At 42.4% G+C, this 230,686-nt stretch carries 195 protein-coding genes, 2 tRNA genes and 1 pseudogene (1 of these 198 cut by a window edge); 120 read left to right on the top strand and 78 right to left on the bottom strand.

Translation table 11 applies throughout. The features are described 5' to 3' along the window. Nucleotides 1-375 precede the first annotated feature (375 nt). The 10 genes from BTV98_RS00005 (at nucleotide 376) to BTV98_RS00050 (ending at nucleotide 14,056) form a co-directional block, all read left to right on the top strand. Nucleotides 376-451 (top strand) — tRNA-Trp (locus BTV98_RS00005). A gap of 51 nt (nucleotides 452-502) precedes the next feature. Beyond that, the gene (gene secE, locus BTV98_RS00010; RefSeq protein ID WP_058369536.1) at nucleotides 503-991 is read left to right on the top strand and encodes a preprotein translocase subunit SecE; all 489 of its coding nucleotides are present in this window, start codon (nucleotides 503-505) and stop codon (nucleotides 989-991) included. Between the two features lie 59 nt (nucleotides 992-1,050). After that, the gene (nusG, locus tag BTV98_RS00015) at nucleotides 1,051-1,581 is read left to right on the top strand and encodes a transcription termination/antitermination protein NusG (protein WP_075102695.1); all 531 of its coding nucleotides are present in this window, start codon (nucleotides 1,051-1,053) and stop codon (nucleotides 1,579-1,581) included. 92 nt (nucleotides 1,582-1,673) lie between these two features. Further along, nucleotides 1,674-2,105 carry a 50S ribosomal protein L11 gene (rplK, locus tag BTV98_RS00020; protein ID WP_058369535.1) on the top strand — a complete coding sequence of 144 codons (432 nt, stop codon included), beginning with the start codon at nucleotides 1,674-1,676 and terminating at the stop codon, nucleotides 2,103-2,105. Continuing rightward, entirely contained in the window at nucleotides 2,105-2,806 is a 702-nt protein-coding gene (gene rplA / locus BTV98_RS00025; RefSeq protein WP_058369534.1) for a 50S ribosomal protein L1, read from the top strand. Before rplK ends, rplA begins: the two co-directional genes overlap by 1 nt. 379 nt (nucleotides 2,807-3,185) lie before the next feature. Continuing rightward, complete coding sequence (rplJ, locus tag BTV98_RS00030) at nucleotides 3,186-3,713, top strand: 50S ribosomal protein L10 (RefSeq protein WP_058369533.1); 528 nt, start codon at nucleotides 3,186-3,188, stop codon at nucleotides 3,711-3,713. A gap of 126 nt (nucleotides 3,714-3,839) precedes the next feature. Further along, nucleotides 3,840-4,214, top strand: coding sequence for a 50S ribosomal protein L7/L12 (rplL, locus tag BTV98_RS00035; protein WP_058369532.1), 375 nt, complete (start codon nucleotides 3,840-3,842; stop codon nucleotides 4,212-4,214). Nucleotides 4,215-4,861: 647 nt separating this feature from the next. Continuing rightward, nucleotides 4,862-8,968, top strand: a complete 4,107-nt coding sequence (gene rpoB, locus BTV98_RS00040) for a DNA-directed RNA polymerase subunit beta (protein ID WP_058369531.1) — start codon at nucleotides 4,862-4,864, stop codon at nucleotides 8,966-8,968. Between the two features lie 169 nt (nucleotides 8,969-9,137). Continuing rightward, nucleotides 9,138-13,358 (top strand): DNA-directed RNA polymerase subunit beta', encoded by a 4,221-nt coding sequence (gene rpoC / locus BTV98_RS00045; protein WP_058369530.1) that lies wholly within the window; start codon nucleotides 9,138-9,140, stop codon nucleotides 13,356-13,358. Nucleotides 13,359-13,528: 170 nt separating this feature from the next. Continuing rightward, on the top strand, nucleotides 13,529-14,056 hold the full coding sequence (locus BTV98_RS00050) for a DUF6586 family protein (protein WP_058369529.1): 528 nt from the start codon (nucleotides 13,529-13,531) through the stop codon (nucleotides 14,054-14,056). Between the two features lie 161 nt (nucleotides 14,057-14,217). Here BTV98_RS00050 and BTV98_RS00055 read toward each other — a convergent pair whose 3' ends face one another. Next, nucleotides 14,218-16,830: a penicillin-binding protein 1A gene (locus tag BTV98_RS00055; protein ID WP_075102696.1), complete on the bottom strand. Its 2,613-nt coding sequence runs from the start codon at nucleotides 16,828-16,830 to the stop codon at nucleotides 14,218-14,220. A 191-nt stretch (nucleotides 16,831-17,021) separates the two neighbouring features. Here BTV98_RS00055 and BTV98_RS00060 point away from each other — a divergent pair, with 191 nt between their 5' ends. From BTV98_RS00060 to BTV98_RS00110, 11 genes and pseudogenes are all read left to right on the top strand, one after another. Next, nucleotides 17,022-18,077: a pilus assembly protein PilM gene (locus BTV98_RS00060; protein WP_058369525.1), complete on the top strand. Its 1,056-nt coding sequence runs from the start codon at nucleotides 17,022-17,024 to the stop codon at nucleotides 18,075-18,077. Further along, the gene (locus BTV98_RS00065; protein WP_075102697.1) at nucleotides 18,077-18,727 is read left to right on the top strand and encodes a PilN domain-containing protein; all 651 of its coding nucleotides are present in this window, start codon (nucleotides 18,077-18,079) and stop codon (nucleotides 18,725-18,727) included. The genes BTV98_RS00060 and BTV98_RS00065 overlap by 1 nt, the downstream gene beginning before the upstream one ends. Beyond that, nucleotides 18,724-19,440: a type 4a pilus biogenesis protein PilO gene (locus BTV98_RS00070; RefSeq protein WP_058369524.1), complete on the top strand. Its 717-nt coding sequence runs from the start codon at nucleotides 18,724-18,726 to the stop codon at nucleotides 19,438-19,440. Before BTV98_RS00065 ends, BTV98_RS00070 begins: the two co-directional genes overlap by 4 nt. 1 nt (nucleotide 19,441) lies before the next feature. Then, nucleotides 19,442-19,975: a pilus assembly protein PilP gene (locus tag BTV98_RS00075; protein WP_058369523.1), complete on the top strand. Its 534-nt coding sequence runs from the start codon at nucleotides 19,442-19,444 to the stop codon at nucleotides 19,973-19,975. Nucleotides 19,976-20,002: 27 nt separating this feature from the next. After that, complete coding sequence (gene pilQ / locus BTV98_RS00080) at nucleotides 20,003-22,396, top strand: type IV pilus secretin PilQ (protein WP_058369522.1); 2,394 nt, start codon at nucleotides 20,003-20,005, stop codon at nucleotides 22,394-22,396. A 167-nt stretch (nucleotides 22,397-22,563) separates the two neighbouring features. Further along, nucleotides 22,564-23,091 (top strand): annotated as a pseudogene (gene aroK, locus BTV98_RS00085) (shikimate kinase AroK); the annotation flags it as partial. Between the two features lie 168 nt (nucleotides 23,092-23,259). Continuing rightward, nucleotides 23,260-24,342, top strand: a complete 1,083-nt coding sequence (gene aroB, locus BTV98_RS00090; RefSeq protein ID WP_058369528.1) for a 3-dehydroquinate synthase — start codon at nucleotides 23,260-23,262, stop codon at nucleotides 24,340-24,342. Nucleotides 24,343-24,434: 92 nt separating this feature from the next. Next, the gene (locus BTV98_RS00095; protein WP_058369521.1) at nucleotides 24,435-25,526 is read left to right on the top strand and encodes a hypothetical protein; all 1,092 of its coding nucleotides are present in this window, start codon (nucleotides 24,435-24,437) and stop codon (nucleotides 25,524-25,526) included. Between the two features lie 945 nt (nucleotides 25,527-26,471). After that, nucleotides 26,472-30,935 carry a glutamate synthase large subunit gene (gene gltB / locus BTV98_RS00100; RefSeq protein WP_058369520.1) on the top strand — a complete coding sequence of 1,488 codons (4,464 nt, stop codon included), beginning with the start codon at nucleotides 26,472-26,474 and terminating at the stop codon, nucleotides 30,933-30,935. Nucleotides 30,936-31,104: 169 nt separating this feature from the next. After that, nucleotides 31,105-32,526 (top strand): FAD-dependent oxidoreductase, encoded by a 1,422-nt coding sequence (locus BTV98_RS00105; RefSeq protein ID WP_058369519.1) that lies wholly within the window; start codon nucleotides 31,105-31,107, stop codon nucleotides 32,524-32,526. A 423-nt stretch (nucleotides 32,527-32,949) separates the two neighbouring features. After that, nucleotides 32,950-34,185 carry an FUSC family protein gene (locus tag BTV98_RS00110; protein ID WP_058369518.1) on the top strand — a complete coding sequence of 412 codons (1,236 nt, stop codon included), beginning with the start codon at nucleotides 32,950-32,952 and terminating at the stop codon, nucleotides 34,183-34,185. An 85-nt stretch (nucleotides 34,186-34,270) separates the two neighbouring features. Here BTV98_RS00110 and BTV98_RS00115 read toward each other — a convergent pair whose 3' ends face one another. After that, nucleotides 34,271-35,416, bottom strand: a complete 1,146-nt coding sequence (locus BTV98_RS00115; RefSeq protein ID WP_256713802.1) for a PotD/PotF family extracellular solute-binding protein — start codon at nucleotides 35,414-35,416, stop codon at nucleotides 34,271-34,273. Between the two features lie 279 nt (nucleotides 35,417-35,695). On the opposite strand from BTV98_RS00115, the gene BTV98_RS00120 reads away from it, so the two are divergent. The 3 genes from BTV98_RS00120 (at nucleotide 35,696) to BTV98_RS00130 (ending at nucleotide 38,794) form a co-directional block, all read left to right on the top strand. Beyond that, on the top strand, nucleotides 35,696-36,496 hold the full coding sequence (locus tag BTV98_RS00120) for a 3-oxoacyl-ACP reductase (RefSeq protein ID WP_256713803.1): 801 nt from the start codon (nucleotides 35,696-35,698) through the stop codon (nucleotides 36,494-36,496). A gap of 108 nt (nucleotides 36,497-36,604) precedes the next feature. Next, nucleotides 36,605-36,868, top strand: coding sequence for a hypothetical protein (locus BTV98_RS00125; RefSeq protein ID WP_058369516.1), 264 nt, complete (start codon nucleotides 36,605-36,607; stop codon nucleotides 36,866-36,868). Between the two features lie 306 nt (nucleotides 36,869-37,174). Further along, nucleotides 37,175-38,794, top strand: coding sequence for an AbgT family transporter (locus tag BTV98_RS00130; RefSeq protein ID WP_058369514.1), 1,620 nt, complete (start codon nucleotides 37,175-37,177; stop codon nucleotides 38,792-38,794). A 129-nt stretch (nucleotides 38,795-38,923) separates the two neighbouring features. On the opposite strand, the gene BTV98_RS00135 is transcribed toward BTV98_RS00130, so the two are convergent. Then, nucleotides 38,924-39,754: a Cof-type HAD-IIB family hydrolase gene (locus tag BTV98_RS00135; protein WP_058369513.1), complete on the bottom strand. Its 831-nt coding sequence runs from the start codon at nucleotides 39,752-39,754 to the stop codon at nucleotides 38,924-38,926. Between the two features lie 376 nt (nucleotides 39,755-40,130). Here BTV98_RS00135 and BTV98_RS00140 point away from each other — a divergent pair, with 376 nt between their 5' ends. Together BTV98_RS00140 and BTV98_RS00145 are read left to right on the top strand one after the other, a co-directional pair. Further along, nucleotides 40,131-40,760 carry a hemerythrin domain-containing protein gene (locus BTV98_RS00140; RefSeq protein ID WP_082638069.1) on the top strand — a complete coding sequence of 210 codons (630 nt, stop codon included), beginning with the start codon at nucleotides 40,131-40,133 and terminating at the stop codon, nucleotides 40,758-40,760. A 227-nt stretch (nucleotides 40,761-40,987) separates the two neighbouring features. Next, on the top strand, nucleotides 40,988-41,467 hold the full coding sequence (locus tag BTV98_RS00145) for a BLUF domain-containing protein (RefSeq protein WP_058369512.1): 480 nt from the start codon (nucleotides 40,988-40,990) through the stop codon (nucleotides 41,465-41,467). Between the two features lie 138 nt (nucleotides 41,468-41,605). Here BTV98_RS00145 and parC read toward each other — a convergent pair whose 3' ends face one another. Continuing rightward, complete coding sequence (parC, locus tag BTV98_RS00150) at nucleotides 41,606-43,903, bottom strand: DNA topoisomerase IV subunit A (RefSeq protein ID WP_075102698.1); 2,298 nt, start codon at nucleotides 43,901-43,903, stop codon at nucleotides 41,606-41,608. Nucleotides 43,904-44,373: 470 nt separating this feature from the next. Between parC and BTV98_RS00155 the strand changes: the two genes are divergently transcribed. The 5 genes from BTV98_RS00155 to BTV98_RS00175 all read left to right on the top strand — a co-directional run bounded on the left by BTV98_RS00155 (nucleotide 44,374) and on the right by BTV98_RS00175 (nucleotide 51,092). Further along, on the top strand, nucleotides 44,374-46,095 hold the full coding sequence (locus BTV98_RS00155; RefSeq protein ID WP_058369510.1) for an AMP-binding protein: 1,722 nt from the start codon (nucleotides 44,374-44,376) through the stop codon (nucleotides 46,093-46,095). Between the two features lie 512 nt (nucleotides 46,096-46,607). Further along, nucleotides 46,608-48,332, top strand: a complete 1,725-nt coding sequence (locus BTV98_RS00160) for an AMP-binding protein (protein ID WP_075102964.1) — start codon at nucleotides 46,608-46,610, stop codon at nucleotides 48,330-48,332. Between the two features lie 267 nt (nucleotides 48,333-48,599). Further along, the gene (rph, locus tag BTV98_RS00165; protein WP_058369509.1) at nucleotides 48,600-49,316 is read left to right on the top strand and encodes a ribonuclease PH; all 717 of its coding nucleotides are present in this window, start codon (nucleotides 48,600-48,602) and stop codon (nucleotides 49,314-49,316) included. A 110-nt stretch (nucleotides 49,317-49,426) separates the two neighbouring features. Continuing rightward, nucleotides 49,427-49,918, top strand: a complete 492-nt coding sequence (locus BTV98_RS00170) for a hypothetical protein (RefSeq protein WP_058369508.1) — start codon at nucleotides 49,427-49,429, stop codon at nucleotides 49,916-49,918. 253 nt (nucleotides 49,919-50,171) lie between these two features. Continuing rightward, nucleotides 50,172-51,092 carry a hypothetical protein gene (locus tag BTV98_RS00175; protein WP_256713804.1) on the top strand — a complete coding sequence of 307 codons (921 nt, stop codon included), beginning with the start codon at nucleotides 50,172-50,174 and terminating at the stop codon, nucleotides 51,090-51,092. Nucleotides 51,093-51,209: 117 nt separating this feature from the next. Here BTV98_RS00175 and hemJ read toward each other — a convergent pair whose 3' ends face one another. From hemJ to serB, 6 genes are all read right to left on the bottom strand, one after another. After that, the gene (gene hemJ, locus BTV98_RS00180; protein WP_058369232.1) at nucleotides 51,210-51,644 is read right to left on the bottom strand and encodes a protoporphyrinogen oxidase HemJ; all 435 of its coding nucleotides are present in this window, start codon (nucleotides 51,642-51,644) and stop codon (nucleotides 51,210-51,212) included. A 108-nt stretch (nucleotides 51,645-51,752) separates the two neighbouring features. Continuing rightward, entirely contained in the window at nucleotides 51,753-52,835 is a 1,083-nt protein-coding gene (gene bioB / locus BTV98_RS00185; protein ID WP_058369231.1) for a biotin synthase BioB, read from the bottom strand. 229 nt (nucleotides 52,836-53,064) lie between these two features. Continuing rightward, entirely contained in the window at nucleotides 53,065-53,571 is a 507-nt protein-coding gene (locus BTV98_RS00190) for an SCP2 sterol-binding domain-containing protein (RefSeq protein WP_058369230.1), read from the bottom strand. A gap of 320 nt (nucleotides 53,572-53,891) precedes the next feature. Continuing rightward, the gene (gene aciT, locus BTV98_RS00195; RefSeq protein WP_058369238.1) at nucleotides 53,892-54,278 is read right to left on the bottom strand and encodes an AciT family ciprofloxacin tolerance protein; all 387 of its coding nucleotides are present in this window, start codon (nucleotides 54,276-54,278) and stop codon (nucleotides 53,892-53,894) included. Nucleotides 54,279-54,501: 223 nt separating this feature from the next. Next, nucleotides 54,502-55,554 (bottom strand): DUF368 domain-containing protein, encoded by a 1,053-nt coding sequence (locus tag BTV98_RS00200; RefSeq protein ID WP_058369229.1) that lies wholly within the window; start codon nucleotides 55,552-55,554, stop codon nucleotides 54,502-54,504. 40 nt (nucleotides 55,555-55,594) lie between these two features. Beyond that, nucleotides 55,595-56,815, bottom strand: coding sequence for a phosphoserine phosphatase SerB (serB, locus tag BTV98_RS00205; RefSeq protein ID WP_058369228.1), 1,221 nt, complete (start codon nucleotides 56,813-56,815; stop codon nucleotides 55,595-55,597). Between the two features lie 347 nt (nucleotides 56,816-57,162). On the opposite strand from serB, the gene BTV98_RS00210 reads away from it, so the two are divergent. The 5 genes from BTV98_RS00210 (at nucleotide 57,163) to BTV98_RS00230 (ending at nucleotide 61,005) form a co-directional block, all read left to right on the top strand. Continuing rightward, the gene (locus BTV98_RS00210; protein ID WP_058369227.1) at nucleotides 57,163-58,707 is read left to right on the top strand and encodes a hypothetical protein; all 1,545 of its coding nucleotides are present in this window, start codon (nucleotides 57,163-57,165) and stop codon (nucleotides 58,705-58,707) included. A 188-nt stretch (nucleotides 58,708-58,895) separates the two neighbouring features. Beyond that, complete coding sequence (locus tag BTV98_RS00215; protein ID WP_058369226.1) at nucleotides 58,896-59,138, top strand: PA3496 family putative envelope integrity protein; 243 nt, start codon at nucleotides 58,896-58,898, stop codon at nucleotides 59,136-59,138. A 293-nt stretch (nucleotides 59,139-59,431) separates the two neighbouring features. Next, nucleotides 59,432-59,989, top strand: a complete 558-nt coding sequence (locus tag BTV98_RS00220) for a UPF0149 family protein (protein ID WP_058369225.1) — start codon at nucleotides 59,432-59,434, stop codon at nucleotides 59,987-59,989. 34 nt (nucleotides 59,990-60,023) lie between these two features. Then, nucleotides 60,024-60,461, top strand: coding sequence for a YbjQ family protein (locus tag BTV98_RS00225; protein ID WP_305954758.1), 438 nt, complete (start codon nucleotides 60,024-60,026; stop codon nucleotides 60,459-60,461). Between the two features lie 64 nt (nucleotides 60,462-60,525). Beyond that, nucleotides 60,526-61,005, top strand: coding sequence for a YbjQ family protein (locus BTV98_RS00230; RefSeq protein WP_058369223.1), 480 nt, complete (start codon nucleotides 60,526-60,528; stop codon nucleotides 61,003-61,005). On the opposite strand, the gene BTV98_RS00235 is transcribed toward BTV98_RS00230, so the two are convergent. Continuing rightward, the gene (locus BTV98_RS00235; RefSeq protein WP_227511769.1) at nucleotides 61,002-62,114 is read right to left on the bottom strand and encodes a formate/nitrite transporter family protein; all 1,113 of its coding nucleotides are present in this window, start codon (nucleotides 62,112-62,114) and stop codon (nucleotides 61,002-61,004) included. The genes BTV98_RS00230 and BTV98_RS00235 overlap by 4 nt on opposite strands. Nucleotides 62,115-62,402: 288 nt before the next feature. Between BTV98_RS00235 and BTV98_RS00240 the strand changes: the two genes are divergently transcribed. The 6 genes from BTV98_RS00240 (at nucleotide 62,403) to BTV98_RS00265 (ending at nucleotide 69,857) form a co-directional block, all read left to right on the top strand. Continuing rightward, complete coding sequence (locus tag BTV98_RS00240) at nucleotides 62,403-65,366, top strand: valine--tRNA ligase (protein WP_075102699.1); 2,964 nt, start codon at nucleotides 62,403-62,405, stop codon at nucleotides 65,364-65,366. Between the two features lie 240 nt (nucleotides 65,367-65,606). After that, on the top strand, nucleotides 65,607-65,894 hold the full coding sequence (locus BTV98_RS00245) for a hypothetical protein (RefSeq protein ID WP_075102700.1): 288 nt from the start codon (nucleotides 65,607-65,609) through the stop codon (nucleotides 65,892-65,894). A gap of 32 nt (nucleotides 65,895-65,926) precedes the next feature. After that, entirely contained in the window at nucleotides 65,927-67,837 is a 1,911-nt protein-coding gene (locus BTV98_RS00250) for a serine/threonine-protein kinase (RefSeq protein ID WP_075102701.1), read from the top strand. Between the two features lie 410 nt (nucleotides 67,838-68,247). Next, a complete protein-coding gene (locus BTV98_RS00255) occupies nucleotides 68,248-68,736 on the top strand; it encodes a hypothetical protein (RefSeq protein ID WP_075102702.1) in 489 nt (162 codons plus the stop codon). Nucleotides 68,737-68,982: 246 nt separating this feature from the next. Further along, nucleotides 68,983-69,408, top strand: a complete 426-nt coding sequence (locus tag BTV98_RS00260) for a YbaN family protein (protein ID WP_075102703.1) — start codon at nucleotides 68,983-68,985, stop codon at nucleotides 69,406-69,408. A 239-nt stretch (nucleotides 69,409-69,647) separates the two neighbouring features. Then, nucleotides 69,648-69,857, top strand: a complete 210-nt coding sequence (locus BTV98_RS00265; RefSeq protein ID WP_075102704.1) for a cold-shock protein — start codon at nucleotides 69,648-69,650, stop codon at nucleotides 69,855-69,857. A gap of 239 nt (nucleotides 69,858-70,096) precedes the next feature. On the opposite strand, the gene BTV98_RS00270 is transcribed toward BTV98_RS00265, so the two are convergent. Further along, nucleotides 70,097-71,185 (bottom strand): YeiH family protein, encoded by a 1,089-nt coding sequence (locus BTV98_RS00270; RefSeq protein ID WP_075102705.1) that lies wholly within the window; start codon nucleotides 71,183-71,185, stop codon nucleotides 70,097-70,099. A 164-nt stretch (nucleotides 71,186-71,349) separates the two neighbouring features. Here BTV98_RS00270 and BTV98_RS00275 point away from each other — a divergent pair, with 164 nt between their 5' ends. After that, complete coding sequence (locus tag BTV98_RS00275; RefSeq protein WP_058369505.1) at nucleotides 71,350-72,291, top strand: LysR substrate-binding domain-containing protein; 942 nt, start codon at nucleotides 71,350-71,352, stop codon at nucleotides 72,289-72,291. A gap of 94 nt (nucleotides 72,292-72,385) precedes the next feature. Here the strand turns inward: BTV98_RS00275 and BTV98_RS00280 are convergent, their stop codons facing one another. Both BTV98_RS00280 and BTV98_RS00285 read right to left on the bottom strand, forming a co-directional pair. Then, a complete protein-coding gene (locus tag BTV98_RS00280; protein ID WP_058369504.1) occupies nucleotides 72,386-72,853 on the bottom strand; it encodes a universal stress protein in 468 nt (155 codons plus the stop codon). A gap of 168 nt (nucleotides 72,854-73,021) precedes the next feature. Continuing rightward, nucleotides 73,022-73,483: a universal stress protein gene (locus BTV98_RS00285; RefSeq protein WP_058369503.1), complete on the bottom strand. Its 462-nt coding sequence runs from the start codon at nucleotides 73,481-73,483 to the stop codon at nucleotides 73,022-73,024. A 302-nt stretch (nucleotides 73,484-73,785) separates the two neighbouring features. Here BTV98_RS00285 and BTV98_RS00290 point away from each other — a divergent pair, with 302 nt between their 5' ends. Beyond that, nucleotides 73,786-76,863, top strand: coding sequence for an insulinase family protein (locus tag BTV98_RS00290; RefSeq protein ID WP_075102706.1), 3,078 nt, complete (start codon nucleotides 73,786-73,788; stop codon nucleotides 76,861-76,863). 90 nt (nucleotides 76,864-76,953) lie between these two features. On the opposite strand, the gene BTV98_RS00295 is transcribed toward BTV98_RS00290, so the two are convergent. Continuing rightward, on the bottom strand, nucleotides 76,954-77,517 hold the full coding sequence (locus BTV98_RS00295) for an NUDIX hydrolase (RefSeq protein WP_058369502.1): 564 nt from the start codon (nucleotides 77,515-77,517) through the stop codon (nucleotides 76,954-76,956). A 387-nt stretch (nucleotides 77,518-77,904) separates the two neighbouring features. Next, a complete protein-coding gene (locus BTV98_RS00300) occupies nucleotides 77,905-78,420 on the bottom strand; it encodes an HPP family protein (RefSeq protein ID WP_227511787.1) in 516 nt (171 codons plus the stop codon). Between the two features lie 131 nt (nucleotides 78,421-78,551). Between BTV98_RS00300 and BTV98_RS00305 the strand changes: the two genes are divergently transcribed. Beyond that, nucleotides 78,552-79,289 (top strand): CoA pyrophosphatase, encoded by a 738-nt coding sequence (locus tag BTV98_RS00305; RefSeq protein WP_058369500.1) that lies wholly within the window; start codon nucleotides 78,552-78,554, stop codon nucleotides 79,287-79,289. A gap of 234 nt (nucleotides 79,290-79,523) precedes the next feature. On the opposite strand, the gene BTV98_RS00310 is transcribed toward BTV98_RS00305, so the two are convergent. Together BTV98_RS00310 and nhaA are read right to left on the bottom strand one after the other, a co-directional pair. Beyond that, nucleotides 79,524-80,879, bottom strand: a complete 1,356-nt coding sequence (locus tag BTV98_RS00310; RefSeq protein WP_082638068.1) for an oxygenase MpaB family protein — start codon at nucleotides 80,877-80,879, stop codon at nucleotides 79,524-79,526. A 78-nt stretch (nucleotides 80,880-80,957) separates the two neighbouring features. Then, nucleotides 80,958-82,157: a Na+/H+ antiporter NhaA gene (gene nhaA / locus BTV98_RS00315; protein WP_058369499.1), complete on the bottom strand. Its 1,200-nt coding sequence runs from the start codon at nucleotides 82,155-82,157 to the stop codon at nucleotides 80,958-80,960. Between the two features lie 635 nt (nucleotides 82,158-82,792). Here nhaA and BTV98_RS00320 point away from each other — a divergent pair. Beyond that, nucleotides 82,793-83,548, top strand: coding sequence for a TSUP family transporter (locus BTV98_RS00320; protein WP_058369498.1), 756 nt, complete (start codon nucleotides 82,793-82,795; stop codon nucleotides 83,546-83,548). 152 nt (nucleotides 83,549-83,700) lie between these two features. On the opposite strand, the gene BTV98_RS00325 is transcribed toward BTV98_RS00320, so the two are convergent. The 3 genes from BTV98_RS00325 to radC all read right to left on the bottom strand — a co-directional run bounded on the left by BTV98_RS00325 (nucleotide 83,701) and on the right by radC (nucleotide 89,542). Continuing rightward, a complete protein-coding gene (locus BTV98_RS00325; RefSeq protein ID WP_058369497.1) occupies nucleotides 83,701-85,077 on the bottom strand; it encodes a dicarboxylate/amino acid:cation symporter in 1,377 nt (458 codons plus the stop codon). A 566-nt stretch (nucleotides 85,078-85,643) separates the two neighbouring features. Further along, on the bottom strand, nucleotides 85,644-88,553 hold the full coding sequence (locus BTV98_RS00335) for an acyl-CoA dehydrogenase (protein WP_075102708.1): 2,910 nt from the start codon (nucleotides 88,551-88,553) through the stop codon (nucleotides 85,644-85,646). Nucleotides 88,554-88,861: 308 nt separating this feature from the next. Then, on the bottom strand, nucleotides 88,862-89,542 hold the full coding sequence (gene radC / locus BTV98_RS00340; RefSeq protein ID WP_058369495.1) for a DNA repair protein RadC: 681 nt from the start codon (nucleotides 89,540-89,542) through the stop codon (nucleotides 88,862-88,864). Between the two features lie 139 nt (nucleotides 89,543-89,681). On the opposite strand from radC, the gene coaBC reads away from it, so the two are divergent. After that, nucleotides 89,682-91,118 (top strand): bifunctional phosphopantothenoylcysteine decarboxylase/phosphopantothenate--cysteine ligase CoaBC, encoded by a 1,437-nt coding sequence (gene coaBC, locus BTV98_RS00345; protein ID WP_058369494.1) that lies wholly within the window; start codon nucleotides 89,682-89,684, stop codon nucleotides 91,116-91,118. A 51-nt stretch (nucleotides 91,119-91,169) separates the two neighbouring features. Then, entirely contained in the window at nucleotides 91,170-91,952 is a 783-nt protein-coding gene (locus BTV98_RS00350; RefSeq protein WP_058369493.1) for a sulfite exporter TauE/SafE family protein, read from the top strand. Nucleotides 91,953-92,076: 124 nt separating this feature from the next. Here BTV98_RS00350 and BTV98_RS00355 read toward each other — a convergent pair whose 3' ends face one another. The 4 genes from BTV98_RS00355 to BTV98_RS00370 all read right to left on the bottom strand — a co-directional run bounded on the left by BTV98_RS00355 (nucleotide 92,077) and on the right by BTV98_RS00370 (nucleotide 95,554). Next, nucleotides 92,077-92,283: a DUF2905 domain-containing protein gene (locus BTV98_RS00355; protein WP_058369492.1), complete on the bottom strand. Its 207-nt coding sequence runs from the start codon at nucleotides 92,281-92,283 to the stop codon at nucleotides 92,077-92,079. Between the two features lie 41 nt (nucleotides 92,284-92,324). Next, nucleotides 92,325-93,257, bottom strand: coding sequence for a histone deacetylase (locus BTV98_RS00360; protein ID WP_075102709.1), 933 nt, complete (start codon nucleotides 93,255-93,257; stop codon nucleotides 92,325-92,327). 265 nt (nucleotides 93,258-93,522) lie between these two features. Then, nucleotides 93,523-94,377, bottom strand: coding sequence for a YbjN domain-containing protein (locus tag BTV98_RS00365; RefSeq protein WP_075102710.1), 855 nt, complete (start codon nucleotides 94,375-94,377; stop codon nucleotides 93,523-93,525). A gap of 64 nt (nucleotides 94,378-94,441) precedes the next feature. Continuing rightward, complete coding sequence (locus tag BTV98_RS00370; protein ID WP_083606087.1) at nucleotides 94,442-95,554, bottom strand: hypothetical protein; 1,113 nt, start codon at nucleotides 95,552-95,554, stop codon at nucleotides 94,442-94,444. A gap of 132 nt (nucleotides 95,555-95,686) precedes the next feature. Between BTV98_RS00370 and ccmA the strand changes: the two genes are divergently transcribed. From ccmA to ccmE, 5 genes are all read left to right on the top strand, one after another. After that, a complete protein-coding gene (gene ccmA, locus BTV98_RS00375; protein WP_075102711.1) occupies nucleotides 95,687-96,316 on the top strand; it encodes a heme ABC exporter ATP-binding protein CcmA in 630 nt (209 codons plus the stop codon). A 165-nt stretch (nucleotides 96,317-96,481) separates the two neighbouring features. Beyond that, a complete protein-coding gene (locus tag BTV98_RS00380; protein ID WP_058369489.1) occupies nucleotides 96,482-97,138 on the top strand; it encodes a heme exporter protein CcmB in 657 nt (218 codons plus the stop codon). Nucleotides 97,139-97,320: 182 nt separating this feature from the next. After that, nucleotides 97,321-98,109, top strand: coding sequence for a heme ABC transporter permease CcmC (gene ccmC, locus BTV98_RS00385; protein WP_058369486.1), 789 nt, complete (start codon nucleotides 97,321-97,323; stop codon nucleotides 98,107-98,109). A 43-nt stretch (nucleotides 98,110-98,152) separates the two neighbouring features. Beyond that, a complete protein-coding gene (gene ccmD, locus BTV98_RS00390; protein ID WP_058369485.1) occupies nucleotides 98,153-98,374 on the top strand; it encodes a heme exporter protein CcmD in 222 nt (73 codons plus the stop codon). Between the two features lie 253 nt (nucleotides 98,375-98,627). Then, entirely contained in the window at nucleotides 98,628-99,128 is a 501-nt protein-coding gene (ccmE, locus tag BTV98_RS00395; RefSeq protein ID WP_058369484.1) for a cytochrome c maturation protein CcmE, read from the top strand. 80 nt (nucleotides 99,129-99,208) lie between these two features. On the opposite strand, the gene BTV98_RS00400 is transcribed toward ccmE, so the two are convergent. The 7 genes from BTV98_RS00400 to BTV98_RS00430 all read right to left on the bottom strand — a co-directional run bounded on the left by BTV98_RS00400 (nucleotide 99,209) and on the right by BTV98_RS00430 (nucleotide 107,844). Then, nucleotides 99,209-100,057: an aldo/keto reductase gene (locus BTV98_RS00400; protein WP_058369483.1), complete on the bottom strand. Its 849-nt coding sequence runs from the start codon at nucleotides 100,055-100,057 to the stop codon at nucleotides 99,209-99,211. A gap of 347 nt (nucleotides 100,058-100,404) precedes the next feature. Beyond that, entirely contained in the window at nucleotides 100,405-101,367 is a 963-nt protein-coding gene (locus tag BTV98_RS00405) for a MetQ/NlpA family ABC transporter substrate-binding protein (protein WP_058369478.1), read from the bottom strand. 148 nt (nucleotides 101,368-101,515) lie between these two features. Further along, nucleotides 101,516-102,112 (bottom strand): methionine ABC transporter permease, encoded by a 597-nt coding sequence (locus tag BTV98_RS00410; protein ID WP_197409097.1) that lies wholly within the window; start codon nucleotides 102,110-102,112, stop codon nucleotides 101,516-101,518. Nucleotides 102,113-102,221: 109 nt separating this feature from the next. After that, complete coding sequence (locus BTV98_RS00415) at nucleotides 102,222-102,992, bottom strand: methionine ABC transporter ATP-binding protein (protein WP_178379336.1); 771 nt, start codon at nucleotides 102,990-102,992, stop codon at nucleotides 102,222-102,224. Nucleotides 102,993-103,294: 302 nt separating this feature from the next. Next, nucleotides 103,295-105,391 (bottom strand): sensor histidine kinase, encoded by a 2,097-nt coding sequence (locus tag BTV98_RS00420; protein WP_058369476.1) that lies wholly within the window; start codon nucleotides 105,389-105,391, stop codon nucleotides 103,295-103,297. A gap of 131 nt (nucleotides 105,392-105,522) precedes the next feature. Then, nucleotides 105,523-106,245: a response regulator transcription factor gene (locus tag BTV98_RS00425; RefSeq protein ID WP_058369475.1), complete on the bottom strand. Its 723-nt coding sequence runs from the start codon at nucleotides 106,243-106,245 to the stop codon at nucleotides 105,523-105,525. 345 nt (nucleotides 106,246-106,590) lie between these two features. Then, complete coding sequence (locus tag BTV98_RS00430) at nucleotides 106,591-107,844, bottom strand: HlyD family efflux transporter periplasmic adaptor subunit (protein WP_143505584.1); 1,254 nt, start codon at nucleotides 107,842-107,844, stop codon at nucleotides 106,591-106,593. Nucleotides 107,845-108,230: 386 nt separating this feature from the next. Between BTV98_RS00430 and pilG the strand changes: the two genes are divergently transcribed. The 9 genes from pilG to BTV98_RS00475 all read left to right on the top strand — a co-directional run bounded on the left by pilG (nucleotide 108,231) and on the right by BTV98_RS00475 (nucleotide 122,458). Beyond that, nucleotides 108,231-108,611, top strand: a complete 381-nt coding sequence (gene pilG, locus BTV98_RS00435) for a twitching motility response regulator PilG (protein WP_058369474.1) — start codon at nucleotides 108,231-108,233, stop codon at nucleotides 108,609-108,611. A 181-nt stretch (nucleotides 108,612-108,792) separates the two neighbouring features. Further along, the gene (locus BTV98_RS00440) at nucleotides 108,793-109,155 is read left to right on the top strand and encodes a PleD family two-component system response regulator (RefSeq protein ID WP_058369473.1); all 363 of its coding nucleotides are present in this window, start codon (nucleotides 108,793-108,795) and stop codon (nucleotides 109,153-109,155) included. 3 nt (nucleotides 109,156-109,158) lie between these two features. Continuing rightward, on the top strand, nucleotides 109,159-109,686 hold the full coding sequence (locus BTV98_RS00445) for a chemotaxis protein CheW (protein ID WP_075102712.1): 528 nt from the start codon (nucleotides 109,159-109,161) through the stop codon (nucleotides 109,684-109,686). 231 nt (nucleotides 109,687-109,917) lie between these two features. Further along, the gene (locus BTV98_RS13690) at nucleotides 109,918-112,020 is read left to right on the top strand and encodes a methyl-accepting chemotaxis protein (RefSeq protein ID WP_197409096.1); all 2,103 of its coding nucleotides are present in this window, start codon (nucleotides 109,918-109,920) and stop codon (nucleotides 112,018-112,020) included. A gap of 10 nt (nucleotides 112,021-112,030) precedes the next feature. Continuing rightward, complete coding sequence (locus BTV98_RS00455) at nucleotides 112,031-113,116, top strand: protein-glutamate O-methyltransferase CheR (protein WP_082638064.1); 1,086 nt, start codon at nucleotides 112,031-112,033, stop codon at nucleotides 113,114-113,116. An 18-nt stretch (nucleotides 113,117-113,134) separates the two neighbouring features. Next, on the top strand, nucleotides 113,135-120,202 hold the full coding sequence (locus BTV98_RS00460) for an Hpt domain-containing protein (RefSeq protein ID WP_058369472.1): 7,068 nt from the start codon (nucleotides 113,135-113,137) through the stop codon (nucleotides 120,200-120,202). 7 nt (nucleotides 120,203-120,209) lie between these two features. Beyond that, on the top strand, nucleotides 120,210-121,211 hold the full coding sequence (locus BTV98_RS00465; RefSeq protein WP_058369479.1) for a chemotaxis protein CheB: 1,002 nt from the start codon (nucleotides 120,210-120,212) through the stop codon (nucleotides 121,209-121,211). Further along, on the top strand, nucleotides 121,208-121,741 hold the full coding sequence (locus BTV98_RS00470; protein ID WP_058369471.1) for a hypothetical protein: 534 nt from the start codon (nucleotides 121,208-121,210) through the stop codon (nucleotides 121,739-121,741). Before BTV98_RS00465 ends, BTV98_RS00470 begins: the two co-directional genes overlap by 4 nt. 189 nt (nucleotides 121,742-121,930) lie before the next feature. Then, nucleotides 121,931-122,458 (top strand): cytochrome b, encoded by a 528-nt coding sequence (locus tag BTV98_RS00475; protein WP_058369470.1) that lies wholly within the window; start codon nucleotides 121,931-121,933, stop codon nucleotides 122,456-122,458. A 115-nt stretch (nucleotides 122,459-122,573) separates the two neighbouring features. Here the strand turns inward: BTV98_RS00475 and minE are convergent, their stop codons facing one another. From minE to BTV98_RS00500, 5 genes are all read right to left on the bottom strand, one after another. Continuing rightward, entirely contained in the window at nucleotides 122,574-122,864 is a 291-nt protein-coding gene (gene minE / locus BTV98_RS00480) for a cell division topological specificity factor MinE (protein WP_058369467.1), read from the bottom strand. Nucleotides 122,865-122,866: 2 nt separating this feature from the next. After that, nucleotides 122,867-123,679 (bottom strand): septum site-determining protein MinD, encoded by an 813-nt coding sequence (minD, locus tag BTV98_RS00485; protein WP_058369466.1) that lies wholly within the window; start codon nucleotides 123,677-123,679, stop codon nucleotides 122,867-122,869. A 432-nt stretch (nucleotides 123,680-124,111) separates the two neighbouring features. Then, nucleotides 124,112-124,939 (bottom strand): septum site-determining protein MinC, encoded by an 828-nt coding sequence (gene minC, locus BTV98_RS00490; RefSeq protein ID WP_082638062.1) that lies wholly within the window; start codon nucleotides 124,937-124,939, stop codon nucleotides 124,112-124,114. Between the two features lie 218 nt (nucleotides 124,940-125,157). After that, entirely contained in the window at nucleotides 125,158-126,246 is a 1,089-nt protein-coding gene (locus tag BTV98_RS00495) for a hypothetical protein (protein ID WP_058369468.1), read from the bottom strand. Nucleotides 126,247-126,291: 45 nt separating this feature from the next. Next, nucleotides 126,292-127,254 (bottom strand): acyltransferase, encoded by a 963-nt coding sequence (locus tag BTV98_RS00500; RefSeq protein ID WP_058369465.1) that lies wholly within the window; start codon nucleotides 127,252-127,254, stop codon nucleotides 126,292-126,294. Nucleotides 127,255-127,840: 586 nt separating this feature from the next. On the opposite strand from BTV98_RS00500, the gene BTV98_RS00505 reads away from it, so the two are divergent. The 7 genes from BTV98_RS00505 (at nucleotide 127,841) to BTV98_RS00535 (ending at nucleotide 136,580) form a co-directional block, all read left to right on the top strand. Further along, a complete protein-coding gene (locus tag BTV98_RS00505; RefSeq protein WP_075102713.1) occupies nucleotides 127,841-128,509 on the top strand; it encodes an OmpA family protein in 669 nt (222 codons plus the stop codon). Nucleotides 128,510-128,796: 287 nt separating this feature from the next. Continuing rightward, a complete protein-coding gene (locus tag BTV98_RS00510) occupies nucleotides 128,797-130,257 on the top strand; it encodes an imelysin family protein (RefSeq protein WP_075102714.1) in 1,461 nt (486 codons plus the stop codon). A 272-nt stretch (nucleotides 130,258-130,529) separates the two neighbouring features. Beyond that, nucleotides 130,530-132,191, top strand: a complete 1,662-nt coding sequence (locus tag BTV98_RS00515; RefSeq protein ID WP_075102715.1) for a di-heme oxidoredictase family protein — start codon at nucleotides 130,530-130,532, stop codon at nucleotides 132,189-132,191. Between the two features lie 95 nt (nucleotides 132,192-132,286). Then, nucleotides 132,287-133,435, top strand: a complete 1,149-nt coding sequence (locus tag BTV98_RS00520) for an imelysin family protein (protein ID WP_058369463.1) — start codon at nucleotides 132,287-132,289, stop codon at nucleotides 133,433-133,435. A 3-nt stretch (nucleotides 133,436-133,438) separates the two neighbouring features. Beyond that, nucleotides 133,439-135,031, top strand: a complete 1,593-nt coding sequence (locus BTV98_RS00525) for a DUF1513 domain-containing protein (protein ID WP_058369462.1) — start codon at nucleotides 133,439-133,441, stop codon at nucleotides 135,029-135,031. A gap of 63 nt (nucleotides 135,032-135,094) precedes the next feature. Further along, the gene (locus BTV98_RS00530) at nucleotides 135,095-135,721 is read left to right on the top strand and encodes a M48 family metallopeptidase (RefSeq protein ID WP_227511783.1); all 627 of its coding nucleotides are present in this window, start codon (nucleotides 135,095-135,097) and stop codon (nucleotides 135,719-135,721) included. Between the two features lie 256 nt (nucleotides 135,722-135,977). After that, the gene (locus BTV98_RS00535; protein WP_075102716.1) at nucleotides 135,978-136,580 is read left to right on the top strand and encodes a methyltransferase domain-containing protein; all 603 of its coding nucleotides are present in this window, start codon (nucleotides 135,978-135,980) and stop codon (nucleotides 136,578-136,580) included. On the opposite strand, the gene BTV98_RS00540 is transcribed toward BTV98_RS00535, so the two are convergent. Together BTV98_RS00540 and BTV98_RS00545 are read right to left on the bottom strand one after the other, a co-directional pair. Then, the gene (locus BTV98_RS00540) at nucleotides 136,561-137,229 is read right to left on the bottom strand and encodes a hypothetical protein (RefSeq protein ID WP_058369460.1); all 669 of its coding nucleotides are present in this window, start codon (nucleotides 137,227-137,229) and stop codon (nucleotides 136,561-136,563) included. The genes BTV98_RS00535 and BTV98_RS00540 overlap by 20 nt on opposite strands. A gap of 54 nt (nucleotides 137,230-137,283) precedes the next feature. Next, nucleotides 137,284-138,192 (bottom strand): hydrogen peroxide-inducible genes activator, encoded by a 909-nt coding sequence (locus BTV98_RS00545; RefSeq protein WP_058369459.1) that lies wholly within the window; start codon nucleotides 138,190-138,192, stop codon nucleotides 137,284-137,286. A 290-nt stretch (nucleotides 138,193-138,482) separates the two neighbouring features. Between BTV98_RS00545 and ahpC the strand changes: the two genes are divergently transcribed. Then, a complete protein-coding gene (gene ahpC / locus BTV98_RS00550; protein ID WP_058369458.1) occupies nucleotides 138,483-139,049 on the top strand; it encodes an alkyl hydroperoxide reductase subunit C in 567 nt (188 codons plus the stop codon). Between the two features lie 272 nt (nucleotides 139,050-139,321). After that, nucleotides 139,322-140,188, top strand: coding sequence for a glucose 1-dehydrogenase (locus tag BTV98_RS00555; protein ID WP_058369457.1), 867 nt, complete (start codon nucleotides 139,322-139,324; stop codon nucleotides 140,186-140,188). A gap of 446 nt (nucleotides 140,189-140,634) precedes the next feature. On the opposite strand, the gene BTV98_RS00560 is transcribed toward BTV98_RS00555, so the two are convergent. Next, entirely contained in the window at nucleotides 140,635-140,883 is a 249-nt protein-coding gene (locus tag BTV98_RS00560) for a YdcH family protein (RefSeq protein ID WP_075102717.1), read from the bottom strand. A 504-nt stretch (nucleotides 140,884-141,387) separates the two neighbouring features. Between BTV98_RS00560 and ahpF the strand changes: the two genes are divergently transcribed. Next, nucleotides 141,388-142,965 carry an alkyl hydroperoxide reductase subunit F gene (gene ahpF, locus BTV98_RS00565; protein WP_058369455.1) on the top strand — a complete coding sequence of 526 codons (1,578 nt, stop codon included), beginning with the start codon at nucleotides 141,388-141,390 and terminating at the stop codon, nucleotides 142,963-142,965. Between the two features lie 68 nt (nucleotides 142,966-143,033). Here ahpF and BTV98_RS00570 read toward each other — a convergent pair whose 3' ends face one another. The 5 genes from BTV98_RS00570 to BTV98_RS00590 all read right to left on the bottom strand — a co-directional run bounded on the left by BTV98_RS00570 (nucleotide 143,034) and on the right by BTV98_RS00590 (nucleotide 147,106). After that, on the bottom strand, nucleotides 143,034-143,894 hold the full coding sequence (locus tag BTV98_RS00570; RefSeq protein ID WP_058369454.1) for a bile acid:sodium symporter family protein: 861 nt from the start codon (nucleotides 143,892-143,894) through the stop codon (nucleotides 143,034-143,036). Between the two features lie 229 nt (nucleotides 143,895-144,123). Then, a complete protein-coding gene (locus BTV98_RS00575; RefSeq protein WP_075102718.1) occupies nucleotides 144,124-144,456 on the bottom strand; it encodes a TIGR01244 family sulfur transferase in 333 nt (110 codons plus the stop codon). 39 nt (nucleotides 144,457-144,495) lie between these two features. Next, entirely contained in the window at nucleotides 144,496-144,822 is a 327-nt protein-coding gene (locus tag BTV98_RS00580; RefSeq protein ID WP_058369453.1) for a sulfur transferase domain-containing protein, read from the bottom strand. A 199-nt stretch (nucleotides 144,823-145,021) separates the two neighbouring features. Continuing rightward, entirely contained in the window at nucleotides 145,022-146,731 is a 1,710-nt protein-coding gene (locus BTV98_RS00585; RefSeq protein ID WP_058369452.1) for a SulP family inorganic anion transporter, read from the bottom strand. 84 nt (nucleotides 146,732-146,815) lie between these two features. Then, nucleotides 146,816-147,106, bottom strand: a complete 291-nt coding sequence (locus BTV98_RS00590) for a helix-turn-helix transcriptional regulator (RefSeq protein ID WP_058369456.1) — start codon at nucleotides 147,104-147,106, stop codon at nucleotides 146,816-146,818. Nucleotides 147,107-147,454: 348 nt separating this feature from the next. Here BTV98_RS00590 and BTV98_RS00595 point away from each other — a divergent pair, with 348 nt between their 5' ends. Together BTV98_RS00595 and trxC are read left to right on the top strand one after the other, a co-directional pair. After that, nucleotides 147,455-148,324: an MBL fold metallo-hydrolase gene (locus BTV98_RS00595; RefSeq protein WP_058369451.1), complete on the top strand. Its 870-nt coding sequence runs from the start codon at nucleotides 147,455-147,457 to the stop codon at nucleotides 148,322-148,324. A gap of 96 nt (nucleotides 148,325-148,420) precedes the next feature. Further along, complete coding sequence (trxC, locus tag BTV98_RS00600) at nucleotides 148,421-148,858, top strand: thioredoxin TrxC (protein ID WP_058369450.1); 438 nt, start codon at nucleotides 148,421-148,423, stop codon at nucleotides 148,856-148,858. 121 nt (nucleotides 148,859-148,979) lie between these two features. Here trxC and BTV98_RS00605 read toward each other — a convergent pair whose 3' ends face one another. The 4 genes from BTV98_RS00605 to BTV98_RS00620 all read right to left on the bottom strand — a co-directional run bounded on the left by BTV98_RS00605 (nucleotide 148,980) and on the right by BTV98_RS00620 (nucleotide 151,427). Further along, complete coding sequence (locus BTV98_RS00605) at nucleotides 148,980-149,381, bottom strand: hypothetical protein (RefSeq protein ID WP_075102719.1); 402 nt, start codon at nucleotides 149,379-149,381, stop codon at nucleotides 148,980-148,982. A gap of 205 nt (nucleotides 149,382-149,586) precedes the next feature. Continuing rightward, entirely contained in the window at nucleotides 149,587-149,946 is a 360-nt protein-coding gene (locus BTV98_RS00610; RefSeq protein WP_075102720.1) for a SirB2 family protein, read from the bottom strand. A gap of 146 nt (nucleotides 149,947-150,092) precedes the next feature. Continuing rightward, nucleotides 150,093-150,413 carry a BolA family transcriptional regulator gene (locus tag BTV98_RS00615; RefSeq protein WP_058367886.1) on the bottom strand — a complete coding sequence of 107 codons (321 nt, stop codon included), beginning with the start codon at nucleotides 150,411-150,413 and terminating at the stop codon, nucleotides 150,093-150,095. 201 nt (nucleotides 150,414-150,614) lie between these two features. Further along, the gene (locus BTV98_RS00620) at nucleotides 150,615-151,427 is read right to left on the bottom strand and encodes a M48 family metallopeptidase (protein ID WP_058367885.1); all 813 of its coding nucleotides are present in this window, start codon (nucleotides 151,425-151,427) and stop codon (nucleotides 150,615-150,617) included. Nucleotides 151,428-151,864: 437 nt separating this feature from the next. On the opposite strand from BTV98_RS00620, the gene BTV98_RS00625 reads away from it, so the two are divergent. Continuing rightward, a tRNA-Gly gene (locus tag BTV98_RS00625) sits at nucleotides 151,865-151,939 on the top strand. Between the two features lie 189 nt (nucleotides 151,940-152,128). On the opposite strand, the gene BTV98_RS00630 is transcribed toward BTV98_RS00625, so the two are convergent. The 9 genes from BTV98_RS00630 to BTV98_RS00670 form a co-directional block, all read right to left on the bottom strand. Then, the gene (locus tag BTV98_RS00630; protein ID WP_058368965.1) at nucleotides 152,129-153,196 is read right to left on the bottom strand and encodes a TRAP transporter substrate-binding protein; all 1,068 of its coding nucleotides are present in this window, start codon (nucleotides 153,194-153,196) and stop codon (nucleotides 152,129-152,131) included. 182 nt (nucleotides 153,197-153,378) lie between these two features. Next, nucleotides 153,379-154,572: a 3-oxoadipyl-CoA thiolase gene (locus BTV98_RS00635; RefSeq protein ID WP_058368966.1), complete on the bottom strand. Its 1,194-nt coding sequence runs from the start codon at nucleotides 154,570-154,572 to the stop codon at nucleotides 153,379-153,381. A 77-nt stretch (nucleotides 154,573-154,649) separates the two neighbouring features. Then, nucleotides 154,650-155,717 carry a 2Fe-2S iron-sulfur cluster-binding protein gene (locus BTV98_RS00640; protein WP_058368967.1) on the bottom strand — a complete coding sequence of 356 codons (1,068 nt, stop codon included), beginning with the start codon at nucleotides 155,715-155,717 and terminating at the stop codon, nucleotides 154,650-154,652. A gap of 54 nt (nucleotides 155,718-155,771) precedes the next feature. Beyond that, a complete protein-coding gene (gene paaD / locus BTV98_RS00645) occupies nucleotides 155,772-156,263 on the bottom strand; it encodes a 1,2-phenylacetyl-CoA epoxidase subunit PaaD (RefSeq protein ID WP_082638029.1) in 492 nt (163 codons plus the stop codon). An 8-nt stretch (nucleotides 156,264-156,271) separates the two neighbouring features. After that, the gene (gene paaC, locus BTV98_RS00650) at nucleotides 156,272-157,045 is read right to left on the bottom strand and encodes a 1,2-phenylacetyl-CoA epoxidase subunit PaaC (protein ID WP_178379337.1); all 774 of its coding nucleotides are present in this window, start codon (nucleotides 157,043-157,045) and stop codon (nucleotides 156,272-156,274) included. A gap of 28 nt (nucleotides 157,046-157,073) precedes the next feature. Further along, entirely contained in the window at nucleotides 157,074-157,355 is a 282-nt protein-coding gene (gene paaB, locus BTV98_RS00655) for a 1,2-phenylacetyl-CoA epoxidase subunit PaaB (protein ID WP_058368969.1), read from the bottom strand. Between the two features lie 241 nt (nucleotides 157,356-157,596). Continuing rightward, nucleotides 157,597-158,532, bottom strand: coding sequence for a 1,2-phenylacetyl-CoA epoxidase subunit PaaA (gene paaA, locus BTV98_RS00660; RefSeq protein ID WP_075102721.1), 936 nt, complete (start codon nucleotides 158,530-158,532; stop codon nucleotides 157,597-157,599). A gap of 110 nt (nucleotides 158,533-158,642) precedes the next feature. After that, complete coding sequence (locus BTV98_RS00665; protein ID WP_058368971.1) at nucleotides 158,643-159,095, bottom strand: PaaI family thioesterase; 453 nt, start codon at nucleotides 159,093-159,095, stop codon at nucleotides 158,643-158,645. A 78-nt stretch (nucleotides 159,096-159,173) separates the two neighbouring features. Then, nucleotides 159,174-159,980, bottom strand: a complete 807-nt coding sequence (locus BTV98_RS00670) for an enoyl-CoA hydratase-related protein (RefSeq protein ID WP_058368972.1) — start codon at nucleotides 159,978-159,980, stop codon at nucleotides 159,174-159,176. Nucleotides 159,981-160,340: 360 nt separating this feature from the next. Between BTV98_RS00670 and paaN the strand changes: the two genes are divergently transcribed. From paaN to BTV98_RS00705, 7 genes are all read left to right on the top strand, one after another. Beyond that, a complete protein-coding gene (gene paaN / locus BTV98_RS00675) occupies nucleotides 160,341-162,026 on the top strand; it encodes a phenylacetic acid degradation protein PaaN (RefSeq protein ID WP_058368973.1) in 1,686 nt (561 codons plus the stop codon). Between the two features lie 272 nt (nucleotides 162,027-162,298). Next, nucleotides 162,299-163,858, top strand: a complete 1,560-nt coding sequence (locus BTV98_RS00680) for a 3-hydroxyacyl-CoA dehydrogenase NAD-binding domain-containing protein (protein WP_075102722.1) — start codon at nucleotides 162,299-162,301, stop codon at nucleotides 163,856-163,858. Beyond that, the gene (locus BTV98_RS00685) at nucleotides 163,845-164,399 is read left to right on the top strand and encodes a hotdog fold thioesterase (protein WP_058368975.1); all 555 of its coding nucleotides are present in this window, start codon (nucleotides 163,845-163,847) and stop codon (nucleotides 164,397-164,399) included. Before BTV98_RS00680 ends, BTV98_RS00685 begins: the two co-directional genes overlap by 14 nt. 54 nt (nucleotides 164,400-164,453) lie before the next feature. Beyond that, complete coding sequence (locus tag BTV98_RS00690; RefSeq protein WP_058368976.1) at nucleotides 164,454-165,740, top strand: phenylacetate--CoA ligase family protein; 1,287 nt, start codon at nucleotides 164,454-164,456, stop codon at nucleotides 165,738-165,740. 107 nt (nucleotides 165,741-165,847) lie between these two features. After that, nucleotides 165,848-166,624, top strand: a complete 777-nt coding sequence (locus tag BTV98_RS00695) for an enoyl-CoA hydratase/isomerase family protein (RefSeq protein WP_058368977.1) — start codon at nucleotides 165,848-165,850, stop codon at nucleotides 166,622-166,624. Nucleotides 166,625-166,667: 43 nt separating this feature from the next. After that, nucleotides 166,668-167,504, top strand: a complete 837-nt coding sequence (locus tag BTV98_RS00700; RefSeq protein WP_256713805.1) for an enoyl-CoA hydratase-related protein — start codon at nucleotides 166,668-166,670, stop codon at nucleotides 167,502-167,504. A gap of 206 nt (nucleotides 167,505-167,710) precedes the next feature. Beyond that, nucleotides 167,711-168,502: a glucose 1-dehydrogenase gene (locus tag BTV98_RS00705; RefSeq protein ID WP_075102723.1), complete on the top strand. Its 792-nt coding sequence runs from the start codon at nucleotides 167,711-167,713 to the stop codon at nucleotides 168,500-168,502. 92 nt (nucleotides 168,503-168,594) lie between these two features. Here BTV98_RS00705 and BTV98_RS00710 read toward each other — a convergent pair whose 3' ends face one another. From BTV98_RS00710 to BTV98_RS00725, 3 genes are all read right to left on the bottom strand, one after another. Beyond that, nucleotides 168,595-169,839, bottom strand: a complete 1,245-nt coding sequence (locus BTV98_RS00710) for an amidohydrolase family protein (RefSeq protein WP_075102724.1) — start codon at nucleotides 169,837-169,839, stop codon at nucleotides 168,595-168,597. A gap of 400 nt (nucleotides 169,840-170,239) precedes the next feature. Further along, nucleotides 170,240-171,145, bottom strand: a complete 906-nt coding sequence (locus BTV98_RS00720; protein WP_058368981.1) for a LysR family transcriptional regulator — start codon at nucleotides 171,143-171,145, stop codon at nucleotides 170,240-170,242. Nucleotides 171,146-171,307: 162 nt separating this feature from the next. Continuing rightward, entirely contained in the window at nucleotides 171,308-171,916 is a 609-nt protein-coding gene (locus BTV98_RS00725; protein ID WP_256713806.1) for a YceI family protein, read from the bottom strand. 430 nt (nucleotides 171,917-172,346) lie between these two features. Between BTV98_RS00725 and BTV98_RS00730 the strand changes: the two genes are divergently transcribed. Further along, nucleotides 172,347-172,751, top strand: coding sequence for a DoxX family protein (locus tag BTV98_RS00730; protein WP_058369906.1), 405 nt, complete (start codon nucleotides 172,347-172,349; stop codon nucleotides 172,749-172,751). Between the two features lie 238 nt (nucleotides 172,752-172,989). Next, nucleotides 172,990-173,643: a YoaK family protein gene (locus tag BTV98_RS00735; RefSeq protein WP_058369912.1), complete on the top strand. Its 654-nt coding sequence runs from the start codon at nucleotides 172,990-172,992 to the stop codon at nucleotides 173,641-173,643. A gap of 203 nt (nucleotides 173,644-173,846) precedes the next feature. On the opposite strand, the gene BTV98_RS00740 is transcribed toward BTV98_RS00735, so the two are convergent. Next, nucleotides 173,847-174,173 (bottom strand): GNAT family N-acetyltransferase, encoded by a 327-nt coding sequence (locus BTV98_RS00740; RefSeq protein ID WP_058369907.1) that lies wholly within the window; start codon nucleotides 174,171-174,173, stop codon nucleotides 173,847-173,849. A gap of 264 nt (nucleotides 174,174-174,437) precedes the next feature. Between BTV98_RS00740 and BTV98_RS00745 the strand changes: the two genes are divergently transcribed. From BTV98_RS00745 to BTV98_RS00755, 3 genes are all read left to right on the top strand, one after another. Beyond that, on the top strand, nucleotides 174,438-175,145 hold the full coding sequence (locus BTV98_RS00745; RefSeq protein ID WP_058369908.1) for a pirin family protein: 708 nt from the start codon (nucleotides 174,438-174,440) through the stop codon (nucleotides 175,143-175,145). Between the two features lie 62 nt (nucleotides 175,146-175,207). Further along, nucleotides 175,208-176,146, top strand: a complete 939-nt coding sequence (locus BTV98_RS00750) for a pirin family protein (RefSeq protein WP_075102725.1) — start codon at nucleotides 175,208-175,210, stop codon at nucleotides 176,144-176,146. Nucleotides 176,147-176,337: 191 nt separating this feature from the next. Beyond that, complete coding sequence (locus BTV98_RS00755) at nucleotides 176,338-176,949, top strand: nitroreductase family protein (protein ID WP_058369910.1); 612 nt, start codon at nucleotides 176,338-176,340, stop codon at nucleotides 176,947-176,949. Between the two features lie 266 nt (nucleotides 176,950-177,215). Here BTV98_RS00755 and BTV98_RS00760 read toward each other — a convergent pair whose 3' ends face one another. From BTV98_RS00760 to nadR, 3 genes are all read right to left on the bottom strand, one after another. Next, nucleotides 177,216-177,656, bottom strand: a complete 441-nt coding sequence (locus BTV98_RS00760) for a DUF962 domain-containing protein (RefSeq protein WP_058369419.1) — start codon at nucleotides 177,654-177,656, stop codon at nucleotides 177,216-177,218. 162 nt (nucleotides 177,657-177,818) lie between these two features. Beyond that, nucleotides 177,819-178,562 (bottom strand): nicotinamide riboside transporter PnuC, encoded by a 744-nt coding sequence (gene pnuC / locus BTV98_RS00765; protein WP_058369418.1) that lies wholly within the window; start codon nucleotides 178,560-178,562, stop codon nucleotides 177,819-177,821. 81 nt (nucleotides 178,563-178,643) lie between these two features. Further along, complete coding sequence (nadR, locus tag BTV98_RS00770; RefSeq protein WP_058369417.1) at nucleotides 178,644-179,693, bottom strand: multifunctional transcriptional regulator/nicotinamide-nucleotide adenylyltransferase/ribosylnicotinamide kinase NadR; 1,050 nt, start codon at nucleotides 179,691-179,693, stop codon at nucleotides 178,644-178,646. 584 nt (nucleotides 179,694-180,277) lie between these two features. On the opposite strand from nadR, the gene BTV98_RS00775 reads away from it, so the two are divergent. From BTV98_RS00775 to BTV98_RS00790, 4 genes are all read left to right on the top strand, one after another. Then, nucleotides 180,278-180,490: a PspC domain-containing protein gene (locus tag BTV98_RS00775; RefSeq protein ID WP_058369416.1), complete on the top strand. Its 213-nt coding sequence runs from the start codon at nucleotides 180,278-180,280 to the stop codon at nucleotides 180,488-180,490. A gap of 418 nt (nucleotides 180,491-180,908) precedes the next feature. Further along, entirely contained in the window at nucleotides 180,909-181,904 is a 996-nt protein-coding gene (gene glyQ / locus BTV98_RS00780; protein ID WP_058369415.1) for a glycine--tRNA ligase subunit alpha, read from the top strand. Nucleotides 181,905-181,913: 9 nt separating this feature from the next. Continuing rightward, a complete protein-coding gene (gene glyS / locus BTV98_RS00785; RefSeq protein ID WP_058369414.1) occupies nucleotides 181,914-184,007 on the top strand; it encodes a glycine--tRNA ligase subunit beta in 2,094 nt (697 codons plus the stop codon). 291 nt (nucleotides 184,008-184,298) lie between these two features. Beyond that, on the top strand, nucleotides 184,299-184,553 hold the full coding sequence (locus tag BTV98_RS00790) for a hypothetical protein (protein WP_058369413.1): 255 nt from the start codon (nucleotides 184,299-184,301) through the stop codon (nucleotides 184,551-184,553). 16 nt (nucleotides 184,554-184,569) lie between these two features. Here BTV98_RS00790 and BTV98_RS00795 read toward each other — a convergent pair whose 3' ends face one another. Both BTV98_RS00795 and BTV98_RS00800 read right to left on the bottom strand, forming a co-directional pair. Then, nucleotides 184,570-185,028, bottom strand: a complete 459-nt coding sequence (locus tag BTV98_RS00795; RefSeq protein WP_058369409.1) for a cell division protein ZapA — start codon at nucleotides 185,026-185,028, stop codon at nucleotides 184,570-184,572. Between the two features lie 108 nt (nucleotides 185,029-185,136). After that, nucleotides 185,137-185,577, bottom strand: coding sequence for a hypothetical protein (locus BTV98_RS00800; RefSeq protein ID WP_058369408.1), 441 nt, complete (start codon nucleotides 185,575-185,577; stop codon nucleotides 185,137-185,139). 211 nt (nucleotides 185,578-185,788) lie between these two features. Here BTV98_RS00800 and BTV98_RS00805 point away from each other — a divergent pair, with 211 nt between their 5' ends. The 4 genes from BTV98_RS00805 to BTV98_RS00820 all read left to right on the top strand — a co-directional run bounded on the left by BTV98_RS00805 (nucleotide 185,789) and on the right by BTV98_RS00820 (nucleotide 189,120). Next, nucleotides 185,789-186,442, top strand: a complete 654-nt coding sequence (locus BTV98_RS00805; RefSeq protein ID WP_075102726.1) for a UPF0149 family protein — start codon at nucleotides 185,789-185,791, stop codon at nucleotides 186,440-186,442. Between the two features lie 68 nt (nucleotides 186,443-186,510). Continuing rightward, nucleotides 186,511-186,993 (top strand): nucleoside deaminase, encoded by a 483-nt coding sequence (locus tag BTV98_RS00810; RefSeq protein ID WP_075102727.1) that lies wholly within the window; start codon nucleotides 186,511-186,513, stop codon nucleotides 186,991-186,993. Nucleotides 186,994-187,028: 35 nt separating this feature from the next. Further along, entirely contained in the window at nucleotides 187,029-188,264 is a 1,236-nt protein-coding gene (gene argE, locus BTV98_RS00815) for an acetylornithine deacetylase (protein WP_058369405.1), read from the top strand. A gap of 124 nt (nucleotides 188,265-188,388) precedes the next feature. Next, on the top strand, nucleotides 188,389-189,120 hold the full coding sequence (locus tag BTV98_RS00820; protein ID WP_058369404.1) for a LysE family translocator: 732 nt from the start codon (nucleotides 188,389-188,391) through the stop codon (nucleotides 189,118-189,120). A gap of 103 nt (nucleotides 189,121-189,223) precedes the next feature. Here BTV98_RS00820 and miaB read toward each other — a convergent pair whose 3' ends face one another. Beyond that, nucleotides 189,224-190,705 carry a tRNA (N6-isopentenyl adenosine(37)-C2)-methylthiotransferase MiaB gene (gene miaB / locus BTV98_RS00825; RefSeq protein ID WP_058369403.1) on the bottom strand — a complete coding sequence of 494 codons (1,482 nt, stop codon included), beginning with the start codon at nucleotides 190,703-190,705 and terminating at the stop codon, nucleotides 189,224-189,226. A 576-nt stretch (nucleotides 190,706-191,281) separates the two neighbouring features. Between miaB and BTV98_RS00830 the strand changes: the two genes are divergently transcribed. From BTV98_RS00830 to BTV98_RS00845, 4 genes are all read left to right on the top strand, one after another. Further along, the gene (locus tag BTV98_RS00830; RefSeq protein ID WP_227511782.1) at nucleotides 191,282-193,348 is read left to right on the top strand and encodes a lytic transglycosylase domain-containing protein; all 2,067 of its coding nucleotides are present in this window, start codon (nucleotides 191,282-191,284) and stop codon (nucleotides 193,346-193,348) included. Between the two features lie 546 nt (nucleotides 193,349-193,894). Then, a complete protein-coding gene (locus BTV98_RS00835) occupies nucleotides 193,895-194,425 on the top strand; it encodes a hypothetical protein (protein WP_227511781.1) in 531 nt (176 codons plus the stop codon). 308 nt (nucleotides 194,426-194,733) lie between these two features. Beyond that, a complete protein-coding gene (locus BTV98_RS00840) occupies nucleotides 194,734-195,717 on the top strand; it encodes a malate dehydrogenase (RefSeq protein WP_058369401.1) in 984 nt (327 codons plus the stop codon). 206 nt (nucleotides 195,718-195,923) lie between these two features. After that, on the top strand, nucleotides 195,924-196,163 hold the full coding sequence (locus BTV98_RS00845) for a DUF2789 domain-containing protein (RefSeq protein WP_058369400.1): 240 nt from the start codon (nucleotides 195,924-195,926) through the stop codon (nucleotides 196,161-196,163). Between the two features lie 78 nt (nucleotides 196,164-196,241). On the opposite strand, the gene ribF is transcribed toward BTV98_RS00845, so the two are convergent. Next, the gene (gene ribF / locus BTV98_RS00850) at nucleotides 196,242-197,285 is read right to left on the bottom strand and encodes a riboflavin biosynthesis protein RibF (protein WP_058369399.1); all 1,044 of its coding nucleotides are present in this window, start codon (nucleotides 197,283-197,285) and stop codon (nucleotides 196,242-196,244) included. A gap of 202 nt (nucleotides 197,286-197,487) precedes the next feature. Here ribF and BTV98_RS00855 point away from each other — a divergent pair, with 202 nt between their 5' ends. Beyond that, the gene (locus BTV98_RS00855) at nucleotides 197,488-198,117 is read left to right on the top strand and encodes a GNAT family N-acetyltransferase (protein ID WP_058369398.1); all 630 of its coding nucleotides are present in this window, start codon (nucleotides 197,488-197,490) and stop codon (nucleotides 198,115-198,117) included. A gap of 53 nt (nucleotides 198,118-198,170) precedes the next feature. Here the strand turns inward: BTV98_RS00855 and BTV98_RS00860 are convergent, their stop codons facing one another. From BTV98_RS00860 to ampD, 3 genes are all read right to left on the bottom strand, one after another. Continuing rightward, complete coding sequence (locus tag BTV98_RS00860) at nucleotides 198,171-198,803, bottom strand: hypothetical protein (RefSeq protein WP_058369397.1); 633 nt, start codon at nucleotides 198,801-198,803, stop codon at nucleotides 198,171-198,173. Nucleotides 198,804-198,922: 119 nt separating this feature from the next. Next, nucleotides 198,923-200,473, bottom strand: coding sequence for a murein biosynthesis integral membrane protein MurJ (gene murJ, locus BTV98_RS00865; protein WP_058369396.1), 1,551 nt, complete (start codon nucleotides 200,471-200,473; stop codon nucleotides 198,923-198,925). A 140-nt stretch (nucleotides 200,474-200,613) separates the two neighbouring features. Continuing rightward, entirely contained in the window at nucleotides 200,614-201,207 is a 594-nt protein-coding gene (gene ampD, locus BTV98_RS00870; RefSeq protein WP_058369395.1) for a 1,6-anhydro-N-acetylmuramyl-L-alanine amidase AmpD, read from the bottom strand. 166 nt (nucleotides 201,208-201,373) lie between these two features. On the opposite strand from ampD, the gene BTV98_RS00875 reads away from it, so the two are divergent. The 12 genes from BTV98_RS00875 to lpxC all read left to right on the top strand — a co-directional run bounded on the left by BTV98_RS00875 (nucleotide 201,374) and on the right by lpxC (nucleotide 216,831). Next, a complete protein-coding gene (locus BTV98_RS00875; protein WP_082638058.1) occupies nucleotides 201,374-203,479 on the top strand; it encodes a DUF4105 domain-containing protein in 2,106 nt (701 codons plus the stop codon). A 74-nt stretch (nucleotides 203,480-203,553) separates the two neighbouring features. After that, complete coding sequence (locus BTV98_RS00880; RefSeq protein ID WP_075102728.1) at nucleotides 203,554-204,393, top strand: SDR family oxidoreductase; 840 nt, start codon at nucleotides 203,554-203,556, stop codon at nucleotides 204,391-204,393. 132 nt (nucleotides 204,394-204,525) lie between these two features. Beyond that, nucleotides 204,526-205,554, top strand: coding sequence for a hypothetical protein (locus BTV98_RS00885; RefSeq protein ID WP_058369394.1), 1,029 nt, complete (start codon nucleotides 204,526-204,528; stop codon nucleotides 205,552-205,554). A 61-nt stretch (nucleotides 205,555-205,615) separates the two neighbouring features. Beyond that, nucleotides 205,616-206,344, top strand: a complete 729-nt coding sequence (gene pyrE / locus BTV98_RS00890; RefSeq protein ID WP_058369393.1) for an orotate phosphoribosyltransferase — start codon at nucleotides 205,616-205,618, stop codon at nucleotides 206,342-206,344. 125 nt (nucleotides 206,345-206,469) lie between these two features. After that, nucleotides 206,470-207,435 carry a glutathione synthase gene (gene gshB, locus BTV98_RS00895; RefSeq protein WP_058369392.1) on the top strand — a complete coding sequence of 322 codons (966 nt, stop codon included), beginning with the start codon at nucleotides 206,470-206,472 and terminating at the stop codon, nucleotides 207,433-207,435. Nucleotides 207,436-207,686: 251 nt separating this feature from the next. Next, nucleotides 207,687-208,772 (top strand): undecaprenyldiphospho-muramoylpentapeptide beta-N-acetylglucosaminyltransferase, encoded by a 1,086-nt coding sequence (gene murG, locus BTV98_RS00900; protein WP_058369391.1) that lies wholly within the window; start codon nucleotides 207,687-207,689, stop codon nucleotides 208,770-208,772. A 99-nt stretch (nucleotides 208,773-208,871) separates the two neighbouring features. Beyond that, entirely contained in the window at nucleotides 208,872-210,311 is a 1,440-nt protein-coding gene (gene murC, locus BTV98_RS00905; RefSeq protein ID WP_058369390.1) for a UDP-N-acetylmuramate--L-alanine ligase, read from the top strand. A gap of 158 nt (nucleotides 210,312-210,469) precedes the next feature. Beyond that, nucleotides 210,470-211,438, top strand: a complete 969-nt coding sequence (locus BTV98_RS00910; RefSeq protein WP_058369410.1) for a D-alanine--D-alanine ligase — start codon at nucleotides 210,470-210,472, stop codon at nucleotides 211,436-211,438. Between the two features lie 388 nt (nucleotides 211,439-211,826). After that, on the top strand, nucleotides 211,827-212,603 hold the full coding sequence (locus tag BTV98_RS00915) for a cell division protein FtsQ/DivIB (RefSeq protein WP_075102729.1): 777 nt from the start codon (nucleotides 211,827-211,829) through the stop codon (nucleotides 212,601-212,603). Between the two features lie 180 nt (nucleotides 212,604-212,783). Continuing rightward, nucleotides 212,784-214,076, top strand: a complete 1,293-nt coding sequence (ftsA, locus tag BTV98_RS00920; RefSeq protein WP_218612934.1) for a cell division protein FtsA — start codon at nucleotides 212,784-212,786, stop codon at nucleotides 214,074-214,076. Between the two features lie 281 nt (nucleotides 214,077-214,357). After that, nucleotides 214,358-215,554 carry a cell division protein FtsZ gene (gene ftsZ, locus BTV98_RS00925; protein ID WP_075102731.1) on the top strand — a complete coding sequence of 399 codons (1,197 nt, stop codon included), beginning with the start codon at nucleotides 214,358-214,360 and terminating at the stop codon, nucleotides 215,552-215,554. A 359-nt stretch (nucleotides 215,555-215,913) separates the two neighbouring features. Continuing rightward, entirely contained in the window at nucleotides 215,914-216,831 is a 918-nt protein-coding gene (lpxC, locus tag BTV98_RS00930) for a UDP-3-O-acyl-N-acetylglucosamine deacetylase (RefSeq protein ID WP_058369388.1), read from the top strand. Between the two features lie 299 nt (nucleotides 216,832-217,130). Here lpxC and BTV98_RS00935 read toward each other — a convergent pair whose 3' ends face one another. Beyond that, complete coding sequence (locus BTV98_RS00935; protein WP_075102732.1) at nucleotides 217,131-217,646, bottom strand: DciA family protein; 516 nt, start codon at nucleotides 217,644-217,646, stop codon at nucleotides 217,131-217,133. 151 nt (nucleotides 217,647-217,797) lie between these two features. On the opposite strand from BTV98_RS00935, the gene BTV98_RS00940 reads away from it, so the two are divergent. Further along, entirely contained in the window at nucleotides 217,798-218,526 is a 729-nt protein-coding gene (locus BTV98_RS00940) for a CHAP domain-containing protein (RefSeq protein ID WP_058369386.1), read from the top strand. Nucleotides 218,527-218,700: 174 nt separating this feature from the next. Here BTV98_RS00940 and BTV98_RS00945 read toward each other — a convergent pair whose 3' ends face one another. Further along, entirely contained in the window at nucleotides 218,701-219,462 is a 762-nt protein-coding gene (locus BTV98_RS00945; RefSeq protein ID WP_058369385.1) for a hypothetical protein, read from the bottom strand. Between the two features lie 154 nt (nucleotides 219,463-219,616). Beyond that, nucleotides 219,617-219,928, bottom strand: a complete 312-nt coding sequence (locus BTV98_RS00950) for a YhbY family RNA-binding protein (protein ID WP_075102733.1) — start codon at nucleotides 219,926-219,928, stop codon at nucleotides 219,617-219,619. 425 nt (nucleotides 219,929-220,353) lie between these two features. Here BTV98_RS00950 and BTV98_RS00955 point away from each other — a divergent pair, with 425 nt between their 5' ends. The 6 genes from BTV98_RS00955 (at nucleotide 220,354) to BTV98_RS00980 (ending at nucleotide 226,045) form a co-directional block, all read left to right on the top strand. Continuing rightward, nucleotides 220,354-220,986: an RlmE family RNA methyltransferase gene (locus BTV98_RS00955; protein WP_058369383.1), complete on the top strand. Its 633-nt coding sequence runs from the start codon at nucleotides 220,354-220,356 to the stop codon at nucleotides 220,984-220,986. Between the two features lie 279 nt (nucleotides 220,987-221,265). Next, nucleotides 221,266-223,158 carry an ATP-dependent zinc metalloprotease FtsH gene (gene ftsH, locus BTV98_RS00960; RefSeq protein WP_075102734.1) on the top strand — a complete coding sequence of 631 codons (1,893 nt, stop codon included), beginning with the start codon at nucleotides 221,266-221,268 and terminating at the stop codon, nucleotides 223,156-223,158. A gap of 201 nt (nucleotides 223,159-223,359) precedes the next feature. After that, nucleotides 223,360-224,262 carry a dihydropteroate synthase gene (gene folP, locus BTV98_RS00965; RefSeq protein ID WP_075102735.1) on the top strand — a complete coding sequence of 301 codons (903 nt, stop codon included), beginning with the start codon at nucleotides 223,360-223,362 and terminating at the stop codon, nucleotides 224,260-224,262. Nucleotides 224,263-224,333: 71 nt separating this feature from the next. Next, nucleotides 224,334-224,615 carry a succinate dehydrogenase assembly factor 2 gene (locus BTV98_RS00970; protein WP_075102736.1) on the top strand — a complete coding sequence of 94 codons (282 nt, stop codon included), beginning with the start codon at nucleotides 224,334-224,336 and terminating at the stop codon, nucleotides 224,613-224,615. Between the two features lie 17 nt (nucleotides 224,616-224,632). Beyond that, nucleotides 224,633-225,112 carry a hypothetical protein gene (locus tag BTV98_RS00975; RefSeq protein ID WP_075102737.1) on the top strand — a complete coding sequence of 160 codons (480 nt, stop codon included), beginning with the start codon at nucleotides 224,633-224,635 and terminating at the stop codon, nucleotides 225,110-225,112. A 216-nt stretch (nucleotides 225,113-225,328) separates the two neighbouring features. After that, complete coding sequence (locus tag BTV98_RS00980) at nucleotides 225,329-226,045, top strand: YidB family protein (protein WP_075102738.1); 717 nt, start codon at nucleotides 225,329-225,331, stop codon at nucleotides 226,043-226,045. A gap of 116 nt (nucleotides 226,046-226,161) precedes the next feature. Here the strand turns inward: BTV98_RS00980 and BTV98_RS00985 are convergent, their stop codons facing one another. The 3 genes from BTV98_RS00985 to trmB all read right to left on the bottom strand — a co-directional run bounded on the left by BTV98_RS00985 (nucleotide 226,162) and on the right by trmB (nucleotide 230,265). Next, complete coding sequence (locus BTV98_RS00985) at nucleotides 226,162-227,283, bottom strand: regulatory protein RecX (protein WP_058369381.1); 1,122 nt, start codon at nucleotides 227,281-227,283, stop codon at nucleotides 226,162-226,164. Nucleotides 227,284-227,324: 41 nt separating this feature from the next. Then, the gene (gene recA / locus BTV98_RS00990) at nucleotides 227,325-228,383 is read right to left on the bottom strand and encodes a recombinase RecA (protein ID WP_058369380.1); all 1,059 of its coding nucleotides are present in this window, start codon (nucleotides 228,381-228,383) and stop codon (nucleotides 227,325-227,327) included. 1,060 nt (nucleotides 228,384-229,443) lie between these two features. Continuing rightward, nucleotides 229,444-230,265, bottom strand: a complete 822-nt coding sequence (gene trmB / locus BTV98_RS00995; protein ID WP_058369379.1) for a tRNA (guanosine(46)-N7)-methyltransferase TrmB — start codon at nucleotides 230,263-230,265, stop codon at nucleotides 229,444-229,446. 350 nt (nucleotides 230,266-230,615) lie between these two features. On the opposite strand from trmB, the gene BTV98_RS01000 reads away from it, so the two are divergent. Beyond that, on the top strand, nucleotides 230,616-230,686 hold the 5' portion of the coding sequence (locus tag BTV98_RS01000) for a DUF2628 domain-containing protein (protein ID WP_058369378.1). It continues 859 nt past the right edge of the window; 71 of the gene's 930 nt are visible here — the first part of the coding sequence; the start codon lies at nucleotides 230,616-230,618; its stop codon lies off the right edge, out of view.

Raw genomic sequence — 230,686 nt, forward strand, 5'->3', positions numbered from 1 at the left:
CGGCCGTACTGTAGGTGCTGGTGTTGTTGCTAGCGTAAACGACTAAGAGTCATTCATTCAGCTAAGACGGCTGTTTGCTATGAATTCGTTGAAAAGCCATCCTGATTTAGGGTGGCTTTTTTTATTATTGAATTCTGTATTGTTATAATTGATACACCCTAATAATAGCAAGATAATTATTGAATGGTTTCTATCGGTATTAAAGAGCAATTTAATTGACAGTAAGTTAATAAATCTATTTCGTTATTTGATTTTATGGCGTTATGAAGCTGTTTTATCAATAAACGCTTATTTCTTGAATTAAAATAACAAAATTTCATCTTAGAACTTGCATTCTAATAAAAATCTTGTATAATTATCAGCCTTAACACCCATAGGCGATTGGCTCAATTGGTAGAGCATCGGTCTCCAAAACCGAGGGTTGTAGGTTCGAGTCCTACATCGCCTGCCATCTTATTATCACATCTTTGTTATACCTCACCATCTCCGAAGCGAGTTCTTTATGAGCAACAATCAAGATAACCTCGAGACTAAGTTATCTGATGCCAAGGCGACGGCTAGCGGAATGCTGACTAAAGGTAAACATGTCTCAGCAGGTAATAAAACAACAGCTGTTGAGGTTGCTAAGACAGGTTCCATCAAAGATTTGATTTTGTGGCTTCTTGCCGCAGTAGCATTAATTGGTGCGACTTTAGTCAACCAATATTTACCTGGTTATTGGCAGCCCGCTAATGACGTTTGGGTCCGTATCGGAATTATTGCCGCGCTTGTTGTATTTGCGTTAGTGTGTTTGATATTAACCCATCAGGGACGTGCATTCAAAATATTGTTAAAAGATGCAGTAGTTGAATTGCGCCGTGTTACATGGCCAGGTAAAGACGAAACCTTTCAATACACATGGCAAGTGATTGTCGTGATTGCGATTGTTGGGTTTTTTATTTGGTTGTTGGATAACTTTTTCAATTGGTTTGTCGGTATTTTTATCGGTTAATAAGAGCGTATTAGTTTCTTTTAACCCAAACTTTTACTCATAGCGATTAGGAGCGTGATATGCGTTGGTATATTGTCCAAGCGTTTTCAGGATATGAAAAACAAGTACAACGCTCATTAATCGAGCGTATTAATCGTAGTGATTTCGCAGAGAACTTCGGTGACGTATTGGTTCCTACCGAAGAAGTCGTCGAGATGAAAGATGGAAAAAAACGCAAAAGTGAGCGTAAGTTTTTCCCAGGATATGTACTGATTCAGATGGAAATGAACGACAATACTTGGCATATTGTCAAAGAGTGCCCGCGTATTATGGGCTTTGTTGGTGGTACGCCTGAGACACCTGCACCGATTACGCAAGTAGAAGCTGATCGTATTTTGAATCGTTTGAACCAAACTGAAACCAATCCACGTCCAAAAACTTTATTTGAGCCAGGTGAAGAATTATTGGTCATCGACGGACCATTTACTGACTTTAAAGGCTTGGTAGAAAAAGTAGATTACGAAAAGTCTAAGCTACAGCTAACTGTAAACGTATTTAATCGACCGACTCAGGTTGAGCTTGAGTTTAGTAAAGTTGAAAAACTAGACTAAACATAAATAAACCGGGAAGCTTTAATCATTATCTCGTTATTTTGTTAATATTTGGTATTGATTGAGCGCTATTACCCATTTAGGAGAAAATCATGGCTAAGAAGATTGATGGTTACATCAAACTGCAAGTGCCTGCAGGTAAAGCAAACCCTTCACCACCAATTGGTCCAGCATTGGGTCAAAAGGGTGTGAACATTATGGCGTTCTGTAAAGAGTTCAACGCGGCAACCTCAAACCAAGAGCCAGGTCTGCCGATTCCAACTGAAATTACAGTATATAACGACAAGTCTTTTACCTTCATTATGAAGTCGCCACCAGCTGCGTTTTTACTACGTAAAGCTGCTGGTATCGCTAAAGGCTCAGGTACCCCTAATACTGCTAAAGTCGGTAAAGTTGATCGTGCGCAGCTCGAAGAGATTGTTAAGACTAAAGATGCAGATTTGACTGCTGCTGATCTTGATGCTGCGGTTCGTACCATTGCTGGTACCGCTCGTTCAATGGGTATTACCGTGGAGGGTGTATAATGTCTAAGTTAACCAAACGTCAAAAAGAAATTCAAAGCCGTATCGATAATGAAAAACAATATACTATCGAAGAAGCGGTACAAATCTTAAATGATTTGCCAGCGTTAAAGTTTAAAGAATCTATCGATATCGCAGTAAACTTAGGTGTTGATCCACGTAAATCTGATCAAGTAGTACGTGGTGCAACTAACCTACCTGCTGGTACTGGTAAAACCAAACGCGTTGCTGTATTTGCTCAAGGCGCTGCTGCTGAAGCCGCTAAAGAAGCTGGTGCTGACATCGTTGGTTTTGAAGACCTAGCAGAACAGATCAAAGCCGGTAACATGGATTTTGACGTCGTTATCGCGGCTCCTGATGCTATGCGCGTTGTTGGTCAATTAGGTACCATCCTAGGTCCACGCGGTCTAATGCCTAACCCAAAAGTCGGTACGGTAACGCCAAACGTTGCTGAAGCAGTGACAAACGCTAAGGCGGGTCAAGCACAGTACCGTGTTGATAAAGCAGGTATTATTCATACGACTATTGGTCAGGTTGGTTTTACTGCTGAGCAAATTATGCAAAATGCTCAAGCTTTATTATCTGACCTAAAACGCGCTAAACCTGCTACATCTAAAGGTACTTTCATTAAGAAAATTACCTTGTCTAGTACTATGGGCCCAGGTCTTACAATTGATCCTGTTCCTTATCGCGTTGCTAAGTAAGTACTATTTCATAAATTTGAGTAATTAGTACCAATCATTTTAAAGAATTAGGTCAGCGTAGCAGTCGCTACGCTGTCTAAGACCGTAGGTAGAGAGCAGTTTAAAAGTACTCATTGCTGATTTTTTAAATCATTATTGTAACCGATAAGCTGCTTTTGTTAATCGATGACAGATGAAAATCTTAATTGTCCTACGCAGACGGTGACCCACCCAGTTGTTGATAAGAGCCGATAGGGCAACCTATTACTTGATGTCATTCTGATAACGGTGCCGTAATCAGTCGTTATGAGTAAACTCTATTTTTAGGATTTATGAATAACGTGTCGTATCAAGTCAATCTTAGCATCAACGAGATTGATAAGATTAAAGGAGTCAACTTATGGCATTAACGCTAGAACAAAAACAACAAGTTGTGGCTGAAGTGTCTGAAGTTGCTGCTAATGCTTACTCAGCAGTAGCTGCCGAATATCACGGTATTGGTGTTGCAAAGCTTACTCAGCTGCGCCAGCAAGCTCGTGAAAAAGGCGTCGTTTTAAAAGTGGTAAAAAATACCCTAGCAAAACGCGCTTTTGAAGGCACTAAGTTTGAGAGCATGTCAGACCGTATGACTGGTCCACTACTTTTGGCTTTCTCTATGGAAGACTTGGGATCTGCAGCTAGAGTCGTTTTCGACTTTAGTAAAGAGAACAAAGCTTTAGAGACCAAATTGGTATCAGTCGGTGGTGAAGTTTATGGTCCAGAAGAGCTAGAGCGCGTATCGAAGCTGCCAACTCGCGACGAAGCAATCTCTATCTTGATGGCTACTATGAATGCACCAGTGACCAAGCTTGTCCAGACTATGAACGCTGTTCCTGGCAAGTTCGTTCGCACTGTAGCGGCAATCAAAGACGCAAAAGAAGCTGCTTAATTGCTTGTTTTAACGTAACTTTGACATCGCTGATTGTACTTTATTGCCATACCTATTTTGAAATTTGGCAAGCAGTCAGATCGATATTGAAATCAATTAAATTTTATCAGATAACGGAGAGTTCTCATGGCACTATCTAAAGAAGATGTGTTAAACGCAATCGCTGAAATGTCAGTAATGGATATCGTTGAGTTAATCAGCGACATGGAAGAGAAATTCGGCGTAACTGCTGCTGTAGCTGCTGCTGCACCTGCTGCTGCTGCTGAAGGTGGCGCTGCTGCTGAAGAAAAAGACGAATTTGACGTTGTTCTTGCTAGCTTTGGTGAGAAGAAAGTTGGCGTAATTAAAGCCGTTCGTGAAGCGACTGGCCTTGGTCTAAAAGAAGCGAAAGATTTAGTTGAGAGTGCTCCAGCTCCAATTAAAGAAGGCGCATCTAAAGATGAAGCTGAAGAGTTGAAAAAGAAACTTGAAGAAGCTGGCGCTACTGTTGAACTAAAATAAGTTCAACGCGTTACGAAAAAAAGCTGGTGATGCCTTGCATCATCAGCTTTTTTTTATTATAATTCGTAGCTTGACCTTTTGTGTCTGCCAATATACGTACGCATTAATGCGGTGGATACCTATCAAAAGGACACACGATATACATGTACGCAAACACGCCAGTTTTTGAAGTTAGTTAACGTAAGCTAAATGTCGTTAGACGTTTGGCATTTTTTTGTGCTTGTATACTTTCCTTTTATCACTAGTATTTATATTAATCCTAATTTTAATTCTAAATAGTCTAGCATGGTTTACTACCGGTAGGTGGCTTGTAGACGGTAAGTATTAACGACGATACGTTTCATGTCATATATGTTTAATATAGCTTAAAGATAAATGCTGGCATATCTATAAGATTGGCTATTGAAATCTTAAGTAAAAGCGCCCATATACTCGTGTTAATGTATTGAATCTATTACATTATTTTTCGTCATAATGGTTGTGTCTTAATTAGGTTAAGCAACTGCTCTGTTAGAAATATCAATCTATAGAGAGCAGTTTGAGTAAGAGTTTTATTTTATTATCGTTTACGTCGCTAAGTCTGCATAGTATTTATGCAAGTTGGCCTCGCTTTTCATTTGTTTTCACGTCTACTGTAAGGACTCTCGATGGCATATTCTTATACTGAAAAAAAGCGTATTCGCAAAAGTTTTGCTGAATTGCCCACTGTGATGGACATTCCATACTTACTGTCTATCCAAGTAGATTCTTACGAGCAATTTTTGCAAGAGCATAAAAAGCCAAAAGCTCGTGAGAATACTGGTTTGCAAGCTGCGTATTCCTCTATTTTCCCTATCGAAAGTCACTCTGGTAATGCAGAGTTACAATTCGTTGAGTATTACTTAGGTACGCCTGAGTTTGATGAGCGTGAATGTATTTTACGTGGTTCAACCTTTGCAGCCCCAATGCGTGTCAAGATCCGTCTAATCATCAAGGATAAAGACAGCAAAGATAAAGATAGCAAAGCGGCTATCAAAGATATTCGTGAGCAAAGCGTCTATATGGGCGAGATGCCTTTAATGACAGATAATGGTACTTTTATTATTAACGGTACTGAACGAGTTATTGTGTCTCAGTTACATCGCTCACCTGGTGTGTTCTTTGATCATGATAAAGGTAAATCACATTCAAGCGGTAAAGTACTCTATAACGCCCGTATTATTCCTTATCGTGGTTCGTGGCTTGACTTTGAGTTTGATGCAAAAGATTTAGTTTTTGCACGTATTGATCGTCGTCGTAAGCTACTCGCTTCTATTATTCTACGTGCATTAGGTTTAAGTACTGCTGAAATCTTAGATATATTCTTTGATAAAGTTAAAGTTTACAAAGGTGAAGAGCAATTTGAGATTGATCTGGTCGCTGATCGCCTGCGCGGTGAAATGGCACAGTTCGATATCGTATCGCCTGAAGGTGATGTGTTAGTAGAGCAGGGTAAACGTATTAACGCTCGCCGTATTCGTCAACTTGAAGAAGCAGGTATGACCAAAATTGCTGTACCTGATGAATACTTATATGAGCGTATCTTAGCTGAAGATATTGTCATTGATGATGAAGTGGTTGCTCATGCTAATACACCAATTGATCATGAATTATTGGTTAAATTGAGCGCTACTGATGTTAAAGAAATCAGTATCTTGTTTACCAATGATATTGATCAAGGTAGTTATATCGCGGATACGCTACGTGCTGATAGTACCTCGACTCGTGAAGAAGCGCTTATCGAAATCTATAAAGTGATGCGTCCAGGTGAGCCACCAACAGTTGAAACTGCTGAAAAACTGTTTGAAAGCATGTTCTTCAATGCGGATCGTTATGACTTGTCAAACGTTGGTCGTATGAAGTTCAACCGTCGTCTGGGGTTAGAGTTTGAAGATACTGATGATGCTGATACTCAACGCGCTCGTAGTGTTTTGACCAATGATGATATTGTTAATGTATTAAAAGAGCTGATTGAGATCCGTAACGGTCGCGGTGAAGTTGATGATATCGATCATTTAGGTAACCGCCGTATCCGTTCAGTGGGTGAAATGGCAGAAAACCAGTTCCGTGTTGGTTTGGTTCGTGTTGAGCGTGCAGTTAAAGAGCGTTTAAGTTCAGCTGAGTCTGATAACTTATCACCACAAGATTTGATCAACTCAAAACCAGTTGCTGCTGCGGTCAAAGAGTTCTTTGGTTCAAGCCAGTTATCACAGTTTATGGATCAAAACAATCCATTGTCTGAAGTGACGCATAAACGCCGTGTATCAGCATTAGGACCAGGTGGTCTGACGCGTGAACGTGCAGGTTTTGAAGTACGTGACGTACATGATACGCATTATGGTCGTGTTTGTCCGATTGAGACACCTGAAGGTCCAAACATTGGTCTTATCAACTCATTAGCGACCTTTGCTAAAACCAACAGCTTTGGCTTCTTAGAGACGCCTTATCGCCGTGTGGTGGATGGTAAAGTAACAGACGTTATTGAGTATTTATCAGCGATTGAAGAAGTAGGTACTGTGATTGCACAGGCTGACTCACCAGTGACTGAAGATGGTGCGTTGTCTGATGAGATGGTCAGTGTGCGTAGCTATGGTGAATTCGTGCGTATGCCGCCAGAAAAAGTGACGCATATGGATGTGTCGCCAAGTCAGGTCGTATCGGTCGCTGCTGGTTTGATTCCGTTCCTAGAGCATGATGATGCTAACCGTGCCTTGATGGGCTCAAACATGCAGCGTCAGGCAGTTCCTACGCTACGTGCTGATAAGCCGTTAGTAGGTACTGGTATGGAGCGTCACGTTGCACGTGATTCTGGTGTTTGTGTGATCGCCAAGCGTGGCGGTGTAATCGAAGACGTGGATGCTTCTCGTATCGTAGTACGTGTCAATGAGGACGAGATGACTGCTGGTGAAGCGGGTATCGATATCTATAACTTGATCAAATACACGCGCTCTAACCAGAACACCTGTATTAACCAACGCATCATTGTCAATCAAGGCGATGAAATTGCTTTGGGTGATATCTTGGCTGATGGTCCGTCAACGGATCTTGGTGAGTTGGCTCTAGGCCAGAACATCCGTATCGCCTTTATGCCGTGGAATGGTTATAACTTTGAGGATTCAATCTTACTATCTGAAAAAGTCGTTAAAGAAGATCGTTTTACTACGATTCATATTCAAGAATTGACTTGTGTGGCACGTGATACCAAGCTTGGAACAGAAGAGATTACTGCTGATATTCCAAACGTAGGTGAGGCCGCTTTATCAAGTTTAGATGAAGCAGGTATTGTCTATATCGGTGCTGAAGTTGACGCAGGCGATATCCTAGTTGGTAAAGTCACACCAAAAGGTGAGACGCAGCTGACACCAGAAGAGAAGCTACTACGGGCTATCTTTGGTGAGAAAGCGGCTGATGTAAAAGATACGTCACTGCGTGTCCCAACATCAAGTAAAGGGACTGTCATCGATGTCCAAGTCTTTACCCGCGATGGCGTTGAAAAAGATGCACGCGCAAGAGCGATTGAAAAATCGCAGCTTGACAGCTACCGTAAAGATTTGAAAGAAGAGCTGCGTATTTTTGAAGAAGCCGCTCGTGGTCGTATTGGTAATCTATTAGATGGCCAAAAAGTCAGCGGCGGTGCTGGTCTAAAAGCTGGTACGGTTATGGCATTGGCTGATATGAAAGATATGAGCCTTGAGACTTTGCTTGATATTCAGCCAGTTGAAGAAGAAATCTCTGAGCGTCTAACGCAAATCGCTGATTACTTAGTTGATAAGCAAAAAGACATCGATGTGAAGTTTGCAGAGAAAAAACGCAAACTAACCGCAGGTGATGATCTACAACATGGCGTACAGAAAATTGTTAAAGTATATTTAGCAGTTAAACGCCGTATTCAGCCTGGTGATAAAATGGCTGGCCGTCACGGTAACAAAGGTGTGGTATCACGCATCATGCCAGTGGAAGATATGCCGTATGATGAACATGGCAATACCGTTGACATCGTATTGAACCCGCTTGGTGTACCATCGCGTATGAACATCGGTCAGGTACTAGAAACACACTTGGGTATGGCAGCGAAAGGCTTAGGTGATAAAATTGATGGTATGCTTAAAGCGCAAGCAGCCATGGCTGATTTACGTGATTTCTTAGACCAAATCTATAATAAGGTTGGTGGTGAAGGTGTTGATCTTGATAGCTTATCTGATGAAGATATCATGACACTAGCGGGTAATTTGCGTGAAGGTGTACCGATGGGTACAGCAGTCTTTGACGGTGCTCATGAGCATCAAGTCAAAGACTTACTTGAGCTTGCTGGTTTGTCAAGAGATGGTCAGCAAACGCTATATGATGGTCGTACAGGTCAGAAGTTTGATCGTAAAGTGACAGTCGGTTATATGTATATGCTCAAACTTAACCACTTGGTTGACGATAAGATGCATGCACGTTCAACGGGTTCTTACTCACTAGTGACTCAGCAGCCATTAGGTGGTAAAGCTCAGTTTGGTGGTCAGCGCTTCGGTGAGATGGAAGTATGGGCACTAGAAGCATATGGCGCGACTTATACGCTGCAAGAGATGCTAACAGTGAAGTCAGATGATGTTGAAGGCCGTACACGCATGTATAAAAATATCGTTGATGGTGAACAGTATATGGATCCAGGTATGCCTGAATCGTTTAACGTACTAACCAAAGAAATCAAATCACTAGGTCTTAATATTGAGTTAAAAGAGACCCACTAAGTTTAAAAGTTTTATCGATTTTAACCTTAGGTGTCACACTAAAGGCAGCACGCCACATTGCTGCTGCTTTTAGTCATTTATCTCAACCCCATTCATTGCCTTCATTCATCTTATCCGCCTTACGTTGTATAACGCGGTCAGATGATTATAAAGATAACGGAGAAGCAACTTGAAAGATTTACTCGATATTATGCAAAGCCCTACCGCTAGCGGTAATCGTGAGTTTGATAGCATTCAAATTACCTTAGCGTCGCCTGATGTTATTAAATCATGGTCGCATGGTGAAGTTAAAAAGCCTGAAACGATTAACTATCGTACGTTCAAGCCTGAGCGTGATGGTCTATTCTGTGCCAAAATTTTTGGTCCAGTAAAAGATTTTGAGTGCCTATGTGGTAAATACAAACGCCGTAAGTTTCAAGGCGTAATTTGTGAGAAATGTGGTGTTGAAGTCACTACCGCTAAAGTCCGTCGTGATCGCATGGGTCATATTGATCTGGCGAGTCCGGTCGCGCATATTTGGTTCTTAAAATCATTACCAAGCCGTATTGGTCTATTATTAGACATGACGCTACGTGACATCGAGCGCGTATTGTATTTTGAAAGCTACATCGTAACCGAGCCTGGTCTAACTAGCTTAGAGAAATATCAGCTGCTTGATGATGAAGACTACTATAAAGCCTTGGAAGAGTTTGGTGATGAGTTTGTCGCCAAGATGGGTGCGGAAGCAGTACAAGACTTATTAAAAGACATTGATCTAGATCTAGAGATTGATGAGCTGCGTGAAGCTATTCCACAGACAGGCTCTGAGACTAAACTTAAAAAAATGTCTAAGCGTCTTAAATTATTAGAAGCATTCCGTGATTCTAATAACAAGCCTGAGTGGATGGTAATGAATATCTTACCAGTACTACCACCAGATTTGCGCCCGCTAGTACCACTAGAAGGTGGACGTTTTGCGACTTCAGATCTAAATGATTTGTATCGCCGCGTTATCAACCGTAATAACCGTCTAAAGCGCCTGTTAGAGTTAAGTGCACCTGATATTATCGTACGTAACGAAAAGCGTATGTTGCAAGAGTCAGTCGATGCCTTGCTTGATAACGGTCGCCGTGGTCGTGCGATTACCGGTAGTAATAAGCGCCCATTAAAATCTTTGGCTGATATGATCAAAGGTAAGCAAGGTCGTTTCCGTCAAAACTTACTAGGTAAGCGTGTCGATTACTCTGGTCGTTCGGTTATCGTAGTAGGTCCAACGTTACGTCTGCATCAGTGTGGTTTGCCTAAGAAAATGGCGCTTGAGCTATTCAAGCCATTTACTTACTCAAAATTATTGTCACACGGTATGGCTACCACGATTAAAGCGGCCAAAAAGATGGTCGAGCGTGAAGAGCCACAAGTTTGGGATATGCTGGCCATGGTAATCCGTGAGCATCCAGTACTATTGAACCGTGCGCCAACGCTTCACCGTTTGGGTCTACAAGCGTTCGAGCCGGTACTTATTGAAGGTAAAGCTATTCAGCTGCACCCGCTAGTCTGTACCGCGTTTAACGCTGACTTTGATGGTGACCAAATGGCCGTACACGTGCCATTAACGCTAGAAGCACAACTTGAATCACGCGCGCTAATGATGTCGACCAACAACATCTTATCACCTGCAAACGGTGATCCAATTATTGTACCGTCGCAAGACGTTGTACTTGGTTTATATTACATTAGTCGCTCGTCAGTGAACGCCAAAGGCGAAGGCATGGTTTTTGCCACTGTCAATGAAGCCTTACGTGCGATTGGTTCAAACGACTTACACGTGAACGCAAAAATCAAAGTGCGTGTGACTGAAACGCATGTTGATGACGAAGGCAATCATACTAAAGAGACAAGCTTAAAGGACACAGTTGCTGGTCGTTTGCTGATTTGGAATATCATGCCACAAGGTATGACATTTGAAGAGTGCAATCAGGAAATGACGAAGAAAAACATCTCGCGTCTGATTAACTCTTGCTATCGTAAGATGGGTGTAAAAGACAGCGTCATGTTCGCTGACCAATTGATGTATTTAGGTTTTGCGCAAGCAACCCTATCTGGCGTATCGATTGGTTTGGATGATATGGTCATTCCACCAAGTAAAAAGCAGATCATTGAAACAGCTGAGGCAGAAGTACGCGAGATTGAAGATCAGTTTGAGCAAGGCTTTGTGACTGCTGGTGAGCGTTATAACAAAGTGGTTGATATTTGGTCACGTACTAACGACAAAGTCGCCAAAGCGATGATGGATAACTTAGCCACTGATAAAGTCATGAATGCTCAGGGTGAGGAAGAAGAGCAAAAATCTTTCAACTCAATCTACATCATGTCAGATTCAGGTGCTCGTGGTAGTGCAGCACAGATTCGTCAGCTTGCTGGTATGCGTGGTTTGATGGCAAAACCAGATGGTTCAATCATCGAGACGCCAATTAAAGCCAACTTCCGCGAAGGCTTGACTGTACTTCAGTACTTTATCTCGACTCACGGTGCGCGTAAGGGTCTAGCGGATACTGCACTAAAAACAGCTAACTCAGGTTATTTGACTCGTCGTTTGGTCGATGTTGCGCAAGATTTGGTTATTACTACTGATGACTGTGGTACTGAGCAAGGTCTGCTCATGACCCCGCATATTCAAGGTGGTGAGATCATCGAAAAACTTGGCGATCTTGTATTAGGTCGTGTGACAGCACGTGATGTTACGTATAACAATGATGAAACGAAAGTATTGGTTCCAGCTGGTACTTTGATCGATGAGCAGTGGGTCAATATTCTTGATGAAAACGCAATTGACGATATTTGGGTACGCTCAGTAATTACTTGTGATGTCGCTCATGGTGTTTGCTCGCAGTGTTATGGTCGTGATCTTGCTCGCGGTCATAAAGTTAATATCGGTGAGTCAGTGGGTGTCATGGCGGCGCAGTCTATCGGTGAGCCTGGTACTCAGTTAACTATGCGTACTTTCCACGTGGGCGGTGCAGCGAGCTCAGCATCAGTAGATAACAGCATCTCTGTACGTAATGCTGGTCAAGCGCATTTCGAAAACATGAAGACGGTTGAACATACTGACGGTCACTTAGTTATCGTATCTCGTTCAGCTGAAATCGCTATTACTGATGATTTAGGTCGTGAGCGTGAGCGTTATAAAGTGCCTTACGGTTCAAGCGTATTGGTTAAAAACGAAGAGCAAGTTGAAGGTGGTCAGACGATCGCTAAGTGGGACCCACATACGCATCCAATTATCACAGAATTCGCGGGTACAGCACGCTTTAGTGATATCATTGATGGTAGTACAGCGACAGTAAAAGTCGATGATGCTACAGGTATGAGCTCGTTTGAAATTCTAGCTACTCGTGATCGTTCAAGTACGGCAAAAGATTTACGTCCTGCCATCATTTTGAACACTGATGAAGGTAAAGAAGTGGTTTACTTCTTACCTGCTGAAACCATCATCCGTGTCAGCGATGGCGAAAAAGTTGCAGCGGGTTCGATCTTAGGTCGCGTACCACAAGCGACTTCAGGTACCAAAGATATTACCGGTGGTCTACCTCGTGTGGCTGACTTGTTTGAAGCTCGCCGTCCGAAAGATCATGCCATCATGGCAGAGATGACAGGTGTCGTCAGCTTTGGTAAAGAGACCAAAGGTAAAAACCGCTTTATTATTACCAATGAAGACGGTGAGGTACATGAAGAGCTTATCCCTAAATGGCGTCAAATCAACGTCTTTGAAAATGAGACAGTAGCACGTGGTGAGATCATCGCTGACGGTCCACAAAACCCACACGATATCTTACGTTTAAAAGGCCAAACGGCACTTGCTAACTATATCGTTAACGAAGTACAAGATGTTTACCGCTTGCAAGGTGTGAAGATTAACGATAAGCATATCGAAGTTATTATTCGCCAAATGCTACGTAAAGTTGAGATTACTGATGGCGGGGATTCAAGCCATTTCAAAGGTGATCAAGCTGAATACGCGGATCTTATAGCGTTGAACGCGAAGCTAGAAGCTGAAGGTAAATTCCCAGTACAGTATGAGCGCCAACTGCTTGGTATTACTAAAGCAAGTCTTGCGACTGAAAGCTTCATCTCAGCGGCGTCGTTCCAGGAGACCACTCGTGTACTAACTGCTGCTGCCGTCACTGGTAAAGTAGATGAGTTACGTGGTCTAAAAGAAAACGTGGTTGTTGGTCGTTTGATTCCTGCAGGTACGGGTCTTGCGTATCATAAAACACGCAAAGAGAAAGCAGAACAAGCGCTGCAGGACAATGATATCAATGCCGCATTTGATATGCCTGTTAGTGATAGTAAAGACTTTGCTAGTTTTGACGAGGCCTTTGCACAAGAGCTTAATCAAGATAGCCAATCTTAATTATAAATGCTTGATATATCTTTATAATCAACGTAAAAAAGCCAGCCATGTTGCTGGCTTTTTTATGGGCAAAAAATAAAAACTAATGGTGGTATTAACCAATAAAATAGTACACTGCTAAAAGCGACTTTGTGAGGCGCTTCTATTTTATTATTTATGAGGATAATCTTATGGCAGGTAAAGGGCGCGTTGCCAAATACCAAGCTGATCGAACCAATCAAAAGCTGTATTTTTGTCGTCTAGCTTGTCAGGCAGCGGGCGATAGCAGTGACAAACAGTTGTATCAAGCCCATTGTGAGACTGCTATTTTTCACTTATACGGTACGTTTTTAGCATTTATGCAAGAGCTTGCACAATTTTATAGTTTGGATATGACAGCACCAACTCTAGAAAGTATTGAACAAGCACTCAAAGAGCGCACTCAAATATCACCAGAGGTACAGCGTCTAAAGCAATTGCAGCAGCAAGGGTTTTTGGCAAATGTAGAGCGCGCTTATCAACGTTGCTTGTATGCAGTATTACCTGATCAAGTTACTATCAAAGACGCCAATGACTCGCAGCGACAGCCAAGTGATCTCATAGTGAATGTAGTCACATTATCGAATCAGTGGCTACCCGATGAGGCAACTATACGTGAATGGCGGCAACAGTTTTTAGAACTGATCGAGCAACTGCGTGCAGGTATGGTAGAGTTTTAGCGTATATTATCAAAACTAAGATGATAAGCCTTTGCAAGTTGAACTATTGGCGGGCTTTCTAAAAGGGTTTAACATTTAGATTTTTAATTCTAAAGAGCTTGTTCAACAGATATTGGACAAGCTCTTTAGTGCTGTCGTTATTAGCGAGAAGTACAACCAATTTATTCTGGCATAGGGGGCATGCGCTCTGCTGGCGTTACTGACAGTGGGTTTTGGGGAACGCTGTCATTATCCTCGTTGTTTTCCTCATTAGGTTCGGGAGCTTTACGCTGCTGCGGCTTAGGTGTCACTGGTTTGGCAACATTACTAACGTAATCGTTTTCCTCATCAGGATCGACGATGCCACTATCAGTCATCTCTAAAATACGCTGTTGCTGCTTTTTTGATTTTGCACGGTTATTAACCGAAACCCATTGATACGGCTGGTCTTTTAATTGCTCTCTCATAAAGTCCATCCATACTGGTAACGCTGCTACGCCTCCATATTCACGGCGCCCAAGTGTGGATGGTTGATCAAAGCCTATCCAAACCACAGTCGCACTGGTTGGATGAAAACCTGCAAACCAGGCATCTTTGGCTTCATTAGTAGTACCAGTTTTACCACCGATATCGCTACGACCTAGAGCTTTTGCACGTACCGCTGTACCGCGTTGTACGACATCGCGCAAAATATCAGCCATCTCAAAAGCAACCCTTGGCTTTAAGATGCGTGGAGCTTGGCTTGCATGTAAGTATTGTACTGCAGGTGCCTTTAGACGATCTGCTTGAGGACTGGCGTCATAGACACTTAAGTTATTAGCATCGTCTGCTTGTTTGGTTTCTTCTTCCAAATCCTCACCAGTTATTGATTCATCGCTAGATTCAATCTCTGTATTTTCATCTTCAGTTGACTGGTTATACTCTTCAATCAGTTTGGCATTAAGGCTTTCAACTTGTGCATTAAAGCACAGTGCGCAAGCTTGTTGCGGATTTGCTTGAAACAATAACTTATTGTCATAATTGTAGATTTGTTCAATAAAATAAGGTTGAATACGATGGCCGCCATTGGCGAAAGTGGCATACGCAGTGGCCATTTGTAACGGTGTCGCCTGTCCAGTACCAAGCGCTAGTGATAGGGTGGTTGGTAGCTTTTCTTTGTCCAGTCCAAACTGATCTAGCAAATTACGCGCATCCGAGATGCCAATAGCTTGTAGCAAACGAATAGAGACTAAGTTGCGTGATAGATATAGACCTCGGCGTAAAGTAATGTCACCTAAAAAACGTTGGTCAGAGTTTTTTGGTTTCCATTCACCTACTTGGATAGGACGATCTGAGACAATACTATCTGAGCGATAGCCTTTTTCTAGAGCAGCTGTATAGACCAATGGCTTAATCGTTGAACCTGGTTGACGCCAGCCCTGCAGGGCACGATTAAACTTACTGTGATTAAAATCAAAACCGCCAACTAAAGCTTCAACAGCTCCTGTATCAGGATTTAATGAAACCAAACTGCCTTGTACTTCTGGTATTTGTGCCAGTTTCCAACCACCGCTATTGGTTGGCATGAGGCGAATAATATCATCTTTATTTACAATTTGTTGAGCGTTACTTGGGTAATAACCAAAACGATCCGCTGAAAAATATTTACGTGCCCAGCTCATGCCCGACCAGTTGACCGTAACGTTTTCACCAGATGGCATTAATGCTTCAAAGCTACGTGAGTTAACTTTGGTGACTTTAGCTGGGTACATTCCGCCATAACGTCGAAAGTCCTCTAAAGGTTCATCATTCGCTTCTGCGCCGCGCCAGCCATGGCGATGATCGTAGGCTATTAGACCTTTTGATACAGCTGCTTCAGCCGCTTGCTGTGATTTACTATCAACAGTAAGACGAACGCGCCAGCCTCCATTAATAACTTGTTCACCATAACGATTAACTAAAGCATACCGAGTCATCTCTGCCAAGTAAGGCATATTGACATCAAGCTTTTCTTGATAAAGTTTTAGACCAATAGGGGCGTTTATTGCTTCACTATGCTCAGCATCACTGATATAACCAAGCTCATGCATGCGCCCAATGATCCAGTTACGGCGGGTAAGTGCACGGTCAGGGTTGGCAACCGGGTTATACTTTGAGGGTGCTTTAGGTAGGCCTGCTAGCATAGCCATTTCAGCAGTGGTCAGATTTTCTAGCGACTTGCTATAGTATTTTTTGGCTGCTGCACGAATACCGTAAGCTCCTTCTCCAAGATAAATCTTGTTGACATACAGTGTCAAAATATCGTTTTTACTCAGCTCATCTTCCATTTTACGCGCTAAAAACAGTTCGGTTAATTTTCTGTTTAAAGTACGCTCAGGACTCAAAAAATAATTTTTGGCGACCTGCATGGTAATAGTAGATCCACCTGTCTGACCTTCATCATCAGTGACCGCTTCGGTAACAGCGCGACCAAGACCCTTAATACTAATACCACTATGTTGAAAGAACGAAGAGTCTTCTGCAGCTAAGAATGCATTGGTCAAATCTTTAGGAATTTCTTCAAAGGTAACTGGCAATGATAAGCGATTGCCGTATTGGCCAATAAGCTTGTCGTCGCTGCTATATATCTGCAGGGGCATCTCAAGGCTGGCTGTTTTTATTTCTTGTGTGCTGGGTAAGGTTGGCGACAAATACATAGCCATACCGTAGAAGCCAATTGGCACAGTTAATGCAAGGATAACTGCAAGTGCTAGACAGGCAATAACAATCCCCACCAAAAAGTGAACGAGGCGAGCAGTAGCGTTTCTTTTGGTCATAATTAGGCTTATCAAATAAAATTTGCAACAAATATCCCATTATACAGTGAACAAAACAGACAGGTCATCCTAAAAGTGTAATTTATCCAAACTGAATCTTTAAATACTTGAATATGTCTGTTAAGTAAAGTATTGTATTAAATTATTACTGATAACTATCAGAACGTAACTATATATAAGGTAAAGCGTCTGTGAGGCTACTTACTTCTAAAAAACGACATTTAGTCGGAATAGATATCTGTGCCACCTCCGTAAAGCTAGTTGATATACGGCGTCAGCAAGGAATATTTCACCTTAAGTCATATGGAATTGAGGGGCTGTTACCCGGCACAGTCGTTGATAAGCTTATTGTAGATACTGAGGCGGTTGGTGATGCTATTGCTCGCTTGGTAAAACGTTGTCAGATAACAGGTAGCAGTGGGGCTACCGCTGTTACAGGCTCGGCAGTTATTACCAAGATTATTGATATGGATAGGGGGCTGAGCGATATCGAACGTGAAGCTCAAATACGTCTGGACGCTGATCAATATATTCCTTACCCACTAGAAGAAGTCAATCTAGACTTTGAAGTACTAGGTCCTTCATTGGTTGACGACAACTTGGTACAAGTTCTACTTGCTGCGTCGCGATCAGAAAACGTTGATCAACGTGTTGATGCGCTAACCTTCGGCGGTCTAAAAACCAAGATTATGGATATTGAGTCGCACGCGATAGAGCGGGCGTTTGGATTGATGGCAGATAACTTACCCAATATGCCAGAATTGGTCGCATTGGTCGATATCGGACATAATCAGACTACCTTATACATCGCAAAAAATGGTGAGTTTGTCTATAGCCGTGAGCAATTGTTTGGCGGGTCACAACTAACAGAAGCCATTCAAGATCGCTACGGTTTGTCGTTTGAAGAAGCCACAGTTAACAAACGTGAGCGTGCTCTACCTGATGATTATTATCCAGAAATTCTAACGCCTTTTATCGAAAGTACTATCCAGCAAATCACGCGCTCTTTACAGTTTTATTTTTCTTCTAGCCAATACAATAGTATTGATCATGTAGTGCTTGCAGGCGGTAGTAGCTCTATTCCAGGTTTATGGAGCATGGTACAGCAAAAGCTTGATGTGCCAGTGACTGTCGCCAATCCTTTTATCAATATGACCATAGATCCCTATATAGACAATGAGCAATTAGAGGCTGATGCCCCAAGCTTACTAGCTGCCTGTGGCCTTGCGTTAAGGAGCTTTGACTAATGGCTCGTATCAACCTATTGCCATGGCGGCAAGAAGAACGCGAACGTAGTAATAAAGAGTTTATTACCTTAGTAGTCGCAGTGACTTTGCTGGCATTACTGTCTGCATTTGCAGCTTGGAGTTATTTTAATAATGAGCTTGAAGAGCAGCGCGATGCCAACACTCTTATTGAACAAGAGAATGTACGTTTGGATACGGTATTAACCGAAATCGACAGCTTGGAGCAGCGCCGAGAAGATATTATTTCACGGATGCAAGTGATTCAGGACTTACAAGGGCGACGTCCGGTACCAGTTCGTCTATGGGATGATATTGCCAAGGCCATACCTTCTGCTCTGTACTTAAATAACTTAAAACGCGAAGGAGAGCTTCTCACCTTAACAGGGCTGGCAGACAATCCGAATGTGGTATCAAGCTTGATTCGTAATCTAGATGGCAGTGAGTGGATGGATAACTCTGCTGTACGTAATATCCAGCAAAATATTACTGCTTATCAGCCAGAAATAGCATTAAATGAAACTGTCAACTCTGGCGAAAGACCTCGTCCTATATACCCTGAAGACAGCTATGTGCAGTTTGTTGTCACAACGCAAGTTCAGTCAGAAAGCTCCAACATTGATGAGGGCGCAGAGTCTGGAGGTGAGTTGTGAAGCTTATCCGTAAAAAAACGCTAATTAAGTCTAAAAAAACTGCAGTAAGCAGTAAGAAGCAATTTAATTTCAATGATTTTCGTCGTAGCTTTGAGTCTTTAGATACAGAAAACTATGGCAGTTGGCCAATACCCGTTAAGGTAACGGTACTTATATTTATCGTTGCTTTTATTGCAGCCCTAGCTTGGGCGTTGCCTATCAGTAGCAAAATCGATGCGATCACTGCGGCTGAAAGTGAGCAACAAACGCTACTTGATAGCTATCGTCAAAAAGAGTCACGTGCACGTCATTTAGAAGCTTATAAAGCTCAAGTAATCCAAATGGAGACAGAGTTCAATACCTTACTTGACCAGTTACCCAAAGATACCCGTGTGTCGGAGCTGGTAGAAGGTATCAATATGACGGGTGTCGGTAGCAATATTCGCTTTCAAGATATTTCTGTAGAGCCTGAAATAGAAAACGAGTTTTTTATTGAGCAGCCTATTCGCATTGCAGCTTTGGGTGAATACCATCAGTTTGGTAGCTTTATTAGTGGTCTTGCAGCGTTACCACGCATTATCACCATGCATGATTTTGAAGTCAGTAATCCGCAGCCGACACTAGAGGCCATACCAGAGCTAAATCTAGTGCTACAAACCAAGACTTATCGCTCAAAAGAAGTGGTAGATGAGGTAACAACGCCAGCCACTGACGATACTGCAGGGGGCAAATAGTATGGATATTAGAAAATTCTCAGCCCTGTTTACATTAAGTATGGCAGCTATATGGTTGACTGGCTGTACTGATCGCATTGGTATGGCGGGACAGGCGATGAGTGAGATTCGTAACTCACCTTCGCAGCCAATCGAGCCACCGCCAAAAGCAGAGCTAGTAGAGGATTTTGTATATAGTGCAAGCTTAGTGCGTAGCCCGTTCTTGCCACCAAGTCTCATTAATGTACAAGGACCAAACATACCGTCAGATGGTGTGCGCCCTGATATTACGCGAATCAAACAACCACTTGAACAGTATGATATTGCGCAGCTTACCTTTCGTGGCGTATTGATATCTCCTGAAGGTCAACAGTATGCATTGGTCCAACGTCCAGATGGTTCGGTTGCTAACGTTAAAGTAGGCGATTATCTTGGACTAAACGACGGCCGTATTGTTGAAATCACGCCGACCCAGATTAATTTGATTGAAATTGTGCCAGATAGCCGCGCCGGGTTCATTGAAAGACCTCAGTCGTTGGTCTCACCTATAAATTAAGTTGGCAGATTTTTTGAGGAATAAGTAATGACAGTACGCAATAATAGGGTAATGGCGATGAGTAACCGTATGTCTTCTGCCTTTGCAATACCTGCGTTGGCAATCAGTATGATTGCCATTAGTAGTACAGCTTATGCAGTAGAGCGTATCAACAACGTCTCTGTAGTACAGACTGCACCTGCGGTAACTCAGCTGCGTCTAGGATTCAATGGTGCGCCAGTACTGCCTGCAGCTTATCAGCTGAATGATCCTAGTCGTTTAGTTTTGGATTTTGAACAAGTGCAAAATGGTCTAGCCAGCAGATTTAGCAATTACAATATCGGTATGGTCAATGATGTCACAACGTTGAGCAATGATAGTACCACACGTTTGATTGTGGGATTAAAGCAGAGCGGCGACTATACGACTGCTGTTGATGGCAATGACTTACTCCTTACTATTACTGATCCAAATCGTGTAGTGCCCAATAGCCCAACTATAGCTACTGTACCTGTTACTACAGCCTCTAGAGCTTTAACAAAACCAAATACTACTCTGATTAACGACAATGCGCTTACTACGACAGCGATTGTGACACCTATTGTCGAAACCAGTAGCGTTGGAGTCACCCCTGTAGTTACCGGCTCAGAAGTCATCAAGGTGCAAGCGCCTACTGATACTATGGTTGTTCGTGTTAACCCATTATTAGATCCGAGGCTGGCTTCATCGCAAGTTAGCAAACAATATAGTTATGATGGTCTGAGTGCATTGAATTTTACTGCGGGCAGTAATGGTGGCGGTAACGTTAGTATTGTCCTTGCCAACGAGGCCATTCCAGTAGATGTACAGCGCCAAGGTAACAAGTTGGTGGTACGTATGACTGGCAGCACAGTACCTCGGAATTTATTGCGTCGTTTAAACATCAATAGTGGTCTTGTAGATAGTGTTGATACTAAAAACCAAGGTCAAAGTGGTGTTATTACGATTAACATGACTGGTGATTATGAGTATCAAGCATATCAGTCTGGTAATCAGCTAAATATCAGCATTAGCACACCTGAGTTATTGCGTGAACCGACGCTTGAAGAAAAGGTCTATAGTGGCGAAGCACTATCTATGGAATTTCAAGATGTTGAGATTCGTAGCGTACTAGATATTCTAGCGCAATTTACTGATATGAACATTGTTGCTAGTGACTCAGTTAGTGGTAGTATCACACTTCGTCTCATCAACGTGCCTTGGGACCAAGCCCTTGATATTATTCTAAAAAGTAAAAATTTAGATAAGCGAGAGAACGGTAATGTTATATTAATCGCGCCGTCTATTGAACTGGCAGCGCAAGAGGCCCAAGAGCTTGAAGCTCAACAAGCTGTCGAATCCTATGCACCATTACGCACTGAGTATATACGTTTAAGCTACGCCAAAGCACAAGATGTGTTCAACCTTATCTCTCAAGGAAGTGGTCCATCTGGCGGTAGCTCAACCAGTAGTCGCGTAGAAGATAGCAACAGCTTGTTGTCCAATCGCGGTACGGTAACGATTGATGAGCGTACCAATACACTAATCGTCAAAGATGTGGCTGATAGTATTGAAAATATTCACAGACTTATTAGTAAAATTGATATTCCAGTACGTCAAGTTATGATTGAAGCGCGCATTGTTAGTGCCTCTGATAGCTTTAGTAAAGAGATCGGTGTACGGTGGGGAATTTTATCTAATGGTGCAGCCAATAACCGTAACTTACTGGTCGGTGGTAGCAATCAAACTCTATGGGACCTTAAAGACTTCGATGTGGAGACGACGACAGTCAATGGTCAGACCGTCTCTTATCCTTCCTATGATATCAGTCGTCCTGACAATCTAAACGTCGATTTGGGGGTGGCGAATCCTGCAGGGAGCATTGCTTTTGGTCTACTGGCTATGTCAGATATTATGCTAGATTTAGAGTTGTCCGCACTGCAAGCAGACAACCGCGGTGAGGTTATTTCTACTCCTAAAATCTTAACTGCTGATAAACAAACGGCCAAGGTTTCATCTGGTACACAAATTCCTTATCAAGAAGCGTCAGCTAGCGGGGCAACATCTACCAGCTTTAAAGAAGCAGCGCTAAGCTTAGAAGCTACGCCAAATATTACACCTGATGGCAAGATCGGCTTGCAGTTAATGATTACTAATGGCACGCCAACGATCATCAATAATCAGGTTGCTATTGCAGAAGACTCTATCTCTACCAATGTGATTGTAGAAGATGGACAAACCATCGTACTTGGAGGCGTCTTCAAAAACCGTGTCTCTAATGGCGTGGATAAAGTTCCATTCTTAGGAGACTTGCCTTATATTGGTCGCGCATTCCGTAAAGACGTCCGTAGCAACGCAAAAGAAGAGCTGCTTATTTTTGTCACCCCAAAGCTTATCAATGATGGTATTAGCCGTTTGGATTAGGGTTGTTTTGTTTACAGGTCACAAGCCATAAAAAAGCGAGCCTAAGAGCTTGCTTTTTTATGGTCTATAATTTAATAAAATCTAATTTTACTGATAATAAACCCAGCTCATTACTAGCCAGAATAACGATGACGTTGTATGATGGTTAATTTATCTGAGTGAGTGCTATGTTGGAGGAATTGCCATCGGTATTCTTAGTTGGGCCGATGGGAGCGGGGAAAACCACTATTGGCCGGTTGCTAGCTAAGCAGCTAGGACGAGAGTTTGTGGACAGTGACTGGTATATCGAGTCACAAACAGGTGCTGATATTGCTTGGATATTCGCAAAAGAAGGCGAAGTAGGGTTTCGGGCACGTGAGACACGAGCAATCGATGAGTTGACTCAGCGTCAGCATATCGTTCTTGCAACAGGTGGCGGCGCGGTTATGGGCGCTGACAATCGAAAGTTTTTGCATCAGCGCGGTATTGTGGTTTATCTAAATGCACCTGTAGATGTACAAATGGCACGCACTGCTAAAGATAAGTCGCGTCCATTATTGCAGCAACCCAATCCTAGAAAAATACTACAAGATTTGTATAGCATTCGCGATCCACTATATAGACAAGTGGCACATATTGTATTGCCGACTGGTCATACTTATCCTCGGCATATGGTCAATCAGCTGTTACAGCAGTTGAAGAGTTTTTTGGTGTCTGTAGGTACAGATTTAGAGTCAACAACACCAAAAGAGCAAGTAACAGCTGGCAGCCAAGCAGAGACCAGAGTACAGACGGATTCATTGCCAAAGCGGCCTATAGATTAGGAGTGCTTTATACCATCTGGTAATGAGCCGCAAATGGGCATATTAAATACAGGAACTTTTATGGCAGCGCCATTATTTAACGCAGAATTGATAGTTCACACTCAAAGCCATGATTATCCGATAGCTATTGCCGAGCAGTGCGATATAGCCACAAGCATTGCGCCTTATATTAATGGTCAGCAAGTATTGATTGTGACTAATGATACCGTTGCGCCTTTATATTTGCAGCGGTTACAAGAACAGTTAGCAGAATCATTTACCGTAGCTGTTTGCACACTTCCTGATGGTGAGCAGTATAAAAACCAAGATAGTATCAATCAAATTTATGATGTCTTGATGGCACAGCATTTTAATCGTGATGTAACCTTAGTAGCTCTTGGGGGCGGCGTCATTGGTGATATGACTGGGTTTGCAGCAGCAAGTTTTATGCGCGGCGTAGATTTTATCCAAATCCCGACCACGTTATTGTCGCAAGTAGACTCAAGTGTTGGCGGCAAAACTGGTATCAATCATGCGCAAGGTAAAAACATGATTGGCGCTTTTTGGCAGCCACAAATGGTGCTGGCTGATATGAGCACCCTCAAAACTTTGCCTGCGCGAGAGCTATCGGCAGGGCTCGCTGAAGTCATCAAATATGCATTAATTATGGATATCAAGTTTTTAGAATGGCTTGAGGTAAATCTACCTGCCATGATGCAGCTGGATCTGGCAGTACTTGGAGCGGCTGTAAAGCGCTGTTGTGAGTACAAAGCAGCCGTAGTGGCGCAAGATGAAAGAGAAGCTGGTATGCGAGCTTTGCTCAATTTTGGTCATACTTTTGGCCATGTGATTGAGACTCACGAAGGTTACGGTAGTTGGCTCCATGGTGAGGCCGTTGCCGCGGGCATGGTACAAGCGGCTCAGCTATCACAAATGATGGGCTGGCTAAGTGAAGCTGATGTGGCGCGGATCAAGCGCGTATTGTTGCTTGCTAACTTACCAATTGACCCTCCACCTATCACTGTTGATACGGCTTTAGAGCTTATGGGTCATGACAAAAAGGTGAAAGGCGGACAAATTCGTCTAATTTTGTTAAAATCAATAGGGCAAGCTGTGTTGACAGATGATTTTGATACGCAGCTACTTAACAATGTCTTATCGTAGACCACACTTATAACTATAGCGTAAGTCGTTAAGTATCTAAGTCAATATAGTTTTATCAACATGCTTTACCCTATTTTCCCAAGGAAACACCCATGGTCTCATCGAGCTCAACGACTCGTTCAAAACACACGTCATATCGCAGGCAGGCTTTGATGTGGCTGATGATGACTTTACTTTTAGGGGTCTTAACAGCATTGCTTTGGATGTTTAGTCAAACTCCTGCTATCGGTGCCAAAATTGAAAACGCGCCAATATCCGCGCCAGAAACACTCAGCACTGAGCTCAAGCAACCCTTATCTGTCGAAGCGTTGCATGAGCTTGATAACGACGTACAACCGATTAACTTTGAAGATACCATTCGTGATTTGCGCAACTATCCTGATGAGTTTAAAGACAAGCGCTATTTGCTAGCTAATAAAGGCAAATGGACTGTGCAAGTTATGAACGTAGCAGAAAATGAAGTCATTACCAGTTATCTAGAAGGTCGTGATGATCGTAAAAAGTTCTCGTACTTTCGTTACCGCGATGACAACAATCAACTGCGCTATATGTTGATTTATGGACTGATGAGTAGTCCGCAAGAAGCAGTAGGAGCGGCTAAGTTGGTTGATTTTGGTTTGCCAGCTGAAGTGCGTGTCTTGCCAGAAGAAATCAGCCGCTATGTCGGTATTGTCGATAATTATGAGCGTCCTGGACCTATTAAAGATCTGAGCACGAGGCGTTCAAGATCTGTCAGGTTGCAGCCAACTGAGCGTGAAGTACCTGTTCGCAAGACAGATGAAAGTTTAGACAGCAACGGAGCTGGGAGTCAAGGGACCAATAACAGTACGGCTGAAAGTATCCGTCAATCAGAGGATACCTCTGCAACTTTGGCAGTTAACGAAGAGCGTACCGTGATTACTGAAGGTGAAGGAAGTAATTCAACACCTACCGCTAAAAACGAAGACAATACGCGTAACTCTGAGTCAGAAACCAAAAGCTTACCAGTGGTTCCGACGCCAAAACCACCAAGTGCGGCAAATAGCAGTGAGAGAAACAATACCAGTTCAGGGGCTGGTAATAAGAGCGCCAATAACGAAACCGTTAAAAGCCCTAATGCTGAACCAGCTAAGAACAACAACGCGGGAGCCGCTAAAAACAACAATGATAGTATTAAAGAGCTGATAGAAGAGAAAACTGACTAGCATTTTATAAGATGATCCATGGTGCTTTTATCACCATTTGATATGCCTGCAAGACGCAAGTTTTGCAGGCTTTTCTATGGCGATTTGACAAAGGATTTATTGGTCAGCTTGGAGAGTCGCTGTGTTTTAGATGTTGATTATCAATAATAGACCAATAACGGATATAACTCATTTTAAGATAGCAAAAGTATATGGCGAATAAAAAATAACTCAGCAGTATTTTATAAGTATTTTTAATACTCTTAGTTACGTGCTTTAATACTAAAAGTTTGAAATCATTCTTAATACCATAATTAAATTAATTAATAGAAAAGACTAGATTTTTCTACAATCATTAACTAATATGAATATGGGTGACGCTCTGTAGAGTTACTGTAAAGCAGCTATTTTGGTTGGCATCTGTTTTATGCTGTTGTAGCAAGCTGTTATGGTAATGTCGTTGCTTCAAGCGTAGTGACTGACCATTTATATTAAGTTTATAAAAAATGGTAGTACAATTTCTCTTATCCTCCTCCTTCCTAAGGTTGTTAAGGCGCTTGAATGCAAAGTGTCTGATATTCAAACTCAATTGAAAACCGTGTTTTTAGGCTTTCAACCAGTCAGTTGTTGATCGATATATGTGTCATATTGATGCTTATAACTAAAAGCTATAAATAGCTGCAAAGCAAAGAACAACGTGCTAATGCTTTAACGCTTAGCATTTCATCGACGCTCTTATCTTGCTCCTATTAATGCTTAACAGCCGTCTATTTAGTAGCCTGTATTTAAATAAATGCGACAGTGATGAGTATTTTGTCACTTTCAAAGCGCTAAAACCTATTGTTAATCGCATCATTTATTTATCCGGAAATATGAGTATTTATCATTAACCCGTTCTGCCTACGGTATTCAGCCTATGTTCTGCATTGGATACATATGCTGCCCGTTCACTTAAAAGGACTCGCCATGTCAATGATTTCCTCCCATACGCATTTGGCCACGCCAGATGACTTCTCTGATAACTGTGGTTTTGGTTTGATTGCTCATATTGAGGGTCAAGCCAGCCATGATCTGGTCAAGACCGCTATTCATAGCTTAAGTTGTATGACCCATCGCGGCGGTGTTGCTGCCGATGGTAGAACTGGTGACGGTTGTGGACTACTATTAGCAACGCCTACTGATTTCTTTCAAAAGGTCGCCACCGAGCAGCAGCTTGTGCTCAATGACAATTTCGCTGTCGGTATGGTCTTTGTCAATGTAGATGACGACAAAGCCCAGCATAGCCAGCAAATACTTTCTGAAGAGATTACTGCACAAGGTTTAGATGTGGTTGGCTGGCGTGATGTGCCACTTGATTTGAGTATTGTCGGTGAGATTGGCCGTGAAACATTGCCTGATTTTAAGCAAGTGTTTGTCAATGCGCCTGATGACTTGGCTGCAGATGATTTTAATCGTAAGTTGTTTGTGGCACGTAAAAAAGCAGAGCAACGACTGGTTGATGATGAGCTGTTTTACGTATGCTCGTTGAGCTCTCAGACGATTATCTATAAAGGGTTGGTAATGCCATCAGATTTGCCAGCGTTCTTTTTGGACTTACAAGATGAACGTTTGGCGTCCCATATCGTCGTATTTCATCAGCGTTTTTCAACCAACACCTTACCGCGCTGGCCCCTTGCGCAGCCGTTCCGCTATCTGGCTCACAATGGTGAGCTCAACACCATTACGGGTAACCGCAACTGGTCAGAGGCACGTACACCAAAGTTAAAATCAGAAAAATTGCCAGACTTAAATGAGTTAACGCCATTGGTCAATCGCACAGGCTCAGACTCATCGAGCTTAGACAATATGCTTGAGGTGCTGATGTCAGGCGGTATGAATCTTTTTCATGCCATGTCGATACTTGTGCCCCCAGCTTGGCAAAATGTCGATAGCATGGACATGGACTTGCGCGCGTTTTATGAGTTTTACTCGCAGCATATGGAGGCGTGGGACGGTCCAGCGGGTCTTGTGATTCAAGATGGACGCTATGCAGTCTGTATGCTTGATCGTAATGGTTTACGACCCTCACGCTGGGTCACGACCAAAAACGGCTATATCACGGTTGCCTCTGAAGTGGGCGTTTGGGACTATGATCCTAAAGATGTGCTAGCAAAAGGACGCGTAGGCCCAGGTCAGATGCTGGTTATTGATACGTTAACTGGTCAAATTTTAGATACTAAAGCCATTGCTACTTTACTCAAAAAAGCGCACCCGTACCGTAAGTGGCTGCGTGAAGAAGCAACACGTATTCGCGATGATGAACGCTTAGAAGAAGAGATAGCAGCGCAGGCATGTCGCGGTGACACTTTAAAAGCACTGCAAAAAATGTATCACATTACCAATGAAGAGCGTACTGAAATTATTCGTCCCAATGCCGAAAATGGTCAGGAGCCTGTCGGTTCGATGGGTGATGATACGCCAATGGCGGTGTTATCGCAGCAAATTCGCCATGTTGGAGATTTCTTTCGTCAGCAGTTTGCACAAGTAACCAACCCGCCGATTGATCCACTGCGTGAGTCAATCGTCATGTCGTTGCAAACGTGTCTTGGTGCTCAAACCAACGTATTTGCGCCATCAGAAAAAGACGCGCACCGTATTATTTTATCGTCGCCAGTATTATCAGCTAGCAAAATGCAGCAGCTTGAAACCTTGGATGATCCAGCGTTTAAAATGGCGCGTATTGATCTAAACTATGATCGTACGTTAGAGCTGTCTGAGGCTATCAACGCTATTTGTGAAGAGGTGGCACGCGCTATCCGTGCTGGTCATACGTTGATTGTGTTGTCGGATAAAAATATTAATGCGGATAAAGTACCTGCCAATGCCATAATGGTGACAGGCGCGGTGCATCATTATCTGATTGCCCAAGGTATCCGTACTGATGCCAACTTAATCATCGAGACCGGTCTGGCACGTGATTCGCATCAAGTAGCGGTATTAATTGGCTTTGGCGCGACCTGCATCTACCCATACTTGGCGTACGACGTCATTGATGATTTGGTCGCAACGGGTGAGCTGCTTGGCGATCCGATTCAAGCACGGGTAAATTTTCGTAAAGGCTTGGATAAAGGCTTACTAAAAATCCTATCAAAAATGGGCATCTCCACCATCGTCTCTTATCGCGGTGCACAATTATTTGAAGCCGTTGGTCTCTCAGAAGAAGTGGTGAGTTTATGCTTTAAAGGCGTGCAAAGTCGCATTAAAGGCGCTACCTTTGCCGATCTGGCAGCGGACCAAGCGCAATTAGCGGCCAATGCCTTTAAACGCCGTGCACCACTTGATCAAGGTGGCTTGCTAAAATTCGTCTTTAATAAGGAATACCACGCCTTCAATCCTGACGTAATCAATAGCTTACATACAGCAGTTCGTACTGGTGACTACGACAATTATCGTCAGTATGCCGACTTGGTTAATAGTCGTCCGATCGCGACCTTGCGTGATCTGCTGCAACTAAAAACGGATAACAGTATTGATGTCAATGAGGTCGAAGATACTGCAAAGATTTTAACTCGCTTTGACTCCGCTGGTATGTCATTAGGGGCGCTATCGCCCGAGGCGCATGAATCAATCGCCATGGCAATGAATACTATTGGTGGCCGTTCAAACTCAGGGGAGGGCGGTGAAGATCCAGTACGTTATGGCACGCTGCGTAACTCAAAAATCAAGCAAGTGGCCTCTGGGCGTTTTGGCGTTACGCCTGCGTACTTGCGTTCAGCAGAAGTCATGCAGATCAAAGTCGCGCAGGGTGCCAAACCGGGCGAGGGTGGTCAGCTGCCAGGCGGCAAGGTTAATGCCTTGATTGCCCGTCTGCGTTACTCTGTACCTGGAGTGACACTCATCTCACCGCCGCCGCATCATGATATTTATTCTATTGAAGATCTTGCTCAGCTGATCTTTGATTTGAAACAAGTTAATCCAGATGCCTTGGTATCAGTTAAATTGGTCTCGCGTCCAGGCGTTGGTACTATCGCAACAGGTGTGGCAAAAGCTTACGCCGACTTGATTACCATCTCAGGGTATGATGGCGGTACCGCAGCCTCACCACTGTCCTCTATTCATCACGCCGGCTCGCCATGGGAGCTGGGTCTGGCTGAGACGCATCAGTCGCTACGTGTCAATGGTCTACGCGATAAAGTGCGCGTACAAACTGATGGCGGTCTCAAAACAGGCCTTGATGTGGTAAAAGCCGCTATTCTTGGAGCAGAAAGCTTTGGTTTTGGTACCACACCGATGATTGCGGTTGGTTGTAAATACTTGCGTATTTGTCATCTAAACAACTGCCCGACAGGGGTTGCCACGCAAAAAGCTAAGTTACGTGACGAGCACTTTATTGGTGAGGCTGAAATGCTTATCAATTTCTTCAAATTTGTGGCAACTGAAACGCGCGAATGGCTCGCCGCTCTTGGTGTACGTAGCATGGAAGAACTGGTCGGGCGTACAGATTTGCTCGACGTATTAGAGGGCAATACCGACAAACAGCGTCATCTAGATTTAACGCCATTATTGTTTAGTCATCCTGCCAGTAGCGGTAAAGCGCAAACTTGTCAGGTTGAGCGTAATGAGCCGTTTGATAAAGGCTTGCTGGCTGAGCAGATGATTAGTGATATGCTGATTAATATCCGTAAAGGTAGTGGCGGTGATTATAGCTACTATGTCGGTAATTGTGATCGCTCTATCGGCGCGCGTATCTCCGGTGAGATTGCGCAAGTATGGGGCAATCTTGGCATGAGTGATATGCCAATTAAACTGCATTTGACGGGTACTGCAGGGCAAAGCTTAGGCGTTTGGAATGCAGGTGGCTTGCACATTGAGCTTGAAGGTGATGCCAACGATTACGTCGGTAAAGGCATGGCAGGCGGTGAGATTGTGATTTATCCGCCAAAAGACTCAAGCTTTAGCGCACAAGAGACTGCTATTATTGGTAATACCTGTCTCTATGGTGCAACAGGCGGCAAGCTATACGCGGCAGGTACAGCAGGCGAGCGTTTTGGGGTACGAAACTCTGGCGCTCACGCGGTCATTGAAGGCACAGGCGATCACTGCTGTGAGTATATGACAGGTGGCATTATTACTGTTCTTGGACGCACTGGTCTTAACTTCGGTGCGGGTATGACGGGCGGTTTTGCTTATGTACTTGATATGGAAGGCGACTTCTTTGATCGCTGTAACCATGAGCTGATTGACTTAAACCGCATATCGAGCGAGCAAACTGAAGAACATCGTATTCATTTGCATCAAGTCATTGAAGCTCATGTGGATAAGACAGGTAGCGCCTGGGGTCAGACGATATTGGCTGATTTTGAGCATTATGTTCGTAAGGTATATTTGGTTAAACCCAAAGCGGCCAACATTGCAACATTGCTTAAGACCACAACGGCTGATCCACAATAACTTGCGATTCGCTAAGGTTTAATTACACATTTAAGAGATTACCTCTCACTGCGCTGATATTGTAGGTAGGTAAGTGACAGTATTAATAGGTCTATTGACCTAATGTAGACGGCACACGTCAACTGTCACTACCCACTATAGAAAGCCCTATATAGAAGAGTAAGGCATTATGGCAAAACGCTTAGATAATAGTTTCCAATTTTTAGACGTACCGCGGCTTGAGCCGAACAAAAAAGACATTGCGATGCGCTCGACAGAGTTTGTCGAAATTTACAAACCGTTTGAAAGTGAATCGGTGGCGCAGCAGTCGCATCGTTGTCTTGAGTGCGGCAATCCCTACTGTGAATGGAAATGTCCGGTACACAACTACATTCCTAATTGGCTTAAACTGGCGACCGAAGGCCAAATATTTCAGGCAGCAGAGCTGTGCCACCGTACCAATACTTTACCCGAGGTCTGCGGACGTGTCTGTCCACAAGACCGCCTATGTGAAGGTGCTTGTACGCTGAATGATGGCTTTGGCGCTGTAACCATTGGCAATGTCGAAAAATACATTAACGATACGGCTTTTGCGCTTGGCTGGCGACCTGACATGTCAGATGTCGTCTGGACAGATAAAAAGGTCGCCATCATCGGTGCAGGGCCGGCAGGTCTTGGTTGTGCAGACATTTTGGTGAGAAATGGTGTAAAACCAGTCGTCTATGACAAACGTCCTGAGATTGGTGGCTTACTGACCTTTGGTATTCCAGAGTTTAAAATGGAAAAAGACGTCATGCGCAATCGCCGCGTCATCTTTGAAGGTATGGGTATTGAGTTTCGTCTCGAGACAGAAATCGGAGTTGATATCAGCATCGATGAGCTGTTAAGTGATTATGATGCGGTGTTTATGGGTATGGGCACGTACACTTATATGCGTGGCGGCTTTGCTGGTGAGGAGTTGGACGGCGTCTATGATGCACTAGATTACTTGATTGCCAACGTCAATCGTTGTAACGACTGGGAAAAAGATGCCGACGAATATATCGATCTAAAAGGCAAAAAAGTGGTGGTATTGGGCGGCGGTGATACGGCTATGGACTGTAATCGGACCAGTATTCGTCAAGGTGCAGAGCAAGTGGTCTGTGCCTATCGCCGCGATGAGGAAAATATGCCAGGCTCACGTCGTGAGGTCGTCAATGCTCGCGAAGAAGGGGTTGAGTTTTTGTTTAATCGCCAACCAACCGAAATCATCGGCTTAAATGGTAAGGTCAACGCGGTAAAAGTCGTTACTACTCATTTGGGGGCCCCAGATAACCGAGGACGTCGTCGTCCCGAGCCAATTCCTAACTCTGAGGAGATTATCCCTTGTGATGCGGTCATTATGGCCTTTGGCTTCCGTCCTAGCCCTACAGAATGGTTTGAGACACAGCAAGTGGCGTTAGACCCTACAGGACGCGTTGTCGCTTTAGAAGAGCAAACCTATAAGTTCCAAACGCAAAACCCTAAGATTTTTGCTGGAGGTGATATGGTACGCGGTTCTGATTTGGTCGTGACCGCCATCTGGGACGGTCGCCAAGCGGCTGAGGGTATTTTGGATTACCTAGAAGTATAGCTTTTAAAACAAGTCCTCTATGTAAAAATGCGGTAAGTATCGAAGAGTAAGTAAGTACATAAGTTTTGTCTATTTTGTACCCGCGTGCTTTGACCTTTAACGTCTTTTATCTTTTAATAGATAAAAGGCGTTATTTTTTGATGGTGAGTGAAGAGTTATAGTTAATTCACTCTAAAAATGTTATGGCAAAGCTGATATAAATTTTTGCAGCCTCTGTCTGCGCAGGCACAGCAAGCAAGAAAATTTCTATCGGCTTTGCCTACAGATAAAATACATGACACTTTTAGTTAGTATTGACTATATTAAATAGTAGCTGTCCGATCCATGGCTACGTAGCCAATCATCATCCAATTAATACTGTCTATTAAAGTTCTCTATTATTGTTATTTTTAGATTTTTATTATATAAAAAGAGTGATTCCAATTGAAACCGACTTTATGGCAACGATTTACCGCCCCACTTGTTGAGCCTTATGCGCGTTATCAACATGCTGACGTATTGCATGCGATACGTTTGGGCACAGCGGTGCTGACTGCGCTATTGTTGAATGAAGTTACCAATCTGCCGCATGGAGAGTGGACGACCATTACGGTGTTTGTCATTTTGGGTTTATTGCAATACCAAGGTGCAATTTATACTAAAGCAAAAGAGCGCATATTAGGTACCCTACTTGGTGTGGGCGTTGGACTTGGGTTTTTGTGGTTAAGCCAAGACATTGGTAATTGGATGTGGATATATTACTTACTTATCGGTATCATCAGCGGTATCATCGGTTATGTGGCAGTCAAGCAGTTGGGTTATATTGGTCTATTAACTGGTATTACCATGCTGATGATTGTTTCAAGCCCTGACCAAAGCAGTATCAGTCAAGATGGTCTGTACCGTGCCTTTAACATTTTGCTGGGCGCTGGAGTAGCAGTGGCGGCGACCTTAGTTTTACCCCTCAAGTCTACTTTGATGTGGCGTTTTTTGCTGGCAAGCAATCTTGAGACCTGTGGTAATCTATATGCCGGAGTCGGTAATCATATTGATGCTGACGTTTTGGTGCCCAAACCATTTAAATATACCAAGGCCACCAGCTCAGCAAGTCTTATTTATCCTACCAGTAGCTCCGTCCCTGATACACCAGTCAATAAAGCGTTGGTTAAGGCGCTACAAAAAATCAATAAGCGACTATTAGCGGTACGCCCGCACATTGCTGCGACAGAAAGAGAGTCGGGCATTGACAAAGAAACTTTGGAGACCATTCAGCGTACGCATCGAAATATTATCGGGACAATTGATTTATTACTAAGTGCCGCGCCGCGCCTAGCTAACATTGAAATTGATGATGAAAATCATATCCTATTGATTCATTATCAACATGAGCTGACCCAAGCCATGCTACACATGGCAGCAGTGCTGCGTAGCCCAAGTGATGAGGTGTTTCGGCCGATCACGCGTATCGCCGTATCAGATTATCCAAGTGTGCAAAATTTAGGGTTTGAATGGCAAGGCTATTTTTGGCTAACCCAAACCTTGCAAGTGCAATTACAGCGACTCAGTGATTTATTACAGACAACCAAACCGCAATGGTTTGCAGCTTCCGGTCTTCGTTACCAGCGACGCGAACAACGTCGAATCGAAAATAAAGGCGGCGAGACAGATCTACATCTATAAAAAACGCTAACCTTTAAAGTCAGCGTTTTTATGCTTATGCAACCAATTAATACGTGGGTTAATCGTTAAATAGAACGAAGTTGTATTAACGACCAGTTTTTAGCTTATCCCAATACTGTTGATAGACTTGTAGCGCTTCATCGCCCACATCTTCTTGGAACTCAGCTTTTGCCAGTACTTCTTTACTTGGATAAATGGCTGGATTGTTTTTTACTTCATCTGACATAAGCTCACGTGCCGCTACGTTTGGTGATGCGTAGCCGATCTCTTCACTAACGATTTTAGCGTTCTCAGGACGCAGCAAATAATCGATAAATTGATGGGCCGCGTCTACTTGTTTGGCATTTTTTGGAATGACAAAGTTGTCCATCCAAAGTATTGCGCCTTCAGATGGGTATTTGTAAACCAAGCTCGTTAGGCCCTCGTCATTGGCCATGACCGCTTCACCATTCCATGTCATACCAAGTGCAGTTTCGCCTTCAATATAGGGCATGCGCGTTGCATCTGAATTAAAGGTTTTGACGTTAGGCATTAAAGCGGTGAGCTTATCATAAGCCGCTTTAATCTCATCAGGATTGCTACTATTACCTGAGTACCCAAGCGTGAGTAGTGCCATGCCAAACACTTCACGCACATCATTGGTCAGCATGACTTGACCTTTGTAATCAGGGTTCCATAGGTCATCCCAGCTATTGACGGTCGCAGGATCAACGCTATCGCCATTGATGGCAAGCCCAGTACTGCCCCACATATAAGGGATAGAGTATTTGTTCTCAGGATCGACTTTAGTATTGGTAAACGAGGTATCTAAGTTACTAAAGTTACTGAGCTTTGACTTATCGATTTCTTGCAACAGGCCTTCATTTGCCATTTTTTCGACATAGTAAGTTGACGGCACAGCTAGGTCGTACTGACTAGAGTCGTCAAGCAGTTTAAGCTTGGCATACATCGCTTCGTTAGAGTCAAAGGTGGTGTAATTAACCGAAATACCTGTCTCTTCCTCAAAGCCATCAAGAATCTCTTGTGGCATATACTCTGACCAGTTATACAAGTTTAGGGTCTCATTGCTGGTAGCAGTACCATCAGTTGCAGCATTGTCAGAGTTACTACAGCTGGCAAGTGCCAAGCCGACAGCGGCGGCTAACAATGCTTTAGGCACTACAAGACTCATACGTCTGGCAGCGTGAGTAGAGACTTGTGAGGGTAGGTGTGAAGGTGATAAATGAGACAAAGTAGCTCTCCTAAATGGACAAAAAAGTAAAAATTGAGACATGTTAAGCAATGAGCTGCAATTTGACAGCAGTAACTATACTGTTATGGTCATCGTAAGCGATTATTTAAAGGGTAGTAGTCCGAATTTGTCTGGTTTTGATGTAAAGGTCATAGATGCGGTTGGGCACTACGATAACCGACAACCATGATATGATTGTCATCACTAAAAGCTTAGTAACTTTTAAATCTAAAACTTTATACACCCTAATATCTTAATAACATTACATAAAGGATGGATATGATGAGTCAGACCAGTACGGTTATTCCAGCGCTCTTAACTGGCAAAGTCGCCATCGTTACTGGCGCCAGTCGTGGCCTTGGGGCCCAGATTGCTCAGCAAATGGCTGCAGCAGGCGCTCTCGTCTGCGTGAACTATCTCAACAGTAAAGCCGCTGCTGACAAAGTAGTGGCAGACATTGAGGCGACTGGTGGACAGGCATTTGCTTATCAAGCGGATGTCACTGAGATTGAGCAGGTCAAAGCAATGGCCGACGAGGTCATTGCTCGTTATGGTCGCATCGATATCTTGGTCAATAATGCTTTGCCAAGTTATCAGTTTGATCCCAGTGCTGATTACACCAGTATTGAAACTGTCAAATGGACACACTTTTCTCAGCAAATGGATGGTATCGTCAAGGGCGCTGTTAATACAGTGCAAGCAGTATTACCACAGATGAAAGCGCAGCAAGTAGGCAAGATTATCAATATCTCAACCAACCTTGTTTATAATCCGGTCGTCACTTATTACGACTATACGACGGCTAAATCTGCATTGATTGGGCTGACACGTAATTTGGCCGCGGAGCTGGGCAAGTATGGCATACGCGTGAACTTGCTGGCAGGTGGACTGTTAAAAACCACGGATGCAAGCAGTTTAACGACTGAAGAGGTATTTGATTATATTGCCACCACCACACCATTACGACAAGCGACTTCAGTGGCTGACTTTGCCAATTCAGTGTTGCTAATGGCATCTGATTTGAGCTTAGCTATCACAGGGCAGTCCATCGCTGTCGATGGTGGTTTAACAATGCCTTAACAACACTTTAGTATGTTGGTGCTACACCTTGAATGCTATAAAACTTATAAAATTAGAAGAATCATGGCTTAATATAGTCAGTTTTTTCAAAATTAGAAGAGAAAAAATATGAATAACCGCAAACGTGCTGGGATTATTGCTGCATTAATTGGACTAGCAGGTTTTATGGCGATGTTTAATGCAGGTTCTCCGACCTCTATTGTGGACTGGCCAGTTGAGACCTATATGGGGATGGCCTTTACGATTGGCTGGTTAAGTAGCATGCCCAATTGGTTGGCTTATGTATTGGCAGCGTTGGTGCTTATTCTTATGATCGTAGGATTTTATAGATTTGGCGGCTGGATATATAGTTTGGTAACTCATAAACGTTAGGTGCTGGCGCAGTACTGTTTTCAATTTAACTCTTTTATTATGAAATGACGGTACTTAATTAACCCTTACATACTATTGATTGGCGATAGATTAGAAACATTCTAATCTATCGCTTTTTTTATTTCTAATATTAAGTTTTTGATTAGCTGTAATTTGGGTATTACCAGATATTGCAAAAAATTTGTTTTATAGGCCAAAACTGTTTGTTTCTATTTCTCAATTATGTTTCAATCTCAACCTTTTATCGGTGTTTTCATACACTTTAAACATAATCACTTTACTTAAACTTTAAATGGAGCAATGGCTATGCAAGGAAGTAATTTGCCAAATGGTAGTCCGCCAGACAGTAATTTTGATAAAGCAGCGCAAAACTCACGTATGCAAAAGTTTTTAAGGGGTGTTGAGTGGCTTGGTAACTTGCTACCACATCCTGTCATTTTATTTGTTTGGATGTCCGTGCTGTTATTGGTTCTCTCAGCAGTGATGTCTTACTTTGGTGTGTCAGTAATCGATCCAAGGCCAGAGGGCACAAGCGGACGTAGCGCTGATGGTATGATTGAAGTCGTCAATCTGTTAAATGGTGAAGGGTTAGCCCGTATTGTTGAAAATTTAGTCACCAATTTTACGGGTTTTGTGCCATTGGGTACAGTGCTAGTCGCTTTGTTAGGCGTTGGTATCGCTGAATACTCTGGCATGATATCAGCCGCTTTGCGTGGTCTGGTCATGAACGCTCCAAAGAAGATGGTGACCTTTACCATCGTATTTGCAGGTATCATGTCAAACACCGCCGCCGAGCTTGGTTATGTGGTATTGATACCACTGGCGGCAGTTATCTTTCACTCACTTGGTAGGCATCCGCTGGCCGGTCTGGCAGCAGCATTTGCTGGGGTATCAGGTGGTTATAGTGCCAACTTGCTATTAGGAACAGTGGATCCACTGCTTTCAGGGATTACCCAAGAAGCGGCTCGTATCATTGATCCAGCTTACACCGTTGGCGCTGAGGTCAATTGGTACTTCATGATAGCAAGTACCTTTTTGATCAGTGGCCTTGGTTATTTTGTCACAGAAAAAATCGTTGAGCCAAGCTTGGGTGAGTATAACCCTAAAGACGCTGATGATGCTTCCGTACTAGAGACGCAAATTGAAAAAGTATCGTCGCTGGAGAAAAAAGGGCTGTTATGGGCAGGTATCAGCATGCTCATATTCTGCTTATTGCTAGCTTGGACAGTGGTGCCGGCCGATGGTATCTTGCGTAATGCAGAGACTGGTATGGTATCAGGGTCGCCATTTTTAAAAGGCATTGTGGTCTTTATTTTTGTGTTCTTTGCGATACCAGGTTATATCTACGGTAAGATTACTGGTAGCATCAAAAGTAACCAAGACGTGGTTGATGCTATGAGTAACGCCATGAGCTCATTGAGTATTTATATTGTATTAGTGTTCTTTGCAGCACAGTTTACCGCATTCTTTAAATGGTCAAATCTTGGCTCAGTGATGGCGGTGTCTGGTGCGACCTTCCTAAGCGATATTGGCCTTACTGGGCCCTTATTGTTAGTTGGCTTTATCATAATTTGTGGTCTGGTCAACTTGATGCTTGGTTCGGCATCTGCTCAGTGGGCAGTAACTGCGCCCATCTTTGTACCGATGCTTATGTTAACGGGTTACGCGCCAGAGATGATTCAAGCGGCATACCGTATTGGTGATTCAACGACCAATATTATTACTCCTATGATGAGCTATTTTGGTCTTATTTTGGCGGTGGCGATGCGTTATAAAAAAGATACCGGGGTAGGGACGTTGATGGCGATGATGCTGCCATACTCTATGGCGTTTTTGATTGGTTGGACCATTTTGTTCTCTATATGGGTTTTCGTTCTAGGCCTACCTGTAGGGCCTGGCGCAGAAACCTTCTATCCTGCGCGGTAGTTGTTCGTTGAATAATAGCTAATAAAGTTTAGCCGTTACTCAAAATAAAAACCCTTGTCAGCTACTGGCAAGGGTTTTTTATGGATTACAAAAAAAGGGCTATGGGCAGTTTTGCTTACGCTGTCCTGATTACGACGCCACCTTAAATTGTTCAAGCACCTTTTGAATGCCATATTCTTCAATAGTCCCAGTGACGAAGTCTGCTCGCGCGATGAGGGCAGGCTGAGAGTCTCCCATGGCAACAGCAAAGCCGACCAAGTCAAACATCTCCAAGTCATTCATGCCATCGCCAAAGGCCATGCACTCGCTGACATCTGAAGAAAAATGCTGGCATAGGTCTTTAATAGCGCGTGCTTTAGACGCCTCTATGGGTAAGATGTCTGCACCAATCTGATGCCAATGCACCAATTTTAAATCGTACTGGGCAAAGTCGACGTCTTGCATTTTATCGTCTTGGTTGTTAAAAAATACTGAGCATTGATATACAGGGTTTAATTTGTAATAGTCTGGATCCACGATAGAGTTGGGCGTTCTGGCGTTGTATTCACGCAGGCGCTCATTTTCGTTTGACCAAGCAATATGCGTTGCAGAGTCAAACTTATGAATCAGCTTACTTGTCTGACACAGCTGGACGATCTTGTCGTTTTGTTCAGCAGATAAAGGATAATGACTGATAAGACCATGGTTATCAAAGCTATATTGTCCATTCATACAGATGATGGCGTCCAATATATTATCGTCCAATAATGCCAAAATATCATCTGGAATAATGGCTTTAGAACGCCCGGTCGCAATCACTAGCTTAATATCGGTCTTAGCCAGCGCCTCGAGGGTCGCCTTATTATGCTCAGCAATAATACCGTTACGGCTTAGCGTATCATCGATATCAAAAAATATAATTTTGGGGGTGGGTATTCTGTTATGCCTATCAGCATTCACAGCTTTATCTACAATAAACATGATTATCCTTTATATTTTAAACACTACTATGAATGGTAAGCCAATATCGCTTGGTACTGCTTGTATAAGGGTGTTTGTCATTATGCGTTTCATTCTACATAGTCAGTAGTATAGCAGTACATAGGTTCTGACCAAATTATGTAACACGTTGATTAGTTTATTATTTATAGGGGCTAAACATGCATATTCAAGGTATGCAGACTCGAGCATATCATTGATTTTTAGGTGTTAAACTATATTTATATTCTAAATATTTATTTAGATAATTTAAGTATTTCTAATGAGCTTTTGCTTTTTTTAATAAACGATTTTCTTAATAATAAGAGCGTTAACTGAGCAAACGTAACTGGTAAAAATAATTAACAAGGATAAGGCAATGGATAACTTACCTCAAAGCATTATTAATAAAAATGTTGCTGCCAAAGATAGTGCTATCAAAACCGGTGCAGATGAGGATTTGTTTAGCTTGTCACCGCGTCATCCTGAGAGTCGGCTTGAGATGGACTGGCTGTTCTTATTCAACAAGCTACCGCCAGACCAATGGTTTAGCGCAGATTATGCTTATAAGACATCAGGCTGGCTAAAAGTACATACTAACATACGCAAGCGTCAGCGTATCTTGACACAGATTAGTGTAGGTTATCAATCTGGCGAGTACGACTGGTCAGAGTATCGCTCGCAGATACTCAAACGTATCAATATGCATATCCTAAAATTGCATCAACATCATGGCGTAGAGGATGAGGGATTTTTCCCTGAGTTTGTGAGTATGTATCCGCAGCTACAGGCAGGGTTTGAGATATTGGGGTGCGACCATGTGCGCTTGGATGCGCTACTCGATAAGCTACAAGTGCAAAATGATACGCTGGCGAGAAGTGAAGCCGAGGATAAAGCGTTGGCAGAGCAATTACATCAAACATTGGTGGACGCAACCAACTTACTCGCGCAGCATCTGAGCGATGAGGAAGATTTGGTTATTCCTATTTTGGGGCTAAGGCAGGGTTAGGGATTTATATGTTGATTAAGAATAGAATACTTTGTAGGCTGGGCTTTTAGCCCAGATTACGCACTGACTATATATCAGAGGTAAAATGAGATGGTATCTACGATAGCTACAACTCTAAGAAATCACGGTAGATAAAAAATCGGTCGAAATCTAAAAGCTTATCGATTATATTTTATAATAAAGGTGTATCTCTAGTTTATATAAGTATTTTATAAATAAGGTTTCTTATGCATACAACGACAAGCCCTACTCCAGAAAGCAAAAAAAGAAATGGTGAGCATATTCTGATCAACATGACATATATCGCCAAAAATATCGATCTAGATTCGGGAGTCGAGCTGACTCGTGCACTTGAGTATTGGCGGAGATATTTTGAAGATAACAATATAGTTTCAGCTTTAGTCATTAGTGAAGGTTATTTCGTTCAAAGTTTTCAAGGGACAAGGCCTGCTATCAATACTGCCTTAGGAAAAATACTTGAGGAGCATTCAACCATTTTTCCTAATATCGTTAATATAGATGAAATAGAATCGCGTCAATGGAATGGGTTTTTAATCAAACATCTAACATCAAGCGCTGAAGATGAAGAGTATGCTCTAAAAAGCTTCTCAGCAGGTTCTGATTATAATCCTTATCTAATGACAAGTACTCAGATTGAAAACTTTTTGACAGCAGTTTTTGAAGATACCAAATCCAGCAAGTTTTAGACAATTAGTATCTTTTTACTATGTTGGTCATCTGTTTTAGCTTGCATAAAAAAGCCATCTATACCTTGTAGACGGCTTTTCGTTGAAAGTATTGTGAGCTTTACCTGTTAGAGACTAGAGCGCAAAGCATAGCTATTATCACCCAACCTCAACCCCAGTCACATTCTGAAAGCCTCTTGGCAGCTGTCCACCGCGATTACCACGACTGCCCGTATAGTTGGCCAAATCATTGGGCTTTAGCGTTACATGACGCTTGCCAGCGGTAATAATAAGGCTGTTTTGTAGGTTCAATGGCGTGATAGCCAGCACTTCTTCATCACCTTTTAGCGTGATCATTTTATTGCCTTTACCGCGAGCTTGTTCAGGCAAATCGTCTAGAGCGAATATCAATAAGTAACCTGCATTGGTCACGACAGCGATATGGTCAGGCGTGGTTTGTATTGCTTTATCATTGTCGTGATTGGTGTCCGTATTGGTATCAATACGTGCGACGGGAAGTAAACGGCTGCCAATCCCTAGGTTGATAATTTTTTTGCCCGCTTTTTGATTGCTATCAAGATTGCCAAGCGTATTCACAAACCCATAACCTTGCGAGCTGGCAAGGACAATGCGCTGATCATTAGCGCCTGTTAATAGCTGCTCAAAGCTAGCACCTGCTGGCGGTTTTAGCACACTGGTCAGCGGATCACCTTGTCCACGAGCAGAAGCAAGGTTATGCGCATCGATACCATAGCTGCGACCGGTGCTATCGAGCACGTAAATTTTTTCGTTAGACTTGCCGCGTGCATACGCTTGATAGCTGTCACCTGAACGATAACTCATGCCAGTCGCATCGACGTCATGGCCTTTAGCGGCGCGAATCCAGCCAGCTTTTGATAAGATAGCGGTAATAGGCTCACTCGGTACCAGATCTGACTCTTTTAACGCCTGCGCCTCTTCGCGTTCTGCCAGTGGTGACATACGCTCGTTGCCGTGTTCTTTCATGTCGGCGGTGAGCTCTTCAATCATCAGATTGGTCAAGCTGTCTGGGTTGTCCAAGTACTCTTGAATAGTGGCGCGCTCAGCTGCCAGCTCGTCTTGCTCGCGGCGCAGCTCAATCTCTTCTAGCCTTGCCAGCTGACGCAGACGAATATCCAAGATAGCATTGGCTTGTATGTCAGTCAGATCATAGCCTTGCATTAATGCTGATTTTGGATCGTCTTCTTCACGAATAATACGAATCACTTCATCAATATTTAGATAAGCGATTAGCAGTCCTGCAAGGATATGCAGGCGTTTATCGATTTTATCGAGGCGATATTGCAAGCGGCGGGTGACTACTGAGCGGCGACAAACGAGCCATTCATCGAGGATTTCTTTTAAGTTTTTGACCTGCGGTTTACCATTTAGGCCGATCATGTTCATATTGACGCGGTAGTTGCTTTCTAGATCAGTACTGGCAAACAAATGGCTCATGACGCGCTCGACATCGACGCGGGTAGAGCGCAGCTCAAGTACGATACGGCAAGCGTTTTCATGATCCGATTCATCACGAATATCAGTAATCCAAGGCAGCTTTTTGTCCATCATAAGTCTTGCGATTTGCTCTTGGATTTTGTTGCCTGAGACTTGGTAGGGTAGCGCATCGATGATAACTAAATTCTTCTCTTTGCTATCGATATGATAGGTCGCGCGCATTTTATAGCTGCCACGACCGCTTTCATACATTGCCTGTAAGTCTTTTTTACTGGTGATGATCTCAGCATGCGTTGGTAAGTCAGGTGCTGGTATCGACTGAGTCAGTTGCTTAACAGACAGATCAGGGTTTTTGAGCAGACGAATCGCCGCACGCACCACTTCGTTTAGATTATGCGGCGGAATATCGGTTGCCATACCGACAGCGATACCAGTCGTACCATTTAATAAAATATTAGGCAGGCGAGCAGGCAGGGTAACGGGTTCCTGTATGGTGCCATCGAAATTGTCTTGCCAATCGACCGTGCCTTGACCGAGCTCAGCAAGCAAAGTATTAGCATAGGCAGACATTTTAGCTTCGGTATAACGCATAGCGGCAAAGGATTTGGGGTCGTCAGAGCTCCCCCAGTTACCTTGACCAGTAATCAGCGGATAACGATAGCTAAATGGCTGCGCCATCAGCACCATCGCCTCATAACAGGCGCTATCGCCATGCGGATGATATTTACCCAATACATCACCGACGGTACGCGCAGACTTTTTGGCTTTGGCTGAGGACTTTAGGCCAAGCTCGCTCATGGCATAGACGATACGGCGCTGGACAGGCTTGAGGCCATCAGCGATGTTAGGCAGCGCCCGATCCATGATGACGTACATGGCGTAGTTTAGGTAAGCTTGTTCAGTGAACTCTGCTACCGATCGGGTATCCATCGGCTCACTTGGGATAATGGGAGCAATCTTATTATCAATAACATCGGACATAAAGTAGGTTTCGCTTCTGTGTTTTTAATTAGTATGTTTTATATAGTGCATTTTATGTGCCGCACCGCATTGGTACAAAATTCACATAAGAATAAGGTAGCGTTATCCTAAAGGATATTACATCAATTAAAAAGGGATAATCTAGAATAGACGACAAGTCATGACGTGCTGATATAAACCAGTATAGTCGCGCTTACTATGTATTGCCTTGCTATATATAAGATGCCTCATAGAAAGAAATAAGTAACATTATAAGGTAATAGCTACCCATTTAATGCTAAGCGTTAGTGTAAAAAACGCTTAAATTAAACCTGTATATTATTGATTTTATAGGAAATAATAAACGTCAAGCAACTTTGCGAACTCTAGTGCCAATCTTTTATATTGAGTAGTATGTACAAAGTGTGTATGTTAAAGAACAAAGGAGTATTTACCACTGAATGCGTAAACTCATGAGGAGAAACAAGATTATGGACAATCAAGTCAATTTAACCCGTCGTAACGATAAAGTCTGGCTCAAAACCTATGAAGCGCTTGGGCTAACTTACGATATTGACATGCCAAGCGATGACACTTCACTGATAGACATTTTTGAGAAAAGCTTTCTTAAGTACAGTGACAAGACGGCATTCGTCTGCATGGGTTCGTCGATTAGTTTTAAAGAAGTAGACTTATATAGTCGTCAAGTTGCCGCTTATTTGCAATCACTTGGGCTGGTCAAAGGCGATAAAGTCGCAGTCATGATGCCCAATATTTTACAGCTGCCCGTTACCGTCATTGGTGTACTGCGAGCAGGTCTGACCTTAGTCAATGTCAATCCACTATATACCACAAAAGAGCTTGAGCACCAGCTGACTGACTCTGAATCTAAAGCACTTATCTTAGTCGAAAATTTTGCCAAAACCTATCAAGATATTGGTCGCAAGGTGGTGGATCATGTGGTCATCACTGGTATGGGCGATCTGATGGGCACGTTAAAAGGCCTTATGGTCAATACAGTTGTACGTCACGTCAAAAAAATGGTACCGCCATATAAAATCGCCAATAGTGTCGAGTTTAAAAACATGCTGAAGCAAAGCTCGGCAGGCAAGTATCAACGACCAAACAATATCAGTCTCAATGACGTGGCCGTATTACAGTATACCGGCGGTACAACTGGCGTGGCCAAAGGTGCCATGCTAACCCACAAAAACTTAGTGGCCAACCTTATTCAGTCCGATACCTTTTTGGGTAGTGCTTTTGATGAGTTTGAGAGTAGTAACGAGCAGCCTGTCATCATGACCGCTTTACCGCTATATCATATTTTCTCTTTTACTGTCTGCGGTATGTTTGGGATTTATCGCGGTTGTATTGGCTTACTGGTACCCAATCCACGTGACATTGATAGTTTATTAAAAGCTTATAAAAACAACCCGCCAGCATTTTTTCCAGCGGTAAATACTTTATTTAATGCGCTGGCTAACAACGATGAGTTCAAGTCGATGGATCATAGTAAGCTGCGCACGTCGATGGGCGGCGGTATGGCAGTCCTTAGCTCAACAGCAGAAAAATGGCGTCAGGTGACGGGCAATATTATCGTTCAAGGTTACGGGTTGTCTGAGACGTCACCAGTTGCAACAGCTAATCCACATAATAGTGCTACGTTCACAGGCAACATTGGCGTACCGATGCCAGGTACTGACGTTGCTATTTTAGATGAAGCGGGTAATGAGCTTGAGCTGGGTGAGCGCGGCGAGATTAGCGTTCGTGGCCCGCAGGTTATGAAAGGCTACTGGAATCGCGATGATGCGACTCGTGAAGTGATGACCGATGATGGCTTTTTCCGCACTGGCGATATTGGAATTATGGATGAAGAAGGCTATGTCACCATCGTTGATCGTAAAAAGAACATGATCTTAGTGTCAGGCTTTAATGTGTATCCGAATGAAGTCGAAGAAGTGATGGCTGGTCATCCAAAGATTTTAGAGTGCGGTGTCATTGGTGTTGAGGATGAAAAGAGTGGCGAGGTTCCAAAAATATTCGTCGTACGCCAAGATGATAGCCTTACTAAAGAAGATGTCCTTGCCTACGCTAAAGAGCATTTGACTGGCTATAAACGCCCCCGTCATGTTGAATTTATTGATGAGCTACCAAAATCGAACGTTGGTAAAATTTTGCATAAAGACTTACGTAAGCTTGAAGAAAAAAATTAAGAATCTTAATATTCGACATTTGAATGCGGTTTGAGGGTTTGGCTGTCATAGATAGCGGATGTTTAAACAATACTGTTTTTATCCATTATGGTGAGACTGTTTAGAGACAGTCTTGCCGTTTTTATTGAGTGAGCTGTAGTATGAATATAAATAAGCGCAGTACGAGTCGCTGTTATCTATAAGGCACTATAAGGATAGATATTCCAATAAGGGGATATAGACTGCCTCTACATACAATTATAGAGAGTTTTTTGCAAAACTGTTATAGTACGGACGCATACAACTAAGCGGACATTGGTTATTATTGTCTGGTTTTTAGTGACTTTATGTTCACAAATAATGATTCATAAACCTAATACTTTTATCATTATTATATTATTCTACGTTTTTCATTGTAGTACTTAGGAAAAGTTATGACTGACAATGCCAACAATAGCGGTACTAATAAAAACGCGCCAGACCAAACGTCTGTTAATAGTGGCAATGACCATGCGCATAAGGACGAACAAATGATGTCGGATATGACAGCGTTTCCTACGATGCCTACTATCCCAAGTGATAGACCATGGCTTGATGCTTATGAGCGTTATAGTATCGATGCAACTATCGATATGCCTGATGATGAAACCTCTTTGCTTGAAGTGTTTGAACGTAACTTTCGACGTTATGGACAAAAAACTGCTTACATCTGTATGGGCGCATCCATTACCTTTAAACAACTGGACCTATATAGCCGTCAAATCGCAAGCTACCTACAGTCATTAGGGTTGGATAAAGGCGATAAAGTTGGCGTCATGATGCCAAACATTTTACAGTATCCGATTGTTATGCTCGGCATCATTCGTGCAGGCATGGTATTGGTCAATGTCAATCCGCTATATACTAGCCGCGAGCTATCACATCAGCTACATGATAGCGGAGCAAAGGCATTATTTATCGTTGAGAATTTTGCAAAAACCTATCAAGACGCTGAGGATAAAGGCCAAGTCGAGCATGTGATTGTCTGTAAGATTGGTGATATGTTGGGCTCAGTCAAAGGGGTGGTAGTCAATCTAGTCGCACGCCATATCAAAAAGATGATTCCAGCTTATAATCTACCTGATAGTATAAGTTTTAAACAAGCGTTAGGAGCGGTATCTGCCAGTAAATATAAGCGTCCCGATTTGTCATTAGATGATGTGGCGTTATTACAATATACTGGCGGTACGACAGGTGTGGCGAAGGGCGCTATGCTATCGCATGGTAACTTGGTTGCTAACATGCTACAGATCAGCGTTCTTATCAATAGTGCTTTTGAAGATGACATCAATAGCGACGATGTGATTTTGACCGCTTTACCGTTGTATCATGTGTTCTCATTTATGGTTTGCGGTATGTATGGTATGTATCAAGGTTTTACAGGCCTATTAATACCTAATCCACGCGATTTAGATGGTCTGATTAAAGAGATGGATAAATATAAACCATCATTTATTCCTGCCGTAAATACCTTGTTTAATGGTTTGGTGCATAAAGACAGCTTTGCTGAATTGGATTTTTCCAATCTCAAAGCCTCTATCGGCGGCGGTATGTCAGTATTGCCAAGCGTGGCTAAAGAGTGGCACAAAATTACAGGTCTGCCTATTGTAGAAGGTTACGGTCTGTCTGAAACTTCGCCAGTAGTCGCTTTTAACCCGATGACCATTGCTGAGTTTACAGGTAAGATTGGTATTCCAGCATCCAGTACTGATATCGTACTAATCGATGAAGAAGAAGAGGAAGTCGCTATCGGTGAGCGCGGTGAGATCTGCGTCAAAGGGCCACAAGTGATGATTGGCTATCAAAACCGTCCTGAAGAGACTGCAAATACCTTTACAAAGACTGGCTACCTAAAAACAGGTGACATCGGCATCATGGACGAAAAGGGCTTTATCAAGATTGTCGATCGTAAAAAAGATATGATCATCGTCTCAGGCTTTAACGTCTATCCAAATGAGATTGAAGAAGCCATGAGTGAACACCCAGACATTGTAGAGTGCGGCGCCATTGGCATACCGAGTGATGAGCGCGGTGAAGATCCCAAATTGTTTGTGGTCAAAAAAGGGGATGTCACTGAAAAAGAGCTGCTCGATTTTGGTAAAAAGCAATTAACAGGCTACAAGCGTCCGCGTCATATACAGTTCGTCGATGAGTTGCCAAAATCAAACGTCGGTAAAATTTTGCGTAAAGAGTTGCGCAAAATGGAAGGACTAGAATAGAGTAAAGCGATCATTGATGGCAGTACTCACTTTACTCTCATTGTGTTTTTTGTCAAAATCACCACGTAATAACAAGTACTTATATTGCTATTGCGTGGCTGTCACGTTAGGATATCTCAAGTTTTAGGTCTGCTACTTTCCATCTTGTCTGATTGTTGAGTACTTTTTGATGAGTTATTAAGCACAGCCAACCGATCAATAAGCCATTAGCAGACCGCTATTCTTATTTTATACCACTACTTTTATAGTATTGTCCTAGGGAATTTTATGCGTATTGATAACCGTGAGCTTGACCAACTTCGTTCGATTAGTTTTGAGCGCCACTATACCAAGCATGCCGAAGGGTCAGTGTTGGTCAGCTTTGGCGATACCAAAGTGTTGTGTACAGCAAGCGTTGAGTCAGGGGTTCCACGCTGGTTAAAAGGCAAAGGCAAAGGTTGGGTTACCGCTGAATATGGCATGTTACCGCGCGCAACCAATACCCGTAATCAGCGTGAAGCGGCTCGTGGTAAGCAGTCTGGTCGTACTCAAGAGATTCAACGTCTCATCGGTCGTAGCCTCCGTGCCATGATTGATCTTAGTAAGCTTGGCGAAAACACAATTTATCTCGATTGTGATGTATTGCAAGCAGATGGTGGCACGCGCACGGCTAGTGTGACTGGTGCTGCTATTGCTTTGATCGATGCGCTTGAGAGCATTCAAAAAACCAAAAAACTAAAAGCCGACCCCTTGATTGGTCTGGTCGCTGCAATCTCTGTCGGTATGAAAGATGGTAAAGCTTATCTAGACTTAAATTATGAAGAAGATGCCAGCTGTGATACGGATCTGAACGTCGTCATGACGCAGAAGGGTGAGTTTATTGAGCTGCAAGGTACCGCTGAAGAAAAGCCATTTACCCGTGCCCAAGCTGATGATATGTTAATCCTTGCTGAAAAAGGAATCGCTGAGCTTATCAAAATGCAACAAACCGCCCTTGGCTGGTAGACTCGTTACAAAGATTATTTGATACAATATATGAACAACTGTTCAACTGTCGTAAACAGACAACTGATATATTTATTCGTTAATAGGTAGCAATCGATAGGTAATAATGCATGTTAAAGCTAACCGATGATGGCGCCAAGATTACCCTACAGGATCAGCCACCCGCAGGGGACAATGGACTGTTTTGGTTTGGGTCAGCACTGCTAGTTGGTGCTGTAGCAGTGGCCTTGGCGATGAGCCTATTACCAGAGCGTTTAGCGATTGGCGCGCTCGCTTTATTGATTGTAGGTAGTTTTATCTTTAATCGACAACGACAACAGCGTAAAAAATCTATGAGTGGTAATATCAGTAGCGGTGTCTTGTGGGTACGCGTAGGCGAGCTGGTACATGACAATAACGGTCGCCGCGACCATATTACTCTAAGCGATGGTGATAAAGTCACTCTCTTTGGTGAACAGATCCAAATTGTTGATACAGACAATGTGCGTAAGTACCATATCAGTGGCTTTGATACGGCCCAAGAAGCACAGGCAACCAAAGCGATATTAGAAGGTCAAGCACTTAATAAGCGTCATGTTAATATTAAAATGAATGGTGATTAAGACTTTTATCAAACGATTTATCAAATGATTTTTAATCAGTGATTTTTAAAAAAAGCCATCTGTAAATCGATGGCTTTTTTTTATTCTTTTTTATAGGTCATTTTTAGTCGACCTTTTATCTTACTTTTTATACCTTTTGTCATTTAAAAGCGATCAATAAAGCTTGCAGCATCTCATCTAAATGGTTTATAACTAAAAACTAAGGCGTGTTGAACATTCACAAACATTGTTGCTGTCTTGAAAGGAGCTGGTTATGCCGCTACCGTCGGTTATTACCTTAGAAAAAATGAATTTATATAAAGCAAAAATATCATTGTATAAAGCGATGTTGTATCAGATACCACTATATAAAGTGCTATCTATTCAAGCCCATCCTACCAAACAGATTTTTATAAAACCTTTTATTATAAAAAAAACATCCGTCACTGCATTATTGATACTTTTGAGTAGTGCAAGTTACGTCCATGCCGATAGTATGAGCGATCTTATCGCCCAAAAAACAGCACAGCCTGAGCTTGCAGTGCCGCGTGCCAAAATTAATACGCGCTCGACCATCCAGCGTACCCGTCCCAACTACTCAACTATTAATAATCCGAATTACACAAACACTCAGCCTACTTCGAATGCATATGGTTATCGTCAGCAGACGCAAAACAGGTCTGGAGCAAATACCTCCTATCGTTATCCTGAAGTGCAACGGCAAGCACCTACTGTCTTGCCTGCATTTTTATCAGGTAATTACGATAACGTCGATAGTGAGTATTTGCCACTGCTGAGCAGTGCTGAAAATCACAGCAGTATGGCCGCACGCGAGGTGATTAGTACGGCACGCAAGATGGCACTCAACGAGCGCGCTATCATTCAAGGCGGCTGCTGGGACTATCTAAATGAGGTGTTTAAGCGGGCAGGGGTCACTCGTGATACAGTACATAAAGGCGCCTATAGACAAGGCCCTTATGCCAATAGTAATGAGATTGAGATTGGTGACTGGCTTTATTATATCAATCATGGCTATAACGGTGTCGAGCATAGCGGACTGTTTGTCGGCTGGGTCGATGAAGCGGCTAAGCAAGCGCTGATACTCAGCTATGCTGGGGAAAATCGCCGCGAGCCTGCGCGCTATCGAGTTTATGATTTGAGTAATGTGTACCAAATCATGCGTCCAACTATCTAAGTAGGATATTCAATATCTTTTAGACAATAAAAAACGCCCGTGACTGATAAAAGTTACGGACGTTTTTTATTGTTTAATAAAAGCTAGCGACAGTTTAACTAATTTTTCTAAATAACTTTAGAACGGTTTAACGACCACTAATATAACAATAATGACCAAGGCAAAGACTGGTATCTCATTAAACCAGCGCCAAAATTTATGGGTTTTATAATGCGGATTATCAATCAGTTTCTTTCGATAAAAACCACATGCGCCATGATAAGCTGACAGCAAAATGACTAGAAAAATCTTTACATGCAGCCAGCCTTGGGTTTTATATACTTCCCAGCCAAGTCCTACCATCCATAGACCTAAAATCCACGTTGCTATCATCGACGGGGTCATAATGCCGCGATATAGCTTACGCTCCATCACCGTAAAACGCTCTTGACTGATAAGATCATCACTCATGGCATGATAGACAAAAAGCCTTGGTAGATAAAAAATCGCCGCAAACCAGCAGACCATTGCAATGATGTGTGCTGCTTTAATCCAATTAAAATAATCTGGCATAGTTTTTCTCTTGTTATCTTGTCAATACTTATATGCGTCGTAAATAAACGCGGGCAAGCTTAACGCAGATTAATGGATAATGGTAGCAGCACATCGTTAAGATATCAGCTATTCTGCCAACACTACTTGTGATTGATGTCCGCTCATCGCATCCATAACAGGCACTTGCTTAGCTGCTCTTGGCGCTGCAAATTGGGCAGTTAAGCCCAGCTCACGCATTAGCCTATTATCATTAGATTGGCTGGCATTGCCTGTTGTTAACAGCTTGTCACCATAAAAAAATGAGTTGGCACCTGCCATAAAGGCCAAAGCCTGCTCAGCATCAGATAAGCTTTCACGCCCAGCAGATAGGCGTACATAGCTGCTCGGACAGCAGATACGCGTTACTGCAATCGTGCGAATCCATTCCAGCACCGATAGCTCACCCTCTGCTAGCACTTTATCACCGATGGGCGTGCCGGCAATAGGGACGAGCAGATTGACAGGAATAGACTCGGGTGCCTTGGGCATTTTAAGTAACTCATGTACCCAGTCGATGCGGTCTTCGCGGCTTTCACCCATACCTACAATATTACCACTACAGACGTTAATACCCGAGTCACGTACGTGCGCTAGCGTATCGAGACGCTCATCATAGCTACGCGTACTGACTACCTCCTCATAATAGCGACGCGAGGTGTCTAGATTGTGATTATAATAATCAAGCCCTGCATCGGCCAACTGTGCGGCTTGCTCAGGATTTAGCATACCTAGCGTCATGCAAGTCTCAAGCCCTAAGCTTTTGACTTCTTTAACCAGCTCGACCACATAAGGCATATCTTTGGCGCTTGGATGCTTCCATGCAGCACCCATACAAAATCGCGATGAGCCGCTAGCTTTAGCGCGCTTAGCCGCTGCGATCACTTTATCAACCTCTAAGCGCTTTTCTGCCTGCAACTTGGTCTTGTCACGATGATGACCTGACTGTGAGCAATAACCACAATCCTCAGGACAGTTGCCTGTCTTAATCGATAGCAAGGTACTAATCTGTACTTCATTAGCATCAAAGTTTTGGCGGTGAATCGTTTGCGCTTGTAATAATAAGTCCATTAACGGTAAATCAAACAGCTGCGCAATGTGTTCACGACTGTGTTTAACAGTATTATCATTGGCTTGAGGGTTAGGTTCTTGGATTGAAAGTAGTCCTGCCATGGGTTAAATCCTTTTAAGATAAGCTGAGAAAAACTCAGTTAAGTTAAGATAATTATTGAATAATGAGGCAATAAAAAGGTCGCGGTAACCGTAGTATACCGCAACCTTTTCGTAAAATCAGAACGCTATTGATAATGCTAGTAGATGGTATCTAAGATTATATTTATAACCCAGTTGTTTAATCACATGCCATCTTAATCACATAACATCTTTTCAAAATTACAGCGCCTTATTTACCGACTTTATGCTTTACCACACCAATCCAATGGTTGGCAAATTGCTGCGCTTTATAGGCGTAAGGTTTTGCTTTTTGGACGTAGGGTTTATAGTCTTCTGGAATAGCAGGTACGATGTGTTTAGCAAGCTTATTGAACCACATCATTAAGCTATAATCGCCCTCTATACTCAAGTTACCTTCTTGAACGGCTGTCATAAAGGCAGGCAGATCGCCTTTAGACAACAGCTTTACCCCCGTCATTGAATCTTTGAAATTAATCGTCAAATCTGGCTCATCGGCGTGACCACTACGTTGACTAAAAGTCCCATTATCAAAGTTAAAATGACGTGCAACGTTTGCTTCCACACTAGCGATCTCGATGGTAACTTTACGATCAGCCAGTAGCTTTTTGACATCTTCGTTATCGCTGTCAGCAAGCGTAGACAGACGATAGCCAACCACCGCCAACATCATATCTAATGGGTCAGATTTGATATCTAATACGGGAATAGTAAACATAGTCAGGCTCCTAAAATGAGTATAATAATAAGTAAGAAAAATGTAGGTATCGAATAAAGGCTACTTTATATTGGTTTGCACTACAATCATATAGGTAGAGTATAAACTATCTTCTACCTTTAATACTTTAGTAGTTGCGTAGAAGGTATTAGATATCGTGTAACAATACCTTGAATCAAGTATAGTGCTATTGCTTAACGGGTTTACGCATACAATATTTAGATGATAAGTAGCTTAGTATTATAAAATAATAGTGCTAAAAAATGCGCCGATATTAGGCGCAATGATTAACAATAAGTCATACACGAAAAAAGGAGCTACTAAAAGCGTGGCTGATAATGATCATCATAGATAGGTGTATGTTCAACGTAGCGTGCAGCAGCTCGTTTACGCTCTTGCTGTACTGTATGGCTCACGTCATCATAACGCAGCGCACGATATAACACCCAACCTGCTAACGGCAGCCAACTGATACCAAATGCTGCAACATAACTATGCCAATCAGATAAGCCAAAACCACTCATCAACGCGCTATGTAACATCTCAACACTGAGCCAATATATCATACCACCAAGCACATACCATAGTAGCCAACGCTGTGAAGTTAAGGCAATCACTATGATAAAGCTTGCCAATAGACCATAGCCAAGTAGCGCACTACCGCCTAACGTATCTACCCCAGCAACAGAAAATATAGTCACAAACATCATTCATCTCGCTATTCATAAGGTGAATTTCAATAAGACTATTATGCTGGTTTGCCATAAAAAGCTGAATAGGGTAGAGGCGACTTTACGACAACAGTTGTCGTCTGATTTATAGTGGCTGTTTTATAGAAAAAAAAGGTTTATTATAAAAAGTAAGCGCCTTATTGTTAGGCGCTTACGGTAAAGAATTATAGAAAAATTCAGCCATATTAAATGGTTAGGACTATTGCTTGATAGGTTGTACACGCTTGGTACGATTGCCCCACCATGATAGTGCTGTTACTAAGATTGCCCCAAGTAACATCAGTCCCAATGTCGTCAGCCATTGTGCTCCAGTTGGGTAATGCCAGGGCGCAACATTATTGACAGCCTCACTATTTAAAGTGCCTAAAGCATCTACTTTCCAAGGCCATACTTTAACCAGTGAGCCAGCAATAAAGCCAGTGAGCAGTGCTAATGTTCCCTGATAATATCGCGCTAACAACCATTTGAGCACCCGCGTAAAAATGAGTAGCCCAGTTGCCATTCCTGCCATTAAAGTAATAATAATAGTTAAATTAAGAGTATGGACAGCCTCCAATACCGTATCGTAAGCGCCCATCAGCAATAAAATAAATGACCCTGAAATACCAGGAAGTATCATCGCACAAATTGCAATCGCACCTGCAAAGAATAAATACGGTAAGCTTGGCGTCGTAGCGAGCAAGGGTAAGTTACTGATCACGACCGCTGTCACGATACCAATGACAAACAACCCTGCACGCGCAGCATTCCACCGCTTTATTTCACTTAATAAAATAACGACAGTCGCGACCACTAAACCAAAGAAAAATGACCAGATAAGTAGGGGTTGATTGTCGAGCAAGTGCTTGATTAGACCTGCTAAGGTGGCAAAGCTTGTGGCAATACCTAATAGCAAAAATAGCAAAAATGTCGCATCGACTTGTCGCCAGACAGCAAGTAAACCTTTGATACCGCCATGCTGACGAAACGCCTGCCAAAGGCTTGGGCCAATACTACCCAATGCATTAATTAGGCGCTCATAAATACCTGCAATCAGAGCGATAGTGCCGCCTGATACACCAGGTACGATATCAGCTGCGCCCATTGCCATGCCTTTAATATAGACCGCCACCAACTGCTTAGGGTTGTCTGCGTTTGCTACAGTAGCTGATGGGGTCGATGATAGGTCTGCTGGTAAGTCTGATAGAGGAGCTGCATCAGTCTTCGCGCTTGATGAAGGCGTGTCTGGCCGCGGGGATTGTGATGCCGTCATGGACATTCCTTTCTAAAAAATAAAAATAAGTGTTAACTGGCTACTGGGTTGAGATGAGTGCAGGATACCCAAGTGCATAGAGTACGCCTTCAAGACCTGTGACGTTTACCGCTGCATCGGCACGAGCTTGGACGATAGATTTGGCATGATATGCAACGCCCAAATCGGCATTGGCCATCATCGGTAAGTCATTTGCGCCATCACCAACGCAGACCACTTGTGACATATCGAGACCCATACGCTCAGCGATATGAGCGACGATAGACGCTTTTTTGGCGCCGTTGACGATAGGCAACTGCACATGACCGGTCACCTCGCCATCTTCGATATCTAAGTTATTGGCATGGACTTCATCAATGCCCAACTGCTCAGCGATATAACGGGCAAAATAAGTAAACCCACCAGAGACCAGCACCGTATGGTAACCCAGCGCTTTAAAGGCACTGACAGTCGTACGAGCGCCTGTCGATAAGGTAAGACGCGCGCAAATATCATCCAGTACTGTAGTGGATATGCCTTCTAATAGTGACACGCGCTGCACAAACGACTCATCAAAATCAATTTCGCCGCGCATGGCTGCCTCGGTAATGGTTTCTACTTGCTCGCCAATACCAGCAGTCTTTGCCAGCTCAACGATGACTTCTTGTTCGATCAAGGTTGAGTCCATATCGAAACAAACAAGCTTATGCGTGCGCAGCATATGACCAATAGATAAGATATGACAATCGACTACATTCATGCTATCAATGCCCAGACTTTGGGCGCCGCTGTAGTCTTTTGCCAAGTAATTCTCTGCCAAGTCGTGACGCAGACGAGTTGTCAGCTGATCATCAATGATGTGAGCTGCTGCTGTCTTTTTGCCAGGATGCATGAGCGTATCAGTGACAGGAACCAATAAATAACGAAATACCTGAGCGGGGACAAACGGCTGTTCGTTGTCATCGTCAGTGCCAGAAACAGAAGCGGTGTCAGTAGCAGCTTTAGGAATGGTAATATCTACAAAGCTTGCTTCCGTATCTTCTGCCACTGTTACCAAATGCCAGCTTGGCTGCTCATCGACCCAAGATTGTACATATTGATGAATATCAAGCGCGTGCATATGCGCTGGCAATACGACAATTAGTGCAAATACAGGTAGAGATTGGAGCGTATCGAAGTCTAGCAGATTGGTATCGTCAGGCAACAATGACGCTACAGAATCTACAGCTTGTTGCCATGCTTTGCTGTCTTTTGGTAACGAGTAAGGCGTATTTTTTGGCATGTCTCAATTGTCCCTTGTGTGCGCAGTTAAGATTAGGAATAATAACAGTTTTACCGTGTATCGCCTATACATGACGCACAAAGTATAACAGTTGAATAATAATGCCATCACCTCTAGTATATTGACCGAACTTTGCAGATAATTAAATGTATACTGACGGATAAACCTATGATGAACCGTATAGTGATATTATAGACAATACCAGTTAGACGACTGCTTGTATGATAGTCGGTAGTGCAGTTAAATGAGACTCGTTTGAGTTAAAATGATTAGTAGCATACTTTTCCAAAAAATGAGCAGCAGCCTCGTTTTTTTAATTTCCCCCATTCAAAAAAGTTTAACATATCATGACGTATTTAGCGCCGCGGCAAGGGTTGTTTGCCATTATCATTCTAGTCAGTTTTTGTTTGCAGACTTTACTGCTGGTCATCAGCACCGATCAGCAACTGACGACAAGTCGTGAACAAAAAGGCGAACAAATGGTCGCCCAGCTGATCGATGAGGCACGTCTGTCTTTAGAAAACGAAGACCGCGTAAGCTTAAGTGTCATTGCCAATCGCTATACTAGCGAGCAGGACGTGGCGCGCATCGTCATCAAAGATAGCAATGGTGAGATTTTAGTACCGGTCGGCAATGCACCGATGCAGCAAGGCGATACCATCAGTCAGATGGCAACCAAAGGTGATGCCGTTATTGGCAGTGTCGCCTTGACCCTAAAAGATATCAGTAAGGGCGAGATTATCGCGATGCAATGGCCGTTCGTCATTGGTTCGTTGGTTCTGCATCTTTTTTTATGGCTGCTGTATGGTTATGTGGCTCGACCAACCAAAGAGCAGATCAATGCGTTGAGCCGAGATATTCAAGACTTACACCGCGAACAGTACATACAATCTGGTCAATTGAGCTATGGACGCGCGCCTAACGAAAATTATGCCGAAAGTAGAGATGCTGGGGGCGTAGAGGCGACTTTGGATAGCGCTGTGGGCAATGATGCTCATCATACTGCCGATACAAGCGATCATGAGACAGGTAAAACCGGCAAAGTTAATACCACTGGTATCCATAGTGAGCTCAATGCGTATTTAAAGTCACAACAAGCCAATGCTGCTGATAAGCAGGCAAGCTCTCATACATCAACTGACGTAGCGCAAGACACACAGTCAAATAATACTAGTAGCCAAGCTCAGCATGCAGATGATGCTCAGATTAGCACAGGAATCGAGAGTAGTGGCGCTCACAAATTTACTAGCAGCACATCAAAGCTGTCTGCGACGCGCACTTTTGATACAGTCAGTGTGCAGATTATGTTTCACGACGAATACAATATGCTAGAGCGTCTGGCTCCTGAGATGCGCATGCCTTATCTAGCATTGTGTACGCAGTTGTTAAATCAAGCGATGACAGAGCTACTCAAGCAGCCACTATTGCTTGGTGTCAGTGCTGTAAATGAGCCACGTTTTGATGAAAGTGGCGCTTGTGCAGTACTTAGAGCTGACAACAGTCATGCAAAAGCTGCCCTAGCCGGTGTTATGTTAGGGAAGCTGTATTTAATGCTTAACAAGATCATTCATGAAAAGCATATTGAACTGTCAAGATTTGCGTTGCCTGCCAAAGTTGGTGTCAGTGACGAAGCCCAAACACAAGCGATGACGCAATTGCTCAATAGCGTTGGTAGAAAAGAACAAATGCTTATTTTATTACCTAATTCTGGACTCAAGCAAATCGGTAGCCATGTACAGGTGCAGAGCTTGAAGCGTCCAACAACGGTATACGAGCGCGAATGTGCTGTTTTTGATGGTGGTAATGATGCCATGATACAACGTTTGGCGTCTGTCCGTAATGCGGTACTGATGTCAGGGGTCGAAGAGGAAGAGCAAGGTGTTACCAATTGATTTTTAGTCGACTAATGTATAGACGTGAAAGATAAATTAAACTAACTCGCAACCAAAAGCCTCCATTTATAACTAACAATAAAACAGCGATATGCGTAAAAAGGATTGACAAGGTGCGAGCGAAACTTTATAAGGCATAAGTATATCAATGTGTTTTGAATTTATTGCCCAAGTAATAGGAGTTTGTCATGAGTGATACTGATATCGATGATGATTTTGATGGCGAATTTGCCGATGATGATGATGCAAAGATGGTTGAAGAAGCAGAGACCAGTGTTCGTACCCGTCTAAGTAGCCTTGAAAAACGTCGTTTGATTGATAACTTACTAGAAGAAAAGCGTCTGGCCAAAGCATTAAAAGACGAGCTAGATGATCTAGGTGATGATGATGACGATGACTTTGATGATGATTGGGAAGATGAGGATCTTTAGACGTCTTTATCTTTAGGCCACCGATTGTTTGTTAGTTTCAATCACAGATTATTAATCAGGTCACATAGTAAGCGTAACAGATTATCAATACTCATCTATGCTAAGCTAAACTCTCTATATTTTATCGACTGCCGTTAATAGTATTCACAAAAATCAAAACGGTATTTCATAGGTAGATACATAGGTAGTGTGTTGGTCAATCGTCAAATTGATTAACACTTATTAATTATCATAGATAACTTCCGTTTTAGTATTGGTTATCACCCAATTATCGATTCAAGGATAAGTATTTCATGAGCAACCAATTAAGCTTTGATGAGCTGTTAGACTTCTTAGACAACCAAGAAAGTCAGTTTATACTCGACAGTGTCGCCACTCATGGGTTTTTGACTGCTACTGTGATAGGACGTCCGCTACCAAACTGGATAGATGCATTGTTTGAAGGGCATGTCAGTGAAGTGCCGGACAACGTCGTCGATGGTATACGCCGCTGGCGCGACTCTATCATGGCTGAGCTAAAAAACGAGACACCTATCGAGCTGCCTTTTGGTGAAGATGCGGGTAATGAAGAAATCGCAGTCGATTTTTCAGATGAGTCAGACATCGTGGCATGGTCGATTGGGTTTGTAGATGCTATGTATGGTGATGAAGCCAGTAATTGGTTTGAAGATGAAGACACGGCTGAAGATGTCGCTGTATTGACCTTACCGATGATTGTGCTAAGCGGTATCGACGATGAAGACCCTGAGCTTGCTGAGATGCGCGCTGATGAAGATAAAATGGTACAGATGGCAAACAGCATTGAAGGCAACTTAACCGAATTGTTTTTATTGTTCCATACCAATGATTAATTCTATAAGTCACTGCTAAGGTAATACCATGGCTATGCAACTCTCCAATCTTGAGCACTTGCCCAATTATCAAATCACTGAACGCTTAGATGTTGTTTATGGTAGTACTGTGCGTTCAAAACATGTCGGTAAAGACTTGTTTGCTGGATTTAAAAATATCGTTGGCGGCGAGCTGACGGCTTATACTGAGCTGCTAGAAGAGTCACGTCAAGAGGCGATTGATCGTATGGTTGTCAAGGCAGAAGCCTTAGGCGCGGATGCGATCGTCGGTTTACGCTTTTCGACATCGAGCATCGCACAAGGGGCCTCAGAGCTTTTTGTTTATGGTACTGCTGTCAAAGCGACACGTCTGCAACGGCCTATGTCCTCTCAATCTCCGCATTATCCTTCTAACGATTATCAATCCAGCGAACCATCAAGCTCAGCGCAGACCTCAACTGATGAGTTACCACGTTTTAATCCTTTTGGTTAACGATAGTGAACTAACTGCAAAACTCTTGCAACTTCACCTTCGCTTTTAAGATAAGAGACGTGCCATGAATGATTCTATGACTCAAATACTCATCAACTATGGGCCATTTGTTTTATTGTTTGTGATTGGTTGGTTTTTTGGTATGCGTCATGAACGTCAGCATCTAGCACAGCTGACAATTGCAGAAAAAGAGCTGGCTCATATCATTGTATCTAGTGAGCGTTTTTATCGACCCAATCTGACAGCTGATAGTGAAGGTGAGTTGGTGCTCGGTAGTGTCGTCATCGCACAAGATTATTTCAAAATGGTCATCGCTCGGGTTTTAAGTTTGTTTGGTAAAAACCTCACCACTTATGAGACATTACTAGACCGCTCTCGCCGTGAAGCTCTGGTACGTATGCGTACGCAAGCACAAGTTAAGGGCTACAATCACATCTATGGTCTGCGCCTGGAAGTCAGTAATATCAATCAGCTGGGTAGTATGGTCGAAGCCATTGCCTATGGCACCGCAGTCGTCAGCACCGATGATGCCAGAACACGCTAACGCCGACGTATACCCATCCGGGCTAGTCTACTGTTTCTATCATTTCTTGCTTTTTGCTTGACTCTTTCGATTTCAAATAAGAAAGTACGATTTTTTAGTACTGCCACAAACACGACACCCCCAACGGTGTTTCCTGCCAGTACTACCCCTAAAAACAGTAAGTAACCTAAGATACTTACCTTAGTGCCGTACATGAGCGCGGCGAATACTTCGATGTTGCCAACGATACTATGATGTAGTCCCAAAAAGCCGATACTACCAGTAATGAGCGTGACCAGGACAATGCGACTAATCGTATCGCGCGCTGAGGTGACAAGCCATGCTGCAACACCCATCATCCAGCCTGCTAATACAGCGCTACCGAAGATAACCCACCATTTAAAGCCTAATACATGCTCTGCATAAGCATCGATATCACTGACACTAAACAGATGCATATTCAAACCGAGTCCTATCATCAAGGCGGCAAAGATACAGCCGCCGGCGATATTGCCAGTGATAACAATACCCCAAAGACGCAGCAGCTTGTGTAATGGCTCTATTTTATTTAATACAGGTAAGCTTAATAGTGAAGTCTGCTCAGTGAACAATAACGACTGACCAATAACGACGATAATAAAACCTATCGGATATAACAATGAGGACAGTACCATTGCATATTGATTGGGTATCACTCCGCTAAGCAAGGCAAAAGCTGCTAAAATTATAAAAAAGCTAATGCCGATCTCAAGCCCAGCAGTAAAGGCACTGGTAAATAAAGAACCTAAAGAGCGATCAAACGTTTCTTTGGCATGAATGACTTGCTCGACTAAGATACTGGCGTAACTTTTTGCTTGACTTAAGTTGTCATCGCTAGCGACTTTTTTGATGGTTTCTTTATCTTCATCGCTGATCTCTTCTGGAAAGTCTTCATCCTTAAGATTTTCAGTGGCTTTGATTGTGCTACCCTTTTGCTCGTCCTCTTGATGTTGACTGTCCGCCATATCATCGTTGTGTTGCTCGTCTTCGCCATGGACACTATGCGCGTCATGAGCATTGTTATCAGCTACATGCGCATCGTTTGATGAATCAATCTGAGGGTCATTTTTACGTTCGGTATCTTGGGGCACAGTAAGCTCGCTGGTTATAGAATAATGATTTTGCTGCATAGGCTTATAGAACGTAACGCCTAACATAGGAAAGTACGCTATATTCTATAAAATGACTGTGGCCTATTATATGTAGCATTCGGCTGATTGCTGTTGTTAATTGTTTAATACACTCATTCAAACCTGATAAATTGACTCACCATCTAACAAAATCTGGCTATCTGCGTTAAAATCACCCTATTACTTATATTGCCTATTTTTCGTTATATTTTTTGGCCACATTCATTTTTACTAAAAGACAATTCTATTATGAGCAATCCTGAGAACCATACTGACATCAATACTAAGTCTAACCTAACTCAATCTATTCAAGCCGCCTTAAGCCAATTAGAAAACGCCTACAATCCCAAGGATGTCGAAGCCGGCATGTATCAAGGCTGGGAGGAGAGCGGTTATTTTGCCCCAACGTTTGATAAGGACGAGTCGTTCTCTATCGCCTTGCCACCACCGAACGTGACAGGCTCGCTGCATATGGGACATGGCTTTAACAACGCCATTATGGATGCGCTCACGCGCTATCACCGTATGGATGGTGACAATACACTATGGCAACCAGGTACCGATCACGCCGGTATCGCCACCCAAATGGTCGTTGAGCGTCGCCTAGAAGCACAAGGCATCAAACGTCGCGACATGACGCGCGAAGACTTTATCGATAAAGTCTGGGAGTGGAAAGAAGAGTCGGGCGACAACATTACCCGTCAGATTCGCAGGCTTGGCAGCTCGGTTGACTGGTCACGTGAGCGCTTTACCATGGATGACGGTCTATCAAACGCGGTAAAAGAAGTGTTTGTACGTCTGTTCGATGATGGTCTTATTTATCGTGGCAAGCGGTTGGTCAACTGGGATCCGAAGTTCCAAACGGCGCTGTCGGACTTAGAAGTAGAAAACGTCGACGAAAAAGGCAGCTTGTGGCATTTTCGCTATTATTTCACTGATACAGACCTGAAGACTCAAGATGGTAAAGACTACCTTGTCGTTGCCACCACTCGTCCTGAAACCTTACTGGGTGATACCGCTGTTGCCGTTAACCCAAGTGATGAGCGTTATTCTCATCTAGTTGGTAAAACCATCACTTTGCCAATTACTGGTCGCGTTGTGCCCATCGTTACTGATGATTATGTCGAGAGCGACTTTGGTACAGGCGTAGTCAAAATCACGCCAGCGCATGATTTTAATGACTATGAGCTGGGGCGACGTCATAGCTTGCCGCTGATTAATATCCTTGATGAGCGTGCCAACATTTTGCCAGCGATGGAAGTCTATCCTGATTTGCAGACGCGCGAGCCAACGTTAGAGACTACGCCGAGCGAGTACGCAGGGCTTGAGCGTTTTGCTGCGCGCAAACAGCTGATCGAGCAAGCGAGTAGCGAGGGCTGGCTAGAAGAAGTAGAAGACTACGCACTCAAAGCCCCGCGTGCTGAGCGTGGCGGTACAATCGTTGAGCCGTGGTTGACCGATCAGTGGTACGTCGCGGTTAAAGAGCTGGCTGGCCCTGCGATTGATGCGGTAGAAGATGGCAGCATTGAGTTTGTCCCTGCACAGTATAAAAACATGTATATGGCGTGGATGACTGATCTACAAGACTGGTGTATCAGTCGTCAGCTGTGGTGGGGTCATCGTATCCCTGCATGGTATGACGATGCGACTGGTGAAATCTATGTGGCCCGTGACGAAGCCGAAGTGCGCACTAAGTACAACCTAAGCGATGATGTGAAACTGCGCCAAGACGACGACGTACTTGATACATGGTTCAGCTCAGGATTATGGACGTTTAGTACGCTTGACTGGGCAGACCCTACTGCTGATCCGCGTGTGTTGGAGACTTTCCACCCAACTAGCGTGCTCGTGACAGGTTTTGACATTATTTTCTTCTGGGTCGCGCGCATGATTATGATGACCCTGCACTTCGTCAAAAATGAAGACGGCACGCCGCAAGTACCGTTTAAGACTGTCTATGTCCATGGCCTAGTACGCGATGGCAATGGTCAAAAGATGTCCAAATCCAAAGGCAACGTCTTAGATCCGATTGATTTGATTGACGGTATCGATCTAGAAGCGCTGGTCGAAAAACGCACCAGCAATATGATGAACCCCAAAGACGCGGCGAAGATTGAGAAGCAAACGCGTAAAGAATTCCCAGAGGGTATCCCAGCCTACGGTACCGATGCGCTGCGCTTTACCTTCACATCTCTTGCCAGTACTGGACGCGATATCAACTTTGATCTAAAGCGTGTCGAGGGCTATCGTAACTTCTGTAATAAGATCTGGAACGCCAGCCGCTTTGTATTGATGAATTGTGTGGATAAAGAAGGTAATGCCCAAGCGATTGACCAAGTGGCCAATCCTGACGTTTGGGAATTACCAGAAAAATGGATCATGAGTCGTCTAAACTCGACCATTAGCAATATCCATCAGCATTTTGCCCAGTATCGCCTCGATATGGTCAGTCATGATATTTATGAGTTTATCTGGAATGAGTACTGTGATTGGTATGTTGAGCTTGCCAAAGCTAGCCTCAATGATGACTCGGTATCTGACGAGCGTAAAGCACAAATCCGCTACGTATTGCTGCATGTGCTTGAGACCGCACTACGCTTTAGCCATCCAATCATGCCGTATCTGACTGAGCAAATTTGGCAGACGGTTGCGCCGCTATTGGGTCGCAAAAACACCGACAGCATCGTCATCGCTAACTACCCACAAACCGATAACGAGCTAATCAGTAAGCAAGTTGAGTCTGATATGGCATGGCTACAGGAGCTCATCGCCAACGTCCGTAATATCCGTGGTGAGATGAAACTGGGTAACGCGGTACGTCTGCCAGTGCTGCTACAAAACGTCTCTAGTGACGAAGAAGCGCGTCTATCACGTATCAAAAACCAGTTTAAAGCGCTTGCCAAAGTTGAGAGCTTAGAGATAGTCAAAGAAGGTGATGAGGTGCCATTGTCGTCATCAAGTATGGTCGGGCAACTGCGCGTGCTTGTGCCAATGAAAGGACTGATTGATCCAACGGCTGAGCTGGCACGTTTGGGTAAGTCATATGATAAGTTAAGAGGTCAATCCGAAGGTATCGCCCGTAAGCTAGGCAATGAAGGCTTTGTCAGTAAAGCGCCTGCTGAAGTAGTCGATGCTGAGAAGGCGAAACTGGCTGAGCTAGAAGGGCAGTTGACCGCGATGACGGCGCAGATGGGGCAGTTAAAAGCGTTGTAAATAAAATAAAAGCTTAAAGAGCATGGCCTTAGCATCGGAGTCCTTTACTAAGGGGCAAATATGCGATGCATGAGGCGGTGTTTTTTAATTACTCAGCTCGGCGCTCGTCCCTCGCGCAAAAAGCAAGCATAATAGATAAGCCACTATTTTATGGTGGTTTTTTATTTTTCTAAAAATAAGTCTACAATTATCTGTATAGTTGTACTATTAGTCAGATGTAATTCAAAAAGGAGCTTTACTATGGATGAGTCGTACTACAACAAATTTATAAGACTGCATGAGACAAGCGATAGTGTGGAAGCTAACGAATATCTTGAATGCGGTTGGGTATTAATAAATGTGGTCAAGACACAGGTGGCTGAGGAAAGTTGGAACACATATTATATTCTTGGATGGAATAAGGAACTAGAAAATATCAGTAGAGGAAGATCTTATAAACAGAGGATAGATGATGAATTTTTAAAAAAATATGGTAAAAAACCTGATGATGCCAATTTAGAAGACAATGATCCTGATGCTCCATTTTAATAACTTAAAAAAATTATAAAAGAGCTTGAATAATGAGTTATAAAAATATAAAAGCTGGCAATGAGATTAGGTCAAATGATACCGACTGGGTTTTAGAAGATCAAATAGGAAAAGGAGGTAACGGCGTAGTTTGGTCAGCTTTAAAAAAAGATACAGAGTCTGAAAAAATAGCTATTAAGTTTGTTAAATGTGCAAGCTCTACTAAAAAAACAAGATTTGATAGAGAGGTCACCATACAGTCAAATTTTGATCATGAGTCAATTGTTCGTATTTATGAGTATAGTACATCTGGAACTACTCGCTGGTTCACAATGCCTATCTGTAGTTCCGCTTCTAGTCTACTAGGTGATAGAAGCACGATAGAAATATGTGAGGAGTATATGAATATTGTTTCTGCTGTAAAGTATATTCATGGTGAGGGTATGGCTCATAGAGATATTAAGCCTGACAACATACTAAACCTAGATGGAAAACTTGTTTTAGCTGACTTTGGTTTAATATCAAATCCTGTAAGATCCAAAGATAGGCGTATCACTAAAGTTGGAACTAAGCTTGGTAATTTTGCAACCATTGCTCCTGAACTAAGGTATGTCAAAGATACTAATGCAGATTTTAAACCAGCGGACGTTTATTCCTTAGGTGTAACACTATGGATGCTACTAAATAGGGATGAAAATGGGTTTGACGGTCAATATGCTATCGCAGCTAAAAGTATGTTGGAGATAGCTTTAGAAGATGAAAAGTTAGAGCTGAGGAGTTTGCACGACTTACTTGAGAAAGCTACAGAATACGATCCTAAGCTAAGACCAAGTATTGAAGAATTTGAAGAAGAACTAATAAAGTGGATTGAAGCGACCAAAGACTTTGCGGTTCTTATATCTTCAAAATGGATAAATCTTCAAAAGGAAATAAACCCATACAATGCTCATTACTTAGTGTTTAACGATATAGATGCTATTGTTTCTGTCTTGAATAAAATAGTTCGGAACGATGAAGCGGCTAATCACTGCTTCTTACCTAGAGTAGGTGGATTAGATTTAACTAGAGCTGAGGTTAAAGAGAACGGAGAAGTCAGGTTGTTAATGAGCGGTACTTCTTATTATGATTGCCTACCAAAAGCATTACATTACGTCAATTATCAGTACAAACCATCAGAAAGCTATTTTTTTCTTGAAACGAAACCAATTACAAAGCCTATCAACTCAGGATTATATGAGAAAGACAAAGGAATAGTGAGCTATGCAGAGTTTGCAAATGGTGACTTAACCTCTGTTGAGTTGCATAAAGATGATATTTGGAAAGGTAGATATATTCCTAATGATACTAAAAGTGTTACTAGGGTATACGAAGGCAGTTTTCTTTTTGTCTCTAGACATTCTTTATATAATTCATATAGTCCAGCATACGATGCTAGACATTCAAAAATGGGTTTTGAGAAGTTCAAGAGTTACTACCCTAGACCTTACTGTAGTCTGCAAATTACACCTAGACCGCCACAGTTTATAGAAAATGATAATAGTTGGGAGAATGATCCAGAATCTTACATATATATGGATTCATTAGATGCACCGAGGGTATTATCGTTATTAGAAAAATGGCCTACTGAGAAAAAGAGTAATGATAACGAAGATAGTTTGTGGGAATCTATCATAGAGCAAGCATCCTTGGATTTTGATTTCTTAAAAGAGTTGAATTATGAAGAACTATTAGAGCTAGTTTGTATCATGTATCTAGGTAGAGATACATATGGTAAGAGAACTACATTAGAAATATGGAATATATATTTGAATCATATTAGAAATGTATCATATAAAGAATTAGTGAGAATTATTAAAGATAAAGTGCCTTCTGCCACCAAAGAGTATATTAGTCAGGGTTTGAAGTCTTTAGGAGCTGAGCAAGCTGACTATCATCAAAAACAAAAACCGCCCACAAAACTGTGAGCGGTTCTTTTACGCCAAAACAAAACCGAATTAGACACTACGTCCATACTATTTACCAAACACGATAACCTGTCTGCTATAAGCTATACTCGATCCACCATAAAAGAAATACAGCGCTATAGGGATAAATTTTTTGCAGCCTCTGTCTGCGTAGGCACAGCAAGCAAAGAAAAATTTGTTCCAGTAGCGCATTATGATATTTATACTTATTTTATTTAGGACGGAATATAGCATCAGTACAGCAAAATTAGGTCTTAGACATTTTATTACAAATCAAAGCGATAAGGCTGATAGTATAAATATAAGCGCACCGACTTCTCTAAAAATTAGAGTTATATAAGTAAAAGTAAGTGACGGGGTCGGTGTATAAGATATTTTTAAATCATGTTTTAGTGGATTTAGGAATAATAATGATGATAAATATACATGTAGTCTTTTGGGTCGCCCTGACATTTTTTACCTTTCTTGTGACCATGAGTCATATAAAAGGTTACAAATCAATCGTTGATAGAGACTCGATGCCAAGGGCACTGAGTAGCGATAAGCTCGATATTGAGCCCAGCTTTTATAGAGCTGATGCCACCTTGCACGATATTATATTTTTTCATGCGTCTGCCTCAGGTGCCGCCATCGTCCTATTGGTTTTGATTATAAAGGGTGAAATGTTATTCCCAGGAACGGTTGTTCTGTTTGGCCCACTATCTTCTATCGCGATATTCACTATTAGTATTGTGCTTCTTTTATTTGCCTTTTATTTCTATAGCATCTCAATTTTGAAACTTGGCGATACGCTGGCTAGAATGCAGTTTAATGGTAAAGGTATTGAGACCAAATACGCAATTTTGGCCGTTTTTGGATATTTTTTAATATTCCCGATTATTGCGTTAATACTGGTTTAAGGTTTTTTCAAAGCATTTTTAATGAAAACCGCTCATGATTTAATTTGTGAGCGGTTTTTGTTGGTCAAATTTATCCAGATATACTCAATGATAGTAAAATGTCGCAAAAATAGACTTGTGTCGTTCTAAGCGTTATAGCATGCTTACACACTTATATAGGTGACTGAGCTTTACTCTTTAAGCTGCGTTCTCGCTTGATAAGTTCATAGAGCTATCTATCTTTTATCTTGTATCGAAATCATATTTATGACTGACAATAAAAAATCCTTTTACTATCGACCAAAGACCAATCAATCCAGTAGTCCAACGATACGCTGGACGTTTGTGACGCTTGGCTGGTTATTTTTTGTGTTGGGTATTATTGGTATCTTATTGCCAGTGATGCCAACCGCGCCTTTTGTACTATTGGCAGCTGCCTGCTGGGCAAGAAGCTCGCGCCGCTTTCACTTTTGGCTGATCAATCATAAGTATTTTGGTAAGTATGTTCGCGATTGGGAAGAGAACCATGCTGTGCCTCTGTATGCTAAATGGCTTGCAACAGTGATGATGGGATTGTCAACGGCAATGTTATTTTATCGGCTGCCAGCAGATATGCTATGGATTGCATGGGCGGTGGCCCTTGTATGTAGTGGGGTAGCAGTATATTTGTTTCGCTTGCCCAATGCCAAATAAATGTGAAGTGATGATTAAAACACATGATAGTATATTCGGTTACATGAAATATAAGATAAAGCTTGCCATATAGGCTTGGACGTCTTATAATACGTCCAAGCTTAAAAGCAGTTCTGCACCAAATCATTACCTCGTAGTATTAGTTATAATCCTTCGTTTTAATATTTATCGTTCAGTAGCTATTTGCAAGCGTTACCGGTCACTAGACCATTAATAAATTTAAAAGTAGGATTATCGACATGTCAGATACTCAAAAAGGTACAGTTAAGTGGTTCAACGAAGCTAAAGGTTTTGGTTTCATCGCTCCAGAAAACGGCGCAGACGTTTTTGCTCATTACAGCGAAATCAGTGGTTCTGGCTTCAAAACTTTGGCTGAAGGCCAAGAAGTTGAGTTCACTGTAACTCAAGGCCAAAAAGGCCCACAAGCACATAACATCGTTGCTATCTAATTTGTCTTTATAGACAGCTAGATGAATAGATGTAAAAAAGCGGACCTTCGGGTTCGTTTTTTTTCGTCTATGATTTGGTATTTGAAGCACTGATAGTAGATGTAGTAATCGTTTTTCTTAAAAGGTTTTAGTCAATCATACTAGATTAGATGATAAATATAAAAAGGCCTCCGACTATAAGTAGTTGGAGGCCTTTTACGTTAGGTAATAAGGTGAACATTCAAGAATGGACAGGCAAACTACTGGATAAAGCTAATGCCAATATTAATAAGGCCACCGCCTAGTATCAACCAACCAAACATAATCGCTCCCAAAATAAGCGGTCTAACGCCTGCTTGCTTGATGGCGCTCAAATGAGTGGTTAGGCCTAGCGCAAACATGGCCATCGTCAGTAAAATATCATCTAACAAAATCATATTTTGCTCAAAACCCTCAGACATTGGTACCCATGTATGCAGTATGACAATAGCAATAAAGATAAAAGCAAACCAAGGTACGCTGACTTGTCTAATACGCGCTATAAACGATAATTTTTTATCGCTGTTTTGATTGTCGCCTTGGGTCAAGGCAAACGATAAAACCAGTAAAAATGGCGCGAGCATCATGACGCGTATCATCTTGGTGACAACTGCGGTATTACCAACCTCAGTGTTTACTGCATTACCAGCGACAACAACCTGTGCCACTTCATGGACAGTTGAGCCAGTATAGACGCCGTATTGCTCGGCACTAAGCCAAGGCTGTAACCAACCAAGGTGATAAAAAAACGGATAAAGCAGCATAGCTATAGTACCAAACACCACCACTGTTGCTACTGCAATCGTAACCTTGTGCGCCTCAGCTTTGACCACTGGCTCTGCCGCTATGACCGCCGCTGCACCGCAAATACTAGCACCTGAACCAATCAACAAAGTGGTTTTTTTGTCAACCTTTAACCACCTTGTGCCCAGCCAATACGTCAGTAAAAATGTCGATGTCAGTACCAGTGCATCCGTCATAATCGCTGGCATGCCAACGCTTGCAACTTGTGTTATTGTCAGTTTAAAACCATAAAACATAATGGCAAGTCTTAAAATTTGTCCTTTCGCAAAGACCACGCCCGCGTTTAAACGCTCAGCAAAATTAGGATAAATCGTATTACCAAGGATCATTCCAAGCAAGATAGCCAGTGTCAAAGATGACAGACCAACGATATGTCCATTCGACCACGTATTTAAACTGTTATTAAGCCATAAACAAAATAAGCTTCCAATCAGCACCACAATAAGCCCTGCCAAGTGACGATTGCTTGGAAAATAGTGAGTCATTGTTTGGGTCAAAGCATGCATAACAGACGCATCCTACTATCAATAATCAAGATAAGAATAAGCTTATGAATAGACAGTATAAGCCAACTTAAATTATAATAAAAACAGATTAATAAGATATAAACTATCGAAATTTTAGGTTAATAGACTTAACTTAAATAATTGATGTAGGATGCTATTCAACCATGAAAAAACCAATGCAGACGTTACCCAAGATTACTCTTAAACAATTGGCAGTATTTGTCAGTATTTATCAGACGGGTAGTACTAGCCTTGCCAGCGAAGCGCTGTATCTATCACAGTCGGCAGTCAGTAGTGCATTGACCGAGCTAGAGGCGCGCTTACAAATGCCTCTATTTGAGCGAGTAGGGCGTAGGCTTAATCGACATCCCAATGCCCACCCTGTTTATGTGCAAGCACAAGCAATCTTAGGTCAGTCATTAACGCTTGAGCAGTATCATAAGTATCAAGCAGGGCAGATTCACGTCGGTGCAAGTACGACTATTGGCAATTATGTATTGCCACCGCTGCTAGCTCAGCTGTATAAAGCGCTGCCAGAGGCCAATGTCGATATGTATATTGCTAACACCCAGGAGGTCGTCAACGAGGTTGAACAGTTAAATATTGATATTGCTTTAGTCGAAGGTATGCCGCGTCCGACAGACATAAAGGTCATTGAGCAGCGAGAATGGCGTACAGATACTCTAGTAATATTCGCTAAACACAATAGTAAATGGCTAACCCACTGGGCTAAGTATAGTGAAGACGAACATTGTTATAAGTTGACTATAGCGCAGTTAGCGAAGTTACCATTATTGGTACGTGAAGCAGGTTCGGGCACGCGGCAGATTATCGATGAACAATTACTTAAGCATCTGCCAGATGTCAAAGTCGTCATGGCGATTCAGCAGTCAGAGGCGATTAAAAATATGGTCAGTGCAGATATTGGGCTTGGCTGCCTATCGCAGCATGTGATTGAGGCAGAGTTGGCAGCGCAAAAGCTGGTACAAGTAAAGGTAGCAGGCATTGATCTGTCACGGACATGGTGGTTGGTTTGGCACAAGGCTCGTCATCAAAGTCCAATCTGGCAGACCTTTATAGATATTATTCAAGCGCAAGGTAATTAGAGGTACAGTTTAAGCGTTAAAAAAGCGCACCTTAGACAAGTAGCTACAGTGCGCTTCTCTCATTCATTAATAAGCAATATCTATATCAAATTTATTAGCTACGTTTTGATACTGGCTTATCAAGCCTGACGACTAAACTATCACAGGGTACGTTTGGTAAAATATTATCTGCGGTTGCACCGCTGAGCCATGCAGCAATACCATGGCGTTCATGACGACCGATGACCAGCAGATCAACATCGTTTTTATGGCAATAATTGACGATACCTTCACTGTTAGAAATGGCAGTCGTCACTTCAGAGTTTACCGCATTTAATTTGTTGCGCTCTAAAAACTGTGCTAGTTTTGCTCGCGCTTCTTGGCAGCGCTCATCATCGATCTCATCATATAAGCTTGAGGCAGGTACCAATTCATAACCAAAGCCCACCATGGTATCTTTGACGATATGCAATACCGATAGCTTGGAGCCAGGACGATTATCAACGATGCGTTTGGCTTTTTGAGCCACTATATCGGCATCGGCTAATAAGTCAGTGACTAGTAAAATATGTTGGTAACTCATGAGGGTCTCCTCGTAGCAAGTAGTCTTAACTATAGCACTACTGGTGACTGCTGTTAAGTAGTAGATTGTGCTCTTTAAAGGCCTTACTTAAACCAATAATGCATACTATTTAACAGCATTTAATCAGCTACAACCTTTTAAACAAATGACCATATGACTATGACAGTTTTACTCAAGCACTGGCTGATCAAGCTTGACCACCAAGCTATCACACGGAGCGTTAGGCAAGATGTTATCTGCCGTTGCCCCAACCAACCATGCAGCGATTCCGTGACGCTCATGACGTCCGATAATCAGCAAATCAACGTTTTTTTCATGACAATAATTGACGATACCTTTATCGTTAGAGATGGCAGCAGTCACCTCAGAGTTGACTGCCTGTAAGTTATTACGTTCAAGAAAGAGCGCCAGCTTGGTTCGCGCTTTTTGCCAGTGCTCACCATCGACATCACCTGACAGGCTGGACGCTGGTACCAGCTCATAGCCGAAACGTACCATGTCGTCTTCAACGATATGAAGTACTGATAATTTAGCTTCAGGAGAGCCTGCAAGGATACGTTTGGCTTTTTGGGCAACCATATCGGCATCAGATAGCAAGTCGGTAACCAATAAAACATGTTGGTAGCTCATAATGTGCTCCTATTAATGAATACCTTAATATTAGCAGTGCTGACCATCTTTGTTAAGGGTTAAAGCCATATTTTAATTGTGGTTATTGTTACGTCAGTAAGGGTTTAGCGTTCGTGGACTTGACTTATCAATGCTAAAACCCCATCTATAAGCGCTAAGTCAATTTTTAAATAATTCGCTAATAACCCATGTTTGATCACTAAATTTTAAAAACATTTGGCACAATTTTGAGGCTAGACTCTCATATTTACCCAGCTCATTGGGGCGCTATCTACATTATATTATAAGCTATAAGGACAACTATGACTGACACACCGTTTACTGCTGACTTAACGTTGCATCCAGCGTTTGAGCTGATTGAGCATCGCCATATTGAAGCACTATCAATGGATGTGCTGATCAGTCAACACATCAAAACTGGCGCGATGCATTATCATTTAGCGCATCCAAGTGATGAAAATGCGTTTTTGGTGGGCTTTCGCACCCAGCCCATGGATTCAAAAGGTGAAGCGCATATCTTAGAGCATGTGGCCTTGTGTGGTTCTGAGAAGTTCCCGGTACGTGATCCGTTCTTTTCAATGATTAAACGCTCATTAAATACGTTTATGAATGCGATGACCGCTGCTGATTGGACAGCGTACCCCTATGCCACCCAAAATAAAAATGATTATTTTAACTTGCTTGCCGTCTATCTTGATGCGTCGTTTTTCCCAAATATTCATCCGCTTGATTTTGCCCAAGAAGGTATTCGTGTTGAGCTCGACGAAAATGATAAGCCGCAGTTTAAGGGCATCGTCTTTAATGAGATGAAAGGCGCAATGAGCGGTGAGATTGATCAGTTATATCATACAGTCGCGCATCATTTGTTCCCAACGACGACGTATCATTACAATTCAGGTGGCGATCCTGCTGATATTCCAGACTTGACCCATCCTGAACTGGTTGAATTTCACCGCAGTCATTATCACCCGTCAAATAGCGTTATTATGAGCTTTGGTAATATTCCGGTGGCTGAGACACAAGCGAAAATCCACGACGATGCCTTAGCTCAGTTTGAAGCAGGTAAAAAACACGTATCGCGCCCAGAGCAGCGTTTGTCTGCACCGATTAGCGCTGTCGATACTTATACCGCTGACGAGACTGGACCTGATCAGACCCATCATGTAGTAGCGTGGTTACTGCCATCGATTACCGATCCTAAGCAGCGTTTGGCTCTGCGCTTATTAGAAGGCGTGTTGGTTGAGCACTCAGGTTCGCCATTACGTGCGTATCTTGACAGTCATCCACTGGGCAAGGCACCAAGTCCATTATTGGGGCTTGATGACAGTCATTACGAGATGGTTTTTTATACCGGTCTACGTGGTTCAAACCCCGAGCATGCCGAAGCGGTAGAGCAAGGTATTATTGATTTGCTGACTGAAGTTGCAAGTAAACCAATCGATGATGAAACCATTGAAACTATCTTGCACCAAATCGAGATCGATCAGCGCCATATCGGTGGTGATAGCATTCCTTATGGTCTAAATTTGATGTTAGAAGGCTTTAGTACCGCCATTCACGATGGCAATCCTATTGATGTCTGGGAGGTCGATGAGCATTTACAGTGGCTACGTGAACAAGTAAAAGATAAGCAGTGGCTGCCTAATTTAATTAAACAGCATTTACTCGATAATCAGCATCGTGTCCGCGTCACACTAACGCCAGATAGTGAAAAATCAGCCCGTTTGGCAGCAGCTGAACAGACTCGTCTTGATACCATCGCCATGGATTTGACGGCTGATGATAAAGATATTTTGCATAAACAGGCATTGGATTTAGCAGCGCGTCAAACTGCACCCGATGATGTCAGCCTTTTGCCAAAAGTTGGCCTAGAAGACGTACCAGCGGATATCAGTTTTAAGCAAGGCACACAAAAGCCTGTGCGTTTAAGCGGGCAAGACAGCACCTTGTTTGAGTATGAAGCAGGTACCAATGGCTTATATTATTATCAAGTCATTGTGCCGTTGACTGATGCGATCGGTGAGCATAACCATGATGAGCTACCCGTCAATGAAGTGATTAATCATCCACTGCTGCCTATTTACCTAAGTTTGCTATCTGAGCTGGGTACTGACTCCTTGAGTGCGCATGAGCTGCAAGCTAAGCAAGCTGCGCATTCGTCAGGCGTGACGGCGCGTATTAGTCAACGTACCAGTATTGATGATAGCCAATCTATCAGTAGCTATTTTGTCGTAGCAACGCGTGCGCTCAACCGTAAGCCTGAAGCGATTGAGCTGCTAAAAGAAGTTATGGAACATAGCGTCTTTACCGAGCATGACCGTATCAAAGAGATATTACAGCAGCGTCAAGCCAGCTGGCAATCGAACCTTGCAGGATCGGGCCACGCTTATGCCATGCAAACGGCCAGTCGTGGTATGAGTCGCCAAGCGCAGCTAGAATATGTACGCAGTGGTCTGCCCGCCCTCAATGCGCTTAAAGCATTTTTGACGCAAGCAAGTACGGATGAGGCGCAGTGGGACAAGTTGGCAAACAGCTTGATGGACTTACATCAGCGTTTGATCAGTTTGCCCAAGCACGCCGTTCTCATTTGTGAAGCGGAGCAAACCGAACGTTTAAGCAACTTGATTGTTGATAGCTGGAAAGACAGCAGTGCCCAAAAGCTGGCTGAAAAGTTGAAAGATTCTGATGCTGGTATTGAAGATAATATCCCAAGCGAGTTTGCAGACTTGCAACTTGATCCGGCATTAAACGGCGAACAAGACGCGGTGAAAACCATAGAAAGTGGTACTACTGCCGATGTTGAAGATTTAGCATGGCTTGTACCGACCAACGTCTATCATAATGCTAGCGTTTATACCGCTCCGGCCGCTGACCATCCAGATACGGCAGCGCTTATGGTATTAGCACCTTACTTACGCAATGGTTACTTGCATGGCGCTATTCGCGAGCGCGGCGGTGCTTATGGCGGCGGAGCTGGTTACGATGCCAATGCTTGCGCATTTAAGTTCTTTAGCTATCGTGATCCGCATTGTGCCGAAACCTTTGCGCACTTTGACGCCAGTATTGAATGGTTGTTAAGTGAGCCGCAAACGGATGAGCAGCTAGAAGAAGCTATCCTAGGAATTATATCAGGTATGGATAAGCCAGGTTCTCCAGCAGGCGAAGCAATTAAAGCCTGTTTTGCTGATCTCCACCAGCGTAGTGCAGACTGGCAACGTAAGATGCGTGCCGCTATTTTGGCAGTGACGGTCGAAGACTTACAGCGCGTGGCCAGGCAGTACTTGCAAGGACAACAGCATGTACGTGCGGTACTCGCGCCCTATGATAAAGAAGACAGTATCAAAGATCTAGGCTTTAAAGTTTGTAAAATCAAAAGCTAGAGCAGTAGAGGCTATGAGGTAGTAAAAGACAGTAAATAGCATACAAAAAGCCAAGCGTAATGCTTGGCTTTTTGTTATTTTGCGTCCAATTCAATAGCGCTTGATACTTTGATCCTTACCGATAAGGTCTTGATGAATAGGAAAGTCAGACAAATCATCGAACTGCTTACGATCTGCAAAATAGCTGGTCAATGTACGGCGTACTGCCTCAAAAGCAATATTGTCCCATGGAATGTCTTCTTCATTAAACAAAGCACAGTCCAAGCTTTCAGAACCAATGCCGTAAGCGCCATCCTTTAAATCAGTCAAATAAATACTGTAGATTTGGCCAATATCCGGAATGTCATAAATACAGTACAAATGAGGATTAAGGACAACAGCGTCGGCTTCTTCAAAGCTTTCTCGTGCGGCACCCTCAGCCATGGTTTCACCATTTTCCATAAAACCTGCTGGTATGGTCCATAAGCCATATTGAGGCTCGATAGCACGGCGACATAGCAGTACTCTGTCTTTGTGTACTACCAAAGAGCCACAAATTACCTTTGGGTTTTCGTAGTGAATGTAGCCACAGTTTGGGCATACCAGACGCGGTACATTATCAGTAGCTGGTATCTTGCGTTCTGCTTCATGACCACATGCTAGACAATAGCGCATATCAACTGCCTTATTTTGATGAAATAAAAAAGTGGTAAAAGTTGCTGATTTTTAGGATATTTTTATCGACATAGTGCTTGTAGCTTTTATAAGTATAGCCAAAGGGTATGACTTTAGGTCTAAACACTATTTTAAGCTTAAACGTTGCCTTAAGTACGTTGTTTTAAGATAGCATAAAATAAGGCTATGCTGAATAATGGTAACATGAACACGTCATTTATCCGCAATAGAGCAAACATGACTCAGATATTACGTTAGTTATTTACCCATATAAGAGATGACTGGCTTGATAAAGAATAGCCAGTCACGTAAAAGTGGGGTAGTGATGAGCAGACTGCGCTAATCTAAGCTACAAAGAACGATATGGCTTAGCATGACCTAGCAACACTACCAATATCTTGGATAATGTCTGCCTCTACCGATGTTGTTATAAATGAGGGCAACGACAACCAAGGCGAGCGCGCCTACCAGTGTTGGGGTAACCAAAAAATGCCATTTGACACCGCCAAGCATGACAATTAGTGGATTTGAGCCTGCAGGCGGATGCGGTACCCGAAACAATAGCATAAGTGCAATGGCAGTACCGACAGCGAGTGCCAAGCTCCACCACTCAATACCAAATATCGTCATAAATGATAGACCCGTAAAAGTGGTGATAAAATGACCACCAACAATATTTCTTGGCTGAGCGAATGGGCTTTCTGGATAAGCAAAAATAAGCAAACAGCTGGCACCAAATGAGCCCAAAATCATAGCAACATTTTGCCAATTGCCAATCAATGCCAAGGCGGCGGTTGCTAATGTACCGCCAAGCCAAGCCAGTCCAATGATAACTAAGGGCAGTCTTTGCGGGCAATCATCAATTCTGCCTTGCATTTTATTCAACGAAAAAATCTTATTCACTAGCGCTTCCTAAATACTATACTGATAAATTTAGTGACTTGATTTACGATAAGTCTTCTTCTTTTTGAGATTTTTTATAGAAAACCTGACTGATTGATACTTAACCATGATAAAGATATAGGCCGATTATAATGTTAATACCTTCGCAGTCTGCACAATTCGATAAACTGTCAGTCGCTGTCCCCACGTTTATTCGTCATCCTACGCTCAGAACATTGGCTGAGCGAGTACAGCATGAGACTTTAAATGCTGTCACCAGTCCAGCGGTATATCATTCTTACAATACCTCCCGCAGTGCTCGTATTTTGGACAGTCTATACCAAACGCCAATCGCCGATGCGTCGATATTGGTGGCCATTACTCATGAGCGCCATCCTAAGCTATTACTGACACGTCGCGCCGCCCATATGAATAGTCATGCAGGGGAGGTCTCCTGTGCTGGTGGTAAGTATGAAGTAGGTGACGGCAACAATGTTGTCACAGCCTTACGTGAAGCTTGCGAGGAGACGGCGTTACCACCAAATAAAGTGCAGCTACTGGGTCAATTACCTATTCAAACCTCTAAAAGCGGCATGAGTGTGCGTCCAATCGTGGCGCTCATTACTCCAGGTTTAGTATTGGTGCCTGAGATGGGAGAGATATCACGCATCTTTTGGGCAGATTTTGAAACCTTGCTTACTCAGCCAACTGTAGAATATGCAGTAGAGTATGCGATGCAAGATCAAGTTGCGACGATGCTTACGCCCAGCTGGCAAGTAGATGGTGAGACAGTATGGGGGCTAACAGGACGCGTCATCGCAAGTCTACTAGAAACTGGGTTTGATCGGCAGCTTGAATGGTATTACCGTATACAAGACAGCAGACTATAAAAGTTGTCAGCTTATAAGCGCTTACGTATATTTATCTAATAAAAAAGCATTACTTAGGTTTTTTGTGGATTTATTATAGTTACTGTTCGCCTTGTTGATAATGTTTTTAGATATTCTATTTACTACTAATAATATTCGCGACCTATAATCGATATTAAATAAAGTGGTTACAAGGCTCCATGATGCGTGATTGGTACAAATTTTACTTATTTGTTGTTTGTCAGCTGGCACTTTTTATTGATAATAATCATCGTTTTTCTTTAGCCACCAGTTCATATTATCCTGACGCTTAGCGCGAAACTGCTCAAGCTTGTCAGCAATGCTACTATTGTGCTGGCGGGCTGTATCAAGCGCAAACAAAATAGGTACTGAGGACAACACCCCGAAACGTATCTTTGATTTGGGCAGATCTAGTCCATCGCCGATATCATCACCGACTAAGGTGCGTGTCACACTGGCATTCACCATCTCAACGAAGCGTCCACGTCGATTGTCCTCGCCCATTAACTGACGTGGCAAGTCGTGCAAAGCTTTGGCAAGTGGCCGACCCATCTTAAAGTCAAGCTGTTGAATAGATAAATAGGTATACAGCCACTCCCAGCACGCAGATTCATCCTTCGGTAAGCGCTGTAAGTCAACGCCCATCCAATAACTGGCAAGATTCCACAGATGCAAGATACCTTCGGCTTCTTCTTTGCTAATACGTGCTCCCAATAACTGCAGTCCGCGCATAATCAATAACGAAAATTGCAAATGGGTAGCGATCATGTCTGTCTGATTGATGGGAATGCCCCAATAGGCCGTATTCCAAGTACCATCCGGATTATGATGCTGATCGGCATTTGGTATAACACCTTTGGCCGCGTTGCCTTTGCCTTTGAGTAAGTTTTGCCGTACCAAGGTATGAATTTGGCGGACGTTGATAGACTGTCGCCAGCCCTCAGATCCAATCGCCAAGACATGATCAATAGGCTTGCGGTTATTGCGCGCGCTAGAATCTAGTTGCGGATGTTCAGATACAGCCAGTATATAAGCATAGGTACGCATTAAGCGTGGCAATGCATCGTGCATCAAAGCGCCAGTCTGGATGAGCGGTAAGGAGAGAGCAGGGATACTATAGCCTGCCATGAGCGCAACATTACGCAGTAGCCAGATGAGCATTAGCGGATAACGGCGATAGGCGACTGCCCCAATCTGTGCAAGCTTGGGATCAAACCAATCAGGATGGCTACTAAATTGCTCGGTTAACAAGCTAAATGAAGGGTTGGTTGCAAGATTGACGTTTGGCTGGTCATCGATGATGAGTTTTTGTAAGGGTTTTGCAAAACGCACACCGTCAGTTGCTAAGGCATCTGCTAGTGGGTCCCCAATGTCGTAGCCAGCCACCATCTCATCTAACAATGATTGTGAGACAGTAAAGTCTTTAGGTAGCAGGTAACGTCTGATACGGCGCAGAACTTGTAAATCACTATGATCTGTAATCGCAGTAGTACGCCCATGACGTTGATAGCTCTGTACAGATGCTTTGTCTGATACTAGCGGATCACTAAGCGTAGCAGAGTCATTAACAAAGGAGTTTTTGGGTTTCATATTTATAATGTACCATCATGTCGGCTGCTAATGGTAATCAGTTGCCATACCAGCTGTCATAAACCATTGGCTTAAATATTAATGGCGTGTTAAATCTACTGATGTACCGCTAACGCTGTCTTTTAAGCTTAATTTGAGCATAATATAGCCGGCAACACCAGATACGATCGAGCCCATAATAATACCTAAACGCTCATCGAACAATGATGTGTCGCCTGCAAATGCCAGACCTCCGATAAACAAACTCATCGTAAAGCCCACACCGCATAATAAGGCTGCACCATAAATCTGCTTATAATCCATGCCTCTTGGCATGGTCGAGATACCAAGTTTAAAGATGAGCCAACACATGACCATGACACCTACTTGCTTACCGATAAATAGTCCTGCGGCGATACCAAGGGGTACTGAATGGAATAGCTCAGCGAACCCTGCGCCTTTAAGCGAGATGCCCGAGTTGGCAAACGCAAATAGTGGCAAAATACCATAAGATACCGTGTTTTGTAGATCATGTTCAAGCTCCTCAAGCGGCGAATGTTCAGGGTCCGTACGGTCAAACAATGGAATGAATAACGCTAAAACAACGCCTGCTAGCGTTGCATGAATACCAGATTTGAGCACTGCTATCCACATAATAACGCCAATGAGTAAATAGGGCGTGAGGCTAGTAATATTTCGGCGATTAAGTAAATATAAAAAGGGCAGACATAAGCCTGCGACGGCTAGTGAGCTTAACGATAACTCGCTTGTATAAAATAAAGCAATGATTAAAATAGCACCGATATCATCAAAGATAGCAATAGATACCAAAAACACTTTTAAGGAGTTAGGTACGCGGTTACCAAGCAGACTTAAGATACCTAGAGCAAACGCAATATCGGTTGCAGCAGGAATAGCCCAGCCTTTCCAAAACTCAGGTTCGTTGTAGTTAAAAAGTAGATACACAATAGCTGGCACAATCATACCACCCACTGCGGCACCAGCTGGAAGGATAATCTGTTTAACATTGGACAACTCGCCAATAAGCACTTCGCGTTTGAGCTCAAGCCCAACTAAAAAAAAGAAAACTGCCATCAAACCATCGTTTATCCAATGATGAGCGTCTTTGGCAATTCCAAAATCGCCTATTTGAATAGCAACAGGTGCGTGAATAAAAGATTCGTACCAAACATTGAGAGGACTATTGGCGACAATCATGGCTGCGATAGCTGCCAAAGCTAATACAATACCACCTGAAGCATCGAGGTTAAAAAATGCCCTAACTTTTTGTATTGCCATATCATCCTCATTTGTTAAATACATACTATAAACGTAAACGTCTATCTGACAGCTTTGTAATATCGCTGATAGCTCGCTTTAGTTTCTCATAATTTCATCAATATAAACAATAAAATGCGTTAAACAATATATATCAGCTTATCGCATTCTATTATGACAGGCGATACAAAAACGATAACAAGATTGATAACGCTATTACGACCTAATAAATACCTTAAGTCTATCTTCTTTTTCGGTGTTTTTTCATTACTAAAAAGTATTCTATGTTTTGTGATAGATACTGACAACCGTTATACATAAGATGCAGCTGTCTTAGGCAGATTCGCGAGCGTTATCATAAATTATAATGTTATAACATGATAGTGTTTACAGACAGATATTGCTTATGGACAAATAGTCCTTACAGACAAATAGTATCTACCGTTAAGTAGGCATATAGTCATGACAAATCTAACAAGCTTTGCTGCGCCTTTGGTCTTTTTATAGTTTTAACTTTATAATAAGTCGCTTTTCAACCAACACTTCAACCTATCCACTATTTTATTTTAATATTTATATTGATATTAAAGGCCGCTTGACTGGCGGTCTAGTGTTTTTGGCTGTTTTTATGAGAATTTTATAACAAGGCCATCTCTATGGACGTATCTTTAACCCTAGAAATTATTTTGATGCTCACTGCGGTGGCAGCGCTCGCTGGTTTTATCGATGCCATCGCAGGTGGTGGCGGACTGCTTACCATACCTGCGATGCTACTGGCTAATATACCACCAGTACTCACCTTAGGCACCAATAAGTTACAGGCTGCCTCAGGTGCGCTTGCGGCCTCCATTACCATGGTTAAAAAAGGAGTGGTCAAACCTCAACGTATAAAGATTGCCATTATTGCAGCTTTTATCGGTTCAGTCATTGGTACTATTGCTGTGCAATTGTCCCCGCCTGATCTTCTAGAAAGGCTGATTCCATTTTTGATCGCTGCTATTGGAATTTATACCTTGTTTGCCCCTAGACTTGGTGAAGTTGAGGCTGCACCGCGTATCTCGGAAAGTAAGTGGCAAAAAGTCGTGGCGCCATTGATTGGATTTTATGATGGTTATATAGGACCAGGTACGGGTATGTTTTTTGCACTTGGTAATGTCGCTTTACGTGGAAGGCAGATTATTGAAGCGACTGGAGCTGCCAAAGTATTGAACTTATCTACCAATATTGGCTCGCTAATATTTTTTATTTTAGGTGGCAATGTGCTTTGGAAAGTGGGGCTGGCGATGATGGTTGGTCAAACGATAGGCGCTTATTTTGGCTCGCATATGGTAGTCAAAGGCGGTAGTAAGCTGATTCGCCCAGTGATTGTGTTGGTATGCTTGGCAATGTTGACTAAATATGTGTTCGGTTAGGTTTATAGTCAATAACCGCCAATGCTCTACAGTTACTATAAAACAGCTACAAAACCAAGTTATAAAAAACCCCAAACTAATCAGTCTGGGGTTTTTAACGTTTTATAATATTAAGCTGTCCTACTATTATATGTAGTTACTTGTATGCGTAGCTACTTACGGCGATCGACATCATCGTACTCACTACCCATCAATCCATCGCTAAAGACTTGTGAGAATTCACGCTCATTGTCTTCATCAATATGACCATCAAATACATCTTTTGCACCAGCATAAGGATCGTTGTAAATGGCAACATCCATTTTGTTTTCTGACTTTGCCACAATCGTTGTCACCGCTGCATCACCGCCAACGTTCACTGCTGTACGCAACATGTCCAAGATACGATCCACACCTAAGATAAGACCAATACCTTCAATAGGTAAGCCTACTTGAGCAAATACCATCGATAACATGATTAGACCTACGCCTGGTACACCTGCTGTGCCGACAGAGGCCAATACTGACATTAAGATAACAGTCAGATATTCGGTAATGCCCAAATCAATCCCATAGATATTGGCAATAAAAATGGTCGCAGTACCTTGCATGATAGCCGTACCATCCATGTTGATGGTCGCCCCAAAAGGCACAGTAAACGATGCAACTGAGTTATTGACCCCCATACGCTTGGTTACTGTGCGTAAGGTAATAGGAATGGTGGCGTTCGAGCTTGACGTACTAAATGCAAAAATCTGCACTTCGCGCATCTTGGCTAAAAAGGTCTTGATTGATAAACCTGAGAATAGCTTGAGCACGATCATCATCGTAATAAAGAAATGGAAAGCAAGAGAGCCAACCAGTACAGCGACATAACCGAGTAATGACCAAATAAGATCCAAACCAAGCTCAGCCATTGCCTTCGTTAAAAGTGCAAATACACCATAAGGAGCTAGGTTCATGATGATAGTCACCATCTTTAAGATGACTTCATTGATGAGCTCTAAACTTTGCACTAAGCCTTTGGCAGGCTTACCGACCATCAAAATACTAATACCAATCAAAATGGCAAAGAAAATAATAGACAACATATCGCCATTTGCCATCGCGCTAATGGGGTTGGATGGGATAATGTTGGAGAATACGTCAAGTAGTGGCGGCGCAGATTTGGCTTCAAAAGCGGCTTCGGTTCCGATATCCATCCCTTTACCGATGCCGAATAAAATACCAAGCCCAATCGCAGTCGCAATCGCTAAGGCCGTTGTCATCATATAAATAAGAAAAGTCTTGGTACCAATACGGCCAAGTAAGCGAATATCACCGATACCGCAAACACCGCAAATAAGTGAGATTAATACTAAAGGTACCACCAGCATTTTTAGCGAGTTAACGAACAGCTTACCAATAATGGCAAAAAATCCATTCGTTACATAGGTATTAACAAAGCTGCCTTCACCATTAAGTCCGGAATAATTCAAAAATAAACCCAGTATAATACCGAGTACCATGGCAACAATAATCTTGCCCGTCAGTCCCATATTTTTCCACATAACTTATATCCTTGGTATACGTAACTTTTGGCAATAAAACTGATTATTAAATTATGATGACTAATATCATAGTCATCATTATCAATCACGTTAAGAGCCTTGTTACGCCTAAATTCTTTTTAGTCTCACGTTTCGGGGGACAATATAAAAGAATTGTTAGGGGCACTGCAAGATTTTTTTCTCATTCAAGTCATATTTAATCATTGATATGACAGCTTACAAAAGCTATGTGCCCAAAGAATAGCCGTTATTTATTCTAAACATTTTGTTTTTGTTATGGAAACAAATTTTTTTATTTACTCTTACTCAGCAAATCGCTGATCAGTTTGATATATTTATTGTGGGTTGAACATCTCTTAAGTGCACACACTTCACCGGCAAGTATTTGAATAAGGTTATGTCTTATACCGTATATGCCCATGTTGTTAGCTGTTCGATATAACTGTCCTATCATACAAAGACCTAATAATTGCATAGCCCAAAAAAAGCAAGACTGCCCTAGTTTGACAGCCTTGCTTTTGGTTTTTTTGTTTTTGTAGCTTGCCCAGTTACTCAAAAAATATTGATTACGCTTTATCGTCTTCTTCACGGCGTAGACCGTCTTGCCATTTAGAGCCTTGCGTAGAAACGTTTTCTCCCTCGCTACTCTCATGCCCACTGTGAGCATTTAGACGCCCATCATCTGTGTCTAATTGAGTATCAATACCTCTACTATGATTGTAACTCATACGTTCGCTAAGCGTCGACTCAGCGTCGCGACTACGATGATCAAGTGCTTCAGCTTCAGGGTTCGCTTCATCGAAGTCGGTTTGTGCCTTAACTTCCTCAACCGTACTTTGTTCGCCAGCCATTTTGACATCGCCATCCGTCTCATAACGATGCGCTGGATTGTCATCGCCCGTAGACTCAGTATCTTTGATTGAATTATCATCGGCCGATATACCGTTTTGAGCTTGGGCCGCGCTTTTAAGCTCAGCATAATCCGTCAGCTGATGTACCGCATTCTCTAAACTATGAGGATTAAAGCGCTCTTGTACATGCAAAAGATGTTCATCAAGTACATCGGTAAGCAGAGAATCAAAACGTAGTGCGTTGTATTTAATTAATTGCTCAGCCTCACTTTCAGTAATAACACCACTTTGGCTGGCATGGACTACGTGATCTTCAAAGGTTAAGCCCTCAAAGCTATCATCATGTTCTGCTTTTTTGAACTTTTGCCATAGTGGTTCAACTTCGAGCAGCGTCTGATAAGCGTGTTCCATACGTCCAGTAACATCATCAGGATCAGTATTGTAGTACACCATGGTCTTGAGATAATCACGAAATGGATTGGCTTCATGATCATCCATAAAGGTATCACCCAATTTGGCTTTGAGCTCATCACTAGCTGGCGTAAAGATACGTCCACTTGGGAATGTCACAAAGCTAACCACATTGGCCGCCATCCGATTAGGGAAGTTGGCAAAAAATGCAACAAAGGCTTCTTGAATAGTATATAGGCTATTTTGTAGGGCGACCTCTGCGTGTAAGCGCTCTGCTTCTGACTTACTACCATGCTCGTAAAACTGCAAAATAGCGGTGGCAATAAATAGATGACCATGAATATCAGCCAAGCGTCCCGACATCATCTCTTTACGCTTCAAGTCTCCAGCGAGTAGACCTAAAGCCATATCGGCAGTAAGGGCAAAGCCAGCGCTCAAGCGGTTGATATGTTTGTAGTAGGGGCGAGTAAAACTGTCTGCAAAGCTTGGCGCGTTACTACTACCGCCGACGTAGCCTGCGACAAAAGCTTTTGCCCCGCGGTTAAAGGTATAACCTAAATGTTTAAAAAATAGGTTGTCAAACTGCTTTAGAGCGTCTTTTTTGTCTTCACTTTGTAGTAATTGCAACTCATCGAACAGATATGGGTGACAACGCATAGCGCCTTGACCAAAAATCATGAGCGAGCGTGTCAGAATATTTGCACCCTCAACCGTAATAGAGACCGGAATAGATTGATAAAGAGAGGCTAAAAAGTTACGCGGACCCATTTGTATGGCACGACCACCAACGACATCCATACCATCATTGACGACTTCACGCATAGTCTCGGTCGCATAGTATTTCGCCATGGCCGTCATCACCGATGGCGTACCACCTTGGTTAAGACCGCAAGTAACCAGATGACGAAATGCCTCTAGCATATAAGTATTACTAGCCATACGACTGGTGGCATCTTGGACACCTTCGAATTTACCAACCGATATTTTGAACTGTTCGCGTACCTTTGCAAAAGCACTCACCGACAAGTAACTCATCTCGCTTGCTGACGTTGAAAGCGCTGGTAAAGAGATACCGCGTCCAACCCCAAGACATTCCATGAGCATACGCCAACCGCGACCAGCATTTTCGACACCGCCAATAATATAATCTAGTGGAATGAAGACATCCGTACCATCAACCGTACCATTCATAAATGGTGAGCCACTTGGATAATGACGTGGGCCTATAATCACGCCTTCGTGATCAGCAGGTATTAAAGCACAGGTAATACCGTAGTCGGTCTTGCTAGGATCGCCAAGCAAACCTTCTGGATCATGCATTTTAAATGCCAGTCCCACGACAGTTGCGATAGGAGCAAGCGTAATCCAGCGTTTAGAGAAGTTCATGCGCATACCGAGCGTATGCTCACCTTCATGAATACCGTAGCACACCACTCCTGTATCGGGGATAGCGCCTGCATCAGAGCCCGCCTCAGGACCCGTCAGACCAAAGCAAGGAACTTCTTCACCTTTAGCAAGTCCGGGTAACCAGCGCTGTTTTTGCTCATCGGTACCATAGTGCATGAGCAGCTCACCAGGACCAAGTGAGTTTGGCACCATACAGCTGACCGCAGCCGTTGAAGAGCGTGAAGCGATTTTACTCATCACGCGACTTTGAGCATAAGAGCTGAATTCTAAACCGCCATACTCTTGAGGAATAATCAAACCCAAAAAGCCATTGGCTTTAATAAACTGCCAAGTCTGCGGGGTTAGGTCTTTATAATCTTGAGTAATCTCCCATTCATCAAGCATGGCACATAGCGTCTCAACTTCATTGTCGATGAAGCTTTGTTCGCGTTCAGACAACTCAGGATAAGGGTAATTGGCAAAGGTGTCCCAGTTTGGCGCACCCATAAACAGCTCTTTTTCCCACCAGCTAGTACCCGCATCAAGCGCCTCACGTTCAGTATCACTCATACTTGGCATGGCACCGCTTAGAGCCTTATAGACAGGCTTGGTAATAAGCGCTTGGCGTATGGGAGCAATCAACAGTATCAAACACAAAAGTGCTATTGGAACACCCAATACGAGCGACCATGGGCTAATAAACGCAGTAACTATGACGGTGATTATGGCAACGATACTACCAGTGACACGGGATAAAGACAGTAAAAATATGGCCAAGACAACGGCTAACTGAATGATTACTGCTAAAATAAATAAGCCAATCGCCATGACTGTCTCCTTGGCAAAACGTGAGTGAGAAATTTAGAAATACAAAATTAGGTGTTATTAATAATCAGGGTCGATAATAAAACAGCCATCATACATATCGTTTGTGAGCCTGCTTTTTATCCTTGCTTTAAAGCTTTATTAAATCTTATTGTTTATTAAATCAGGCTATAAAGACAATTGTATCTACCAATATGAAATAGTTCTCATAAACTATCAATAGACAAAATGCTACGCTATGTCGACAATATGTATCAACTTACCTTTTTTAATTTTTTAAATAAAACAAACGATCTATTGGACCGTACAAGTCAAAAGGGCGATAAGCAGTTTTCAGCGTAGGATAAGGTGTCGTTACGACCAACGATAATATGGTCTATAAAAGTGATATCAAGTAAATCACAGGCTTTTTTTAGCTCATAAGTTAACAGGTTATCTGCTGTCGATGGCTGTGCATCAGTATGAGGGTGGTTGTGAGCCACGATTAACTGACTGGTTGCATGGCTTAAGGCATGACGCAGTACGTGCTTGATGCATACTGAACAAGAAGAGATGCCACCAGTAAAAAGTATCTCAAAGTTTAATAAATTCAGAGCATTATCGAGACAAAGTACGGCAAAGACCTCACGATGCTCGCCGCGCAATTGTGTACTGATATAGTCTTTGACCGCCTGTGAACGCCCAAGGGCCTGACCAGTCTTAAGTTGACTATCCAGATAGCGTGTGCCCATCTCAAGCGAAGCTAATATCTGTGTATATTTGGCAGGGCCGATACCATGGCAGGCAAGGACAGACTCTTGCGGCGCCGCTAAGAGTTCTGCTAGGCTACCGAATTGCTCAATCAAATGACGAGCAAGCTCGATAGCTGACTGCGATTGAGTACCAGTGCGTAAAAATATTGCTAAAATTTCTGCATCGGTAAGATGCGCTGCACCAAACTTCAGCAGCTTTTCACGTGGTCTGTCGTCTTCGTGCCAGTCTTTTATAGCCACTATTTTTCCTTAAATATGGGTTGATACTAAATAAATGAGAGAGTAAACAAGATTAGGGAAGAAAACTTTCCCCAATTTATCGCATAATTGTTACTATAAACGCAATTTTATCTTCTAACTTTTTATTGATGCCACGCCTATGTCAAATGTTGTGCTCGCTATTACTGGCGGTATTGCCGCTTATAAATCTGCTGTTTTTGCCCGTTTACTGATTAAAGCGGGGTTTGAGGTGCGCGTCATTATGACGACAGGCGCGCAAGCCTTTATCACACCACTAACCTTGCAAGCGCTGACTGGTAATGAGGTACATATCTCATTGCTTGATGAGCGTGCTGAGGCTGGCATGGGTCATATTGAGCTTGCCAAGTGGGCAGATTTGATAGTTATCGCGCCTGCGTCTGCCAATACCTTAGCTCGATTGGCAATGGGAATGGCTGATGACTTACTAGCAACGGTATGCCTTGCAACTACCGCACCAGTATTGATTGCACCAGCGATGAACCAGCAAATGTGGGCTCATCCAGCGGTAAGCTTAAATGTACAGACGCTAGCTGATATGAATTATCATATTATTAAGCCTACAAGTGGTGAGCAAGCATGCGGTGATGTAGGGGCAGGGCGCCTGCCTGAGCCTGAGCAATTGTTAGCAGAAGTACGTTTATTTAGCGCGCAGCAAACTATCCCACAGCACCTACACAGTAAAAAGGTCGTGATTACCGCAGGACCTACTGTTGAAGCGATCGATCCGGTGCGCTATTTATCCAATCATTCTTCAGGAAAAATGGGTTTTGCACTGGCACAAGCCTGCGTAGAAGCAGGCGCGCAAGTGACATTAATCGCTGGCGGTAAAGTCGCGCTACCAACGCCGCTTGGGGTCACTCGTATTGATGTATTGTCTGCCGCAGAGATGCTAACGACTGCTCAGCAATGTGTGGCTGGTACGCATCCTGCTTTACTGGCTTTGGCTGAACATGAGCAAAATGATAGTCATGAGCACTACCATACGCATAGCCATGAACACGAACATGGCGATTGTGATTGCCATGAGCCGGATAATCAGATAGAGCCGCAAAGTATGGCGTTAGGAAGTATAACGTTAAACAGTGACTTAGATACTTTGCGCTTAGATACATTGCCCTTAGATAACTTGCGCCATGCTGATATCTTTATCGCCACTGCTGCTGTCGCTGATTATCGTACTGAAGAAGCTGCCCCACAAAAAATCAAAAAAACCCAAGATGCCATGACACTAAATCTGGTGAAAAACCCTGACATCTTAGCGACTATTTCACATGCCTATCCGGATATGTTTGTCGTCGGTTTTGCGGCAGAGACACAAGACGTAGAGCACTACGCGCGCGGTAAGCTGGCTTCTAAAGATTTGGACTTGATTGCTTGTAATGACGTCTCACGCTCAGATATTGGCTTCGCCAGCGATGACAATGCGATGCAAGTGTTTTTCTCAGAGCGCTATGCCCATGATACAGTGACATTAGAGAAAGCAAGCAAGGACAAGATTGCCGCACAGCTCGCTACTATTATCGGCGAGACCTTGATGCAACGTCTTAATGGTTAATCATTTAGTTATTAGCATTAAGACGCAAATGATATATCTGTTAGGGCTATTATGATGGACATGACAGATAGCGGTAGCACTCAGACATTATTACTGATGGCGATATTTGCGCTAGCATCATTGCTACACGGCATTAGTGGACTGGGTGTAACGCTTGTAACGACGACTGCGCTTGCCAGTATGTACCCGCTGCCACATGCCATTGTCTTGGTGATATTCCCGTCATTACTGCTGAATGCAATGACTTGGCTAGCTGGTGGTGGCCGTAGTATTTGGCAAAACTTTATCTATTATGGCAGACGCTATTGGCTGCTCGCTTTAACCAGCTTGCTCGGTAGTATTTTGGGTGCAAAGCTACTGCTGTGGGTAGATAGTGCTTATATCTTATTGGTATTGGCGGCTGTCATTGGCTATTATGTGATAAGTGCATTACTCGGTAAGCAAATACGTCTACTTGATACCAAGCCGGTGCTGATTATTGTTGGCTTTGGTGCAGGCGTCATTGGCGGCGCGACCAACGCGATGTCGACCATACTAATGATGTACTTATTGTCCGCAAGTAACGATAAAAATACCATCGCTAAAGTCGGCAATATGTGTTATTTTTTGGGTAAAATTGCTCAAATCGTCGTATTACGTGAACCTATTATGGCGCTGAACAGTGGTGAGTGGCAGTTGATTACTCTGCTAAGTGTCTTGTCTATTGCTACGCTTTTAGTTGGCATCCGCTTGCGTCGTTACTTACCGCAGGCACGCTTTCGCCAGCTTATTTTATTGATTCTCACGGTACTTGGTATACGCGTAGGCTGGCAGGGGATTACGGCGTTTTTGTAGTATAGTCAGTACCAAATAGAATCGAAGCATCAATAATTACGTGCTACTGGTATAAGTTTTAAAGTGATTTGACTATAGGGAGTGCTTTCCAGGTTAGCGATTGAATAAGGGAGTGCTTTCCAGGTTAGCGATTGAATAAATTTAATACGACAGTAGCGATGACACTGATGACTATCATCGTGACCACTGGAAAATAAACCCGTGTGTTGCCCGAGGTGTGCTTAATATCGCCTGGCAGATTACCTATCCACGAAAACGCGCTTGGAAACAGCAGCCAAATAACGCCGATAATAACCAGCACAATGCCTATAACTATCAATATTTTTGCCATATAAATCTCGCTAGTCTTGTTTTACTCTTTTGTCTCGACTATTAATGCGTTGCACATGAGCCAGCTATCTCACCAAAATATAGCTGCTGGGCGATCCGAAAGGTATTACAGTGCGCTTCGACCACATCTTCAACATCTTCTGAATAACCACCGCCCATGACGATAGCGACTGGAATGTTAGCGGCTTTTGCTTGCTGCAACACATATTCATCGCGCGCCTTGCAACCCCCTTGTGTTAAGCCAAGTTTACCCAGCTTATCAGTTGCGAGCACATCGACCGCAGACTGATAAAAAATCATATCGGGTGCGACGTCGCTAATTAGGCGTGGCAGCGTATCCATCAAAATCTGTAAATATTCTGCATCACCCGTATCGTTATCTAACTCAATATCTAAGTCGGATATTTCTTTACGAAACGGATAGTTCTTGGCGCCATGCATACTAAACACAAAAACGCGCGGCTCATCCGCCATAATGCTGGCGTTACCATTGCCTTGATGGACATCCAAATCAACGATCAAAATTTTCTGCGCCTGTCCACGATTTAATAGTAAATTACTGGCGATACAAACATCGTTAAAGACACAAAATCCCTCGCCATGATCGGCAAATGCATGATGGGTACCGCCCGCGACATTCATTGACACCCCGTACTGCTGAGCATATAACGCACATTCATAAGTGGCGTGGGCGATATGGCGACCACGATTTACTAACGCTTCGGTCATCTCAAAGCCAATAGGGCGCGCTTCTTTGCGTGGCAAGGTTTGGGTTTTAAGCTTATGCCAATAGCCCTCAGTATGGGTGGTTAAGATTTCGTCTTCTGTCAGACGCTTTGGTGCAAAAAAATTCTCGGTCGTGATAGTCCCTTCACTAAGCAGTCGCTCAGGAATCATTGTATATTTTTGCATGGGAAAACGATGCTTGTCGGGTACGGAATAACGGAAAACTTCAGAGTAAGCAATTTTTAGCATAATTTTTAATTGTGTCGGTGTTTAAGAGGGTGATAATGAATTTTTGAAAGCATTTTTTATTGTCTTTAATAGTTTAGAGGCCATAAAAGATATGACTATAGCCTCTACTAAATAAAAGTGTTATACATTTCGTCTGCGTACGAGGCTGATAAAAACTTTCTTGCTTGCTGTGCCTACGCAGACAGAGGCTACGAAAATTTCTATCAGCCTCGCCTCAACATTTTCAAAGTAAATTTGTCGTGTTATTTTTTTAAATAAAGAATGTTTATTGAACAAACTGAGTCGGAAGAAAGAAGGTTCTTGAGTCTGCTTGCTGACGGAGCTCTATAAGTAACGTTTGCATATCTTCAGCAGGGTCTTGAGTATTGATTAAATCATCAAATATCTCGTAAGCAACTGTCGTCATGGCAATCACGCTTTGTAGCAGATGCTCAATGATATGGTCATTAATGCCAACTGCTTCGACATCGATAGCATGTTTGTAGCGTATTTCGCCATCATTCACATCCATCTCTAAATTACCAATCAGCATGTCATAATTAATTTGGGTGATAAGTAACATCGCTGCATTTTGATGACTCTCTGGCACTAAAAACGGTAAGATCCCATAGACTGCTAGCAGATTGTTTTTCTCTTGCACGCGAAACAGATAACCACATTCTAGTTGTTTATTGCGCATTCTTAACGATAAATGGTGCGATTGCTGGCTGTCATTGGTTTTTGGTCGATAATGGGTATAGTGCCACTGTTTATCATTAAAATACTGCTTAAGATAATCGACGATAGGTATGTCAGTATTCTTATCTTGATTTATAGTCTGTTTCACAGAGTCTGATTTAGCATTCTCGCTATCTTTTTTATTATTACTGATGTCGCTGTTAGTGTCGTTCGTGTCTGTTTTAGCAAAGCGTGTGGTACTAGTTTTTGGGTAGGTTTCAGCTGGTAAAGTATCAGTATTAATATCTCCATTAACATCAGTATCGTTATCAATGCTAACTTCAGCTTCGAGTGATAATGAATGCTGCGGCAATTTCGCGTCATCAACGATAGCCTGCGGTGCTGAAGCAGTCAGGAACCGTTTGAGTTTTTGCCATAGGCTGAGTTTATTATGTTGACTCATAGATGTTGTACTAACTTAATAAATGAATAATATTAAAAACTGATAAATAAGCTAAAACCTCGGATTAATCTTTGCTGAATACGAAACCATCTTTAATGTTAGGTTGCGCATAAAATGCTTGTAACATGTTATAGATATGAGTGGTCAGCCATGTACTTTCAAGAGCGTCATGCACGACAGGAAGTAGGGCGCTACTTAATTGCGTCATGGCCTCTTCATCGATATATAAGCTTGCTGCTACGCTCGCAATCGTATCCAACTGATGGTTGGCATACCAAGTGTCGACGCTCGCTGAAACCAAGCTACGTAAGTAAGGCGACAAGCGCAGACGGTTATAGCTTTGTTGAATGCTGGCTTCGATATGATCAATACTGCTATGGTCAGGCTCATCGTTTAAGTAGGTTTGTAGCTGGCTAATCGGTTGGTCTTTGATGCGTCCCCAACCTGTTATCAAGAGCCGAGCGACTTCTTCATTGGATAAATGTGCTTGCGCATTCGCCTCTGCGCGGCGAGTTAAGTCTTTAATATTACGATGCAAGTAGGTTTGCAGTTTTTCATCTAGGTTTCTGTTGGTTGCCTTCTCAAATGAGCTGCGGCCAAGCTTCATCAGCTTACCAACACCGCCTGCTTTATCCAGCGTGGTTTCCATAAAGTCGTTGATAGCGTGATATAGCGTTTGCGTCAATAAGTCTGCAAAGGTTTCATTGCCGACTAGCGTATGAATCAAGGCATTACGCTGCTCGTCATGGCTACCTACATAATTGGCAAGGGTCTCAACCTGAGTATCGTCTACCAGCTCAGATAAAGGTACGTTATCGTTGACCGGATGATAAATGATGGTATGCAATATATCGCGGATATCCTTACGCATGACATCGCTCATCGGTTGGCTAAGTAGCCAGTCGTTAATCAGGTGCTGTAAATCATCGGCGCTGACGTATCTATGTAATGGCTGTGCGCCTAACCACTGCCAAGCCTCTAGAGCCATTGGCTCTGCTTGCTGCTGTAACCACTGCTGCATAAAGGCAACTTGAGCATCGATTAAGCTATCCATAGTTAGACTAGCAGCTGATAAGCTTGCGCTAGGATGAGCCGTTGCAGCATCTGTATGAGGCGTCGGCATTTGGGTGTCTGGTGCTTGCGTATTTAGAGTTTGGTTATCTTTTGAAGTCTGCATAGGTTTTGAGGTCATAGTAATCGACAATTTGTTATACTGTGTGGATATAGTGAGCATAAAGTATTATGCCATGAACCACGTATTCGTTTGTGATGAATATTGCTTAGCGCTTGATAAATAATGAGAGATTTAATGACGGCTGTGGATGCACCCTTACTTGCGCTCGATGAGCTGACGGTTCAGCGCGGTGAAATACTATTATGTGAAGGGGTCACGCTCAACTTACCTGCTGGCAGCATCTGTCACTTAGTAGGTGCAAACGGCACCGGTAAAACGACCCTACTAATGCAACTGGCTGGATTGTTACCAGTACTGACGGGTGAGGTTCACTACCAAGGCGTAGCAAATCTGCCTGTTCAGCCTTTATATGTATCCCATCAGTTAGGTATTCATCCCAATCTTACGGTCGCACAAAATCTAACCTTTCTGCTGAATCTATATGGCATTACCCCAAGTAACGCTGATATTGACGACGCTCTCGCTTGGGTGGGATTGCAGGGCTTTGAGACGATTAGCTCAAGCCATTTATCCGCGGGGCAAACGCGTCGCATCACCCTTGCAAGATTATATTTATTGACGCCGGACGTGACACCATTATGGTTACTGGATGAGCCTTTTACGGCACTCGATGTCGATATGGTGGCACGAATGGAAGACAGGTTGCGCGGTTTTGCCCATACTGGCGGCACAATATTGATGACCAGTCATCAGGCTGTCGGCGCCGCCAATCAGGTGCTAGATTTGTCAGATTACATGGTATAAGTGCGGCAAATATAAGTGAAAGGACGGATAATGACAGACAGTCCATTACGAGATAGTCCAGTGCAAGAGAGCACCATGCAAGAAAACCTAATGCAAGACAGTCCAGTACAAGTAGCGAATAAAAGCTCGAACGTTAACGCATCGGCTGCTCGCGGTATCAGCTTTATGCAGTTATGGCGGCGCGAATGGCACGTGAAGCAGCAAGGGGCGGTACAGTGGTTGTACCCTTTAGTACTGTTTTTAGTGATTATTACCTTGTTTCCGCTAGCCGTAGGTAGCGAGCCTGCGCTATTGCAGCGTCTTGGTGTCTCTGCTGTGTGGATTGCCGCGCTCTTGTCATTGGTGATGGGCGTTGATGGCTTATTTAAGCCCGCGCTCGATAATGGCACGCTGGCGCAATTGGTCGTCGCCAAAGCTTCGCTACCGTTATGGGTGCTCATCCGCCTAGTTATCCATTGGATTTTTAGTAGTGGGATAGTGGCTGTGCTCAGTTTACTTGCCGTGCCATTGTTTCAGCTTAGCTGGTCTGAAGCGTGGATATTGATGGCTTCTATTGTGACGGGTAGTCCGATGCTGTTGATGCTGTCAGCGGTGGCCAGTAGTTTGACGCTGTCATTAAAGAATGGCGCGGTGCTGGTGCCACTGATTGCTTTGCCGATGCAGTTGCCCGTGTTAATTTTTGCGACAGGAGCAGTTGACTTATTTGCTACTGGTCTTAATGGTTTGCCGATATTGGCTTTATTATTGGCAGGTAGTATTATCTCGGTTTTGGTTATGCCATGGGTGATTGCCATGACCTTAAAAATGGCGTGGCTAAATTGAAAAAACCTTTATATTAACAGCATGTTGAAAACTGGCAACTTTGCTATAATAGCCAATTAAATCCATAACAAGTCACTTGTAGATTCTATCCAGTGTTTAACGCCAGCAGGTTAGCAGATAGCAGCGTCTATAATGCGCTTTATCATTTATAATCAATAAGCTGTGCAAATAGGTTTATTCCCATGCCCAACCTGAATAATGTCTCATCTCCTAGCCTATGGCAGCGTATCTGGCAAGGCTTCTTGACCACTGTGGGTACCAAGCAGTTTTTTCGCATCTTTGCGCCTTGGGTTAAGTGGTTAGCTATACTAGCCAGTATTTTTCTACTGATCGGTAGTGTTTGGGGTCTTGCTTTTGCGCCGCCCGATTACCTACAAGGTAATAGCTACCGCATTATCTTTATCCACGTGCCAGCGGCCAGTATCGCTATTTCTATCTATTTTGCCCTCGCTGTATTAGGAGTCATCTTTCTCGTTTGGAAAATCAAGACGGCCAGTCTGGTGGCGCAGGCGCTTGCTCCGTTGGGCTTTTTGCTCTGCGTGATTAGTTTGATTACGGGCTCCATTTGGGCAAAACCTACTTGGGGTACGTACTGGGTTTGGGATGCGCGTTTGACGTCTATGCTGATTTTGGCATTTTTATATGCGGGCGTGATGGCGCTGTTTGCAGCATTTGAGCATACCGCCAACCGTGGTAAAGCGGCGGCCATTTTATCTATTGTTGGCGCAGTGAATCTACCTATTATCAAATATTCGGTACAGTGGTGGAATACTTTGCATCAAGGCTCAACTTTTACCTTAACGGCCGCGCCCAAAATGTCCGCAGATATGTGGATGCCGCTGCTGTTGATGATTATCGGTAGTCACTTACTAGTCGCGACATTAACGATTTATCGTACCAACACCCTCATCTTATACCGTGACCAAGGTAAAGCGTGGGTCAAAGAATATATTCGTGGGCAAGCCAAATAACTACATAATTATGGACAAAACAAATAACGGCTAGGAACCTATTATGCAGCCTTACTTTTATAGCGTATCTGAATTTATCGCCATGGGTAAGCATGGCGTGTTTGTCTGGTCGTGCTGGGCGATTACAGTTGGCGTGATGCTGGCTTTTATTATTTATAGCCGCAGACAGCGTCAAGCACTTATCAAACAGCTGACTATTCAGCAGGCTCGACAAGCACAGCGTACCGCTAAAAGCCCTAAACCTGCAACCAAGCAGCCGATGTAAAAATTATTTTAATATCATAGCTTTAATGCGTACTATCGTATTTTTTAAATAATAAAAATATGAGCGTATTAACGCTTGCAGGCTTATTGATTTGCTCAATAAATGCTACCATATAGCGATTAGAAGAGTACGATTAGAAAAATATTTTAAAAAGGTTTTTCTAATGGTAGTTTCTTCAATATTTTCTGTTTTATGGATTTATATGGCATTGCAGATAGTTTGTAAAACAGCGACTCATTAATGAGGTAGTGGTATGAATGCAGTTCGTCGCAAAAAACTGATGTGGGTGATATTTACACTTGCAGGAGCCGCGATTGCCGTGGTGTTGGTCATCTATGCTATTGGGCAGCAGACCGATTATTATTTTGATGCGACGGCTATCGCCCAAGGGGAAGCGCCACAAGACAAGCGCATTCGTGCAGGCGGTATGGTCGTCGCTGGCAGTGTGCAGCGCGCGCCAAACGATCCCTTAAACGTTGAGTTTGCAATTACTGACTTTGAGTCAACGGTGCCTGTGACTTATCAGGGTATCTTGCCAGACTTATTCGCTGAAAACTCCGGCGTCGTTGCGACTGGTAAAATGCAAGGCGAGACCTTTGTCGCAGGTGAAGTGCTTGCCAAGCACGACGAGAACTACATGCCGCCTGAGGTTGCCAAATCTATGAAAGAAAACAACCGCAATGGATTGACGCCGCCCTCTGAGCAGTACAATCCAGCAGAGCCAATCCATGAGACCCAAACATTGCAGCAGTAGCTTTACACATCTACTGGCAGCAAAAGCGCCGCTAATCAGCTATTAGCGGCGCTTTTTTTATATGGGTATCGATAAAGATATTAGTCATCCCATTCAGGCGTATAGTCAGGGTGCTCAATTTTACGGCCATCGCTACGAGCTAAGCTGCCGATTTTTTCTAATTCATTGGCACTAAGCTGTACCTTAATAGCATCTAAGTTGCCTTGCAGATGCTCAGGATTTGAGGTCTTTGGAATAGCCACACGGTCTTTATCCGATAATATCCAAGCCAGTGATATTTGTGCAGGCGTCACGTTGTGGTTGTCTGCAATCTCTTTAATAACGTCGTTATCAAATACATCGCCGCGCGCGAGTGGCGAGTAGGCTTCCAATAAAATATGATGATTATTCAAAAATGTCTGCAGGGTGTTTTGTTTGATAAACGGATGAAACTCCACTTGGTTGACGACAATAGGCACATCAGCGTGTTTTTTTGCTTCAATAATATGGGCGATATTAAAGTTAGAAACCCCAATATGGCGTGTCAGGCCTTGTTTTTGTAGCTCGCACAGAGCAGGAATGGTCTCAGACAATGGCACGCGATCATCAGGCCAATGTAATAGCAGTAGATCGACATAGTCGGTATCTAGGTTCTCTAGTGAGCGCTTAGCTGCTGCTACTAGTTTTTCTGGTTGAAACTTCATATCATCAGGGAAAATCTTCGTGGTCAAAAAGAACTTATCACGCGCCACACCTGACTGCTTAATACCTTCTCCGACCTCTTTTTCATTGTCATAAGCTTGCGCAGTATCAATATGCTCGTAGCCCATTTTTAGCGCTTGACTGACGACATCGACACAATCTTGGCCTGTTGATTGCCAAGTACCCAGTCCCAATACAGGAATATTGGCTTTGCCCGCGGTACGAATATTATAGGTTTTAGTGCTCATATTATTATCCTTATTATGTGTTGAGTGTGGTTTTATAGCTGTTTGCATAATAGCTTTTTAAACAATTAATCACTAAATAATCAATGCCACAATCTGAGTTAACAATAGTCATATCATAGTGTTAATTGTAAAACTTGGCCTAATAGAACAACTAGGCAACCTAGCTACTATAGAAAGAAATAGAAAAAAGTGAAAGAGTAAGTGACGGTTTCCTACAAAGTACAAACAGGCTGTAACGTCATTTTCAGTAAGTAGGTGACGTAGATTGTGTATAGAATAGGGTATAAAAAACGCTCAATACCGGGCGGTATTGAGCATTTTCAAAAAAGACAGAGTTACATTTTAAATTATTGTGCTGCTTCTGCGTCTACAGAGGTAGTGGTTGTAGTCGTTTCGGAAGCTGGTGCAGTATTAGCATCCCAGATTTTTGGATATTTGTAGCCTGGGAAAGTATCATGAGCATACTTTTTGAATGCTTCTGAGTTATAAGCGTTGGTAACGTCTTCCACCCATTTTTTACCAGCATCAGCTGATTTAATCGCCGACCAGTTGACATAAGCAAAGCTTGGCTCTTGGAACAACGCTTCGGTCAGCTCAATACCAGCATCAGTTGCATAGTTACCATTGATCACAGCAAAGTCTACTTCGTCACGAGCGCGTGGCAACTGGGCAGCTTCTAACTCAACAATATCGATATCATACTTACTGTTATCAGCGATGTCAGTCTTTGAAGCTGTCAGTGGATCGATGTTGTCTTTTAGCGTGATCCAACCAAGGTCATCCATCATCACCAAAGCGCGAGCAAAGTTGCTTGGATCATTCGGTGCTGAGACGCTCATGCCTTTATAAGCCTCATCAAGAGTGTTCTTTTTGCCTGAATAAATACCGAGCGGTGCAGTTGGTACTTGAAAAACTTCGACCAGATCAAGATTGTTTTCTTTTTTGAAGGTATCAAGATAAGGCTTATGCTGGAAGATGTTGATGTCCAAATCGCCTTCAGCCAGTGCAAGGTTAGGGCGGACATAGTCAGTAAAAGCGATTAACTCAACTTCATAACCTTGCTCTTCTAGTGAGGCTTTGACTTGATTGCGTACCATATCAGCAAAGTCACCTTCGGTTGTACCAATGACAATTTTTGTGTGCTCAGGATCGATATCGCTGGCCGCGGTTTGGGCAGTTGTGCCTTCGGTCACAGCTTCTTTATTTGCTTCTGGCGCTGATGAGTTATTACAACCGACCAACACTAGGCTAGATACACCAACAGCGGCAAATGCAGTCGCCAACTGACGGCTAATATCTGTTAATTTCATAAGAGTTCCTCAAGTCAATAAAAAGATAGATAGTAAAACAACCATTAAAAAAGCAACATTATGAATAGTAATGCTGCTTTTACAAAAAATTGGATGACGGTCAAATTAAACCTAGTCAGATGCAATGTCAAGTATTCTATAAAGTGGCTTAACGCTTGTCCAAGCGAGTCGCAAGCCAATTACCAAAGGCTTGAATTGAGATGACCATAATTGATAGCATAAGGACGATAAAAATCATCACTTCAGTTTGATAGCGATAATAACCATAACGAATCGCTAAGTCGCCTAAACCACCGCCACCAATCATACCAGCAGCTGCTGAATAAGAGAGTAGACTAATACATAAAATGGTGACAGATAATACCAGTCCTGATCTTGCTTCATTGAGCAATACTTTGATAATCGTAAAAGGACGTGCACCCATAGATTCAGTCGCCTCGATAATCCCACGTGGTACTTCACGCAGATTTTGCTCGACCAAACGGGCAAAGTAGAACGAGCCAGCAATGGCTAGGACTAAAGAGGCCGCAATAGGACCAATCCCAGTACCGACAATCGCCTTGGTAAATGGACTCATGGCAATCATCAAAATGACAAAAGGGAAAGCACGCATAAAGTTGGTGATACCGCCTAATATTGCATACAGTCCTTTGTTTTGTAAAAACTGTCGATCACTAGATAAAAATAAAAATATTCCAAATAGCCCACCAATCGTAACAGCAGCAGCGGTCGAAATACCAAGCATGACAAAGGTGTCAAACGATGCTTGCCAAATCTCTTTACGCAGCGCATACAGCTTATCTACTGAGGCGGATAGTTCAGTACCAGTTAACATATCTATTTATTTTACCTCATTAATCTTCAACGACTAAGCCTTTGCCTATCGGAGTGGTTGCTTGAATCAGACCTTCTGTTACCGCTGCAACCTCAAGCAACTTCCCTTGGTGCAGTAATGCGGCCCGATCACAGAGTCTACGAATCACGCTCATTTCATGAGTGACAATCACGATAGTCACACCAAGCTGGTCATTAATGTCGCGCAAACAGGTCAGCAAACTGCGAGTCGTTGCAGGGTCAAGCGCACTGGTTGGCTCATCTGCCAATAAAACCTTCGGACTTGGGGCAATCGCGCGCGCGATACCGACACGCTGCTTTTGTCCGCCTGAGAGCTGCGCAGGATAGTGACCTGCACGATCAGTTAGATCCACAATCTCAAGACAATCCATGACACGTTTACGTACATTACGACTAGGATAGCCTGACACTGTCAAATTAAATGCCACATTATCAAAGACGGTGCGATTGGCCATTAGGTTAAATTGTTGAAAAATCATACCGATATTGTGACGCGCAATACGTAAATCACTGGCGGACAACGTCGTCAAGTCAGTACCATCAATGATGACTTGACCGCTATCAGGACGCTCAAGCATATTGATTAATCGTAGCAAGGTAGACTTACCAGCACCTGAATAGCCCATCAAACCAAAGATTTCACCTTGTCGAACAGACAGTGAAGTCGGTTCAACCGCAGTAAACCAATGCGGCTTACCATCTTTGTCTTTTATGGATCGGTCGCTTAAAAAGCTTTTGGTCACGTCATGTAGGACGATCATATCGCTCATGGAATGCTCGAAGTTTAGTAAATAAGGTAGCGGTGATAGTGTCGATATACTATTGCAAGATGACAGCGTCAAATCTATATCAATAGCTATATGATAAGGGGCAGTAATATAGCATATTTCTGGACGTTTTGGATATGAACATTCAAGAACCGCTTATAACGATATAGATATTAGTGTTAGCAGATGTCTGCACACAAAGGACATTAATAAAGTTTTAGTGCTTAGAAGAATATAAAGACAAACAAGTAACAGGCTATACCGCCATGCTGGGAAGCTTGAGCCAATAGCTAGATTGGTAGCGTCTAATCATGATTGTCATGGTTTTTGTGGAGATTATGTTTGACTGGAATGACCACCAAAAACCTAGTATGGCCATTAATAGTATCGGTAATAATTTGGCCTTGATGAGCCGTGACGATTTGTGATACCAGTGATAAACCCAGACCTGAACCTTTATTCTTTTGCTGTAAGCGTACAAACGGACTAAAGATCTCTTCGCGCTTGTCTTTTGGGATACCAGTACCTTCATCGATAACGGCGAGTACTGCATATTTTGGTAATGGCCGCTCATCCTCTGGTTTGACTTTTTTGAGATGTTTCTTAAATAAGCTTTCTTTACGGGGGGTACTGTGGTTATCAGTATTAGCGTCACTGTTATTACCAGTACTGGCTTTAGCTGAATTTTCTTTCGTACTAGCCACGCTTGTTTTTTCTGTTATCCGCTTATGAGATGCAGCTTTGGCACCAGTGTTACTGAGCCCATCAGATATTAAATGTTGTTCTTGTGACTCTGGGACGATATTCCAAATAACTCTTTTAATTCTATCAGTCAAATCAGAAGCAAGTTTACTATGACCATTGGGAAGCATCTTGCTATTGTTGCTGGGGGCTAAAATATCTGCTGTCTGTTTTTGACTATTGCCGTTATCAGATATATTTGTCAATTGACAAGCTTCATTGTGATTGATGCTGTTTTTATCACTTTTTTCATCATGACTAGCGAGCGTTTCACCATTTTTAAAGATAATAGGGGCTGGTATGACATCTGGCTGTTCTGACGCATCGGATGGTATCTCCTCGTCAGACTGGGTGAATATTGAGTTATCTTTTTGCTCGTCTATTGATTGTTCTGTTACATCGATATGTTTGTCATAATTTGAGTGGCCATAGTTTGAGTGACCATAGTCAGCAAAGCTACTGCATACTAGCGAATCTAATAAATATTCAGGTAAGGTGTCTGCCTCGTTGAAAGTTTGCGCGCCATATAGCAAGATAGTCACTGGGGGAACACCATGCAACATCGCATTATTTAGGAGGTTGCGAATAAGATGGGTCAGCATTGATGGTTGACCATCAATCACAATATGTTCGCCAATCAATGTAGCTTCTGGATAATGCTGACGCTCTTGATTTACTAAGTCATATAAGTCTACACGCTCAACCTGCTGCATCGCATGTCCGGCATCAAGTCGGCTTACTAACAAGATACTTTCGACCAAATCATTAAGCCCTGACAAATCACGATTGATCGCTTGGGCACGTTTATCAAACTTTGCTTTTGTATCACTTGGCATCGAACCTGCCAGCATATCCATCATCTCTATCTGTAGACGAATACGGGTAATGGGCGTGCGCAGCTCATGCGAAGCATGGGCCAACAATAAATTATTGGCATCAATCAGATGTTCAATCTTTTGCGCTGCTTGGTTAAACCCGTGGGCAAGCGAAGCAATCTCATCATTGCCGCGACTATTGACACGTACAGTGAAATCACCGTCACCAAGTTGACTCATTTGCTGACTCATGTGATTGATGCGCCATGTCATTGAACGCGCGATCCACCATAGTACGCCTGCCATAATCATAAGTAGGAGTAGCGTTCCGGTGAACAAGTTTAATGCTGCAGACAATGCTGGTTTTTTGGGCGATAGTCGTGACTCATACAGCAACGTATAGCCAGTACTACTATAGACCTGAGCCTGTTGAGTAGGAGGAGTTTCTGAAAAAGAGGGGAACATAACCGTCAATAGTGAAGGCGTTGCAGGCAAATCTAGGGGCAGATCGCTGTTGTCTGTTTGCATGAGCAGGCGACCTTGACTGTCGTACAGTCCCATTTTCGCTTGCAATGATTCATCAAAGATATCAAAGCTCTTTTTGACCACTGCCAACATAAAACGCGCTTGCAAACGATTATTCTTACTAACAGCTGTATTCAATTCGTGCAAAAAAGGATCAATTTGTCCAAGTATTTGGGTTGCCACCACTTCAGAGCGAATACCAGCATTCTTATCATGGACAAGCTGTGTCAATAACACCATAGCGACTGCAAACAAAACGAGTGCCAGCATGACACTAGCAAATAGTTTGGCAAACACGGAGCGAAAACCCAACTGCTGCATTACATGCTCTCTATTAACGAACGCTTATATCAATGACTAACAATAGCCATCGCGGTTGACGTGATGGCTATTTTTATTTGGTCATTACTTTAATGGTTTACTCAAACCGATTTGACGCATCAGATAAATCATTAAACTTGATCAGTTGCAAATTGATAACCAACGCCGCGCACAGTAATAATGCGTTTTGGCTGACGCGGATTGTCCTCAATTAAGGCGCGTAAACGTGAGATATGTACATCAATTGCACGATCAATGTTATCAGAGCTATCATCGTTTGGCATTGCCTGCCATAACTGCTCACGATTCAGCACTTTACCAGAATGCGTCGCAAAGTAGTGTAATAGTTGGAACTGATGAGTGGTCAAACGTACTGGCTGCTCATCAATGGTCACTTCATGGCTATCAGGAAACACGCTCAAACGTCCAAAAGTTAAGCTATCAGACTGACTGTCAGCTTGATTAGGCTGTTCGTGGCGGCGAACGACAGCGCGGATACGAGCCAGTAATTCACGAGGTTCAAAAGGCTTAGCGATATAATCATCAGCACCCATCTCTAAACCTAACACCCGATCAGTTGTATCACCTTTTGCGGTCAGCATAATGATAGGTACTTTATTGGTCATATTGTTTTTGTTGCCGCGTATCTTCTGGCAAACCTGCATCCCATCCATATCAGGTAGCATCAAATCTAGTACGACCAAATCAATATCACGCTCTTTAGTGTCCAATATATCTAGACCTTCTTGACCTAGCCCTGCATGATGGACATCGTAATAGTTCATCGTTAGGTAATCGCTAATCAATTCAGCCAAATCTGGATCGTCTTCGATTAATAGGATATGTTTACTCATGAGCTGTCCTTTAGTGGTGGTCATTATTCAATAATTGTTGTTTTAGTAGTCATGGTTATTTTTCTAATTTTTCTTAGACACGTATTACCATAATGTATTCATATCATCAGAAAAATGAGCAATACAAATGTTACTGAGTCTATTTTGCCTAACTTAGGCCTTACCACACAAGACATGCTTTGTTAATATTTCTACACAATGTAACTCACTACATAATCGATATAACTTGTGAAGTAGCTTTTTTAGCGACATTTAATAAGAATGTAACGTACAAATCCAAACAGAATGACTGATATTTTGTTCTGTGACTTCTGGTGGAATACTTGAGTATTCAATCAAATATCACTATGAAACTATTACCTTTTTACCGACTGATTTTATAGGTAAGTCTGCCAAGCAGATGAGGCTATCATTACTGATACCAGCAACCAAGTATTGCTCAGTGCTAGGATCATACTTGATTACCTCTACTGGCAGGCGAGTTAAACGTTGATCTTGTTTGATTATCCAGACATTAGCAGTGATTGGTACAAGCGACTGATAGGGCGGCTTTTTTAGTACTGAGAGATCAGCATCGTGAATACCATATTCAGGCACGATGGTACCGACTTCTATCTGTCCATAATCAACACGCCCAGAAACGAGCATATCAGGTTTGAGCTTATCACGACTGGCTTCGTTTTTGACGACATGAACATAAACCCGTAGCTTGCCAGGCTGATTACTTGTGGCTAACTTTCCAATTTGTCCAACAAACTTCTCTGATGAATTCTTGGCTGTAAAATTTACAGTTTGTCCAACTGACAGTTGCGGTTTCATTTTTAGAGGCAGCGTTGCTACAAAACGCAAGTTTTTATCGTCGCTTACACGCAGTAGAGGAGTGCGAGCAGCAACTGGTTGAGCATTCTTTACATGTAATTTATCCACACGTCCAGAGAAGCTTGCTTGTACTACAATAGACTGTGCTGGTAGATTGGTTGGTATGGCTTGCTCTACAATGGCTGTGTCTTGATCGTCACTAATGTTTTGTCTATCCGTATTGCTATCTATAGTTTGGTCTGTTTCATCATTATTAGCCAAATCTTCTTCTGTTAACGCTACATTATTATCTGACTTCTCATTATTACCGCTTATCTCGTGCTCTTGCTCTGTATTAATGGGTGGTTCTGCCGTGCTAGTAGCAACCTTAGTTTCTTGTTCATTATTAGTAGTAGATGCAGAAGTCTTACCGACTGTATCGGCAGACAATTGACGCTTTACTATTAATAGTGGAGTGTCTTCTTCTACCCATTGCCCCTCTGAAACCAATATCTTTTGCACAATTATGTCATGTGCTGCGACAAAACGTGACTGCTTAGTAGGTTCGATCACCCCTTGTAGGCCAAGGCTTGGCTGATAGCGAGAGGGTTTAATACTCAAAATATAATCAGACGCCATAGTGACACTATCGTCATTGAAGATAATAGGAGAATCTGCCTGCGCCTTTTTTTCGCTAGGCTGTTGGTTGTCTATAGGTGCGGGAGGTTGGCAAGCAATTATAAGTAAGGTGCTTAATAAGAAGGCACAGTTCTTGCAGTTGTTAGGAAGTCTTATACGCATCGTCATTAATCACTATAGTGAACGTTATTTTATTATATAGAGAAAGATTAAAAGGTGCGATAACTACTATCTAAGTAGATAACAGTTATCAATGACATATATGAGGTAGAACCACAGAGTTATGCTGACAATCTAAGATAAAACAGACTGGTCATGTTAATCATCCGAATTATTGTATACGTGGTCTGAATAATTAGAAAGTTTGAGTAGACTATGTTAAAACGAGCGTAAAATACTTGATTTATACAATATAGTTACAAAGCAGACTCAAATACTAGTCAGAAAATTACTGAGATTACTTAACGCGATTCTTGTTTTGTAAGGGTTTGTCGAATAGTAAGTAGCAACCATGTCAAGAATAAATATCTATTCATAGGAAAGTAATAATGGAAAATAATTTTGAAGGGTTAAAGGTCATGGTTATTGATGATTCAAAAACCATTCGTCGTACCGCTGAGACTTTACTACAAAAAGCTGGCTGTGAAGTCGTTACTGCAATTGATGGTTTTGATGCACTTGCAAAGATCGTTGATAATAATCCTGACATCATTTTTGTCGATATTATGATGCCACGCCTTGACGGTTATCAAACCTGCGCCCTGATCAAAAACAACCCTGACTATGCAAGTACCCCTGTCATTATGCTGTCTTCTAAAGATGGACTGTTTGATAAGGCACGAGGGCGCATCGTTGGTTCTGATGAGTATCTCACCAAGCCATTTAGTAAAGATGAGCTGTTTGAAACGATCAATCAGTATCGCTCTTAAGTCATATGTATTGACTCATTTTAAAAGATACCGAACCCAAATATATAACAACCATCAATAGACAACAATCAGTGATCACTTGTTCAAATATTTTGAAAAGTGCAATACATCACTTAACCCATTATTTAGTTGCTCTAATAACTTATCCGTACGGATAAAATCGACAATAAAAGGAATAACCATGACAACTGTGTTGGTCATAGACGATTCGCCATCCGAAATGGCAAAATTTCGCGACATTCTAACGAAAAACAATTTTCAGATATTAGAAGCGAATAATGGCGAAAAAGGCTGCTTGATGGCTGCTGAATACTTGCCAGATGTGGTGTTAATGGACGTGGTAATGCCTGAAATGAATGGTTTTCAAGCAACTCGTAAAATCACACGTGGTAAGACAACGGCTCATATTCCTGTCGTAATTGTCAGCACCAAAAATCAGGAGACTGATCGAGTATGGGGCAAACGTCAAGGAGCTAGAGAATATCTGGTCAAACCAGTAGACGAAAACGAGCTTGTACGTATTATCCGTACAGTAACGGAGTAAGTTGTGGCTTCCAAAGGTTTTATCGAGCTTCTACGCTTAGCTGATCTTGCCCGAGCACGTAGTAGTGGTCGTCAAGGTGGGCAAGTGTATGATTGGCGTGGCATAGTCTTTGAAATCGGTGGTCAGCGACTGATTGCCCCAATGGGGGAGGTGTCTGAGGTACTAGCCATGCCTGAATATACCAGTATGCCATTAGTAAAGTCTTGGATGCTTGGTATTGCTAACGTCCGAGGTCGTCTGCTACCAATCACTGACTTGGCGCAATTCTTGCAAATTCCTAGTCAGCAGCAAAGAAGTCATCGTAAGGTCATAGTCATCGATCATAGTTCGGTTTTTTCGGGTTTATTGGTTGATAGAGTCGTTGGTATCGAACAGTTTACTCGTGATCAGTATCGTGCTGAGGCCATTGATAGCGACTCACCATTTGCAGCTTACAACCATGGCAAATTCTCTAAAGATGGTCAAGATTGGTATGTTTTTATGCCAAGTATGCTAGCACGAGATCTAGACTATATTGATGCTGCGATATAAATCAATATTTGTAGGTAACTGTAACCACTCAATATCTGCTCCTAGGTTTATAGAACTTAGGAGAGAGAAAAAAGTTATAAAGACTGACATTAAAGATGGTATGTCAGCATTAAAAAAGTTTTTATTAATAGAAATTTTGCCAATGATAGATAGAAGCCTTCATTGGACGATGATCATTAACAACGTCAGTCATGATATGACTTAAACGACTGTTTGAAAGGAACGAGCGCAATGAGTGATGTTATAGAAAACCCTGCAACTGGTATCAATCAAAAGACATCAGGCCCTAATAACAATATATGGAAGATACTATTAGGGGTTTTCACTTTAGTAAGTGTGGCTTGTTTGATTTTGCTTATCAATACGCTATCAACGGTAAGCAACTACTTAAGTAACGTCAATCAGTTAGAGGTCAGTGCAGCTAACATTGTAAAAAACGTTAATGATGCCACTTTTTCGCGTGATGCTGATGTAAGCGCTAATGCTTATGATGCCTTACAAAACGATGTGCAACGTTATCAAGTAGCATTGATCTCAGCTCAACAAAACGCTACCGACAATAAGGCTGTTTTTGGTGAGCTTAAAAATGAATGGCAAGCCAATAAAGAAAAGATTGACTATGTACTAAGTCATCGTAACGATGTCAATGCGCTACAAGACATAAAAGATAATGTCGCTACGGCTACTAAACAGATGCAAAGTGATTATAGTCAAGTTATAGAGCAGGCAGTCGCAGCCAATATACCTGTTGCAGCTATTAGTGATATGCAGACTCAGACATTACGCGCTGAGCGTTTGCATACTGAAATGGATAAACTGACTCGTAGTATCGACGGTACACCAGCAGAATTTGCAAAACAAGCAGAGCTATTTGCTCAAACGCTAGAAGTACAGCAGCAGAATTATGGGACTTCATTACCAGCGTTACAGGATATATCCGAAACCTTCAATACAGCAGTTGCCCCTGTTGTACAGGAGCTTGCTTCATTAAATAGTCCCGCTATTGAGTCGCGTGAGAATGCACGTGCTTTAGGCGAGCTTGCTACTAATACTCAAGCACGATTGGCCAGTATTGACCGTGATATTTTGACACGTACTGGTGTGATGTGGCCTGCCATTATATTTTTACTAGGTTTGCTTGGCGTCATATACGCGCTTTCTCAACTATTAAAACAGCAAGGGGGCACTGAGCGAGTATTAATCGAAAAAGAAACCCTTCGTCGTCGCCAAGAAGCAGAAACCGAATCTGAGCGCGCACGTCAAATTCAAGAAGAAAATGAACGTAACCAGATGGCTATTCTACGTTTGCTTGATGAGCTAGGTGACTTAGCAGAAGGTGATTTGACTGTGAATGCCACAGTATCTGAAGACTTTACTGGTGCAATTGCTGACTCAGTAAACTTTGCCATTGACCAATTGCGTCAGCTGGTCTTGGTTATTAACAGCACTGCTGACAAAGTCTCTCAATCTTCTGAGCAGACCCAAATGAATGCTGTCGAACTTGCTGAAGCTTCTGAACATCAGGCGCAAGAGATTGCTAGTGTATCCGCTGCGATTAATGAGATGGCAATATCGATTGATCAAGTATCAACAAATGCGACCGAATCAGCGTCAGTTGCACAGCGCTCAGTTGCCATTGCCCATAATGGGGGCGATGTGGTACAGCGCTCTATCGAAGGCATGAACGTTATTCGAGATCAGATTCAAGAAACCTCAAAACGTATCAAACGTCTGGGTGAGTCATCGCAAGAGATTGGTGATATTGTAAGTCTTATCAATGATATTGCTGATCAGACCAACGTTTTGGCATTGAACGCCGCTATTCAGGCGTCAATGGCGGGTGATGCTGGCCGTGGTTTTGCGGTGGTTGCCGATGAAGTTCAGCGCTTAGCTGAGCGTTCTGCAAATGCAACTAAGCAGATTGAAACCTTGGTTAAGACCATTCAGGCAGATACTAGCGAAGCAGTTATGTCGATGGAAACAACGACTTCAGAAGTTGTACGCGGAGCACGTTTGGCAAAAGACGCTGGAGAAGCGCTAGAAGAAGTGCAAAGTGTTTCTAATACTTTGGCCGATTTGATTCAAAACATCTCAAACGCGGCGCAGCAACAGGCAGAATCCGCTGGTCATATTTCTAATGCGATGAATATTATTCAAGATATTACATCACAAACCTCATCAGGGACGATGGCAACGGCACGTTCAGTTGGTGAGCTGAGCGAAATGGCGGCGGCACTTCAAGAGTCAGTAACAGGCTTTAAGCTATCTGATGACAACGAGCAGTTGCACGATTATGAAGAAGACTTTCAAAATCATACTTCTGCCATGGCGTAGATAAAGATAAATGGCATTTAATACCTCTAACGTAGATACTGATCTACATAAAGCCAATGGCTTAAGATCCAGTAATTTTGAGCTCAGTCATTTGAAGCGCAACCACTCAAAAAAAAGCGAGTCGCCTCTTTTTCGCTTAAAAGATAGACCAATCGCAGTTGTTCAGTGGCAACGCTATATAGAACAAGAAATTGGTTTTGTCTTGCCAAAAGAGCAATCTCAATGGTTATTAAATGCGATTGAAACCACAGCTACTGAAAATAATTTGTCTGTAGCAGAGCTTTGGGATGCTGTACAAACAAATAGCAAATTGAACCAACAGTTACTTGATACTGTACTTATTCCTGAAAGTCGTTTTTTTCGTCATGAACCCTCAATAGAGTTTATAACATCGCTGGCAAAACAGTATTGTGCTCAGCTGACACAAAACACGATTGAAGACTATTCTAGTGATAGTGTTAAGAGTGGTGTCGATAGTAGTAGGGGAGTGTTTCGTATATGGAGTGTTGGCTGTGCTACAGGTCAAGAAGTATGGTCATTAGCTATGAGTCTAGCGGCTAAAAACATCTCAAACTATATGTTGTTAGGCTCAGATGTCAGCCGAAAAGCACTCACTAAAGCACGTAAAGGACAATACGATCAGCGTCAACGAAAGCTCATTCCGTCAACGTATCAGCATTTTACGCAATCATTAGCCGTCACTGATCAAAACGATATACAAGCGACACCTCAGTACCAAGCTTCCACCACAAGTCAAGCATTGCCTAAATTACATCTTGATAAACTGCTACCTAATGAGAGTTCAGCGTATTGGCGAGTAGTACCAGAGTTGCATGAACAAGTTAGCTTTATCTGGCACAATATTTTTACTCAAGGTTTAGCGACCTTGCATCTGCAGCAAGTGATTGTATGTCAAAACGTATTAATATATTTTCGACAGTTTGATCAACGCGATATTTTGACACGACTGTCTGCACAGTGTGCGCTAGGCGGTTATATCATATTGGCTCCAGGAGAGGCGCTGTTTTGGCGACCTTCAAATATGCGCCGCATTGCCCATCCACAGGTTAATGCATGGCAAAAAATTAGTGCATAAACGAGTTAGGATAATCCTATGAAAAACCAGCCAAATGAAATGGTGACGCTAGAATGGCTTCTCCCACTTTTTGATCAACAGTTGTCACTAGTGGCTGAAGACTGGCAGTTAGATACTTATCCTGATTTTAAGCGTATAGGAAGACATTACCACGAGATTAGTGGTGCCTTGATAATGGCTAATTTGCCTCAATTGGCTACTTTGGCTGCAAGACTTAGCTTGTTAGCCTATGGTACAAGCAGTGGAACGCTATTGAATGCTCAATACTTCCGAGTAGGGCAATTTGCTCATCAATTGTTGCAATATGAGCTGACTCAATATGTTCAGACAGGGAGTTATCGAAGTGCTCTTATTGATAGAACGATTAATAAACTTACGCATTTGTTACCAAAACAAAATATAGCAGCAGATAATAGTCTACCGCTAAACAGCATCTCAGCTGACGATAATCATCACTTTCTTACCCAAACGATAGAGGTAGCCGTACCTAACGTTACAACGTCAAGTAGCTCTTTTTTATCTTCCTTATTACCTGAACAATATAAACAGTTATTACTGGTATGGCGTCAACAAGTCCAGCAATTACTGGCCATTAATACCAATGATGCAACTGTCTTACTCAGTTTAAAAAAAGTTAGTCATTACTTATGGCAAGCTGTCAGCTTACAGCATACAAATAATGCTGATGCTCAACAACGTTTATGGTTTTTGACAGAGCTTTGGTTAAGTAACCTAGCGGACAATTCATTACCCTTGCCAGCTATTTATGCGCAGCTGTTGTCACAGTTAGACGAGGTCTTAGATAACCGATATCAGCAGGCTGTTGATGTAAGTAAGCAGTCAGATGTTACGTCAATCAGTAATACAGACTCTACTCTGACAACGTCTAAAACAAATGAAAATATAGAAATAGCTCATGAAGATATCGAAGGTTTAATAGCTGATATCTATATACAAATCAGCGGTCTTGAAGATATTAATGAGCAAACTCATGGTTTATTAAGTCATTTATCAAAATCTAGCGAATCTACATTACGTTTTTTACCACGCATATTGGTTGAGCTTGAGTCTATAATTTTGGGTCTCAATAACCCACATACAGTTATAGCTCCTTTGCAGCAACTTCAAAGACAACTTGAGTGTCGTGGTTGGTCTCGCTACGAGGCGCAAGTTAGACAAGCTTTGAGCGACATCAAAAATAATATGATGTCAGAGTCATCATTTGCAGAAGTAAGTGAGCAGATTGAATATCAGCTCCAAGAGTTACACAGTGCTATTTATAACACTGAACAATCTATTCATACCAAAATTGGCGATAAAGCGTCTTTTGTGACATTAGCTACTTCTGATAATACCGCTATCGAAGCGAACGCTGTAAAGTCTACCGCCTTCACTAATGACAATTTACGCCAGCTACGTATTGCAGTCGAAGACCTAAAGTATAACTTTAACGACTATGTATATCAGCAGCAAACCTATCTATTACCAACAGCCACCGCTTTTGCCAAGATTAGTGATGCTTTTAAAGAGATGGGTTTGACGTCGGTACAGACAGTTAGTGATAAGCTTGCAGAGGTATTTGCTAAATTAGAAACCCACAAAATAAAAAATATCAGCTGGAATCTGACACAATCTTTAGCGGAGAGCTTGACAGCGATTGAGCTATTACTAGATTATCTTGCCCAGCAAGTATTTGATCGTCCTTTATTGCAGCAAGCTAATGAGCATATAGAACAGGCACAAAGATTGGTAGATGCCTTAATAGCAGCGCCTGATACGGTAGTACCTGCTTTTACACCTAATGAGCCAATTTTATCCAATGTTGTCCGCTATGATGATAGTGGTGAGATTGAGCCTACTGATGAGGTGCTGAATAAAGACGTATCAGACGATGAGGCTGATGTCCAAGTAAGTGCTACAAAAGAGATGAATGCTATCAGTCGCGACAGTAAAGAGCTGCAAGCTGCACGTACGCAAGTAAAACCTGACAACTTTGATATGGATGAAGAGATTCGCGATATCTTCATTGAGGAAGCAGGAGACGTACTTACTGACTTAAAAGAGCTTTTACCTATCTGGCAACAAGATACCCAAGATTTGTCGCCATTGACCGAAGTGCGCCGCGGCTTTCATACGTTGAAAGGCTCAGGACGTATGGTAGGAGCTTTTACTGTTAGTGAGATGGCATGGGCGATTGAGAATTTGCTAAATCGAGTTTTAGATAAGACTATAGCAGTCACCGAAGACGTGGTTACGTTAGTGACTCAAACAACTGCGCATCTATCAGTGCTGGTCGCAGATTTTGCAGCATTACAAGAGCCTAGTACCGATCCTGTTATTACTATCGTGCAAAGTAGCAACCTACTAGCAGGAAAGTCATTATCTGCTGGTTTGGATATATCTGTAGAGTCAGGTTTATTAGCATCTGATCATCAAAAAAAGATTCAGTCAGCGTCAACCGACGAGCAAAACATGATAAACCCGTATAATACTGCATCGAACGAATTTATTTCTGAGCCTCAAGAAACTATATCAGATAGCGTTGTGCTATCAAACAATGCTCAAGCAAACGATGCTCAAACAAACAAACAAAGCATTCCTACCGTTCTTGAACCTTTTATACAACAAGCACAACAATTACCTATTGATGCTCAAGATAGTGATCCAGAAATTAAAGAGATTTTTATTGAAGAAGCAGAAGAGGTATTGGATGAAATTACACCAAAATACGAACAGTGGCGTCTAGTACCTTCTGACTTAACAGGTTTAAAAGAAGTACGTCGAGGTTTCCATACCTTGAAAGGCTCAGGACGTATGGTTGGCGCATACTATACCGGTGAGCTTGCTTGGTCTATCGAAGATATGCTTAATCGTATTTTGGACCATACTATTGCCGTGTCTACAGATATTATACAACTGGTGACTGATGTTTTAGCCACTTATCCAGACTTGATCAAAACGTTTGCTAACAATAATGAGCATCACAATGAGGACTACCCAGCGATAGTAATTCTGTGGGTAGCTTGTGCCAATGCATATAGTAAAAAGCATGGTGATAAATTTAGTTATGTAAACTTGCGCAAAGAGTGGTTCGTAGATAGCCAAAACGATACTAGCATAAATGACGATAAACTCGCTGATAGTAGTGATAAAAAGTATGGAGATGATGGTAACGACGACATACTAGAGACCATTCATTCTATAAATGAGATGATGGCAGAGGCACCAGTAGTAATAACCCCGCAAAGTGCTGAGGAACAAACTTTTTATAAAATATTCGTTGAAGAGGCTCGGTCATTATTACAGGACATCAATGATTTTGTCACAGCTCACGATGGTGAGGAACATATTGAAGTCACAGATGAAATCGTACGCGCCTTCCATACTTTGCGAGCGGCTTCTGGCTCTAGTGCACTTACTGCGATTAGTGAAATTAGTGCAAACATAGAGCATAGCTTAGAGCAGCTACAAAACTATGATACGCCAATGAGTGCCCATCACTTGCAAGCGTTAGCTCAATCAGTAAAATTAATTGAAGGATATCTGGACGCTTACCAGCAAAGTTTGGAGCAAGATCTTACTGATGAGCATCTGCAAAATAAAGAAGACCTAGTGTCTTTGCAAAAAATATTAGATGAATCTAATGCCACGCATACATTAATAGATAATAAATTAAGCGTGGCCAAGCTATTAGAGACAGACGTTGATACCTTACTAAATGCTGAGTGGGAGCTAGGTGAAGCATTAAATAATGGCAGTATTGAGCAAGTCCAAAGCTATGTTCAAAAGCAAATTGAACAAATCCGTCAGTTGACAAGTCAGACGAAAGAATCGCCAAAATTTACCTCGTTATTAGCAGCTTTAAACTCAGTGTATAGCTATCTTAATAATAATATTGAAGCAGCTTATAACGCTAAAATACAGACAATATTATTTGCAGGTCATCGCCAGTTAATAGGCTTGTTCGACGCTTTAGCAGGTAGTATGTCCCTAAAAGTTGATCAGCAAGTACTCCAGGACTTACATGCGATTGGTACAGTAGATGATGAAGTTAGCTCAAACGTTTCAAATGATCGTTTGATAGGTCATCAAGAAACACAAGAAACAGAGATTGATGAGTCAACGACGGTAAAAAGCATACAGGCCGATACCTTACAACTTGAAGCAATCGATACCGATATTGAGTTGTTGGAGATATTTTTAGAAGAAGCACAAGAGCTTGATAGTGCCATCGCTCAGTCCTTTAGCAAATGGCGCGCTGATAGTGGCAACATGGCGGCGTTAAAAGTATTACAGCGTCATCTGCACACCATCAAGGGTGGTGCACGCATGGCAGGTATCCGTAGTATTGGTGACCTGACGCACGAGGCGGAAAGTATTTATGAAGCGTTTATTGAACAACGTTTGCACCCAACTGCACAATGGCTAACCATCATGCAAATGGTACAAGATACTCTGTCTTTACAGATTGATTATGTTGTGCGCTATCAAGAGGCATTCTTTGCTAATGATCTTATTGAACAGTTACAAGGGTTTGAACGTAGCGATCAACTACCAAAAGCCATTACTTTGGTTTTACCAGCGCTCCAAAACCATAATAATAATGACTTAAATGAAACGGAAGACATTCCTCAAGAGAGCGAGCAAGCTTCTGATACTGTCAGTTTGGATAGCATCATTGCTGAGTCTTGGACAGATGGTCTGCCAGATCCTGATATTTTAGAAGTCTTTTTAGAAGAGGCAGATGAGATAGTTGTTAGTAGTAACAAGTATTTGCAGCTGTTTTTAGGCAACGTCAGTGACGTGGCAGCATTGCAAGCTTTGCAACGAGATTTACATACCATTAAAGGTGGCGCACGCATGGTGGCGGCAAATGGTATCGCTGATCTTGCGCATGAGATGGAAACAGTATACGAAGAGTTGGCTATCTTAAGAAAGCCTGCGACCAAAATGATTTCACAACTATTGACCGACTGTCATGATTGGTTGGCTGACGCAGTGTTTATCTTAAAGCAACAGGTCAATCCGCCAACACCTAACGAATTAATCTTGGCACTAAAGCAGTTCAGCAAAAATCCTGATGACTTAAAACATATTCCTAATGAGACCCTACAATCTCAGCGTAGTATGATTTTAGCAGCCAAAATGCTACAACAGTCAGGTCGTGTAGTCGAAAACTTAAAAGAGATGCCATCTATGGCGGGTAGCTTTGCAGAACAAGAGCAAAGCACGGGTAGCAACGAGATGATTCGTATCTCAGGTGGTTTGATTGAACATATGATTAACCTATCGGGTGAGTCAGCAATCAACCGTGCACGTATTGATATGGGTATAAGTAGCTTAACCAATAGTATTGAGGAGATGGGCACTACCGTCCAACGCTTGGCAGATCAGTTACGTCGGATGGAGATTGAGCTTGAAGCGCAAATCTTGTCGCAGATTGACGATGATGAACTGGTGAACAATGAAGACTTTGACCCATTAGAGATGGATCAGTACTCTTCATTAAACCAGCTATCTAAGTCGCTCACAGAATCAGCTTCTGATTTGATTGAAATTAACAGTACTATGCTAGAGAAGACACGTGATAGTGAGGGTTTACTGTTGCAACTATCGCGTACCCAAACTGAATTGCAAGATGGGTTAATGAATTCTCGCATGGTGCCATTTACACGTGTAACACCGCGCCTTGAACGTATTGTGCGTCAAACTGCTAATGAGCTTAACAAGTCGGTAGAGTTGACAGTCATCAATGCTGATGACGAAATGGACAGAACCATTCTAGAGCGCATCACCTCTCCACTAGAGCATATGTTGCGTAATGCAGTCGATCATGGTATTGAAAATGTTCAAACTCGTCTAACAGCTGGTAAAAGCCGTAGCGGTCATATCACTTTAGAAGTCCTACGTGAAGGTAGTGAGGTTGTCATTAATCTGAGTGATGACGGTCGCGGTATCAATGTTGAGGCAGTTCGAAACAAAGCAATTGCTCAAGGTCTAATTGATGCAAATGATAACAGTCTGACTGATCTAGATATTATTCAGTATATCTTTAATGCTGGTCTGACGACTAGCCAGCAAGTCACCCAAATCTCGGGGCGCGGTGTAGGGATGGATGTGGTCATCAGTGAGATTCGTCAGTTAGGCGGTATGGTAACCGTCACATCTGAAGAAGGTAGAGGGTCACGATTCATCATACGTTTGCCACTGACAGTAGCTGTATCTGATGCTTTGGTAGTACGTGCAGCAGATCGTTACTATGCCATACCTCTGGTACAGATTGAGCGAGTAATACGAGTGAATCCAGAAAATCTATACGATTATTATGCGTCTGGTGATACTACTTTACACATCGAAGATGAGGATTACCGAGTCCGTTATCTAAATGAAATCTTATCTGGTAGTAAGCTTAATGAGTTGATGGTCAGTACCAATACCAGCTTACCGCTTATCGTGATTAAAAACCGTACTGGTCAAAAAATGGCGCTGCAAGTTGATCAAATTGCAGGCTCTCGTATCGAAGTTGTGTTAAAGCCACTTGGCCGTCAGTTGTCGCATCTGGCAGGTATTTCGGCTGCAACTATTATGGGTGATGGGTCAGTTATGTTGATCTTAGACCTTATTGCGCTAATGCGTAATGCATCGACGCAAAATACGATTCAAGCGCCGAAGCTTGAACGCAGCGGTGTGGACACACCAGTTACGGTACTTGTGGTTGATGACTCTGTGACGGTTCGAAAAGTCACGTCACGTTTACTTGAGCGTCAAGGCATCAATGTGGCTCTTGCAAAAGATGGCGTTGATGCGATTGAAATCTTACAAGAGACCATACCGGATTTAATCTTATTAGATATCGAAATGCCACGTATGGACGGTTTTGAAGTAGCGACACAGGTAAGGTTCGATAAACGTTTGCGCGATATTCCAATCATTATGATAACTTCGCGTACTGGTGAAAAGCATCGCGAACGCGCTTTAGATATTGGGGTAAACGATTATATGGGTAAACCATTCCAAGAGACTGAACTACTAAATAGAATGCAAATATTACTTGGTCAAAAGATAAGCTTAAGTCATGATGGATAAAACCTATATGTCTAATATTATTGATAAAGATAATAAAGACATCAAAGTAATAGTGGTTGCAGAGCATCAACATCAGCGCTTGGCTTTTACTGATACCGTACGTAGTTTAGGCTTTACCTTAATCGATTGCTTATCACGGCAACAGTTGCAAGATAAGAGTAAATTACATAGCGTTCAAATCGATATTTGGTTGATTGATGGCGATTATGATAATGACATAGCCAGTTTTATTACGGCATCTCAATCTATTACAGTTCTTGTAGGGTTTAGCCCAGCACCATACCTAAATGAGATGCAGCATTATGCAAAATGGCAGCGCAAATTGAAACGTAAATTGGCTAAGTTATTGAACAAACCAGCATTGTTAGATAGTCCATTGATTGATAATAATCCTGCGCCTTGGCGTTATGTGGTGTTTTTAGGAGCGTCTATGGGTGGCCCCCATGCAGTCAAGACATTCTTGGATAACTTATCGCCCACGCTACCTATTTGCATTTTACTTGCGCACCATTTTAATCAAAATATGATAGAGACACTGCCTCGAATATTAAATCGTCACAACAACTGGCGCTGTCAAGTGATTACGACGACTCAGCGCCTGCGTACAGGACATTGTCTGATTGCACCCATCGATCGACAGATTGTATGTGACTCAGATGGTCGAGTCATATTAACGGAGCAAACATGGTCAGGAGAATATAAGCCTGGTATTGGTCAATTGCTTCAAAATACCAGTGACGTTTATGGTAGTGATCTTGTGAGCATTATATTTTCTGGTATGGGCAAGGATGGTTCCCAATATTTAGATTTAATTCAAGGTAACAATAGCCAGCTATGGGCACAAAATCCAAGTACAAGCGTTTGTCCTAGTCAACCACAAGCCATTATTGATTCTGGTCACTGTCAATTTATTGGTAGTCCTGAACTACTTGCCCAAAAACTTACCAATTATATTAGCGAGATGACAGCGAGTATTATTTCACCTTCATTTACAGTGAGCGATGTATGAGCCAGATTATAAAACATTCATTTGAAGCTGTCAGTCTATTGACGACTGATAATGGTATGCTTGAAGTTACTATCATTCCTGCTGCAAACCAGCCGGACTGGATCATTCCAAGCAGTTTAATTTTAAGTGTTGATGACTCCAATGAGCGCGTATGGACATACCAATGGGAACAAAAAGAAGTCGCAGTATTTCATTTGCTACCACACGAACAGCCTATTAATAAAACCATTGTGTTAGAAGGCAATACCAATGCTCATCGATTTGCACTACAAACAGCAGGAAACTTACATCACATGAAAGTCAGTATTTCAGAAGTCAAAGATGCTGAGTTACCTGAACATTATCTACAAGTCTCTATAGACAATAATAACGCTACCAGTAATGAGCAAGAGGAGAGGGCAGTAAGTAGCCAATTTAAAGAAAATATTATTACCTCTTATATGTTTCTGACAGTTACTATCAATGACACGACTTATTTGATACCAGATTTGGATAAAATCGCTCACCAACTGATCGATTTAAATGATTAACAAGTCTCTACTAGATTGGATGCGTTCAACTACATAAGATCGATAGATAAGACGTAACTTTTTTGAAAGCGTTAAACTGATTTGCACAAATGGTTGTGAAAAATATGTTTTAAAGGTATGGTTTGAGCTATTTAATAAAGTGATCTTAATAGGTCAGTAGTGTCAGAATCTAACGGCATGGAATGTTTTATGAATAGTAATAATTCAAACGTACAAAAGTGGTCAGCGAGTAGCCGCCTGTTCCATTGGGTTAGCGCAATTTTACTGGTAGTAACATGGGTCATGATGTTTCTACACAACAATTCCGATAGTAATATATATATTGGACTACATAAAGCTTTTGGAATTAGCTTATTGTTTTGGATGATTGCACGAGTGATCAACCGACTGTTTAACAAAGCACCACCACCAGTACCAATGCCAAAATGGCAATTATTGATGTCGCAATTGTCACACTTTGCGCTCTACGCACTGTTAATTGTGATGCCACTTGCAGGACTATTGATGACTGTCTACGGTGGTCGACCTGTTGATATTTTTGGCTTGTTCCAAATTCCGGTATTTGTCAGTCCAGACAGAGGGTTGGCGCGTTTTTATAATGATTTACATACTGATATTATATGGCCAATGATTATTGCGTTTACGTTAATTCATATTGGCGCTGCTTTGTATCATCATTTCATTAAAAAAGACAGACTTATTGCGCGTATGAAATAACGGTATATTAAGCTGTAACAAGTATTTAGACAAAAAGCCCTTAGCAAGATACTAAGGGCTTTTCTTTAGGTATAGATGGACTTAAGTTTTGAAGTAAACCAGTCATTTATCCAGTTTACTTTTTATGCTCAGGCAAGCTGATATTCATCTCAAGGACATCAAGCGTATCCTCAGAGCGATGATTGATATTGACATCATCAATTTGTACGCCATTAACGTACTTATTAACTACCTCTAATATTTCGCGCTTCATCTTTTCGATACGTTCAGTGGTCAAACGATTGTTTAACCGATTTTCACTTGCAACAATGACTTTGAGACGTTCGGTGGCCATGTTGGCGCTACCTGCATTGCTGTTGTCATCGGTACCAAACAGACTACTCCAAAATCCTTTCTTTTTACTCATTATTAACCCCCAAACCAGCGCTGTAATAGACTCTTTTTCTTCACGTCAAGATGACGTAATGGACGCTCTTCCCCTAAGAAACGGGCAACGATATCGTCATAGCACTGACCAGCGACCGAATCGGTATAGTGAATAACCGGCTCACCGTGGTTAGACGCTTCAAGCACTGAATGACTTTCAGGAATAACACCAAGTAGTGGTACTTTTAAAATATCATTAGAGATGGTATCAATGTCCATCATCTCATTGGCTGCCGCACGCTCAGCATTGTAGCGCGTGATAATCAAATGCTCGCGTATAGAACCTTGGTTTTCTTCTACCTTCTTAGTACGGCTTTGTAAAATACCAATAATACGATCAGAATCACGTACTGAAGATATTTCAGGGTTGGTAACGATGATGGCTTCATCAGCATGATACATCGCTAGCTGCGCACCGCGCTCGATACCAGCTGGAGAGTCACAAATAATATAGTCAAACTGCTTAGATAACTCAGATATAACTTCAGTCACACCTTCATCCGTCAAAGCATCTTTATCACGTGTCTGACTGGCAGGCAAGATGTATAGATTCTCTAATTGTTTGTCTTTGACTAATGCTTGGGATAGACGAGCATTACCGTTAATTACGTCAACGAAGTCATATACGATGCGATTTTCACAGCCCATAATCAAATCTAGATTACGTAAACCCACATCAAAATCAATAACAACCGTCTTATAGCCACGCAATGCTAAACCTGCGGCAAAAGAAGCACTGGTCGTGGTTTTGCCCACGCCGCCTTTACCTGAAGTGATTACAACAATCTTCGCCACAATGGCACACTCCTATAATTCAATGGGATATTCGATAGTTAAAAATCGTTTAATAAACGTGAATATAATGTTGGTGCTCGCAGCACTGGGTAACCATGATTCAGTCTTTAATAATAATTATGTGTTGTTAAATCCAACAATCATAATACGACTACTATCTGCGAGCGTAAGCCTAGCATAAATCAACAAAAATTTATAGCTTGTCTATAAGAAAGGCTAAAAACATAGTAGGATAAACACTATTTTATATAATTATTTACTAATCTTGTAGATATTGGCTGACTTACAAATTTATAGTAGGACAGTTTTGTTAAATTACCTTACCTGAATATTAACAAAGTATTATATAGAAGTTTTTTAACCTTTACTAAAATAAAAAAACAGCCTTCACTATTAAACAGTTTGGCTGTTTTTATATAACGTAATTACATATTAAGTGCTTTCCATGACCGTAAATACCAATCCTTCACCTTCTACAAAACGTACTTGTACCGGCTTGTCGATAGTATTCTCAGGTAGGTTGTCACGCAGGCAGTAAGTGCCAGCGACAGAAACCAATGATGGATTAAATACCTGACAAAATATGCGCGCGTCTTTGTCGCCCGTTGCCCCCGCGACTAAGCGACCTTGAGCACGTCCATAGACATGTAAGCTATTATCTGTGATAGCTTCGGCGCCGCTATTGACACTATTGGTCAAAATTAAGTCACCACCGACATGATTGATACTTTGGCCTGAGCGTAACAGTTGGTCATAAATCATACTGGTAATGTGCTCGCTACTGAGCAAGGTCTCAGCCGAAATATCTGCAGTGCTGTTATCTTTGTTTTTGACCGTATCATCAACACTGTTGTCTTCTTGAACTTGTGCGTCTGCTGTTTTTTCAGCGCTGGTTTGACTCAACTGAGTGACTGACTTTTTACTAGAGACAATACGCTCTATGCGCTTACCATCCGCTGGAAATATCGCCAGTCTTTGGGCACGCGCTTGTGTATCAAGCAATCCTGTTACGACACCGATAGGCTGTAATCCCCATGACCATAAAAGCTCAATTAAAGCAGACAAATCTTGTTCAACGCTACTGTCAATGATGACAGGAATCTGACTGGTCTTGTTGCTTAGCATGTCTGATAAATGTGCTTCAATAGCGGGTAGGTCATCGGTACTCAGTTGCAGGCGTGAAAATGTCAGCATCTTTCCATAAAAAGTTATCGCAGGTTGAGATGTCATGTCATGCTGGCCTGTATCCGAAATCGTCATAATACAAATCCTTAAAAGATACTAATAACCCTGCGATCACGGCGCAGTTGTTACTATAAATAGATCGTTAGATTGTGCGCTATCAATGAGCAGTGTACTAAGGGATAATAGTGATTAACAAGTCCTTAATAGTACTAAAATTGACATAAAAAGTTACATAAAAATAGAAATATGGTAGGTATAAAGGTCTGCTTATAACAGTACCTACTGCATAAATATTACAAGTTGAGCATATCTTGGTGCTTCCACTGCTGGATTTTGATTTGGGCTTCAAATTCGTTCAAGCTATCATTGATAATACTAGCAAGCAATGCTTCAAGTGCTGAATTATTGATATCGATATTTACAATACTATGGGCAATGTTCACCATTAATGCATCGATATGCTCAGCTTTTAACAACCGCTCGTTGAGAGAGTAGACGACATTTTCTCCAATATTATGCCCAATATGCTGGAGTTGTGACTCGATTAGGCTACCTGCAATCGGAATCAAACGCAGGTAACGTCGCAGCTCAGGAGTGTTAGCAAGTCCATCTTGAATGGCATTGCCCACCTCATTCGCTATAAGCTGGCCGCCCTGTGATTTATCGGTAAGCTTTTGAAGCGTTGGCACAAGCTCTTGACGTAATAACGATAACAACATCGCTTCAATTTGGTCACGATTGCGCTCAATGGTCGATTTGATAAGCGACTTATGGACATCGGAGTCAGTAAGCTGCTGCCGAAAGTTATAGATAGTCGTCAAAATAACGCGATCAGATAACTCTTCTAGTAATACATCAATATAAAACTTGATGCGATTGATCCATGGCTGCGGTAGTACCTGATAACCAAGTTGATGTAGGCGTCGACCAATAATCACAGCTCGAAACAAACGCAATGCCCGTAGCTGCGGAAAGCAGCCGAGTACTTCATACCAATGGACAAATGGAAAGAAAAACCAGCGATAATAAACCTTATCCTTAATGGCGATTGCCCAACGTACCAGCAGCTCAACAATCAAAAATATGGTAAAAAATCCGCCTACGGTACGTAGCGGATCGTGCAAGCTCATCTGATACCAGCTAAGTCGATCACTAATTGCCAACCATTCTGCCACATGGCTACTAAAGTTACTCATCAAAATTGCATCGATACTAATAAACAGTAGGTCGATACTGATAGCGATGAGGATCACAATATCATAAGCCAGCTTTAACCGGTTCGGCTGTGGACGCCGAGGAGGCTTTGGTTCTGACAACGAGGTTTTTAGCTGATTGGGCAGCGGTTTTGTATCTGTAACAGAGCTAGTAGTAGAGGCGGACACAATCATACCTTATATCATCGGGGGTTATGTTAGAGCGGTTTAGTCTTAAGCGTTTTTGGATTCAATATTGGTATCAAATTGAGCAAGCATCTTATCAATGCGTGCGTCTTTTTGTTGCCATACGTTTCCAACCCAATCAAACATCTGAGCCTTAACTGATTCATCTTTTTCATAACCGCCCTCTTGAACAGCAGTGAACAGCGTATCAGGCATTTCAATATAGCGTACATCGACCCCCAAGCGCTTGATATTACCTTTCCACAAATCGCTGTAGGTAGGGACGCCATCAGGATACACGATAGTCATATCTAAAATACCATCGATATCTTCACCCAAGGCATTAATAGCAAGTGCCAGACCACCTGCACGAGGCTTGAGTAAATGACTATAAGGCGATTGCTGCTTAGCGTGTTTGGCTTTAGTAAAGCGCGTACCCTCTAAGTAATTCAATAGGGTAAAGGGTTTACCTTTTAATAACGCACAAGCACGCTTGGCTTCTTCAATGTCTTTACCTTGCAAAGCTGGGTTTTTTGCCACTGCTTCCTTTGAATGCCGGCGCATCATAGGAAAGTCTAAAAAGTAAAAGGCTTGTCCAATAACGGGAATATAAATCAGCTCAAACTTAGTAAAGAAACGCGTTAGTGGTAGGCGTTTTTCACTAACATACTGTACGATACTGGTATCGACCCAGGATTGATGATTACTAATCAGCAAGTATTTACCATCTGGATGCACATCATCAGGTAAGTTAATACGCCAATCTTTATTGGGTAAAATATTATCAATCAAAGCATTATTGCTATTTATCCAATAATTGGTCACTTTAATGACAGTATCATCAGCAATTTTCGAGCCAGTAATTGTTTTGGCAGCACCCATAAACCATATAGGTAGGCTAGCACCGATACTATTACCAGTGATAACACCGGTTGCTGTTGCTAAAGAGAGGGCTTTGCCAAGCTTAGGTGCACGATCATGCAGTTTTTGAATAGTGGAAGTCAGTCGCACGATAAGTCCTTTTTTATTTATCATATTAATCGCTGTTAATATTTTATCTGTATAAAAGAGATTGCCATACTAAACAGGCACGAGTTTAGCAGAAAGCAAGAATAGTGTACGAGTGTTTACATGACCCATGGTAGCAAATACTACAAATATTTTTTGTACGATTACTTCGTAACTACTGGCTAAAATCGAGAATTTGCATAAATAGTTATATTCGAGATATTCTAAAAAAACCATACAATACTGATATTTTTATAATATCTACTATATTCATATAACTGCATCTATAACACTGTGTGTAAGGTCTCATGCACTTTTTATACATAGATGTGACAAAATATTACACATAGATAGAACTTGCTTGCGATAATAACGACAAAGGTGAATAACACCTAACGAGCTATTTAATGTTTGGTATCTTATGAATTCGTATTGTTATCATATATAACTGCTTTTGATTTTTTAAAGACGTTATAATATTTAACTGTAGTGAATTTTGATAGGTATCATATTACTGGCTTGTTTTTAGAGGAAAAATTCTAGAATATAACAGAGCACAATTAATAAATTCAACTTAAGAGGAAGTATTATGCGTAATAAATTAATGGTTGCAGCAGTAGCATCAGGTCTAGCATCAGGTCTAGCATTGAGTGGTTGTACCACTGATCCAAACACAGGACAACAGCGTTTAAATAAAACAGCTTTGGGTACCTTAGTTGGTGCAGCAGGTGGTGCAACTATCTCAAAAGCTACTGGTGGTGATAAGACTGGTCGTGATGCCGCTATCGGAGCAGCGCTAGGTGCTGGCGTTGGTTATTATATGGAACGTCAAGCCAAGCAGCTTGAGCAACAGATGGCTGGTACGGGCGTAACAGTTGAGCAGAACCCAACTACAGGTAACATTGACTTGGTTATGCCAGGTAATATTACTTTCTCATTTGATGATGCAACATTGAGCTCATCTTTCAAGCCAACACTTGATAAGCTGGCCTCTACCATGAACCAGTACAACAAGACCACGGTAAATATCGCAGGTCATACAGACAGCCGCGGTTCAGCCTCTTATAACATGGGTCTATCACGTGACCGCGCTTATTCAGTAGCCAACTACCTAACAGCACACGGTGTTTCTTCAAACCGTATCAACGTAGTTGCGTATGGTGAATCACGTCCTGTCGCCGATAACAGCACTGATTATGGTCGTCAGCAAAATCGCCGCGTAGAGTTGACCATCAACTCGCCACAGAGCGTTAACTAATTTATCGTTTTATCGATAAGTAGATCAATTACAAAAAAGCCAGCAATCCGCTGGCTTTTTTGTTTTTATTACACGGCTATAGCTACTACGAACAATGTAGGCATAAAATTAAATATTGATAATGATTATCAATAACCCTATAATTCATAGAGGTTTTAGACAAGTGCCGTAACATAAGCGCAATAACTGATACTGACTTTATCTACATTATGATATATAGATAAAGTCAGTACGCGCTGTGGCACTGACGATGATTTTTTCTTTTGTAATATCTTTTGAGGATGTGTATGACGATTACCACAGGAACGAGCCGTAAGATTTTCCCCACCGCTTTGGCTGCTGCACTGGCAGGGTTATTAATGGTGTCGGGTTGCACCAAACAAACCGACGAAAATGCTGAGACAAGGGCAGAGAGTCAAACAGAAGTGCAAAGCACAGAGTCAACGGACAGTGGTATGCTCTCGGCGACCGATCAGGCACATACTGACAGACTGGTAATCAGCTATGCCAATATGGCTCATGCCGCCTACAAAGATTCACTTGAAACGGCTAAAGCGCTACAAAAAGCGGTAGAAACCTATGTAGAAACCCCCACTGAGGCCAACTTAGAGGCGGCAAAAGCAGCTTACAAAACGGCGCGCCAGCCTTACTCTCAGACAGAGGTTTTCCGTTTTGATGAAGGGTTTGTGACGGCCAATGATAAGCGCGCCATCGGTAGCGTCGATGGCTGGGAAGGTCAGGTCAATGCGTGGCCACTCGATGAAGCTTTGATCGACTATGTCAACGATAGCTACGAAGGCGAGTACAACAGCCAAGACAATATCATCAATAGCGACAGCATCACGGTCGGTAGTATCAAACAAGACACCAGCAAGATCACACCTGAGCTACTGGCAGATATGAATGAGATTGGCGGTAGTGAAGCCAATGTCACCACAGGCTATCATGCGATTGAGTTTATGCTATGGGGCCAAGACACCAATGGTGTCAGCGCAGGGGCAGGCGAACGCCCTGTGACCGACTATGTCACCGAAGCTGGACAATGTACCAGTGGCGATACGGTCAATGAAGACGCTAGTATCTGTGAGCGTCGCGGCGAGTTCTTAAAAGCGGCAGCGCAGTTGCTGGTAAACGACCTCACAGCGATGGAAGCCGAGTGGCAGCCTGAGAGCGAAAACACTCTACGTAGCGATCTGATGGCGCGTAAATACGACAATGGCCTACGTCAAATCATGTATCAAATGGGCAGCTTGGCCTTAGGTGAACTGGCCTCTGAGCGCATGCAGGTCGCGTTTGTGACAGGCTCTACTGAAGATGAGCACGAGTGCTTTAGTGATTTAACTCACCTAAGCTATGCCAATAACGCACGCGGCATCCAAAACGTCTTTAATGGCAGCTATAAGACTGTCGCTGGCAAGACCATCGGTGGCTACGGTGTCAAAAACTATCTGATCGATAGTGGTCATCAAGAAGCGGCTGATAAGCTGACTGCTGACTTTAAAAAGGTCGAAGACGCCTTTAATGTCATCGTAGAAAAAGGCGAAAAAGAAGGCATCAAGGTCGATCAGATGATTGCAACAGTTGGTCAAGCGAGCAAGCATGACATCTCAGCAGAAGAGCAAAACAAACGCCGCGGCTGGATCGAGGCGGGTATCACAAGTCTGCAAGCGCTGACAGATGGTATCGAAAATGCGGCAAAAGCGGTCGGTATCGATAACTTAGACGCGGACGCTGGCTCACAGTTTTAAGCGATTGACTTCTCTCACATAGAATAATTTAATGATGTCGATAATGTCTTACAAGTCATGAAAAGCTGATGAAAGATATGTTTGTAAAAGTGCAAGTTATATATAATACATGCGTTGTTAACGACAGTTAGCAACGTATTTTTACGTGCAATAAAATAGGTCAGTGCGTTAATTTATAGCGTTGATGTATTTTATACCGTTATATTGATAAGAAAAAATACTGTTATAGCTAGCCATTTTAATGGTTCTACTCTAGAACTAAGGCAACTCCTATGAGCTCCATTCATACCAAATCCTCTGCTTTTTCTGTCTCTTTTTTACCCACTCAACGCACCGCCCGCAAACTTGTGCTCACCGTCGCAGGTGCAATTGCCATCAGTGCTTGTCAGCCCACGGATAGCACGTCAGACAGCGCATCGACCAATAAAAACACCAATGACACTGCCGTTGCAAGTGGTGAAGGCGGGTCCGCTTTGACGCCCAAACGTACGCAAACCGTGGAAGCGCTGGCTGGCGTGCCGATGCAGCAGCTGGTGACATTTGACCCGCAAGAGATCAAACAAGGCGGCGACACGGGCATTAGCATCACAAGTAGCGAGAGTTACTCCAAACCCTCGTCCAATCTGTCCGCCTCGCGTAAGGGCAGTTTTTTTATTGGTAATGCGTTTTTTCGTCAGCCGTGGGTGGTCGCACCTGCCAGTACCGATAGCCGTGATGGTCTGGGGGCATTGTTTAACGTCGCGGCTTGTCAATCTTGTCATATCAAAGATGGCCGTGGCCACGCACCGATGAGTAGTGAGGACGATGCCGACAGCTTGCTGATTCGTTTGGCGATGCCAGCGACCACCGATGAGGAGCGAGCGCAGCTGCAAAACTCGCTGATCGAAAAAGTCGTGCATCCGATGTATGGCGGCCAGCTACAAGATCGCGGTATTCAGGGCGTACCTGCTGAAGCAAGAATCGCGGTACAGTGGACCGACAAGCCCGTCACTTTCGCTGATGGTCACGTCGAAACCCTGCGCGCGCCTACCTTTCATCTGACTAACCCAGGCTATGGCGCGTTTGATGACCAGATGATGGTATCGCCGCGCGTGGCCTTGCCGATGATTGGGCTTGGACTGTTGGAACAAATACCCGATGACGATATCAAAAAACAAGCCGTCGATAATGACAGCGCTGATATCAGTGGTAAGTTTAACTGGGTCATGGATCCACAGACGGGCAAAACCGCGTTGGGGCGCTTTGGCTGGAAAGCAGGACAAACCAAGCTTTTGACACAAAACCAAAGTGCCTTTAATGAAGACATGGGGCTGACCTCAAACATCCGTCCTCATGAGTCCTGCATGCCTGCGCAAACGGCGTGTGTCAATGCAACCACGGGCGCTGATGAGCAAGGCGGTGGTAAGCCACCTGTGGAGGTCAATGACGAGGTGGCCAAGTTTGTGGAGTTTTATACGCGCAATCTGGCCGTCCCGCATCGCCGTCATGCCGAGGATGAGCTGGTGCTCGCCGGCAAAAAACGCTTTTATGATATGGGCTGCCAAAGCTGTCATACCCCGCGCTATCAGTTGCCAAAAACCGACGATGACCATCTTGAGCAGCACGGACAAGTGATTTATCCTTATACTGATTTGCTGCTGCATGACATGGGCGACGAGCTTGCCGATCGGACGATTGCTGGTAAGCTGCCGCCCAAAGACGCACAAGTAGAGTTTTTGGCCAACTCTTATGAGTGGCGAACGCCGGCTTTATGGGGTATTGGTCTTGCCCAAACGGTCGATCCGCAAGCGACGTTTTTGCATGATGGGCGTGCTCGCACCTTGATGGAAGCAGTACTATGGCACGGCGGCGAGGCCGAAAAACAAAAACAAAACGTATTTCAGTTAGACAAGCAAGGGCGGGCTGAATTGACAGCGTTCTTGCAGTCGCTATGAATTGCGTGACAAAAGGCTTGTGGGCAAAGGGTGCGCTCTTAGCAAATGACCAATAAACGATTGATAAAATCACTCATATAAATACCGAGAAACCTATGAAAATAAACCCTGCTGTAGCAATGGCACTGTCTGCTTTGAGCGCGGGCCTGCTGATCAGCTGTGTCAAACCTGCAGATGAAAACAAAGCGCCAGACTCTGAGGGTCAAGAAGTCGCGCAAGATAGCGCCGCTACGCCTTCTGTAGATGACAAAAATAACAGGACAGAGCGTATCGCCGCTGTCGATATCAGCGCTGAGACAGAAAAGACCTATCTGACCCATGTGGCAGATGATCTCGTCATTCCCGCCTATGCTGATACGGCGCGTCAAAGTGAGCTGCTACATGAGCTGGCACAAAAGCACTGTCAGTCAGGCGCAGTCAGCGGTGATGAGCTGCAAACGCTGCGGGATCAGTGGCTGGTGCTGGCACAAGCGTGGGCGCGCGCTGAGATGATCAACTTTGGGCCTGCCACCGCTAGCATGAGCAACCTATATATCAACTACTATCCTGATGAGCGCGGGCTGGTGCATAGCGGTGTGGCTGATTTGATCGCAGCCAATCCAAAGCTCACCGCAGCGCAGCTCGCTGATGAGAGTGCTATCGTACAAGGGGTGCCAGGACTAGAAGAAGCCCTGTACGCCAATGATAGCTTGGATGCGGGGCAGTGTGCTTATGTGATAAGCGCCAGTGATGCCTTGAGTACGCGCCTACAACACATCGAAAAAGACTGGCAAAAAAACGCGACAACGCTGTTGGCGATTGATAAAACAGCTGATAGCGATCAGGGCTTAAACCAATGGTTCAATTCGTTATTGTCGTTGGTTGAGACCATGAAATCTAACGCCATTGACCAGCCTTTGGGCCTGATAGGCAAAGCCAAAGGTCATGTGCCAGCCGCCACCGCTGGCCAAAGCCGCGCCATTATCAATGCCAAATTAGCCACGTTAAATGAGGCGCTGACTGATCCTGTCCTGACTGCTATCCTTGGTAGCAATAATGAAAACAACGTCGCTGATACGCTATCGACTGCCTTAGCAGATGCCACCACGCTATTGGCGCAGATGCCAGAGGATATCGCCACGGCTGATAAAGCAACGCAGCAAGAATTGTATGACCATCTGACCACCATTACCCGTCTTATCAAGCGCCAGCTGATACCGGCACTCGGTATCCGTGTGGGCTTTAATAGTACCGATGGCGATTAAATAATGCGTAAGCGTAACGATGATACCCATAACCGAGCTTTACTGCTGCACGAAGGTAACCAGTCTCGCCACGAGCGACTGACGTCCGCTGTCACGACGACGCTCGCTAGTGTCACAGGTACGGCGGCGCTGGTCGCTGTCCATCATCATTATCGTAAACGCCGGCAGCCCGATGCAAGCTTGCAAGATTACGTGATCGGTGTCCGCGCGCAGTGGCAGACATGGCAGTTGAGCAGTAGTTCAGTGCCACAGCCGTCGGAGCAGCCTAAGTGGTCAAAGCTAGCACGCTTTCGCCATGCTTGTCAGCAGGCGGCGGTGACATGGCAGCGAGCCTATCAGCAGCCTTATTCAGATAATACTGATAACAATGTTATATCTGATTTGGCCGCTTTGCATACCACCACCATGATGGCGCGCCCCGTGTGCTGGGTGAGTGGGGTGGCGTCTATGCCAAAAAACCTCACTAACACTGATCACACTGATGGCCAGTCTGACAATGACAATGACAATGACTTTGGCGTCGTCGGTATTGACGCTGATAGACAGATCGTTTGGCAGACCACCATGCCTGAGCGTGTCCATGATATCGTCGTACAGCCGTCTGTTGATGGAGTGCTTGATACAGCCCAGTACGATATGCAATACCATAAAAGCAATCATCAGCAGCGCCGTGATGTTGTGGTGATGGGACGTCGCCCTAGTGAGAGGTTTTGGGTGCTTGATACTGCCACAGGGCAGGTCAAGACAGCCATTCAAGCGGCAAACCATCGACATTTTTATGGTCATGCATGCTATAGCTTAGATGCCCAGCGTTTGTATGTGACCGAAAACGATACGGTGAGCCTCGATGGCAAAATCGGTGTCTATGATGCGACTGATGACTATCAAAAAATCGCAGAATTTGATGCTTTTGGTATCGGCCCGCATGAGCTGGTCATGCATCCTGATGGCGACACACTGGTGATCGCCAATGGCGGTATCAAAACCGAGCGTGCCTCTCGCGAAGAGTTAAATCTCGATAGCATGCGTCCATCATTGGTGTATCTCAATCGTCACACTGGCGCGTTGCTGGAGCAGGTCGTCCCAGTACACAACCAGATGAGCGTGCGTCATCTCGCCATGCACGATGATGGCAGGGTGATGATTGGTATTCAGTTTCAAGGGGATAAGCATATCAATGTGCCCTTGGTACTGACGCGTCAGCGCGGTGATGCTGACTTCGAGCCGCTCACCATGGCTAATGATGAGTGGCAGCGCTTTCATCAGTATATCGCCAGCGTCGCCGTCGACAGTGTGCATGATTTACTATGCGTCACCACCCCGATTGGCGGCTGTGCGGCGATTTATGATCTAAATACGCGGCAGCTGATCGACGATGTCAGTTTGCCAGATTGTGCGGGCGCGTCGGTGTTGGCTGGTGAGAAAAAAGCAGGCTTTATCGTTAGTGATGGGCAAGGGCAGCTAACGATATTGGAAGTGAAGTCGGTACCGATAGCAGCGTCAGCCGCCAGCACATCGCTAGATACCGCTTGGCAAGTGAAGAGCGACAGCAAGTGGCATAAAATGTCTTTTGACAATCATTTGCAAGCGCTGTAACGGCGATAAGTGCTAAATGAATAAAGCAAGAATGTAAGGAGACACGCCATCAGTTTACATGCGGTGAGACAACATCTTGCGCAGGCAGGGATAGAGCTGCAAGTCCATAAAAAACGCGTCAAAAACATCAATTTTCGCTTAAAGCCGTACACATTGATGGTCTCCGCACCGGCTTTTATCAGTACCGTGCAAATCGAGAAAGCCATTGCCAAGCGTGTGTCTTGGGCAATCGACAATCACGCACAGGTCTTAGAGCAGCACCAGCGTAAACACCGTCCTTTAGCGGACTCTTCAACTACCGACAGTCCTATGCTGTTATGGGGGATTGAGCAATCCCTGACCCTCAGCCATGATAAAAAACTGACCTATTACCGTGAGCAGCTTGCGGCTATCACGCCGTCATTGTTTGACAAATGGCAACCTGTGGTCGGTGCCTATGCCAATGAGATACGCCTAAAAAAGATGCATACGCGCTGGGGCAGCTGCAACACGCGCGCGCGTCGTATTTGGCTATCTGTATATCTGCCTGCCTACCCGATTGAATGTACCGAATATGTCATCGTCCATGAGCTGTGTCACCTGCATCATGCCAACCATAGCCATGAGTTTTGGCAAACGGTGGCGACCGCGATGCCAGATTATCGGTATTGGCACGATATGCTGGCAGGCAAGACAGGGCAGTTGGATTAAGAATGGTATGGTCAATCCTATATAAAAACGATACAGCTATGCCAGCGTGCTACTGGTATAAATTTTCCTTGCGTGCTGCGAACCTAGAGGCTGCGCAACCTACATTTAAAAGCAGCATCCCAGTAGCACTGTGTTTATTTTAGAGTGGAGCGACTATGTCAATAATAACGCCAAGTAACCTATATAATACTGATATGATAGATTGTAACGGTACAAAACGTATTATTTAAAATAAGCAATCAAGGATAAACATAATATGGAAAATGTCAGTCAATCCGGGTTTTGGCAGCAGCGCTACGAGCAAGACAGTATCGGTTGGGATATGGGACAAGTATCGCCACCGCTCAAAGCCTATATAGACCAGTTGCCTGAATCAGCTAAGGCGCAGGCTATTTTAGTGCCAGGAGCGGGGAATGCTTACGAGGTAGGCTATTTGTATGAGCAAGGCTTTACCAATGTGACGCTGGTGGACTTTGCTCCAGCGCCCATTAATGACTTTGCCGAGCGCTATCCTGACTTTCCATCTGAGCATTTAGTTTGTGCCGACTTTTTTGAGTTATCGCCTGCGCAGTATCAGTTTGATTGGGTACTTGAGCAGACGTTTTTTTGTGCCATTGACCCTTCACGCCGCGATGATTATGTCAAAAAAATGGCCTCACTGCTCAAACCCCAAGGTAAGCTGGTTGGCGTGTTGTTTGATGTCGATTTTGGCCGTGATGAGCCGCCCTTTGGTGGTACAAAAGAAGAGTACCAGCAGCGTTTTGCCAGCCATTTTGATATCGATATTATGGAGCGCTGCTATAACTCACATCCGGCACGGCAAGGCAGCGAGCTGTTTATTAAGCTGCAAGCGAAGTAAGCTCGCGTTGGATGTTTGCTCGCGCTGGCGTCTCAAGCTGTTCATAGTAATAGTGAGTTAAATAAAGCTTTGGATGCGCCAATAGTCTATTTAATACCGCCATTCGTCCTGTACGATATTCGGCTAACGGCACATGGCTATACTCTTGGCGCACCGCTTGCGCATAGCGCTCGTACTGTGACCAAGGCGCACCCAAAATGCTTAAATCCATATCCAATAGATAAGCGGCATCACTGATTTTTTTAGGGTCGGATAGCCCCGTAAGTTGATGATTAACAGTCATCATGATCAGCGCATAGAGATTCTCGCACTGCTCAGCGCTCAGATACGGGTGTAACGTCTCTGCTGCGTACTCGGCGCTTTTTTGCTCATTGTCTGTACGCAGCGGGTCATATATCACATCATGATAAAACAGGGCTAATGCGACAATATGAGGCTCGTTAAGCTTGTGCTTGATTTGCTCAAACTGCGCGAACAATTGCTGCAGGTGACTTAAGGTATGATAAGCGCGTGTCGTTTCGTTATAGCGAGTAGCGATATCTTGCCACAGCGCATGGCCTGTCGCCAGCTTGTTATCGCTATTTATCGCAGATAAGTGCCGGGCAAAATAATGACCAGAATTAAGGGTTATTTGTGGAAATTGGCTCATACCTCACCTAAGTTGTTTTGCTCATTACTGCTCATTACGGCTAAGTCTTGCAGCTTAGGACTTGTTTGCAGCATCTTCAAACGCCTGTTTAAACACTTTACCCAGCAAATTGACATCATCGACCCGCGCATAGTTTAAGCGTGTGACAAAGGCAATATGACGATGCGGACCTGCCTCGGCAAGCGGTATCGCGACAGCATTGCGGTTTTGCAAATGCAGTTGATCTAGCGCCATCTCTGGCACCAGCGTCGTACCCATGTTGGCAAGTGCCATCTGAATTAAAGTGTTGAGACTGGCATCAGAAAAGCTCGATTTCATCTGTTCACGATCGAAATGACAGACCGATAGCGTCTGATCGGTCAAGCAGTGACCTTCACCAAGTAGCATCAAATTGGCCGTCGCCAGCTCATCAGAGTTAATACTATCAAGCTTGGCATGTATATCGTCTTTGGGGAATACCGCAAAAAAGTCCTCACTCCAAAACTCAAAACTGTGCAGCCCATCGACGGCATAAGGTAGGGCGATAATGGCAGTATCGATATGGCCGTAGCGTACCTGCTCGAGTAAGCGCTCGGTTTGCTGTTCGATGATGGTCATACGAAACTCAGGATAATGCTCTCGCAGCGCGGGCAGTACTTTAGGAAGCAAGTACGGCGCAATCGTTGGAATGATACCGACCGTCATCGGATAAGCAAGCGGGGTCTGATGGCTATGCGCGCGCGTGGTCAAATCACTGACTTCAGAAAACACCCGCTGGGCACGAGTCAAAATATCTTGCCCAATTGGGGTAATCAGAACCTGCTTATTATTACGCTCAAAAATCTGCGTATCTAGCTGTTTTTCGAGCTCAGCGATACCGAGACTCAGCGCAGACTGTGAAATATTGCACTCTTCAGCAGCACGCTTAAAATGGCGATGTTTGGCGACGGCTAAGGCAAATTCAAGTTGACGTAAAGTAATCATAAAACCTCTCTATTTATGGGCTTTTTAATGCTATCTTGTCAGATGATTGATGTAAGATACTTGCTTACTAACAGGCCAGCATGCACGCATACAGCACTGATGATAAAAACTAGAGATAATAGTTTAACAAGTTTAATAAAACAAAACATCACATTAAAAACTTTTAACTGGATTAACCATAAAATTCGCGTATAGTTTGTCATGTAGCCCAAAGAGTTAAAGGCTTAGTAAAAAAGGTCAAATACTTAATCAACAATTAACTTAAAATTTAATCAAAAAAGGAGCCAATCATGGCAGCTATTATTAATCAAGAAATCCCAGAATTTTCAACAGAAGCGTTTGTAAACGGTGAGTTCAAAACCATCACCTCAGAAGACGTAAAAGGTAGCTGGGCTGTATTTATGTTTTACCCACATGACTTCACGTTTGTTTGCCCAACTGAGCTTGAAGACATGGCAAACCATTACGAAGAGCTAAAAGAATTAGGCGTAGAAGTATACTCAGTATCAACTGACACGCATTTTGTACACAAAGCATGGCACGACTCTTCAGAAGCGATTGGTAAAGTAACTTTCCCAATGTTGGGTGACGGCACTGGTAAAATCACTCGCGGTTTCAATATCATGATCGAAGAAGACAATGCAGCGCTTCGCGGTACTTTCATCGTTGATCCAGATGGCCTAATCAAAGTGGCTGAAATCCATGATCTAGGCATCGGCCGTAGCGCAAAAGATGTGGTCCGTAAAATTAAAGCCGCTCAGTACGTTCGTGACAATGATGGTGAAGTATGCCCAGCCGCTTGGGAGCAAGGTCAAGCAACGCTAAAACCAAGCCTTGATTTGGTTGGTAAAATCTAAGTAGTTGATGCATTATTTAGATATTTCTATGGGACTGGCTACTAAGTATGTTTAGAGCCAGTATCATAGACAAAGACTCTATCAGCAAACGTTGATAGAGTCTTTTTTATTTTACATCTTATCTACAGGCTGACACCAGATTTTACCCAATTTTCATTTTAGATTACTTATGCTGATAGCACGCTTCAAACGATAAGAAGCGGTGGATTATTCAAAAACTCGTTTAATCACGACTACTATAAAAATGAATATGATAATAAAGGAGTAAAATCATGACTAATCAATCAGCGAATGATGGCTTTCCTCAGCAAGAGCAGTCTTTGCCAGGCTCGCAAAAACAACAACATCCAAGCCCTGAGGTATTGCCGCGTGACTATCCAAACGGCAAGCTGGCCGGAAAGGTTGCGATTGTGACAGGGTCTGATAGTGGTATTGGCCAAGCGGTGGCTATTTTGTTTGCCAAAGAAGGTGCAGACGTGGTCGTAAGCTACCTTTGTGAAGATGAAGACGCCAAGGTGACTAAAAAGCATATTGAGTCTTATGAGCGCCGCTGCCTATTGGTTGCCTCTGATTTGTCAAAGGAGGCTAACTGTAAAGAACTGATAGACAAAACGCTCACTGAGTTTGGCCGTATCGATATTTTGGTCAATAATGCAGGCAGACAAGTCGAGCAACAGACGCTAACGGACATCAGTACCGAGCAGCTCGATAAGACCATTCATACCAATTTTTATCCGCATTTTTGGCTGAGTAAATATGCCCTGCCACATATGAAAGCGGGCAGTAGTATCATCAATACTACCTCTATCACCGCCTACCGCGGTAGCGATCATCTCATTGATTATGCTGCGACTAAGGGTGCTATCTTGTCTTTTACTCGTGCGCTGTCCAACAATTTAATGGGTAATGGCAAAGGTATTCGAGTCAATGGTGTCGCACCAGGGCCAATCTGGACACCGCTTATCGTCGCCTCATTTGAGCCTGATGAAGTTACAAAATTTGGTCAAAGCTCGCCGATGGGACGAGCAGGGCAGCCAAACGAGGTCGCGCCTGCTTACTTGTACTTAGCAAGCGATGATGCAAGCTATGTGACAGGACAAGTGATACACGTCAATGGCGGCGAAATTATAGGCGGTTGATAATTATTGACTATAGTCGATTCTAAATAAAACAGATACATTATATTTCAACGCGGAACTGGTATAAATTTTTCTGGCGTGCTTTGCCTGCGCAGTCAGAGGCGGCGTAAAATTCATCCTAGTCCCACTGTATCGTTTTTATACTGAACTCACTATAGTGTTCAAAGCTATTCGTTAGTTGTGCTATGAAATAAAACCCCCATCAGCAAAAGTTGATGGGGGTTTTATACTATTAAAAAATGTTTGTATTTTTGCACTAGGGCGTGTCCTCATTTTAAAAATGGAGATAAAAATGAGATAAATTGCCGCCAAACAAGGAAAATAGCGCAGATAATATCGAGATATTAGTCAGCTATTTGACACCGTTTGGCCAGATTTAGCCATTTTTAGCCCATTTAGATAGCTATCGATTGAATTGAGGACACGCCCTAATAAGATATGAAGCGCTAAGCCTGAGATTGTAGTTTGTTTTTATCAATTATTTTATAAATCTCATCTTTTAAATGCAGCTTTCGTCGCTTCATTTTTTCGATTTCTTCATCTCTACTGGCATGTGTGACCAAATCTTTATCAAGCTGATTAATTTGCTGATCAAGCATGGTGTGCTCATCAAAAATACTGGCAAAATGGCTATCTTTCTGCTTAAGTTCGGCAATAATGTCTCTATTGTCTTGTAACGTATCAGTCTTTCTCATATTGTCATCCTTGTTATAAAACACAACCATGCAATAAGCATCAGTGTCTTGCCATAAAGGTTGTCATGATGCGTTGCTATGATTGTGAGTCTTAGGTTTTATTGAACCTAGTTGAGGTTTGATTCAATAGTGATAAAGCTTAATATCAGCAGAAATGGCTTTTGATAAACCAGCATAAAAGCGAATCTGCCACGAGGCAAATAGGAGCTTTTCCTATTTGCCTCATTCGATTGTAGCGAAAAAACAAGAGCTATACCATGGCTATTATTCACCCGTAAGTTTATATTTAATTAAATAAAAGCGTTTATGATTGGTTTTACAAAACGTAAAGTTTGAGTTTACCAGCTTGCCCAAATCTCTGAAACCTATGATAATAGAGACATTAAAGGGCACAAGCATATTGCCTAACACAGTTTTAACAAGATTATCAGTAACCAATAATCCATATTTGAACGTGCAGCGTGACAGTTGCCGTTACATATCCAATAATAATGAGGAACAAACATGATAGATCAAAATTTATTAGATGCTGTCAAAAATTATAGTGAAAATATGACCCGCCCGATTACCTTTGTATTGGGTAGCGGTGAGCACGAAAAACGTAGTGAGTTGGTTGAATTTTTGACCAAAATCGCTGGTACCACCGATAAGATTAACTTCGATGCAAAAGCAAACGATGACAGCTTGCCAAGTCCAATTAGCTTTGCGGTTCGCAGTCATATCGATGATGTACTTACCGATACAGGCATTGTGTTCAGCGGTATCCCAGGTGGCCACGAGTTTACCTCGCTTATCTTAGCAATACTTCAAGCGGGTGGGCATACGTTAAAGCTAGATGAAGGCATTCAAAAGCTCATTAAGCGTTTTAATAAGCCTTTACAGTTCCAAACTTACGTATCGTTATCTTGCCACAGCTGCCCAGAAGTGGTGCAGGCATTGAACCAATTTGCACTGTTAAATGATGATATCAGCAATGAGATGATCGATGGCGCGTTGTTCCAAGAGCAAGTCGAGGCGAACAATATCCAAGGCGTACCAGCAGTCTTTTTAAACGGTAAGCCGTTCGCCAATGGCCTCATCGATACGGCAAAACTGATTGAAAAGCTACAAGATCAGTTTCCTGACTTGTTAGCAGAAGCGAGCGATGACGAAGAGCAGTTAGAGCAGCAAGATGTCACTATCATCGGTGCAGGTCCTGCTGGGGTCGCGGCAGCGATTTATACGGCGCGTAAAGGCCTTAAAGTGACGATGGTCGCTGACCGTATTGGCGGACAGGTAAAAGACACGCAGGATATTGAAAACCTGATTTCTGTACCCTTAACTAACGGTACTGACTTGTCGACCAACTTTGTTAAACACTTAGGTGAATATAACATTACACTAAAAGAGCATGTCAGTGTTAAAGAAATTGGCGAGACCAAAGACGAAAATTATAGCATCCACTTAAACACAGGTGAGACGTTTGAGACTCGCAGTATTATCCTAGCAACTGGTGCCCAGTGGCGTAAGCTTGGCGTACCAGGTGAAGAAGAAAACATCGGTAAAGGTGTTGCTTACTGTGCGCATTGTGACGGTCCTTTTTTCAAAGATAAAGATATTTCAGTCATTGGCGGTGGTAACTCAGGTGTGGAAGCAGCGTTAGATCTTTCAGGTATTGTGAAGCATGTAACGGTACTCGAGTTCGCTGATGAATTAAAAGCGGATCAAGTGTTGATTAATAAAGCCAAAGAAAAAGACAATATCGAATTTATCACTAGTGCAGCAACGCAAGAGATTAAAGCGACTGATGGTAAAGTTACCTCTATTGTGTATCAAGATCGCAGTTCAGGTGAGACGCACGAGCGTGACTTATCAGGGGTATTTGTCCAGATTGGCTTAGTACCGAATACTGGGTTTATCAAAGGTTTTGTTGATTTGAACCGCTTTGGCGAGATTGAAATTGACGAGCGCTGCCGCACTGACCGCAAAGGTATCTTTGCTTGTGGTGACGTAACGACTGTACCATTTAAGCAGATTAACATTGCGATGGGTGAGGGCAGTAAAGCGGCATTATCAGCGTTTGAATACTTGGTTATGCAGTAGGCTATTAAACTCTAAAGTTACTATAAGAAACCACCTTTTTTGAGGTGGTTTTTTTATGTCGGATACAATCAGTTCTTATTTCGAATCAAAGCAATAATCGGTAGCGCAATCACATACATGAGCACCCCATATACGGCAGCAGGTAGAGCAATAGCAGGCAAACCTGCTGCTGTGCCCATAATGATGGGAGCTAAAGTAATGGCAGTCGTACTGTTTTGAATACTGGTCTCTATCGAAATCGTTTTGGTGTCAAACCAGCTAAGCTTTAACGTTTTAGAAATCAAAATACTTAATACAAATAATGCCATGATGATAAGGACTAGCTCAAGCCCCATCGATGTTAACTGTGACTTTAGTAGTTCCCAGTTAGAAGCGATGGCTGCAAAAACAATCAACACAAAAAAGATACTGGCTAAGCTGTTTAGAATGCTGCTCCTACGCACCATAAAATTAGTAAATTTACGACGAGCGAGCATACCGAGGGTTACGGGCAGAGTCGTCAATAAAAACATGACAAGACCGATTTTGACAGCGCTAATAGAGCCTGCTTGGTCTTGCATAAAGTGCTTAAAGGCTAAAGTAATTAAGATAGGCAAGGTGACGACTGATAACAAGCTGACCACACCAGTGAGCGCAACAGAAAGTGCGACATTACCTTTAGCATAATAGGTAAGCATGTTACTGGTTACACCGCCTGGGCAAAAACTGATCAGCATGATACCAAAAGCAATTTCGGGTGGTGGTACCATTACTAAGACAACTGCTAAAGCGATTAAAGGGACCACAATGACTTGGTTAATTAAGCCGACAAAAAAGGCTTTGGGGTAGTTAATGATAACTTTAAAATCGCTAGGTTTTAGTCCTGTCCCTAACGTAAACATAATGTAGGCAAGCGCTAAAGGGAGCAGAGCCAGTGCAGTATTACTCATGAAACATTCCTTGTAAAATTGTCAGACATATTAGGATGACTGTTCAAATAATCCACATTCCTTGTGGCAATAACATTATAAATATACCCTAAAACATACTTACAGATGCGATAAAAGCCCATATATTTATATGAGCTTTTATTCATTTCGCTGAGTTTTGACTGTCAAGGTTTATCTCGGTGGTATTACATCGGTTTTAAGTTGCATTACCTATCCTAAATTGAATAGATCAGTCGTCTAATAAATCCATACGCTTAGCGGCTTCATAGATACCAGTTGAGCGATTGCCAGTACGGCAAAAAATCAGCATTGGCTGCTCAGCCTGATTAAAGAAATCCGCAAATTCTTCGACGTGATATTGGTTAAGCTCACTACCAGCAAAAGATACTTCTTTATAAGCGAGGCCTGCGTCGGTAGCAGCTGCTTCAATCTCTGCACTGGTTGGCTGGCCTGGCTCTTCACCATCAGGACGATTATTAATAATGGTTTTAAAACCATTCTCAGCAATCATAGGGATTTGATCAGGGGTGATTTGTCCAGTAATACTAATATGATGGCTCATAAAAATTCCTAAATTATTTAAACGTACATAAACTATAAATTACAACAAACCTTGCATCAAGGCACTTTGGTACAGTAGCTTGGCACGCGCCCCAGTCCCGCAAAACATTAATATGGGTTTGGGCATCGCGTGATAAAGCGCGGCAAATTGCTCAACTGTCAGCATACTCAAGCGCTCATCATCGAAAGGAAGGTGCCGGTAGGATAGACTTGCCTGCTCAGCAGCATTGGTAAAGTCACAGCTATTAGGCTGCATATCAACCTCAGCATCAGGTCGTATGTTAAGTACTGAGCGATAGCCAAGCTCTGCAATTTTGATACATTGGCTTGGATAAATTTGTTTGTAGATGGTTATATCATTGGTCATAACTAGATTCAACTGGATTTGTCAAAGTAGGTTTGTTAAAGGTCAAAGAGTAATAAGTCAGTAATGAAATGGAGATTATTAGAGGCTATTTCAATTCATTTGTCTATACAAAAAACAGCATAGCGCATACCTTATCATAACGATATTTTGTGGCAGGCGATACCAGCGATTGATACGATGTCGCAAAATAAAGCATTCGCTAGCCATATTTTAAGGCGTTGACCGCATCTAACGTACTTAGATAGACCTGCCCTGATAGCTCAGTAATCAGCGGCGTATGACCGACGACATCCATGACGGGTCCCTTTACAAAGCTAAAGTGCAGACGTTTATCTTGCAGTGCCAGCTCCTTATTAAGCGTGCCGAGCATCTCTTGGGCTGTCAGGTCGATATGATTGACAGCTGACATGATTAAGATAAGCTCACGCGCGTCTGGGTATTGTTGTAACGCCTTTAGGATACGACGATGCACCGACTCACTATTGCCAAAAAACAGACTCTCATCAATACGCAAGAGCAATAAATTATCGAAAGTTGCTACATCATGACGATTGATATTACGAAAGTGTCCTGTACCGCCCAGCTGACCAACGATGGCGACATGCGGCTTACTCGATTGCCAAATAAGGCTAGCAAAAGATACCATTAAACCGATGACCAGTCCTGTATTTAGGCCAAGTATCAGCACGCCTGCGAACGCTGCTATAAAGCTTGCTGCGTCCAAGCGATCTCGCTGCCATGCCGACTTTAAGGTGTCGACATCGATAAGCCCAATGATAGAGGCCATGATGGTCGCCCCCAGAAGCGCATAGGGTAGCGGCGCGAGTGCTTGACCAAAAGCGATCAGTGCGGCAATCATTACTACGACAGTGACTAAGCTCGCCATTGGGGTTTTGGCCCCTGAGTCAACATTGATGGCAGTACGCGAAAAACCACCAGCGACCGCAAAGCTCTGAAACAGTCCGCCAGATAAGTTGGCAAGTCCAAGTCCTGTCAGCTCACGATTGGCATCGAAGCTTTCATCGCGCAGGCGTGCATAGGTGCTCGCAACTGAGCTACTAGACACAAAAATAATCAGCGCCATCAGTCCTGCGGTTGGCAAAAGCTTGAGCGCTTCTTGTACATCAGGTATATGAGGCAGGGTCAAGCTCGGTAGCCCTTGCGGTATACTACCGATGGTCGCAACGCCTAGCGCGCCCCAATGCAATGCCATACTCAGTATAATCGCCACACCGAGCAATATCAGCGGAAATAAGCGCTCGGCCCATTTAGCATAGGACGCTGATAGCCACGTGCGCCATACCCATTCGCTCGCATAGCGATTTGCTACTAAAAGCGCAAAAGCAATGATGCCAATGAGTAGAGTCAAGGGATGCAGCTGACGCACGTGCATCTGCATGGTAGATAGATAGCCAATCAAGCTGTTGCCAGCAATTGGAATAGCGGTCAAATACTTCAGCTGACTGACAAAAATAAGTACCGCCGCGCCGCTGACAAAGCCTGCCGACACTCCGCGACTGATAAACTGCATGATCCAGCCAAGCTTGAGACGTCCAGCTATCCAGAGCAGTGCCCCCACCATAAATGCCAGAAGGCTTGCCATAAGAGCGTACTGTTCAGCGCCTGCATCGGCATAGGGCAGCAAGCTACTTGCTGTCATAATCGCAGTGATGGCCACCGGTCCGACTGCTTGGACATTACTTGATCCAAGCCAAGCATAGACAATGACGGGTACAATCGCGGCATACAGGCCATAAACAGGTGGCAGTCCTGCTAATACTGCGTAACCGAGGCTTTGAGGAATGACAAGCACCCCTACGACCAACCCTGCAATGACGTCAGTTGGTAAGGTAGCTAGCTGGTATTGACGCAGCCACGTAGGAATCAGGTGAGCAGCGATAGAAGACATATCAGTACGTCATCACAATAAAAGGTGTTATCACAATGAATAGCATCTTTATACTAAGTTAAAGTGTTGGAATGCAGCACTATATTATAGCTCTGGCTTGGCACAAAAACGTTGATACAGTAGTTCTAGTACCGCTAAAGCATCTTCGCTTACGATACTGTAGTAGATTTGCTTGCCTTCACGGCGGGTAGCGACCAAATTGTCTTTACGCAATATACCTAGCTGCTGTGACAAACTTGGCTGTCCAACACCGACCAAGCCCTCAAGCTCACCAACGCAGTATTCACCTTGAGTCAGCTGACACAATAGCAGTAAGCGATCAGGGTGAGAGAGTGATTTTAACAATTGGCTGGCTTGCATGGATGCTTGTTGCATTTGTTTGGCAAGGTCGATAGGGGCAAAGTCTGCTGCATCAGATGATGCATCATCGCTGGTGTCGTGAGTAGTTGTACCCAATGCTGAAATAGAGGTAGTCAGAGTGAGCTCCTTATATAAGATAGCGTTAGATGTTGCATTATTATCTAACAATATATGGTTAATTATCAATGATATCGCAAATTATAGCAAGTTATCGTTATTTACATTATATAAATTGATAAACTATAGGGTAATTGTTATATTATTAGTCATAGATAGGTTGATAATATGTTAAACATTATATACGACTGAATATTATACTTAAAAATTATTTAGAGATTAAAACATTCTTATAGCGAGGCTGCCATGCAAGTTCATTCTTTCTTACATAGCGACACTGAGACTTATACACACGTACTGGCTGATGTGCAACAAAAGCTTTGTGCCATCATAGATCCTGTACTGGATTTTGATGCCAAATCTGGCCATACCGCCACCAGCAGCATCGATGAGGTCATTGCATTTGTCCGAGAGCAAGGCTGGGAGCTGGTCTATGTTATCGAAACGCACGCCCACGCCGATCATATATCAGCAGCCATTCATGTCAAAGAAATGCTTGGCGGTCAGTTGGTCATCGGTCAACATATCACTGAAGTACAAAAGATATTTAAGCAAATTTTTAACTTCGACATGAGTTTTCGTACCGATGCCAGTCAGTTTGATATTCTGACGGACGATGGTGAAAGATTGGCGCTTGGTGACATTACCATCACAGCGATGTATGTGCCAGGTCATACGCGTGCAGATATGGCGTATGTCGCGGCCGATGCAGAAAAAACCGTGGTATTTGTTGGAGATACGTTGTTTGCCCCTGATGTGGGTACAGCGCGCTGCGATTTCCCAGGTGGCGATGCCAAAATGCTGTATCAGTCTATCCAAAAGCTACTGGCTCTGCCTGATGATACCATCATGTATCTGTGTCATGATTATCCGAGTCAAGGGCGTAAGCACTGCCCAACCACCACGGTCGCCGCGCAAAAGATGGGCAATATCCATGTCAAAGACGGTATTAATGAGGCAGAGTTTGTGCAGATGCGCGAGCGCCGTGATGCCACGCTTGCAATGCCACGCCTGATTATCCCATCGGTACAGCTGAATATCGATGCCGGAAAATTCCCAAAACCGGAAGACAATGGCGTGCGTTATCTAAAAGTGCCGCTCAACGCCTTAGGATAATCGGTGAATATGGTAAATATAAAGTTATGCTATATTAAATAAGCAAACAGCCCCTCAATAACAATAAAAGATAATAGCTAAAAAAGGAGTCTGACAATGACTGAACAATACTCTCATCTGGTCTGTCCGCACTGCCAAGCGACCAATCGCGTACCAGCCGCCAAGCTGAATGATGCACCAAACTGCGGAAAATGTAGCCAGCCATTATTGACTGCTAGTCCTCATGAGCTAAACAGTCAAACGGTTAGTAAAGTCATTCAAAAAAACGACGTATTGACCATTGTGGATTTTTGGGCGAGCTGGTGTCAGCCTTGCATTATGATGGCACCGCAGTTTAAAGCCGCTGCCAGTCAGCTGCCGCAAGTGGTCTTTGCCAAAGTCCAAACGGACAAATACGAGCAAGCCGCCGCGCCTTATAATATTCGCAGCTTGCCGACGATGGTAGCGTTTAGAGGCGGCAAAGAGATCGCGCGGCAGTCAGGCGCGCTGCCAAATCAGCAAATCGTCCAGTGGGTACAAAGCCTGCAAACGTAACCGATGGGCTAGATTCATGGTATAAATAAAGAAAGCCAATACGTCGATGGCGTATTGGCTCTTAGCTTTTTTATTCTATAGCGATAAACGATAATATGTTATCGATATTGTAATGGCTTATTTATTCACCATAAATTTTTATGCCATTGACGAAGCTACAGCGCTGGATACGAGCAGATTGGACTATCGCATCACGTTCGCCGTAGAGCCGTGACAATTTAACATCGCGAGCTTTAGTATTGTTGCTTTTACCCACCCCGAAGCTGATGTTAGGTGAGATGCCCCAGCGTCCAGCAGAGACGCCGACTCCTACGCCAGAAGTGGACAATGATGACTGTTGACTGCGAGCTGATTCGACATAACGGTTTACGCGGTTGTACTCCTGGCTGAGCGCTTGACAGTCATAGTTTTGGTACGTGCTTGGTGGCACGTATTGCGGGGTGATATTGCCAGTCGAGGCGCAGCCTGCAAGAGCAAAAACGCCAGCTGTGGCCAGTAGTGTCGCGGCAGAGAAAGTTTTCATAATAGCTCCATCAGGCTAAGTGATTGTATTTAAGATAGCAAAAAACCACAAATTAAGATATTGAAAAATATAATATCTATTAAATATTCAATCTGCTTAAACATAGTCGTTCTACTACAAAATAAACATAAGGCGTCGGCTATAAATTTTGTATAGCTTATATCAACCTATGCCTCGTAATCTCTCATTATAAGTGAGACACATATCAAAATAAGTTTGCAGGCTTGGCAAAAGCAAGTATTACGATGCCTGTATAGGCAATCGCAGAGATCAAAATCCCTGTCTTTCTTTGGCCAGGCGTGGCGTGGTTATGAAAGGCTTTTACGCTGGCACTAATGGCGGCGACTAGCAAAATGACTTTGGCAAATACCCACTGTACTGGAGCGTTTGCGCTTATTAGCTGCATCAGCATAATGGCACCTGAGCCGATGACAAGAGCATAGATGATATGCGTGGCTATCTTCACCGCCTTTGGTGCACGGCTATTAGCACTCAACACCAGATAGCTTTGATATAAAAACAGTCCAATGGTCAGGACAGCCATCAGCATATGTAAATGTTTCATTGAGTATTATCCCTTTAAAGTAATCTAATCATGCAGCGATGCAGGCATCACGTCAATAAAGCGTGCAAGCACATTTAACGGTCACTTTGTTCGTTATGTAATATGGTATCAGTTTCACACTACACCATTAATATGAATCAGATGGTTTAGGTGTTTTGACCAGCACACAACGGGCTATCTGGGCTTTGACCTTGCCATTCTGTTGGCGTATAGGCATGAATAGCCAATGCATGTACCGAGCCGCCTTGAGAAGTGAGTAGGGGCGCGACTAGACCATAAATCAGTTGATGACGAGCAACCAAACGCTTACTCTCAAAAGCATCGCTTACGATGGTAAGTTTAAAGTGGCTTTCTTTGCCATCAAAGTAGCCTGCATGGTTCATTGATTCATTGATCAGCTCAATATACTGCGGTTGTAATGATTGTAGCTCAGCATGTAGCGCATCAGCGGTAGGTGTGGTACTCATAGCAGTCCTTTTTTATGTCGTGTTAGCGTCTATTATGTATTAGCGTCTTTTGGCGATTTATTACTGCTATTATAGCAGACACTACTAATGATACTTTGTCATTCAATAGACGTTACGCTTTTACCGACAGCAGTAAAAAAGCAGAATACAAACTATAGTCTGTACTCTGCTTTATAGCCAATCTAAACTGGCGTGATTAAATTAACGGCGTGATTGTTGGTACAGCGGCATGACTTTAGGCATTAATGATTGTAGCTGGGCAATACGGTTGCTGCTGGTTGGGTGAGTGCTCAAAAACTGCGGTGGCTCGCCTTGGCTGGCGCGTTGCATTTTTTGCCATAAGGTAATCGATGCTTGCGGATTGTAGCCTGCGCGTGCCATTAGCTCAAGGCCAATTTGATCGGCTTCTGCTTCTTGAGTACGGCTGTGCGGACGACTCAAACCTAGGTCACCTGCGACATTTGCTAATTGTGCCTGACCTTGCGATAGACCAAAAATGCTCGCTGCGACACCGATGCCAGTTTGAGTTGCGTACTCACGTGAGAGGCGTTCGCGAGAATGTTCACGAAGAGCGTGAGACATCTCATGACCCATAATCGCAGCAATTTCATCATCCGTCAGGTTTAGGCGATCGATGATGCCTGAATAAAACATAATTTTACCGCCCGGCATAACGAAAGCATTCAATTGATCTGATTTAATGGTATGTACTTCCCATTGCCATTTAGCGGCATCTGGACGATATGTACCAACTTGTCCAATCAAACGGTTAGAGATTTTCTTGAGACGATTAAGTTGTGCCTGATTAGTGTCAAGCAGACCACGCTTGCGAGCTTCTTGCAAATTCTTATTATAACTTTGGGCTGATAATTGCTGTACCTGTTCACTAGAAACCAATAATAACTGTTGACGATCAACGCCAACTGCACCGCTATTGGTTGTGCTAGTACAACCTGTCAGAGTAAGTGCCGATAACGAAGCTGCCATCACCGTAGTAGTAAGCATTTTTCTCATGATAAATATCCTCATTATAAATAGTAAAAAAGTTGAACAAAGACAACATAGTGGATAGACAGATAAGCTGTTATTTAAATTTTCTTATCGCTTGCCAATCTACATACCTAATAAAATTTTACCCGAACTTTTGTTAAACATAAGTATAATAATGTTAATGATAAAAAACAAAGGTAGGAAAAGTAACAAAACAACGTATCCTTGTAAGTAAAATGATTATGTGAGATAGAAATATTGTTTTATTGTCCTGCATTATAAATAAATAATATTGCTTACTAAATTAATAGTTTATGTTGATACTTAGTTTGAATTAAGACCAAATCTAGCGATACTAACAATAAAGTTGAAAAAAGGCATTGACAGTCCCAGAATATTTGCTAAAATAGCCAGCCTATCGAGACGTAGTCGTTATCAATAACACTGCGATTTGATATTTAGCGGGATTAGCTCAGTGGTAGAGCATAACCTTGCCAAGGTTGGGGTCGAGAGTTCGAATCTCTTATCCCGCTCCAAATATGGCTCTTTAAGAGTACTAAAGCCTCACTTTATAGTGAGGCTTTTTTTATGGATCATACTTTTGTATTAAGCATAAATGGGCATCATAAAGATACCCATCGTATATGTGGTTTTTAAGCTTTCAAAGAAAGCGCGAAGTCACAAGTAACATCAAACATGACAACATCTCAACGCAGCCTTATAAACTAAACTTTACAAGCGGCACTAGCGGCTTTGGCTTTTTCATAGACGCCATCGGCATCTAAACCTAGCGCATTGACATCATCTAAATACTTTTGAGTACCAGCTTCAAGTGGCTCTTTCCATGCTGGGTCGTTAAGTGGGTCTGGAATTTCGATGAATTGATCGCCTTTAGCACGAGCTTCTTCTATAAACTTAGCATCTTCTCTATCAAACATCTCACCTGCAATGTCTGCCATTACTTTACCTGAATTGTCATCAATAATTTTTTTGAGATCATCTGGTAAGCTTTGATACTTGTCTTTGTTCATAGTGACCAGTAAGGCTGAGCTATAAAATGGAATGTTAGTATGCGCATTGGTCAGCTCTGTCAATCTAAAGTCACCAGTAGGACTCCAAGCAAAGCTCAAACCATCAATAACGCCACGTTGCAACGAAGTGTAGATATCAGTAGCAGGTAAGCCAACAGGTGATGCACCAGTTGCCTCAATGATGTCACCGGCGACTGCTGACGGTCTGCGAATGCGCATACCTTTCATATCATCTGGTGTACGGATTAATTTATCTACTGTATGCAATGCTCCTGGACCTGCGCCCATCATGAATAACAGATGTGTGTCTTCATATTCGCCAGCAAGCGTACCATCGTCATAGAGAGTTTGTAATATACAACTCATTTGAGAGGCTGAATTGGACAGCCCTGGAAGTTCAGTGATCGTCGTTAGAGGGAAGCGTCCGGCAGTATAGCCGTGCGCTTGAGAGCCGATGTCTATCGTGCCTTTTGCAGTCGCATCGTAAGTAGCATCAGGTTTACTTAGCGTTGCTGAGGGGTAGATCTCAACTTTTAAACGACCATCTGATTCTGTCTCAAGCTTTTCAGCCCACGGTTCAAAAACGTCAGTTTGCATGGCCGAAGTTGCTGGCCAAAAATGTGAAAATCGCAAAGTGGTTGTTTCTTGCGCTGAAGTTGCAGAACCGTCAGCAGTACTATCCGCTTGATTTGAGCAGCCTGATAGTCCTAATGCTAGTGCCATAGTTAAAGACATAGCACTAAGTTTGACTTTGATTGACATATTTATCACTTCCTTGTAGATAAACCAAAAATAAGAATTGTTAACAATATACTACACAATTTACAGCAAAGCACTCACTTTAGTCCGTGAAGTAGACATTAAAGAGCTTTGCAAATATTTACGTATTAAGATAAAAGAGCCATGCTTGCATAGCTCTTATATTTTAGAATTACAACTAGTAGCTAAACTGCCTCAATGGCCATAGCAATACCTTGGCCAACACCTATGCACATAGTGATCAAAGCTTTACGACCTGGTTTGCCTGCAATATCTGTTACTGCACTACCTGCGATGCGTGCCCCTGAAGCCCCTAAAGGGTGACCTAAAGCTATAGCACCACCATTTGGATTAAGACGAGTGTCAGTTGGCTCGATACCAAAATGATTTAATATTGCCAAACTTTGACTGGCAAACGCTTCATTAAGCTCAATGACATCAAAGTCAGACATTTTAAGACCTGTGCGTTTGAATAATACTTCAACCGCTGCTATAGGACCAATCCCCATAATACGAGGTTCTACGCCACGTGCTGCTGTTCCAATTACTCGAACTTTGGGGGTAAGGTTATGCTGCTTACAAGCATCTTCAGAAGCAAGAAGTAAAGCGGCTGCACCATCATTTACGCCAGAGGCATTACCTGCAGTTACAGTACCGCCTTTAAATATCGGTTTTAATGATGACAGTTTTTCTAAGGTTGTATCAGCACGAGGATGCTCATCGGTATCAACCGTGATTTGACCTTTTTTACGATCCATATAAGTGACGGGCACAATCTCTTTCGCCAAGCGCTCAGTAGATTTGGCTGCTTTCATTTGTGAATGATAGGCAAATTCATCTTGTGCTTCACGAGAGATGTTGAATTCTTGAGCCACGTTTTCTGCGGTTTGTGGCATGGAATCGCTACCATACTGCGCTTCAAGCGTTTTATTAGTGAAACGCCAGCCGATAGTCGTATCATAAACCTCAGCATTGCGATCGAATGCTTTAGTAGGTTTGGCCATGACAAAAGGAGCACGTGACATAGATTCGACGCCACCTGCTAGCATAATATCAGTCTCGCCTGACTTAATGCTTCTCGCTGCCAAACCAATGCAATCAACACCTGAGCCACATAGACGATTAAGAGTAGTCCCTGGAACTTCGACAGGATATCCTGCTAATAACAACGACATTCTTGCCACATTTCGGTTATCTTCGCCCGCTTGATTGGCACATCCAAATAAGCAATCGTCAATCAGTTTTGGGTCAAAGTTATTGTTTTCACGGATATGTTTGAGCACAGTAGCCGCCAAATCGTCTGGACGAATGGAAGATAAGCTGCCACCATATCGACCAAAAGCGGTACGGCAATAATCTACTATATATACATCTCTCATAAAAAATACTCAGTTTAATCTTGGTTTAATTACTCATCGAAAAACGATGCAGAGTTAAGAAGGTATGAAAATGATTGTTAGACATCAAAATCTACTATCGCTGTATCAGTCTGTACATGGGCTTGACAGGTCAATACATATCCTAAATCTACCTCATAATCTTCTAGGCCATAGTTGATAGCCATAGTAGCTTCGCCCTCAACCATTTTTGCTTTACAAGTTGCGCAGACACCGCCTTTACAAGCAAAAGGCACACTTGCACCTGCATCAATCGCTGCATCAAGAACGCTCTGACCCTCAGCCAAACCAATGACTTGCTTACGACCGCCCGAAATGATGGTAATCTGTTTGTCAGCATCGCTATGTACGACAGGACGACGAACCGTCTGACTAGTGGGAGTACCAAATAGCTCAAGATGAATGTTCTTTTTATCAATACCTTTATCGATTAACGCTTCTCTAAAGCCTTCAATAATAGGCAGTGGCCCGCATAAATAAGTGTGGTCTAATGTATCTGTATTAATAAAAGCAGATAGCAGTTGTTCGAACCGTTCGCCTTCAGGACGGGCAGACAAGATATCCAAATCTCTAGGTTCTCGTGTCAAAACATGGATAATAGACAATCTACCCATGTATCTGTTTTTTAAGGCTTCAAGCTGATCAAAGAACATCACTGTTTGTCGTTTAGCATTGATGTAGACAAAATCTATATGAGTATTATCTGTATTTTCTAGCAAGTACGTTACCATTGCTAAAATAGGCGTTACACCACTACCAGCTGCCACAAAAAGATATTGCGTTGCCTGCTTCATGGACTCTGTGTCCTCAAGAGGTAAACAAAAATCTCCTTGAGGTGCCATGACGTCGATAGTATCACCAGCTTTTATAGTACTAGAGATATGCTGAGAAAAAACACCTTCAGGTACATTTTTGATGCCAACCCGTAGATAGTCGTCGCCCATCTGACAAATAGAGTAGAAGCGCTCGACTTCTTCATCAGCGATATGAGTTTTAAGTTTTAGGTGTTGTCCAGGAAGAGCTTTGAAGTGGTTTGATAGATCTGTTGGAATATCAAACTTTAGTGTCACTGCTTCATCAGTTTCAGGAAGTACTTCGACTACTTTTAAGGAGTGATAGACAGACATAATTATTCCTTTAAAATTTGTCTATAAAGTGTGTTATTAATTTTTATTACAGCATTAATGGCATTTAAAGTATTCAAATGGTTCTTTACATTCAAGACATTTATACAATGATTTACAGGCAGTAGAACCAAAATGACTGACGACTTGGTAACTGTCACTGCCACAGTGCGGACAACGTTTGGGTTCGTTATCATCATCCGATCCTGGCGGCGCGATACCGTAATCTTCAAGCTTTACAATCCCTTCAGGCGTGATCCAATCTGTTGACCAAGCTGGAACCAGCTGCTCTTTTAAAATCGGTTTAGGATAACCTGCATCGAGCAGTGCATCACTCACCATCTTTCTGATAGCAGAAGTAGCAGGACAGCCAATGTAGGTGGGGGTAAGGGTTACAGTAATCGATCCAGCTTGTTTATCAACACTGATATCTCTGATAATACCTAAGTCGTTTAATGTTAATACAGGCACTTCAGGATCAGGTACATTAGCCAAAATTTCTGTTATCTCATCGATATCTAGCATCGGTGTTAGCTGAATTTTAGTCATATCAGTATCTACCATTTAGCGTCAGGGAACTCCCGACGTAAAGATTGCATTTCAGCCAATAATAGGCCAAGCGTTTCGGTATGCAGACCCTTTGTGCCACCACTATGATGATATTTGTCTTGTGGCATAGTAAGACTGGCCTCACTAATAAGGGCGAGAACATCTTTACGCCATTGCTGTTTTATAGTCGCCATAGACTTTATAATGCCTAACTCTTGTGCTGACTTGATGGTCTCATCTTCTTCAAAAAGCTCATTTGTATATGCCCAAAGATCATCTAAAGCTGCTTGCAATCTTTGGTGACTCTCGTCAGTACCATTACCAAGACGTACCAACCATGCACGCTGATGAATATAATGATACTGAACTTCTTTGGAAGATTTGATAGCAATGGCTTTAAAGGTATCAACGCTACTATCTTGCATGTCTTGATATAGATATTTGAGGTAAGTACTTACAAAAAAGCCTCTAAGGGTCGTGACTGCAAAATCGCCTTTTTCTAACTCAGCAAGTAGATAGTTAGTGTATTCACGCTCATTGCGAAAATACGCCAATGTATCAGTATCTCTTTTTTGTGCGTCGTTATCTGCAGCGACCTCTAGCCAAGCCATCGCTTGTCCTAAAGTGTCCAAACCAATATTAGCAAGTGCCAGCTCTTCTTCAATAGTAGGGGCGTGACCTACCCATTCGCAGTGGCGCTGTGCCAATACTAAAGCGGTATCTCCTAAGCGCAGGGCATAGTCAAAAATAGTTTCTTCACGGTTTATGGTAATAGTGTTCATAACAAGATCCATTAATAAATAACGTCAATTACATGTGGCCAACTTCGTCAGGAATTTCATAGAAAGTTGGATGACGATAAATTTTATCAATAGAGGGCTCTAAATAAACATCTTGATCATCATAGTCTAACGACGTGATATTATTAGATTTGACTACCCAGATAGAAGTACCTTCATTACGACGAGTATATAAATCTCGAGCATTCTGTAATGCGATCTCGTCATCAGTTGCGTGTAGTGAACCAACATGTTGATGAGATAAACCAGCTTTGGCTCTAATAAATACTTCGTATAATTGAGGTTTGCTCATTGCTAACTCCTTTAGCGTTCGTTTGTTACTAGCATTCGTTTATTACTAATTAGCCTTTATTTATCACTAAGTAAGTATCGAATTTATCTGATAATCTAACTGAATATATAAAATAAAAAGCAGAATTATAAAAACATGCTATAGATAGAAGATAATGATTAATACTAAAAAATAGTGATTAGCGACAGCATGCAGCCATCGCTACTCTACACATTAATGTTTGAAATATAGAACAGGTCTTTTAGGCAGCTTTCTTCACTTTTTGTTTAGCTTCATAAGCAAGTCCTGCATCAACGACCCATTTACCATCTTCTTGTGCTTGACGACGGACATTCATGCGGTCTTTGTTACACAGGCCATAGCCACTAACGACTTGTTTGAACTCCTGCCAATCTATAGGGCCGTGATCATAATGACCTGTCTCTTCATTCCATTTTAAGTCAGGATCAGGAATCGTTAGACCTAAGTATTCCGCTTGTGGAACTGTGATATCGATAAACTTTTGGCGTAGCTCATCGTTACCAAAACGCTTAATCTTCCAAGCTAAAGACTGATCGCTATTAGTTGAATCCTTATCATGTGGACCAAACATCATTAAGGCGGGCCACCAAAAACGATTAATAGAATCTTGCACCATGGCTTTTTGCTCAGCAGTGCCATCTTTTACAAGCTCAGTTAGCAGCTCATAGCCTTGACGTTGATGGAAGGACTCTTCTTTACAGATACGCACCATAGCGCGGGCGTAGGGACCGTATGAAGTACGTTGTAGAGCAACTTGGTTAACAATAGCAGCACCATCTACTAACCAGCCAATCATACCCATGTCCGCCCAACTTCTTGTAGGGTAGTTAAAGATAGAAGAGTACTTCATCTTTCCTTCAAGCATAGCGTCGATGGTCGCCTGTCTTTCTGCACCCAAAGTTTCTGCCGCACAATATAAGTATAGACCGTGACCTGCCTCATCCTGAATCTTCGCCATAAGAATAGATTTACGGCGTAAAGATGGGGCGCGAGTCAGCCAATTTGCTTCTGGTAACATCCCAACGATCTCTGAATGAGCATGCTGCGATATTTGACGAATCAAACTTTCGCGGTAGGCTTCTGGCATCCAGTCTCTAGGCTCAATTTTGACATCACGTGCGATTTTATCTTCAAACTTCTTATCAGTATTTCTCATGACTTACTCCTTGTTATTCGTATTCCTTTCAATACAAAGCACTTGTCTTGATAGCGTATCACTAAAATATGTATTATATTCAAAGGTTTATGTTGCATCATAATATATCATTATATAAAAATATAGCATATTATTGTTAGCGCACATAATTTATTGTCAGTGTCGAACACTTCTACTTGACCCCTAACTACCTTACTGCCTGCTTTGATAACCTTGGCTTTGATAGAAACTTTTCCAGCTTTTATCGGCCGCAAAAACTCTGTGTTTGAGTTTAAGGTAACCATCTCTTTGGTCTGACCAACTTGAGCCAATACTGGGAATACCAATAAGGAGTCTGCTAAAGCCATTACGGCTTGACCGGATAAAATCTCAGCTACATTGGGAGCAGGCACCTTCCTATATAAATCAGGATTATAAGCCAGCTCATAGTGAGCCTCACCTGCAGTGAGTTCAATAATATCTACAGAGAAGTTATTGAGTACCCAAGCCGGAAAGACATCATCAATTTGCTTTCTTATAATATGGCCATACGTTGACATAGTTTCTGCATTTGCATGAATCATCGATGAATACTTCCAGTAAGGGTATAAGATTGAGTGTAGAGATTAGAATGTATGGTTTTAAACTTTTAAAACTGGCATTTACTGCTTGTCTTTATAAAAGACAGCAGGGCGCTTCTCTAAAAAAGCGGTGACCCCTTCTTTATAGTCATCGCTATAACCTGCTTCACGCTGATATTTTGCTTCAAGTTCGAGCTGCTCTTCTAGTGAATTAGAAGTTGCTTGATTCAATGCTTTTATCGTGAGTTCTGTACCAAGAGCTGGTCCATGAGCCAAGCTTGTCGCAAGTTTTGTCGCTTCATCCATCAGCCTATCTGCTTCATAGACTCTCCAAACTAAGCCATATTCTAAAGCTTGCTCTGCACTAAGCGTGGCATTGGTTAATACCAGCGCTTTTGCATGTGCAAGCCCAATCAATTGCACCAATGCCCACGTCAGACCTGAGTCTGGGACTAAGCCAATTTTGCCAAAAGCCATAGCAAACTTTGCTTTATCGGCACACAAAACAATATCGCAAGCCAAAGCAATACCTACCCCAGCGCCTGCTGCGACGCCATTGACAACAGCTATAGTCGGCTTACCTAGGTTTGTTAAGCGCTTCATTAATGGATTGTAGAAGTCAATGATAGTTTGACCCAAATCATACTTTTGCTTGCGAGGGTCTCGATTGCCTAGGTCTTGGCCAGCACAAAAACCTTTACCAGCACCAGTAAAAATGACTGCTCGTATCTGTTCGTTTGCCACTACTTCATCAAGTGCAGCAGCCAATGCAACGTGCATGTCTTCGTTGAAAGAATTGAGTTGTTTGGGACGGTTTAAGGTAATCGTTGCGACACCATTTTCATGAGTCATTAAAACCGTGTCTGAGGGAGTGGTACTAGAATTCATACAATTATCAATCCATTGATTTTTACAAAAATAAGGTCAAATGCTTTTGTCCAATAACTATCAATGGTAGTGAAAATTGTTAACATTAACAAGCAGAGAAGTATAAAATAGTAAGAATCGGCAAAAAGCGAATGAGTTCTTCATTTTTCTATCATTTTAACTATTTGTTATAAAAGGAAATATTTTGAAGAATTCATAGCGCTATTTTTGTGTACTACTGTGCACTCTATTGCATACCAAATCATAATGTAGTATGGTTTTTCAACTTAATAAGATATATCAGTAATAAAGAATGGATGTAAAAAGTAAAAAGATTGGACTGTTAAATAGGAATATTCTAATACTCATAAGGAGCAATAAATGACAGACTTTTACGAAAAACATAAAGAGACATTATCGAAAGCTAGAGAAGTTATCCATACTCGAGAAGCTTGGTCTGCCTATCCAGAAATGCCAAGTGAAAAGCATTACGGAGAGGGAGCTAAACAAAAAGGCGAAGACGATTTTAATGCGTTATTGGGCGGCAAATACGAATTTAAAGTACCGATGAAAGATGCCGAGTATGTTCAGTGCGATGCAACCTCTCCTTATGGTATTGACATGGGTATGCAATATCCAAAACTTGAAAAAGACACCCTGCTAAAGCGCTCACAACAAGCACAAAAAGAATGGCGCAAGCTTGATAATGATACACGTTTTGGTATCTGTATGGAGATGCTTGATAGATTGTCAAAACAGTCGTTTTTGATGGTACACAGCATTATGCATACGACAGGCCAGCCCTATATGATGTCGTTTCAAGCAGGTAGTGCCCATGCGTTAGAACGTGGTCTTGAGACGATTGCTTATGCGGCCAATGCAATAGAAGCAACGGCAAAAACCGTCAAATGGGACAAAGTAACCGGTAAAGATAAAGAAGGTAACTTAATATCGGTCAAAATGGATAAGACGTTTAAGACACGCGGCAAAGGTATTGGCGTGATGATCGGCTGTGCTACTTTCCCTACCTGGAACGGTTATCCTGGACTCTTTGCCAGCTTATCGACTGGTAACAGTGTCATCGTCAAGCCGTCTGATAAAGCGATTCTACCTTTGGCTATTACGGTAGATATCATGCGTGAAGTTCTGCAAGAAAGTAATGTCGATCCTGATGTCGTGCAAATAGCGATTTCAAACAATGATCATACTTATACGCAAGATATCGTCCAAGATAAGCGGATTAAAATGATCGACTTTACCGGTGGTAACTCCTTTGGCGATTGGCTTAAAAAGAATACCGATGGCGTACAACTTTATTTAGAGCAAGCGGGTCTTAATAATATTCTTATTGAGTCAACCGATAACTTTAGAGCCATGACCAGTAACATTGCTTTTTCATTATCACTGTATTCAGGTCAAATGTGTACAGCTCCGCAAAATATTTATATTCCAAAAGACGGTATCGAAACCAATGATGGTCATAAGAGTTTTGATGAGGTAGCTGATGGTATAGCGACTGCTGTCGAAAAACTATTAGGTGATGATAAACGTGCTTTTGCTCTATTAGGCGCATTGAATAGCGACGATGTAGCGAAACGAGTAAAAGACAGCGCTGATGGTGATAAAACATTTGTATTAGGCATGCAATCTGCAAATTATGAAGGCTTTCCAGATGCCAAAACTGCCAAACCGCAACTGATCAAAGTGAGTAAAGACGATGCTGAGATGTATCAAGAGCAGTTTGGGCCAATAGCCTATGTGATTGCAACAGATGATGCACAAAATGCGCTTGAATTGGTCTGTGATAGCATTGAGCAGCATGGTGCGATGACTACAGCGTTATATAGTACTGCAGAGAAATTCAAACGTGAGGCTATGGACGATATTGCTGATGCAGGCTCACCGTTGTCAGTCAATTTGACTGGGGGCGTCTATGTCAATCAGTCTAGTGCTTATTCAGATTTTCATGGTTCAGGACTAAATCCTGCTGCCAATACTTGCTTAACCGATTTAGGATTTGTGGCTCCTCGCTTTGGTTGGGTGACAGTACGTGAACAAACCAACTAATCATCGGTAAATTATAAATTGGGTTTGCCTTTGGTTTTTTGAGGGTAACGTTGTGAGTATATGGATAGTACACACAGTCTTTTATTTGCATCTCCTTATAAGACCTTAGGATAACAGGTAAGCCAAGTTTAAGTTTTATTCAAAATAAAATAGAGTCTACTGACTATCAGCAGTGGGCTCTATTTCCTCAATAGGTACGTTTTTACCTTATTTTATCTTATATAACCACTAGCGTGTATAAACGTTAACTTTATGACATACAAGGAAGTTGTATGAATAACGAAAATTTCGTTGTTGGTGTCATTGGTGCCGGTACGATGGGCCAAGGAATAGTGCAGCTTGCACTACAAGCTGGTCACAACGTAATACTGGTCGACCAATCAAGCGAACAACTACAATCTGCCCAATCATCACTCGATGATTTATTTACTAAATTCGTCAAAAAACAAAAAATCACTCAACAGCAAAAAGACAGCTGGCTTGATGCGCTTGCTCTTAGTGAAAATAACAATGAGTTGATAGACGCAAAACTAGTCATTGAAGCCATTGTAGAGCGCTTAGATGTCAAGCAACAAGTGTTTAGCGAGCTTGAGTCTATTGTTAGTTCTGAAACTATTTTGGCAACCAATACCTCCTCACTATCTGTGACAGCCATTGCCTCATCTTTAAAAAATCCGCAACGTTTTATTGGATTACACTTTTTTAATCCACCCGGTATCATGCCTTTAGTCGAGGTTATTGAAGCCCTTCAAACTGAAGATAATACGACCCAAACCAGTATTAAGCTGATGGAAAGTTGGGGTAAATCGCCAGTACGTTGTAAAAATACGCCAGGTTTTATAGTCAATCGCGTTGCTCGTCCTTTCTATGTCGAAAGCTTTCGCTTACTTGAGGAACAAATAACGACGCCTGCTCATCTTGATGCGAGTATCCGTAGCGCAGGATTTAAGATGGGACCTTGTGAGCTGACAGATTTTATCGGACAAGATATTAATTATGCCGTTAGCTGCTCTTTATTTGATAGCTTGTTCTATCCTGCGCACCTGCGCCCAAGCTATGTGCAAGGTGGGTTAGTCGAAGCAGGTTTTCTTGGTCGCAAGAGTGGCAAGGGTTTTTATGATTATAGTGAAACCAGTGCTAACCAAAACAACGACAAGGGCAACAAGGTCATCTCATCACAAAGTAGTGAAGGGGCAGTAGGATTTTTAGCGTATGGTCATCATCCTTGGGTAGCTGAGCAATTAGACAATAAAGAGGCTAAAGGTAATAAAGAGACTAAAGGCAATGATGACTCATCACTCATAAAAGAAGCGCCATTGACAGAGTCTTTGATAGGGATATTAGATAACCATATACATCTGTATGCTTCAGATGGCAGGCTAGCTGCTGATTGGGAGGCATCACTACAAATACCAGTGATATTAGTAGATATTAAGCATCCTGATAAGCAATCAGGAGTAGTCGCTACAGCTGCAGGCCCTAAAGCTGCTGCGCTGATGGCAGGCAATCTGCCTCAGTCTTTAGGTAAGATCGATTGGATCGAAGTGGCAGACTGTCCTGGATTAATAAACCTACGCGTCCTTAGTATGATTATTAATGAAGCTTCTATTTGTGTTACCCAAGGCATAGCGACACCTGAGGGTATCGATAGTGCGCTTAAAGGCGGTGTCAATTATCCCTTAGGCGCTTTTGAATGGCTTGATTTTATAGGTGTCGATATCGTTATCAATACCCTGAGCGCTCTGCGCCGTATGTATGGTAGTGGCAGTTATGTTGTCCCGCGTATTCTTGCAATACAGGCAAACAAGGAGCATAGCGATGGCTCACAATGAAGCAAACAACACGCTAACAGATACAGCCAATAACTCGGTACGATTGCCTAGCTTTAATCGCTCATTAACGTCAGATGCAAATTCAACTCAGACAAATGACAGTGTCGTATCCCAGCAAACGGCAGACGAACAAGCACTAAGTATCGCTAATAAAATGCTCGCTAATGACCATTACTCACAGCATTTGGGCATTGAGATTGTAGAGGCTAAAACAGGTTATTCTGTTTGTAAGATGTTGGTTCAACCCTTTCACGCAAATGGTCACGGCAGCTGTCATGGCGGCGCTATATTCAGTTTAGCTGATACCACTTTTGCACATATTTGTAATGCTCACAATCAAATAGCAGTTGGTCACATGTGTACTATTGCTTATTGGCAACCAGCTAAAATTGGCGATGAGCTGTATGCCTATGCTTATGAGTCAGGCGTTCATGGACGATCAGGCTCTTATCGTATAGAAATTACTTGCGGTGCAAATGGTCATTTGGTCGCTGAGTTTCAAGGCTTTAGCAGGTCTTTAAAAGGGGCAAGCCATTTTTAATGGCGTCATTGGATTACACCCAGTTTTATTATCTATTTTAAAAAGGAATTTAAGATGAGTTTAGAGTTTTACAATCGTATTGAAGTTGCCTCTCGTGACGAGATATCGGCCTTACAGCTAAAACGTCTCAAGCATACGGTCAAACATGCTTTTGAAAATAATACTTTTTGGAAAAATCGTTTGGCAAGTGCTGATGTGCATCCTGATGATATTAAGTCATTAGAGGATATCAGTAAAATACCATTCATGGTAAAAAACGACTTTAGGGATAACTATCCGTTAAATCTGCTGTGTGCTGAGCGCCGCGAAGTCGTTAGGTTACATGGCTCATCAGGTACGACAGGTAAACCTACGATTGTCGCTTATACTCGTAATGATATCGAGATGTGGGCAGAAGCAGTCGCTCGCTCGCTCGCTATTGCTGGTGTGACCTCAGATGATACAGTACAAGTCGCTTATGGCTATGGTCTATTTACTGGCGGGATGGGCGCGCATTACGGTGCTGAGCGTCTGGGCGCTATGGTTATTCCTATCTCAGGCGGTATGACCAATCGTCAGATTCAGATTATCGAGGAGCTAAGACCAGAGGCGATGATGGTCACGCCGTCTTATATGGTCAATATCGCTGAAGCCATGGAAAAAATGGGTCAAGACCCGCGCAAAACCAGTTTGCGAGTGGGTATCTTTGGCGCAGAGCCATGGACAAATGAGATGCGCAGGCATATTGAAGAGCGCTTTAATATGGATGCTTTAGATATTTATGGACTCTCTGAAGTGGTCGGACCAGGCGTTGCTCAAGAAGCAGTCGCTAGTAAAGGTGGACTCACTTTTTGGGAGGATTTATTTTATCCTGAAATTATCGATCCAGAGACTGGCGAAGTATTGCCTGATGGAGAACAAGGCGAGCTGGTTATCACTACCCTTATGAAAGAGGCAATGCCTGTTTTGCGTTATCGTACTGGTGATATTACCCGTATTCTACCAGGTGATGTGCGCTCAATGCGGCGTATCGAAAAGATAACCGCCCGTAACGATGATATGATTATTTTGCGTGGTGTAAATATTTATCCTTCGTTACTAGAAGAGCAAATAATGAAAGTGCCAGGTCTTTCTTCAAACTATTTAATAGAACGCTATCGTGTGGGCGCTATGGATCAGCTGCGTATTCGTGTAGAGCCTGTGGATGAAAATCAATCCAGCTCGCGGTTAAAAAAAGAGCTTATCTACAATGTTAAATCAACCATTGGTGCGAGCGTAGAAGTTATTATCGAACCTATCGGTGTGTTACCGCGTTCAGAAGGAAAGGCTAAGCGTGTCATGGACTTACGCCAACATGCCTAATACTAGTAGGGTGTAAGATAGCTATTAGGTTTGAAAGATTTAACGATAGCCGTGACATGCTCAAATCGTCAACAACCTCTAATCGCATGATAAAAAAGAAGGAACTTATGGAACACAAGTCATTTTTGCAAGTCGATAAGCTCGATAATGGTATTTTCCAACTAGGAATCAATCGTCCTGAGCGTAAAAACGCTCTTAACACTGAGCTGGTTGTGCACTTAGCAGATACTATAGAGTCTCTTGTAAATTCAGAGGTGGCTAGAGTCATCGTAATATATGGACTGGAAGGAAATTTTGCGGCTGGTGCAGATATTGACGAGATTGCAACTTTGAGTCCAAAGCAGGCTTTATTGGATGCAAGAGTAAGCGCATGGCGACGCATCAGACAATGCCCGATTCCTATTATTGCAGCAGTTGAAGGCTATTGTCTTGGCGGTGGTATGGAGCTGCTGCTATCTTGTGATTTTGCTATAGCGCATAAAGACGCAAAGTTTGGTTTACCTGAAGTAAAATTGGGGTTGATGCCAGGCGCTGGTGGTACGCAGATTTTACCAAGACTCATTGGTAAAAACCGCGCCGCTAGAATGATATATTCAGGCGAAATTATGCCAGCCTCCACTATGGAAAAATGGGGCGTAATTACGGATTTGTGTGACGAAGAGGTGTTAGAAGCGGCAGTATCAATAGCGACAAAAATAGCAAGAAATGCACCATTTGCCATCAGTCAAGCCAAGCAATCATTGAATAATTCGGTAGAAATGGGACTTGAGTCAGCCATGAGTTTTGAGCGCCAGACCTTCTCTATTTTAGCGTCTACTACTGACAAAACTGAAGGTATTGCTGCTTTTAAAGAAAAACGACATGCCAAATTTACAGGAAACTAGTTTCCTAAAACCATCTTCGAGTTTAATAATAAGAGAAACCATCATGAAAAAGGATACCGTAGTAGATTCAGACTCAACGACAAATACCATGAAAACTACGCTAAAAAAATATGAGCTAATAAATGTCTTAGAACATGATTTTAAGGTTTATCAGCTGTCTTTGAATAGACCTGAAGTCTTAAATGCGTTAAACGATGAATTGATGTGCCAGCTGAGTGAAGTGACATCTTTATTACAAGACAATGATGCTCGGTGCCTAGTTTTGACCGGTAGCAAAAAAGCGTTTGCTGCTGGAGGTGATATTAGTGAGATGAGCGGTAAAAGCTATGCTCAAGTGTCTGAGGAGCAATACGTCACCTCGATATGGTCAAAGCTAGAACAGCGTAGTATTCCTATCGTAGCTGCAGTGAATGGCTTAGCACTAGGAGGCGGCTGCGAGCTGGCTATGCTATGCGATATTATAGTAGCGGGTCATGGCGCGACGTTTGGGTTGCCCGAAACAGGGCTTGGTATTATCCCTGGAGCAGGTGGAACACAGCGACTGATCAGAGCTGTAGGGAAAGCCAAAGCTATGGATATCATATTGAGCGGAAAAACGATGACGGCTCTAGAAGCTGAGCGTAGTGGTTTGGTGTCGCGTGTGGTCGAGGACGAAAAGGTGGTTGAGGAAGCGCTTTATGTGGCACACAACATCGCCAAACGTTCTAAACCTGTGATCAGTATGGCCAAAAGGGTGGTAGATTATGCCAATGAATCCAGTTTGAAGAACGGTATGCAGTATGAGCAGCAAAATTTTTATGCAACCTTTGCATTAGAGGATCAAAAAGAAGGGATGCAGGCTTTTTTAGAAAAACGTCGACCCAATTGGCAAGACAAATAAAAGCTAGGTTTTAGAATAAACAGTTATAGAGACGAAAAGTTATTATTTGAAAGCTTATATATACAATAAGTACAAAAGACGGTCAATCTGTCACATCAAGTCAAGTTAATAAGCGCATACTTAAGACTGGCATTCAAACAAGAGTGACAATCAAATTGTATATAACCACCTAACAGTTATATAAATAACAATTATAAGAAGCAAGTATGCAAAATTTTCAACACAAAGCATTTGATGAATTGTTTGATTTATCAGGAAAAATTGCCATCGTGACTGGTGGTGCTAATGGTATTGGTAAAGCCACGGCACTACGTCTGGCACAAGCTGGTGCAAATATCGCTATTGCAGATCTAAAATTAGAAGACGCTAAAGCTGCTATTAAAGATATTGAAGAGCTAGGGGTCAAAGGTTTAGCGGTCGAATGCAATATACTAAAAGATGATGATCTAGTCAGCATGGTAGAAAAGGTGGTGGCTGAATTCGGCACTATCAATATATTAATTAATAATGCGGGCGGCGGGGGCGGTGGTCGTGAAAATCCTTCGAAGATATCAGTTGACGATATTCGCCGTGATTTTGAATTGAACGTTTTTAGTGGCTGGCGTCTGTGTCAATTGTGCGTACCATACATGAAAGAGTCAGGTTATGGCTCCATTGTGTTTACCACCTCCATGTCCAGTATTAATAAAAGTCCAAATATGAGTGGTTATGCAGGATCAAAAGCGGCTGTCAATCATATGGTGGCAAACTTGGCACATGACTTTGGCCCTGAAGTACGTATTAACGCAGTTGGTCCTGGCGCGACGCGCACGGCTGCGCTAGAGAGTGTGTTGACGCCTGAAATTGAGGAGAAGATGCTAGCAAATACGCCTATTAAGCGTTTAGGTGAAGCCGACGATATCGCTGGAGCAATGCTGTATTTTGCATCGCCAATCTCAACTTGGGTGAGTGGTCAAACTATCTTTGTAAATGGCGGCGGTGTGCAAACGTTGGATTAAGATTAAGGCTATAAAAGCATTAAAAAAAGCGCCGTCTAACTTTCAATTAGATGGCGCTTTTGTTGTCTTGACCTTTGTCAATTTAAGCAAAATCACTCAAAGCAAATATGAGCCGCTTCATTACAAAAAGTCTGCTTGCCATTTTTAAAGCCTGCGAGCGCTTGTGCATTGGTGCGGATCGCTTCTACGGTACTTTTAGCTTCTAACACAACTAACGTTGCAGGTGCGTCAACGACTATCTCAGTCTGTAATGAAAGTAATTTGGCCGCATTTTTGCTAATCATATCAAAGGCATCAGCTAACTCATCATCCGTAGATAACTGCGCGATATTGGCATACATGTTGGCCATTCTAACGAGCGAGGCGTCACCATAAGGCGTAAAGGCGTTTAAAATATTATTGCTAGAGATTGCCGTATTGAGACCCAACGCTGCAAATTGATTCGCATTGACTGTGCCTCTAGGTATTAAGCATTCATAATTGCTACCGTTGATATAGATATCAGTAGCTGGTAGTACAATCAAGGTGATGTCTGCTTGTTTGAGCAATCCTGCCATCTCGCCACGCTTCATCTTATCCATAGCCGCCAGCTTCGTCACGTGACCGATAGACACGCGACCTTGATAGCTGCGCTTGATGGTCTCTTCTACTACTTTTGGAATACTTGAACCTTCGGGATCTAAATCAAAATCTAGATGAAAGTCAACATCGACATCAAACTGCTCAGCGATATCGAATATCATCTCGATATGCTGGTCTGGATTGTCATCCTTATACGGGCAACCGCCTATTAGATCAGCGCCTTGTTCGAGCGCCTGCTGTAATAATTCAAGCGTTTTAGGTTTGGTTGTGAGACCCGACTGAGCAAAGGCACATATCTGTATATCAATAGCAAAAGCATATTTTTCTTGTGCTCTTTTGATTGCTCTTAAGCTACGTAATTCGGTTTTTTCATCAGTCTCTACAAAGGTACGCAGGCCTACTGTGCCTTTTTTAATCGCCATCTCAATGACCCTTGAGGCGCGCTCAAACACATCGGCTTCAGTAAAGTGTTCTTTGGCTTTACCTGTCTCTTCAATTGCCTCCTGAAGTGTGCCTTCTTGTACGCTACAGCGATCTAGAATGCAGGCTTTATCAAGGTGGATATGGCTCTCAAAAAATCCTGCGCAGACAAAATTACCTTTTGCATCATAAATAGTCTTAGATGTGTCAGACTGACCATTAGTTGAAACGCTCTTAACGCCATCTATACTGGTAATATAAGCATCCTTTATACTGATATTAACTGGGTATTTATAGCCCGTTAATTGAGCATTTTTTATTATTAAAGTTGTCATTATTATTTTCCCATATATAGTTGCATTTGCTTATTTTTATTAAAAGTTTTATTTGCGAGAGATTGTTTTAGTGATTTAAAAGAGTAAAGTATTTAAAATTCATCCGCTATCAGTTGTTGTCTTTTCTAAGTGGGAGTTGTGTAGACGTACAGCACAGGATAGTTTGTTTGGTCATATATTGTAATATTATTATGTTTGGCACCACTAAAAACTTGCGATTTTCTACATCTTTTAACATGGATTTAACCGCGCCTTCCATCTTGAGCGCACCTACCAGCTTTTTCATACCAACGCGTGCTGCCGCCATGTCACCAACTTCGAAATAGGTAAATGAAATATCTATCCGTAAAGAAGGATATGGAAGCGGTAACCATGACTTGATCGCTACAAGATATGTTTATCAGAATTCATCCCAATAAGGATGGTCACCAAAACGCTCTGCAATAAAATCAATCAAATAACGGCAGCGCTGTGATAAAAAGCGGTTTTTTGGATATACCGCATAGGCGTTAAGGGTGGGCAACTGATATTGCTTGAGAATAGGTACTAGCTCACCTTTGGCCAATCTTTGGTAAGCAATAAAGGTTGGTATAAAAATAATGCCATGATCTTTCACTGCCAAATCTACTAAAAACTCACCATTGGTCGCTTTGATTTTTGCATTTATTGTATAGTTATGCTTTTTTCCTTGCGCATCAGTAAGCTCTAGATTGCTTGTTTTACTAAGGCCATACTGCAAAAATTCATGTTCTGCTAAGTCTTCGAGCGTTTTAGGTGCTCCCATCTTTTCTAAATACTCAGGACTGGCACAGAGCGCATAGCGAATCAGCGCTAAACGCTTTGCCTGATAGCTGGAGTCTTGTAGCTCTCTAATACGAATGGCTAGCTCAAAACCTTCTTCAATTAAGTCCACATGCCGATCAGAAAAATCTAAATCAAAGCTTAGATTGGGATGTTGATTGGCGTACTCATCGATCACATCATTTAGATGCATAAGCCCAAATGACAGGGGCGCTGTCATCTTGAGCGTGCCTTCAATACGTGTGGGCGCTCCACTGGTCTGCTCATTAAGTGCGTCCACTTCACTGAGTATATTGTTCGCCTGTCGATAATAATGCTCACCAGCCTCGGTCAAGTTAGACTGCCGTGTGGTCCGACTTATCAATTGATTGCCCAAGCGAGACTCTAAATCTTTTAGTCGCCTACTTACGGCCGACTTGGCAATATCTAATTGCTCAGCGGCTTTAGTAATACTACCGGCTTCGACAATGCGTACAAACATTGCCATATCTTCTAGCTGCCCCATTTTAGCTGTCCTATTATTATCCTAACTCATCGCTTTATGAGATTGACTGCATAAAACTCCCATGAACACTTTTATAAAATAAAAAAAGCTGGGTTAAAAACCCCAGCTTCATTGTAGTACAGATTGTCTTAAGTGGACGAGCCATTGTTGTTTAAGGTCTACTTACTTAAGATCTGCTTGTTTACTGCCTTCTACCTGAATGACCAGCTTGACATCTTTCATCATACCGCCGTCTGTATAGGTATCGATACCCCATTTGGTTCTGTCGATAGTGGTTTCAAAATCACCACCACAAGCTTCTGCTTCTAACAAAGGACTATCGTAGCAGTTAAATTTAGTGGCTGTTAAAGTCACAGGATGAGTCTCATCAAGTAAGGTTAAGTCACCTTTGACGGCCTTAACTTTATTGCCATCAAACTGCCATTCAGTAGATTTAAAATAAGCCGTTGGATATTCTTTTACATTGAAAAAGTCAGCAGACTTTAGATGCCCATCAAAGACTTTGAGGCCTGTGCTTAAGCTGCCCATAGGGATAGTAATACCTATAAAGCCTTTTTGCTCTTCAGGTGCGTACTCAAGAGTACCCGATAGATTATGAAAGCCGCCGCTGTTGGTCGTAGTGCCAAAGTGATCGACAAAAAAGCGTACTGCGGTATGTTTGGGATCAAGCTCGTAAGTCGCTGCATGACCCAAAGTGCTAAGCATACCAAGCGCACTGATGGCTGCAAAAGTCATAGCACGATTCGCTTGTTTGATAGATTTTAAAGTCATTATAAGTCATCCTTTTTATTTAAGTAAGTACGTATAGGCAAGTACAGTGTCGAGCGAATATACCACCTTTTTTAATCATCAGTTCAAAGACTGATTTTATTTGGAAGCGTGCTTATTAAGCGTAGCTTACGCATTGAATTGATAAGTTTAGCAAAAAAAGACTGTGTCTGATGCCAAACAGTATCAAAAAATGTGTATTTCCGTTATTTTTTGTACTTTTTGAGGTGTTATAAATACGTCTATAAATAAACTCCGCTTAAGTAATTTTTTAATTATTAATTGTTCTCTAAATGAGAACAGACATTTGTAATTAGTGCTGTTTATCTAAATCTAATCAACACATACAATAAGCTTACTGAACAATCAAAAGAAAAAGACCAAATATATCTACATTCGTAAATATGTATTTATAAATTTATGGAGAGTATTGATGGATAAGTTACAAGATTTGAGTGCTCCTATTGGTCGCCTATTCATATCAATGATTTTTATTTTTTCGGGGTTTAGCAAGATTACAGGTTACGCTGCCACAGCTGGCTATATGGAGTCTGTAGGCGTACCAAGTATTCTACTGCCATTAGTGATTGCACTTGAGCTATTAGGCGGTATTGCTATTCTAATTGGCTTTAAAGCACGTTTAATATCATTGCTGTTTGTCGGTTTCAACATCGTTTCTGCACTTCTTTTCCATCAATTTTGGAATGATGAATCACAAATGAACCCATTTATGAAAAACATCGCAATGGCCGGTGGTTTTCTGATGATATTTGCTCATGGTCCAGGCGCTTACTCAGTCGATAAAGATCATGCACCTAGAACAAGAACGTTACACTAAGCAACGCCAAGCTAAACACTGTCAAATCAATTAACGTATGGTAAAGAAGAGGTCTTCATCATTATGAACACATCGACGAATATAGCCCTAATCATCGGAAGCCTGCGCAAAGAAACAATTAATCGCAAGTTTGTCGTGTTTGCCGGAAATGCCAGTGCATAACACTGCATCTAATAACGATAAAAGTGGCGCCCAAAATAATAATTCACCAAGCTTTTGGCAACGTTATCAAGCGCCTGTGTTATTGACGGTGGTTGGTGGCGCTATTGATACCATTGGTTTTATTACCTTATTTGGGTTTTTTACTGCTCATGTGACTGGCAACTTAGTACTAGCAGGTAGCGGCTTAGTGAAAGGCGAAGATGGGCTATGGATTAAGCTTGCATCTGTACCATTGTTTATTTTGACGGTAGTAGTAACGAAGATATACATAGATAAAAGCAAAAAACAGCAGCTGATACTGAGTCATTTATTCTTGGCTGAAGCGGCATTCTTGACCGCATTTATGATTGCAGGCTTGTCTTTTCAACCCTTTATTGATGCAGGTGGTATTACCGTTGCAGTAACTGGTGGCTTAGGTTTAACGGCTTTAGCGATTCGTAATACTGCAAGCAAAACAGTCATCAAGCATATGAGTCCAACGGTACTGATGACAGGTAATACCACGCAGTTAGGAATAGGTCTATCGGACTACTTATCAAATAGAACGTCTGAAAATGCCAAAAAGCTAGGGCATAGCTCAGCACTGGTTATAAGCTTTGTGATTGGTGCGTTATTAGGCGCTATTCTGTATGTTAAGTTGAGCTATTGGGCAGTGGGTTTGTTTGTGCTGCCGGTGCTCTATCTGTCATTTTTGGCTAGAGATAAAGAATTTTTACAAAATATCGGTTAAGACTTTCTGTATTTTTAAATCGCTTTATTGATTTATTATTTGTTAAAGTAGGGCTATTAAATCACTACGGTCTAATTTTTAATGAGCAAACCATTAAAAATAAAAGTTTCTAAAAAAATTAATGGTTTATTGTTAAATCAAAAACGCTATGCTTTTTAGCAGGGCGTTTTTTTGTTTTTAAAACACGTTGTTCAAAATGTGAGTTACGGCGTAGCGTTATGAAAGACAGAGTTATCTTGATACTCAGAATGCTTGTCGATATAAGACTTCACATAAGGACAAGTTGGCTTAACACGTAGACCTTTAGCTGCTGCATCATCTAAGATATATTTGACTAGATACCCTGCGATACCTTGACCGCCTAATGACTTAGGCACTTCGGTATGCTTATACTCAATACCTTTTTCACCTTGACTGGTGGTAAAAAATTCATAGTCTTCGAGGGCCATTTGATCATCGAGATGAATCTCAAAACGCTTCTTATCTGTGTTATTGATAACGTCATAGTCTAATGTTTGTTTGTCAGACATAGTATGTTTCCTTTTATTATAAATGATAGAACATTAATAGTAAGTTGTGCTTTAAACCGTAGCTTCAACATGCTAACAGTTAATGGTTAACGTTCTGTTAGCTTTATATTACTTGGGTATTGTTCTAAAAATAAGAATAGTCATTTGCTGTTTACCATGTTTATCTCTTCTATAACAACAATTACAATAACACCATTGTTTAGACAAGTTCATTAACCATAGTTTTTCAAACTTGTTTAACTCATCGATTAATAAGGATAAATTATGAAAACTATCTATCATGCAGCAGACTCTCGTGGCGATGCAGACCATAGCTGGCTCAAAAGCCGTCATACCTTTAGCTTTGCAAATTATCACAACCCAGAGCGTATGGGCTTTGGTGCACTACGCGTAATTAATGATGACTTCGTAATCGGTGGTCAAGGTTTTGGTAAGCACTCACACCGCGATATGGAAATTATCAGTGTTCCATTATCTGGTAAGCTCGGTCATGGCGATAACATTGGCAACAATGGCATCATTGAAACAGGTGAAATTCAAGTCATGTCAGCTGGTACTGGTATCACACACAGTGAGATGAATGCTGACAATGAAGAAGCGGTTAAGTTTTTACAGATTTGGGTTATCCCGAATAAAATGAATGTAGAGCCTCGTTATCAGCAAGTACGCATGGATGACTTCATGCAACCAAATGAGTTTAATCAAGTGCTGTCACCAAATGCTGACGATGCTGGCGTGTGGATTCATCAAAATGCTTGGTTTAGCATGGGTGATTTTGACAAAGGCGTCACTCAGACCTATCAGCTAAACGATGCCGATAACGGTGTCTATATATTCGTCATCAGCGGTAAAGTAACGGTAAACGGTAACACTCTAGATACTCGTGATGGCCTTGGTGTTTGGGATACTAAGAACTTCACAATGGATGTAGAAGAAGACGCTAAAGTACTACTAATGGAAGTACCTATGTAGTTTTACATGAGCTTTATTATCATAGAGTACAGTCATAAAAAACAAGTAAGGAGAGCTGAACCATGAGTATCGATATCCTAGAACCACGTTTAGCCGATGTTGGCGGTATTCCAATTGCCCGTCTTTTACCGAACAAAGGTAAAAAGCCTATTGGACCATGGTGCTTTTTAGATCACGCAGGTCCTGCTGAATTTGGTGAAGATGAATCAGGTATGCAAGTCGGCCGTCATCCGCATACTAATTTGCAGACCTTTAGCTGGATGTTAAATGGCGAAGTGCTACACAAAGACAGTTTGGGTAACGAGCAAGTTATTACCAAAAAACAAGTCAACGTCATGACTGCGGGCACAGGCCTTAATCGCGGCATCAGCCATACTGAGCAAAGTGTCTTTCCAGATACAGGCGGTTCGCCAGATGCGGCACACGCGCTGAGCATGGTACAGTTGTGGATTGCATTGCCTACTGATCAAGAGATTGAGCCAGGTTTCCATCATTATCCAGAGCTACCAACGTGGCGCGAGAATAGTGTGGAGATGATACTGACGACGGGTAGCTATACCAGCGTAACAGGGAAGCGCTACGAAGCGCCTACGATACAGTACTCTAAAATGGTCGGTATCGATGCCTATTTCATTGAAGACGGTGAAGTCACGCTCAACTTGGAGCCAAGTTTCGAATACGGTATCTTAGTCACAGAAGGGGAGATTGAGTCTGAGGGCAAAGTCTGTCCGCAAGATCAGCTACTGCGCTTTCATGATACCGATGTCGGCAATAACAAAAGCATGAAGCTTGTCGCTAAAAAAGGTACGCGCGTGATGTTCATCGGTGGTGAGCCTCTGAATAACCAAGTGCTACTATGGTGGAACTTTGTCGCAGACAACAAAGCTGAGATTGAGCAATCAATTATTGACTGGAACAATGGTCATGAACGATTTGGTGATGTAGATTCTGATATGAAGCGTCTAGAAGCACCAGTATTACCTGAAGGCTTTCAGGGGTAATTAGCAAATGCTTATTTATTAATGTATCTTTTCAGTAATTATTTATTATTAAGTTTTTTTACAAAAGAAGTTTGTGGATAGTTTCTGTACTATCTTATAATAAATAAATTATTGAGTAGTATGGTTAAAACTACTGATTGACCTTACTTAATTCTACATTTTCACATCTATCTATAATTTGGAGAAAATCTATGTCAGACCTAAAAGATCTACAACAATTGGTTGAAAAACGTCGTTCTATCTATGCGTTGAGCAATCATTTACCCGTATCTAATGATGAAATTGTCAACTTGGTTGAGCATGCTATTTTGCACACGCCATCATCATTTAACTCGCAATCGACGCGTATTGTTGTGCTATTCGGTGATGATCATCAAAAGCTTTGGGATATCACTGAAGAGACCTTGAAGGTTATCGTTGGTGATGATGAGAAGTTCCAAGGTACGAAAGATAAAATAGGAGGCTTTAAAGCTGGAGCTGGTACGATATTGTTCTTTGAAGACAAAGGCGTGGTCAGAAACATGCAAGAAGCGGCTCCTTTATATGCGGACAAATTCCCGATTTGGGCACACCAAACCAACGCCATGCATCAGTATGTGATTTGGACCGCATTGGCGAGCATCGATGTTGGTGCAAACTTGCAACATTATAATCCAGTAATCGATCAGCAAGTTGCCGATACTTGGAATATCGCTGATGACTGGGAATTGAATGCACAGATGGTATTCGGTGCTATCGAGCAGCCAGCAGGCGATAAAGAGTTCAAGCCTGTTGAAGAGCGTATGAAAGTATTTGGTCAATAGAATATTATCAAATAGCTTGGTCTATCGAACACATGTCAAATAAGCCATGTGCTTGAAGCTCGAAGCAGAAATAAAAAAGCGTCACCCGACTATTAGTTGGGTGGCGCTTTTTTTGGCTGGTATAGATTTTCCTTGCTGTGCCTACGCAGACAGAGACTGCACAAAATTTACCCCAGTAGCATTGTAATTGTTTTATAGGGACACGCTCCAGATTTTATGAGAATGATTGATAACCAATCAATACTATAATAACCGCTATCTGATTGCTAATCACGTTTCATAAGGCTATTAGCTACCCAAGCTGGACCAATTAATAAAAACTGTAAATCTTCAAAAAACGATGGTTTTTTGCCTTCGATTTTGTGACCGATAAACTGTCCAATCCAAGCAACGATGAAAACACCTGCCCAAACCTTAAAGCCCCATGGTAATAAAGTCATCACTGATAGACAAATAAGAATAAAAATTCCCATCGCCATAAATAACGGGGTAGATAAGCGCATATAAAACAATAATACTAAGGCGCTAAGTACCAATGTAAACCAGACCGATAGCGACATTCCCATTCCTAACAGACTAACGAAGATAGTAGGAACGCAAAGCCAATGGATCTTTTTATTGATTAAGTTTTGATGGCTGACGGAATACTCACTCAGCCATTGCTCAAGTGTACGCTTGGACATACCTGTACGATTGATACGCGACATACTAACCTCCTTGTTAGTGTTTAAGCTCTTTTAGTATTTAAGGCTAAGCTGAACCACTAGTTGTAGCACTATTTACGATTATCTACCATATTATCAGCTAGACCATACAGTCATAAGAGCTTATTTTAGCAGATTTATTTTCTATCAAATATTTTTGTTAACCTAGACTTCTAAGGAAGTTTGCTCACTACGATGCCACTCGTACAAGCCGATGAAGGCGTTAACTTGATAAACCATCGTTTGAATGGCAAAGATATAGTTGCCAGACATTAAGTTTACTATCAACCAGACAAAGTTGACGATAATCCAAAGCCACCAATTAAATGAATAGCGCAGAATCATAGCTGCTTGTGCTGTAATAGACAGCACGAAGGCTAAAACGTTAATCCAAAAGAAAGAAATTATCCCTAAGAACTTGCTGTTATCGTCTTCTACAACAGCATAGCCATAGCTGGCAAGAATATCATTGACCGTTGGGAATAGTGCTAAACCAACGGCAATAAACGTAGCAGTGATAAGCCAAACCCATTTACTGGCTGACTTAGGTACCATATCACCATCAAGATCAGTATGCTTGGACCAATAAAATAATCCATAAACATGGGTAAAAAAGTTAAATAAAGGTGCCAGCATTAAACCTACTGCACCAGACGTTGCTTGTACTACTACCTCGCCAGCGGTCGCCGCCATACCAAGGCCATTACCCATCACGTTTTTGCGGAAAGATAGTGATACTACACAGACCAAACCGACAAAAGAGACACCCAAATAAAATATATCAAGTGTCGTATGTTCTGTAGTGAGCCAAAAACCTATCGATAACGCGATAACGCCGCAAATGAACCAGATGACAATCCATTGCATGGCCCACTTTCCGGTAATGTTGTCCAATAGCTGAATGCGCATAACTTCTTTTCCTAAAAAATATTAGTATCAGCAGAATACTGACAAAAGCAATTTATTATAAATTTGGTATTTTTAAACACATTAATCATGGTTTTTGCCATAAATATATTGATCGATAATGATTAACGCTTGCTGATAGCGGGTGTCATAATCAGGTTCGTCGATCAAATGCGGCGCTATATTGTGACGTGCAAAAATATCGACGAGGCGCTGCTCAAAACGTCCACGCGCTTCAGGCGTACCCAAAGAGCGCATGCCATCATCAACCCATGGCGTGTTGTTATCCAGCATAATGGTATGGTCTAAGCGAAACTCATCAATACAGGCACTGACAAAGGGATGGGTACGTCCTTCATACTCTTCACAAAATGCTTGTGTGGTCACAAAATCTGTATCAACAATAGTGACAGGGGCAGTTGCCACAGCAGCAGCATCTCGGATGGCCTGCGCATGATCAAGCGCAATAGGTCCGTAATCACTATATTGTAGACCAATCTCACTGCCGCCTAAGTCCGTGCCGACATACAAGCGTCCCATCTCTAGTGCAAAACTTGCTCCATAATAGTTAGCAAGTTTATGAACTAAGGTTGTTTTTCCTGAGCTTTCACCGCCGACGATAGCGACCGTCTTTGTATAATCACCGCGCGCTTGTGGATGAATCGCTGACCAATGCGCTATTGGATCATGAGCGATAGCATAAGAGTCAAATTCAGGCTGAAGCGGGGTAGTCGCCACTTTGATCAGTAATTGCTCTTGAATGTCGCTCTGCGCCAATAGATGATTATCCGCGACGAATAAAACGGCCTCTACCGGCAAGTCTAGCGCCTCAATTACACGTTGTAGTTTGGCATTGCTAGCAGGTATATCGATTGTCATATCATCGAAGCTGTCATGTAGTGGTAGCTCAATCTCATGAGTGGTATGAATGTGAATAAATGGCAAATCTGCACAAGCCATCTGGAGCCAACGCGCTTTGTCTTGTAGCGTAATAGTAAAATCTGGGTGCGGTGACGGGTGAGCGGTAATGATGATGTGTAAGGATTTTGCTTGTCCTGCAGCATCCAAAATACTGCGCATCTGCCCTAGGTGTAGCGGTTCAAAGTGTCCAATCATCAAGCCATTATCATACATATTATTTCCTAAAAATTTTTTTAAAAGCGACTTATCAAATTTTTTATTGGGTATTTATCATGTGTTATGTGGCATAGAACTTTATTGAGCATAAACTATATAAACCTTTTTACTTTGATACAGGTACCTTATTGTAAACTACTGCTTGGTTTCTGTGAGTCTATTTAAATGTTTTAATACATCAAATTGTAGGATTATTCAGGGTTAACTGACTATCGTTTTAAATAAGGGTTATCAAAGCAAACTGCCAGTAGAATAAGAGAAAGAAAAGCGCAACAAACTTTATTATGAAACATTTTGAAATAATCTTTTAAAATCAGGTAGTTAGAAGTAGTTCGCGACAGATTAGAGCAAGTTTAAGTAGCATAAATTCACAAATCATACCTATACTACTAACAGATAATAGGCAAATTATTGCTATAATCATTTCAAGTTAAAAAGAATAAGAAACGTGTAAACAAAAATTATTAGAATATTTTTTAAAAGTCGAATTAATAACGATCTAAATTTCTAATAATTGTCCAGATTATAGTATTTTATAATAACAATGTTAATCAGAAATAAATGAAGAAGAGGTATAAGTTTTGGGTAAACTAGCAAAATTACATCGTTCACAAAACAGCCGTATGATTGCTGGTGTGATGGGCGGTATTGCAGAATATGTAGGCTGGTCGCCAACATGGGTACGCCTTCTATTTGTAATAATCTCCACTTTGAGCGCAGCAGTACCGGGTATTTTAATATATATCGTTTTATGGATTGTTATGCCTAAGGCTTCCAATCAGTCTTACCAGTAGTATAGTTTTAACAACAATATTAGCATTAAGTTTAATAACGCAAGATCAACAACTATAAAAAATATCAGCTGATACGAAGCAGCCCACAAAAAGCCTGACCATAACAGGATAGCAGCGATACAATTTTCCTCCTGCCCAGATGTTAACTCATCTGGGTATTTTTTTGTTGTATGGTTTTATATCATATAATGATTATGAAGCTTGTGATTGACTAGATATCCTCCTATTTTTTGACACAACTTACTAGTAAGATAAATTTAGTTGCTGTAAATATGGATAAAATATCCGTTTTTTAGTAAGGTGAGCAGGCAAATAGATATGTAGCAGGATGCGCTACACGAACGATGAGCATAAATGTTTATCAGGTTCGGTCTAACACTCCTAATTCCATAGTGATCTTCTTATGAATTCTCAACCGATGACTTTTCAAGACTTAATATTAACCTTACAGAATTATTGGGCTGACAAAGGCTGCGTGGTATTGCAGCCCTATGATATGGAAGTTGGCGCTGGTACCTTTCATACCGCGACTTTTTTGCGTTCGTTAGGTCCTGAGCGCTGGAACGCCGCTTATGTCCAGCCTTCACGCCGCCCTACCGATGGTCGTTACGGTGATAACCCCAACCGTTTGCAGCATTACTATCAGTTTCAGGTAGTGCTTAAGCCCAACCCACCCAATATACAAGAGTTGTATTTAGACTCATTAAGAGCCATTGGTATTGATCCATTGGTGCACGACGTGCGTTTCGTTGAGGACAATTGGGAGTCACCTACGCTCGGTGCATGGGGTCTTGGTTGGGAGATTTGGCTCAACGGTATGGAAGTGACGCAGTTCACTTATTTTCAGCAAGTTGGCGGCATTGAGTGCTTCCCAGTCACTGGCGAGATTACTTATGGTCTTGAGCGTTTAGCGATGTATGTACAAGGTGTCGATAGCGTCTATGACTTGGTTTGGGCAGATGGTGAATTTGGCCGTGTTACTTATGGCGATGTCTTTCATCAAAATGAAGTTGAGCAGTCTACCTATAACTTTGAGCACGCTGATGTACCGAAGATGGGCGAGTTTTTTGACTTTTATGAAGAGCAGGCAGATAAGCTGGTTGCAGAAGGTTTGCCACTACCAGCCTATGAGATGGTGTTAAAAGCCTCGCATGCTTTTAATTTGCTTGATGCGCGTGGTGCTATTTCAGTGACTGAACGTCAGCGTTTTATCCTACGTGTGCGTACCTTAGCGCGTAAAGTGGCTGTCAGTTATGTCGAAGCACGAGCCAAGCTTGGCTTCCCATTGGCAGATGACGACCATCGCCAAGCAGCTTTAGATAAGTATTTGCCAAAGGATGAAACGGCAACTGAAACTGAAGAGTTAAATAAAAACCAATCAAACGACAGTCATCAAACGACTAATAATAAATAGGAGCATCCCATGAGTACTATTTTATTTGAATTGGGGTGTGAAGAGCTGCCTCCAAAAAGCCTAAAACCGCTACGTGATGCCCTGCAAGCGAGTGTTACTGAACAATTAAATGAAGCAGGCATTAATTTTGATAGCATCAAAGCTTTTGCCGCACCGCGCCGTTTAGCAATAAAGATTGAGGGGATTGCAGATAAGCAACCTGACCGCACTGAGCAAAAGCGTGGCCCAGCGATTAAAGCCGCATTTGATGCCGATGGTAATCCGACGCGTGCCGCAATGGGATTTGCCAAGGGTTTGGGCATTAAAGCCAGCGAGCTTACGACCATTAACACCGATAAAGGTGATTATGTCGGCTATGAGCAGACCATTCATGGTCAAGCGACCACGGAGCTGCTACCTAATATATTTCAAACCGCGCTTGATAACCTACCGATTGCGAAGCGTATGCGTTCAGGTGCAAGCCGTGATGAATTCGTCCGTCCGGTACAATGGGCGGTATTGATGCAAGATGATGCTGTCATTGATGCGACAATTCAGGGGCATCAAACCAGCAGTCAAACCCGCGGTCATCGCTTCCATAGTCCTGATTATCATACCATTGCTCATGCCAATGATTATGAGCAGTTGTTAGACGGCTTGAAAGTTGTCGCTGATTTTGACAAACGTCAAATGCTCATCAAAAACCAAGTCAAAGCATTAGCAGATGAAGTCAATGCCGATGCCATCGTGCCACAAGACTTGCTTGATGAAGTGACGGCGTTGGTTGATTATCCTATTGCATTACGTGCAAGCTTTGAGCCGCGCTTTTTACAAGTGCCACAAGAGGCACTGATCTCCACCATGCAAGCAGATCAAAAGTATTTTTGCTTGACCGATAAGACAGGTAAGCTGCAACCGTACTTTATCTTTATTACCAACATCGAATCAAAAGACCCCAATCAAATCATTGAGGGTAATGAGAAAGTTGTGCGTCCGCGCCTGGCTGATGCTGAGTTTTTCTTTTTACAAGATCAAAAGCAGCCATTGTTTGCGCTGACTGAAAGCTTAAAAACACGTGTATTCCAAGATCAACTCGGTACAATTTGGGTGAAGTCTGAGCGTATTGCCAAGCTTGCCGCGTTTATTGCCGCACTTATGCAGCAACAAGGCGCGAAAATTGATATCGAGGAAACGGTACGTGCGGCGATGTTGGCAAAAGCGGATCTGGCAAGCTCACTGGTTGGTGAGTATCCTGAGTTGCAAGGTATCGCTGGGACTTATTATGCGCGCTTAAATGGCGAACCTGCTGCCGTTGCTGCAAGTTTGGAAGAGCAGTATCTGCCCAAATTTAGTGGTGACGTATTACCGCAGACGCCGATTGGTATTTGCTTAGCACTGGCCGATCGCTTGGATACGCTCGTTGGTATTTTTGCGATAGACCAAGTCCCAACAGGCTCAAAAGATCCGTTTAGCCTGCGCCGCTCTGCTATTGGTATTTTGCGTATTTTAATTGAAAAACAGCTACCGATTAATTTGGTGGCTTTGGTTGAGCAAGCGATTAAAGGCTACAGCACAAGCGATGGCAGCAAAATCGCTAAGATGGGCGATACCTTCACCCAAGTGATGGCGTTTTTAAATTCGCGTTATCGAGCGATGTATACTGAGCAGGGTGTCAGCGTCGATACTATTCAGGCGGTGCAAGCGATCAATCCGCATATGCCGCTGGATTTTGATCAGCGTATTCGCGCGGTACAAGCGTTTAGTGAGTTGCCTCAAGCCTCAATGTTGGCTGATTCAAACAAACGTGTTGCCAATATTTTAGCCAAGTCAGAAGTGACGGTCGCTGATAAAGTAGATGAAGGATTGCTAACTGAAGCTGCTGAGCAAGACTTGTATCAGGCGGTTCAGCAAGCGCAAACGGCTGTAAAACCATTGCTAGAACAGGCTAATTACACACAAGTATTGCAAACGTTGACCAGTTTAGATGAACCGTTGACACAGTTCTTTGATAATGTGATGGTTAATAGTGAAGATGCGGCATTGAAGAACAACCGCTTAGCATTGCTAAAGCAAGTACGAGCGCTATTCTTAACGGTTGCTGATATCAGTGAGTTGCAATTGTAACCCTGTTGTTTAAGCTCTCTTAAGTTGTTTTTGCAAAATAGTGTACTGAGAATAAAAAAACTGACTTATTATAGTCAGTTTTTTTATGATCTATTAGAAGATATTTTTAAAGGTGATCTTGCGCTTAATAATAATGAATTTGACAGTAAACAGACAGAGCAATGATTGTGCTTATAGCCTGATTTACAGTACACTTTATAACGTACCTATTGCTATAGTACACAAACTATTGATCTAAGGAGCATGACCGTGGCGGCTGCTATTATTATCATCATTCTTATTTGGGTCTCAATGTGGGGGTTTTATAAGTTCATGTACCCCCGAGCGCCCAAAAGCATGATGCCTAAAGAAGGCGATGTGACTACACCGCGCAATTGCGACTTTTGTGGGCACAGTTTAGCCGAATATCGCGGCGTTCTTGAAAGCTCGCCCAACTTAGCTACAGCTAGTGATAGCCATACTGTAGCCAATAAAGAGCTATTTTTTTGCAACTATGAGCATCAAGCAGACTTTCATTCCGGTAAGCGTTATCAGCCAGGAGGGTAGCCTGTCATTTATGGACTTACAAAATAGACTGTGCATCTTTCATTATTTTGCTGAGTAATGCCTCAGCTTGTTTAGACGCTTGTGCCGTCTCGTCATCTGTCTTTTTATGCGCGTGGATTTTTTCATAAAGGTTCAAGCAGCATAACACTAGTAAGTTCTCTTGACTCAAATTCGGTGCGTCTTTTTTGATGTTGAGCAAGAAGTCATTGATATAATATACCGCTGAGCGTAACTCTGCTTCTTCATCTGCTGGGCAATAAATCTGATAGGTTACCCCAGCGATGACGATGTCTACTTTTTTCATTTGTGGTTCAGATATCGCAGGTTTTTCGCTTGTATTAGAGACAGAGCTACTAGAAGCTGAATTGTTAGAAGTCAAGTTTGCATTGTCAGCACGGTTATTTGTTTCTTCATTTTGGTTCTGCTGAGGTTGCTGTTTGTCTTTTTGAGTGGCGTTGCTATTGTTATCAGTCATAAAGGATCCCACAAGTTAACGTCGTTAATATAGTATCATTAGCGCGGACATCATTAATACATGACGCACCGCAGTATCATTTAATTAAAGCATGTATGCAAAGTATACTTAGCCTTCCATTTGATCAATACGCGTCAACCGTTTTAGTACGACCTGCGTACGTTCGGCAGCGAGCTGGTTTTTTTCTTGTAAGTCATGGTTTTGTTTTTTGATATCGCTATTTTGTTGCTGAAGTTCCTTGTTGTGCTGTTGTAGCTCATTATTCTTACGCTGCAAATCATTTATCTGTTTATGCAATTGGTCCTGTTCTTCGCCAATCATATGATGTGCTTCAGCTAGGCTTTGATAGCGTTTATCAAGGTCGCCCAACTGTTTTTTGGCATTGTCATTTTCAGATTTAAAGCTATTTAGCTGCGTTTTGAGCGCTGCTAATTCTTTAGGGTCACTATTTGGCTTTTGTTTGAGGCTGCTAAGTTCGCTACTGACGAGCTGATACTGCTTTTTTATATCGAGTATCATTTTTTCTAAGTTTTTGAGTTGATCATACATAGTCAGTTTTTATCCTTAACAAGTGATGCGTGGAGGAATTTTCTTCGTTACGTTTAATAATGCCATAGGTGACCGCATAATATCTATATCAACAAAGTAATTGCACGTATTGTGCTCGTTTTTTGCTTTTATTGGCTGTAATCTTATAAATAGTAAGAAATTACAGCTATATTAAATTAATAAGTACTAACTAATAAATAGGACAATTGTTATGAATGACAATATCTCAGGCTGGAATACTTGGTCAAATACCATTGAAGATTGGACTGATGTCAGTATTAGTGAGCTACACGGCTTAATGACTGGTTTGATGACGGCTTGCAACGCCCCAAATGAGCAAGAATGGGCGACTGTCCTTGCAGAGCTGAGTTTTGCACCATTGCCAGACGCTGCGCTAACTTTATTGGCAGAAGAGGGCGAAGATACGGTATTTCAGCTAAAAGATAAAGATGATGCCTATGCATATATGCCATTAGTACCTGATGATGAACACAGTTTATACGAACGTGTCATTGCCTTGAAACAGTGGGCAAACGGTTTTATGACAGGTTTTGGGATTACTGATTGTGGTCTGACGGCTGAAGAAAATGAGATGCTCTCAGATTTGGCTAAAATTGGGGCTATACGTCTAGAAGAAGATGAAGAGTATGAGGGTGGTGAAGAGTCCTACCTTTATATTTATGAGTTTGCGCGTATGATACCTGTAAGCTTTGCCACTCGTAAACGCAAACCTGTTAAAGAGTTGGCATTGATCTCGGGCTTAGCTATAGATGCTAAAACGACAAAAGAGCTGCAAGCAGAAGGTAAACTGCCAAAGCCTATGCCGCCTGTGCTCAATGTCATGAACCAAAACAATCCGTCGTAAGTGATTCGCTATAATGTTAAGTGGCATAGGAATGGTGATTTGCCGTAAGATAATAAAGGGAGACTATAATGATAACGGACAGTGACATGCAACATTTGCACCGCTGCATTGAGCTTGCTGCTGAAGCGGTAAAAGCGGGCGATGAGCCATTTGGTAGTGTATTAGTCGATGACGAGGGCCGTGTGTTGCATGAAGATCGTAACCGTGCCAATACAGTCGATGCGACTTATCATCCTGAGATTGCCGTTGCAAAATGGGCGGCCCAAAACATGAACCCTGATGCGCGTGCGAAAGCGGTAGTCTATACCTCAGGTGAGCACTGCACCATGTGCTCAGCGGCTCATGCTTGGGCAGGATTGGGGCGTATTGTTTACGTTAGCTCATCGAAACAATTGAGCGAATGGATGGATGAGATGGGTGTCGAATCCTCCTCTCCTATCAATACCTTATCGATTCAGGAAGTGGCTCCGAACATACCAGTAGATGGCCCAGTTGCCGGTTTGGATGACAAAGTAAAAGCGTTACAACGACGCGCGCTCCAAAAAGGCTAATGCTTGTTTATTTTATATCGTAATAAGGATGTTTTATGACTATAAAGAATAGTAGCGACGATGACGACCAAACCTTGTCTCATGTGACGTATCCTGCGCAAAGCATCGATTGGCTAGCGCGTCTGATAGGTTTTGATACGGTCAGTCGCCATTCCAATTTAGCGTTGATCGACGATGTACAAGCTTATTGTGAGCAATTAGGCTTAACGGTGGATTTGACCTTTAATGAGGCTAGGAATAAAGCCAATTTATTTGTCACTGTGCCAGCAGGAGCCAATGCTGATGAAGTGAACCACGGCCTTGTATTGTCTGGTCATACTGATGTAGTGCCAGTTGATGGTCAAGACTGGGCATCAGAGCCATTCACCGCGGCCATTCGTGGTGATAAGCTATACGGGCGCGGCGCTTGTGATATGAAGGGCTTTATTGCTTGTGCGTTGACCTTATTGCCACAGGCAGCAAAACTGTCTAAAAGTGGCCAGTTGCATCGTCCGCTACATTTAGCCCTGTCATTTGATGAAGAGGTTGGCTGCTTGGGCGCTCCCTTGATGCTGGCAGATTTACAGGCACGTGGTATCACACCGGATTATTGTATCGTTGGTGAGCCGACCAATATGACGATGGTTGTGGCACATAAAGGTATTGCTGTTTATCGCTGCCGCGTCCATGGCAAGTCTGCGCATTCATCATTGACCAAACAGGGCGTCAATGCCATCAGCTATGCCAGTCGTCTAATCGATTATGTTGATACCTTAGCGGAACAAATCAGTCATCGCAACGATAATGATGCACTGTTTGATGTGCCTTATTCGACGCTCTCTGTGGGTACAATACAGGGCGGTACAGCGACCAACATAGTCCCAAATTTGTGTGAATTCACCTTTGATTATCGTAATCTGCCGCATATGACACAAGACGAGATTCTCGCACCGATTCAAGCGAAAGCTGCGGAGCTCAGTGCACAAATGCAAGCACGCGCTGCCGATACTGGTATTGAGCTGCGGCAAATGGAGGCCGTACCAGCCATGACCGACAATGATAGCGCTGAGCTACAGGCGTTGATAGCTGCACTCACCGAAGACGACCAGCGTCATAAAGTCGCTTATGCAACTGAAGGCGGGCAATTTACCAATGCTGGTATTCCAACGATTATTTGTGGCCCTGGCAGTATTGAGCAAGCGCATAAAGCTGATGAGTATGTTGAGCTTGGTGAGATTGCGCGCTGTGATGAGTTTTTACAAAAATTGCTTAAGAGCTGTGCGGCTAATTAAGGCAGTAAGCAGTTCTTTTTTGTTATGAAGTAGCATAAAATATACCGTCTTTATGGCGGTATTTATTTTTTGCGTCTTTTGCGTTTATGCCATTTATTTTAAATAAAAGAGTAGGGGTTGGTTGATGTCTTGGCATCTGTTTGCGGTATTTTTTGCAAGTACGTTTTTTATTTCAGCGACCCCTGGTCCCAATATGTTATTAGCGTTCCAGTATGGGATGAACTATGGGTTCAAGCGGACAATTTGGACGCTGGCGGGGTTAAGCCTTGGTTTGTTTATACTGCTATTATCGACATTGCTTGGATTGGATGTCATCAGTCGCCAGTCTCCTTGGTTGCTTACGGTTATTAAAGCAGTCGGCGCAGCATATCTTATCTATTTGGGTATCAGCTCGTGGCGCGATGCTGGTGAGGGTAGCTTGATGAGCGATGCTCGTGAGATAAGTGAGGAGGTGGCAGCTGACTATCCCACTACTATGCAACCTACGCCTGATATGCCCAGACCACGCTCGCTATCTAGTGCAGCAGTTAAGATATCTCCGAGCAACACAACCTTGTTTCGTACTGGTATTTGGGTATCACTGTCTAACCCAAAAGCCATCTTGTTCTTTGCTGCGCTCTTTCCTAAGTTCATTAATTTTAGTGCGCCACTGTGGCCACAATATGTGGTATTAACTATAGGATTATTTTTGAGTGAGACAATCTGGCAGATCGTTTATACCCTAGGCGGTACAAAGCTTGCAAGCTGGCTCGATGTTGGAAATCGCTTGGTATGGCTCAATCGTGGTTGCGGAGTGATTTTTATACTAATTGCAGCGGCGCTATTGGCTGAAGTGTTGAACAGCTTTATGGCTTAAAATAAGCCGTTTGTTATTTAGAAACTTATCATTGCGTCATAAAAAAGTCGCTTACTAGCGAATAGTAAGCGACTTTTCTCGTTTGTATTTAGACTAAATAAATTTAGGCTAAAACAGCCTCAAGCTCACCTTTGACCATATGCGGACTCACAAAATCAGTAATGCGAACGCTAACAATCTTACCAAGTAGCTGATCTATTTGTTCCATATCGTAAGGGAACATAACAGTACGTGTATTGTCTGCCGTGCCGATTAGGCAATCTGGATGACGATCTGCCACTTGTTCAACCAACACGCGAGTCGTCGTGCCGACCATTTCATGAGTTTTGGCAAGCGTTGAGTCTATAATGACTTGCTGAAATTCAGCCAAGCGCTCTTTTTTGGTTGTAAAGCTCACATCATCAGGCAACTCTGCCGCTGGCGTACCTGGACGCTTAGAATAGATAAAGCTATAAGAGTGATCGAAGTTTAACTCCTTTGCCAAGTTTAATGTATCTTGGAAGTCTTGATCGGTCTCACCAGGGAAGCCAATGATAAAGTCGCTCGACAAATAGATATCAGGACGAATGGCCTTGAGTTTATTGATCTGATTGATATAAACATCGATCGTATGGTTACGCTTCATCGCTGCGAGGATATTATTTGAGCCACTTTGCACAGGCAAGTGTAGGTGCGATACTAGCTCTGGTAATTGCGCATAAGCATCAATGATATCATCAGTGAACTCTAGCGGGTGGCTGGTGGTATAGCGAATACGCTCGACACCATCGACGTGCGATACATAATGCAGCAGCTCTGCGAAACGGCAAATACTGCCATCGTCTTTTTCACCGCGATAACCATTGACGTTTTGACCGAGTAGGTTGATCTCACGAATACCTTGCGCCGCCAAACTGTCAATCTCAGCCAATACATCGTCTAATGGCCGTGACAACTCTTCGCCGCGTGTATAGGGTACGACGCAAAATGAGCAATACTTTGAGCAGCCCTCCATAATAGAAACAAAGGCCTTATAACCCTCTACCTTGGGCTCAGGCAAAAAGTCAAACTTTTCAATGCTAGGAAAAGAGATGTCAATGGTGCCAATACGATTTTTGGGAGCGATATTGCGTTGCTCGCTTGATTGATCATATAGTTCTGGCAGACGGTGCAGGGTCTGCGGACCAAATATCATATCAACGTAAGGGGCGCGTTTTTGGATGTTGTCCCCTTCTTGCGAGGCCACGCAGCCACCGACTCCGATAACCAAGTCTGGACGTTTCTCTTTCAATTTACGCCAGCGACCCAATTCTGAAAACACTTTTTCTTGAGCTTTTTCGCGGATTGAGCAGGTATTCATTAAAAGCACATCAGCTTCATCAATGTCCTGCGTCACTACCATGCCGTGCGAGTCGCCCAGCACATCAAGCATTTTATCAGAGTCATAAACGTTCATCTGACAGCCTTGAGTCGTGATAAATACTTTCTTAGTAGCAGACGAAGCAGTTTCTGGATTTGTCTCTACGAGTGCATTGATAGCAGGCGCAGTGACATCAGTTTTAGCACTAGCGTCAATGATGCGGGGGTCGAATACAGAAACACTCATAAGTTAAAATCCACAATTATCAAAAATTATCAAAACATAGCGGTGATAGGCCATGAATGCGTGGCGTATTTTATCATAACCATCTACTAATGTGAAAAGTAACCGTATAGTATTGGCCATAATTGTCATAAATTATTTATAATACTATCAATTGCTTATCAGAAGTTTTATAGGCATTTAACATATATTATAAGGTTGGCGTCATATCATCTCTGTGTTACGCGCCACTCTCTTATTTATTAATGAATAGTAATGGCGCTGGTTGAAGGTCAGATGAATGTAGTATGATGAATACTATGCTATAAACACAGTACATTGTTCTGGTCTTGATTCAATTTGATAAATAATAGGTCTATTGTTATATGAATCAAAAGATAGTCAGTGTTAACATAGATAGCATTTTTAATTTCGAAATTGAGTTTATAAAGTTAGCAAAAGATTAGTGCAGATAAAAGAGCCAAAGCTACATAGATAGTCTTGGCAGTAAATGATGATTAAAACACAAAGAGAGCAAGTATGAGAAAGCAGTCAGCTGCCAATCACATTCAAAATAACAGCCAAGCTAGCGATTTTGTCATGTCTAAACCGAAACGCCATATAACTGTTATGGGCGTGCAAGCCCGATCACTACGTATTGGTGCGCTAAGCTTAGTCACTGCCATGAGTGCTGCTGGGTTGTCACAGGTTGCCTGCGCCCAGCCCACAACAACTTATGGTAATAGCTACCAGCAAGACAATAGTGTGGACTATTTTACGTTGGCTGCACAAGCGGCAGACCACGGAGATATCAATGCTTTGTTTAATTACGAGCAGTTGATGAGTGGTGGATTGTTTGCCATGTATCCGACCTATTGGCGCATGAATTTGGACTTGGAGGCGCAAAGCTCTGCTGCGGTATCGCAGTTCGTTCGTCAGTATCCTAATACGGTAATGGCTGAAAAATTGGTCGCTGATTTTGCCGAAACAAAAGCTGCTTCAGGCGACTACGCTTCGGTACGTCAAGTTGCTAATTTAGTGACAAATGGCGATCGTAGTGAGCGCTGTGCCGTTGCTCTTGGTTTTAATAGTGGCGGTGATACGATGCGCGCGCTGGCAGAAAAGTCAGATGTTTGGTTGAACACGCTTAAGCAGCCTGCACTGTGTGATCAGCTTGCCACTGAGCTTAACAATAATACACTTATTAGTAATCAAGACCGTGCCGCCCGTCTCAAACGCATGTTACGTAAAGGTAAGACAGGCGATATCATGGCGTTATCATCACGTCTTGGTACGCCGATTCCTTATTCTACATTAAGTGAGATTCAGCTTAATCCAAGTGCTTATTTTGGTCGCTTTGGCATGCAGCCAAACAACCAAACCAATCAGTATTTATATCTATATGCCATAGGACGACTCGCTGAAAAGTCATACCGTGAAGCTGCTCTGCAGTTAGATTTTGATATAAAACAAGACAATCAGCGTTCAGCCAAGTTATTGAATGATGATACACGGCGCTACGCTTATCGTATTTTAGGGGTAGAGCGTATGAACCATACCACTGATGATGGTTTTGGCGCTGAGGCGATCGACTGGTTTCGCAACAGCTTAGACGATGACTTTAACTTTGAAGAAGCTGAAGATTATGCTAAAGCAGCTATTCGTTTTAGTCGTTGGGATGATGTGATCGAATCTATTTCGCAGATGGATGCTGAAACTCAAAAACTCAATCAGTGGCAGTATTGGCTAGCACGCGCATACGAACAATCAAATGACAGCAGCAAGCGTAATACGGCTAAGAAAATGTATCAACACTTGGCCAAAAGTAATGATTATTATGGTTTGATGGCTAAAGATAAAGTTGGACAGCGCTTCGATACTAGTAGTCTAGGTGGTGGCAACTTGCCGAACGTAAGTACTGCTGATAAGGCTCGTGTTCTACAAGACCAGCATTTTGCACGCGCTTTCGCTTTATATAATGCTGATGCTAGCCGTGCCTACGCCAACCGCGAATGGAACTGGGCGGTAAAGCAGGCACGTGATAATCGTGATGATGGCTTAATTATTGCAGCGGCTCGTCAAGCCCATGATATGGGCTGGCTTGATCGAGCTATCTATGCAGCCGATAATACTGAGAGAGTAAACAGCTTGGCGCTATCGCATCCAATGCCACATCAAGATGCAGTAGTACGTTATAGTCAATCAGCCGGTATTGATCCGGCGTGGGCTTATGGCATTATGCGTCAAGAGAGTCGCTTTGTAACGTCAGCACGTTCTAACGTTGGTGCTAGTGGCCTTATGCAAATTATGCCAGACACAGCAAAATATATCGCACGTAATCTAGGTGAGTCGTATAGTGCCAGCCGCGCCAATAGTGGAGACACTAATATCCGCTATGGTACATGGTATATGAGTGATATCTTAGGTAAGCTGAACTATCAGCCTGTACTGGCAACGGCAGGTTACAACGCTGGCCCTAACAATGCCAAACGCTGGCAACCTACTTATGGGCCACTTGCCGCAGATCAGTATGTCGAATCGATAGCCTATCCTGAGACCCGCAATTATGTAAAACACGTAATGGAGAACGCGACTGTTTATAGTAGCTTGCTAGGTCGTACTAAGCCAATTAGTGAGCGTATGGGTACCGTTCCAGCAGCATTTTAGATTTGACAGTTATCCAACATTTTTTATATTAGTAGTGTGAGATTAGATTTTGTATAGGGTAGTAAAGACAACGTAAATATACTTTACTACCTTGATTATAGTCGTCATTCTTTACAAAGTTTTACTAAACGGTTTATTCAGAACCGTTGCTTAAATTATTAGCATTTTACGTTCAGAACTTAGCTGCATTTTACTGTATGATGTTGCCTAAATGCTGCTGTTCATGTTTAATAACTATTGAGTATTTTTATATATATGATAAATAATGACCCCAATCGGCCTGCGCATACATCCACCAGATTTCAGTTATCTGCTCAAAAGTGTGCGCGCCAGTTTGTGCGGGTATTTGTTTCAATAGCTAAATTACGGCGAAGTCATATAAAAAGGGATGGGGTACAAAAGTATTGGTTGGACAAGTATGAGAACCACAGCTTTAATAACAGATATTATTCAACCTTAAATATTATAGGTCTAATATTACTACAAGGCTTATTTTTACTACCGGCACAGGCAGCAAATGCGGTTCAATCTGGCCAAAGGGTATTAATGATTGAGATGACGCCAGCGCTGTGCAACCTACAACCTTCACGGGCCCGTATGCGCCAATGTTTAGAAGGTTACTCTTTGACAGTATCTGGGTTAGATATGGGCTACGGTGAGCGCTGTGGACGCGGTAGTGAGCCGCGTTTAACGCCATTGCAGCTAAAAGTCGTTAACCGTATCATGCCAGACACAACTGTACGTAGCCAAGCATGGCAACATCATGGTGCTTGTAGTCCGCTTAGCGCCAGCAGCTATTTCCGTCAAATTACCAATTATGCAGGCGCTTTAAAGCTACCCAGCGAATTGAATACAGGTAATAGTTATACGGTTTCAAAGTCTCGTTTTATCGGACAAATGCTACGCCTAAATAATGGTATGTCCGCTACTGGTATTGACTTAATTTGTCAGGCAGGTAGACGTCGTCAATCTATACTAACTGATATACACGTCTGTTATGACGGTGGCCAGTTTGGTAAATGTAACGAAGTAATAAATAGTTGCGGCAGTAACTTTATTATTTCAGGTGGTAAGTAGCCACTACTAAATCGTACTAATGATAAGTACAAAGCTCATAAAGTATAGCGATAAAAAACCAATCAAAGCAGTTTTCAACTTTTACAGTTCTTTTTGCTGACAAACTTTTGTATGTATAAAATGTAACAATATAGACATCAGTAAGCACCCCGTTGTCCCTAGACGGTTTACTAAATGAAGTGCTACACTAGCTTTCGGTTTGTGACCGCTACCATTGAGCAAGTCTATACCTCATTGAGCAAGTCCATATCTATCATGCCTGTCTGTATAATGATGACATTATCTAATAATTAATTAGGGAGTATTCTATGAAACAGCCTTTACGTGTTGCCGTGACTGGTGCCGCTGGTAATATCAGCTACGCGATGCTATTTCGTATTGCATCTGGTGAGATGCTAGGTAAAGATCAGCCAGTTATTTTGCAATTGCTTGAAATCACACCAGCGCTTGATGCTCTAAAAGGTGTGGTCATGGAATTAGAAGACTGTGCATTCCCATTATTGGCAGGTATCGTCCAAACTGATGATGCAAATGTTGCCTTCAAAGATATCGATTACGCACTACTAGTAGGTGCACGTCCTCGTGGTCCAGGTATGGAGCGTAAAGATTTATTAGAAGCCAACGCTGCTATCTTTTCAGCACAAGGTAAAGCATTGAACGAAGTGGCCAGCCGCGATGTAAAAGTATTGGTCGTCGGTAATCCTGCCAACACTAACGCGCTAATCGCTCAGCGCAATGCACCAGATCTTGATCCACGTAACTTTACTGCCATGACTCGTCTAGATCACAACCGTGCAATGGCACAGTTGGCCCAAAAGACTGACAGCACAGTCAATGACATTAAAAACATGACTATCTGGGGCAACCATTCATCAACCCAGTATCCAGATCTGACTGCTTGTACGGTCAACGGTAAGCCCGCGCTAGATTTAGTAGATCGCGACTGGTACGAAAACACTTATATCCCAGAAGTACAACAGCGCGGTGCAGCAATTATTAAAGCTCGCGGTGCGTCATCTGCTGCGTCTGCAGCCAATGCAGCTATCGCTCATATGCGTACGTGGGCCCTCGGTACTGATGAGAATGATTGGGTATCAATGGGTGTTTACTCAAACGGCGAGTACGGTATTGCTGAAGGTTTGATTTACTCTTTCCCTTGCACTTGTAGCAATGGTGATTGGTCTATCGTAGACGGCGTTGATGTATCATCAGAATTCTCAAAAGAGAAGATGGCAGCGACTGAGCAAGAGCTAAGCGAAGAGCGTGATGCAGTAGCACACCTACTACCATAAGTTGTCAATTGGCTGACGTTATTATGTAGTGTAATTTAAAAGCCCTCTTATACAGAGGGCTTTTTTATGCCTTAAGCATGTATTAATACAATTGATAACGTTAGATAAACGTTGATTAACAGCGAATAAAAAAAAGCTTGCTACAATAAATGCGTTCGATGAAATAATAAGTACAATCAAACTTGCATCATTTAAGGAGTGACGGTATGTTGGGTGAACCTGAATATAGTATGAATGAATTATTTGCTCAGTTAGGGCTGGATAGCTCTGATGAAGCGATTGATCAGTTTATTGAAAAAAACAAATTAGCAAAAGACGAAGAGCTAATCGATGCTCATATTTGGAATGACAATCAGCGAGCTTTTTTAAAAGAAGAATGGTTCAAAGATGCAGCTTGGGTTGAGACTATTGACGAATTAAACGTACGCTTGCATCCGGATGCTTAGAAAAACAACAGATTGATTAAAATAAAAACCCACAGCCTTCCAGGTTGTGGGTTTTTACTTATAGACAAAAGACACACTTCAACTTATTTGTTGATGTTCTCGCCATTCAAGTAAGTCTCTAACATCTTGATGAATACCTACTTTGAGTGCTTCTAAACCCTCGTAACGTCGTTCGCCATGCAAAAAGTGCAAAAAGCGTACTTGTAAGGTCAGACCATATAAATCACCTTGAAACTCTGGAAAATGTACTTCTAAGCGCCAGTTATGAGCTTTATCAACAGACGGTCGGATGCCAATATTTGCAGTCCCAAACAGGCTATGCGGACGTAGGCCTACCACACCTGCTTTTTCACCAGTAGCCAGCTCTGTCAAGCCGTGGGGTATTACTTCTCCCGTATCATCGAGGCTGACCACATCAACAGCAAAAATCCCATGAAGAGCAGGCTTTAAACGATCCAAATCTATATTAGCGGTAGGAAAGTCCATCGTTCGACCGATTTTATCTCCATTAACGACCAATCCTGTCATAGTATAGTCGCGACCAAGTAAAATATTGGCTGACTCAATATCACCTGCCAACAGCAAATCGCGAACGCGAGTGGAGCTGATGCGTACCGCTGCACTGCTATCATCTGTGACAGTGTGTAGATTGGTCACATCTAAGCCATAATCTCGTAAAAACTGACTGTCACCTGTACGATCATGACCAAATTTAAAGTCATCACCCAATACCAATGCTTTGACGTTTAGACGCAGCGCTAACAGATCAGCGAACGCTTGCGCTGATAGCGAACGAAACTCATCATCAAAGCTTGCTACGATTAAAGTCTCGACGCCGTTTTCTGCTAGCAAGGCTTGCTTTTCTGCTAAATTGGTCAAGCGTGCAGGAGCCGTGGCTGGTGCAAAAAACTCACGCGGTTGGGGTTCAAATATCATGACGGCAGAGTGAAGGTTTTGCATGTTAGCGATGTCACGCACTTGCGCTAGCATGGCTTGATGACCTAAATGTACACCATCGAAGTTGCCAATAGTGAGCACACAAGGTGCCAAATCTACAGGGCTGGTATTTGTAGGCAAAGTGCTTGGCGAGGCAATCAGTTGCTCAAGAAAATAGGTGTTCATAAATTTCAGCTATGATAGATAAGACCAAATAAAAAACAAAAAACACATCTGTACAAAAAATCAGAGTGTCTAAAACAAGCCATTATAAAGTAAAATAGCCACACTAACATCTATAGTCTGCGGATAATACAAGTATAGTCAATCTACTATAAAAGCCTTACATCGCCTTATTATTAATTGTGTCATTCGCTAGGGAGACTCTATGACTAACATCGCTTTGAACGCTATACCGCCTAACTTATTAATACACAATCTTGATGATCAGTTTATTGTGCATCTTGCCAACAAAGAGGATCTACCAGAGGTTTTAGTAATTTATAATCAAAGCATCGCCGGCAAACAAGCCACGGCAAATCTGACACCAGTGACTTGTGAAGAGCGGGCGAGTTGGTTTAATGAACATCTAGACAGCCCAACACGTCCCATTTATGTGGTTAGAGCAGCGGCTAGTTCGACAGCTAACGTTAATGAGATTGGCGCTCAAACCAAATCGCCAATCGTAGCATGGGGCAGCTTTAGTGACTTATATGCTCGTACGGCTTACCATATTAGCACTGAGATCAGTATCTACCTGCATCATGATTATCATGGAAAAGGTTTGGGCAGCTTACTAACTCGTTGGATGCTGGCGCAAGCGCCAAATCTTGGTATTCAAAATATTGTGGCGCTTATCTTTGCCCATAATAAACCAAGCTTAGGATTATTCAGTAAGCTTGGTTTTGAGCAATGGGGCTATATGCCAAAAGTATGTGATATGCAAGGGTTTATCGCTGATGTCGTGATGCTTGGTAAAGCAGTAGCAGCGAATGAAACAAATAGCGATAAAACGTAGACAAAAGACCACTGTCCAAAAAAGTTGTTGTTAAACCAAAGTACTTAAAGGTATTAACCTAAAATCTTCCATTGACCCTTTATTTTTTGTAGCTCATATGTCAATGGCGCAGGCTCACTTTGGTCTTTTAGCATCAGCTCGCCTATGATAGTGGCACGCGTTTTGTCATCATTATATTTGGTATCAGTAATAGTAACGCCATCGACAGTTTGCTGAAAAGCAGACTGCGTATTGGCCAGCTCTTCTTCAAAATTTGCCATATCTACTTTGTAATAAGAAGCAGCTTGCTTTATATCACCCTCATACAAACTGTCTAAGGCTTGCTTCACAGCATCTTCTGGCGTACCAACTTCGGTTGGATTGGTGACTAAGCTTTTTTGCTTGGCAGAGGCGGTGACAGGATTGACATTGTCACTATCAATAGCAGTTTCCTCTTTAGCGCTACTTGCTATCTGCTCACTTTCAATAGCATTATCAGCATTAGTTAATTCTACGTCTTCCGCAGATGTGTCAACAACAGCTGCGGCATCTTCAGTATTATTAGCAGCTGTCTTTGTTTCTGCATTATCATTATTACTGCAACCACTTAAAAGCAATCCAGTGCTGAGTATGCCAATAGTTAGTATGGTTGGCAAGCGTAACAGTGTAGGTCGTGAAAATTGTAACGTTGAATTTTTAGTTTTCATAATAGTCCTCAATATCCATTTATTCATTAAAGAGCAATTATGGCAACTATCAGCATCCTTCACTGTCAATTCTCATAATAAGCTTGTTTTGGTTTCGTAAGTCAACGCTTTATCCAATTTTATCCATGTTTGAGCTGGCGAGGACGAAAGCCTGTGGCTAATAATACTGCGCCGTATACCAGCGCGCCAATCGTACACATAATGAGCAAAGCTGCTATACGTCGCCATTGAGCGTCATCAGTTGGAAAGTAGGGCAGCATAACATAAAGTACGGCAACCATAGCACTTGTAGCAATCGCAAACTGAGCAAACAGCTTTTTCCAGTGACTACCAAAACGATATATCTCACGCTTATGCAAGAAGTAATACAACAAGCCTGCGTTTACAAAGGCTGCACCCGTCGTTGCTAATGCCAAGCCGCCATGCAGCGGCATATCAAATAGATAGAATATGCCGATAAAAATGACACTAAAAACCATATTGGCAAAAACGGATATGATACCGATTTTTACCGGTGTTCTGGTATCTTGACGGGCAAAAAACGCTGGTGCAAATATTTTAATCAGCATAAAGCCTAAAATACCGCCCGCCATACTACGTAGTGCCAGTGCACTCATCTGTGAGTCACGTAAGGTAAATTCACCGCGTAAAAATAGTGCTTGCATGAGTGCATCTGCGAGTATGAATAGCGCTGCCGATGCTGGTACACCAACTAAGATAATCAATCGTGCTGCCCAATCGATGGTCTTTTTAAAGCTAACATCGTCTTTTTGTGCTTCGCTCTTTGATAGGCTTGGCAAAATCACCGTACCGATAGCGACACCGATTAATCCTAGTGGGAGCTCGCTCATACGCTCGGCTGCATAGAGCCAAGAGACTGAACCGCCTATCATAAGAGAAGCAAATACGGTATTGAGCAGTAGATTAATCTGAGTGACAGAGACGCCAAAGATAGCGGGGAGCATCAGCTTTAAAATGCGTTTGACGCCTTCGTGGCCAAAATCAACTTTGGGTGCGACCAGCAGTTTTTGTTGCCATAGCTGCGGCAACTGTATCAGAAACTGTAGCAAACCAGCGATAGCGACAGCATAGCCGAGCGCCATAATCGGCGTATCAAACATAGGGGCGAAAATCAGTGCGCCGCCAATCATGCACAAGTTCAATAATACTGGTGCAAAAGCCGGTGCAGCAAAACGCCCATAACTTTGCAAAATACCACTAGCAAAAGCGGTCATAGAAATAAACAGTAAGTAAGGGAAGGTAAGACGTAGCAGCTCAGCGGTAATGGCAAATTTATCGGGCTGATCGGCAAATCCGGGCGCAAATAATGTCACCACCCAAGGTGCGATTAAAATCACCACCACCGTCAGCATGGATAGCACCAGCAACAGCGCCCCTGAGGTGCGGCTGACCAGTATCTGTACCTGTTGCAGACTGTATTTTTCTTTATATTCGGACAGTACAGGAACGAAAGCTTGGCTAAACGCGCCTTCTGCAAATAGACGCCGCAAAAAGTTCGGTATCTTGAAGGCGACCAAAAAGGCATCCATCAGGCCACCTGCGCCAAACACGCCTAATAACACAATATCGCGTACCAAACCTAAAATACGCGACAGCATGGTCATGCTACTGACCACCATGGTTGAACGAAATAACCGACTTTTTGCCATGAGAACCTATTTTGCCAAATTGTTTACTAATGGTCGTTTGCTGATTTACTATTGTCAAAAAACTGACGGATTATAGCACTTTCATGGCATATCTATAGCATAGATAAATGAATTGGATGTGGAAATGATAAATGTTACTTCTATAGTTGTTCGGCTACTAACCTACGCAACTTTGTCCATTCAAAATAGTCACCAGGATCGGTCTTACGTCCTGGGGCGATATCGCTGTGTCCAGTTAGGTGACGGCAGGTTTTAGGATAGGCAGCATATAGAGCGACGATTACTGCTGCAAGCGTGTCGTATTGAGAGGTAGTAAAGGACACAAAATCAGACCCTTCAAGCTCGATGCCAATGCTATAATCGTTACATTCAGGTCGGCCAAGGTAGCTGGATCTGCCTGCATGCCACGCACGATCGTTAAAATTGACAAATTGAGTAATAGTGCCATCACGTTCGATAAATAGGTGCGCTGAAACTTCTGCGCCTTTAATGGTTTGAAAATAAGGATGCGCATCCCAGTCTAATTGATTGGTAAATAATGCTTTTACATAATGCACGCCATCAGTGCCGCGCGCGCCAAACTCATTGGGTGGTAGGCTAATATTATGAATGACGATAGTATCAATAGTCGTATTGTCAGGTCGTTTATTAAAATTGGGTGACGCAAGCCAAGTGGCTGCCGATAATAAACCCCCGTTAATAGTCATTGACGATGGCGTGATTGAGCTTGGCATAATGTTCTCTTTGTATAATGATTTTAATATCGTCAATGCATTATAAAAGTGTTAATGCGTCAATCTTGCAGTATGACCTATATACCTGCACTTGATTGCTTTATCACGCTTCTAAATTAAATTGACGATAGCTTTTATAAAATAATAACGCGCGAGATTTTACCTCATGTCTATAAAGCCGACTTTTATATCTGTAGATTGTACCCTAGGCACTATTAGCCTGCGAGCTTGCAGTCATCGGGCATGTTTGCCACTTGTTATTGCAGGGCTGCTACTCTCTGCACAAGCGCAGGCTTTTTTGCCAACGCCAGTATCATTAGTAACGACGGGTGATTTGGCAACAAGCGCAGCTATGACCGATGCAACTGCCAAAACTAGACAGACTATGGCAGATAATAAGGTCGACAACATACAGAATACTCAAAGCAGTGTAGCTGAACCGTTGCTAGTAAAATGGCGTAAGCAAGTACAAGCGCAAAATCTGTCTGAGCATACAACGTGGCGACGGTTATTGTACTTTTTGGATGATAAAAAATCGCTCTTTAATAAAGGTGCGTCCAAGAGCCTCATCGACAACCCAACGTTTTTTCTCAGTGCTGATGGCCTGTATGATGCAGATGCTGAGCTGGATGCGATGCTCGTAGCGTTGAGCAATCAAATGACAGCGCCTAGCAACAATTCAGCCGTTTGCCGTTTTCCCGCGCGTACGCAGTGGCTGACTGAGACTTTAGGCATTGATAGTTCGCGCTTGCAAGCGGACTGTCCAGAGCTTAAAGAGTGGATGGCTATGCTGAACCCCGAGCAGCTGTCGATTATGTTTGCTGAGGAGTATTTGGACAATCCCATCTCCGCTTTTGCTCATACCTTGCTGCGTATTGACTCGCCAGTAAGCGCGGCAGATCCTAGCCAAATTCATCATGCTTACGCGCTCAATGACACCGTCGATGGCAATCCTGACGATGCTTTTGCCGTTTATGCTATTAAGTCAACCACAGGTGGTTATAACAATAGAATTGAGATTGACCCTTATCCAGAAAAGCTGGCCAAGTATCTTAAAAACGATGAGCGCGACGCGTGGACTTATCAGTTAGATTTGACACCCGCAGAGGTGCAGCAAATTATCCTGCATGTGTGGGAAACCAAAGATTTAGACATACCCTATTATTTTACTACAGACAACTGCGCCTCTGAGATTCTGCGTCTGATTGATGTTGTGCGTCCTGAGCAGGATTTGCTCAACCAACTGCCTTATGTGGTCATACCCTCTGATGTAGTGAAGCTGCTTAACGACGAATCTCTATTAGCAGATGCACGCTATACACCGTCTGACAGTACGGTGCGTCAAGCTGAGCTGAATAAAGCCAGAGCCGCGGCCGCGCTTGGTTATCAACAATTAACCAAAGATGACGCGGATAATATTAAATCAGCAGAGCGCAATTTGGCATCGAGTATATCTGCTGGCGACTCTACGCCAAAAACCATTATAGATCACGGTATTATAGCCTCGGACAACAACCCAATCGATAGGCATCTATTACAAGTGGCTCAGATTGGCGTAGGTCAACGCGGCGACAATGGCTACTTTGATGTGGGATTACGTTTGGGGTTTCATGACACCCTTGATCGCGCTTCAGGATTTCCTCAGTTTTTTAATTTAGAAGCGCTGGCCACGACAGTGCGTTTTTATGAGACGGACAGCAGCAAAGACCATGAGCCGGATCGTATGGTGTTAGAGAATTTTACAATACTGCGAGGCCGATCTTTTAATCCTGTCAATACCGCCAAGCAAGGCAAGACGTGGGGCGCAAGTATCGAGGCGACACGCGTAAATGATGGATCGCAAGAAGCAGGACGCGACCATTTAGTCGGGAGCGTCGGCTATGAGACGGGCTGGTCGTGGGCGCTTGGGACACCAAAATCAGATACTGGTGAAATGCCACCGCAGCTATGTTATGCGCTATTATCAGGCAAGGGGCAAGCAGGCCGCGGCATCCATAAAGGCTTTCGTGTCGGTGCTGGGGTAAATGCTGGCTGCCGTTATCAGATTAACAATCAGTTACGCGCGCAGGCCCAATTGCAATTGCCATATTGGTATCATGGCAGCAGCGACGACTCTAACGTTCGTGGTCATTATTGGCAGCCAATCTCAAGCTTAGGTCTGCAATACGATATCGATAAAAAACAAGCATTACGCATCAATGCCAACTACGATTGGCAAGATCGTGTCGTTGCCAATGACGATGTACAGCTGTCATATAGACGTTATTTTTAATCGCTGTTATAACAGTCATACTCGACAGATACGCCAAAAACCGTGACAAAAAATAGCCAACCAAAGGATGCATTATGAGTACGCAAAATCTACTGATTATCGGACAAGGTGATATCGGTCTGCCAGTCACTAATAAGTTTGCTCAGGATGGTTTATTGGTCACAGGTCTTGCGCGCAGAAAACGCGAGCATTATGATCTGCATAATGATGCAACGTTTATGCAGGCGGATGCGTTGACACTTAGCGCTGATGAGCTGCAAGACTTTACGCATATGGCGATTATCGTCACGCCTGATGATTATTCAGCCAGCGGCTATCAAAACAGCTATTTGGCGATTGCTCAGCATTTAGCCGCACTGGCCAATCAGTTGCCAAACCTTTCGCGTGTCGTTTTTATTTCCTCAACAGGCGTTTATGGGCAAGATAATGGCGAATGGATAGACGAAGATACTGTGCCGACCATACCTGAGCGCAAAGCCTCTCAGATTATTTTGCAAGCAGAAAAGACGCTACAACAAGGTTTTGGTAATCGCACTATTATTATTCGTCCGAGCGGAATTTACGGACGCGAGCGTCTCATGCGACTGCGTAAAGCCCGCGAACCACAAAAAGAGCCAGTGGCAGCGACGCACTGGAGCAATCGTATTATGGATCGTGACTTGATCAATATTATCGCCAAGGTCTTGACCATTGCTGCGCCAAAACCGCTTTATATAGCTACTGACTATGCGCCAGTCACGACTTTTGAGCTTGGTGTCTGGCTCAGTGAGCAAGTGAGAGAGGTACCTCCTACAATAGATGATAAAAAAACCGCTGTTACTGGGAAACGCTTACATAGCAACATTCCGTTAGCGTGGCTCGATTATCCTGACTGGCAAGTAGGCTACCGTGATATTTTGCGCCATCAAGCGTAAAATATCCGTACTATAGTCAATCTTAAATAAAACTGGCACGCAAGGAAAATTAATACCAGTAGTGCTGTACCTATTTTAAAGTAGGTTAACTATATTTCGCGCTTATTGTTTTTTATCATTTATGGAGATTACATGACCCAGCCTTCTACTTCTGATAATCGCTTACCCAGTGCCGAACTTGCAGCAATAGGCGATAAGCTGCCAGAAGGCAATTCTGAGATGTCATCTACGTTGCCCGATAGCAAGCAGCCTGCAATCGTGCACCCAAACTTTGATCCGAGTCAATCGCCACTTGATCCTGCGCGGCCTTTGAGTGATATTCCAGAGCCTGCTCGACGCTTAAACGGTCAATTGCACCGACTCTATGGAAGCTCGGCGCGGTTCTATCAGCCTTGTGATGACAGCTTATCAAAATGGAAGCTGATTGCATCAGAAGCACTGGCTGAGCATTTATCATTACTAAATGCGGCAAAGCTTGTTGAATTTCCTGATAATTTTTATCAAAATCATAGCGAGCAGCCACTACTGTTACCGCTAAGCGACATGACGTTATTAGATATGTCAGATGTCCATCAAACGCTTCGAGCTTATCCAAAACTGAATCGTTATGGTTTTGCGCCTGCTGATAACCCGGTAAAAACCAATGAAAATGATGGTTGCTCTAATAACAATGTCTCCAATAATAACGATGATACTAAAACGTCTTCAGCCTCGTTTCGTGCGTTGACCAAACGTTATAATCCTGATGAGTTACTCAATAGCCTTTATGCCGATGACTGGCAAGTGATTTTGCAGCCGCAGCAGTTTGAGACAGGTGAAGGCAGTTTGGCGACAGACATTATGGCCTGTAGCGTCGCAGTCCATGCGCTAAAGCAGTGTCGTACACGCAAAACTATCAATCATAGCTATAGCGCGGCGCAAATCTGTCAGCATATCCGTAGTTATTTGCTCAGCCAGCTTGATCTTGAACCAGCACAGCGTTATCAGTATCGTCAGATTCGACTATTTGCAGGACATATTATTGTTGCGGCTTACCACTTAGGTTGGGATATACAAGTGAGCCATGATGGTCAGTGTTATTTTAATCTCTCATCGCGTAGTGGCCTACTAACTCGTTATCCTAATATGCAGGATTACGACATCAATGGTTGGTCAAGCTGATCAATAATGCGTACAATAATGCAAATTTTTTGTCCTTTATTTTGCTGATAGGAATAACATAATGCTCAATGCTTCAGTGTCCGATGCTCAACATGTCCAAAATGCCTCTTTCTCATCTCATCAATTCATCCAGTTGGCTTTAGATAATCAAGTCCTAAAGTTTGGTGAGTTTGTGCTTAAGTCTGGCCGCATCAGTCCTTATTTCTTTAATGCTGGTCTGCTAGCGACAGGTGAGATGTTATCGTTACTAGCGCGTGGTTATGCCGATGCTTTGGCCGCAGAGATGGCTAGCAATAACGGCACAGATGTGAAAGAGCTGGTCATTTTTGGTGCGGCTTATAAAGGTATTCCATTCGTTGCCGCAACAGCGCAAGCGTTATGGTTGCATCATGGCATTAATGCCAAATGGGGTTATAACCGTAAAGAAGCCAAAACTCACGGTGAAGGTGGTAACTTAGTAGGTGCTGATGTCAGTGGCAAGACTGTCTGGGTACTTGATGATGTTATTACGGCGGGCACGGCGATGCGCGAAGTGGTGGAGATATTAGAGCAATCGGGCGCAAGCGTTGCGGGTATTATTGTAGCACTTGATCGTAAAGAAAAAGGCCAAGGCGAGCACTCTGCTATTCAAGAGTTGGCTGCAACGCTAGAGGTACCAGTACGTGCGCTTGTCAACATTGATGATTTAATCAGCTATTTGGCAGACGACCATGGTGCACAAAACGGCCAGCATAAAGACGCCACCCAACTCGCAAAAATGCAGCATTACCGTGAGCAGTACGGCGTATAGTCAGTCAAAGGCGGTTATTATTAACGTTTTTTAGCTTTCATGTGTTTGTAAATATGTGCCTATAAATCAGCGCTTATAAATTTCGATAACTGCCTATTCATAATATAACGTAAGTGAGCCTTATCATGAGCCAAGAAAATCAAAAAAAATCTTTAAAAATACTCGTCATCATGGATCCTATTGAGCAGATTAACTATAAAAAAGACACCACTTTAGCAATGATGTGGGCCGCTCAAGATCGTGGTCACACGCTTGGCTATTGTCAGATTCATGATCTTTGGTTGGATCGTGGGCAGTTGATGGTCGATACGCAGCCAGTAACGGTAAAGCGTGATCCTGAAAATTTCTATACGTTAGGTGATAAGGTGACAGGTCCAGTCAGCGACTATAACGTGATTTTGATGCGTAAAGATCCACCGTTTGACATGCGTTTTGTTTATACGACCTATATGCTTGATCATGCCAAAGCGGCAGGCGTGTTGGTGGTCAATGACCCACAAGCGATTCGCGACTGTAATGAGAAGTTATTTGCGACTTGGTTTAGTGATTATATGAGTCCAACGATTGTGACCAGCAAACAAGCGCATATTCGCAAATTTATCACTGAGCAACAAGATGTCATCGTTAAGCCGTTAGATGGCATGGGTGGCACAGGTATTTTTCGCCTGACTGCTGATAGCCCAAATATCGGGGTGACGCTAGAAATATTGACTGAGCTTGAGACCTTGCCAATTATGGCACAGCGTTATTTACCAGAGATTGTCGAGGGTGATAAGCGTGTGTTAATCGTCGATGGGGTAGTGGTCGATTACAGCTTGGCCCGTATTCCTACCAAAGGCGAGACCCGTGGTAATCTAGCTGCAGGTGGTAGCGGTGTGGCCATGCCGCTCACGGATATTGAACGCCAAGTGGCAGAAGTGGTCGCTCCAATTGTCAAAGAAAAAGGCCTCATGTTCGTCGGTTTAGATCTAATCGGTGGCCGTATTACCGAGATTAACGTCACCAGTCCGACTTGTGTACGCGAGATTGATGATCAATGCGGTACTGATATTGCGACAGACTTTATGATAGCGATAGAAGCTCGTTGTTAAGGGTTATATTTTAAGGATTGTATTTTGGAGCTGAGAAGTTATTAATTTTTTGATAACTCTCATTTTTATTGTTTGGCATTAAAGTGTTTCAACCCGTTATTTAAGCGATAAAGTGCTATATAAATAAGCATAGATTCCTCTATACTATGCGGGCTTTAGTATGTGAGCTTTTAGATTAAAAAGCTTTTGTTAATATATCAGTGGCTATTACTTAATATTCATTTTAGTACAGATAAGAAAGGCAGGCGTTAATGAAGACACCGCATATACTGATGATGGCCGCTGGTACCGGTGGCCATGTATTCCCAGCGCTGGCAGTTGCTGAGGAATTGACCCAACGCGGTGCCATTATACACTGGCTAGGTACGCCAACTGGCATGGAAAATGGTCTAGTTGAGCCGACTGGTTATTCCTTCCATCCTATCGCAATGCAGGGATTACGCGGTAAAGGTATCACGCGCTTAGCCAAGTTACCTTTTACCTTGCTATCAGCGACGATGGCTGCAGTCAAAATTATCCGTAGTAATCGGATTGATATGGTGGTGGGCTTTGGTGGTTACGTAACCGCGCCTGGTGGCATTGCAGCGCGTATGACCAATACGCCGTTAATTATTCATGAGCAAAATGCCATCGCTGGTATGAGCAATCGTTATTTGGCTAAAATTGCGTCTAAAGTACTACAAGCGTTTGAAAATACATTTGCCAACAGTCAGAAAGATGCAAAGCTTGAAACCGTAGGTAATCCAGTACGTAATGCTATCTCGGGTGTCGCTGAACCGATTAAGCGCTACGATAACAGTGATCATTCACCTTTAAAGCTATTAGTCGTTGGTGGCTCATTGGGCGCGCAAGTATTAAACGATACCGTACCTAAAGCACTCTCATTAATAGACCGTCCTTTTGAGGTGCATCATCAATGTGGGCGTAACAATGAGACGGCTACAAAAGCAGCTTATGATAGCAAGGATTTAAGCGTTCATAAGTTTACCGTGCAGCCGTTTATTGACGATATGGCCGCGGCTTATAATTGGGCAGATGTTATCGTTTGCCGAGCTGGCGCGTTGACAGTTACTGAAATTCAAAACGTCGGTATTGCCGCGATTTTTGTGCCACTACCGCATGCGGTAGATGATCATCAAACGGCTAATGCGCGAACCTTGACGTCACACGATGCTGCTATTCTGTTACCGCAGTCTGAGCTGACACCGCAACGTTTGAGCGATGAACTTGCAGCGCTTGAGCGTCGCACTTGCTTAGAGATGGCAAAAAAAGGCCACGCTCTTGCTAATCGTGGCGCTACTAGCCAAGTTGCTGATATTATTTGGCAGACGCTATAGATTCTACTGCAGCAATCAGCAAATTTACGACTGATTATTTTTATAGCCCCTTATTTTAATTCACTGAATTTTATTAGTCTTTAATAAAGAGAACTCCTTATGTCTACCTCTGCGAAAGCTCTACCCAAGCGTTTGATTGAAATACCAGAAATGCGCCGTATTCAGCATTTGCATTTTATTGGTATTGGCGGTTCAGGTATGTGCGGTATCGCTGAGGTTATGAACAATCAAGGCTATCAAGTTAGTGGCTCTGATATCGCTGATAGCATGATTACTCGACGTCTACAGCAGATTGGAATTAATATATCAATTGGTCATGATTCTAAAAATATTGCCAATGCAGATGTCATCGTTGTATCTTCAGCGATTGATCGTAGCAACCCTGAAGTAAAAGCTGCACTAGAGGCGCGTCTACCAGTGGTACGCCGCGCTGATATGCTTGGCGAGTTAATGCGTTATCGTCATGGCATTGCGGTTGCGGGCGCGCATGGCAAGACCACAACGACCAGTTTGCTAACTACCATGATGGCAGAAGGGCAGCTCGATCCTACCTACGTGATTGGCGGGAAGCTCAATGCCTCTGGTAAAAATGCCGCGCTTGGTAGTAGTCGTTATTTGGTTGCTGAAGCAGATGAGTCGGATGCGTCGTTTTTGTCTTTGCATCCGATGGCGGCGATTGTCACCAATATCGACCAAGACCATATGGAAACCTATGAAAACAGCTTTGATAAATTAAAGGCAGCTTACATTCAGTTTTTACAAAACATGCCGTTTTATGGCTTGGCTGTGGTGTGCGGTGATGATCCAGAGCTGTATGCGATGATTGATGATATTGGCCGTCCCGTGCTGACTTTTGGTCTCGAGCCTTTCAACGATGTACAAGCAGTCGATGTGGTTAGTGAAGGCACTAAGACTCATTTTACCGTTCTACGCCGTGACCGCGAACCATTGCGTCTGACTCTAAATATTCCTGGGATTCATAATGTCTACAATGCCCTTGCTGCTATCACGATGGCGACAGATGAAGGCGTAGACGATGAAGCTATTGAGCGTGCTCTACAGAAGTTTGAAGGTGTCGGTCGCCGCTTTGAGCAGCATGCCTCTGTCACCATCGATGGCGGAGATGTATTACTGATTGATGATTATGGTCATCATCCAAAAGAAGTCGATGCCACTATTAAAGCTGCGCGTCAAAGTTTCCCTGATCGTCGTTTAGTGATGCTGTTTCAGCCGCATCGTTATAGCCGTACGCGTGATTGCTTTGATGATTTCGTTGAAGTGCTTTCAAGCGTGGATGAGTTGCTATTATTAGACGTATATTCAGCGGGTGAAAGTCCTATTGCAGGTGCTGATACTAAGGCCTTGGCACGTAGTATTCGTCTTCGCGGCGCCGTTGAGCCCACGATTGTTGATAAAGACAATCTTGCGCCTGTTATGCAGCGCCTGCTAGAAGCTAATGATATGCTTCTCACTCAAGGTGCTGGTAACATCGGCCAAATTGCTATCGATTTAGCTGCTAATAATTTATATATTAAGTAAGTCTTAAAGGATTTTTGGAAACTATACTCATGACTATCAATAACAATCAAGAAGATTCAAATGCTTTTGATAAAACCATCAATGGTGCAGATGATAAAACATTTATCACTAATCCAGAGTCAGCTTTAGCAGCAGCTGCGCAAGCAGAAAAAGATGGTATGGAAAATAACCAGCCAAGCCAAGCTTCACCATTGAGTATTACTCCTAGCAAAGTAAAAGATGCCAGTGAGTTTGGTAAAGTCGCCGTCATTTATGGCGGTAGTAGCAATGAGCGTAGCGTATCGCTAGACAGTGGCGCAGCGGTATTGCAGGCTTTACAAAACCAAGGCGTTGATGCTACTCATTTTGACCCTAAACATCAGGACGTTACTGAGCTTCGTGAGTATGATCGCGTGTTTAATGTGTTACATGGTCGTGGGGGTGAAGATGGTTTACTACAAGGTGTGTTGCAGTGGTTCAATATTCCGCAGACAGGTTCAGGCATTTTGGCATCAGCACTGGGTATGGATAAAGTACGCACCAAGCAGTTATGGCAAGGTTGTGGATTGTCGACCGCGCCATTCTCATTACTAACGGCTGACACCGATTGGCAGCAAGTGGTCAATATGCTGGGCTTGCCGCTTATCATCAAACCGGTGCATGAAGGCTCAAGTATTGGTATGACCAAAGTCAATAATCTCGATGAGCTACCTGCAGCATACGCAACAGCAGTCCAATGCGGGGATGCGGTTATGGCTGAGCGCTGGATTACTGGACGTGAGTTTACGATTGTCATTATTGATGACGAAGCTTATCCAGTGATACGTCTTGAGCCTGCTGATATTACCAACTTTTATGATTTTGAAGCCAAGTACAATCGTAACGATACCAGTTATTATATTCCGTGCGGCTTAAGTGAGGCCGACGAGAAGCACTTACAAGCGTTAAGTCTTGCAGCATTTCGTGCTGTTGACGCAAAAGGCTGGGGACGCATTGATGCTATGCAAGACGAAGCGGGCAACTTTTGGCTACTTGAAATTAATACCGTACCTGGTATGACCAGTCACAGTTTAGTTCCTATGGCAGCTAAAGCTCGGGACATGGATTTTGACAAGTTATGCTGGCATATATTGGCACAAACGCTTTAATTGGTAGAGATTACTCATTATGGATTGTTTTATAAAAGATAAGATTTATTACAGTTTATTAAACTAAATGATTAATATTCCTAGTACTGTATTGAACAAAACGGATATAATGCCACTTTATATTGTATCATTAGCCCTTCTATAACACAGCTTCATGTAAACTTGTGTAAAATCACTGGCTGCAGCATGGGTTAGGCTATTGTTTACCATCAAAATACGTTAATATTGTGATGATTGGCTTATGTTGATGATATTTAGCTCATTTTAAGCATTTTTTGTTATATAGAATGACAAAGCCATAATAAAAGGTGTTTAGTAGAATAATAGTTATTCAATCAAAGTATTTATTAAGTTAATAACATATAAAAGTATAGGGGCAAATGCGGCTATGGCTCAAACTGTCAATGGAACAACTGACTTGATGAGTGATGATGCCCGTCGCCCAAGATCTAACTTACAAATACCTGCATGGTTAAAGTATTTTTTTACGGCACTCGTAATAGGACTGTTGTTGTTAATACTACTTATGGGTGGTAAAGCATTACGTGATGCACCGCCAGCTGCTATCCATGTTGATACACAAGATTTGTCTATTGCTCAACATCAAGCATTGCAACAAACCATGAACCAGCAAGCAGTAAGCAGTTTTTTTACGACTGATTTGCAGGCGTTACGAGATATTGCAATGGGTCTTGCGTGGGTCGATGAAATTAGTGTGACCCGAGACTGGCAACGCGGTATTGTTATCACTGCATTGCCCAAACAAGCAGTAGCTAATTTTGGGACAGAGCGCTTGGTTGATGCAAAAGGTGCAGTATTCGTGCCAGCTGATAACGAAGAGTTGACTAGGTCACGGTTTGCTACATTGCAAGGTGAAATAGGTCAAGCGTCCGTTATTATGCAACAAATGCAACAAATAAATGACTGGTATGTTCCGCTTGATATGCGAGTAGAAGATATTATTTTAACACCTCGAATGACATGGCTGATACGTTTTAACGATGGTCTACGTGTCATTGTTGATAATGAGAATACTGCACAAAAGCTGCTTAATTTGAGTCAGCTTTTGAATAATCAATTGGCTGATCGTCGCGAAGATATGCAATCAATAGATTTACGCTATAAGAATGGTTTTACAATAGCGTGGAAGGCAAATGAGCCGTGAGTAGAGTCGTCGACGAACCAGCCTGTAACATAGAGTTTGCATCTTACAGTCCGGTCATATAAGTAAGGTGGTTGCGCAATTTTTGTACTATAAATGATGGAATAAATCATATAGTACTGTTCTAGTGATTTAATAGAGACAGCCGATAGTCTTCTATTTAGCGATAATTTGTTTGGTAACATGAAAAATACTGAAAATCTGGTTGTTGTCCATCTAAGTGCCACTGCAGTTTATGTGGTGATTGGTAGCGTTGTGTCTGCAAAAGACATACGTATCATGGGTGTTGGACAAGTCAAAAATAGTGATTTTTATCAAGGCCAAATCAAACACCGCGAACGCTTACAAGGTGCAATTAAACAAGCCATTCAAGATGCTGAAGATATGGCGAATTGTCGTGTGCATAGTGTATGGTTGACACTCGCTACACCTGAATTGTCTAGTAAAAATAGCATTGGTAGTGTTGCGGTCGAAGAAGAGATGGTTCGCGCAAGAGATATGGTACAAGCATTGTCTAATGCCAAATCACAAGATCTGCCATCCGATTACTATTTAATGCATTGTTGTCAGCAAGGTATCTACATCGATGAACAAGATACAATGGTTGATGATGCTATCGAGATGATCGCAAAAGATATTACCGTCATGTATCACATGATGATGATGCCAGTCTCTAGCCGTCAAAATATACAAAAGCTATTGCAGGGCTGTGATGTCGGTATCGATCATATTGTTTTTGATGCAGTAACAAGTGCCGAATATAGCCTAATGAGCGAAGAGCGACAGCAAGGTGTTTGCTTAGTAGACATAGGTGCAAGTACTACTAGTATTTGTGTATACAAAGAGAATAAGCTCATTTTTACTCATTGTATAGCCAGTGGTAGTCATGAAGTAACCATGGATATCTCAGCAGATATCGGTATTTCTATGATAGAAGCTGAGAAGCTCAAAAAATCACATGGTACAGTCGACATACATAGTATGGATCCAAGCTCGTTTTTTATCTTCAAACCGCAAGGTTCAGGTGACGAGGTCAATGTCAGTCTTTATAATCTAGCTCGTATTGTTGAAGCACGCTATATACAGATATTCACTGAAGTTATTCGACAGCTTCATGAAGCAGAGCTTTTAGGATATATTGACCGAGGGATTGTACTTAACGGTGGTGGTAGTACTATTAAAGGTATGATACCTTTTGCTAAAAGGCTGCTAAAAATGCCTGTGGTATTATCTAATACTCATCCTGCTATTACTGCCTATAACCATTTTGACAATGAAGAGTCATTCAAGCAGCTAAGTATGCAAGTAAACAATCGTGCTTATCAAACGGCATTTGGCACTTTGCTTTATAGCCAAAGCGAACAGTTTCGCCATAGCGAACAAAGTGAGCCTGATGCTATTAAACAAGGTCGCCTAAAAGGGACGTTTCAAAGTGTCGGTCAACGTTTTACCAGCGTCCTAAAAAAAATACTTTAAGAATTTAAAATGAAGTATTTTAAAACATAAGTATTTCTAAATGGGCTTGTTGGGCGCTACTGCAAGTCAACGTTTGATACATTTGTTTTAGGAATATTGTAGTACTGCAATACCATATTATTAGCGTAACATGTTTAAATAGAGGTTTAATACACATTTATTAAAACTCAACTTTATTATTTTATTTGTAAGTATTTATATATAGTAAGTCGATAGTACTTTATGCGAGTGCGTTGTCACGTATCGACCATCACGCTATCTGCAACTGGAGAATCTTTTTTATGTCAAAATACACCATGCCAGATGATAACCAGCATCAAAGCAACGGCCAAGCTCGTTTTACCGTATTCGGTGTGGGCGGCGGTGGCGGCAATGCAGTAGAACATATGGTACAGCAAGGTATCAAAGGTGTGACGTTTATCTGCGCCAATACTGATAGACAAGCTCTTGATCGCTTGACCGTACCGCACAAACTGCAACTTGGTGCTAAAAGTAACCGTGGTCTAGGAGCAGGTGCCAATCCAGAAGTCGGACGCGAAGCGGCAGAAAGCGAAGAAGAAGCAATTCGAACGTTGCTTGAAAACTCAGATATGGTATTTATTACGGCCGGTATGGGCGGTGGTACTGGTACAGGTGCCGCGCCTGTCATCGCTCGTATTGCTAAAGAAATGGAAGTATTGACAGTTGCTGTAGTTACGACACCATTTAAGTTTGAAGGCGGTAAGCGTAATAAATCTGCTAAAGCAGGGATTGAGCAACTAACTAACTTCGTTGATTCTATCATTACTATTCCTAATGATAAGCTTATGAGTGTGTACGGCAATATTTCAATGAAAGATGCATTCAAAAAAGCAGATGACGTATTATTGCATGCGGTACAAGGCATTGCCGAAACTATTGCTCGTTCAGGTCTGGTGAATATTGACTTCAATGATATTCGCACTGCAATGACTGCTAAAGGTCACGCGATGATGGGTGTCGGGCGTGCTAGTGGTGATGACCGTGCGCGTCAAGCAACTGAAAAAGCAATCAAGTCACCATTGTTAGATGATTTATGCTTAGAAAATGCCAAAGGCTTACTAGTCAACGTTATTTCTTCTGAAACTTTATCACTAGACGAATTTAGTCAAATCAGTGAAATTGTTGAAGGCATTACAGATACTGATGAAGCTAATATCTTCTACGGTTCAGTAGTCGATGAAGAAATGGGCGATGACTTACATGTTACTGTGATAGCGACAGGTCTGACCTTGGATGAAAAAATGGAGAAAGTGCCTAAAGCTCAACAGCCTGTACCTTCAGTCACTAGTACACAATCAGTAGATCCAAATTTACATACCAGTGCATTAAATAGTCAAAAGCATTCGCAAAATCAGACGTATCAAGATAGTGGTGTACGCTCTGCGCCTGCACAAGAGCAACCGCAGACTAAAACCAATAGCATTCAAGATTATCTAAAACGTCAGCAGAATAAATAGGTTATTCTAAGTTAATGTTATTCTAAGTTACTATAATATTAACACAATGTGTATTTTTGCGATTGTCTTTCGGTTTATAAAGTATGAATGAATGACTAGTAACGTGATAAACACAAAAAAACCAGCACAATGGCGCTGGTTTTTTTGTGTCGGTTTTTAGGAAAAAGAACATATACTTCCTTTTTTTAAGAATCTAAACTAATTATAAGTAGTCTTATAATTATTTTATATTGCTTACTATATAGCTATTTATTATATAAATCATAGGTATAAGTAAATTACAGGCTATAGCTATAGCGAATTGAGCCTAGCTAATGTTACACTATGGCAATTGTAACAAAATATGTGAGAAAGCAGCCATGAATCAACGAACCATAGAAAAAGCTATAGCTATTACAGGTATCGGATTGCATAGTGGTGAGCCTGTTGATTTAGAATTTCATCCGCAACCTATTAACACTGGAGTAATTTTTGAGCGTACTGACATCGTTGGTAGTGCGCCAATACCAGCCAGTGCTTTTTTAGTACAAGATACTATGATGTCATCAAATCTTGTCTTTGGTGAAGCGCGTGTTGGTACGGTGGAGCATTTACTAAGCGCGATAGCAGGACTTGGTATAGACAATTTACTAATAAGAGTATCGGCGAGCGAAATACCGATTATGGATGGTAGTGCCTCGCCTTTCGTAGGTCTATTATTGCAAGCAGGCTTTATTGAGCAAGATGCGCTAAAAAAGTTCTTGAGAATTGCCAAACCTGTACGTGTAGAAGTTGATGACAAATGGGTAGAACTGCGTCCATATGAAGGGTACGAGTTAAACTTTGAGATTGATTTTGATCATCCAGCGTTTGATAAAGACTTTCAACATGCGCAATTGGTTTTTTCAACACAAAATTTTATTGAGCAGCTAAGTGAAGCCCGTACCTTTGGCTTTTTGCAAGATATTGAAGCACTAAGGCAAAATAACCTAGCGTTGGGCGGAAGTATGGACAATGCGATTGTTATTGATGATGCTCGTATTCTAAATGCTGAGGGGCTACGGTTTGCTGATGAGTTTGTTCGTCACAAAATATTGGATGCTCTAGGAGATTTATATTTAATTGGCTATCCTATTATCGGACGTTTTAATGCTTATAAGTCAGGACATGCTTTGAACAATATGTTAGTCCGAGAGATTTTGTCAGATGAAACTAACTTTGAAATTGTAACATTTGATGACAACGTAACTTGTCCTCTTGAGTATTTACCATTAACAGGCTTAATAGTTGAAGGGTAAACACAGGATGATACATGAAGTATCGCAACACTTACGTAAGATTACATGATTTGAGCATAATTATGCTTATATTATAACCACTTTAGTGAATATACAGTTTTATATTATTTAATTGAGTGGCTGAAGCCTAGAGAATACAAAAGCTCAAGATTTTATAAAAATCATTTGCCAGCTAAAATCCTTAATAGGGTTCTAACTGATAGATGATTTTTTTTGTTTATGGGATTACAACAACCCAGCGTTGACTACCTGTTTTTCTATTTTTATTTACATAAGTTTACATTGTAATAGAAGTATTTTTACTCATTTATCAGTCGTAAAAGGGCTTTTTTGAGGTTTTTATCTGTGGTGACATGTTTTGCAGCCTGTGCTATAGTCCGCTTTGTGTTTTGGCTAAGAGCCTGATTTTTACCGATTTTATAGTAGTTAAGGTTTTTCATTGTTGATGATAATTTTTGTTCATATAACGGATTATCTGAACTGGCTTTTGAAACTATGACCCTAATTTTTTTAAGTTGTTTAAATGTAATCGATTGTTCTGTCAACACTTGTAAATATGCACTTTGTAAATAACGAATATGATTGGCTGCAGTAGCTGAGCCTACACTTAGCGTTAATTGCTCTGAGTTCAAACCAACGACCCAGCAGTGAGCAAGTATTTCTTCAGGCAGACAGTCAATTAGAAGTGTTTTTAATTCATGAGTCAACTGTGTATAAAGCTGCATATCATCAGCTAAAGATTGAGGCAGGGCACTACCAGCAAATGCCTGATGATCAATAAGTTTTGCAAGCTGATTAGGCTGTTTTTTTGACATCGTATTTACTCATCCATTGGGTGATAAAGGCCGATATATAAATTGAGTATGCTGAATTTTATCATGGTTACTTAATGATACGTCTTCTAAATTAATTAATGTTTTGTCATGGATGACAAGCAATCTTGTATTAACAATAGGTAGTAAATTTATGAAACAAGCTTTATTAATTTTGTCAGTATTGGGAATGGGTTTAGCACAAACGAGTGGTGCTGCCGAAACCACCTTTCAGCCAAATAATACCTTGAGTCATACCATCACAAATATTTCAGTTTCTCAGAATTACGGCTCTAGTCGTAATATCTATAGCACTAACAGTGGTGCGCATGTTTTTAGTAATGACGAAATTAGTCAAGCTATTGACAACTTAAGTGCCCATGCTAAACAGAAAGAATATGAATTAGCATCATTAACCAGTCGCTTATCTTATGAGCGTCAGCAGCAAGCAAGCAGTAGAATACCAGACAGTAATTCAGCTCCTGCTATTGCAGCAGCTCGTGCATCAAGAGTTGCTCTTTCTAGAAGCTCTGGTTATTGTGCCCGCTACGTGCGTAAAGCTTTACAATCAGCTGGTTATGAGTTTACTCCAAACCCTTCAGCTTATCAGTACGCCTCTCGCGGCACACTTGCCAATGCAGGTTTTACTAAAATTAGTAACGATATGCCACCTCAAGTCGGCGACGTCGTAGTCTATGACCGTAGCTCAAAACGTCCGCATGGTCATATACAGATTTTTGATGGTTCAGGTTGGGTATCTGATTTCCGCCAGAACAGTATTAGCCCTTATAGTGGTGTACATAGCTATACCACATGGCGTGATTCGCGTTATGTTGACGATGCATCGGATCGTGGTATCTACCTAGCTATGGCTGACAAATAGAAAATAAGTAGGCTGTTTAACTTATAACTTTAGTGTTTTCTCCTCACTCAGTAATGCTCTTTACGACATTGCTGAGTTTTTTTATTTTTATGATGGTTCAAACACCAAATCTATCTGCTATTAACCGATTAAACAGCCCAACCATGGACTAAGAGTTAATTTATATGGCAAGAATTATTTAGTGAGTGCAGCTTGCAAATCTAGTGGTGTCCAGTATCGACGTTGATGAAAATCAGGCGGAGTAGCGTGAGCAGAAGCAAAGTATAGGTTTGTTTCACAAAACTGTAGAATGACACATGGATGTATTAGCTTTATACCAGTATCATCAGACAAGTAGCAATTATCACTGTCTAGTGAGAGCTGATCTAAAGAGACTCCAAAACAGCGTTGATACTGATATTTTGATGTAAATCTAGTAGAGCTTAAATCTACAGAATGGTTTGCAAGTATAGGGTGGGGTTTTAGGCTGTTTACCTGTTCTACCTGTTGGTTTGAGAGGCTCTTTGCCCAGGTGATTTTCGCCTTTGTAGTGCCATCTGCTTGCGATAATGGTAAGGGAGGATATGTCGATGGCGTACGATAATCATCAAATTTATAAAGAGCATACTGTCCATTTGGACTGGCGTTGATTTCTATATAGTTAGTTGTTTCATCGGCAACTTTACTACTCACAAAACATTCAAGACAAGTGCGCTGCCACAGGTAGTCGGTAAAACAGACTCGTGATTGTTGCCATACTGGCCAATCCAGTTTTGCAGCTAGCATAGCGGATGGCAGATGGATTTGATAACTTAACCAAAGTTTTCGTTCGGATAGCACAAGTGAAGCTTTTACGCTAATGCGTATGTTTTGTAGCTCCTCAATACACACACCGATTTGTTCTGCATCGGCCGATAATGTCTCAGTTGCCAATCGTAAGGTAAATAGCTGGCTCATAGTGGCTGTTTCTTAATAAAATGACCTAACAAAAACTAATAATATAGAGTTGATAAAATGAAGGGTAAAATAAAAGCCACGAGCTATGATGCAACGCAGCTTCTATGATTTTGATGATTCTCTAGATCTATTTGATATGGTACATAAATATGAGTTATTGAGCGTGGCGTGCTAAGTTTGACAGCTTAGGATTCGCATTTGGATTCTGACGTAGTAACAACGCCATACGACCAATCATATGAATCACATTAGCTTTGGCAGTGGTTGCAAGCTCAGTAGCGACTACATCGCGGTCATGTTTACTGCCAGCTGGTAGTTTCACCTTAATAAGTTCATGATCGGTTAAAGCGCGGTCAATCTCTTCAGTGATAGCAGGAGTAATGCCATTATTACCGATCATAACAATAGGTTTGAGCTCATGACCAATACCTTTTAGGCGTTTAATCGTAGCGTTATCAAGTTGCATAGTATTCCTAAATTGTAGTAAAAACAAAAAACAGTTCTAAAATGGTTGAATTGCCATAATGAGTCATAATAAATAAGAAGCAATGTTATCTAAAAGGTATGACTAAAACCATATTATTAAAAAGTTAATATCTATTATAAATAATCTATGACCATCTTGCATGATATCAGGGCCATTTTGCACGATTTTACGTGATGAAAATGTTAAACTGTATAACTTGTAGCATTATAAACGCTGATGAATTATAAAGCTGCTAAATCGTTAATAATGCCCTTAAATTTATTCGAAAAAATAAAATTGTTTTTAAGAATCATTGTCGAATGAATTTATCTGCATAATATGTTCATTACTAAGTTAAATAGTAAGGATTTAGTCAGTCGTTTATTGAACAGTCGCTACATCATAAAGTAATAGGAGCAGGTATTTTGGCCACGCGCATTGAAAATAAAGGTTTATCAAAAAGTAGCCGTGCTTGGATGAAAGAACATATTGATGATCATTATGTAAAAAGAGCACAAAAGGATGGTTATCGTGCGCGTGCTGCTTATAAGCTGCTTGAGATCAATGAAAAAGCTAAGCTGATATCTTCTGGAATGACAGTAGTAGATTTGGGTAGTGCACCTGGTAGTTGGTCACAAGTGGCCAGTCAATTGGTCGGTGACAGCGGGACATTAATCGCTTCTGATATCTTGCCTATGGACGCTTTGGCAGATGTAACCTTTATTCAAGGGGATTTTAGAGAAGCGGATGTTTTTGACAAAATTATGACTGAGGTCGGTGATAGGCAAGTAAATGTGGTATTGTCTGATATGGCGCCTAATACAGCAGGTAACAGTGCTGTCGATCAACCACGAATGATATATTTATGTGAGCTTGCAGTAGACTTTGCTTTAGAGACCTTACCTGAAGGTGGCGCGCTTATTATGAAAGTGTTTCAAGGTGAGGGGTCACAAGAATTACGCAAGCAGATGCAGACTAAATTTAGTAAGATTCGTAGTATCAAACCTGCAGCATCAAGACCACGGTCTAAAGAGATGTTTTGGATAGCAATAAAATAACTTGCTATTTCAATAGGTTGTACCCAATAAATAGTTTATTATTAGTTTTATAGAATACGCCATATCTCGTGTAAAACCGCTACAATTGCTAACTGAATAAACGCAGCTTTTGCTTGAATTGTGCAGGTTAAAACCATATATCATGATATATTAGCTTTGTTTTGTTTCAAATGTTTCAAGCAAAGTCGTCTAATAAATGATGATAAGTTTATATTACATTTTTATATAGGCGTTACGTGTCTAGTAAACACACCAATAAGTAAGGGATGGGAATAACTAGTGAGCGACATGGTAAAAAATACCTTATTGTGGCTGGTGGTAATCGGCGTTTTGGTACTGGTGTTTAGCGGCTTTGATCAATCATCTGAGCCAGATAACCTTAACTACTCTGAGTTTGTGACTGCAGTGTCCGAAAACCAAGTAGCCAGTGTTGAGATCGACGGTGAGCAAATCATCGGCGAAAAGAAAAATGGTTCATCTTTTGAGACCATTAGGCCAGCTGTGACTGATGAGCAGTTGATGCCTCTATTACGTGAAAACCAAGTCGAAGTCCAAGGGACTGCGCCTAAACGTCAAAGCGTGCTGATGCAATTGCTAATAGCCAGTTTCCCAATCTTATTGATTATTGGTTTATTTTTGTTTTTTATGCGCAATATGCAAGGCGGTGCTGGCGGTAAAGGCGGTGGGCCGATGAGCTTTGGTAAGTCTAAAGCTAAGATGCTGACTGAAGATCAAATCAAGGTTAACTTTGAAGATGTAGCTGGTTGTGAAGAAGCCAAGGAAGAAGTTGTTGAAGTCGTCGATTTCTTACGTGATCCCGATAAATTTACTAAGCTTGGCGCAACCATTCCACGTGGTATCTTAATGGTAGGTCCACCTGGTACAGGTAAAACACTATTGGCAAGAGCCATTGCTGGCGAAGCCAAAGTGCCTTTCTTCTCAATCTCAGGCTCTGATTTTGTAGAAATGTTCGTCGGTGTTGGTGCGTCTCGTGTCCGTGATATGTTTGAACAAGCGAAGAAGAGTGCGCCATGTATTATCTTTATCGATGAGATTGATGCTGTTGGACGTCATCGTGGCTCTGGTATGGGCGGCGGTAATGACGAGCGTGAGCAAACGCTTAACCAGTTGTTGGTTGAGATGGATGGTTTTGAAGGTAATGAAGGCGTTATCGTCATTGCAGCGACTAACCGTGCAGACGTACTCGACAAAGCTTTATTACGTCCGGGTCGTTTTGATCGTCAAGTACAAGTAGGCTTGCCAGATATCAAAGGTCGCGAGCAAATCTTGAAAGTGCATTTGAAAAAACTGCCCAATACAGTAGCGGTCGATGCAAATGCCCTTGCTCGCGGTACACCTGGATTTAGCGGTGCACAATTGGCTAACCTTGTGAACGAAGCAGCGTTGTTTGCAGCTCGTCGCAACAAAACTAGCGTCGATATGAACGATTTTGAAGATGCCAAAGACAAGCTGTACATGGGTCCTGAGCGTAAATCTATGGTTATTCGTGAAGAAGAGCGTCGCGCGACTGCCTATCATGAGTCAGGTCATGCCTTAGTTGCAGAGCTACTTCCCGGTACTGATCCTGTACATAAGGTCACCATCATGCCGCGTGGATTTGCACTTGGGGTAACATGGCAGCTGCCTGAGCATGATCAGACCAGTATGTATAAGTCAAAAATGCTTAACGACATCGCTATTTTATTTGGTGGTCGTATTGCAGAAGAAGTATTTATCAATCAGATGTCGACAGGTGCTTCAAACGACTTCGAACGTGCCACCAAAATGGCTCGTGCAATGGTCACTAAGTATGGTATGTCGGATGCACTTGGTGTCATGGTGTACGAAGATGACGACAGTTCACAAGGCTATTTTGGTTCTAGCAGCCGTACTATCTCAGAAGCCACACAACAAAAGGTAGATGAAGAAGTACGTCGTATGTTGGAAGAGCAGTATGACATTGCCCGTGAGCTGATTGAAGGCAACCAAGATAAGATGCATGCGATGGTCGATGCGTTGATGAAATGGGAAACGATTGATCGTGATCAGTTGCAAGATATTCTAGCAGGTGAAGAGCCGCGTCCGCCTAAGGTTTATCAGCCTGGCGTCAATCTAGGTAAAGGTAATGCTAAGCCTACGGGTTTAACGCCACCTCCGTTACCAGCAATGTAAGCTGAAATTGAGATGTTAGCTATTATAAAAAAGCCCTTTTCACAAAGGGCTTTTTTAGTGGTTTAAAATTGTTGATGCTAATTGCTGGTACTATAGTTCATAGCTATTCCATTAGTTTTTGTGTTTGTTCTACTATTAGATATAATTGGGATATCTTATATTACAGAATATATTGTTTATATAATCATTGATGGATGAGTTATGTCATTATTTGACCCTTTACCAGCTTATACGCTATCTGGACCTACTAAAGATCTAGATTTATCTCAGCCCCATATCATGGGTATTTTGAACGTAACGCCTGACTCATTTTCAGATGGAGGGCAGTTCAATGCTATTGATAAAGCTGTTGAACATTGTCAGCATATGCTTGAATCAGGAGCAACTATCATTGATATAGGAGGCGAATCTACTCGTCCGAATGCTGACTCTGTGGCTACTACTGAAGAAGTACAGCGTGTAGTACCAGTCGTTAAAGCCATACGACAACAACTTGGCGGAGAAGCTTGGTTATCGATTGATACTAGTAATCCTATAGTTATACAAGCGGCTGTTGAAGCAGGCGCAGATATTTGGAATGATGTACGTGCCTTAAAACGTGAAGGTGCAGTCGCAATGGCGGCCAAACTTGATATACCAGTAATGCTTATGCACATGCGTGGTGAGCCAACGACGATGAGTAGTTTGGCCCATTATGACGACGTAGTCAGTGAAGTAAAGGCTGAGTTGACGGCTCGTATCGATGAGGTGATAGCTCTCGGCGTTAAGCATGATAAGATGATTATCGACCCCGGCTTTGGCTTCGCTAAAAACTACGAACATCACTGTGCATTATTGACCCAGCTTGAGAGCTTAAAAGCGCTTGGATTGCCGCTAATGTTTGGCGTGTCGCGTAAGCGTTTTTTAGCTGAAGTATTGGCCAATAGTGGCCTTGATCAGCTTGCGACGACTAAAGCCCCTGAGCGCGATACAGTAGGAGTTGCGGCCGGTTTATTTGCGCTACAGCAAGGGGCGTGTATTATTCGTACGCATAATGTTCCTATGATGCAGCAAGCGGTAGCATTATGGAATCAATTATCCGCTTATGAGCAAAACAAGGTCTAATGTCAGTAATGATTATTCTATAATGCTACAACGTATTTTTATTTAGATTTATCCTTAGTGAGATCAAATTTATGACAGCAACGAGTCAACCAGAACCAACCAATGAGCAGCGCCGGATTATTTATCAAGCACGACGCGGCCTAAAAGAGTTAGATTTTTATATCGATCCTTACGTAAAAGAGCTTTACTTAACAGCAGATCCTGCTGAACAAGAAGCTTTTGCAAACATGCTCACTTATGAAGATCCTGATCTATTAGATTATTTTACCAATCAGGCGCGTCCAGATGATGAGGCTATATGGACACTGGTTAAAAAAATTAAAACGTGGCGTCATGAAAAAGACTTGTCATAACCGCTTGGTTTTTACCGATGCTTGATTCTACCGCGGTACAAGTACCTGTAGATACGTTACGTATTGATACTGCCATTAGATATGGCAGTCGACTTCGTGCGTTGATATATACTGGGTTGGCAATCTCGATCGTCTTGTTATCTTGGTTTGCCAAACTGTCATTGTGGCAGTATGTTTTAATGCTGATTGTAAGTGCAGCAGTGATAAGTTATTTGGCCTTATCGAGGCCAATACTACTACATTTAAGTCAGCCTCCTTTACATAAGCATGTAAGTAAAGAATGGCAGTTGCTTATGCGTACTGGCCGCGGTGATGAGTTATGGCGAGCTGATCTCCAAAGTGTTCATCGTTATCAATGGTTGTTAAATTTTGAATTTGTTACTACTGAACCTTTTAAACGTTCTTTGAGCATTACTATCTATCGTGATCAAGTCAGCTTTGATCATTGGCAACAATTAAATATTTTAGCCACTATAGTAGGCAAAAAACTGAATTGAGGCTAAATTTTAAAACTAATATCGCTTTATAAATTTTGTAGTGACCCTTCTTATGTCACGCTTGATAGCTATCTTACGAAGTACCACGTGTGATAACAAAATACCTATCCTGATGGTTAAAACGGTTTGTTATATTAGCTAACAAGACAGCTCATACTGTTAATAGCTATGATGTCATGTACGACAATACGATTAAAATAAGGAGAGGACAATATTATGAGTTTATTAGGGAACTTAATTACACAAGTTGCTAGTAGTGCAATGGACCCAGAAGATTCCAAACGTAATCCGGTCAATCAAAACATTAATCCACGCCGCACGGGTGGTCTCGGTGATATTTTGGGTGGCGTATTAACAGGTAGTCGCAATCAGACACGTGAGTATAATCCGCAGCGATATGACACTCAGTCAGATAATGGTTTGGGTTTAGATGATATTTTAGGAGGCTTGACTGGCGGTGGACAACGCGGTGGTATGAGCTCTGGTACAGGTGGACTGGGTGATATCCTAGGGGGTGTACTGGGCGGACAGCGTACGAGAAGTGGTTTTGGTGGCAAAGGCATGTTAGTCGCCGCTCTTATGCCTATGGTGCTTAGCTGGATACAACGAAACGGTGGCCTTAGCGGTGCATTGTCTAAAATTACAGGTATGGGTTATGACAAGCAAGCGCGCTCTTGGATGAGCAATCATGAATTGAATGACAACTTAGACCCCAATGACGTTAGTCGCTTGTTTGACGAAAGCGAAATTCAGCAAGTTGCTGCGCATACTGGGGCCAATCAATCAGAAGTGCGTCAAGGGTTGGCTGAGTTGTTGCCAGAAGTCGTTAATCAATTGACGCCACATGGTAACCTAGATAACGAAACAGAAGCCAATCAAGAAATCGACCAGATTGTGAGTCAATTATCCAGTCGTCTTGGAGCGTTGAAATAAGTGAGCATTCTTTAATTTTACTATAATGAATGCAGCCAAAAAAAAGAGTACGTTTAATCACGTGCTCTTTTTTTGGCTATTTTCAATTCAAATAATGAGTTGACTACAAAAGCCAGTTAAAAGCGTTCGTCTAGTGTTTCTGGTGTATAGTTAAGAGCAGCAAAGCATACATCGGCTTTAAACCCGCGATACTGTAAAAACCGTAATTGTCGTGCTTTATCTTTTTGCTCAGTAGGGATGTCGTTACCGTATTTTTTGGTACGAGCTACTACTGCAAGCTTTAGCCAGTCAACACCTTCGACCAAATTATCTGGATCATCATCTACAAACTCACTAAACTCATCAGTCTCTGTATTAGCCATATCAATAAGCTCATCAATATTGCTTGGCATCTCAACTTTTTTGCGATAAAACTCCTGTTTAATACGACCACGACCACGACCTTTACGAATGCTTTCTCGAATCAGCATCAAGGTCGTACGATAATCACTTTGATAGCCTTTTTCCTCAAATTCATCGAGTAAAGTATCAACCTTATCGGGATCTTGCTCTTTATCCAAAAGTTTTTGTTTTAACTCAGCTTTGCCATATTCGCGGCGTGAAAGATAGTAAAATGCCAACCAGCGTAAACGACTTTCAGCTTTAATAGCGTCAATATCTGCTTGTCGCTGCTCAGGCGTGCGTAGATAGGCTTTTAGCGCGGATGGTAAATTATCTGTTTGACTATCTACTGCGCTGTCTTCGTTTGGTTTTGTGACGTCGTCATCATTATGATTAATTGTAGCGTCACTAATGTGATCTACAGCTGATTTTGCTCCTATATCAGACTTGTCGCCTATATTTGTTTCATGGACATTGTTTTTAACCTCTGCCAGTATCTCTTTAATACTTTGCGCTTTAGGTGGTTGATAGGTAGGTACAGTGTTAGGTTCAGGCTCAAAGCTAGCCGCTGGATGAAAGCGCTTCTTACGTTTTTTGGATTTAGTCTTAGCGGAGTGGTCATGAGAAGAGGGCGGAGAAGTATGACTAAGGTTATCAGAATTATCAAACGTCTCATCACCTTGTAAAGAAGGCTTAGGAGCGAATTTTTCAAATTTGGATTTAACGACAGAGTTCTTTTTTTTGGCAGGCTTTTTAGATAGATATTTTTGAGTGGCCGTTTTTGGCTTTAAGGCAGGAGTACTAGCTGAATCGGCTTCCGACTCAGCTAGAATTTCAGCTAATGTTTTAATATTCATAACTATTGATCAGTTAAAAAATAAAAGGAAAAATGCAGCCTTTATTGAACTGGCGCTGCGTCTGAGTCTTCATCCATATTGTCCGCATCTGGTGTCTCATTATTGTCAACAGCACCAAGTTTTTCAGCACGAATCTTCGCTTCAATGGCTTGAGCAATTTCAGGATTTTCTTTCAAAAAGATAACTGAGTTTGCCTTACCTTGACCGATTTTTTCATCCCCATAGCTATACCACGCACCAGCTTTACCGACAGCACCAACTTCAACACCTAGATCAATGACTTCAGCTAAATGATTGGTACCTTCACCATAGGTGATTTCAAACTCAGCCTGACGGAATGGAGGCGCCATTTTGTTTTTAATGACTTTAACACGAGTCTGATTACCGATGATTTCATCTCCGTTTTTAACCGCACCAATACGGCGAATATCCATACGTACTGAAGCATAAAACTTGAGAGCGTTACCACCAGTCGTGGTCTCAGGGCTACCAAACATAACACCAATTTTCATACGAATTTGGTTAATAAACACTACCATACAGTTGGAGCGCTTGGCATTACCAGTAATCTTACGCAAAGCCTGACTCATCAAACGTGCTTGCAGACCCATGTGTGAGTCTCCCATCTCGCCCTCAATCTCTGCACGCGGTGTCAAAGCAGCGACGGAATCAACGACGATCATATCAACCGCACCTGAACGTACCAACATATCAGTAATTTCAAGCGCTTGCTCGCCATTATCAGGCTGAGAAACTAATAGGTCGTCAGTGTTTACTCCCAGCCTGCGCGCATAGACAGGATCAAGGGCATGCTCTGCATCAATAAAAGCACAAGTACCACCTTGCTTTTGACACTCTGCAATTGCTTGTAGCGTCATAGTGGTTTTACCTGAGCTCTCTGGACCATAAATCTCAATAATACGCCCTTTGGGTAGTCCACCAATTCCAAGGGCAATATCTAACCCTAATGAGCCAGTTGATACAACGTCTACATCAAGCGCTGCCGAATCATCACCTAGATGCATGATGGTATTTTTGCCAAACTGCTTTTCAATTTGACCAAGTGCTGCTTTTAGTGCTTTGGCTTTATTGTCGTCCATAATGGAGTCCTTGTCATAAGTTGTCATAAAAGAGTAATTTGAAAATATAGCGGGTAAGTATGGGAGGTATTCTGTTAAATCGGCTGTCTCAACTTACCTTTAACATCATGGTTGTATAGATAAACGTGATATAAATATTTTATCTCACTATACAGTAAAAAATACCGATAATAAAAGTAGAATAAAGTTTAGAACAAAAGGGTTGGTAGGTGTGTGATTTGATGAAGTGATTATAACAAAATATAGGTGCGACATCATGATATGAAAGGTATCAAACGACAACAGCTGTCGTGTGATATAAAAGGAGATTTAACTGCTCAAATGGGTAGAAAGTCTTACCGTTATTATGATAGATTAAACTCACTAACAACAGAAGATGTCAATAAAAATATTGAGTTGTCCACAGAAAAAAATAGGCTTCAGAGTCGATTTTGTGAAACATTAATTCGTAATTAGAAAAATTTAAATTAATTTATAAAAAGTTATTTTTACTTTCACTTGAATATAAGTTATTGATTTAGATAGACATTTAAATTGTATAAAAATTAACCAATTTTACTTAAACCATTAGTTTATCAAGTCAAAAACGTGTCAAGTAGTCACTTATCCACATACTTATCCACAGGGAATGGGGAAAACTCTGCAATCCCTTATGCTATCAATGTTTGCGCTAATGTTAAAAGTCATTTATCCATTCTAGTCCTTTTTATTAGGGATGTTTTAGATGAAAATTGCCTTGATTCTTCTTCTTTTTTTGTCCATGTTTCACATTACTGAAAAGTACAGTATCCATGATAAACGCAGTCTTGAGCTGTCAAAAATCTAAAATAGTAAAAGAGTTTTTCATTAAAAAAGTTAACCAAAAATAGCAAGGGTTTTTATCTTTATTTTTAGAGTAAAGCCGCATTCTAGAGCCAAGCAAAGAGTAAGTAAGTCGATTAGTATGGTCTTGGTTAAACGCAAAAACAAAATTGGTATTAGAATCAGTTATATAGTCTCATAAAAAAGCGGCTAAGTTAATTAGCCGCTGTATATAAACCTTCAAAGAAAATATAAGAGTCTAGTCCTTAATATATATTAAATCCCATACGCCATGACCACGCTCTAGGCCGCGACGTTCGAACTTGGTCATTGGACGAAAGTCAGGACGTGCCGTAAAATTGCCCTTACCAGCTTGGTTACTAAGTCCAGCGAAATTATCTAAAACATCGACCATCCAAAATGCATAATGCTCCCAATCGGTCGCCGTATGGAACCAGCCACCTTGCGTTAAGCTACGAGTGACAATAGTCATGCGCTCAGGACTAACGAAGCGGCGCTTATAATGACGCTTTTTTTGCCATGGATCAGGGAAGTAAAGCTGGATACGGTCAATGTGGTTTTCTGGCAGCTGCTTTAGTAGCTGAATGGCATCACCATTGATGATTTTAACATTGGTTAAGTTCTGCGTACCGGCCATATAAGCACATTTGCCAATACCAGGCTCGTGCACTTCAACGCCAACAAAGTTACGTGCAGGATCGGCTGCTGCCATCTCAATGAACGAATCACCCAGACCAAAACCGATTTCTAGAGTGAGTGGAGCGTCACTACCATTAGGCGTGTCACTAAATAACGAGCGCAGATCGTTTATGTCTTTAAGATTGCCATCACCAAAACTGTTATTGACCAAATACTGAGCAAATTTTGGATCAGTTAGAGCCAGCTCAGCATTTTTATTCATGTGTGTACGGCGTTTCATAAACGTATTGACGATACGTTTATGTTTAGTATTGGATGCGTCTGCATTAGACGTCATAGACTCATTGGTCTGTGTGTCGGTGTCAGTCGATACATCGGTATGATTCTTGATAGGACTATCAGTGTGAGAGTGTTCATTCATAAGAGCAATAGAATTCAATTAGGTAGCGAATATGAGTGTATTATAAGTTAAATACCCTTATGTGTGAACGTGCAATATCATAATGCATGATTAAATTGCCAATGACTAAACTACTTTGATTTAACATCAGGTTTACAATGGCTTATACACGCTTTAATAGTCGCTATATTAGCCTATTGACCTATACTAAAGTACATCGTATCTGGCGTTTTATTATCATATAATAAAGTTCATTTATCGACACAATAAACCACCATTTAGTGTTCTAAGTTCTAAGTTCTAAGTTCTAAGTTCTAAGTTCTAAGTTCTAAGTAATTCTAAACCTTTACCAGTCAATAGAGTTTACTGCTATGTTATTTATTGAGACGGATTCGCCACCACCGTTTTATCAAGAACAGCTAACCCCTCTTAAGCGCAAAAA

Origin of the sequence: Psychrobacter sp. Cmf 22.2 (assembly GCF_001921745.1) — a bacterium.
In the GTDB taxonomy this organism is placed as follows: domain Bacteria; phylum Pseudomonadota; class Gammaproteobacteria; order Pseudomonadales; family Moraxellaceae; genus Psychrobacter.

What these genes read in the sequence shown, in the direction of transcription:
- secE (WP_058369536.1), top strand. Translation starts at nt 503, where the DNA reads ATGAGCAACAATCAAGATAACCTCGAGACTAAGTTATCTGATGCCAAG.
- nusG (WP_075102695.1), top strand. Translation starts at nt 1,051, where the DNA reads ATGCGTTGGTATATTGTCCAAGCGTTTTCAGGATATGAAAAACAAGTA.
- rplK (WP_058369535.1), top strand. Translation starts at nt 1,674, where the DNA reads ATGGCTAAGAAGATTGATGGTTACATCAAACTGCAAGTGCCTGCAGGT.
- rplA (WP_058369534.1), top strand. Translation starts at nt 2,105, where the DNA reads ATGTCTAAGTTAACCAAACGTCAAAAAGAAATTCAAAGCCGTATCGAT.
- rplJ (WP_058369533.1), top strand. Translation starts at nt 3,186, where the DNA reads ATGGCATTAACGCTAGAACAAAAACAACAAGTTGTGGCTGAAGTGTCT.
- rplL (WP_058369532.1), top strand. Translation starts at nt 3,840, where the DNA reads ATGGCACTATCTAAAGAAGATGTGTTAAACGCAATCGCTGAAATGTCA.
- rpoB (WP_058369531.1), top strand. Translation starts at nt 4,862, where the DNA reads ATGGCATATTCTTATACTGAAAAAAAGCGTATTCGCAAAAGTTTTGCT.
- BTV98_RS00050 (WP_058369529.1), top strand. Translation starts at nt 13,529, where the DNA reads ATGGCAGGTAAAGGGCGCGTTGCCAAATACCAAGCTGATCGAACCAAT.
- BTV98_RS00055 (WP_075102696.1), bottom strand. Translation starts at nt 16,830, where the DNA reads ATGACCAAAAGAAACGCTACTGCTCGCCTCGTTCACTTTTTGGTGGGG.
- BTV98_RS00065 (WP_075102697.1), top strand. Translation starts at nt 18,077, where the DNA reads ATGGCTCGTATCAACCTATTGCCATGGCGGCAAGAAGAACGCGAACGT.
- BTV98_RS00075 (WP_058369523.1), top strand. Translation starts at nt 19,442, where the DNA reads ATGGATATTAGAAAATTCTCAGCCCTGTTTACATTAAGTATGGCAGCT.
- pilQ (WP_058369522.1), top strand. Translation starts at nt 20,003, where the DNA reads ATGACAGTACGCAATAATAGGGTAATGGCGATGAGTAACCGTATGTCT.
- aroB (WP_058369528.1), top strand. Translation starts at nt 23,260, where the DNA reads ATGGCAGCGCCATTATTTAACGCAGAATTGATAGTTCACACTCAAAGC.
- BTV98_RS00095 (WP_058369521.1), top strand. Translation starts at nt 24,435, where the DNA reads ATGGTCTCATCGAGCTCAACGACTCGTTCAAAACACACGTCATATCGC.
- gltB (WP_058369520.1), top strand. Translation starts at nt 26,472, where the DNA reads ATGTCAATGATTTCCTCCCATACGCATTTGGCCACGCCAGATGACTTC.
- BTV98_RS00105 (WP_058369519.1), top strand. Translation starts at nt 31,105, where the DNA reads ATGGCAAAACGCTTAGATAATAGTTTCCAATTTTTAGACGTACCGCGG.
- BTV98_RS00120 (WP_256713803.1), top strand. Translation starts at nt 35,696, where the DNA reads ATGATGAGTCAGACCAGTACGGTTATTCCAGCGCTCTTAACTGGCAAA.
- BTV98_RS00125 (WP_058369516.1), top strand. Translation starts at nt 36,605, where the DNA reads ATGAATAACCGCAAACGTGCTGGGATTATTGCTGCATTAATTGGACTA.
- BTV98_RS00130 (WP_058369514.1), top strand. Translation starts at nt 37,175, where the DNA reads ATGCAAGGAAGTAATTTGCCAAATGGTAGTCCGCCAGACAGTAATTTT.
- BTV98_RS00135 (WP_058369513.1), bottom strand. Translation starts at nt 39,754, where the DNA reads ATGTTTATTGTAGATAAAGCTGTGAATGCTGATAGGCATAACAGAATA.
- BTV98_RS00140 (WP_082638069.1), top strand. Translation starts at nt 40,131, where the DNA reads ATGGATAACTTACCTCAAAGCATTATTAATAAAAATGTTGCTGCCAAA.
- BTV98_RS00145 (WP_058369512.1), top strand. Translation starts at nt 40,988, where the DNA reads ATGCATACAACGACAAGCCCTACTCCAGAAAGCAAAAAAAGAAATGGT.
- parC (WP_075102698.1), bottom strand. Translation starts at nt 43,903, where the DNA reads ATGTCCGATGTTATTGATAATAAGATTGCTCCCATTATCCCAAGTGAG.
- BTV98_RS00155 (WP_058369510.1), top strand. Translation starts at nt 44,374, where the DNA reads ATGGACAATCAAGTCAATTTAACCCGTCGTAACGATAAAGTCTGGCTC.
- BTV98_RS00160 (WP_075102964.1), top strand. Translation starts at nt 46,608, where the DNA reads ATGTCGGATATGACAGCGTTTCCTACGATGCCTACTATCCCAAGTGAT.
- rph (WP_058369509.1), top strand. Translation starts at nt 48,600, where the DNA reads ATGCGTATTGATAACCGTGAGCTTGACCAACTTCGTTCGATTAGTTTT.
- BTV98_RS00170 (WP_058369508.1), top strand. Translation starts at nt 49,427, where the DNA reads ATGTTAAAGCTAACCGATGATGGCGCCAAGATTACCCTACAGGATCAG.
- BTV98_RS00175 (WP_256713804.1), top strand. Translation starts at nt 50,172, where the DNA reads ATGCCGCTACCGTCGGTTATTACCTTAGAAAAAATGAATTTATATAAA.
- hemJ (WP_058369232.1), bottom strand. Translation starts at nt 51,644, where the DNA reads ATGCCAGATTATTTTAATTGGATTAAAGCAGCACACATCATTGCAATG.
- bioB (WP_058369231.1), bottom strand. Translation starts at nt 52,835, where the DNA reads ATGGCAGGACTACTTTCAATCCAAGAACCTAACCCTCAAGCCAATGAT.
- BTV98_RS00190 (WP_058369230.1), bottom strand. Translation starts at nt 53,571, where the DNA reads ATGTTTACTATTCCCGTATTAGATATCAAATCTGACCCATTAGATATG.
- aciT (WP_058369238.1), bottom strand. Translation starts at nt 54,278, where the DNA reads ATGTTTGTGACTATATTTTCTGTTGCTGGGGTAGATACGTTAGGCGGT.
- BTV98_RS00200 (WP_058369229.1), bottom strand. Translation starts at nt 55,554, where the DNA reads ATGACGGCATCACAATCCCCGCGGCCAGACACGCCTTCATCAAGCGCG.
- serB (WP_058369228.1), bottom strand. Translation starts at nt 56,815, where the DNA reads ATGCCAAAAAATACGCCTTACTCGTTACCAAAAGACAGCAAAGCATGG.
- BTV98_RS00210 (WP_058369227.1), top strand. Translation starts at nt 57,163, where the DNA reads ATGACGTATTTAGCGCCGCGGCAAGGGTTGTTTGCCATTATCATTCTA.
- BTV98_RS00215 (WP_058369226.1), top strand. Translation starts at nt 58,896, where the DNA reads ATGAGTGATACTGATATCGATGATGATTTTGATGGCGAATTTGCCGAT.
- BTV98_RS00220 (WP_058369225.1), top strand. Translation starts at nt 59,432, where the DNA reads ATGAGCAACCAATTAAGCTTTGATGAGCTGTTAGACTTCTTAGACAAC.
- BTV98_RS00225 (WP_305954758.1), top strand. Translation starts at nt 60,024, where the DNA reads ATGCAACTCTCCAATCTTGAGCACTTGCCCAATTATCAAATCACTGAA.
- BTV98_RS00230 (WP_058369223.1), top strand. Translation starts at nt 60,526, where the DNA reads ATGAATGATTCTATGACTCAAATACTCATCAACTATGGGCCATTTGTT.
- BTV98_RS00240 (WP_075102699.1), top strand. Translation starts at nt 62,403, where the DNA reads ATGAGCAATCCTGAGAACCATACTGACATCAATACTAAGTCTAACCTA.
- BTV98_RS00245 (WP_075102700.1), top strand. Translation starts at nt 65,607, where the DNA reads ATGGATGAGTCGTACTACAACAAATTTATAAGACTGCATGAGACAAGC.
- BTV98_RS00250 (WP_075102701.1), top strand. Translation starts at nt 65,927, where the DNA reads ATGAGTTATAAAAATATAAAAGCTGGCAATGAGATTAGGTCAAATGAT.
- BTV98_RS00255 (WP_075102702.1), top strand. Translation starts at nt 68,248, where the DNA reads ATGATGATAAATATACATGTAGTCTTTTGGGTCGCCCTGACATTTTTT.
- BTV98_RS00260 (WP_075102703.1), top strand. Translation starts at nt 68,983, where the DNA reads ATGACTGACAATAAAAAATCCTTTTACTATCGACCAAAGACCAATCAA.
- BTV98_RS00265 (WP_075102704.1), top strand. Translation starts at nt 69,648, where the DNA reads ATGTCAGATACTCAAAAAGGTACAGTTAAGTGGTTCAACGAAGCTAAA.
- BTV98_RS00270 (WP_075102705.1), bottom strand. Translation starts at nt 71,185, where the DNA reads ATGCATGCTTTGACCCAAACAATGACTCACTATTTTCCAAGCAATCGT.
- BTV98_RS00275 (WP_058369505.1), top strand. Translation starts at nt 71,350, where the DNA reads ATGAAAAAACCAATGCAGACGTTACCCAAGATTACTCTTAAACAATTG.
- BTV98_RS00280 (WP_058369504.1), bottom strand. Translation starts at nt 72,853, where the DNA reads ATGAGTTACCAACATATTTTACTAGTCACTGACTTATTAGCCGATGCC.
- BTV98_RS00285 (WP_058369503.1), bottom strand. Translation starts at nt 73,483, where the DNA reads ATGAGCTACCAACATGTTTTATTGGTTACCGACTTGCTATCTGATGCC.
- BTV98_RS00290 (WP_075102706.1), top strand. Translation starts at nt 73,786, where the DNA reads ATGACTGACACACCGTTTACTGCTGACTTAACGTTGCATCCAGCGTTT.
- BTV98_RS00295 (WP_058369502.1), bottom strand. Translation starts at nt 77,517, where the DNA reads ATGCGCTATTGTCTAGCATGTGGTCATGAAGCAGAACGCAAGATACCA.
- BTV98_RS00305 (WP_058369500.1), top strand. Translation starts at nt 78,552, where the DNA reads ATGTTAATACCTTCGCAGTCTGCACAATTCGATAAACTGTCAGTCGCT.
- BTV98_RS00310 (WP_082638068.1), bottom strand. Translation starts at nt 80,879, where the DNA reads ATGAAACCCAAAAACTCCTTTGTTAATGACTCTGCTACGCTTAGTGAT.
- nhaA (WP_058369499.1), bottom strand. Translation starts at nt 82,157, where the DNA reads ATGGCAATACAAAAAGTTAGGGCATTTTTTAACCTCGATGCTTCAGGT.
- BTV98_RS00320 (WP_058369498.1), top strand. Translation starts at nt 82,793, where the DNA reads ATGGACGTATCTTTAACCCTAGAAATTATTTTGATGCTCACTGCGGTG.
- BTV98_RS00325 (WP_058369497.1), bottom strand. Translation starts at nt 85,077, where the DNA reads ATGTGGAAAAATATGGGACTGACGGGCAAGATTATTGTTGCCATGGTA.
- BTV98_RS00335 (WP_075102708.1), bottom strand. Translation starts at nt 88,553, where the DNA reads ATGGCGATTGGCTTATTTATTTTAGCAGTAATCATTCAGTTAGCCGTT.
- coaBC (WP_058369494.1), top strand. Translation starts at nt 89,682, where the DNA reads ATGTCAAATGTTGTGCTCGCTATTACTGGCGGTATTGCCGCTTATAAA.
- BTV98_RS00350 (WP_058369493.1), top strand. Translation starts at nt 91,170, where the DNA reads ATGATGGACATGACAGATAGCGGTAGCACTCAGACATTATTACTGATG.
- BTV98_RS00355 (WP_058369492.1), bottom strand. Translation starts at nt 92,283, where the DNA reads ATGGCAAAAATATTGATAGTTATAGGCATTGTGCTGGTTATTATCGGC.
- BTV98_RS00360 (WP_075102709.1), bottom strand. Translation starts at nt 93,257, where the DNA reads ATGCTAAAAATTGCTTACTCTGAAGTTTTCCGTTATTCCGTACCCGAC.
- BTV98_RS00365 (WP_075102710.1), bottom strand. Translation starts at nt 94,377, where the DNA reads ATGAGTCAACATAATAAACTCAGCCTATGGCAAAAACTCAAACGGTTC.
- BTV98_RS00370 (WP_083606087.1), bottom strand. Translation starts at nt 95,554, where the DNA reads ATGCAGACTTCAAAAGATAACCAAACTCTAAATACGCAAGCACCAGAC.
- ccmA (WP_075102711.1), top strand. Translation starts at nt 95,687, where the DNA reads ATGACGGCTGTGGATGCACCCTTACTTGCGCTCGATGAGCTGACGGTT.
- BTV98_RS00380 (WP_058369489.1), top strand. Translation starts at nt 96,482, where the DNA reads ATGCAGTTATGGCGGCGCGAATGGCACGTGAAGCAGCAAGGGGCGGTA.
- ccmC (WP_058369486.1), top strand. Translation starts at nt 97,321, where the DNA reads ATGCCCAACCTGAATAATGTCTCATCTCCTAGCCTATGGCAGCGTATC.
- ccmD (WP_058369485.1), top strand. Translation starts at nt 98,153, where the DNA reads ATGCAGCCTTACTTTTATAGCGTATCTGAATTTATCGCCATGGGTAAG.
- ccmE (WP_058369484.1), top strand. Translation starts at nt 98,628, where the DNA reads ATGAATGCAGTTCGTCGCAAAAAACTGATGTGGGTGATATTTACACTT.
- BTV98_RS00400 (WP_058369483.1), bottom strand. Translation starts at nt 100,057, where the DNA reads ATGAGCACTAAAACCTATAATATTCGTACCGCGGGCAAAGCCAATATT.
- BTV98_RS00405 (WP_058369478.1), bottom strand. Translation starts at nt 101,367, where the DNA reads ATGAAATTAACAGATATTAGCCGTCAGTTGGCGACTGCATTTGCCGCT.
- BTV98_RS00410 (WP_197409097.1), bottom strand. Translation starts at nt 102,112, where the DNA reads ATGCTTGGTATTTCGACCGCTGCTGCTGTTACGATTGGTGGGCTATTT.
- BTV98_RS00415 (WP_178379336.1), bottom strand. Translation starts at nt 102,992, where the DNA reads ATGAGCGATATGATCGTCCTACATGACGTGACCAAAAGCTTTTTAAGC.
- BTV98_RS00420 (WP_058369476.1), bottom strand. Translation starts at nt 105,391, where the DNA reads ATGCAGCAGTTGGGTTTTCGCTCCGTGTTTGCCAAACTATTTGCTAGT.
- BTV98_RS00425 (WP_058369475.1), bottom strand. Translation starts at nt 106,245, where the DNA reads ATGAGTAAACATATCCTATTAATCGAAGACGATCCAGATTTGGCTGAA.
- BTV98_RS00430 (WP_143505584.1), bottom strand. Translation starts at nt 107,844, where the DNA reads ATGCGTATAAGACTTCCTAACAACTGCAAGAACTGTGCCTTCTTATTA.
- pilG (WP_058369474.1), top strand. Translation starts at nt 108,231, where the DNA reads ATGGAAAATAATTTTGAAGGGTTAAAGGTCATGGTTATTGATGATTCA.
- BTV98_RS00440 (WP_058369473.1), top strand. Translation starts at nt 108,793, where the DNA reads ATGACAACTGTGTTGGTCATAGACGATTCGCCATCCGAAATGGCAAAA.
- BTV98_RS13690 (WP_197409096.1), top strand. Translation starts at nt 109,918, where the DNA reads ATGAGTGATGTTATAGAAAACCCTGCAACTGGTATCAATCAAAAGACA.
- BTV98_RS00455 (WP_082638064.1), top strand. Translation starts at nt 112,031, where the DNA reads ATGGCATTTAATACCTCTAACGTAGATACTGATCTACATAAAGCCAAT.
- BTV98_RS00460 (WP_058369472.1), top strand. Translation starts at nt 113,135, where the DNA reads ATGAAAAACCAGCCAAATGAAATGGTGACGCTAGAATGGCTTCTCCCA.
- BTV98_RS00465 (WP_058369479.1), top strand. Translation starts at nt 120,210, where the DNA reads ATGTCTAATATTATTGATAAAGATAATAAAGACATCAAAGTAATAGTG.
- BTV98_RS00470 (WP_058369471.1), top strand. Translation starts at nt 121,208, where the DNA reads ATGAGCCAGATTATAAAACATTCATTTGAAGCTGTCAGTCTATTGACG.
- BTV98_RS00475 (WP_058369470.1), top strand. Translation starts at nt 121,931, where the DNA reads ATGAATAGTAATAATTCAAACGTACAAAAGTGGTCAGCGAGTAGCCGC.
- minE (WP_058369467.1), bottom strand. Translation starts at nt 122,864, where the DNA reads ATGAGTAAAAAGAAAGGATTTTGGAGTAGTCTGTTTGGTACCGATGAC.
- minC (WP_082638062.1), bottom strand. Translation starts at nt 124,939, where the DNA reads ATGACGATTTCGGATACAGGCCAGCATGACATGACATCTCAACCTGCG.
- BTV98_RS00505 (WP_075102713.1), top strand. Translation starts at nt 127,841, where the DNA reads ATGCGTAATAAATTAATGGTTGCAGCAGTAGCATCAGGTCTAGCATCA.
- BTV98_RS00510 (WP_075102714.1), top strand. Translation starts at nt 128,797, where the DNA reads ATGACGATTACCACAGGAACGAGCCGTAAGATTTTCCCCACCGCTTTG.
- BTV98_RS00515 (WP_075102715.1), top strand. Translation starts at nt 130,530, where the DNA reads ATGAGCTCCATTCATACCAAATCCTCTGCTTTTTCTGTCTCTTTTTTA.
- BTV98_RS00520 (WP_058369463.1), top strand. Translation starts at nt 132,287, where the DNA reads ATGAAAATAAACCCTGCTGTAGCAATGGCACTGTCTGCTTTGAGCGCG.
- BTV98_RS00525 (WP_058369462.1), top strand. Translation starts at nt 133,439, where the DNA reads ATGCGTAAGCGTAACGATGATACCCATAACCGAGCTTTACTGCTGCAC.
- BTV98_RS00535 (WP_075102716.1), top strand. Translation starts at nt 135,978, where the DNA reads ATGGAAAATGTCAGTCAATCCGGGTTTTGGCAGCAGCGCTACGAGCAA.
- BTV98_RS00540 (WP_058369460.1), bottom strand. Translation starts at nt 137,229, where the DNA reads ATGAGCCAATTTCCACAAATAACCCTTAATTCTGGTCATTATTTTGCC.
- BTV98_RS00545 (WP_058369459.1), bottom strand. Translation starts at nt 138,192, where the DNA reads ATGATTACTTTACGTCAACTTGAATTTGCCTTAGCCGTCGCCAAACAT.
- ahpC (WP_058369458.1), top strand. Translation starts at nt 138,483, where the DNA reads ATGGCAGCTATTATTAATCAAGAAATCCCAGAATTTTCAACAGAAGCG.
- BTV98_RS00555 (WP_058369457.1), top strand. Translation starts at nt 139,322, where the DNA reads ATGACTAATCAATCAGCGAATGATGGCTTTCCTCAGCAAGAGCAGTCT.
- BTV98_RS00560 (WP_075102717.1), bottom strand. Translation starts at nt 140,883, where the DNA reads ATGAGAAAGACTGATACGTTACAAGACAATAGAGACATTATTGCCGAA.
- ahpF (WP_058369455.1), top strand. Translation starts at nt 141,388, where the DNA reads ATGATAGATCAAAATTTATTAGATGCTGTCAAAAATTATAGTGAAAAT.
- BTV98_RS00570 (WP_058369454.1), bottom strand. Translation starts at nt 143,894, where the DNA reads ATGAGTAATACTGCACTGGCTCTGCTCCCTTTAGCGCTTGCCTACATT.
- BTV98_RS00575 (WP_075102718.1), bottom strand. Translation starts at nt 144,456, where the DNA reads ATGAGCCATCATATTAGTATTACTGGACAAATCACCCCTGATCAAATC.
- BTV98_RS00580 (WP_058369453.1), bottom strand. Translation starts at nt 144,822, where the DNA reads ATGACCAATGATATAACCATCTACAAACAAATTTATCCAAGCCAATGT.
- BTV98_RS00585 (WP_058369452.1), bottom strand. Translation starts at nt 146,731, where the DNA reads ATGTCTTCTATCGCTGCTCACCTGATTCCTACGTGGCTGCGTCAATAC.
- BTV98_RS00590 (WP_058369456.1), bottom strand. Translation starts at nt 147,106, where the DNA reads ATGCAACAAGCATCCATGCAAGCCAGCCAATTGTTAAAATCACTCTCT.
- BTV98_RS00595 (WP_058369451.1), top strand. Translation starts at nt 147,455, where the DNA reads ATGCAAGTTCATTCTTTCTTACATAGCGACACTGAGACTTATACACAC.
- trxC (WP_058369450.1), top strand. Translation starts at nt 148,421, where the DNA reads ATGACTGAACAATACTCTCATCTGGTCTGTCCGCACTGCCAAGCGACC.
- BTV98_RS00605 (WP_075102719.1), bottom strand. Translation starts at nt 149,381, where the DNA reads ATGAAAACTTTCTCTGCCGCGACACTACTGGCCACAGCTGGCGTTTTT.
- BTV98_RS00610 (WP_075102720.1), bottom strand. Translation starts at nt 149,946, where the DNA reads ATGAAACATTTACATATGCTGATGGCTGTCCTGACCATTGGACTGTTT.
- BTV98_RS00615 (WP_058367886.1), bottom strand. Translation starts at nt 150,413, where the DNA reads ATGAGTACCACACCTACCGCTGATGCGCTACATGCTGAGCTACAATCA.
- BTV98_RS00620 (WP_058367885.1), bottom strand. Translation starts at nt 151,427, where the DNA reads ATGAGAAAAATGCTTACTACTACGGTGATGGCAGCTTCGTTATCGGCA.
- BTV98_RS00630 (WP_058368965.1), bottom strand. Translation starts at nt 153,196, where the DNA reads ATGTCAATCAAAGTCAAACTTAGTGCTATGTCTTTAACTATGGCACTA.
- BTV98_RS00635 (WP_058368966.1), bottom strand. Translation starts at nt 154,572, where the DNA reads ATGAGAGATGTATATATAGTAGATTATTGCCGTACCGCTTTTGGTCGA.
- BTV98_RS00640 (WP_058368967.1), bottom strand. Translation starts at nt 155,717, where the DNA reads ATGTCTGTCTATCACTCCTTAAAAGTAGTCGAAGTACTTCCTGAAACT.
- paaD (WP_082638029.1), bottom strand. Translation starts at nt 156,263, where the DNA reads ATGACTAAAATTCAGCTAACACCGATGCTAGATATCGATGAGATAACA.
- paaC (WP_178379337.1), bottom strand. Translation starts at nt 157,045, where the DNA reads ATGAACACTATTACCATAAACCGTGAAGAAACTATTTTTGACTATGCC.
- paaB (WP_058368969.1), bottom strand. Translation starts at nt 157,355, where the DNA reads ATGAGCAAACCTCAATTATACGAAGTATTTATTAGAGCCAAAGCTGGT.
- paaA (WP_075102721.1), bottom strand. Translation starts at nt 158,532, where the DNA reads ATGAGAAATACTGATAAGAAGTTTGAAGATAAAATCGCACGTGATGTC.
- BTV98_RS00665 (WP_058368971.1), bottom strand. Translation starts at nt 159,095, where the DNA reads ATGATTCATGCAAATGCAGAAACTATGTCAACGTATGGCCATATTATA.
- BTV98_RS00670 (WP_058368972.1), bottom strand. Translation starts at nt 159,980, where the DNA reads ATGAATTCTAGTACCACTCCCTCAGACACGGTTTTAATGACTCATGAA.
- paaN (WP_058368973.1), top strand. Translation starts at nt 160,341, where the DNA reads ATGACAGACTTTTACGAAAAACATAAAGAGACATTATCGAAAGCTAGA.
- BTV98_RS00680 (WP_075102722.1), top strand. Translation starts at nt 162,299, where the DNA reads ATGAATAACGAAAATTTCGTTGTTGGTGTCATTGGTGCCGGTACGATG.
- BTV98_RS00685 (WP_058368975.1), top strand. Translation starts at nt 163,845, where the DNA reads ATGGCTCACAATGAAGCAAACAACACGCTAACAGATACAGCCAATAAC.
- BTV98_RS00690 (WP_058368976.1), top strand. Translation starts at nt 164,454, where the DNA reads ATGAGTTTAGAGTTTTACAATCGTATTGAAGTTGCCTCTCGTGACGAG.
- BTV98_RS00695 (WP_058368977.1), top strand. Translation starts at nt 165,848, where the DNA reads ATGGAACACAAGTCATTTTTGCAAGTCGATAAGCTCGATAATGGTATT.
- BTV98_RS00700 (WP_256713805.1), top strand. Translation starts at nt 166,668, where the DNA reads ATGAAAAAGGATACCGTAGTAGATTCAGACTCAACGACAAATACCATG.
- BTV98_RS00705 (WP_075102723.1), top strand. Translation starts at nt 167,711, where the DNA reads ATGCAAAATTTTCAACACAAAGCATTTGATGAATTGTTTGATTTATCA.
- BTV98_RS00710 (WP_075102724.1), bottom strand. Translation starts at nt 169,839, where the DNA reads ATGACAACTTTAATAATAAAAAATGCTCAATTAACGGGCTATAAATAC.
- BTV98_RS00720 (WP_058368981.1), bottom strand. Translation starts at nt 171,145, where the DNA reads ATGGGGCAGCTAGAAGATATGGCAATGTTTGTACGCATTGTCGAAGCC.
- BTV98_RS00725 (WP_256713806.1), bottom strand. Translation starts at nt 171,916, where the DNA reads ATGACTTTAAAATCTATCAAACAAGCGAATCGTGCTATGACTTTTGCA.
- BTV98_RS00730 (WP_058369906.1), top strand. Translation starts at nt 172,347, where the DNA reads ATGGATAAGTTACAAGATTTGAGTGCTCCTATTGGTCGCCTATTCATA.
- BTV98_RS00740 (WP_058369907.1), bottom strand. Translation starts at nt 174,173, where the DNA reads ATGTCTGACAAACAAACATTAGACTATGACGTTATCAATAACACAGAT.
- BTV98_RS00745 (WP_058369908.1), top strand. Translation starts at nt 174,438, where the DNA reads ATGAAAACTATCTATCATGCAGCAGACTCTCGTGGCGATGCAGACCAT.
- BTV98_RS00750 (WP_075102725.1), top strand. Translation starts at nt 175,208, where the DNA reads ATGAGTATCGATATCCTAGAACCACGTTTAGCCGATGTTGGCGGTATT.
- BTV98_RS00755 (WP_058369910.1), top strand. Translation starts at nt 176,338, where the DNA reads ATGTCAGACCTAAAAGATCTACAACAATTGGTTGAAAAACGTCGTTCT.
- BTV98_RS00760 (WP_058369419.1), bottom strand. Translation starts at nt 177,656, where the DNA reads ATGTCGCGTATCAATCGTACAGGTATGTCCAAGCGTACACTTGAGCAA.
- pnuC (WP_058369418.1), bottom strand. Translation starts at nt 178,562, where the DNA reads ATGCGCATTCAGCTATTGGACAACATTACCGGAAAGTGGGCCATGCAA.
- nadR (WP_058369417.1), bottom strand. Translation starts at nt 179,693, where the DNA reads ATGTATGATAATGGCTTGATGATTGGACACTTTGAACCGCTACACCTA.
- glyQ (WP_058369415.1), top strand. Translation starts at nt 180,909, where the DNA reads ATGACTTTTCAAGACTTAATATTAACCTTACAGAATTATTGGGCTGAC.
- glyS (WP_058369414.1), top strand. Translation starts at nt 181,914, where the DNA reads ATGAGTACTATTTTATTTGAATTGGGGTGTGAAGAGCTGCCTCCAAAA.
- BTV98_RS00790 (WP_058369413.1), top strand. Translation starts at nt 184,299, where the DNA reads ATGTGGGGGTTTTATAAGTTCATGTACCCCCGAGCGCCCAAAAGCATG.
- BTV98_RS00795 (WP_058369409.1), bottom strand. Translation starts at nt 185,028, where the DNA reads ATGACTGATAACAATAGCAACGCCACTCAAAAAGACAAACAGCAACCT.
- BTV98_RS00800 (WP_058369408.1), bottom strand. Translation starts at nt 185,577, where the DNA reads ATGTATGATCAACTCAAAAACTTAGAAAAAATGATACTCGATATAAAA.
- BTV98_RS00805 (WP_075102726.1), top strand. Translation starts at nt 185,789, where the DNA reads ATGAATGACAATATCTCAGGCTGGAATACTTGGTCAAATACCATTGAA.
- BTV98_RS00810 (WP_075102727.1), top strand. Translation starts at nt 186,511, where the DNA reads ATGATAACGGACAGTGACATGCAACATTTGCACCGCTGCATTGAGCTT.
- argE (WP_058369405.1), top strand. Translation starts at nt 187,029, where the DNA reads ATGACTATAAAGAATAGTAGCGACGATGACGACCAAACCTTGTCTCAT.
- BTV98_RS00820 (WP_058369404.1), top strand. Translation starts at nt 188,389, where the DNA reads ATGTCTTGGCATCTGTTTGCGGTATTTTTTGCAAGTACGTTTTTTATT.
- miaB (WP_058369403.1), bottom strand. Translation starts at nt 190,705, where the DNA reads ATGAGTGTTTCTGTATTCGACCCCCGCATCATTGACGCTAGTGCTAAA.
- BTV98_RS00830 (WP_227511782.1), top strand. Translation starts at nt 191,282, where the DNA reads ATGTCTAAACCGAAACGCCATATAACTGTTATGGGCGTGCAAGCCCGA.
- BTV98_RS00835 (WP_227511781.1), top strand. Translation starts at nt 193,895, where the DNA reads ATGATTGAGATGACGCCAGCGCTGTGCAACCTACAACCTTCACGGGCC.
- BTV98_RS00840 (WP_058369401.1), top strand. Translation starts at nt 194,734, where the DNA reads ATGAAACAGCCTTTACGTGTTGCCGTGACTGGTGCCGCTGGTAATATC.
- BTV98_RS00845 (WP_058369400.1), top strand. Translation starts at nt 195,924, where the DNA reads ATGTTGGGTGAACCTGAATATAGTATGAATGAATTATTTGCTCAGTTA.
- ribF (WP_058369399.1), bottom strand. Translation starts at nt 197,285, where the DNA reads ATGAACACCTATTTTCTTGAGCAACTGATTGCCTCGCCAAGCACTTTG.
- BTV98_RS00855 (WP_058369398.1), top strand. Translation starts at nt 197,488, where the DNA reads ATGACTAACATCGCTTTGAACGCTATACCGCCTAACTTATTAATACAC.
- BTV98_RS00860 (WP_058369397.1), bottom strand. Translation starts at nt 198,803, where the DNA reads ATGAAAACTAAAAATTCAACGTTACAATTTTCACGACCTACACTGTTA.
- murJ (WP_058369396.1), bottom strand. Translation starts at nt 200,473, where the DNA reads ATGGCAAAAAGTCGGTTATTTCGTTCAACCATGGTGGTCAGTAGCATG.
- ampD (WP_058369395.1), bottom strand. Translation starts at nt 201,207, where the DNA reads ATGCCAAGCTCAATCACGCCATCGTCAATGACTATTAACGGGGGTTTA.
- BTV98_RS00875 (WP_082638058.1), top strand. Translation starts at nt 201,374, where the DNA reads ATGTCTATAAAGCCGACTTTTATATCTGTAGATTGTACCCTAGGCACT.
- BTV98_RS00880 (WP_075102728.1), top strand. Translation starts at nt 203,554, where the DNA reads ATGAGTACGCAAAATCTACTGATTATCGGACAAGGTGATATCGGTCTG.
- BTV98_RS00885 (WP_058369394.1), top strand. Translation starts at nt 204,526, where the DNA reads ATGACCCAGCCTTCTACTTCTGATAATCGCTTACCCAGTGCCGAACTT.
- pyrE (WP_058369393.1), top strand. Translation starts at nt 205,616, where the DNA reads ATGCTCAATGCTTCAGTGTCCGATGCTCAACATGTCCAAAATGCCTCT.
- gshB (WP_058369392.1), top strand. Translation starts at nt 206,470, where the DNA reads ATGAGCCAAGAAAATCAAAAAAAATCTTTAAAAATACTCGTCATCATG.
- murG (WP_058369391.1), top strand. Translation starts at nt 207,687, where the DNA reads ATGAAGACACCGCATATACTGATGATGGCCGCTGGTACCGGTGGCCAT.
- murC (WP_058369390.1), top strand. Translation starts at nt 208,872, where the DNA reads ATGTCTACCTCTGCGAAAGCTCTACCCAAGCGTTTGATTGAAATACCA.
- BTV98_RS00910 (WP_058369410.1), top strand. Translation starts at nt 210,470, where the DNA reads ATGGAAAATAACCAGCCAAGCCAAGCTTCACCATTGAGTATTACTCCT.
- BTV98_RS00915 (WP_075102729.1), top strand. Translation starts at nt 211,827, where the DNA reads ATGGCTCAAACTGTCAATGGAACAACTGACTTGATGAGTGATGATGCC.
- ftsA (WP_218612934.1), top strand. Translation starts at nt 212,784, where the DNA reads ATGAAAAATACTGAAAATCTGGTTGTTGTCCATCTAAGTGCCACTGCA.
- ftsZ (WP_075102731.1), top strand. Translation starts at nt 214,358, where the DNA reads ATGTCAAAATACACCATGCCAGATGATAACCAGCATCAAAGCAACGGC.
- lpxC (WP_058369388.1), top strand. Translation starts at nt 215,914, where the DNA reads ATGAATCAACGAACCATAGAAAAAGCTATAGCTATTACAGGTATCGGA.
- BTV98_RS00935 (WP_075102732.1), bottom strand. Translation starts at nt 217,646, where the DNA reads ATGTCAAAAAAACAGCCTAATCAGCTTGCAAAACTTATTGATCATCAG.
- BTV98_RS00940 (WP_058369386.1), top strand. Translation starts at nt 217,798, where the DNA reads ATGAAACAAGCTTTATTAATTTTGTCAGTATTGGGAATGGGTTTAGCA.
- BTV98_RS00945 (WP_058369385.1), bottom strand. Translation starts at nt 219,462, where the DNA reads ATGAGCCAGCTATTTACCTTACGATTGGCAACTGAGACATTATCGGCC.
- BTV98_RS00950 (WP_075102733.1), bottom strand. Translation starts at nt 219,928, where the DNA reads ATGCAACTTGATAACGCTACGATTAAACGCCTAAAAGGTATTGGTCAT.
- folP (WP_075102735.1), top strand. Translation starts at nt 223,360, where the DNA reads ATGTCATTATTTGACCCTTTACCAGCTTATACGCTATCTGGACCTACT.
- BTV98_RS00970 (WP_075102736.1), top strand. Translation starts at nt 224,334, where the DNA reads ATGACAGCAACGAGTCAACCAGAACCAACCAATGAGCAGCGCCGGATT.
- BTV98_RS00975 (WP_075102737.1), top strand. Translation starts at nt 224,633, where the DNA reads ATGCTTGATTCTACCGCGGTACAAGTACCTGTAGATACGTTACGTATT.
- BTV98_RS00980 (WP_075102738.1), top strand. Translation starts at nt 225,329, where the DNA reads ATGAGTTTATTAGGGAACTTAATTACACAAGTTGCTAGTAGTGCAATG.
- BTV98_RS00985 (WP_058369381.1), bottom strand. Translation starts at nt 227,283, where the DNA reads ATGAATATTAAAACATTAGCTGAAATTCTAGCTGAGTCGGAAGCCGAT.
- recA (WP_058369380.1), bottom strand. Translation starts at nt 228,383, where the DNA reads ATGGACGACAATAAAGCCAAAGCACTAAAAGCAGCACTTGGTCAAATT.
- trmB (WP_058369379.1), bottom strand. Translation starts at nt 230,265, where the DNA reads ATGAATGAACACTCTCACACTGATAGTCCTATCAAGAATCATACCGAT.